General features: G+C 44.8%; 202 protein-coding genes, 13 tRNA genes, 3 rRNA genes, 2 pseudogenes and 2 riboswitches (2 of these 222 only partly in view). Of the genes and pseudogenes, 48 read left to right on the top strand and 172 right to left on the bottom strand.

Annotated features, from left to right (window positions below; genetic code table 11):
• Positions 1-367: the 5' portion of a bifunctional hydroxymethylpyrimidine kinase/phosphomethylpyrimidine kinase gene (locus tag PXH68_RS01420; protein ID WP_248027271.1), read on the bottom strand. The gene continues 395 nt to the left of window position 1, outside the view; only the first 367 of its 762 coding nucleotides appear in the window; it begins with the start codon at positions 365-367; its stop codon lies off the left edge, out of view.
• Entirely contained in the window at positions 357-1,106 is a 750-nt protein-coding gene (gene truA, locus PXH68_RS01415; protein ID WP_024401007.1) for a tRNA pseudouridine(38-40) synthase TruA, read from the bottom strand. Before truA ends, PXH68_RS01420 begins: the two co-directional genes overlap by 11 nt.
• A 225-nt stretch (positions 1,107-1,331) precedes the next feature.
• On the opposite strand from truA, the gene PXH68_RS01410 reads away from it, so the two are divergent.
• From PXH68_RS01410 to PXH68_RS01395, 4 genes are all read left to right on the top strand, one after another.
• On the top strand, positions 1,332-1,793 hold the full coding sequence (locus tag PXH68_RS01410; protein WP_158455813.1) for a Fur family transcriptional regulator: 462 nt from the start codon (positions 1,332-1,334) through the stop codon (positions 1,791-1,793).
• A gap of 150 nt (positions 1,794-1,943) precedes the next feature.
• Positions 1,944-3,812: a heavy metal translocating P-type ATPase gene (locus PXH68_RS01405; RefSeq protein ID WP_248027273.1), complete on the top strand. Its 1,869-nt coding sequence runs from the start codon at positions 1,944-1,946 to the stop codon at positions 3,810-3,812.
• 136 nt (positions 3,813-3,948) lie between these two features.
• Complete coding sequence (locus PXH68_RS01400; protein ID WP_248027275.1) at positions 3,949-4,473, top strand: hypothetical protein; 525 nt, start codon at positions 3,949-3,951, stop codon at positions 4,471-4,473.
• 1 nt (position 4,474) lies between these two features.
• Complete coding sequence (locus PXH68_RS01395) at positions 4,475-4,690, top strand: helix-turn-helix domain-containing protein (RefSeq protein ID WP_248027277.1); 216 nt, start codon at positions 4,475-4,477, stop codon at positions 4,688-4,690.
• A 29-nt stretch (positions 4,691-4,719) separates the two neighbouring features.
• Here the strand turns inward: PXH68_RS01395 and PXH68_RS01390 are convergent, their stop codons facing one another.
• The 10 genes from PXH68_RS01390 to PXH68_RS01345 all read right to left on the bottom strand — a co-directional run bounded on the left by PXH68_RS01390 (position 4,720) and on the right by PXH68_RS01345 (position 14,022).
• Complete coding sequence (locus tag PXH68_RS01390) at positions 4,720-5,391, bottom strand: amino acid ABC transporter permease (protein WP_248027279.1); 672 nt, start codon at positions 5,389-5,391, stop codon at positions 4,720-4,722.
• A 119-nt stretch (positions 5,392-5,510) separates the two neighbouring features.
• On the bottom strand, positions 5,511-6,401 hold the full coding sequence (locus tag PXH68_RS01385) for a transporter substrate-binding domain-containing protein (RefSeq protein ID WP_248027281.1): 891 nt from the start codon (positions 6,399-6,401) through the stop codon (positions 5,511-5,513).
• A gap of 96 nt (positions 6,402-6,497) precedes the next feature.
• Complete coding sequence (locus PXH68_RS01380) at positions 6,498-7,946, bottom strand: amidase (protein ID WP_248027283.1); 1,449 nt, start codon at positions 7,944-7,946, stop codon at positions 6,498-6,500.
• Between the two features lie 19 nt (positions 7,947-7,965).
• Entirely contained in the window at positions 7,966-8,991 is a 1,026-nt protein-coding gene (locus PXH68_RS01375; RefSeq protein ID WP_248027285.1) for a lipoate--protein ligase, read from the bottom strand.
• Positions 8,982-9,878: an SIR2 family NAD-dependent protein deacylase gene (locus tag PXH68_RS01370; protein ID WP_248027287.1), complete on the bottom strand. Its 897-nt coding sequence runs from the start codon at positions 9,876-9,878 to the stop codon at positions 8,982-8,984. Before PXH68_RS01370 ends, PXH68_RS01375 begins: the two co-directional genes overlap by 10 nt.
• Entirely contained in the window at positions 9,856-10,677 is an 822-nt protein-coding gene (locus PXH68_RS01365; protein WP_248027289.1) for a protein-ADP-ribose hydrolase, read from the bottom strand. Before PXH68_RS01365 ends, PXH68_RS01370 begins: the two co-directional genes overlap by 23 nt.
• Positions 10,670-11,002, bottom strand: coding sequence for a glycine cleavage system H family protein (locus tag PXH68_RS01360; protein ID WP_023369315.1), 333 nt, complete (start codon positions 11,000-11,002; stop codon positions 10,670-10,672). The genes PXH68_RS01365 and PXH68_RS01360 overlap by 8 nt, the downstream gene beginning before the upstream one ends.
• Positions 10,999-11,994, bottom strand: coding sequence for an MsnO8 family LLM class oxidoreductase (locus tag PXH68_RS01355; protein WP_248027291.1), 996 nt, complete (start codon positions 11,992-11,994; stop codon positions 10,999-11,001). Before PXH68_RS01355 ends, PXH68_RS01360 begins: the two co-directional genes overlap by 4 nt.
• Entirely contained in the window at positions 11,984-13,186 is a 1,203-nt protein-coding gene (locus tag PXH68_RS01350; protein ID WP_248027293.1) for an NADH-dependent flavin oxidoreductase, read from the bottom strand. The genes PXH68_RS01355 and PXH68_RS01350 overlap by 11 nt, the downstream gene beginning before the upstream one ends.
• Positions 13,187-13,194: 8 nt before the next feature.
• The gene (locus tag PXH68_RS01345; protein WP_248027295.1) at positions 13,195-14,022 is read right to left on the bottom strand and encodes a lipoate--protein ligase family protein; all 828 of its coding nucleotides are present in this window, start codon (positions 14,020-14,022) and stop codon (positions 13,195-13,197) included.
• 159 nt (positions 14,023-14,181) lie between these two features.
• On the opposite strand from PXH68_RS01345, the gene PXH68_RS01340 reads away from it, so the two are divergent.
• Positions 14,182-15,527, top strand: a protein-coding gene (locus tag PXH68_RS01340; RefSeq protein ID WP_316715495.1) for an IS3 family transposase whose coding sequence is annotated in 2 segments (ribosomal slippage) — positions 14,182-14,623 and positions 14,623-15,527 — 1,347 coding nt in all. Because the reading frame shifts where the segments join, the coding sequence is not laid out codon by codon here.
• Between the two features lie 51 nt (positions 15,528-15,578).
• Here the strand turns inward: PXH68_RS01340 and dnaJ are convergent.
• The 7 genes from dnaJ to PXH68_RS01305 all read right to left on the bottom strand — a co-directional run bounded on the left by dnaJ (position 15,579) and on the right by PXH68_RS01305 (position 23,874).
• Positions 15,579-16,715, bottom strand: coding sequence for a molecular chaperone DnaJ (dnaJ, locus tag PXH68_RS01335; protein WP_248028656.1), 1,137 nt, complete (start codon positions 16,713-16,715; stop codon positions 15,579-15,581).
• 667 nt (positions 16,716-17,382) lie between these two features.
• Positions 17,383-19,206: a molecular chaperone DnaK gene (gene dnaK, locus PXH68_RS01330; RefSeq protein ID WP_002937513.1), complete on the bottom strand. Its 1,824-nt coding sequence runs from the start codon at positions 19,204-19,206 to the stop codon at positions 17,383-17,385.
• Positions 19,207-19,570: 364 nt separating this feature from the next.
• The gene (gene grpE, locus PXH68_RS01325; RefSeq protein WP_248028657.1) at positions 19,571-20,083 is read right to left on the bottom strand and encodes a nucleotide exchange factor GrpE; all 513 of its coding nucleotides are present in this window, start codon (positions 20,081-20,083) and stop codon (positions 19,571-19,573) included.
• A gap of 149 nt (positions 20,084-20,232) precedes the next feature.
• Positions 20,233-21,267: a heat-inducible transcriptional repressor HrcA gene (hrcA, locus tag PXH68_RS01320; RefSeq protein WP_248028658.1), complete on the bottom strand. Its 1,035-nt coding sequence runs from the start codon at positions 21,265-21,267 to the stop codon at positions 20,233-20,235.
• A 221-nt stretch (positions 21,268-21,488) separates the two neighbouring features.
• Complete coding sequence (locus PXH68_RS01315) at positions 21,489-22,184, bottom strand: histidine phosphatase family protein (protein ID WP_170239822.1); 696 nt, start codon at positions 22,182-22,184, stop codon at positions 21,489-21,491.
• 74 nt (positions 22,185-22,258) lie between these two features.
• Positions 22,259-23,596: a PFL family protein gene (locus PXH68_RS01310; RefSeq protein ID WP_024384706.1), complete on the bottom strand. Its 1,338-nt coding sequence runs from the start codon at positions 23,594-23,596 to the stop codon at positions 22,259-22,261.
• An 11-nt stretch (positions 23,597-23,607) separates the two neighbouring features.
• A complete protein-coding gene (locus PXH68_RS01305; protein ID WP_024382312.1) occupies positions 23,608-23,874 on the bottom strand; it encodes an ACT domain-containing protein in 267 nt (88 codons plus the stop codon).
• A 254-nt stretch (positions 23,875-24,128) separates the two neighbouring features.
• On the opposite strand from PXH68_RS01305, the gene PXH68_RS01300 reads away from it, so the two are divergent.
• Positions 24,129-25,871, top strand: a complete 1,743-nt coding sequence (locus PXH68_RS01300; RefSeq protein WP_248028659.1) for an ABC transporter ATP-binding protein — start codon at positions 24,129-24,131, stop codon at positions 25,869-25,871.
• Positions 25,861-27,609, top strand: coding sequence for an ABC transporter ATP-binding protein (locus PXH68_RS01295; protein WP_248028699.1), 1,749 nt, complete (start codon positions 25,861-25,863; stop codon positions 27,607-27,609). The genes PXH68_RS01300 and PXH68_RS01295 overlap by 11 nt, the downstream gene beginning before the upstream one ends.
• A 252-nt stretch (positions 27,610-27,861) precedes the next feature.
• On the opposite strand, the gene fni is transcribed toward PXH68_RS01295, so the two are convergent.
• The 6 genes from fni to thrC all read right to left on the bottom strand — a co-directional run bounded on the left by fni (position 27,862) and on the right by thrC (position 34,905).
• Entirely contained in the window at positions 27,862-28,959 is a 1,098-nt protein-coding gene (gene fni, locus PXH68_RS01290) for a type 2 isopentenyl-diphosphate Delta-isomerase (protein ID WP_248028700.1), read from the bottom strand.
• Positions 28,931-30,049, bottom strand: coding sequence for a phosphomevalonate kinase (locus tag PXH68_RS01285; RefSeq protein ID WP_248028660.1), 1,119 nt, complete (start codon positions 30,047-30,049; stop codon positions 28,931-28,933). Before PXH68_RS01285 ends, fni begins: the two co-directional genes overlap by 29 nt.
• Positions 30,039-31,076, bottom strand: a complete 1,038-nt coding sequence (mvaD, locus tag PXH68_RS01280) for a diphosphomevalonate decarboxylase (RefSeq protein ID WP_248028661.1) — start codon at positions 31,074-31,076, stop codon at positions 30,039-30,041. Before mvaD ends, PXH68_RS01285 begins: the two co-directional genes overlap by 11 nt.
• 1 nt (position 31,077) lies before the next feature.
• Entirely contained in the window at positions 31,078-32,004 is a 927-nt protein-coding gene (gene mvk / locus PXH68_RS01275; RefSeq protein ID WP_248028662.1) for a mevalonate kinase, read from the bottom strand.
• Between the two features lie 98 nt (positions 32,005-32,102).
• Positions 32,103-33,371, bottom strand: a complete 1,269-nt coding sequence (locus tag PXH68_RS01270) for an MATE family efflux transporter (protein WP_248028663.1) — start codon at positions 33,369-33,371, stop codon at positions 32,103-32,105.
• A 49-nt stretch (positions 33,372-33,420) separates the two neighbouring features.
• A complete protein-coding gene (gene thrC, locus PXH68_RS01265) occupies positions 33,421-34,905 on the bottom strand; it encodes a threonine synthase (RefSeq protein WP_248028664.1) in 1,485 nt (494 codons plus the stop codon).
• A 368-nt stretch (positions 34,906-35,273) separates the two neighbouring features.
• On the opposite strand from thrC, the gene PXH68_RS01260 reads away from it, so the two are divergent.
• A complete protein-coding gene (locus tag PXH68_RS01260) occupies positions 35,274-35,414 on the top strand; it encodes a hypothetical protein (RefSeq protein WP_248028665.1) in 141 nt (46 codons plus the stop codon).
• A 41-nt stretch (positions 35,415-35,455) separates the two neighbouring features.
• Here the strand turns inward: PXH68_RS01260 and adhE are convergent, their stop codons facing one another.
• Positions 35,456-38,107: a bifunctional acetaldehyde-CoA/alcohol dehydrogenase gene (gene adhE, locus PXH68_RS01255; protein ID WP_158455856.1), complete on the bottom strand. Its 2,652-nt coding sequence runs from the start codon at positions 38,105-38,107 to the stop codon at positions 35,456-35,458.
• Positions 38,108-38,427: 320 nt separating this feature from the next.
• A complete protein-coding gene (hisS, locus tag PXH68_RS01250) occupies positions 38,428-39,711 on the bottom strand; it encodes a histidine--tRNA ligase (RefSeq protein WP_248028666.1) in 1,284 nt (427 codons plus the stop codon).
• 274 nt (positions 39,712-39,985) lie between these two features.
• On the opposite strand from hisS, the gene rpmF reads away from it, so the two are divergent.
• The 3 genes from rpmF to PXH68_RS01235 all read left to right on the top strand — a co-directional run bounded on the left by rpmF (position 39,986) and on the right by PXH68_RS01235 (position 41,174).
• A complete protein-coding gene (rpmF, locus tag PXH68_RS01245) occupies positions 39,986-40,168 on the top strand; it encodes a 50S ribosomal protein L32 (RefSeq protein WP_002937589.1) in 183 nt (60 codons plus the stop codon).
• 15 nt (positions 40,169-40,183) lie between these two features.
• On the top strand, positions 40,184-40,333 hold the full coding sequence (gene rpmG, locus PXH68_RS01240; protein ID WP_002262412.1) for a 50S ribosomal protein L33: 150 nt from the start codon (positions 40,184-40,186) through the stop codon (positions 40,331-40,333).
• Positions 40,334-40,499: 166 nt separating this feature from the next.
• Positions 40,500-41,174, top strand: coding sequence for an MIP/aquaporin family protein (locus PXH68_RS01235; RefSeq protein WP_248028667.1), 675 nt, complete (start codon positions 40,500-40,502; stop codon positions 41,172-41,174).
• A gap of 55 nt (positions 41,175-41,229) precedes the next feature.
• On the opposite strand, the gene PXH68_RS01230 is transcribed toward PXH68_RS01235, so the two are convergent.
• The gene (locus PXH68_RS01230; RefSeq protein ID WP_248028668.1) at positions 41,230-41,634 is read right to left on the bottom strand and encodes a hypothetical protein; all 405 of its coding nucleotides are present in this window, start codon (positions 41,632-41,634) and stop codon (positions 41,230-41,232) included.
• An 11-nt stretch (positions 41,635-41,645) separates the two neighbouring features.
• Positions 41,646-42,467, bottom strand: a complete 822-nt coding sequence (locus PXH68_RS01225; RefSeq protein WP_248028669.1) for a hypothetical protein — start codon at positions 42,465-42,467, stop codon at positions 41,646-41,648.
• A 174-nt stretch (positions 42,468-42,641) separates the two neighbouring features.
• Here PXH68_RS01225 and PXH68_RS01220 point away from each other — a divergent pair, with 174 nt between their 5' ends.
• Positions 42,642-43,106, top strand: a complete 465-nt coding sequence (locus tag PXH68_RS01220) for a helix-turn-helix transcriptional regulator (protein ID WP_248028670.1) — start codon at positions 42,642-42,644, stop codon at positions 43,104-43,106.
• Positions 43,107-43,161: 55 nt separating this feature from the next.
• Here PXH68_RS01220 and PXH68_RS01215 read toward each other — a convergent pair whose 3' ends face one another.
• A complete protein-coding gene (locus PXH68_RS01215; protein ID WP_248028671.1) occupies positions 43,162-43,767 on the bottom strand; it encodes an NUDIX hydrolase in 606 nt (201 codons plus the stop codon).
• Between the two features lie 102 nt (positions 43,768-43,869).
• On the bottom strand, positions 43,870-45,411 hold the full coding sequence (locus PXH68_RS01210; protein WP_248028672.1) for a helicase HerA-like domain-containing protein: 1,542 nt from the start codon (positions 45,409-45,411) through the stop codon (positions 43,870-43,872).
• Between the two features lie 254 nt (positions 45,412-45,665).
• On the opposite strand from PXH68_RS01210, the gene PXH68_RS01205 reads away from it, so the two are divergent.
• From PXH68_RS01205 to PXH68_RS01190, 4 genes are all read left to right on the top strand, one after another.
• A complete protein-coding gene (locus PXH68_RS01205) occupies positions 45,666-46,472 on the top strand; it encodes a formate/nitrite transporter family protein (RefSeq protein ID WP_205031073.1) in 807 nt (268 codons plus the stop codon).
• Positions 46,473-46,649: 177 nt separating this feature from the next.
• Positions 46,650-46,976, top strand: coding sequence for a PadR family transcriptional regulator (locus PXH68_RS01200; RefSeq protein WP_105111503.1), 327 nt, complete (start codon positions 46,650-46,652; stop codon positions 46,974-46,976).
• Entirely contained in the window at positions 46,963-47,718 is a 756-nt protein-coding gene (locus tag PXH68_RS01195) for a DUF1700 domain-containing protein (protein ID WP_248028673.1), read from the top strand. Before PXH68_RS01200 ends, PXH68_RS01195 begins: the two co-directional genes overlap by 14 nt.
• Positions 47,715-48,788: a DUF4097 family beta strand repeat-containing protein gene (locus tag PXH68_RS01190; RefSeq protein ID WP_248028674.1), complete on the top strand. Its 1,074-nt coding sequence runs from the start codon at positions 47,715-47,717 to the stop codon at positions 48,786-48,788. The genes PXH68_RS01195 and PXH68_RS01190 overlap by 4 nt, the downstream gene beginning before the upstream one ends.
• A 228-nt stretch (positions 48,789-49,016) precedes the next feature.
• On the opposite strand, the gene PXH68_RS01185 is transcribed toward PXH68_RS01190, so the two are convergent.
• The 4 genes from PXH68_RS01185 to PXH68_RS01170 form a co-directional block, all read right to left on the bottom strand.
• Positions 49,017-51,629, bottom strand: coding sequence for an IdeS/Mac family cysteine endopeptidase (locus PXH68_RS01185; RefSeq protein WP_316715726.1), 2,613 nt, complete (start codon positions 51,627-51,629; stop codon positions 49,017-49,019).
• Between the two features lie 218 nt (positions 51,630-51,847).
• Positions 51,848-53,065 (bottom strand): ABC transporter permease, encoded by a 1,218-nt coding sequence (locus PXH68_RS01180; protein WP_248028676.1) that lies wholly within the window; start codon positions 53,063-53,065, stop codon positions 51,848-51,850.
• Positions 53,062-53,955 carry an ABC transporter ATP-binding protein gene (locus tag PXH68_RS01175; RefSeq protein ID WP_248028677.1) on the bottom strand — a complete coding sequence of 298 codons (894 nt, stop codon included), beginning with the start codon at positions 53,953-53,955 and terminating at the stop codon, positions 53,062-53,064. The genes PXH68_RS01180 and PXH68_RS01175 overlap by 4 nt, the downstream gene beginning before the upstream one ends.
• A gap of 125 nt (positions 53,956-54,080) precedes the next feature.
• Positions 54,081-56,540: a YhgE/Pip family protein gene (locus PXH68_RS01170; RefSeq protein ID WP_248028678.1), complete on the bottom strand. Its 2,460-nt coding sequence runs from the start codon at positions 56,538-56,540 to the stop codon at positions 54,081-54,083.
• A 132-nt stretch (positions 56,541-56,672) separates the two neighbouring features.
• On the opposite strand from PXH68_RS01170, the gene PXH68_RS01165 reads away from it, so the two are divergent.
• The 4 genes from PXH68_RS01165 (at position 56,673) to PXH68_RS01150 (ending at position 59,828) form a co-directional block, all read left to right on the top strand.
• Entirely contained in the window at positions 56,673-57,200 is a 528-nt protein-coding gene (locus PXH68_RS01165; protein WP_205031078.1) for a TetR/AcrR family transcriptional regulator, read from the top strand.
• Between the two features lie 88 nt (positions 57,201-57,288).
• Complete coding sequence (locus tag PXH68_RS01160) at positions 57,289-58,272, top strand: ABC transporter ATP-binding protein (protein WP_248028679.1); 984 nt, start codon at positions 57,289-57,291, stop codon at positions 58,270-58,272.
• The gene (locus PXH68_RS01155; protein ID WP_248028680.1) at positions 58,265-59,044 is read left to right on the top strand and encodes an ABC transporter permease; all 780 of its coding nucleotides are present in this window, start codon (positions 58,265-58,267) and stop codon (positions 59,042-59,044) included. Before PXH68_RS01160 ends, PXH68_RS01155 begins: the two co-directional genes overlap by 8 nt.
• 1 nt (position 59,045) lies before the next feature.
• The gene (locus PXH68_RS01150) at positions 59,046-59,828 is read left to right on the top strand and encodes an ABC transporter permease (protein WP_158455923.1); all 783 of its coding nucleotides are present in this window, start codon (positions 59,046-59,048) and stop codon (positions 59,826-59,828) included.
• 42 nt (positions 59,829-59,870) lie between these two features.
• On the opposite strand, the gene PXH68_RS01145 is transcribed toward PXH68_RS01150, so the two are convergent.
• Both PXH68_RS01145 and PXH68_RS01140 read right to left on the bottom strand, forming a co-directional pair.
• The gene (locus PXH68_RS01145) at positions 59,871-65,141 is read right to left on the bottom strand and encodes a discoidin domain-containing protein (RefSeq protein WP_248028681.1); all 5,271 of its coding nucleotides are present in this window, start codon (positions 65,139-65,141) and stop codon (positions 59,871-59,873) included.
• A gap of 15 nt (positions 65,142-65,156) precedes the next feature.
• A complete protein-coding gene (locus PXH68_RS01140) occupies positions 65,157-66,215 on the bottom strand; it encodes a peptidyl-prolyl cis-trans isomerase (RefSeq protein ID WP_248028682.1) in 1,059 nt (352 codons plus the stop codon).
• Between the two features lie 113 nt (positions 66,216-66,328).
• Here PXH68_RS01140 and PXH68_RS01135 point away from each other — a divergent pair, with 113 nt between their 5' ends.
• Positions 66,329-67,180, top strand: a complete 852-nt coding sequence (locus tag PXH68_RS01135; protein WP_248028683.1) for an AraC family transcriptional regulator — start codon at positions 66,329-66,331, stop codon at positions 67,178-67,180.
• 77 nt (positions 67,181-67,257) lie between these two features.
• On the opposite strand, the gene PXH68_RS01130 is transcribed toward PXH68_RS01135, so the two are convergent.
• From PXH68_RS01130 to PXH68_RS01120, 3 genes are all read right to left on the bottom strand, one after another.
• On the bottom strand, positions 67,258-68,121 hold the full coding sequence (locus tag PXH68_RS01130; RefSeq protein ID WP_248028701.1) for a Cof-type HAD-IIB family hydrolase: 864 nt from the start codon (positions 68,119-68,121) through the stop codon (positions 67,258-67,260).
• 22 nt (positions 68,122-68,143) lie between these two features.
• Positions 68,144-69,403 carry a CapA family protein gene (locus tag PXH68_RS01125; protein WP_248028684.1) on the bottom strand — a complete coding sequence of 420 codons (1,260 nt, stop codon included), beginning with the start codon at positions 69,401-69,403 and terminating at the stop codon, positions 68,144-68,146.
• A gap of 111 nt (positions 69,404-69,514) precedes the next feature.
• Positions 69,515-70,453 carry a dihydroorotate oxidase gene (locus tag PXH68_RS01120; protein WP_248028685.1) on the bottom strand — a complete coding sequence of 313 codons (939 nt, stop codon included), beginning with the start codon at positions 70,451-70,453 and terminating at the stop codon, positions 69,515-69,517.
• Positions 70,454-70,672: 219 nt separating this feature from the next.
• Here PXH68_RS01120 and gdhA point away from each other — a divergent pair, with 219 nt between their 5' ends.
• Positions 70,673-72,019: an NADP-specific glutamate dehydrogenase gene (gene gdhA / locus PXH68_RS01115; protein WP_014636785.1), complete on the top strand. Its 1,347-nt coding sequence runs from the start codon at positions 70,673-70,675 to the stop codon at positions 72,017-72,019.
• A 47-nt stretch (positions 72,020-72,066) separates the two neighbouring features.
• Here gdhA and PXH68_RS01110 read toward each other — a convergent pair whose 3' ends face one another.
• The 16 genes from PXH68_RS01110 to treR form a co-directional block, all read right to left on the bottom strand.
• A complete protein-coding gene (locus tag PXH68_RS01110) occupies positions 72,067-72,666 on the bottom strand; it encodes a DUF4352 domain-containing protein (RefSeq protein ID WP_248028686.1) in 600 nt (199 codons plus the stop codon).
• 20 nt (positions 72,667-72,686) lie between these two features.
• Entirely contained in the window at positions 72,687-73,526 is an 840-nt protein-coding gene (locus PXH68_RS01105; protein ID WP_248028687.1) for a mechanosensitive ion channel family protein, read from the bottom strand.
• Between the two features lie 142 nt (positions 73,527-73,668).
• Positions 73,669-75,003 (bottom strand): alanine/glycine:cation symporter family protein, encoded by a 1,335-nt coding sequence (locus tag PXH68_RS01100; protein ID WP_248028688.1) that lies wholly within the window; start codon positions 75,001-75,003, stop codon positions 73,669-73,671.
• 114 nt (positions 75,004-75,117) lie between these two features.
• A riboswitch (glycine riboswitch) is annotated at positions 75,118-75,221 on the bottom strand.
• 107 nt (positions 75,222-75,328) lie between these two features.
• The gene (msrB, locus tag PXH68_RS01095) at positions 75,329-76,267 is read right to left on the bottom strand and encodes a peptide-methionine (R)-S-oxide reductase MsrB (RefSeq protein ID WP_248028689.1); all 939 of its coding nucleotides are present in this window, start codon (positions 76,265-76,267) and stop codon (positions 75,329-75,331) included.
• Positions 76,268-76,318: 51 nt separating this feature from the next.
• Positions 76,319-76,633, bottom strand: a complete 315-nt coding sequence (trxA, locus tag PXH68_RS01090) for a thioredoxin (protein WP_002941035.1) — start codon at positions 76,631-76,633, stop codon at positions 76,319-76,321.
• Between the two features lie 464 nt (positions 76,634-77,097).
• Positions 77,098-77,742 carry a GNAT family N-acetyltransferase gene (locus PXH68_RS01085; RefSeq protein ID WP_248028690.1) on the bottom strand — a complete coding sequence of 215 codons (645 nt, stop codon included), beginning with the start codon at positions 77,740-77,742 and terminating at the stop codon, positions 77,098-77,100.
• 46 nt (positions 77,743-77,788) lie between these two features.
• Positions 77,789-78,109 (bottom strand): hypothetical protein, encoded by a 321-nt coding sequence (locus PXH68_RS01080; protein WP_044753567.1) that lies wholly within the window; start codon positions 78,107-78,109, stop codon positions 77,789-77,791.
• A 12-nt stretch (positions 78,110-78,121) separates the two neighbouring features.
• Positions 78,122-78,508, bottom strand: a complete 387-nt coding sequence (locus tag PXH68_RS01075) for a hypothetical protein (protein ID WP_248028691.1) — start codon at positions 78,506-78,508, stop codon at positions 78,122-78,124.
• Positions 78,487-79,722, bottom strand: coding sequence for an Mbeg1-like protein (locus tag PXH68_RS01070; protein ID WP_248028692.1), 1,236 nt, complete (start codon positions 79,720-79,722; stop codon positions 78,487-78,489). The genes PXH68_RS01075 and PXH68_RS01070 overlap by 22 nt, the downstream gene beginning before the upstream one ends.
• 1 nt (position 79,723) lies before the next feature.
• Positions 79,724-80,116, bottom strand: coding sequence for a DUF1310 family protein (locus PXH68_RS01065; protein ID WP_248028693.1), 393 nt, complete (start codon positions 80,114-80,116; stop codon positions 79,724-79,726).
• Position 80,117: 1 nt separating this feature from the next.
• On the bottom strand, positions 80,118-80,294 hold the full coding sequence (locus PXH68_RS01060; RefSeq protein WP_193433962.1) for a hypothetical protein: 177 nt from the start codon (positions 80,292-80,294) through the stop codon (positions 80,118-80,120).
• Positions 80,291-80,677 (bottom strand): DUF1310 family protein, encoded by a 387-nt coding sequence (locus tag PXH68_RS01055; protein ID WP_029172292.1) that lies wholly within the window; start codon positions 80,675-80,677, stop codon positions 80,291-80,293. The genes PXH68_RS01060 and PXH68_RS01055 overlap by 4 nt, the downstream gene beginning before the upstream one ends.
• Before the next feature lie 164 nt (positions 80,678-80,841).
• Entirely contained in the window at positions 80,842-83,175 is a 2,334-nt protein-coding gene (locus PXH68_RS01050) for an endonuclease MutS2 (protein WP_248028694.1), read from the bottom strand.
• Between the two features lie 59 nt (positions 83,176-83,234).
• Positions 83,235-83,786 (bottom strand): CvpA family protein, encoded by a 552-nt coding sequence (locus PXH68_RS01045; RefSeq protein WP_248028695.1) that lies wholly within the window; start codon positions 83,784-83,786, stop codon positions 83,235-83,237.
• Complete coding sequence (gene zapA / locus PXH68_RS01040) at positions 83,783-84,094, bottom strand: cell division protein ZapA (RefSeq protein ID WP_158455962.1); 312 nt, start codon at positions 84,092-84,094, stop codon at positions 83,783-83,785. The genes PXH68_RS01045 and zapA overlap by 4 nt, the downstream gene beginning before the upstream one ends.
• Before the next feature lie 58 nt (positions 84,095-84,152).
• Complete coding sequence (gene treR / locus PXH68_RS01035; protein WP_248028696.1) at positions 84,153-84,866, bottom strand: trehalose operon repressor; 714 nt, start codon at positions 84,864-84,866, stop codon at positions 84,153-84,155.
• Positions 84,867-85,059: 193 nt separating this feature from the next.
• Here treR and treP point away from each other — a divergent pair.
• The 4 genes and pseudogenes from treP to PXH68_RS01020 all read left to right on the top strand — a co-directional run.
• Positions 85,060-86,501 (top strand): annotated as a pseudogene (treP, locus tag PXH68_RS01030) (PTS system trehalose-specific EIIBC component); the annotation flags it as partial.
• Positions 86,502-86,587: 86 nt separating this feature from the next.
• Positions 86,588-87,040, top strand: a pseudogene (locus tag PXH68_RS09865) (PTS sugar transporter subunit IIA); the annotation flags it as partial.
• An 83-nt stretch (positions 87,041-87,123) separates the two neighbouring features.
• On the top strand, positions 87,124-88,749 hold the full coding sequence (gene treC, locus PXH68_RS01025) for an alpha,alpha-phosphotrehalase (protein WP_248028697.1): 1,626 nt from the start codon (positions 87,124-87,126) through the stop codon (positions 88,747-88,749).
• A gap of 64 nt (positions 88,750-88,813) precedes the next feature.
• A complete protein-coding gene (locus PXH68_RS01020) occupies positions 88,814-89,176 on the top strand; it encodes an iron chaperone (RefSeq protein WP_248028698.1) in 363 nt (120 codons plus the stop codon).
• A 248-nt stretch (positions 89,177-89,424) separates the two neighbouring features.
• On the opposite strand, the gene PXH68_RS01015 is transcribed toward PXH68_RS01020, so the two are convergent.
• Together PXH68_RS01015 and PXH68_RS01010 are read right to left on the bottom strand one after the other, a co-directional pair.
• A complete protein-coding gene (locus PXH68_RS01015; RefSeq protein ID WP_316715725.1) occupies positions 89,425-93,975 on the bottom strand; it encodes a family 20 glycosylhydrolase in 4,551 nt (1,516 codons plus the stop codon).
• Positions 93,976-94,331: 356 nt separating this feature from the next.
• The gene (locus PXH68_RS01010) at positions 94,332-95,315 is read right to left on the bottom strand and encodes a Gfo/Idh/MocA family protein (RefSeq protein ID WP_248028828.1); all 984 of its coding nucleotides are present in this window, start codon (positions 95,313-95,315) and stop codon (positions 94,332-94,334) included.
• A gap of 90 nt (positions 95,316-95,405) precedes the next feature.
• Here PXH68_RS01010 and rnhC point away from each other — a divergent pair, with 90 nt between their 5' ends.
• The 4 genes from rnhC to PXH68_RS00990 all read left to right on the top strand — a co-directional run bounded on the left by rnhC (position 95,406) and on the right by PXH68_RS00990 (position 100,234).
• Positions 95,406-96,296, top strand: coding sequence for a ribonuclease HIII (rnhC, locus tag PXH68_RS01005; RefSeq protein ID WP_248028830.1), 891 nt, complete (start codon positions 95,406-95,408; stop codon positions 96,294-96,296).
• Positions 96,297-96,309: 13 nt separating this feature from the next.
• Positions 96,310-96,921: a signal peptidase I gene (gene lepB, locus PXH68_RS01000; protein ID WP_248028831.1), complete on the top strand. Its 612-nt coding sequence runs from the start codon at positions 96,310-96,312 to the stop codon at positions 96,919-96,921.
• A 38-nt stretch (positions 96,922-96,959) separates the two neighbouring features.
• Positions 96,960-99,452 (top strand): SF1B family DNA helicase RecD2, encoded by a 2,493-nt coding sequence (recD2, locus tag PXH68_RS00995; RefSeq protein ID WP_248028832.1) that lies wholly within the window; start codon positions 96,960-96,962, stop codon positions 99,450-99,452.
• Between the two features lie 104 nt (positions 99,453-99,556).
• Positions 99,557-100,234 (top strand): hypothetical protein, encoded by a 678-nt coding sequence (locus PXH68_RS00990; protein WP_248028833.1) that lies wholly within the window; start codon positions 99,557-99,559, stop codon positions 100,232-100,234.
• A 167-nt stretch (positions 100,235-100,401) separates the two neighbouring features.
• Here PXH68_RS00990 and PXH68_RS00985 read toward each other — a convergent pair.
• The 6 genes from PXH68_RS00985 to PXH68_RS00960 all read right to left on the bottom strand — a co-directional run bounded on the left by PXH68_RS00985 (position 100,402) and on the right by PXH68_RS00960 (position 108,129).
• A protein-coding gene (locus PXH68_RS00985; protein ID WP_316715577.1) for an IS3 family transposase occupies positions 100,402-101,747 on the bottom strand; the annotation gives its coding sequence in 2 pieces (ribosomal slippage) (positions 100,402-101,306 and positions 101,306-101,747; 1,347 coding nt in all).
• A gap of 92 nt (positions 101,748-101,839) precedes the next feature.
• A complete protein-coding gene (locus PXH68_RS00980) occupies positions 101,840-102,970 on the bottom strand; it encodes a serine hydrolase (protein WP_248028919.1) in 1,131 nt (376 codons plus the stop codon).
• A 381-nt stretch (positions 102,971-103,351) separates the two neighbouring features.
• Positions 103,352-104,359, bottom strand: a complete 1,008-nt coding sequence (locus PXH68_RS00975) for an ABC transporter permease subunit (RefSeq protein ID WP_158455985.1) — start codon at positions 104,357-104,359, stop codon at positions 103,352-103,354.
• Positions 104,352-105,863: a sugar ABC transporter ATP-binding protein gene (locus tag PXH68_RS00970; protein ID WP_459559269.1), complete on the bottom strand. Its 1,512-nt coding sequence runs from the start codon at positions 105,861-105,863 to the stop codon at positions 104,352-104,354. Before PXH68_RS00970 ends, PXH68_RS00975 begins: the two co-directional genes overlap by 8 nt.
• Before the next feature lie 144 nt (positions 105,864-106,007).
• On the bottom strand, positions 106,008-107,090 hold the full coding sequence (locus PXH68_RS00965) for a galactose ABC transporter substrate-binding protein (protein WP_248028921.1): 1,083 nt from the start codon (positions 107,088-107,090) through the stop codon (positions 106,008-106,010).
• A 106-nt stretch (positions 107,091-107,196) separates the two neighbouring features.
• On the bottom strand, positions 107,197-108,129 hold the full coding sequence (locus PXH68_RS00960; protein ID WP_248028922.1) for a 1-phosphofructokinase family hexose kinase: 933 nt from the start codon (positions 108,127-108,129) through the stop codon (positions 107,197-107,199).
• A gap of 321 nt (positions 108,130-108,450) precedes the next feature.
• Here PXH68_RS00960 and PXH68_RS00955 point away from each other — a divergent pair, with 321 nt between their 5' ends.
• Both PXH68_RS00955 and PXH68_RS00950 read left to right on the top strand, forming a co-directional pair.
• On the top strand, positions 108,451-109,653 hold the full coding sequence (locus PXH68_RS00955) for an IS110 family RNA-guided transposase (protein WP_316716070.1): 1,203 nt from the start codon (positions 108,451-108,453) through the stop codon (positions 109,651-109,653).
• A 244-nt stretch (positions 109,654-109,897) separates the two neighbouring features.
• Positions 109,898-111,243, top strand: a protein-coding gene (locus PXH68_RS00950; protein WP_316715577.1) for an IS3 family transposase whose coding sequence is annotated in 2 segments (ribosomal slippage) — positions 109,898-110,339 and positions 110,339-111,243 — 1,347 coding nt in all. Because the reading frame shifts where the segments join, the coding sequence is not laid out codon by codon here.
• 74 nt (positions 111,244-111,317) lie between these two features.
• Here the strand turns inward: PXH68_RS00950 and PXH68_RS00945 are convergent.
• From PXH68_RS00945 to PXH68_RS00930, 4 genes are all read right to left on the bottom strand, one after another.
• On the bottom strand, positions 111,318-111,944 hold the full coding sequence (locus tag PXH68_RS00945) for an NAD(P)-dependent oxidoreductase (RefSeq protein ID WP_248028548.1): 627 nt from the start codon (positions 111,942-111,944) through the stop codon (positions 111,318-111,320).
• 127 nt (positions 111,945-112,071) lie between these two features.
• On the bottom strand, positions 112,072-112,491 hold the full coding sequence (locus tag PXH68_RS00940) for an Rrf2 family transcriptional regulator (RefSeq protein ID WP_248028547.1): 420 nt from the start codon (positions 112,489-112,491) through the stop codon (positions 112,072-112,074).
• Between the two features lie 14 nt (positions 112,492-112,505).
• A complete protein-coding gene (gene dinB / locus PXH68_RS00935) occupies positions 112,506-113,573 on the bottom strand; it encodes a DNA polymerase IV (protein WP_208562478.1) in 1,068 nt (355 codons plus the stop codon).
• Between the two features lie 92 nt (positions 113,574-113,665).
• Positions 113,666-120,082 carry an endo-alpha-N-acetylgalactosaminidase family protein gene (locus PXH68_RS00930; RefSeq protein WP_248028546.1) on the bottom strand — a complete coding sequence of 2,139 codons (6,417 nt, stop codon included), beginning with the start codon at positions 120,080-120,082 and terminating at the stop codon, positions 113,666-113,668.
• Positions 120,083-120,348: 266 nt separating this feature from the next.
• Here PXH68_RS00930 and pflB point away from each other — a divergent pair, with 266 nt between their 5' ends.
• Positions 120,349-122,694, top strand: a complete 2,346-nt coding sequence (gene pflB / locus PXH68_RS00925) for a formate C-acetyltransferase (protein ID WP_158456003.1) — start codon at positions 120,349-120,351, stop codon at positions 122,692-122,694.
• A gap of 39 nt (positions 122,695-122,733) precedes the next feature.
• Here the strand turns inward: pflB and PXH68_RS00920 are convergent, their stop codons facing one another.
• The 4 genes from PXH68_RS00920 to PXH68_RS00905 all read right to left on the bottom strand — a co-directional run bounded on the left by PXH68_RS00920 (position 122,734) and on the right by PXH68_RS00905 (position 125,853).
• Complete coding sequence (locus tag PXH68_RS00920; RefSeq protein ID WP_398582972.1) at positions 122,734-123,333, bottom strand: CHAP domain-containing protein; 600 nt, start codon at positions 123,331-123,333, stop codon at positions 122,734-122,736.
• Positions 123,334-123,647: 314 nt separating this feature from the next.
• Positions 123,648-124,187 carry a DUF1697 domain-containing protein gene (locus PXH68_RS00915; RefSeq protein WP_248028544.1) on the bottom strand — a complete coding sequence of 180 codons (540 nt, stop codon included), beginning with the start codon at positions 124,185-124,187 and terminating at the stop codon, positions 123,648-123,650.
• Entirely contained in the window at positions 124,184-125,125 is a 942-nt protein-coding gene (locus tag PXH68_RS00910) for a serine hydrolase domain-containing protein (RefSeq protein WP_248028543.1), read from the bottom strand. The genes PXH68_RS00915 and PXH68_RS00910 overlap by 4 nt, the downstream gene beginning before the upstream one ends.
• Positions 125,122-125,853, bottom strand: a complete 732-nt coding sequence (locus PXH68_RS00905) for a CppA family protein (RefSeq protein WP_248028542.1) — start codon at positions 125,851-125,853, stop codon at positions 125,122-125,124. Before PXH68_RS00905 ends, PXH68_RS00910 begins: the two co-directional genes overlap by 4 nt.
• 272 nt (positions 125,854-126,125) lie before the next feature.
• On the opposite strand from PXH68_RS00905, the gene PXH68_RS00900 reads away from it, so the two are divergent.
• Positions 126,126-128,393: a Xaa-Pro dipeptidyl-peptidase gene (locus PXH68_RS00900; RefSeq protein ID WP_248028541.1), complete on the top strand. Its 2,268-nt coding sequence runs from the start codon at positions 126,126-126,128 to the stop codon at positions 128,391-128,393.
• Positions 128,394-128,430: 37 nt separating this feature from the next.
• Here the strand turns inward: PXH68_RS00900 and PXH68_RS00895 are convergent, their stop codons facing one another.
• A complete protein-coding gene (locus PXH68_RS00895; protein ID WP_248028540.1) occupies positions 128,431-129,597 on the bottom strand; it encodes an SIS domain-containing protein in 1,167 nt (388 codons plus the stop codon).
• Between the two features lie 163 nt (positions 129,598-129,760).
• Here PXH68_RS00895 and PXH68_RS00890 point away from each other — a divergent pair, with 163 nt between their 5' ends.
• Positions 129,761-130,060, top strand: a complete 300-nt coding sequence (locus PXH68_RS00890) for a YbaB/EbfC family nucleoid-associated protein (RefSeq protein WP_158456014.1) — start codon at positions 129,761-129,763, stop codon at positions 130,058-130,060.
• Between the two features lie 39 nt (positions 130,061-130,099).
• Here PXH68_RS00890 and PXH68_RS00885 read toward each other — a convergent pair whose 3' ends face one another.
• On the bottom strand, positions 130,100-131,863 hold the full coding sequence (locus tag PXH68_RS00885; RefSeq protein WP_248028539.1) for a glycerophosphoryl diester phosphodiesterase membrane domain-containing protein: 1,764 nt from the start codon (positions 131,861-131,863) through the stop codon (positions 130,100-130,102).
• A gap of 116 nt (positions 131,864-131,979) precedes the next feature.
• Here PXH68_RS00885 and PXH68_RS00880 point away from each other — a divergent pair, with 116 nt between their 5' ends.
• Both PXH68_RS00880 and PXH68_RS00875 read left to right on the top strand, forming a co-directional pair.
• Positions 131,980-132,765, top strand: a complete 786-nt coding sequence (locus PXH68_RS00880) for an L-threonylcarbamoyladenylate synthase (protein WP_248028538.1) — start codon at positions 131,980-131,982, stop codon at positions 132,763-132,765.
• A gap of 28 nt (positions 132,766-132,793) precedes the next feature.
• Positions 132,794-133,348, top strand: a complete 555-nt coding sequence (locus PXH68_RS00875) for a GNAT family N-acetyltransferase (RefSeq protein ID WP_248028537.1) — start codon at positions 132,794-132,796, stop codon at positions 133,346-133,348.
• Between the two features lie 543 nt (positions 133,349-133,891).
• On the opposite strand, the gene PXH68_RS00870 is transcribed toward PXH68_RS00875, so the two are convergent.
• Positions 133,892-134,386, bottom strand: coding sequence for a DUF536 domain-containing protein (locus tag PXH68_RS00870; RefSeq protein WP_158456022.1), 495 nt, complete (start codon positions 134,384-134,386; stop codon positions 133,892-133,894).
• A 125-nt stretch (positions 134,387-134,511) separates the two neighbouring features.
• Positions 134,512-134,712 (bottom strand): cold-shock protein, encoded by a 201-nt coding sequence (locus tag PXH68_RS00865; RefSeq protein ID WP_105122269.1) that lies wholly within the window; start codon positions 134,710-134,712, stop codon positions 134,512-134,514.
• A 170-nt stretch (positions 134,713-134,882) separates the two neighbouring features.
• On the opposite strand from PXH68_RS00865, the gene PXH68_RS00860 reads away from it, so the two are divergent.
• From PXH68_RS00860 to PXH68_RS00850, 3 genes are all read left to right on the top strand, one after another.
• Positions 134,883-136,055 carry a BaiN/RdsA family NAD(P)/FAD-dependent oxidoreductase gene (locus tag PXH68_RS00860; protein ID WP_248028536.1) on the top strand — a complete coding sequence of 391 codons (1,173 nt, stop codon included), beginning with the start codon at positions 134,883-134,885 and terminating at the stop codon, positions 136,053-136,055.
• 99 nt (positions 136,056-136,154) lie between these two features.
• The gene (locus PXH68_RS00855; RefSeq protein ID WP_248028535.1) at positions 136,155-136,853 is read left to right on the top strand and encodes an ABC transporter ATP-binding protein; all 699 of its coding nucleotides are present in this window, start codon (positions 136,155-136,157) and stop codon (positions 136,851-136,853) included.
• 9 nt (positions 136,854-136,862) lie between these two features.
• Positions 136,863-138,485, top strand: a complete 1,623-nt coding sequence (locus PXH68_RS00850; protein WP_248028534.1) for a hypothetical protein — start codon at positions 136,863-136,865, stop codon at positions 138,483-138,485.
• Here PXH68_RS00850 and PXH68_RS09860 read toward each other — a convergent pair.
• A complete protein-coding gene (locus tag PXH68_RS09860; protein ID WP_398582965.1) occupies positions 138,469-138,681 on the bottom strand; it encodes a family 1 glycosylhydrolase in 213 nt (70 codons plus the stop codon). The genes PXH68_RS00850 and PXH68_RS09860 overlap by 17 nt on opposite strands.
• A 94-nt stretch (positions 138,682-138,775) precedes the next feature.
• Between PXH68_RS09860 and PXH68_RS00840 the strand changes: the two genes are divergently transcribed.
• Positions 138,776-139,219 carry a MarR family winged helix-turn-helix transcriptional regulator gene (locus tag PXH68_RS00840; RefSeq protein WP_248028533.1) on the top strand — a complete coding sequence of 148 codons (444 nt, stop codon included), beginning with the start codon at positions 138,776-138,778 and terminating at the stop codon, positions 139,217-139,219.
• Positions 139,209-139,667 (top strand): GNAT family N-acetyltransferase, encoded by a 459-nt coding sequence (locus tag PXH68_RS00835; protein ID WP_029171639.1) that lies wholly within the window; start codon positions 139,209-139,211, stop codon positions 139,665-139,667. The genes PXH68_RS00840 and PXH68_RS00835 overlap by 11 nt, the downstream gene beginning before the upstream one ends.
• Positions 139,668-139,744: 77 nt before the next feature.
• Here the strand turns inward: PXH68_RS00835 and PXH68_RS00830 are convergent.
• The 7 genes from PXH68_RS00830 to tsaB all read right to left on the bottom strand — a co-directional run bounded on the left by PXH68_RS00830 (position 139,745) and on the right by tsaB (position 145,858).
• A protein-coding gene (locus tag PXH68_RS00830) for an IS3 family transposase (protein WP_316715559.1) occupies positions 139,745-141,096 on the bottom strand; the annotation gives its coding sequence in 2 pieces (ribosomal slippage) (positions 139,745-140,640 and positions 140,640-141,096; 1,353 coding nt in all).
• A gap of 78 nt (positions 141,097-141,174) precedes the next feature.
• The gene (locus PXH68_RS00825; RefSeq protein WP_248028900.1) at positions 141,175-142,197 is read right to left on the bottom strand and encodes a YeiH family protein; all 1,023 of its coding nucleotides are present in this window, start codon (positions 142,195-142,197) and stop codon (positions 141,175-141,177) included.
• 9 nt (positions 142,198-142,206) lie between these two features.
• Positions 142,207-142,530: an AzlD domain-containing protein gene (locus PXH68_RS00820; RefSeq protein ID WP_029186940.1), complete on the bottom strand. Its 324-nt coding sequence runs from the start codon at positions 142,528-142,530 to the stop codon at positions 142,207-142,209.
• Positions 142,517-143,218 (bottom strand): AzlC family ABC transporter permease, encoded by a 702-nt coding sequence (locus PXH68_RS00815; protein WP_248028901.1) that lies wholly within the window; start codon positions 143,216-143,218, stop codon positions 142,517-142,519. Before PXH68_RS00815 ends, PXH68_RS00820 begins: the two co-directional genes overlap by 14 nt.
• Positions 143,219-143,740: 522 nt before the next feature.
• Positions 143,741-144,748 carry a tRNA (adenosine(37)-N6)-threonylcarbamoyltransferase complex transferase subunit TsaD gene (gene tsaD, locus PXH68_RS00810; RefSeq protein ID WP_248028902.1) on the bottom strand — a complete coding sequence of 336 codons (1,008 nt, stop codon included), beginning with the start codon at positions 144,746-144,748 and terminating at the stop codon, positions 143,741-143,743.
• Entirely contained in the window at positions 144,738-145,178 is a 441-nt protein-coding gene (rimI, locus tag PXH68_RS00805; RefSeq protein ID WP_248028905.1) for a ribosomal protein S18-alanine N-acetyltransferase, read from the bottom strand. The genes tsaD and rimI overlap by 11 nt, the downstream gene beginning before the upstream one ends.
• Positions 145,175-145,858, bottom strand: coding sequence for a tRNA (adenosine(37)-N6)-threonylcarbamoyltransferase complex dimerization subunit type 1 TsaB (tsaB, locus tag PXH68_RS00800; protein WP_248028909.1), 684 nt, complete (start codon positions 145,856-145,858; stop codon positions 145,175-145,177). Before tsaB ends, rimI begins: the two co-directional genes overlap by 4 nt.
• Before the next feature lie 447 nt (positions 145,859-146,305).
• Here tsaB and PXH68_RS00795 point away from each other — a divergent pair, with 447 nt between their 5' ends.
• Together PXH68_RS00795 and rnjA are read left to right on the top strand one after the other, a co-directional pair.
• Positions 146,306-146,536, top strand: coding sequence for a DNA-dependent RNA polymerase subunit epsilon (locus PXH68_RS00795; protein WP_248028910.1), 231 nt, complete (start codon positions 146,306-146,308; stop codon positions 146,534-146,536).
• Positions 146,537-146,539: 3 nt separating this feature from the next.
• Complete coding sequence (rnjA, locus tag PXH68_RS00790) at positions 146,540-148,219, top strand: ribonuclease J1 (RefSeq protein ID WP_248028911.1); 1,680 nt, start codon at positions 146,540-146,542, stop codon at positions 148,217-148,219.
• A gap of 53 nt (positions 148,220-148,272) precedes the next feature.
• On the opposite strand, the gene PXH68_RS00785 is transcribed toward rnjA, so the two are convergent.
• From PXH68_RS00785 to PXH68_RS00695, 19 genes are all read right to left on the bottom strand, one after another.
• Complete coding sequence (locus PXH68_RS00785) at positions 148,273-148,665, bottom strand: GNAT family N-acetyltransferase (protein ID WP_248028912.1); 393 nt, start codon at positions 148,663-148,665, stop codon at positions 148,273-148,275.
• Positions 148,666-148,748: 83 nt separating this feature from the next.
• The gene (glnA, locus tag PXH68_RS00780; protein WP_248028914.1) at positions 148,749-150,095 is read right to left on the bottom strand and encodes a type I glutamate--ammonia ligase; all 1,347 of its coding nucleotides are present in this window, start codon (positions 150,093-150,095) and stop codon (positions 148,749-148,751) included.
• Positions 150,096-150,124: 29 nt separating this feature from the next.
• Positions 150,125-150,490 carry a MerR family transcriptional regulator gene (locus PXH68_RS00775; protein ID WP_205031128.1) on the bottom strand — a complete coding sequence of 122 codons (366 nt, stop codon included), beginning with the start codon at positions 150,488-150,490 and terminating at the stop codon, positions 150,125-150,127.
• Between the two features lie 75 nt (positions 150,491-150,565).
• Entirely contained in the window at positions 150,566-151,081 is a 516-nt protein-coding gene (locus PXH68_RS00770) for an FUSC family protein (RefSeq protein WP_248028915.1), read from the bottom strand.
• A 590-nt stretch (positions 151,082-151,671) separates the two neighbouring features.
• Positions 151,672-152,871, bottom strand: coding sequence for a phosphoglycerate kinase (locus PXH68_RS00765; protein WP_014637337.1), 1,200 nt, complete (start codon positions 152,869-152,871; stop codon positions 151,672-151,674).
• Positions 152,872-153,021: 150 nt separating this feature from the next.
• Complete coding sequence (gene gap / locus PXH68_RS00760) at positions 153,022-154,032, bottom strand: type I glyceraldehyde-3-phosphate dehydrogenase (RefSeq protein ID WP_158456058.1); 1,011 nt, start codon at positions 154,030-154,032, stop codon at positions 153,022-153,024.
• A gap of 273 nt (positions 154,033-154,305) precedes the next feature.
• The gene (locus tag PXH68_RS00755; protein ID WP_248028916.1) at positions 154,306-154,878 is read right to left on the bottom strand and encodes a TlpA family protein disulfide reductase; all 573 of its coding nucleotides are present in this window, start codon (positions 154,876-154,878) and stop codon (positions 154,306-154,308) included.
• A gap of 149 nt (positions 154,879-155,027) precedes the next feature.
• The gene (locus tag PXH68_RS00750; RefSeq protein ID WP_316715724.1) at positions 155,028-167,318 is read right to left on the bottom strand and encodes an isopeptide-forming domain-containing fimbrial protein; all 12,291 of its coding nucleotides are present in this window, start codon (positions 167,316-167,318) and stop codon (positions 155,028-155,030) included.
• A 62-nt stretch (positions 167,319-167,380) separates the two neighbouring features.
• A complete protein-coding gene (locus PXH68_RS00745; RefSeq protein ID WP_316715723.1) occupies positions 167,381-169,915 on the bottom strand; it encodes a G5 domain-containing protein in 2,535 nt (844 codons plus the stop codon).
• A 264-nt stretch (positions 169,916-170,179) separates the two neighbouring features.
• The gene (gene fusA / locus PXH68_RS00740) at positions 170,180-172,261 is read right to left on the bottom strand and encodes an elongation factor G (RefSeq protein ID WP_099811378.1); all 2,082 of its coding nucleotides are present in this window, start codon (positions 172,259-172,261) and stop codon (positions 170,180-170,182) included.
• A gap of 324 nt (positions 172,262-172,585) precedes the next feature.
• A complete protein-coding gene (gene rpsG, locus PXH68_RS00735) occupies positions 172,586-173,056 on the bottom strand; it encodes a 30S ribosomal protein S7 (protein ID WP_002940031.1) in 471 nt (156 codons plus the stop codon).
• A 16-nt stretch (positions 173,057-173,072) separates the two neighbouring features.
• Positions 173,073-173,486 carry a 30S ribosomal protein S12 gene (rpsL, locus tag PXH68_RS00730; protein WP_002940030.1) on the bottom strand — a complete coding sequence of 138 codons (414 nt, stop codon included), beginning with the start codon at positions 173,484-173,486 and terminating at the stop codon, positions 173,073-173,075.
• 230 nt (positions 173,487-173,716) lie between these two features.
• On the bottom strand, positions 173,717-175,339 hold the full coding sequence (gene groL / locus PXH68_RS00725) for a chaperonin GroEL (RefSeq protein ID WP_248028788.1): 1,623 nt from the start codon (positions 175,337-175,339) through the stop codon (positions 173,717-173,719).
• An 11-nt stretch (positions 175,340-175,350) separates the two neighbouring features.
• A complete protein-coding gene (groES, locus tag PXH68_RS00720; protein ID WP_248028789.1) occupies positions 175,351-175,632 on the bottom strand; it encodes a co-chaperone GroES in 282 nt (93 codons plus the stop codon).
• 245 nt (positions 175,633-175,877) lie between these two features.
• On the bottom strand, positions 175,878-176,273 hold the full coding sequence (locus PXH68_RS00715) for a single-stranded DNA-binding protein (protein ID WP_248028790.1): 396 nt from the start codon (positions 176,271-176,273) through the stop codon (positions 175,878-175,880).
• Positions 176,274-176,341: 68 nt separating this feature from the next.
• Complete coding sequence (gene ytpR / locus PXH68_RS00710; RefSeq protein WP_248028791.1) at positions 176,342-176,965, bottom strand: YtpR family tRNA-binding protein; 624 nt, start codon at positions 176,963-176,965, stop codon at positions 176,342-176,344.
• Between the two features lie 18 nt (positions 176,966-176,983).
• Entirely contained in the window at positions 176,984-177,943 is a 960-nt protein-coding gene (locus PXH68_RS00705) for a DUF1002 domain-containing protein (RefSeq protein WP_248028792.1), read from the bottom strand.
• A gap of 22 nt (positions 177,944-177,965) precedes the next feature.
• Entirely contained in the window at positions 177,966-178,286 is a 321-nt protein-coding gene (locus tag PXH68_RS00700; protein ID WP_248028793.1) for a thioredoxin family protein, read from the bottom strand.
• The gene (locus PXH68_RS00695) at positions 178,283-178,564 is read right to left on the bottom strand and encodes a DUF4651 domain-containing protein (RefSeq protein ID WP_202848378.1); all 282 of its coding nucleotides are present in this window, start codon (positions 178,562-178,564) and stop codon (positions 178,283-178,285) included. Before PXH68_RS00695 ends, PXH68_RS00700 begins: the two co-directional genes overlap by 4 nt.
• Before the next feature lie 161 nt (positions 178,565-178,725).
• On the opposite strand from PXH68_RS00695, the gene pepA reads away from it, so the two are divergent.
• Positions 178,726-179,787 (top strand): glutamyl aminopeptidase, encoded by a 1,062-nt coding sequence (pepA, locus tag PXH68_RS00690; protein ID WP_205031712.1) that lies wholly within the window; start codon positions 178,726-178,728, stop codon positions 179,785-179,787.
• Positions 179,788-179,831: 44 nt separating this feature from the next.
• On the opposite strand, the gene PXH68_RS00685 is transcribed toward pepA, so the two are convergent.
• The 11 genes from PXH68_RS00685 to comGA form a co-directional block, all read right to left on the bottom strand.
• Positions 179,832-181,088: a bifunctional folylpolyglutamate synthase/dihydrofolate synthase gene (locus PXH68_RS00685; protein ID WP_248028794.1), complete on the bottom strand. Its 1,257-nt coding sequence runs from the start codon at positions 181,086-181,088 to the stop codon at positions 179,832-179,834.
• A 56-nt stretch (positions 181,089-181,144) separates the two neighbouring features.
• Positions 181,145-181,696 carry a folate family ECF transporter S component gene (locus PXH68_RS00680; protein ID WP_172015373.1) on the bottom strand — a complete coding sequence of 184 codons (552 nt, stop codon included), beginning with the start codon at positions 181,694-181,696 and terminating at the stop codon, positions 181,145-181,147.
• A 44-nt stretch (positions 181,697-181,740) separates the two neighbouring features.
• Positions 181,741-181,886, bottom strand: a riboswitch (THF riboswitch).
• A gap of 179 nt (positions 181,887-182,065) precedes the next feature.
• Positions 182,066-183,253, bottom strand: coding sequence for an acetate kinase (locus PXH68_RS00675; RefSeq protein ID WP_172015372.1), 1,188 nt, complete (start codon positions 183,251-183,253; stop codon positions 182,066-182,068).
• A 50-nt stretch (positions 183,254-183,303) separates the two neighbouring features.
• Entirely contained in the window at positions 183,304-184,257 is a 954-nt protein-coding gene (locus tag PXH68_RS00670; RefSeq protein WP_172015371.1) for a class I SAM-dependent methyltransferase, read from the bottom strand.
• 49 nt (positions 184,258-184,306) lie between these two features.
• Positions 184,307-184,828, bottom strand: a complete 522-nt coding sequence (gene comGG / locus PXH68_RS00665; protein WP_172015370.1) for a competence type IV pilus minor pilin ComGG — start codon at positions 184,826-184,828, stop codon at positions 184,307-184,309.
• Positions 184,806-185,240, bottom strand: coding sequence for a competence type IV pilus minor pilin ComGF (gene comGF / locus PXH68_RS00660; protein ID WP_044676306.1), 435 nt, complete (start codon positions 185,238-185,240; stop codon positions 184,806-184,808). Before comGF ends, comGG begins: the two co-directional genes overlap by 23 nt.
• Positions 185,227-185,520 carry a competence type IV pilus minor pilin ComGE gene (gene comGE / locus PXH68_RS00655; RefSeq protein ID WP_024385126.1) on the bottom strand — a complete coding sequence of 98 codons (294 nt, stop codon included), beginning with the start codon at positions 185,518-185,520 and terminating at the stop codon, positions 185,227-185,229. Before comGE ends, comGF begins: the two co-directional genes overlap by 14 nt.
• Positions 185,492-185,899, bottom strand: coding sequence for a competence type IV pilus minor pilin ComGD (gene comGD, locus PXH68_RS00650; RefSeq protein WP_172015369.1), 408 nt, complete (start codon positions 185,897-185,899; stop codon positions 185,492-185,494). Before comGD ends, comGE begins: the two co-directional genes overlap by 29 nt.
• Positions 185,880-186,161 carry a competence type IV pilus major pilin ComGC gene (gene comGC, locus PXH68_RS00645; RefSeq protein WP_172015368.1) on the bottom strand — a complete coding sequence of 94 codons (282 nt, stop codon included), beginning with the start codon at positions 186,159-186,161 and terminating at the stop codon, positions 185,880-185,882. The genes comGD and comGC overlap by 20 nt, the downstream gene beginning before the upstream one ends.
• A 1-nt stretch (position 186,162) precedes the next feature.
• Positions 186,163-187,200 (bottom strand): competence type IV pilus assembly protein ComGB, encoded by a 1,038-nt coding sequence (gene comGB, locus PXH68_RS00640; protein WP_248028795.1) that lies wholly within the window; start codon positions 187,198-187,200, stop codon positions 186,163-186,165.
• Positions 187,124-188,062: a competence type IV pilus ATPase ComGA gene (gene comGA, locus PXH68_RS00635; RefSeq protein ID WP_172015367.1), complete on the bottom strand. Its 939-nt coding sequence runs from the start codon at positions 188,060-188,062 to the stop codon at positions 187,124-187,126. The genes comGB and comGA overlap by 77 nt, the downstream gene beginning before the upstream one ends.
• A gap of 85 nt (positions 188,063-188,147) precedes the next feature.
• Here comGA and PXH68_RS00630 point away from each other — a divergent pair, with 85 nt between their 5' ends.
• Positions 188,148-189,116 (top strand): S66 family peptidase, encoded by a 969-nt coding sequence (locus tag PXH68_RS00630; RefSeq protein WP_248028796.1) that lies wholly within the window; start codon positions 188,148-188,150, stop codon positions 189,114-189,116.
• 9 nt (positions 189,117-189,125) lie between these two features.
• Here the strand turns inward: PXH68_RS00630 and PXH68_RS00625 are convergent, their stop codons facing one another.
• From PXH68_RS00625 to pbp1b, 4 genes are all read right to left on the bottom strand, one after another.
• Entirely contained in the window at positions 189,126-189,485 is a 360-nt protein-coding gene (locus PXH68_RS00625; protein WP_105117566.1) for a DUF1033 family protein, read from the bottom strand.
• A 149-nt stretch (positions 189,486-189,634) separates the two neighbouring features.
• Positions 189,635-193,270, bottom strand: coding sequence for a DNA-directed RNA polymerase subunit beta' (gene rpoC / locus PXH68_RS00620; protein WP_248028797.1), 3,636 nt, complete (start codon positions 193,268-193,270; stop codon positions 189,635-189,637).
• A 180-nt stretch (positions 193,271-193,450) separates the two neighbouring features.
• A complete protein-coding gene (gene rpoB / locus PXH68_RS00615; RefSeq protein WP_248028798.1) occupies positions 193,451-197,023 on the bottom strand; it encodes a DNA-directed RNA polymerase subunit beta in 3,573 nt (1,190 codons plus the stop codon).
• A 253-nt stretch (positions 197,024-197,276) separates the two neighbouring features.
• Positions 197,277-199,688, bottom strand: coding sequence for a penicillin-binding protein PBP1B (gene pbp1b / locus PXH68_RS00610; protein ID WP_248028800.1), 2,412 nt, complete (start codon positions 199,686-199,688; stop codon positions 197,277-197,279).
• Between the two features lie 268 nt (positions 199,689-199,956).
• On the opposite strand from pbp1b, the gene tyrS reads away from it, so the two are divergent.
• Together tyrS and PXH68_RS00600 are read left to right on the top strand one after the other, a co-directional pair.
• On the top strand, positions 199,957-201,213 hold the full coding sequence (tyrS, locus tag PXH68_RS00605) for a tyrosine--tRNA ligase (RefSeq protein WP_248028802.1): 1,257 nt from the start codon (positions 199,957-199,959) through the stop codon (positions 201,211-201,213).
• A 56-nt stretch (positions 201,214-201,269) separates the two neighbouring features.
• Positions 201,270-201,647 carry an HIT family protein gene (locus PXH68_RS00600; protein ID WP_248028803.1) on the top strand — a complete coding sequence of 126 codons (378 nt, stop codon included), beginning with the start codon at positions 201,270-201,272 and terminating at the stop codon, positions 201,645-201,647.
• A 27-nt stretch (positions 201,648-201,674) separates the two neighbouring features.
• Here the strand turns inward: PXH68_RS00600 and PXH68_RS00595 are convergent, their stop codons facing one another.
• The 54 genes from PXH68_RS00595 to PXH68_RS00330 all read right to left on the bottom strand — a co-directional run.
• The gene (locus PXH68_RS00595) at positions 201,675-201,884 is read right to left on the bottom strand and encodes a heavy-metal-associated domain-containing protein (protein ID WP_248028804.1); all 210 of its coding nucleotides are present in this window, start codon (positions 201,882-201,884) and stop codon (positions 201,675-201,677) included.
• Positions 201,885-201,961: 77 nt separating this feature from the next.
• Positions 201,962-202,432, bottom strand: coding sequence for a CopY/TcrY family copper transport repressor (locus tag PXH68_RS00590; RefSeq protein ID WP_248028805.1), 471 nt, complete (start codon positions 202,430-202,432; stop codon positions 201,962-201,964).
• Positions 202,433-202,531: 99 nt separating this feature from the next.
• Positions 202,532-204,040 carry a zinc ABC transporter substrate-binding protein AdcA gene (locus tag PXH68_RS00585; RefSeq protein ID WP_248028806.1) on the bottom strand — a complete coding sequence of 503 codons (1,509 nt, stop codon included), beginning with the start codon at positions 204,038-204,040 and terminating at the stop codon, positions 202,532-202,534.
• Positions 204,041-204,049: 9 nt separating this feature from the next.
• Positions 204,050-204,862: a metal ABC transporter permease gene (locus tag PXH68_RS00580; protein WP_248028807.1), complete on the bottom strand. Its 813-nt coding sequence runs from the start codon at positions 204,860-204,862 to the stop codon at positions 204,050-204,052.
• Positions 204,855-205,565 carry a metal ABC transporter ATP-binding protein gene (locus tag PXH68_RS00575; protein WP_248028808.1) on the bottom strand — a complete coding sequence of 237 codons (711 nt, stop codon included), beginning with the start codon at positions 205,563-205,565 and terminating at the stop codon, positions 204,855-204,857. Before PXH68_RS00575 ends, PXH68_RS00580 begins: the two co-directional genes overlap by 8 nt.
• Positions 205,565-206,008, bottom strand: a complete 444-nt coding sequence (locus tag PXH68_RS00570; protein WP_248028809.1) for a zinc-dependent MarR family transcriptional regulator — start codon at positions 206,006-206,008, stop codon at positions 205,565-205,567. Before PXH68_RS00570 ends, PXH68_RS00575 begins: the two co-directional genes overlap by 1 nt.
• 112 nt (positions 206,009-206,120) lie before the next feature.
• Positions 206,121-206,204 (bottom strand) — tRNA-Leu (locus PXH68_RS00565).
• 12 nt (positions 206,205-206,216) lie between these two features.
• Positions 206,217-206,288: transfer RNA gene (locus PXH68_RS00560), tRNA-Gln, on the bottom strand.
• 12 nt (positions 206,289-206,300) lie between these two features.
• Positions 206,301-206,373 (bottom strand) — tRNA-His (locus PXH68_RS00555).
• 6 nt (positions 206,374-206,379) lie between these two features.
• Positions 206,380-206,450 (bottom strand) — tRNA-Trp (locus tag PXH68_RS00550).
• Positions 206,451-206,457: 7 nt separating this feature from the next.
• Positions 206,458-206,538, bottom strand: a tRNA-Tyr gene (locus tag PXH68_RS00545).
• 15 nt (positions 206,539-206,553) lie between these two features.
• Positions 206,554-206,626, bottom strand: a tRNA-Phe gene (locus tag PXH68_RS00540).
• 3 nt (positions 206,627-206,629) lie between these two features.
• A tRNA-Met gene (locus PXH68_RS00535) sits at positions 206,630-206,703 on the bottom strand.
• 9 nt (positions 206,704-206,712) lie between these two features.
• A tRNA-Ser gene (locus PXH68_RS00530) sits at positions 206,713-206,802 on the bottom strand.
• Between the two features lie 8 nt (positions 206,803-206,810).
• A tRNA-Glu gene (locus PXH68_RS00525) sits at positions 206,811-206,882 on the bottom strand.
• Positions 206,883-206,887: 5 nt separating this feature from the next.
• Positions 206,888-206,961, bottom strand: a tRNA-Ile gene (locus tag PXH68_RS00520).
• A gap of 34 nt (positions 206,962-206,995) precedes the next feature.
• Positions 206,996-207,066: transfer RNA gene (locus PXH68_RS00515), tRNA-Gly, on the bottom strand.
• Between the two features lie 6 nt (positions 207,067-207,072).
• A tRNA-Val gene (locus tag PXH68_RS00510) sits at positions 207,073-207,145 on the bottom strand.
• Between the two features lie 4 nt (positions 207,146-207,149).
• A 5S ribosomal RNA gene (gene rrf, locus PXH68_RS00505) occupies positions 207,150-207,265 on the bottom strand.
• An 85-nt stretch (positions 207,266-207,350) separates the two neighbouring features.
• A 23S ribosomal RNA gene (locus PXH68_RS00500) occupies positions 207,351-210,254 on the bottom strand.
• A 168-nt stretch (positions 210,255-210,422) separates the two neighbouring features.
• Positions 210,423-210,495, bottom strand: a tRNA-Ala gene (locus PXH68_RS00495).
• 52 nt (positions 210,496-210,547) lie between these two features.
• A 16S ribosomal RNA gene (locus PXH68_RS00490) occupies positions 210,548-212,104 on the bottom strand.
• Together the 16S, 23S and 5S rRNA genes with 13 tRNA genes alongside form the textbook arrangement of a ribosomal RNA operon.
• Positions 212,105-212,445: 341 nt before the next feature.
• Positions 212,446-212,910 carry a sigma-70 RNA polymerase sigma factor region 4 domain-containing protein gene (locus PXH68_RS00485; RefSeq protein WP_248028205.1) on the bottom strand — a complete coding sequence of 155 codons (465 nt, stop codon included), beginning with the start codon at positions 212,908-212,910 and terminating at the stop codon, positions 212,446-212,448.
• 104 nt (positions 212,911-213,014) lie between these two features.
• The gene (locus PXH68_RS00480; protein ID WP_248028204.1) at positions 213,015-214,283 is read right to left on the bottom strand and encodes a glutamate-cysteine ligase family protein; all 1,269 of its coding nucleotides are present in this window, start codon (positions 214,281-214,283) and stop codon (positions 213,015-213,017) included.
• A 183-nt stretch (positions 214,284-214,466) separates the two neighbouring features.
• Positions 214,467-214,853, bottom strand: a complete 387-nt coding sequence (gene rplQ, locus PXH68_RS00475; protein ID WP_000331493.1) for a 50S ribosomal protein L17 — start codon at positions 214,851-214,853, stop codon at positions 214,467-214,469.
• A gap of 14 nt (positions 214,854-214,867) precedes the next feature.
• Positions 214,868-215,806: a DNA-directed RNA polymerase subunit alpha gene (locus PXH68_RS00470; protein ID WP_172043752.1), complete on the bottom strand. Its 939-nt coding sequence runs from the start codon at positions 215,804-215,806 to the stop codon at positions 214,868-214,870.
• A gap of 44 nt (positions 215,807-215,850) precedes the next feature.
• Positions 215,851-216,234, bottom strand: coding sequence for a 30S ribosomal protein S11 (gene rpsK, locus PXH68_RS00465; RefSeq protein ID WP_003080097.1), 384 nt, complete (start codon positions 216,232-216,234; stop codon positions 215,851-215,853).
• A gap of 17 nt (positions 216,235-216,251) precedes the next feature.
• The gene (rpsM, locus tag PXH68_RS00460; RefSeq protein WP_099832346.1) at positions 216,252-216,617 is read right to left on the bottom strand and encodes a 30S ribosomal protein S13; all 366 of its coding nucleotides are present in this window, start codon (positions 216,615-216,617) and stop codon (positions 216,252-216,254) included.
• A gap of 19 nt (positions 216,618-216,636) precedes the next feature.
• Positions 216,637-216,753, bottom strand: coding sequence for a 50S ribosomal protein L36 (gene rpmJ / locus PXH68_RS00455; RefSeq protein ID WP_001808836.1), 117 nt, complete (start codon positions 216,751-216,753; stop codon positions 216,637-216,639).
• A gap of 24 nt (positions 216,754-216,777) precedes the next feature.
• Positions 216,778-216,996 carry a translation initiation factor IF-1 gene (infA, locus tag PXH68_RS00450; protein ID WP_002936627.1) on the bottom strand — a complete coding sequence of 73 codons (219 nt, stop codon included), beginning with the start codon at positions 216,994-216,996 and terminating at the stop codon, positions 216,778-216,780.
• Between the two features lie 121 nt (positions 216,997-217,117).
• Positions 217,118-217,759: an adenylate kinase gene (locus PXH68_RS00445; RefSeq protein ID WP_248028203.1), complete on the bottom strand. Its 642-nt coding sequence runs from the start codon at positions 217,757-217,759 to the stop codon at positions 217,118-217,120.
• Between the two features lie 139 nt (positions 217,760-217,898).
• Positions 217,899-219,209 carry a preprotein translocase subunit SecY gene (secY, locus tag PXH68_RS00440; RefSeq protein ID WP_248028202.1) on the bottom strand — a complete coding sequence of 437 codons (1,311 nt, stop codon included), beginning with the start codon at positions 219,207-219,209 and terminating at the stop codon, positions 217,899-217,901.
• Positions 219,210-219,222: 13 nt separating this feature from the next.
• Positions 219,223-219,663, bottom strand: coding sequence for a 50S ribosomal protein L15 (gene rplO / locus PXH68_RS00435; RefSeq protein WP_002936637.1), 441 nt, complete (start codon positions 219,661-219,663; stop codon positions 219,223-219,225).
• Between the two features lie 173 nt (positions 219,664-219,836).
• Complete coding sequence (gene rpmD, locus PXH68_RS00430; protein ID WP_172043755.1) at positions 219,837-220,019, bottom strand: 50S ribosomal protein L30; 183 nt, start codon at positions 220,017-220,019, stop codon at positions 219,837-219,839.
• Positions 220,020-220,033: 14 nt separating this feature from the next.
• Positions 220,034-220,528: a 30S ribosomal protein S5 gene (gene rpsE / locus PXH68_RS00425; protein WP_002936639.1), complete on the bottom strand. Its 495-nt coding sequence runs from the start codon at positions 220,526-220,528 to the stop codon at positions 220,034-220,036.
• Between the two features lie 18 nt (positions 220,529-220,546).
• Positions 220,547-220,903 (bottom strand): 50S ribosomal protein L18, encoded by a 357-nt coding sequence (gene rplR / locus PXH68_RS00420; RefSeq protein WP_002936641.1) that lies wholly within the window; start codon positions 220,901-220,903, stop codon positions 220,547-220,549.
• Positions 220,904-220,991: 88 nt separating this feature from the next.
• A complete protein-coding gene (gene rplF / locus PXH68_RS00415; protein WP_002936644.1) occupies positions 220,992-221,528 on the bottom strand; it encodes a 50S ribosomal protein L6 in 537 nt (178 codons plus the stop codon).
• Positions 221,529-221,849: 321 nt separating this feature from the next.
• Positions 221,850-222,248: a 30S ribosomal protein S8 gene (rpsH, locus tag PXH68_RS00410; protein WP_002936647.1), complete on the bottom strand. Its 399-nt coding sequence runs from the start codon at positions 222,246-222,248 to the stop codon at positions 221,850-221,852.
• A gap of 336 nt (positions 222,249-222,584) precedes the next feature.
• Positions 222,585-222,770, bottom strand: a complete 186-nt coding sequence (locus PXH68_RS00405) for a type Z 30S ribosomal protein S14 (RefSeq protein WP_002936651.1) — start codon at positions 222,768-222,770, stop codon at positions 222,585-222,587.
• A 14-nt stretch (positions 222,771-222,784) separates the two neighbouring features.
• Entirely contained in the window at positions 222,785-223,327 is a 543-nt protein-coding gene (gene rplE / locus PXH68_RS00400; protein ID WP_002936653.1) for a 50S ribosomal protein L5, read from the bottom strand.
• 23 nt (positions 223,328-223,350) lie between these two features.
• Entirely contained in the window at positions 223,351-223,656 is a 306-nt protein-coding gene (gene rplX, locus PXH68_RS00395) for a 50S ribosomal protein L24 (protein WP_014637292.1), read from the bottom strand.
• Positions 223,657-223,733: 77 nt separating this feature from the next.
• Complete coding sequence (rplN, locus tag PXH68_RS00390) at positions 223,734-224,102, bottom strand: 50S ribosomal protein L14 (protein ID WP_002936658.1); 369 nt, start codon at positions 224,100-224,102, stop codon at positions 223,734-223,736.
• Positions 224,103-224,126: 24 nt separating this feature from the next.
• A complete protein-coding gene (rpsQ, locus tag PXH68_RS00385; protein ID WP_000440801.1) occupies positions 224,127-224,387 on the bottom strand; it encodes a 30S ribosomal protein S17 in 261 nt (86 codons plus the stop codon).
• Between the two features lie 23 nt (positions 224,388-224,410).
• Positions 224,411-224,617 carry a 50S ribosomal protein L29 gene (gene rpmC / locus PXH68_RS00380; RefSeq protein ID WP_002936659.1) on the bottom strand — a complete coding sequence of 69 codons (207 nt, stop codon included), beginning with the start codon at positions 224,615-224,617 and terminating at the stop codon, positions 224,411-224,413.
• A 9-nt stretch (positions 224,618-224,626) separates the two neighbouring features.
• Positions 224,627-225,040, bottom strand: a complete 414-nt coding sequence (rplP, locus tag PXH68_RS00375) for a 50S ribosomal protein L16 (RefSeq protein WP_002936660.1) — start codon at positions 225,038-225,040, stop codon at positions 224,627-224,629.
• Positions 225,041-225,043: 3 nt separating this feature from the next.
• The gene (gene rpsC / locus PXH68_RS00370; protein WP_044689746.1) at positions 225,044-225,697 is read right to left on the bottom strand and encodes a 30S ribosomal protein S3; all 654 of its coding nucleotides are present in this window, start codon (positions 225,695-225,697) and stop codon (positions 225,044-225,046) included.
• Between the two features lie 12 nt (positions 225,698-225,709).
• Complete coding sequence (rplV, locus tag PXH68_RS00365) at positions 225,710-226,054, bottom strand: 50S ribosomal protein L22 (RefSeq protein ID WP_002936662.1); 345 nt, start codon at positions 226,052-226,054, stop codon at positions 225,710-225,712.
• Between the two features lie 17 nt (positions 226,055-226,071).
• Positions 226,072-226,353 (bottom strand): 30S ribosomal protein S19, encoded by a 282-nt coding sequence (rpsS, locus tag PXH68_RS00360; protein ID WP_000533766.1) that lies wholly within the window; start codon positions 226,351-226,353, stop codon positions 226,072-226,074.
• A 101-nt stretch (positions 226,354-226,454) separates the two neighbouring features.
• A complete protein-coding gene (rplB, locus tag PXH68_RS00355) occupies positions 226,455-227,288 on the bottom strand; it encodes a 50S ribosomal protein L2 (protein WP_002936663.1) in 834 nt (277 codons plus the stop codon).
• A 17-nt stretch (positions 227,289-227,305) separates the two neighbouring features.
• The gene (locus tag PXH68_RS00350; protein ID WP_004195491.1) at positions 227,306-227,605 is read right to left on the bottom strand and encodes a 50S ribosomal protein L23; all 300 of its coding nucleotides are present in this window, start codon (positions 227,603-227,605) and stop codon (positions 227,306-227,308) included.
• Positions 227,605-228,228, bottom strand: a complete 624-nt coding sequence (gene rplD / locus PXH68_RS00345; RefSeq protein WP_004195490.1) for a 50S ribosomal protein L4 — start codon at positions 228,226-228,228, stop codon at positions 227,605-227,607. The genes PXH68_RS00350 and rplD overlap by 1 nt, the downstream gene beginning before the upstream one ends.
• Before the next feature lie 24 nt (positions 228,229-228,252).
• On the bottom strand, positions 228,253-228,879 hold the full coding sequence (gene rplC, locus PXH68_RS00340; protein WP_011921686.1) for a 50S ribosomal protein L3: 627 nt from the start codon (positions 228,877-228,879) through the stop codon (positions 228,253-228,255).
• 108 nt (positions 228,880-228,987) lie between these two features.
• Positions 228,988-229,296 carry a 30S ribosomal protein S10 gene (gene rpsJ / locus PXH68_RS00335; RefSeq protein ID WP_014735259.1) on the bottom strand — a complete coding sequence of 103 codons (309 nt, stop codon included), beginning with the start codon at positions 229,294-229,296 and terminating at the stop codon, positions 228,988-228,990.
• A gap of 355 nt (positions 229,297-229,651) precedes the next feature.
• Positions 229,652-230,686, bottom strand: partial view of an AAA family ATPase gene (locus PXH68_RS00330; protein WP_172016753.1) — the 3' portion only. It continues 1,365 nt past the right edge of the window; only the last 1,035 of its 2,400 coding nucleotides appear in the window; its start codon lies beyond the right edge, outside the window; it ends in the stop codon at positions 229,652-229,654.

Here is a 230,686-nt window from a genome sequence, read left to right as displayed (position 1 = left end):
GTTCATCCCTCAGTTGGCTGACCTCGGTATCATGCGCTTCCTTACAGACCAAGACCGGATCCAAGACCACTGGAATATCCTGATGAGCCTTGATAAATTCCAAGACCTGCTCTGCTATTTCCACCGTCGGAAGCAAACCAATCTTAATAGCTGAAAAGGGCACATCCTTCAAACTAGCCAGCTGCTGGGCAAACACCGCTGCATCTGTCGGAATGACCTCGAAACCTTTTTCCGTCATAGCTGTCAAGCAGGTCACCGCCACAAAGCCATGCAGTCCATGGACTGTGTAGGTGGTCAGGTCTGCATGGAGGCCGCCACCGCTGAAAATATCATTGCCCGAAAGCGCCAAAATATACTTAGTCTTCATAGATAATCTCCTTTAGATAGAGCCCATTGCCTGCCGCAGTTGGACCCGCCAAACCACGATCTTTTTCTGCCAAAATCCGCTTAATCTGCCCCACAGGCATGCGACCATTACCAATTTTCAAGAGGGTCCCCACCATATTTCGCACCTGCTTGTACAAAAAGCCGTTACCTGAAAAGGTAAAAATCAAGAACTGGCGCCGCTGGTCGTACTCCATTGTCGCCGCCGTAATGGTCCGCACCTTGTCCTCGACTGAAGTCCCCGATGCTGTAAAGCCTGTGAAATCATGGGTCCCCACCAGGTCCTGTATAGCTTCTTCTATCAAGCCCAAGTCCAAATCATAGGGATAGAAAGTCGCATAGTGCCGCATCATGGGATTCTTGGGTCGGCCAATGTCCACCAAAAACTCATAGGTCTTGCTGTGCTTGGCATAGCGGCAATGAAAATCATCCGCCACCTGCTCCACCTGGACCACATCAATATCTTCAGGTGTTTGGGTATCCAGGGCAAAGCGGAGCTTCTCAGCATCTCTACTGCCAGCCAAGTCAAAATGAATGACCTGACCGTAGGCGTGTACACCTGCATCTGTCCGACCCGCACCATGAACGGTTACTGGCTGGCCACTATTCAATCTTACTAACGTTTTTTCGATTTCTTCCTGAACTGTACGAGCATGAGGCTGGCGCTGAAAACCAGAAAAATCATGTCCGTCGTAGGAAATAATTGCTTTATATCGTGTCATGGTCTGATTGTAGCACAAGCAAACTTGCTAATACAAGCCTAGAAAGCGCAAACTGTCCTAGCACAGTTTTTCAACCACCGACGATTGACAGTTTTTCTAAAAAGGGCTATAATGTGAAAGAAACTAATTAGAACTATTCTAATACATACCGCTTCCCCCATCTAGCAAGAGTACAGCACAGATGGAATGGTGGTATCCCACTACCGACTAAGAAAGGAGGCAGGAATGGAACTACATTCTCACTTAAACTCGGAGAATCAAACAAGCTTTGACCATGTGATCCAGCATTTGAAAGAAAAAGGCATTCGGATTACCGAAACAAGAAAAGCTGTCGTTGCCTATCTAATCGAAAGCGACGACCACCCAAGTGCCGAAATGATTTACAAGGACCTCCTGCCCAACTACCCTAATATGAGTTTGGCAACGGTTTACAATAACCTCAAGGTTCTCTTGGAAGAAGGCTTTATCACCGAACTTAAACGAGCAAATGACACAACGACCTACTATGACTTTATGGGGCATGAACACCTCAATGTTATTTGTGAAAAATGCGGAAAAATCACCGATTTCATGGACGTGGAAATTCCAAGTCTCAAGCGCGAAGCCCATGAACAAACTGGCTATAAGATTACCAAAGAAGTCCTGTCCATTTACGGTGTCTGTCCCGAATGTCAACTGAATAGCTAGAAAGCGACTTTGTCGCTTTTTTTATTTTTCCTTTGAATTGTCAGAACATTCTTATTTAGAATTATTCTAAAAAGACTTGACATTCTTTTTAGAACTGTTATAATTAATTTAACTAAATGATAATAATTCTAAATAAGGAAATAATAAACTATGACACTCGTAACCAACCTCAAACAACACAGCCACATCATCACAACCGCTCTCTGCTTGGTGCTCATTCTAATGGGTATCCTTCTGTTTCAGACTGGACAGGGATGGACACCCATCCTCTTCATTTCAGCCTTTGTCATCGGTGGCTACCAGTCCGCCAAGGAAGGTCTGACTGAGCTGATTTTGGACAAGCACCTGTCTGTTGACCTCCTTATGATTTTGGCTGCTATCGGATCTGGTCTCATCGGCTACTGGATGGAGGGAGCCCTGCTCATCTTTATCTTCTCCCTTTCTTCTACTCTGGAAGAATTAGCCATGGAAAAAAGCAAGAACGCTATCGCAGCTCTGATGAACATGACCCCTCCAACGGCTCGTAAAATCGAGGAAAATGGTGATATTACTGTCTTGGATACGGCCGACATTCGCATCGGTGACCTCCTACAAGTCCGCAAGGGTGACACGGTCCCACTGGATGCTACCCTCATCAGTCCCCAATCCATCTTTGACGAATCCATGATTACAGGCGAGCCGCTCCCTGCGGAGAAAATGGCTGGTGCGGCTGTTATCGGCGGTACTATCAACCAAGGTCCAACGGTGACCGTTCAAGTTACAGCTGAAAAAGGCGATGCCCTCTTCGATAAAATCGTCCAGATGGTTGAAAATGCCCAAGAATCCAAATCAAAAACAGCGACTTTCATTGAAAATATGGAAGATACCTATGTCAAGGTTGTTTTGGTGGTGGTGCCGCTCTTTATCCTCTTTGCTCATTTTGCTCTGGGTTGGGACTGGTTGACTGCCTTCTACCGTGGCATGATTCTCTTGACCATTGCTTCTCCATGTGCGCTTGTGGCTTCTTCTTCACCGGCGACACTTTCTGCCATCAGCCGTGCGGCACGCAAGGGCATGATTATCAAAGGAGGCGACATTGCGGATAACATCGCCAATTTAGAGGCAATCGTCTTTGACAAGACCGGTACCCTGACCATTGGTAAACCTGAGGTTGTAGGAGCAACCTATCTTGGCGATGAAAAACTTATCAAGCAGGTTGTTCAGGCAGTTGAAAAACAATCAAGCCATCCAATCGCTCAGGCTCTGATGACTTATACAGCTGATAGCTCTGCTATTGCCTTCCAAAGCCTAGAAGACGTGACCGGAAAAGGCTTGGTGGCAGGTTATCAGGGCGACAGCTGGAAAATCGGTAAGGCGGGCTTTGTGGTGGACAGCCTGGTGAGTCCCCTGTCTGCTGACTTGCTGGCACAGATCGATGAGGCGGAAAGCACTGGAAAAACCCTGGTCTATGTCAGCCAAAATGATCTGCTGGCAGCGATTTTCATGGTGGAAGATAGTTTGAAGCCAGAGAGCAAGCAGCTGATTTCTCAGTTGAAAGAGATGGGCGTGACGCCAATTCTCCTGACGGGCGACCAAGAAAAGACTGCTCGTTATGTGGCGAGTAAGGTCGGTATTGACCGTGTGATTGCCAACTGCCTGCCTACGGACAAAGCTGCTGTTATCCAAAAACTGCAAACCGAATTTGCGTCTGTCGGTATGGTAGGCGACGGTATCAACGATGCTCCCGCCCTGGCTCAAGCCAATGTCAGCTATGCTATGGGAAGCGGAACGGACATCGCTATGGAGTCAGCTGACATCGTACTCATGGAAGACCTGACGAGAATTCCTTACTCCATCCGTCTGTCTAAGAAAATGCGGGGCATCATCAAGCAAAATATCATCTTTGCTCTATCTGTCATTGCCCTTCTTATCATCTCCAACCTCTTCCAGTCTATCAACCTCCCACTCGGTGTGGTAGGCCACGAAGGATCAACGATTTTGGTGATTTTGAATGGGTTGAGACTCTTGTATTTTAAATAGCAGTAAGCCGCCAGCTACTTGGCGGTTTTCTTATTATTCTTTTTTTTTAAAAAAACGCTTGCATTTCAAAAATTATTGTTTTATAATAATTTCACAGATAATATTATCATAAAACAATAATAATCGGAGGTTTGCTATGAAAACCAATCTACTCAAAACAGCTGGACTATTAGCTGGTTGTGTTCGCTATTTCTTCTATTTCACGATTGCTCTTTATACCATCTTTACATTGGCTGGTCTTGGAGGCGACTCCTTTGCGATAGACTCTTGGGAATACTCCTTTAATAAACCCATTGACCAGATTGGTATCTGGCTCATTCTGCTAGCGACTGGATTGATTCTAGTTGTCTTAGTAGCACTCAGTCACATTGCCCACTTGATTCAAAAGTTATGTAAATTGCTTCTGGAAGAAGATTATTTCGCTTCAGCTAGTCTGAAACTGTATCAGAAACTCTTCATCAGTTTGCTCGTCTTGACTGCTGGACAATTTTGCCTAACCAGCTTGATCGCCTTGACAAATGCTGTTGGACCAAACAACTTCCTCAATCTGCGTTGGTCAGACTTTATCCTCAATGCTCTCTTTATCTTCCTGACTTATTTTGTCTGGACCTTAGTACAAAAGGGGCAACAACTTGAAACCGAGAACAGCGAGTTTATCTGATATGGAAATGATTCGCGTAAACCTAGACAAGGTCCTCAAAGACCGACAAATGACTTCCAAGGACTTGGCAGAGCAAGTCGGCATCACCGAAGCTAATTTGTCCATTCTCAAGACAGGCAAGGCAAAAGGTATTCGTTTCAATACCCTGATAAGCATCTGCCGAATCCTAGACTGCCAGCCAGGGGATATTTTGGAATATGTCCATGAAGACAACTAAAAAAGAAAAAGCCTAGGGCTTTTTCTTTTTTAGTAGGTCGCCAAGCGTTTTTCTAGCTTCAGCTGACCAAATGCATAAAGAGTACAGATGACCCAATAAATAAGGGCAACACAGATATAAACTGTCATGTAATCAGACTTGGCTCCGCCGACTATCTTGGCCTTATTGAAAATCTCTGGCACCGTAATCATAGCTGTCAGAGAGGTACTTTTTACCATATCTAAGAGAACATTACTCAATGGGGGGAGAGCAATTCGAAAGGCTTGAGGGATAATAATCCGACGGTAGATGACTGGTGTTTTCAGCCCCAGCGACCGAGCAGCTTCCCATTGTCCCTTATCAATTGCTGAAAGTGATGCACGAATAATTTCAGAAATGTAGGCACTAGACATGGATGTAAAAGCGATGATAGATGCTGTTATAGCATCTAGCTGCAAGCCCATAAAGGGCAGACCAAAATAGATAAAAAATAGCAATACCATGAGCGGGATTCCCCTCATCAGAGAAATATGTGTCATGGCTAACCAACGTAGGGGGGGGAACTTGGACATGCGCATCAGAGCCACAAAGAAACCACAAAAGGTTCCAAGTGCAAATCCGACTAAAGACAGGGCTAGGGTGTAGGGAAGACCCTCTATGATTTTCGGAATTGCCTCTGCGGCAATAGAAATATTAAAAACTGCCTGCCAATTGATGTTCATCCTATCTCCTTATCAAAGTAAAAGCCCCTAGCTGGGCTTTCACCGTTTTTCCCAGAACTCTCTCTGGAACTGGCCTTGCCAATCGTCCTCCTACTGACAAGACCTGACATCAGATGCGCTTATTCTACATCTGAAGTATCGATGACTGGAAGATCTTCTGCACCTTCGATTGGTTGCGTCAAATCTTGGCCACCGTAATATTTCTCAGAAATCGCCAAAAGCGTTCCGTCTTCTTTCATTTCAGTAATGGCTTGGTCCAATTTTTCTTTCAAACTTGTATCAGCCTTGCTCATGACAATACCTTGCTCAGTTGGGTTGTACTTCGCATCTCCCATTTTCACTTTGATATCTGGGAAGTTTGCTTTTGCCCATGCAATGGCCATCACTTGTGTATAGTAATCGTTTGGAATGAAGTCTGTACGGCCAGTTGATACATCACGTAGATAGACATCATTGGTTACATTGTCATAGATTACTGGCTCTGCTCCTAATTTTTGAGCAATCTTCATGTACTGAGTACCAGCACCACCACCAGCTTTCTTACCAGTCCAGTCGCTCAAATCAGCGGCTTCAAGTCCTGATGTACCATCTTCACGAACGATATAACCACCTACTGAATATTTGTAAGGTGTAGAGAAGTTGTATTTCTCCAAACGTTCTGCTGTCATGTCAAAGTTGTTTACTGCAACGTCAACCTTACCGCTATCAACAGCTGTAAATGCTTCTGCGACACCAATTTCTTGGTACTCGATTTCGATGCCAAGACGCTCACCGATCTCGTTCATCATTTCGATTTCATAACCAACCAACTCATTTTCATCGTTGTAGTATGAAGTTGGGAAAAGAGTACCCGGTGTTGCAACTTTCAAAACACCAGCTTCTTCAATCTTTTCCCATTGAGTTTGGGTTGCAGATGAAGACTCTGTCGTAGAACTTGTGCTTGTGTTCGAGCAAGCAACGAGGGCAAATGAAGACACCAAGAGAACTGATGTCAGCAACTTTTTCAACATAAAAACAAATCTCCTTTTTTTGTTACATTACTAACATTAAAAGGGTAACATATACCTTTCTATTTGGCAAGTATTTTATCTGAAAAATGAATTCCCTTACAAGTTGAGTAAACCTGCTGCTTCCATTTGGTCTGCCAACTGCAAGAGTAAATCCTCTCGTCCCTTGGCTGCTGTCAATTGGATGCCGATTGGCAAACCGTCAGCCCGCACATAAGTTGGCAGAGAAATGGCTGGCTGACCACAAATATTGGCCTGCTGCGTAAAGGGAGTCAGGGCTAGGCTGTCCTCAAACATTTGCCAGATCAGATCCTGCTGCCCTTCCATGGAATAGTTCTGGGTGTGCTTGAGGCGGTCCAGCAAATCTGCTGGTAGGTCAAATTGCCCATGCTTGGGCGCTACATCAGCCACCGTCGGTGTCAGGAGCAAGTCGTAATCCTCATGGAAACGCGCCATGCTGGCTCCAAACTGGTCCCAGTCCAATAGGGCCTTGGAGTGCAATTTGGCTGGAATGGTTTGCCCGCTTTGGTAAATAGCCCAAGACATGACTTCCATGTCTTCCAAGGTCATCTGGCGCCCAAAAGCTGCTTCGATGTCGTCAAACATCTGGGCAGTGTCCACGCTGTTCATCAGGTAGAAGGATTTCATCAGGGCCACTCCATCCAGAGGATATTCCGACAATTCCACTACTTCATGCCCCAAATCAACCAAGTGATGACAGGCTTTTTGAACCGCTTCTACCGCTTCAGGACTAACCTTGCTCCCTACTGGAGACTTGGTGTAGTAGGCGATTTTTAGGGGGCGAGATAATTTTCCAAACACCTCCTCCTCGCTCAGATTGGCAAGGGGAAAGGGAGCTTCCAACTGATAGTCCTGGAAATGATAGAGCAGACGCTGGGTGTCTCGGACAGACTTGGTCAGAGCAAAATTGACAGATGCCCCCTGCCAGCCACGATAAGACTTAGGTCCAACCGGAATCCGACCACGACTGGTTTTGAGTCCAATCAAGCCATTGAAGGAGGCTGGGATACGAATAGAGCCACCACCATCCGATGCAGCAGCAATAGAGACCATGCCTGAAGCCAGTGCTGCGGCTGCACCACCACTTGATCCACCAGCATTGCGACTGGGGTCTAAGGGAAGATTGACAGGACCATGCAGGCTGGCATCTGAGATATTTTTGAAGCCGAATTCTGGTGTGTTGGTCCGACCGACAATGATGAAGCCCAAGTCCTTCAAGCGTTGGACATAGGTATCGGTATGGCCTGCTGGGCGACCAGCAAACAGGCGAGAACCGGCAGAAGAGGGCTGCCCCTTTTCATTTTGCCCCAAATCCTTCAGCAAGAAAGGAACTCCTGCAAATGGCTTGCCCAGATAGTCTTCTTTCTCCGCTTCTTTCAGAGCTTCATCATATTGCTTGCTGACAACCGCATTAAGGGCGGGATTGAGCTTTTCAATCCTGTCAATGGTTTCTTGCACCAATTCCTTAGCAGAAACTTGTTTTTGATTGACAGCCTGAGCCATGGCTGTCGCATCTTTCCATTCCATAGGAACCTCTATTTCTATCTTATCCTTCACTCAGTATCAGGCCAACCAGCTCTTCCGCACTAATCTTACCAAAATAATGTGCCATGTCCAAATCCGCCAAGGCTGCTTGAAGGTCTTCTTCCAGTAAACGTGTGCCGATTAACTTGTTTTCGACTTCGTCAATATTACCCTTGGCAAAGAAATCTCCGTAAATACGGCATTTGGCAATGCGGCCTTTTTCAACTTCGAGGTGAATATCCACAGTTCCCCCAGCAAAACGACCATCACGGTGGTAGCTATACTGTGGCGAATTGCCGTAGTTCCACTCCCAGTTCTTGTACTTATCTGCCACCAACTTGTCAATGGCTGCCCAATCTTCCTCAGTCAAGACATAGCGCTTTGCCTGGTCGATGGACTCAATACCCAATAACTTGCAAGTGATGAGGTTCTTAAATTCCTCTGTTGTGACAGACTGGTATTCTTCTGCCAAGTAAGGACGGATGGTCCCCACACGGCTTTTGACAGACTTGATGCCTTTTGATTCAATCTTTTTCTTATTGGGATTGAGGACCTTGGACATGGCTTCTTCGTCAATATCCAAAAGGAGAGAGTAGCCACCATAGACACGGTTATTGCTGATGGTCATGGCTGCACCTGACACCTTTTTTCCTTCAATCACCAGGTCATTGCGTCCTGTTTGCTCTACCTCAACAGCTCCTAGCTCATGCAGGGCCTTGATGGCAGGCTGGTAGGCACGTTTGAAATCTCCGAAAATGCCATTGTCTTGAATCAAGTAGCAGACATTGACAGAACCCTTGTCCACATAGATGGCACCGCCACCCGTATCTCGACGAACTAAGAGAATATTGTTCTCTTTGAGGTAGTCTTCATTGATTTCGATCAAGGCATTTTGGAACTTGCCGATTTCTACCTTGGGGTCACAGTAGTAAGGGAAGAGAATGTCGTCATCCAAGAAGACATTTTGCTGAACATAGACCTGCATAGCTAGAGCAACTGCTCCATCGCTGACATATTGACCGTTGCGGATTGGTTCGATTAGGTACATGGGGTATCTCCTTTAAAATAAATCCTATGGGTTTCTTTTAATAATTGGGCACTGTCCTCTGCTAGGGTTAAACTCCGTTCCCTGATAGGCAGGGGCAGGCGATAATGTTTTTGATTGAGACAGACATAAAGGGCCTGAGGATTTTGCTGGACCCGTGTCTGGAAAGGGGTCTTGATAAATTGAGGCGTGGTAAAGCCAATCCCGATTTCCAGATAGAGGACCTTGCCTGTTTGATGGCTTTCTAAAAAGACATCGTAGCGGGCTTTTTGGGCAAAGAAATCTGGTGATTCGACCATACCCTTTTCTGCATTGCGTTTGTTGATTTCAAAAGGGGCATCACAGACTGGACAACGCGGAATCAGATCATAGGGAATCTTCATGTTCACCTGCTCTGCTATCATGCGGCGAATGAGGTCATCATCTCGATAGGTCTGGTCATGGCAATGACGACTGCATTGCCAGAGACCGTATTCCCCTTGAATGTGGAAAACCTTATTCCTATCGTAGTCAGCCACCCAAAAGGCATTGTCTGCATTGGTGGTGATGATATGATAGGGCTTGGTTTCTAAAATCTCCCGCAAATGAATATAGGAGGCGCCGACAGGTTGGTCCAGGTAATTGAGAGCGACAAAGCGACTCTGAAAGGCCCAGTATTCCTCCGTGCTTTCAAAGTCAAAGAGGCTGGCCTGCAACATATCCAAAAAGCCGTACTTGGCGATGAAATCTGGAAAGGCAGCTTCGAAGCGAGGACCGATGTAGGTAAAACCATCCGCCGCAGACATGCCTGCTCCAATGCCCACCACCACCGCATCAGCTTCAGCAAGCAAGCCAGCAAGCTGCTCCGCCTGAGTTTTTTCTTCTTGTTTAAGCGTCTGCCACATGGACATCCTCCTTTTCTCCCAGTAAGGCTGTATAGTAGCCCTGGTCTTCCATCGTATAGGTCGAAAAAATGACCTTTAGGGGATAGGCTGTTGCTGCCAGCCACTTACGGACCGTTCTAACGGCAACTTCTGCCGCCTGGTCCTTGGGATAGCCAAATTCCCCTGTTGATAGGGCTGGAAAGGCGATTACTTTAAGACCACGCGCCTTGGCCTCCTCTAAACAGGACAGGTAGCACTGCTCCAAGAGTCCTTTTCGAATAGGTGAAACTGGCTTGCCTTCTGAGATAAAGGGCCCCACAGTGTGAAACACCAAACCAGCTGGCAGGTGAAAACCAGGTGTCACCATGACCTTGCCAACTGCTGCTGAAAGACCTTGTTCTTCCATTTTCTTGGCACAAAACTGGCGTAACTCCAAACCTGCAAAGGTATGGAGGGCATTGTCCAGACAGGCGTGGTTGGGGATAAAACAGCCCAGCATCTGACTATTGGCTGCGTTGACCACTGCATCAACCTGCAAATGACACAAATCTCCTGGATAGAGAAAAATCTGAGGGTCGCTCGTCGGCTGACAGACTGACACATCCTGAATATGTTCCTCATGATAGGCGGCTAGAAAGGCCGCCTCCGCTGCCAGATAGTCCGCCCCAATCGGTCCCGCTGGCCGTTGATTGACCAAAGCTCTCCAAATCGGAAGAGCCTCTTCAAGACTAGCCAATTTTAGCTCCGCCGACTGCGACTCACCCTTCTCTGCCTGCAAGATGGCAATCATAGCCGTCAGCAAGCCCAGTAGCTCTTCCTTAGGCATCTTCAAGTGCTAAAAAGGCTTCTTCAGACACATCGGTCAAGCGAATCAACCAGTTTTCCTCTGGTTTTTCCGAATTGAGCAGGGTTGGTTGTTCCAGAGCAGCCGTATTGCGCTCTACCACCCGACCTGCAATAGGGGTCAGGATAGCCATAACTGTTTTTGAGGCTTCTAGATTGAGAATCTCATCATTGACTTCCAAGACTTCCTTGTCGGAAAAAATAACAAAACCAAGTGTACCGACATCATCCTGCAACTCTGCGGTCATGCGGATAGTGTAAATAGCATCTTCTTTTTCTACCCAGAGGTAGTTGGCAATTTTTTTCATAGTGTCTCACTTTCTACAATTCGTGCTAATAATTCGATAGTTTTCAAGCGGTTGTCAATCCCTGAAACCAAGGGTATAAAGAGGAGTTCGTCTGGCTGACAAGCTGCAACCAATCTTTCAAGCTGCTCCTTAACTTCTGCCGGATTACCAATAATCATCCGACTGCGGTGCTGGGCAATTCTTTCCCTATCCTGCTCCGTCAGCTCATAGGTCTGATAGGTGGCTAGACTTGGGAAATGGGTAAACTCATTAAAATCTTGCTTGCCCAACATCCAAATGTCCAGCGATTTTGCCAGATTTTCTGCCTCCTGACTAGTTTCCGCAATCACGACAAAGAGGGCCAGGGCAAAATGCGGTTGCGCCATGATGTCTGACGGCTGAAAATCCCTACGGTAATCCTGAGCCAATTTTCCAGCTGTTTCCACAGGATCATGGGGAATGTAAGGGAAGCTACCAAAGACATAGCCCAAGCCCTCCTTAGCAGACAAGGCCATGGATTGCCCACCCATCCCCAAGGTGAAAATTTCTGGGTAGCTTGCTAGCTTGGGCGACAGCCCAATGGCTTCATCATTTCCTGTCAGATATCCTGTAAACTGCCGGACCCATTGGTCAAATTGACTGGGTTGAAACTGGCTACGCATGTGCTCTTTAACCAGAGCCGTGCCAGTAGAATTTCCCAAGCCGATGTCCACCCGACCTGGAAAAAGAGTTTCCAAACTGGCTGCCAACTCTGCTATTTTATAAGGCGAATAATGCAAGCCCATGATGCCGCCCGAACCCAGATGGATCCGCTGGGTCTGACTGGCCAAGTAAGGAATCACGACCTCGGGACTGCCGATGGTCAGGGCATGGACATTGTGGTGCTCCGCCAACCAAAACCGATGGTAGCCCAAGCGATCCGCCGCCTGCACCAGCGCCAAACTATCCTGCCAGGCCTCCTGATAGGTCCGCCCCTCATCCAAAAGCCCATAGTCCAAGAGACTAATTTTCATACCTTTCCTCCTCGTAGTGTTTTTCTAAGCTACGGAAAACCTCTCGCGACTCCCTCGGCAACGACTCACCATAGTCCATCAAGGGAACAATATCCTTGAAAGAGGCCTGGGGAATAGCCAGATTAGACAGGTCTTCTGGCTTAATCCGCAATTGGATGTCTTCTGGCTTGCCGGCCGCAATCTTGTGGGCAAACTCAGGATCGGTGATAAATGGTGTTGATAGACCAACCATATCCGCATGCTCCAAGGCCTCAATAGCCTTCTTCGCCGAATTGATCCCCCCTGTCGCCATAACCACCAGCCTATCCTTTAAGGCCTCGTGAACCACCTGATTGACCAAGCGCCCCTGATGGCGCCCAGCTCCTCGAACCTGATTGCGAAAGACATCATGCCCCCATGAAGCAATGGCTAGGTAGTCAATCCTTGCAACCTCCAAAGCCATGTCCATAAACTGTAAAAATTCCTCGATAGAATAGCCGATACTGGTTCCTCTTGTTTCTTCAGGTGTTGCCCGAAAACCGAGAATAAAGTCAGCTGGAGCCAACTGGTCAATCACTTCCTGAACCTTCCGTAAGACTTCTAAACCAAAACGGGAACGATTTTCCAAATTTTGACAGCCATAGCGGTCCTGACGCTGATTGGAAAAAGTCGAAAAGAAGGTCTGAATCAGCAAACGCTGGGCAGAAGAAATCTCCACCCCTGCAAAACCCGCCTCTATAGCCCGCCGCGTCGCCTGCCCATAGGCCTCCACCAGCTCTTCCAGCTCTGCTATGGTCAACTCCTTGACCTCATGGGGAAAGGGAGCATGGAGCTTCATGGGACTGGGACCATAGACCAGCTTGTCCCGCTGAAGGGTGTGGCTGGAAAAACGACCAGCATGGGTCAGCTGCAAGATTGCCTTTGCCCCCTTGGACTGCATGACCTGGGCTAGTTTTCGCAAACCAGCAACATCCTCATCCTTGGCCACGCTAAAGCCAAACTCGAACAATTGTCCCTTGGGATCCACATAAGCCGCCCCTGTGATTTGCAGAGGAGCCGCATCCGCTCGCCGCTCCGCATAGCTCAAATCATCCTGGGTCACCAAGCCATCTGCTGTGGAGGAATTGGTCACCATGGGCGACAGGACAAAACGATTGGCTAGGACGGTTTGGTGCAATGGCAGAGCTTCAAATAGTGCTTGATAGGTTTCCATATTTCCTCCTAGATACCATATTTTTCCATAGACTGCTTGATGGTCTTTCCCAGCGCCATAAAATCAGCCATATTGTCTGACGAGGGATAAAAGGTGGTCAGAAAAGCTCCGTTTTCAATCAAGACACGCTCAATTCGTGTTTTCATATCCTCCACCGTCACATCCTGACCGACCAAGTCTGACAGATTGGCCATCGAATCCGGATTTACTTGCGGAAATCGGTCCGATACTTCTTGCGGAGCAAAACTTGCTGCATAAAAATCAGCCACCACTTGCCCTCGTTTGACTTGATTGCCTGATACACTGATATAGGCAGAGATGGCAATGGCCTCTTGGTAAATCCGCTGAGCCAATCCAGCAAACTTCCGCCCCTTGATACTAAGGTCGTAGGTCCCAGGACAGTAGGAAGTGGCCACCTCACCACTGACCACCTTGAAAGGAAAATCCGAAAGCGCCTGGGCAATCAAATCCACCATGACCTGATAAGACTCCCGCAAATCAACCTTGTGACCAGCAGGATTGGGCAAGATCAGAGTGACATTTAAAATCCCTTCATCCGCAACAACTGCCAAACCGCCCAAACTCCGAATAATAGGACTGTAGCCCGCCTGACCAATACTGGCCAAGCCCTTGTCCAGCTGGGCCACCTGACTGTCCATCATCCCCAGAATGACCGTTTGGTCCATGGGCCAAAAATGTAAAATCCCTGTATTGGACTGACGATTGACTTCGCGCAAAAAGACCTCGGTCCACACCAGTGGTCCCTGTTTCAAACCTGTCAAGCCAGACCGATCTTCGTATTTTTTTATGGCCACATTCTCAACCCACGATTTCATGCCAAACCTCGACCTCTTTTTTCTATTTTTTATTGTATCACATTTATTTATAGCTATCGAAAAAAACTGATCTACTTTTTTATGGGCAAAAAAAAGACTGGAAAATGAACTGCACCCCAAAAGTTAGACACAAAATCTAACGATTGGGGTGTTTTTCTTATGAAATTAAGTTATGAAGATAAACTAGAAATATATGAGCTGAGAAAGAGTGGCGTGTCGTGGGTCAACCTTAGCCAGATATACAAGGTCACTATTGCCAATCTCACATACATGATAAAACTCATGGATCGATATGGCGTGGAAAGCGTTGAAAAAGGTAAAAATAGGTATTATTCACCTGAATTAAAGCAAGAAATAATGGATAAGGTCTTGATTCATGGGTGTTCTCAACTCTCAGTTTCCCTTGATTATGCCTTGCCAAATCGAGGAATGCTTCCCAATTGGATAGCACAATACAAGAAAAACGGGTATACTATTCTTGAAAAACCAAGAGGGAGACCGAGCAAGATGGGACGTAAACGCAAGAAAACCTGGGAAGAGATGACGGAATTAGAGCGCCTTCAAGAGGAAAATGAACGTCTTCGAACTGAGGTGGCCTTCCTAAAAAAGTTGAGAGAACTTCGCTTGAGGGACGAAACACTAGTGCGCGAACAGCAGAAACAATTAGAGATATGGTCCAAGGAGGATTCCGACTAGACCTCCTACTTGCGACAGCTAAAATGCCTCGCTCAACTTATTATTATCAAGTCAAGCAACTGGATAAACCCGACAAGAACAAAGCCATTAAGGCTGAAATTCAAGCCATTTATGATGACCATAAAGGTAATTACGGCTATCGTCGGATTTATTTAGAACTCAGAAATCGAGGTTTCTTCATCAACCACAAAAAGGTGCAGCGCTTGATGACAGTCATGGGCTTAGCGGCTCGTATTCGTCGTAAGCGCAAGTATGCTTCTTACAAAGGTGAGTTGGGTAAGAAGGCTGATAATCTGATTAAACGTCAGTTTGAGGGATCTAAGCCTTATGAAAAATGTTATACCGATGTGACGGAGTTTGCTTTGCCTGAAGGGAAACTCTACTTATCGCCTGTTCTTGACGGCTATAATAGTGAGATTATTGATTTTACCCTGTCTCGGTCACCTGACTTGAAACAGGTTCAAACCATGCTTGCGAAGGCTTTTCCAGCAGATTTATACAGTGGGACTATTCTCCACAGCGATCAAGGTTGGCAATACCAGCACCAGTCTTACCATTACTTTTTGGAAACCAAAGGCATTCGACCATCCATGTCCCGCAAAGGGAATAGCCCAGATAATGGGATGATGGAGTCTTTCTTTGGCATTCTCAAATCTGAAATGTTTTATGGACTCGAGACATCTTATCAATCACTTGATGAGCTTGAAGAAGCTATTACAGATTATATTTTTTACTACAACAACAAACGAATAAAAGCAAAATTAAAAGGACTTAGTCCTGTCCAATACAGAACTAAATCCTTTCAATAATTATTTGTCCAACTTTTTGGGGGCAGTTCAAAAACCAGTCTTTTTATCTGCTTAGAGCTCATCAAAAGCATCTTTTACCTTGTCAAAAAAGCCTTTTTTATGAGGTTTAACATCAATATTTCCAGCAGATGCAAATTCTTTAAGAGCTGCACGTTGGCGATCGTTCAAACCTGTCGGAGTGACGACATTTACTGTGACATATTGATCACCAATTACTCCACCACGAACACTTGGTGCACCTTTTCCTTTAAGTCGGAAGGTTTTACCAGTCTGCGTCCCTTCTGGAATGACCAAATCAACATCGCCATGAACAGTTGGGACATGAACGGTGTCACCCAAGGCTGCCTGTACAAAGTTCAAACTCAACTTGTAATGAATAGTTGTCCCGTCACGTTCAAACTTGTCCGATGCTTGGACTTGTACCACCACATAGAGATCTCCATACGGACCACCATTGAAGCCAGCCTCGCCCTGACCAGCCAATCGAATGCGCTGACCAGTCTCGACACCAGCTGGAACCTTGACTGTTACCGTATGGGCTTGTTTTTCATGACCTGTTCCATGACAGGTTGTACATGGGTCTTTGATTTGTTTTCCACGACCATGACAGACATCACAGGTCATTTGACGGCGCATGGTACCAAGTGGTGTTTGTGTGTCCACATTGATCACTCCAGAACCATGACAGCGACCACAGGTTACAGGACTAGTTCCAGGTTTGGCACCCGAACCCGTACAGGTCCGACAGGTGGCCTCACGATTATAGGACACTTCACGCTCCACACCAAAAATCGCTTCTTCAAACTTGAGGTTGACACGGTATTGGAGATCATCACCTTGACGAGGTGCATTGGGATTACGGGTCGCACCACCCCCACCAAAGAAGCTAGAGAAGATATCTTCAAAGCCGCCGAAGCCCGCTCCGTCGAAACCACCAAAACCACCTGCTCCTCCGCCGAAGCCACCGTTTGCTCCAGCAGGACCATACTGGTCATAGGCAGACCGTTTTTGCGGATCGCTCAAGGTTTCATAAGCCTCTTGGACCTCCTTGTATTTATCCTCCGCACCCGGATCCTTGTTAATATCTGGATGGTATTTCTTCGAAAGCTTCCGATAAGCCTTCTTAATCTCGTCTGGCGAAGCGCTCTTAGAAACGCCCAGACGATCGTAAAATTCTGTGTTGTTCATATAAGATACTAAGGGCGTTAAGCGGATACAGCCAAAATAGGAGTTTTGACGCTGGACGTCACCGTCCTAGGAAAAACTATCTTTTTGGCACAGTCCGTAGCCCGTGTTCAGTTACGAACACTTTCCTTTCTATACATGGTTTGAGAAAAGTGAAAATAGGAAACTGACGCAGTGTGTAAAACACACTAGGAAGTTTATCTTTTTCACTAGGTTTTTAGCCTGTGTTCGAATTACCGAACTTGTATTCCTTTCTTTAAAATTTAGAAAGTAGCCCGGGTTCGATTGCGAACACTTTCCTTTCTGTAAAAGTTAGACAAAGTGAAAATAGGGAGTGAAAGTGTCCAGCAGACACTTTCAGCCCTGTCGCACAAAAACAATAAGCGACAGGTATTCCTCAAAAAGTCTATCCCCAGACTTTTTGACTTTTTCACAGAGTCGTAGGAGTATTCAATTCTGTAAAAGTTAGAAGGGTATTTACCCAAAAACAGAGGCTGGGTTGCAACCTCTGTGATCGGAAATTTTATTGACGAATGATTTCTATTCTCGAGAAGATGAGAACTGAGTTCGAGCTAAGAACTTCGGAAAAAAGATAACTTTCCTTGAATGCAAGCATTCAGCGTCAAGTTCCTATTTTTCTGTCGTTCTTTTAACGCTCTCACATCTTGACTTACTTCTCAGTAAACTCGCCGTCTACTACATCATCGCCTGCGTTGTTAGCTGTTTGAGCACCTTCTTGGCCTGCGGCTGCTTGTTGTGCTGCTGCGGCTTGTTCATAGAGTTTCACTGCAAGGGCTTGGGCTTTTTCGTTGAGGTTTTCAAGTTTAGCCTTCATGTCGTCCAAGTTGTTTGCTTCTTGGGCTGCTTTCAACTCGTCAAGAGCTACTTGGGCTTGGTCGCGTTCTGCGTCGAAGCCTTTGCCTTCAGTTTCTTTCAGCGTTTTCTCTGTCGCAAAGATTGCTTGGTCAACATCGTTACGAAGGTCAACTTCTTCCTTACGTTTCTTGTCTGCTTCAGCGTTTGCTTCTGCATCTTTCATCATGCGGTCGATTTCTTCGTCTGTCAAACCTGAGTTAGACTGGATAACGATGGTTTGCTCTTTTTGCGTACCAAGGTCTTTGGCTTTTACAGAAACGATACCGTTCTTGTCGATGTCGAATGTTACTTCGATTTGTGGAATACCACGAGGTGCTGCAGGGATGTCAGTCAATTGGAAGCGACCAAGAGTCTTGTTGTCCGCTGCCATTGGACGCTCACCTTGAAGCACGTGGATATCAACAGCTGGCTGGTTGTCTGCCGCAGTTGAGAAGACTTGTGATTTAGAAGTTGGGATAGTTGTGTTACGGTCGATGAGTTTTGTAAATACACCACCCATTGTTTCGATACCAAGTGACAATGGTGTTACATCAAGAAGGACAACGTCTTTGACATCACCAGTGATGACACCACCTTGGATTGCCGCACCCATAGCAACCACTTCGTCAGGGTTTACAGATTTGTTTGGCTCTTTACCTGTTTCAGCTTTTACAGCTTCTACAACGGCTGGGATGCGAGTTGAACCACCGACAAGGATGACTTCGTCAATTTCTGACAAGCTGAGGCCTGCATCTGATAGGGCTTGACGAACAGGAATTTTTGTACGTTCTACAAGGTCGTAAGTCAATTCGTCAAATTTCGCACGAGTCAATGTCATTTCCAAGTGAAGCGGACCTGCTGCACCTGCAGTGATGAACGGCAAGCTGATTTGAGTTGATGTCACGCCTGACAAGTCTTTCTTAGCTTTTTCAGCTGCATCTTTCAAACGTTGAAGGGCCATTTTGTCAGCTGACAAGTCGATGCCATTTTCTTTCTTGAATTCAGCTACCATGTGGTCGATAATCTTTTGGTCAAAATCGTCACCGCCGAGCTTGTTGTCACCTGCTGTTGCAAGTACATCAAAGACACCGTCACCAAGTTCAAGGATAGATACGTCGAAAGTACCTCCACCAAGGTCGAATACCAGGATTTTCTCGTCTTTGTCAGTCTTGTCCAAACCGTAAGCAAGGGCTGCTGCAGTTGGTTCATTGACGATACGTTCTACTTCAAGACCAGCGATTTTACCAGCGTCTTTGGTTGCTTGACGTTGTGCATCGTTGAAGTAAGCAGGAACAGTAATAACAGCCTTGGTTACTTTTTCACCAAGGTATTCTTCAGCGTAGCCTTTCAAGTATTGAAGGATCATTGCTGAGATTTCTTGTGGTGTGTATTCTTTGCCGTTTGCTGAAACTTTTTCAGAAGTTCCCATTTTTGATTTGATAGAGATGATCGTATCTGGGTTGGTTACTGCTTGGCGTTTTGCCGCGTCACCAACGATGATTTCACCATTTTTGAAAGACACAACAGACGGAGTTGTGCGGTTTCCTTCTGGGTTTGCGATGATTTTTGATTCAGTTCCTTCAAGAACTGCAACTGCTGAGTTTGTTGTACCTAAGTCAATACCGATAATTTTAGACATAATAATGATACCAAGAACGCCGAAAATGCGACTGAAAATTAGGAAACCAACATAGCATTCGATGAATGCAAGGCGGTTTATCTATTTTCCGAGCATTTCGTTCGGGTTCAAATCCTTTCAAAAATTTAATTTTCTTTTATTTGATACACTCTTCTTAAGTAGTGCAGATTTTGCGAGTCATTAACTCGCATTTTCTTATTTCAAGTAGTTTAACGACATTTCGGTCAAGTTTTCTTTTTTCGGAAATAGCAGAGCGACCTTAGTGTTTCAGTTTGCTTTTAGTACTAGGCAACGAGCCGAAGACAGTACTGGAGTACGGCAAGGCGAGTTAACGAAGTAATAAAAGATAAACTGGAAGACTAAGTTATTCTGATACGACTACCATAGCCGGTCTCAGCAAGCGTTCATGCAACTTGTAGCCTTTTTGGAAGACTTGTGCGATGTGTTCTGCTGGGCAGTCGCCTGTGGCTGGAACAGTTTGAATGGCCATGTGAAGGTTTGGGTCAAAGACATCTGTTGCGACTTCTTCCACCCCTTCTTCTTTGAGGGCTTGAATCAAGCTTTCCTGTACCATTTCTAAGCCTTTTTTGACATCTTCTGTCAGACCTTCGACTTGAAGGGCACGCTCCAAGTTATCCAAGCTCGGCAAGATTTTCTTGGCCAAGTCTTGCGAACGGTAACGCTGAATGGTTTGGCGTTCCTCGTTGGCACGGCGTTGGATATTTTGCATTTCAGCGTGGGCACGGAGGTACTTGTTTTCAAATTCCTCTGCACGCTCGTTTGCCAAATCCAACTCTGATTTTTCAGGAGCTTCGACAACTTCTTCTGTTGCTTCAACCTCTTCTACGATTTCTTCGTTTTTGATTTCTTCTGACAAGTTGTTCACCTCTTCATTTTCTATTATTACTTTGACAAATAATAAATTGAGTTCGGGCTAGAAACTCAGAAAAAAGATAGATTTCCTTGTGTCTGATGACACCGCGTCAATCTCCTATTTTTCAATCGTTTCCTTCACGCCCTCACATCTTAATTTACCTCATAATGATTACTACTTAAGTATCGGTAATAATCGGTTAATTTCATAAATAGGACGCGGCTGATGATGTTGATTAAACTCATCTGCCTACGGTAGTCCATGTCAACAGGACCAAGCAAACTCATCTGGGCCATGCCCCGATAGGGGATTGGAAAGCGATGATGAATAACTGTCACATCCGCTAGGGCAGGATCCCTATGTTCCGCCACAGAAATGCTGGTCTGCTGGTTTGGCGCCAAGCCTTGCCGCAACTCTGGGGCTAATAGCTGTGGGCTATCCAAGAGCTGATAGGTGGCGAGATTGCCATAGGTCAGCGAAGCAACCTTTCCACTGATAAAGACTGATTCTTGGAAGAGATTGGAAAAGATGTAGTCCATCAGATCCAAGACATTGTCCGTCGTGGTAAAGTAACGCTGCACCACCTGGGGAATCTCCGTCCGCAGCTTGTAGTGGATTGCCAAGACCGTCTGGTCAACGAAGCGTTCATCCACCAGGCGTTTGAGCACTTCCAAGTCCCTAGTCAAAAAGTTCTTGGGAATGGCAAACTGAACAGTGACAGGTTTGGACTGGTCCAAGGTCAAGACTGCCAGAGCATCGTGGCTACTGAGCTGCACGATGTCAAAGGAAGTCAACTGCTGACTGGTCGGCTCCACATCTAAGATGACCGAAGTGTAGCCTGTCAAATCTGCCAAGACCTGACTTGCCCGCTCCAAGATATCTTCCAGCTTGAAGGCTTCAAAGTCGAAGGCCTTGACCACCTGATAAACATCTTCTTCATTGATGTGTTCCAAGTTGAGCGAGTGGTTGACAAAGTATTGAAAACCAGCCCGACTGGGCATTCGACCACTTGACGTGTGAGCCTTTTCTAGCAAGCCCAACTGCTCTAGCTTAGCCATATCATTGCGAATGGTAGCCGAACTAGAAGCAATCATCTCCTGCAAGGCCTTAGAACCAACTGGCTCATGATGGCGCGTAAACAATTCAACAATCAGATTCAAAATATCATTTTGACGTTGGGTAATCATCTCCGCTCCTTTCATGAACAGTGTTGATTTTTATATTTTTAGCACTCTATAACGATGAGTGCTAAACTTTATACTCCCATTATACGCCGAAAAAATGGATTGTCAAGAGAAAAAGACAAAAAATTAGCACTCTTTTACCTAGAGTGCTAAAAATCAGTCTGAGGACCTAGAATGGTAGATTGCCAAGAAAAAAATCAGAGAAAACTCCCTGATTTTATATCTTATTCCCCTTGAGCAATCAATTCTGCCCCACGTTTGCGGTAGGACAAATCCCCAACTGCTTCAATTAAAAGCTTGCCATTTTCGTATTTGAGGACGGTAATTGAGCCGTTATCCAGGAAGACATTGGCTCCACGCTCTGGCTCCAACAGATGGGCTAGGGTTGCAATGGTCATACCATGACTGACCACAAGGGCATTGCCGCCGCCCTGCTTTTCCAAGTCTTGGGCGATAGCCTCAAACCCTGTCAGGATACGATTGCTCAAAACTTCCCATGATTCCGCCCAGCCAGCGGTGTCTGCTTCTTGGATACCTGCTGCGATTTCCGCAAAGGACATGCCTGTCGCATCAACTGTCCCTTTCAAACGAGGCAGGACACCTTGGAAAAGCTCGGCATCATACATACCTTCGAAACTACCAAAGCACCATTCACGGATACGCTTGTCTTGGTAATATGGGATTTTTCCTAAAATTCCCAACTCACGCTGGGCGATGGTCATGGTCTGAACGGTCCGCCCCAGGTCACTGGATACGGCTAGTTTAAAATCAATGCCCGCATCCTTGAGCCCCAAGCCCAATTCACGAATCCCTTCCTCACCAGCCTTGGTCAGCGGTGTATCACACCAGCCCTGCACGCGCCCGATGGTATTAAACATGGTTTTCCCATGTCGAGAAATATATAATCTTACATCTGCCATAGTGTTCTCCTTGTCTTTTCTTACTATTAAGTATAGCAAAAAACCGACTGCTTGTCGCAATCGGTTTACGTTTTTTAGTTCTTAAAGCTATGAATCGGTGCTGGAATTTGTCCACCACGGTTGATAAAGTCCACAGACGAAGCCTGATTGACCTTCATGACAGGAGCTGTTCCCAAAAGTCCGCCGAATTCAATCATATCCCCTTCTTTTCCAAGTGGAATAATGCGGACCGCAGTCGTTTTCTGGTTGATAACCCCAATCGCTGCCTCATCCGCAATCATAGCTGCAATGGTTTCAGCAGGCGTTGTTTCTGGAATGGCAATCATGTCCAAACCAACAGAACAGATGGCCGTCATGGCTTCCAATTTTTCAAGGTTAAGCGAGCCATTTTGCACCGCCGCAATCATGCCCTCGTCCTCAGACACAGGGATAAAGGCACCTGACAAGCCACCGACCTGGTTGCAGGCCATGACTCCACCCTTTTTGACTGCGTCATTGAGCAGAGCAAGGGCAGCAGTCGTTCCGTGCGTACCAACGGTTTCTAAGCCCATTTCCTCCAAAACCCGTGCTACTGAATCGCCAACGGCTGGCGTTGGAGCAAGGGACAGGTCCACGATACCGAACTTGACACCCAGGCGTTCACTGGCCATATTGCCGACCAACTGACCGATACGAGTAATCTTGAAGGCGGTCTTCTTAACCGTTTCCGCCACCACATCAAAGCTCTCACCACGTACTTTTTCAAGGGCACGCTTGACCACACCAGGTCCAGATACGCCGACGTTGATGACCACATCCGCCTCACCGACACCATGGAAGGCACCCGCCATAAAGGGATTGTCCTCGACCGCATTGGCAAAGACTACAAGTTTAGCCGCCCCCATGTCAGAAGCTTCCGCCGTCTCCTTGATGATCCGCCCCATGTCCCGCACAGCTGTCATATTGATACCCGTCTTGGTCGAGCCGATATTGACCGACGAGCAGACTTTGGTTGTTTGGGCCAATGCCTGCGGTATAGAGTTGATAAGGATTTCATCACCTTTTTGGTAACCCTTTTGAACTAGAGCTGAAAAACCTCCGATAAAATCGATGCCGATCTCATGAGCCGCCTTGTCCAAGGCATGAGCTAAGGGAAGATAATCCGTGGCATCTGTCGCCGCACCAATCAAAGCAATAGGCGTTACCGACACCCGCTTGTTGACAATGGGAATTCCTAATTCCGCCGCAATCTCATCACCGACCGCTACCAAGTTCTTAGCCTTGGTCACAATTTTGGTGTAAACTTTCTCAGCAGCCTTATCAATATCCGAATCGATACAGTCCAAAAGGGAAATCCCCATGGTAATGGTCCGAATATCGAAGTGTTGCTCCTCGATCATCTCAATGGTTTCTCTAACCTGTCTAATATCCATGACCGCTCTCCTTACAAGTTGTGCATGGCATCAAAAATCGCCGCACTTTGAATGTTGATTTTCACGTTCAAATTTTGACCAAAGGCATCCAATTCCGCACGAAGTTGCGTGAAATCTTTCTTCTCATCTGATGACACCACCGCCATCATGGTAAAATACTCATCCAAAACAGTCTGGGAAATGTCATCAATATTGAGTCCCAACTCCGCAATCTTAGTCGCAACACCAGCAACAATTCCTGACTTGTCCTTACCGACAACTGTAACAATAGCTTTCATCTGAACACCTCTTCTAAATTTTCATTTATTTTATCATAAATATGCAGAAAAAGGTAGAAATCGTCTAGTTTCTACCCCTATTATACGTATTTATCGTTTACTTGTTCTTCTTGCAAGTCACAGCCATGTTTGACTACTGTTTGAAGTAACAAACTTTCTATTTCTACCAGTCTATGATACACTAGTGTCAAGGAATTTTACTAATGTTGGTGGTAACAAGCTGCCAACCTTTCTTTTGTTCAGAAAGGACATCTATGAAAATCATCAAGCAATTATGGTGGTTCTTCTTCCTGGAAAAGAAGGCCTACCTGATTGGTATTCTATCCCTTTGCCTAGTCAGCGTGCTCAACTTGTTCCCAGCTTTTATCATGGGGCAATTGATCGATCAGATTGCCAGTGGCAAGTTGACGGATAGCCAGCTCTTTCTTGGCATCGGCGGACTGGTCTTGTCAGCCTTTGCTATGTACGGTCTCCGCTATGTCTGGAGGATGAATATCCTAGCAACATCCTATCAACTGGGCAAAATCATGAGGGCTCGCCTGTTTGAACACTTCATGCACCTATCTCCTTCCTTTTTCCAACAGCACAGGACTGGGGACCTAATGGCCCATGCGACCAATGATATCAATGCCTTAACCCGACTAGCTGGTGGTGGTGTCATGTCCTTTGTCGATGCAACGGTCACAGCCTTGGTTACCTTAATTACGATGAGTTTGAGCATTTCCTGGCAGATGACCCTGGTGGCAATCCTGCCCCTACCCTTCATGACACTCACTACTAATTTTTTAGGCCGTCAAACCCATGAAAACTTCAAGGCTTCACAGGCTGCCTTTTCAGAACTCAACAACAAGGTCCAGGAAGCTGTTTCAGGTATCAAAGTCACCAAATCCTTCGGCTACCAAGAGCAAGAAACAGCTGCCTTTCAGGCGGTCAATCAAGCTGCCTTCTTGCAGAATATCAAAACCATGCGGTACGATGCCCTATTCAACCCTGCTGTCCTCTTCTTCATCGGCCTGTCCTACCTGCTAACCTTGCTGGTCGGCTCCCGATTCATCTCGCAAGGTCTGGTCAGTCTTGGACAATTAGTTACCTTCATGACCTACTTAGACCTCCTGGTCTGGCCTCTCATGGCAATCGGTTTCTTGGTCAATATGAGCCAGCGTGGTGACGTGTCCTACAATCGTATCCAGAGCCTCCTCACTATTTCCTCAGAGGTGGTTGAAACAGACCAACCGCTACCTGCACCCAGCAATGGGCAGATTGTTTATGAAATTTCCGAGTTTGCCTATGATAACCTGTCAGTTCTGCAAGACATTGCCTTTTGCATCGAGCAGGGACAGACAATCGGTCTGGTGGGGCCAACAGGCTCTGGGAAGACCAGCCTGCTCAAGCTCCTGATGCGTGAATACGATGTGACCACGGGGCAGATCTTGCTCAATCAGGAAAATATCAAGAACTACAAGCTCGCTGACCTACGGCAGTTGATGGGCTATGTCCCCCAAGACCAGTTCCTTTTTGCGACCAGCGTTGCTGAAAATATCCGCTTTGGCAATCCAGATCTGTCTCTAGAACAGGTGGAGCAGGCTGCTCGGGCTGTCCATGTCTATGAGGATATTCAGGATATGCCGGATCGATTTGACACCATGGTTGGTGAAAAGGGCATTTCCCTGTCTGGTGGACAAAAGCAACGGTTGGCTATGGCTCGTGCTATGATTCTCAATCCAGATATTCTACTCTTGGATGATTCGCTCTCGGCAGTGGATGCAAAGACAGAACATGCTATTCTTGAAACCATTAAGCAAGAACGGCTGGGCAAGACGACCATTATCACCGCCCACCGTCTGTCAGCCATTGTCCATGCGGATTTGATTTTGGTCCTTGAAGACGGGAAAATCGTAGAACGAGGTCGTCACCAAGACCTATTGGATGAAAAAGGCTGGTATTACGATACCTATATGATGCAGCAGTTAGAAAGTGAGAAAAGCGATCGTGACTAAGACCAAACAAACCAGTGTTTTCTGGCGACTCCTGTCCTATCTGAAGCCCTATCGGCTGCTGACAATCCTTGCCCTCAGCTTTTTGTTGCTGACAACTCTTGTTCGTAGTTTGATCCCCCTTCTGGCTTCTTTCTTTATCGACCACTATACTTCTTCAATTTCTGAAACAGCTGTGGCTATTCTAGCCGCCTACTTTGCTCTCTACCTGCTTCAAATGTTGCTCCAGTATTTTGGAAATCTCTGGTTTGCTAAGGTTTCCTATAGCATTGTCAGAGACATTCGACGGGATGCTTTTGGGAGAATGGAAAAGATGGGAATGGCTTACTTTGACCAAACCCCTAGTGGTTCTATCGTCTCTCGAATTACCAACGATACCGAGAGCATTTCAGAGATGTTTTCGGGAATTTTATCCAGTTTTATCTCCGCTCTCTTTATTATCATTACCACGCTTTCGACCATGTTTGCGTTAGATTGGAAATTAACCAGTCTGATTGTCCTCTTCCTGCCCGTAATTTTCGTCCTGGTTGATCAGTATCGGAAGCGGTCAGCTCCCATTGTTGCCAAGATCAGAAGTCTGTTGAGTGCCATTAACAGCAAACTGGCAGAGAGCATTGAAGGGATTCGGATTATCCAGGCCTTTTCTCAGGAGGAGAGGCTAAAGGAAGAGTTTGAGGCTATCAACCAAGAACATCTGGACTATGCCAGTCGTTCCATGGCCTTGGACAGTCTCTTTCTCCGTCCTGCCCTATCACTTGTTAAGATTTTGGCCTATGCTCTTCTCATGACCTACTTTGGTTTGGATTGGTCACAAGCTGGAATTTCTGCTGGTCTTATCTACGCTTTCATCCAGTATGTCAATCGGCTTTTCGATCCCTTACTGGATGTCACGCAGCATTTTTCCACCCTCCAAACCTCTATGGTGTCTGCCGGACGAGTTTTTACACTCATGGACCAGACCATAGAGGAGCCGCTACAGGTTGACCGAGGGGCCAAGATTGACAAGGGGCATATTGTCTTTGAGGATGTCTGCTTTTCCTATGACGGCAAGCGGCAGATTCTGGACAAGGTTTCTTTTGAAGTGAGACAGGGGCAGACCATTGCCTTTGTAGGTGCCACTGGGTCTGGAAAATCCTCAATCATCAATGTCTTTATGCGCTTCTATGAGTTCCAATCTGGACGAATTCTCATCGACGGTCAGGATATCCGCAGTTTTTCACAAGAGGAATTGCGGTCAGCAATTGGCTTGGTCCTGCAGGATCCCTTCCTCTTCCACGGAACCATTGCTTCCAATATCCAGATGTATCAGGAGATTTCTCAAGAGGAGATTGAGGAAGCAGCTCGCTTTGTGGATGCTGCTCCCTTTATCGAGAAACTTCCTAACACATACAATCACCTTGTCACCGAGCGGGGTAGTGCTTTTTCGACAGGTCAACGGCAACTGCTGGCCTTTGCACGCACCATGGCTAGCAAGCCCAAGATTCTCATCTTAGATGAGGCGACTGCCAATATCGATTCTGAGACTGAGCAGACAGTACAGACTTCTCTGGAAAAAATGCGAAAAGGACGGACAACCATTGCCATCGCCCACCGCTTATCCACCATTCAAGATGCCGACTGCATCTATGTCTTGGACAAGGGAAAAATCATCGAGTCTGGAAACCACGAACAACTCCTAGCTCTCAAGGGTCACTACCACCGTATGTATCAGCTACAAGCAGGCCAATTGGCAGCGACCTAGAAACCACTTCCTGACAAAAGAGGCTGGACAGAAAGTCTTAAAAATAGAAAACAGCTTAGAGTTACGTTGTCAGAAACGTTGATTCTAAGCTGTTTTTGATTGTTAAAATTTTTATCAGAGGGGAATTTTTTTAGTTTTTGCCCAGCCTCTTTTTTCGAGTGTAGACTTTTCAGCGCCTCTATTGATCGCTGACCGCTTTCTATTACAACCCCTGCTGTTTCTTGTAATAGGTCACGGTCATGCCTGTCCAGTTTATTTTAACCCTCGTGACCGATTGGCATAGGCTTTCCAGTCAATCCCACGTGCCTCACACCAGTTTTGGACCTTTGGAGCCAAAATCAGATCTTTAGTGCGTAGTTCAGTCAGGTTTTTGGCGCCAAGCATACCAACAATGGCCCGAATTTCTTCCTTCATCTTGTCCAGTTCTAGGTAGGCAGCTTGAAGATGTTCACCATCTCCATCTTTCACCAATTGGAGAATGCGGTTTGACATCCCAACAGCATCGGCACCAACCGCCAAGAGTTTGACGATATCAAGAGAGGTTTTGACACCTCCTGATGCCAAAATCGACAATTCCTTCTGTCCTCTTGCTTCAAGAGCTTCCAGCGTAGATACCAAGGTAGATTGTCCCCACCCCTCCAGAAAATCCAGTTTATTCTGACTGCGCCTTGCATTTTCAATCTTGGCAAAATCTGTGCCACCAGTCCCAGAAATATCAATCGTTTTGACACCGACAGACAGCAGCTGTGAAATGGTCTCCCGACTCATACCAAAACCGACTTCCTTGACAATCACAGGCACCTCTAATTCCCTCACCAAGGTTTCGATATTTTTCAACCACATGGAAAAATCCCGATCACCTTCTGGCATTACAATCTCTTGAGGAGCATTGACATGGATTTGCAAAGCATTAGCCTCCAAGGCAGCAACTGCTCGCTTGGCATTATCCAAACCATGATGGGCACCTAGGTTGGCAAAAATTAATCCCTTAGGATTTTCCTTGCGCAAGACCGAAAAAGTATCCAATACATTCGGATCCTTCATAGCCGCACTCAAGGAGCCAGCCGCAACCGGAACACCTGTATAATGCGCCAAAATACCCAAGGAACGATTGATTTCTCCGGTCTTAGCACTCCCACCTGTCATTGCATTGATGTAAAATGGATAGGCTAGTTCAAAACCTGCAAAACAAGTCCTCACATCCACCTGATCCAGGGACAGCTCCGGCAAGGACTGATGAACAAAGCGTGTCTCTGTCAAATCACTCGGCGACTCTTCTTTGTATTGGAGACTAGCCAGTCCAACATGTTGGTCCTTTCGATCACTCCCAAATTCTTGCTGATACATCATCACGCTTGTTTACCTCACACATTTCTATATCCAGCGGCAATAAGCCCGCTGCCAGCCAATTTTTTTTGACTTTGTTTGCAATGGTCACAGAGCCTGCAAAAGCAATCCCACAATCACCACCACCTGCTCCTGATGTCTTGGCCACAGCGCCAACTTCCTCTGCTCTGTCAATCAGAGTTTTAAGAGCAAGAGTCTCGATCTCGACTCCAAGGACAGCTGAAGCCTCCTTTAAGAGGCGACGATTCTCACGAATTCCTTGCAAAAAGGCAGAGCGATCATCCGATTTACAGGCATGAATCAAGCCTTTTACACAGGCTAAACTATCTCGTAAGAAACCATCATATCCAGCTTGTGACCACTGCCCACTTGCTTTTTGGACACGGTCCAAGGAAGCATCTGTCGAGGCAACTGTCCCAGTCCATGCCGCCATAAACTGCACATCTGCTGGCAATTCTAATCGCTGGATGTCCAAATCCTTCCAGTCGGATTCCAGTAACGAATGAAGACTTTGCCGACTCGCTTCTTCTGTCAACCAAGACCGATCCACAGACTGATAAGCAACCAAGCCTGCAAAACTCGAAGCCGCCAAATCCCCAAAGGACCCTTTCATTTCCAATCTGGTCTGTACCAAAGCGGCCAACTTAAAAACAAGTAAATCCTTCTCTTCTAGTTTGATATAACGCAATAACGCTCTAACAAGTCCTACGGTCAAGGCACCCGAGGAGCCTAGACCATACTTCCGACCTGTCTCTCTATCATCCAAGTCAGAAGTAATCTTCAAATGAAAAGGACTAGAAAGCTGGCAACCAATTGCTCGACCATAGTCAAGGACCAGTTGCAAGGCAGTTGTAATCAAAGGATAGACTTCTGGCTGGGACACCCAAACTTGCCCCTCTTCCAGTCGCCAGGTCAACACAGTTTCAGGATCTTGCTCGGACCAGATGGTTCCTTCTTGCCCCTCCAAAACAGGTTCCAGACCAACCGTCAAAAAACGATTGACACCCGCTACGAGCGCCAGTTGCCCTGGCTGTACAATGGCATATTCTCCCGCTATGAATAGTTTTCCAGGAACAGCGACCTCAACCTTCATAACCAACCTCTTTCTGGAAGCGACTGTGAGACTGCTGCCACTCTTCTTCTGTCAACTGGCTAGCTCCCTGGCCTGGCAAACTTTCTATCAACTGAAACTCCGGCAACAAGACACTCAGTTCTCTCTTCAGTTCTTCCATCTGACTGGCACGACAGAGCACTTTTACATTCGGACCTGCATCCATGGTCATGTAGGCAGCAAGACCTGATTCCTCCCGCACCTGACGTACAGCTTCCTGAGCCCGCACACTCGCTGCAGACCAATAGGTAAAAGGTGGGTTGGCAGACAGGGTTGTCGCATGCATCTTCATCCCATTGTGCTCGGTCAACCGACCCAATTTCTCGAAATCTCGCTCAGCGATTGCTTCCTTGATCGCTGCTAAATCCTGGGCTGCAGTCTCTACCCAAGCCTGATAGAAAGGAGAAGTCGCCACCGTCAGGTCCATCCCCTCTCGACTAGCCACTTTTTTCTTGGCTTTATCAACTGCAATGACGAGCATACCGATATCCCAGTCCGCCTCATCAATCGGACGAGCAAGCGAATCCTCGGAACAAGTCCCCATATCCCACTCAACAAAGCCCCCAAACAGACTCCGAGTACTAGACCCTGAACCCCGGCGAGCAAAGCTCGAGAGAGCCTGACGAGACAAGTCGATATTCAAGGCCGTGGCTGTCGCCAAAGCTAGCGCCGCAAAGGCAGAAGCCGAACTGGCCAAACCAGCTGCTGTTGGAACGAAGTTGAGACTCTCAACAACCGCAAAACGATCTTCACCTATATATTCGCGAAACAAATCCAAAAAACGCGAAATTTTTCGAATTTCTTTCTCATCCTGTTCGAGACCATTTAAAATAAACCGATCTTCTGTAAAAGCTGTATCAAAAACCACCTTTGTATCGGTATAAAAGGCATCCAAAGTCAAGGATAGACTGGAATTCATTGGGAGGAAGAGCTCCTTATCCCGCTTGCCCCAGTATTTAATCAGAGCAATATTGGTATGGGCACGCGCAATGCCGACTGATTGTGTCATCTTATTCTCCTAAGTATTGTATCCATGTTTGTCGGGCTCCAGCTTGAGAAAGAACTGCTACCAGCTGCTGGGCCACTTCTTCTGTTTTGGCTAAGGCAATCATGCAGCCACCCCTGCCACCACCCGTTAGTTTGGCTCCCAAGGCTCCCTTGTTCATGGCCTGCTCGACCAACTGGTCCAGGCTAGGGTCTGACACCCCTAGTTCTTTCAGATGACAATGGGCTTGGCTCATCTTTTGGCCTAGAAGCTCTGCCCTGTTAAAAGCCAAGTCTTCTCGAGCACCCTCTGTCAACTCTCCCAAAGCTCGAATATGGTCATACACCTCTGGTTTTTCCCTAAGTAGGGCCGCTAAATCCGCGATGGCTTCCAAAGTGTTGCCTGTCTTGCCTGTGTCTGCCACCACCAAAAAGGCATCCAAGTGTAGGGCCAGGGGCTGGATAGGCTGGTCTTTTTTGAAATAGATGGGGGTGGTGCCACTGGTTGTCGCCGCATCAATGCCTGAGGGATTTCCATGTGCAATCTTCTCCGATGACTGGACGATGTCCCAGAGCTCGCTGTCGCTCAGGTCTTTTTTGTAGTAGGCAAAGAGGGCTCTTGCCACCGCAACAGCCACCGCTGCACTGGACCCCATGCCCCGCTCTGCTGGAATGGTGGATGTGATGGTGATATGAATAGCGGGATCGGTCGGTGCACCAATGCGATAGAGGGAAAAGCGAATGGCATGCTTGAGACTCTCCCATATCTTAGGCATCTGGTGGACCAAACCTTGATAAAACTCACATGTCACTGCTAAGGCCTGACCCTCGGTTCGAACGGTAGCCATGATTTCAACAGCAGAAAAAGGCATGGCAATGGCTGCTTGTCCGTAAACCACCGCATGCTCTCCCATCAAAATGATTTTTCCAGTTGATTTTCCTACTGCTTCCATTTTTCTCTCCTTTTGCAATCATTCTATTATACCATTTTCCAGATATTTATTCTTTTTCTCTATGTAAAAAACCAGTGCGGAGCGTACTGGTTTTTCAATTATCGTTTATTTTTTCTTCTATAAGACCTAACCAGAAGTCCTGCACGAAAGACATTGTCCAATACTGTCCCAATCCAAATGGCCGCAAAACCAACTTCTGTAAAGGTAAGCAGGAGGTAAGCAACTAAAATCCGCACACACCACATGCCAATACTGGTGGCATAAAAGGGCAGTTTGGCATTGCCCAAGCCCTGCCAGAGAGCCGTGTAAATCAGGGTCCCTGCCGTAAAAGGCACACCAATCAAGGAAGAAGTCAAAACTAGCATACTAGCCTGACTGGCTACCGCGTCCTGCGTATAGAGGCCAATCAAGTGCGGACCCAAGAGATAAACGGTCACCGCCACACCGTACATGAAAATCAGGCTCAAAACCAGACTGGCTTTGCGAACGGCATCGATTTTTTCGCTCTGCCCTTGGGCCTCGGCCGTTAGAATGACCGTCGCCGTTGCCAGCCCCAAAGCCGGCATATAGTTGAACTGCGTCAGGGTTTCACCTATGGCATTGCCCGCCAAAACCGCCGTCCCCAAGCCTGTAATCAAGCTCACGACCACCACGTCTCCTGCCCGCATCATGAGCCGCTCGCCCGTCGCAGGCAGGGCTAAAGCCATAAGTTTGCGGTCCAAGTGAAGTGTTAGGGGCGGTAGGGAAATCTCCAAGGATTGCCAGAGGATGAGGCAAGCAATCAAGCGGGACAAAACGGTACCGATTGCCACTCCTGCAATCCCCCAATCCAAGACAAATACTGCAAGAGCAGACAGAACGGCGTTGAGAAAATTAGACAGGAGGCTGATATACATAGGCAACTGTGTCCGACCCGTCGCCCGCAAGATAGCACCCAAGCTGGTCATGAGCCCAAGGAATACAATGCCTCCACCGACTATGGCCAGGTAAAGCCCTCCTGCCTCGGCAACCGCAGGCTCTGTCCCCAGCAAACCAAGCAAGCTCTGGCCGAACAAAATAGACAGCAAACCCAAGATGCTACTCAGCAAGACTGTCAACTTCAAGGCCTCTCCAGCTGCTCTACTGATTCTCTCCTGGTCACCTTGACCGACAGCCTGGGCTAAAAGCGAAGCCACCGCAGCCGCCAAGGCAATAAAAATCGCCTGATAAATCGCCATGATATTGCTGGCAACTGACACACCTGACAGAGCGACCAAGCCCAGAAAGGCCACCAAGTAAGAATCCACCATACCCATGACCATTTGAAGCATATTTTCCGCCATAGCTGGTAGAGCGATTTTTAACAAGTCTTTGTAAGTTTCTTTCATCTTTATCCAATTTATCCAATTCAAAAGGGGCTTTCGCCCCTCATTTCTATTAAACACCCAAATAGCGCTCTACTTCAGCCTGCATATCTGCAGCTGCAACGACGGTATTGTGGCGGACAGGTGCTGTTTCCAAACCGTCCACAGCTGGTGGTAGGGCTACACCTGAAATCTCATGCAATTTTGCAAGAGCTTCAAAGTCGGTCAAGCCTGACTGGCCTGTCACCGCTTCAACCGCAACCACTGGGAACTTGTATGGACTGGCTGTAGAAGCAATCACTGTCGGAGTCTGGTCCCCTGTTTGCTCCACATACTGTTTATAGACAGCTGAGGCAACAGCCGTATGTGGATCTTCAATGTAGTCTGACTCGTCATAGACACGCTTGATTTCCGCAGCAGTTTCTTCTTCTGTCGCAAAGGCGGCAGCAAAGAGAGAGAGGATATCCGCGTCAGCCCCTTGAATGTCATACTGACCAGATGTGTTCAAGGCTTCCATCAACTCAGCTGTTTTTGCAGCGTCATTGCCAAAGAGGTGGAAAATCAACCGCTCCAAGTTAGAGGACACCAAGATGTCCATGGACGGACTAGTGGTCACGCGGAAGGTGCGGTTCTTGTCATAAACGCCAGTCGAGAAAAAGTCGGTCAAGACATTGTTGTCGTTGGACGCACAGATGAGCTTGCCAACTGGCAGACCGATCTGCTTAGCGTAGTAAGCCGCCAAGATGTTGCCGAAGTTGCCTGTCGGAACGGTGAAGTTGACCTTGTCACCCGCCGCAATCTCACCAGTCTTAACCAGCTGAGCGTAGGCATAGACATAATAAACAATCTGGGGCACCAAGCGACCGATGTTCATGGAGTTGGCTGATGAAAACTGGAGCTTCTTAGCCGCCAACTTGGCACGAAGGGCCTCATCATTGAACATGTGCTTGACGTTGGTTTGGGCATCGTCAAAGTTTCCGTCAATAGCCACCACGTGGGTATTAGCACCTGTCTGAGTAGTCATCTGCAATTCTTGGACCTTAGACACCCCGTCGCGTGGGTAGAAGACGATGATTTGCGTGCCAGGAACGTCTGCAAAACCAGCCATGGCCGCCTTGCCTGTATCGCCTGAAGTCGCGGTCAAGATGACAATCTCATTCTCCAAACCGTGCTTTTTAGCCGCAGTCGTCATCAAGTAAGGGAGGATGGACAGAGCCATGTCCTTGAAGGCAATGGTTGAGCCACGGAAGAGCTCCAAGTTGTACTGACCTTTTAGCTTGACAACTGGGGCAATAACTGGCGTGTCAAACTTGCTGTCGTAGGCATTGTTGATACAGTAGTCCAGCTCGTCTGCCGTGAAATCATCCAAGAAAGCCGACAAAATCAGCTTGGCAACTTCTTGATAAGAAGCGTCTTTCAAAACAGAAAAATCCAGATCAACTGCAGGAATCGAAATCGGTGTAAACAAACCACCGTCGGTCGCCAAGCCCTGTAAAATCGCCTGACTAGCCGACACAGTATTTTTTGCATCGCGTGTTGATTGATATACTAATGTCATGGTATCCCTCATAAAAAATCTATTTTTTCTATTCTACCACAAATTGACAGAAAATTCCCAAGATATAATCAAAAACCCTTTACCTCATTCAAAAAAATGCTTTATTTTTTTTACAAATTTATAACATTTTCACCTGTGTCGGTACCTGGGTTGGAAAAAGCGAGCAAGCAGACTTTATTCAAGTCACCATCGCAGCTGATGGCGGTGTTGAAACAGGTGTTCGTTACAACCATAACCCTGAACAGACAGAAACATTTTCCGCACGAATCGACCAAAGCCAACTCTTATCTGATTCCGCCATTATCCTAGATCAATACCAAGGCAATCACACTGCCCTGATCGCTGGGACAAATGGACTTGGTGGCTGGTTGGTTCAATACCCTGTTGGCTATCAGTTAGAAGCAGGCACTCTCCAAATCAACCTATGGAACCTTTCTATCTTTGATAGCTTAGATCCCCAACAACCAGCTCTTCTTACCATTCAACTTAGCCCGCAAGAGGCAACATAAAAAATCTCCTTCATTGAAGGAGATTTTTTTGACTGCCTAAATTATTTGATACGACCTGGACGCTCTTTGTAACCATAGTAAGCATCTTCGATGATTTCTTGCATATGGTCAACCATTGCGAGGCGAGGGTTAGCAGGTGTACATTGGTCTTCATAAGCAAGAAGTGCCAATTCACGAGAGTGTGCTTTGAGTTCTTTCTCATCAACACCTTGGTCTTTCAAGTTCATCTTGATACCCAAGCGTTCGCCGAGTTCATAAACTGCTTTCGCGTAAGATGCTACACCTTCTTCTGGTGTTGAAGCTGGAAGTCCAAGCATTTTCGCGATGTCTTGATACTTCTCATCTGCACGGTAGTAGTTGTACTTAGGCCATGTAGCGGTCTTAGCTGGACGAGTACCGTTGTAACGGATAACGTATGGAAGCAAGATAGCGTTGGTACGGCCGTGAACAGTGTGGAAACGTCCACCAAGTTTGTGGGCCATTGAGTGAGAAATACCTAGGAAGGCGTTGGCGAAGGCCATACCTGCCATTGTTGATGCGTTATGCATTTTCTCACGAGATTCCCAATCTGCTTCTTTTACAGATTTTTCAAGGTTTTCAAAGACCAACTTGATAGCTTGAAGTGCCAAACCGTCTGTGTAGTCGTTGGCAACAGTAGAAACGTAAGCTTCTGTCGCGTGGGTCAAGACGTCCATACCTGTATCTGCTGCTACAAAGTCTGGCACACTCATAACAAATGCTGGGTCAACGATGGCAATGGTTGGTGTCAATGAGTAGTCAGCAAGTGGGTATTTACGGTTGTTTTTCTTATCAGAAATAACGGCAAATGGCGTAACTTCTGAACCAGTACCAGATGTAGTTGGGATACCAACATACTTAGCTTTTTCACCCAATTCTGGGAATTTGAAGGCACGTTTGCGGATGTCCATGAATTTTTGAACAAGGTCACGGAAGTCAACTTGTGGTTGCTCGTAGAAGAGCCACATGATTTTCGCAGCATCCATTACAGAACCACCACCGATTGCGATGATTGTGTCTGGTTTGAAGGCTTTCATTGCTTCTGCACCGCGTTCAACTGTTGTGATGTCTGGATCTGGTTCAATATCTGAGAAGACGGTGTACATCACTTTGTTTGAGCGAAGTTGCAATTGTTCAATTACACGTTGAACAAATCCAAGTTTCACAACGACTTCATCGGCTACGATCATGACTTTCTCAACATTTGCCATTACTTGCAAGTATTGAATGGAGTCACGTTCAAAGTAAATTTTTGATGGGACTTTAAACCATTGCATATTATTTCTCCGTCTTCCTACTTTCTTGATGTTGAGCAAGTTAAGGGCACTTACGTTGTCACTCACTGAGTTGCGTCCGTAAGAACCACATCCCAAAGTAAGAGATGGAAGGAAGGCGTTGTAAACATCACCGATACCACCGAAGGTTGATGGTGAGTTCCAGATAACACGGATAGCTTTTACGCGTGTACCGAATTCTTTAGCCAAATCTTCGTCAGCTGTGTGGATAGCAGCTGAGTGTCCAAGACCGTGGAATTCAACCATTTGACGTGCTGCTTCCAGACCTTCTTCACGGCCTTCTACTTTCAAGACAGCGATAACTGGTGACAATTTTTCACGTGTCAATGGCTCTTTTTCACCGATTTCAGCTACTTCTGCTGCCAAGATGTTGGTACCTTCTGGTACTTTAAAGCCAGCTTGTTCTGCAATCCATGCTGCTGGTTTACCAACGATATCAGCATTCAATTTGCCTTCTGCACAGTTTTTGCTGTTAGCTTTCACGCCGAAGCAGAATTCTTCCAGAAGAGCTTTTTCTTTCTTATTCACAAAATAAGTGTGGTAAGACTTGAATTCTTCTACAAATTCATCATAGATGTCCTTGTCCACAATAACAGCTTGCTCAGATGCGCAGACCATACCATTGTCAAATGACTTAGACATAACGATATCATGAGCTGCTTGACGGATGTTTGCTGATTTTTCCACATAAGCTGGTACGTTACCTGCACCTACCCCAAGGGCTGGTTTGCCACAAGAGTAAGCTGCACGCACCATTGCGTTACCACCTGTCGCAAGAATTGTTGCGATACCATCGTGCTTCATCAACTCTGAAGTTGCTTCCATAGATGGTTTTGTAATCCATTGGATACAGTTTTCAGGCGCACCTGCTGCTACAGCTGCTTCATAGACAACGCGGGCTGCGTGTGCTGATGATTCTTGTGCAGATGGGTGGAAGGCAAAGACGATTGGGTTACGCGTTTTAAGAGCAATCAATGATTTGAAGATGGCTGTTGAAGTTGGGTTGGTTGTTGGAGTAACCCCACAGATAACACCCACTGGCTCAGCAATCAAGGTCAAACCAGTTACTTCGTCGTCTTCAATCACGCCAACAGTTTTCACACCGCGCATGTTGTTAACAACGTGTTCGCAGGCGAAGAGGTTTTTAGTCGCCTTATCTTCAAAGACGCCACGGCCAGTTTCTTCATGGGCATGCATGGCCAAGACACCGTGTTGATCCAAGGCAGCTACTGACGCTTTCGCAACGATGTAGTCAACTTGTTCTTGATCAAGAAGACGGAACTCTTCGAGAGCAACGAGACCTTTTTGCACCAACTCATCAACGTGAGTGCGAGCTTCAGCTAGTTTTTCTTCTGGTGATACTACTTTTTTATCAGCCATTGGGATTCCTCCAAAATGTTCTTTTTTCTAGTCAACTTCCTTTGTTAACTTTTTCACAAATATATTCTACACCATCTTCTTGGATTTGTAAAGAGTTTGTTAAAAATTTCACAAATTTTTCCAGTTTCTTGTGAAATTTGCTGCAAGATTCCTTTTGTTTTAGGGTTTTCAGTCCTAGTTTGTGAAAGAGATTTTGCTGAATTCTTGGATTTCACAAGACTTTTTTGAATTCTCACAAATGATAGCGCTTACTATTAGTATATCAAATCCACTCTGTCTTTTCAATCTGTTTTTTGAACAGAAAAAAGCAGTGCCTTAGGCTACTGCTTCTCCAATGCTTCTAAAATACTTGCAAAATCTGTTTTAAGTGTTTCCAAGCTTGTTTCAACTTGACTTCTTGTCTGGTTATTTTTAACCACCACCTGTCCTGATTCGATTTCGCTACCACCTAGGGTAATGATGGCCTTGGCTCCAAAGACATCTGCCGACTTAAACTGGGCCTTGAGCTTGCGGTCCAGATAGTCGCGCTCTGCTCGGAACCCTTGCTTGCGGATGGCTTGAACCAACTCAAGCGCTCCGTCATTGGCCTCCTGACCTAAAACTGCGATGTAGACATCTAACTGGGTGTCAAGAGGAAGCTCAATACCTTGCTTTTCAAGGACAAGAATGAGGCGTTCAATCCCCATACCAAAGCCAAAACCAGCGGTTTCTGGCCCACCGAAATAAAACACCAGGCCGTCGTAGCGACCACCAGCACAGATGGTCAGGTCATTGCCACCCACCTCTGTCATAAACTCGAAAATAGTGTGGTTGTAGTAGTCCAGACCGCGTACCATGTTGGTATCAATGGTGTAAGCAATCCCCAAACTGTCCAGCATGGACTTGACTGCTTCAAAGTGGGCTGTACTTTCCCCATCCAGATAGTCCAAGATAGACGGTGCATTTTCCACCGCAATCTTGTCTTCTTTTTCCTTGGAATCCAACACACGCAATGGATTTTCTTCCAAGCGACGCTGGCTATCCTTAGATAGCTGGTCCTTGAGTGGCGTCAGATAGTCAATCAGGGCCTGACGATAGGCGGCACGGCTCTCTGGATTACCCAGACTGTTGAGGTGGAGGCGAATGTCCTTGATCCCCAGCTCCTCAAAGAAGTGGTAGGCCATAGCAATGGTTTCCACGTCTGTCGCTGGATTATTGGAACCAAAGCTCTCCACACCAATCTGGTGGAACTGACGAAGACGACCTGCCTGCGGCCGCTCATAACGGAACATTGGACCCATGTAATAGAATTTAGCTGGCTTTTGTACTTCTGGGGCAAAAAGCTTGTTTTCGACATAAGAGCGAACAACCGGTGCTGTCCCTTCTGGACGTAGGGTAATATGGCGGTCGCCCTTGTCATAGAAATCATACATTTCCTTGGTCACAATGTCTGTGGTATCCCCAACTGAGCGACTAATCACCTCGTAATGCTCGAAAATCGGTGTGCGAATCTCAGCGTAATTGTACTGTTTGAAAATGTTCCGAGCAAAGTTTTCCACGTATTGCCACTTGGCCGTGTCCTGCGGTAGTAAATCTTGCGTTCCTTTTGGTTTTTGTAGTTTCATAATAAAGTGTATAAAGCCAACTTATATCAATCGAAGTTGTGCTTATTCCTTTCCAAATTAAGTCATAAGGGCTCAAACTCTACCAGCCGAGCCTTGCAATCCTCCTTATTTTACCATAAATGCTCTGCTATTTGCCAAAAAAGTGAAAAAAATCTGTCAAGTAACTTTACTTTACAAAAAACTTTTGTTATACTGTTAAAGTTGACGAAAGTCATACACACTATTTTAGATTTAAAAAGGGCTATGCCCTTATATTTAACGGAGGAAGAAAGAAATGGCAGTACCTGCACGTCGCACTTCAAAAGCGAAGAAAAACAAACGTCGTACTCACTATAAAGTAGCAGCTCCAACTGTGAAATTTGATGAAACTACTGGAGATTACTCACGTTCTCACCGTGTATCTTTGAAAGGATACTACAAAGGACGTAAAATCGCTAAGGCTGCTTCAGCTGAATAATAGAAGGGAGATACCATGCGCGTAAATATTACACTTGAACACAAAGAATCTGGTGAGCGTTTGTACCTTACTTCAAAAAACAAACGTAACACTCCAGACCGTCTTCAATTGAAAAAATACTCACCAAAATTGCGTAAGCACGTGATTTTTACTGAGGTGAAATAATTGAACTGAAAAAGCACTTGAAATCAATGGTTTCAAGTGCTTTTTTGATTTCTATAAAACACCCAACTACGAAACACTGCATCCAATCCACCTGCACATCTGTTTAAATTAATTTTCTTGAAATTTTTATGAAAACGATTCATGATAGATGACCGGAGGAAAAAACATGTCTAAAAAGTTTTTAGCCGAATTAATCAGTACATTTATGTTGGTCTTTATTGGGACTGGCGCTGTTGTTTTTGGTAATGGTGTAGATGGTCTTGGCCACCTTGGAATTGCATTTGCCTTTGGTCTTTCTATTGTAGCGGCTGCTTACAGTATCGGTACTGTTTCGGGTGCACACTTGAAACCTGCTGTTTCATTGGCTATGTTCATCAACAAACGTTTGAATGCACAAGAGTTTGCTACTTGTGTAGCTGCGCAAGTTTTGGGAGCAATCCTTGCTTCAGCAACCTTGATTCTCTTCTTGTCAAATGCTGGACTTTCAACAGCAAGTTTAGGAGAAAATGGATTTTCAACTGTAAATGCCGCAGGTGCTTTCTTGTTTGAAACAATCGCAACCTTTATCTTTGTTTTGGTTATCGTTACAGTAACTTCAGCAAGCAAGGGCAATGGAAAAATTGCTGGTCTCGTTATCAGATTGACTTTGACCCTCTTGATTCTTTTGGGCTTGAACATCACAGGTCTCTCTGTCAACCCAGCATGTAGCTTGGCCCCAGCTCTCTTCCTCGGTGGAGAAGCTCTCAGTCAAGTTTGGATCTTTATCCTTGCACCGCTAGTTGGTGCTGCTTTTGCTGCACTAGTAGGTCAACATTTATTGGAAACTCAAAAAGTAAGATGAATTCCATTTTACAATAGGAAATCCTTAAAAAGGAACACTTGAACAAGTGTTCCTTTTATGCTATGTCCGAAATAGAGTGGAGAATATCAAACGGTACTAAGTAAGGATTGCTTTTTCCTCCTACAATGTCGATAAAGGCTGTCTCTTTTCCTGCAATTTCTAGTTGGTCAATAAGGTGAAACCTTGTTCCAATAGTCAGGGAGGGGCAACTTTTTCTTAATTCATCCGCAACTTCTTTGGGTAAGCGCACTACTTTATATGTTTGTTCTTGGTTTGCTTGCTTGGCTGCTCCTTCTTTCTCTTGTTTGAGCCCCTTGAAAAAATGGTTCCAAACTTGTGTTGCTAAACATCCAACTAAAAAACCTCCTAATAATAACGCTGCTTGATAGTTATTAGCCCCTCCAACCTTTCCTGCTCTTGCGCTCATATCGATATATTCTTGAAATTTTTTACTCACCATATTTGTTCTCCTTATTTGTTTTTCAACTCGTAAATAGAATAGTCGATATCATCGACCTTGCTCCTCATTTCAAACAGCGCGTCTCTAGTCTCACTAACAAGTTTAAGTACTTCGGAAACTTGCTCTTCATTACCATTCATTATTTCAAACTGCGTGTCTCTAGTCTCTCTAACAAGTTTAAGCACTTCGGAAACTTGCTCTTCATTACCTTTCATTTGCTGTGCTAGCGCCTCAAAAGATCGTTGTAAACGTTGGCTTTCATCTTTTCTCCAAGACTCATCAAAGTACAAATTGATGGCTTCTTTCAGTGTGTCTGCTCGCCAATCTTCGAAATAAGTAATCAGTCTGTCGATAGCATGGCAGGAATAGAGCGAGGGAGGCAACAAGTTTACAGATTCTACCTTCCTAGTCACCTCTGCTAGCACTTGACTTGTCTTATAGAGTTGCTCTTCTGCAAATGAGAGTTTACCTGTTTTTTCCTCCTGGTCCAACCGTTGAAACTCCTGCCTTTTATCGTGGTAGAGGTGATTGTACTCTTGTTTGACCTGCTCTAGCTTCTCATTGTATCTCTGTATAGCTGCATCTCGCTTGGCTACTGCCCTTTTGGACAATCTTCTAAGATCTAATGGACCAAACGGAGTAGGTGCTTCCCCAATTCTGTCCACGACAAACTTGGTTAAATAGGCATCATCAAACCCAGCTAGTCTTTTGGGTTGATAGTCCTTTGCCTCCTTGACCTTCAATTTCGCCGCTTCATTTTCTCTGGTCACTTGCTCAAACTCAATTATCAATTTTCGAAATGTACGAAGTTCCTCCACAATGGTTTGGCCCATAGTTCTACTCCTCTTTATTAATTTCTACATCCAGTATAATTCAACATTTTTATTTTGTCAAGATTTTTATACAACTAAAATATATTTTTGTCCATTTTGTTTTTTGATTAACAAAAAAAATCATTGTTTGTTCATTTTTTGATATAATATAGAAAAAGAGATGAAGGAATTCCCATGAACGAAAAGTATCCAAACTCAACAACCTTGGCACCTATCATGCAAGCTAATCTAAAAGAGATTCGAGAGACCATTGGATGGACTAGTGAAGATCTTGCCACCCTAATTGGAGTGACCAAGCAGACTATCAGTAATCTAGAGACAAATCGGAGTAAATTATCAAAGCTCCATTACATAGCCATTCGAACGGTAGTAGAGTTTGAAATTGAACAGTTGCAGCAAGTTGACCCTGACAGAGCAAGACGTGCCAAATTGCTCATGAGTTTTTTATCCGAATCACCCGATATCGCAAAACAATCTGGTAAGCATCTTGATTTAGATCAAATTCAAGAAACCTCTCAATTAATTGCTAAGTCAAATTCCTATGCCAGTGCGGAAAAGATTATCCGATCCTTTGCCCCAATCTTTGCTACAGGTGTCATTAGTCTGCTTATGAAATCTGCAAACACTAGAAAAAAATAAGCATGACCAAGCCTGACTGAAATTGTTCTATGCCACAACAAAAAAGACAGCCCATCTACTGGCTGTCTTTTATCATCTCTACAAATCCTTGGGTGAACTGGGCGGTCATGCCCCAAAGGTTTTCTTCCAATCCTTCATAAAAAGGAACTAGGCGTTGGTGGTGGCTGAAAGGATACTCTTTACCGCCACGGATTCGTTCAAAGGGAAAATTACTTTGGGGATCAATAATCGAATCCAACTGATAATAGGTCGGTTCCAACCGCTGCATGGTTGACAGCGGAATGGTAAAGAGTTTGGCAACTTCTTCATTGGGTTTGATACTTGTCCAATCCATCTGAAGAATACCGACAAAGCAACGAATCATAGACTTGCCAAAGACTAGGTAATCCAGCTCTCCCAAAATGTCAATCTGGTCTGATGAAAGATTTAATTCTTCCATAGTTTCTCGAATGGCCGCTTCTTGATAGGTTTCTCCCGCTTCCACACGCCCACCTGGGAAGGAAACCTCCCCTGGTTGCGAAATGGCTTCGCTCCGCAATTGATATAAAATATGCCACTGGTCATCCCAAAATACCAGCGGAAGGAGGACGGCATAGGTTCGTTCCAAGCCCAAGGGTTTGGGTCTGCGGTTATTTAAAAGAGAATGAAGTTTGTCCTGCATGTCTATTCCTCACTAACTAGTGTTACTCTCCATATCTTAGCACAGGTCTCTAACTGGGGCAAGTAATTGCTCCTACAAATAAAAGGGGGACGCCCGCCCCCCTTATTTCCCTTTTAACATGCCCAAAATACCTCGGGTCACCACGCGCCCTACCTCTCTACCGACCTGACTCATCAGATTTTTAGTAAAACGGTCCATAGTTGAATCAGTTCTGCGACTGGTTGACTGGCTAGCTTTTTGAGCAGCTTTCTCCGCTTTTTCTTGGGCTTTTGCCGCTGCCTGTGCTTCTTTTTCTGCTTCTTTGGCTTCCTTTTCAGCCTGCTTTTTCTTTTCCGCTTCCTCAGCAGCTTGAAGGAGGGCAGCCTCTTTCTCCTGCGTCAGAGCTGTGATCTGTTCATGGGCCGATTGGCGGTCCACCATCTCAGCATACTTGTCCAGAAGACTGGATTTGTTAATCAGGTTCAAGACTGTTGTTGGCTCTACAGTTCCCAAAAGACTCTTAGGTGGATAGATAAGAACTCGATCTGCCAGACTCGGAGTTCCGTCCTCCTGCAAGGTGGAAACCACTGCTTCCCCTACCTGCAATTCCTGAATGACTTTGGCTAAATCAAGACCCTCTTCTTGGCGGAAGGTCTCAGCCACTGTTGTCACCGTCTTGAGCTCTTTTGGCGTAAAAGCACGAAGACCGTGTTGGATGCGGTTTCCCAACTGTGCTGCCACGCTATCTGGAATGTCTGTCGGATTTTGAGTAACAAAGAAGACACCCACACCCTTGGAACGAATCAGTCGAACAATCAGTTCAATTTTTTCCAATAGAACCTTTGGTGCATCTTTGAAGAGCACGTGGGCTTCGTCAAAGAAGAATACTAATTTTGGTTTGTCCAAATCCCCTTCTTCTGGTAAACTTTCATAAAGTTCTGTCAACAGACTGAGCAAAACAGTTGAATAGAGTGTGGGTTGATTAAAGAGGTCCTTGGCATTGAGAATGTTAATGACTCCACGACCATCTGAGCTAGTGCGCATCAAGTCAGCAATTTCCAAACTTGGTTCACCAAAGAATTGATTGCCACCTTGCTGTTCCAAAACCACCAGGCTACGAAGAATGGCTCCAACTGAGCGAGCTGGGATATTACCATAATACTTGCTGAGCTCTTCAGCATTTTCAGCCACGTAGTTAAGCATAGCCCGCAAGTCCATCAAATCAAGCAAGAGTAGACCTTCCTGATCTGCTACACTAAAGATGATGTTCAAAATACTTTCCTGGGTTTCGTTTAGTCCCAAAATTCTGGTCAACAAGACAGGACCCATCTCTGAAATCGTCATGCGAACAGGAATTCCCTCCTGGCCCAAGACATCCCACAATTCAACTGGATAGGCTGCTGGCTGGTAGTCACCATACTGCGTTGCTTCCAAACGGCCTGGGTCAATCTCCTTGCTGTTTTCCGCCGCCAGACTAGTCAAGTCTCCCTTTATATCGGCCAGAAATACTGGAATCCCTGCATCACTCAACTGCTCTGCCAAGACTTTAAGGGTCACCGTTTTACCCGTCCCTGTTGCTCCAGCTATAATCCCGTGCCGATTAAGTCGTTTCAAGGGAATTTCTGCGATTGTTTTACCATAACCAAAGGCAATTGTTTGTGACATATTGTCTCCTCTTTTCCGATCTTTTCTATCTATATTGTAGCATAGTTTCAAGAAATCAGAAGGAGAAAAGAGCCAGCTTCTTCTTAAAATCTCGCCTATTTCCGACTTAGAGGGCTTGGAAATTTTCAGGAGAAAAATGAGAGCGATTACTTTGTGTTTTTGCCGAAAAACACTTACTATTTTAGTCATTTTCTGTTATACTCGTTTATTGTGAGAAACTTTTCAATATCCGCTAACAAATAAAGGAGACTATTATGGCAGAAAATCAGGATACACTCATTTACAACATAGACAAGAGTATCAAGAAAAAGGCTGACTTGATTGAAAGCAACTTCTTTGCCTATGCGATTCGGGCAGCCATGGCCAGCGTTTATCTGGCAATTGGTTTGGCAATTTCAGCCTATGTCGCTGACAAGCTTAACCACATCGTGGATGGCTTGGGTAAATTTGGTTACGGACTTATGTTCGGTTGGTGCTTGGTCATGATTCTCTACATGAATGCCGAGCTCGGTACATCCAACATGATGTATATGACTTCCGCTGTTCACCGCAAGGTTATCCCAACCAAAACTGCTCTTAAGATTTTAGCAACCTGTATCTTCTTCAACTTCGTTGGTGCAGTGATTGTCTGCTTCCTACTCTCTTACACCCAACCTTACCAAGTTGGTCACCTAGACGAGCATAGCTACTTGATCCAGGCTACGACTGCCAAACTGATGAAGACCCCATTGACCCAGTTTGTCGAAGGGATCTTTGCCAACATCGTGGTCAACATCGCAGTCTTTATTTCTATGCGTATGAAAGACGATGCTGGACGTGTGATTTCCCTCATCTTTATCATCTTCATCTTTGCCTTCCTCGGCTTTGAGCACGTAATTGCCAACTTCTCAACCTTCTCTCTTGCTTTCTTTGCAAATGGCGGAGCTGTCGAGGGAATGACGGTGATGAGCGTATTGACCAACTTCCTCTTCTCAGGTCTTGGAAACTTTGTCGGCGGTGGTATCCTGATCGGCTTCCTTTACAGCTGGCTCAGCAATAAATCAAAACTCTATGTGGACTAAACTACAAACAGGACTGGAATACCAGTCCTATTTTTTTGAAAAAATTTCCCTCAAATGACTTGACAATTTATTTAAGTGGGTGTATATTTTATATATAGTAAATTTTGATATATACAAAAATCAGTATATAACAAATATCAACCTACAAGGCGATCATCATCGAAAGGAGTGAGCCGCATGCATTTTCCCGTACCTGCAGTGCTGACGGAATTTCTCATTATGGCCATTTTAGAATCCAATGATTCCTACGGCTATGAGATCTGTCAGACCATCAAGCTGATTTCCAACATAAAGGAATCTGCCCTCTATCCCATTCTGAAACGCTTGGAACAACAGGATCTCTTGACCACCTATTCACAGGAATTCCAAGGACGGATGAGGAAATATTATAGTTTAACCCAGCTAGGCCATGAAGAATTGGTCCAACTCAAAGAAGACTGGGATATCTATACGACTACTATCAACGGCATCATAGAAGGGAGTGTCCGCCATGACAAGAACTGAGTACATGGAGCAACTTGAAAAGCATTTGAAAAAGTTGCCCCACAAGGAATACTTGGAAGCCAGAAACTTTTTTGAAGAATATTTTGACGAGGCTGGTCCTGAACGTGAAGCCGATATCATGGAAGAGTTAGGGTCTCCTAAAGAAGCAGCAAATGAACTGATCAACAACATGCTCAACCGTCAACTGGAAGACCCAAATCCAACAGAAGATGTGACCAGTCCACAAGACAAGCGCTTCTTGCTTACTTTGGCCTTGTTGAGCGCTGCCCTTCTTATCTCTGCTTTCTTCCTCTTTGTTGAACCACTGCTTGGAATCATGGGAATATTCTTGGTCACCATCAGCACAGCTTTTTACATCGGAAAGAACTTAGAGCAATTGAAACATACACGGAAAACAGTTTGGTTGGCCAGTCTTGCTCTGATTACCCTTCCGATTACCATCCCTCTTCTTCTCTTGCTGATCGGGGCCTTGCTAGGCTTGGTATTATTAATTGTCGCCTTCATCATTGGTGCATTTGGCTTGGGAGTCGGCTTGATGGTTACTGGCGGTTCCTTGATTTGGGAAGGATTTACCTTGCTTTCAAAAGGATTCAATGTCTTCATCATGGGCTTTGGCGCTGGCCTATCCTTGTTTGGTGCGGCCATCCTACTCTACCTTTTGACTGGATTTTTCACCTATTGGGCATGGCGCTTAGTCAAAACCTTCTTCCAATGGATCTTGAAACGAGGTAAACGAGCATGAAAAAGAAACTTACTATCGCCCTTATCACGGGCTTTGTCAGCTTGATTTCTGGCTTGATTCTGGTTGGAATTGGATTTTTCTCTGGAGGTCTCAACCGCCTGGAAGAAATTGCAAAACCGAATCAGGTTCAAACATCCTATACTTCCCTATCAGAAATCCAGATTAAAGATCTTCCGCATTCGGTCACAATCAAGGAATCAACCGACGGACTCTTCCATGTGTCCTATGCCAACTCAAAAAATAACACCCACAACACAGTTGAAGTCACTGAGAAAAATGGCATCCTGGCCCTTAGCTCCAAAAATCCCCAACTGTCCATTCAAGGTATCATGCAGTTTCTCGGAGAAAGATTAGCCGATGACGCTATCGACATCTACTCTGTTACCATTGAGGTCCCAACAGGTAAGCAACTGGACAGACTCATCAGTAACAATGCCTATAATCGCTACTACGATAGTCTCTACATTGAAAATGTCCATATCAAGGAAATGACCGTCGAGCAAGGCGGGACACTTTATCTCAACAATGTCCAATTGGATTCAGGTACTTTAAGTAGTTACTATACAACAGATATCAGTAAATCAACGATTAAAAATACCACTATCTCTGCACAAGGTGACAATATCCTGTTCTATCAGACCCAGCTCGAAAATGTTTCTGTTGAAAACTATGGCCAACTGGATTTGATTGAAGGAACTCTCCTAGGAGACAACAAATTCCTCCCACACGAAGACCGAGCTTATACCGTGACCAATATCGATCTGACTGACCAATCATTAGCAGACATCAACCTCCAGATTCAAAATAAGCTTGACTTAAGAAGTCTAGGCGAATTTATGGGCTACTACTACGAGTCAGATGAAGAGTGGGAAACTGCCCAAAGCGAATCAAGTCTGATTGACGAAAGTCAGTTGAAAGATATTGGTATCTTTACAAGAGACCAGTATGAAAAACTAGAGGTCAAGGAAACAGAAGATGGTTTTAGTCTGACTGTTGAGAAAAAAGAAAGCAAAAACAAACTAAGCCTTGACGCAACCAACGCGACTATCAACTTCCGTGATCCAAAATAATTTTCTTACCAAATAAGAAAATTCAAAACAAAAGGAAAAAACACAGACAGTTCCAATTGATTCCAATCGAATCGAACCCTTCTGTCTGTGTTTTTCTTGTATTTTCTTTCCCTTGTTTGATATTCAGTAACGATCTAGTTTCAAGTAAAGAGACTGACAAGAGATGGGAGTGATTTGTCACAAACTTTCAAAATTAACATACTTATGAATCTAGGCAATCTCTTTCTATTACTTTTCTTCTTTGGACTTGCGAGAAAGTAGCCAATAACCTAAAGCAGCCAGACTGACTAGCGAACAGACCGCCTGATAGAGGAGGGGAACTCCCCTTCCTTTAGCGACTACCTGATGATTCTTTTGATTTTGCTCTTGAGGAATTGCACGAGTCCTTGGCAAATAGTTAACCTGATTTTGCTCCCAATCCCTGTTAAAGGAGTCTAGAAGCATAGCAGCACAGCTTGATGAATTTGACTGTAAATTTGCACCATCGCTCTTGTTTAATCTTGAGTTGCTTGTCATCTTCCCAACAAACTGATTAGAAGCCTCACTTTCTCTACTAAAGCCTCCCCTTACGGCTGGTCCGCCATCCACTTCTTCCTCGAAACGAATAGGAGGTTTGCCCGCTGGCAATCCATACGTAACGGAAGAACCAGGGAGAGACAAATGACCCGCTGGAAACTCATGCGTGACGGAGGAACCATGCACCAAAAGATGACCTGCAGGTAATTCATGCGTAACGGAAGAACCGTGAACCGAAAGATGACCTGCAGGTAATTCATGCGTAACGGAGGAACCGTGGACCGAAAGATGACCTGCAGGTAATTCATGCGTGACGGAGGAACCGTGGACCGAAAGATGACCTGCAGGTAATTCATGCGTGACGGAGGAACCGTGGACTGAAAGGTGACCCGCTGGCAATTCATGCGTGACGGAGGAACCGTGGACTGAAAGATGACCCGTTGGCAACTCGTGTGTAACGGAGGAACCGTGGACTGAAAGATGACCCGCTGGCAATTCATGCGTGACGGAGGAACCGTGGACTGAAAGATGACCCGTTGGCAACTCGTGTGTAACGGAGGAACCGTGGACTGAAAGATGACCCGCTGGCAATTCATGCGTGACGGAGGAACCGTGGACTGAAAGATGACCCGCTGGCAATTCATGCGTGACGGAGGAACCGTGGACTGAAAGAAGACCCGCTGGTAATTCATACGTAACGGAGGAGCCAGAGACTGAAAGATGACCTTGAGACAGAGAATGCTGGACAGCTTCTCCTTTCTTCTGCATAGGAATGACTAGTTGTTTCATTTCCGACTCCAAAACAGTCGTCAATTCAGCCGAAGCAACGACCTCATTAACTGCTGACAAGGCCTCATCATACCTAGCCTCTAGCAAGGTTCTAAAGTCATTTTTTTCTTTTTCCGAAAATTCTTCCTGACTCATTATCGCTAGAAGAACTGCTTCTTTCTCTGTCGCCAATTGCTGTCTCGCCAACTGCCTTGCTGCTTCAATGGGATTGAAATATTCTTCCCAGTAGGTTTGACCGAGTTTGATGGTATGAACATAATCCAGATGAGAACCAACAGAGTTTTTCACAACATTGTTATTTAAACGAGGATTGCCAGAAGAATCACGCGTGATTCCCATCCGTTTCAAGCCAATCGGCTGGTGCTGATCATCCGAATCCGTAATATAAACCGCTCGAATCAATCCCTGCTCATCATACTCAGCCCCCCAGACCGTCACAATGTGGGTTGTCGTCCCAAATGTTCGATAGGCCAGTCCCAATAATCCCTGATTTTCCAAGGTATTGCGGACCAAATTTCCAAAATAGTGATAGTCTCCACTAAACATTCGGTCAGTCAATAGTTTCTCCTTAAAAACAGCATGGAAAAAACCACCACGTTTATCCGGTACCAAATCAGGATTTTCTAAGTTGACCCCTCCTTGATGTTTGGGCGGATAGCCATTGATGAAAAGATCCACCAGGGCATCCGATACAAACCCATTCAAGCGACGACCGTAGTAAGCCTTGAAAAGATTAAAAATCCGACTGTTTTGCTGGTCTTCAAAAGAATCTGTGTAGCGTCGCACATCTGTCAAAGAATAGTCCTGCTGCCCTAGATCAGCTCCATATTTCTCACTAATGAATCGTTCCACATAATCCTTATTTTGTTCCAACCACCAATGCAGCATATTGGAAGAAACTGCTGCAAAGCACAGGTTCAAGTCTTCTATGGAAGCATCCAAACTCTTGTTGGCATCGTAGTAACCCTTTCCAGCTTCAAATGGCATCGAATACTCAACAAACTCACCCGTTACTTCCTTCTCAAAGTCACCAGCCTCTCCCATACTTGGTGGCGTTACCCCTTGCGCCCAAATTATTTCACGGGTCTCCCCACTTTCTGTGACATAGTGGCTGGTCGGTTGAGAGACAGGCACTACAAGATTTTCCCCTGCATAAGCTGGCTCTCCACCACTTCGAAACTCCCTACTAGGCAAGCTAGCTTCCTGATTTGTAGCAGAGCTCTCGCCATTAAGCCTTGGGGTTGATACTTCAGTCTGGTTTTCATCTGATTGTGGTTGGTCTAATTGAGAGGGGTTTGTCACAGACTCTGCTTGACTAGATCTCTCCTCTGCTAACGCTAGCCCCTCGCTATCTCCAATATCGGAAAGTGTAGATATTTCATTAGTAGAACTACCTAAGGTAGTTTCCGTATCAGCACTGACACCAACTGAACAAGTCGTAGCCATTGCAAAAAGAAAGGCAACCGAAACTAGACCTACTGATAATTTCCTCAGTGCAAAACGGACAGGATTGTGCATTGTTCTTACTCCCTTCATCTTTTTTATTTATTATATCAACAGTTCGGTAAATATCAAAACAATCGTAAAATGCGTCGCCATCTTCCTCACTTTTTCACCCAAGTCAACTTGCAATAGCATTTAGAAACCTATTCCCAGAAAAAAGAAAACGCATAAAATCAAGCCGACAAGCATCTGATTTTATGCGTGTTTTCGAGTTGTCTATGTTTTTACTCAGTCAGATCTGGTAGGCAGACTTACTTGCTCGTTAAGCCTTTTTTCAAACTTTTCCAAAAACCGATATCATCGGTCTGTAAAATTAAACCTGCATAGGATTTGCCAATAAAGACAATTGCGCCAATTGTGGTCGCTGCGAGAATGAAGAAGGAGAGCCAGGTCTCCCAGCTACTTGCCCAGCCATTTATCTGGCGAATCGGCATAAAGAAGGAGGATAAAAATGGGATAAAGGATCCGATTTTCACCACGATATGTTCTTGTGCTTGTTGACCAAAGGTCATGGCCCCTAAAAATCCGATGATAATAGGATAAATAACAGGTTGAACAGCCTTGTTGACATCTTCTGGCCTCACCACAAGAGAGCCACACAAGGATGCCAAGGTCACTCCCAGGAGCAGACCAAAAATAGCAAAGAGAATCATGGTCCAGTCCAAGTTGTCTAAAACAGCTTGTACCAAGACCTGGTTTGACTCCAAGATTTCCTTGGTCAATTCCAATTGTCCTGCTAGGTGATAGGCCAAGATGCCACCTACAAGATAGACACCCAAATGGGTCGCAATGACGAGGAAGATACCAAAGATACGGCCGTAGAAATAAGTCCAGGCTGGAACACTAGAGAAAATCACTTCCATAATTTTCGTTCCCTTTTCACTGGCTACTTCCTGGGCAGTTGTAGAAGCATAGACAATAGTCATGATGTACATAAGAAAAATCAAGCCGAAGAAGGTAATCATCTGCCCAATTTTTTCCAGCCCCTCTTGGTCACCAACTTCCTCCACATAGGAAGGCTGGATGGCTAGAACTTCAAGCTGACTTGGTGTCAATTGAGCATTGGCTTCATTGAGCTGCTGTTGCAAGCTCTCTAGAATGGACTGGAAGGTTTGCTGAACGGATTGAGAAGGGACTTCTTTTCCATGATAGGTCGCCTGGTATTGCTGGTCCACTACTGCGACCTTGATATAGCCTGCCAACTCTTCTTCTGAAAGTCGCTGCTTGGCTTCTTCTTCCGTCACAAGAACCATCTCTAAATCAAGGGTCCCAAAGGCCATTTGGGTCATAAAGTCCTCACTTACGAGACCAATTTTTTCCGACCCAGCATCCATGCTAGAGCTTGTTAGATAGCCTGTTCCCAAAGATAAGCCGAGAAAGAGGAAGGGGGATAGGACCATAAAAACAAAGGACCAGGATTTGACCTGCCGTAGGTAGGTCTCTTTTGCGACTAGGATAAAGGATTTCATTCTGCCACCCCCGATTTGATTTTAAAGATTTCATCAATAGTTGGCGCCTGCTGGTCAAAGGTTGCCAGATAGCGACCACCGCTGATCAACTGGAAGAGCTCTGGACCTGAAGCTTCATCGTCTAGGACAAGACGCCATTTATCATGATTGGTCATTTGAACAGAGAGGACATGGGGCAAGTCTTCTAGCTGCTCTCTCGGAATATCCGAGGAAACAAAGAGGCGTGTCCGTCCAAACTGCCGACGAATATCCTGAATGCCTCCATTCAAGACCAGCTGCCCATCTTGGATCATCAAGAGTTGGTCACACAATTCTTCCACGTTGGTCATGACATGGTCTGAGAAGATGATGGTTGCCCCGCGCTCCTTTTCCTCCAAAATTACCCGCTTTAGGAGGGCAGTATTGACAGGATCCAGCCCTGAAAACGGCTCGTCTAAAATAATCAGGCTTGGCTCATGGATCAGGGTCACAATCAACTGGACTTTTTGCTGGTTTCCTTTGGATAGGCTTTTTATCTTGTCTGTTACTTTGCCTTTGACTTCCAATTTTTCCATCCAAATCGGTAGTTTTTCAGCAACTTCTTTCTTGGACAAACCCTTCAAACTCGCCAAATACCGTACCTGTTCAAAAACAGTCAGCTTGGGCATCAAACTGCGTTCTTCTGGTAAGTAGCCGATTTTTTGGAACAAATCTGGCGTAACAGCCTGCTGGTCGAGGACAATCTCTCCCTCGTAGCTGACAAATCCTAGTAAGGAATGGAAGAAGGTGGTTTTCCCTGCACCATTTTTCCCTACCAGACCACAGATGGTTCCAGACGGAATGGTAAAGGAAATGTCTTTCAAGACTTCCTTGCTTCCGTAACTTTTGCACAAGTGACGAACTTCTAACATCTCAACCTCCTAAAAATTTCATGTTCTTATTTTACTCCTTTTTTAGTGTTCTGTAAAGAATGCACGGAAAAAAGTGCACAAAAATAACAGAACAGGAAGCCTGCTCTGCTATTTTCCAAAAGAATCTAATCCTTTGTCGGCCGATAGATGATTAGCCCAAGCCCCATAAAGCCGAGTAAGAAAAGGCTAAGCATGCCCACTTGGTGGCTGCTATCTCCCACCATAGAAATGGTTTGGCGGAGTCCTGAGACGGAATAGGTCATAGGGAGATAAGGCTGGACTACTTGGAAGAAACTTGGACTGAGCTCAATCGGGTAGGTTCCTGCACTAGCCCCTAATTGCAAGAGGAGCAGAATCAGGCTGGCAAAGGAGCCGAAGCGGCTGTTCCAGCCGACTAAGGCAGTCACCAAGGCCATGAAGGTCCATGATGCTAGGAGAATCAAGCCTAGGGTCGCTACCAAATGATTTGGACTAATTCCGATGAGGAGAAGGACTCCATAAAGAATGACAGCTGCTAGACTGGCGATAGTTCCATTGAGCAAGAGTTTGCCCTTGACCCAATCCCAACGGTTTTTGTAGGGACGGTTGTCCAAGTGTTTTGCAAAGATGACATTGGCAGATAGGGCAGCCACCATAAGTGCTACCGATACCATGTAGGGAGCCATGCCGACACCATTGGTCGCAACGCTGTCTTGGTCTGTATGTTCTAGGGTGACTGGATTCGCCACTGCCTGTGCATTGTCTTCATCGACAGCTACCACGGATAACTGCTGACTAGCTTGAGAGAGTGAGCTGGCTAGGGTTTCACTGCCTGTTCGAAGGCTAGTTAGGCCTGTTGCCAAGGTTTGTCCTCCTGTAGCGAGTTGATTGGCTCCTCCCACCAGTTGTTGACTGCCTGATGCTAACTGTTGCGTCCCACTGACCAGCTGACCTGAGTTGACGGCTAGGGTGGTCAAGCCACTGGCTAAACTGTTGGTCCCAGCGACGAGGCTTGGGCTATTGGCTGCCAGCTGGTTGCTTCCTGCAGCTAGTTGATCAACTGCGGTCGTATAAGCAACGACGCCTGCTTGTAGCTGACCTGCACCACTGCTCAATTGGGTTTGCAAGGTTGTCACACCGTTTGACAGGGCTTGACTGCCTGGTAAGATTTGTTGATTAAGCGCTGTATTGACTTGGCTCATGCCACTTGTGAGGGTGGTCAAGGCACTTGTTGCTCCAGGCAAGGCTTGATCTGCTGCTGCGTTGATCTGACTGACAGCTGTTTGGAGTTGACTCACTTGACTGCTGAGACCAGTTAGATTTTGTAGGCTAGCCAAGGATTGACTGAGCTGATTAATTTGACTGAGAATAGCCTGGGCATAGCTTGCAGTAGTCGAAGGGCTATTGGTCAAGGCCGCATCAATCTCTGCCTGTTGCGTGGCAGTCATTGATTGGTAGGCGGCAGTAGCTTGAACAGTTTGTAGGCTGGCTGTTTTGTCTGTCTGAGAGGCTGTCAGAAGAGCCTGGGCCTGACTAGCCATACTGGTCAGCAGATTGGTCAATTGACTGGTATCCACAGAAACCGTTCCTAAGCCTGTCAGACTAGCGTTTAGTTGTTGAATGGCCGCTTGTAACTGTGGTAGGCCTGTTATCAGGGACTGGATTTGGGCATTTTCTTGCTCAGACAGGCTGGTCGCAGTGGCGAGTTTGGAAAGGCCAGCTTCGAGCTGGTTTGCTCCTGCTTGTAATTGAGCAATTTGCTCTGTCCCAGACTGCAAACGCCCCACTCCTGCTAGCAAGGTGGAAGATTGACCAGCCAACTGATTGGCTCCTGAAGAAAGCGTTGCAACACCATTGGTATAGGTGTTTATCCCAGTGAGTAAGTTTTGGCTGCCTGTGCTAGCCTGTCCAACCCCGTCTGTATAGCTTACGATTCCTGTCGCCACTTGCTCGGTACCAGATGCCAAGGCTTGACTAGATGTGGCCAAGGTACCCAGTCCTGTCGCCAGAGTTTGACTTCCTGTTTCGAGTTGACTGGCTCCACTAGATAGGGTCTGACTACCTTCTGCCGCTTGACCAAGGCCTGTTTGCAGCTGCCCCATGCTATCAAAAACAGCACTGGTATAGGTTTCTGTAATGGTTTCAGAGACGGATGATTTCAATTTTTCCATGGCTGAGTCACTCATTTTGGAGGCGACAAAACTATGACCTTTGGAAGTTTGGTAGGAAATGGTGAGAGCCTGCGGTTGCTCGGTCAAGAGGCTGGCTGCTTTTTGAGAGAGGTCCTCCGGCAAGGTGATGACCATATAATAGTCTCCGTCCTTCAAGCCTTGATTTGCTTCTGTTTCCGATACAAAATGAAAGTCTAAGCTCTGACTTTCCTTCATCGAATCAACCATATCCTCACCAATGGTCAAGGTCTTATCCTGAAATTGTGCCGACTGGTCTTGATTGACAACTGCAACAGGCAATTGGTCCAAACGACCGTAAGGGTCCCACATAGAAGTCAAAAAACTAATATTGTAGAGGGCTGGTACACAAGCTATCCCCAAAATCGTTAGCAAGGTCATTGGTTTTTTTAACATATTCTTTACTTTTTGCAACATATACAACTCCCTTTAGACATACTGTCCAAAAACTGATAAAATACATTATACGAGTCTGCTTTTTAAAAGCAAGCAAAAGAATCGTTTTTTAGACACAGCGTCTAAAAATGTACAAAAGGAGAAAACAATTTCATGGATACTCGCAGGGAGCGAACAAAGGATTCCATATTACGTGCGATGGTCACCTGCTTACAGGACCAAAATTTCAATGATATCACGACCAGTCACCTAGCAAAAACCGCTGGCGTCAGTCGGTCTAGCTTTTATACCCACTACAGGGATAAATTTGAGTTAATCGAATCCTACCAACAGACCCTTTTTTATCAGCTAGAGGTGATTTTTGACCATTATAAGGGAGACCCAGAAGCTTCATTTTTGGAGATTTTCCAATTTCTAGATAGGGAAGAATTATTGGCTGCCCTGCTAAGCCCACATGGCACTCAAGAAATTCAACAGTTCTTGATCAATAAGGTCCGCCTCCTAGTCAGCAGGGACCTCTCCCTACGCATGAATAAAGAAGAATGGGCAGCCAACGAAAAAGAATACCGTAGCATTTACTTTTCCCATGCCTTTTTCGGTTTGGTCCAATCTTGGATTGTCAAAGGAAAATCTGAAAGTCCTGAGGAGATGACCCAAATCCTACTCAAATTACTTCCTTGATGAGCTAGATTGTCAAGGATTGGGCTTGTCACTCACTTAACAGAGTGATATAATGATTTATGCAAACGTTTTCTTAAAGGAGATAGATATGATAGAAGCGCAGCATTTATCCAAAACCTACTATGTCGTGGACAAGGAGGTTGGGCTCAAGGGCTCGATCAAGGCCTTCTTCAAGCCCAAGAAAAAGGCTATTCAGGCGGTGCAGGACATTTCGCTGTCCATTCAGCAAGGGGAGATTGTCGGCTACATCGGCTCCAACGGCTCTGGCAAATCGACGACCATTAAGATGCTGACGGGGGTGCTACACGCTGACGAGGGTACGGTCACCATTAACGGTCTTGTTCCCAAGGACAATCGCAAAACGGTCAACAAGCAAATCGGTGTTCTGTTTGGGCAGAAATCACATCTGGATTGGAACCTGCCTGTGCAGGAGTCCTTTATCCTCCATGCCAAGATTTACGATGTGCCTGAGGCGGTCTTCCAGGAACGCTTGGCCCGCTTGATTGACCTGCTGGATTTGGCAGATATTATGAAGCAATCCATTCGTAATCTATCTCTGGGGCAACGGGTCCGCTGTGAATTTGCGGCGATTTTCCTCCACCAGCCTTCCGTGGTCTTTCTGGACGAGCCAACCATTGGCCTGGACGCCAGTGTCAAGGAAACCATTCGGGCCTTTATCCGCTACATGAATGAAGAGCATGGCACGACCTTCTTGATTACCTCCCACGATATGAAAGACATCGAAACCCTCTGCGAACGGATTTTCATCATCGATAAGGGAAAAAAAGTCTATGACGGCTCGCTCAGTCAGCTCAAAGAGCGGTTTTCTCAAATCAAAACCATTAGCTTTTCTACCGAACACCCGTTGACGAAAGATATTGAGGCAGCCGGCTTGGAATTTGACCGCAAGGACGATTACCATTTCGACATTCACTATCAGGCTAGTCAATGGACCAGTGCCCAGGTCATTACTATGGTCTTCGAGCAGATTGAGGTCGATGATGTGACCATGAAGGAGCTGGAAATCGAGTCCATTGTCCGTCAGATTTACGAGGAGGGCATCCATGCGTAAGTACCTCTACATGACGCGGCTGACCATGATGACAGCCCTACAATACAAGGCCTTTTTTCTGGCTACCTTCGTGTCTGTTCTGGCGCGGATTTTGGTGTCGCTCTTTGTCTGGAAGACCATTTTCTTCACACAGCCCGAGGTCAATGGTTACAACCTCCAGACCTTTACCACCTATATCATCTTCGCCAGCCTCTTGGCCAGTCTCAATACCTTTTCTATCGGAGAGGACCTGTCATACGCTATTTTGAAAGGGCAGATTGCGGGGGAATTTTTACGGCCCTACTCTTTTATCCTCTCCCTCTTCTTCAAGGACCTGGGGACGAAGTTGATTGAACTCTTCAAGTTTTTGGTGGTCTTCCTCATCATCCTCTTGGTGCAGAGTGACTTTTACCTTCCAGATGGAAAGACTATACTGGTCTTTCTCCTGTCTGCTGTCTTGGGCATGTTTATCGTGCAGCTCTTGGACTTGGCCTTTGGTTTTGCGACCTTCTTTACGGTCAATGCTTGGGGAGTCATGCTGCTACGTATGGGACTCTTCAACCTGTCATCCGGAGCTCTCTTACCGCTCAGCTTTTACCCTGAAAAAGTCGAAAAGATCCTGAGCTTCATGCCTTATAACTACGCGATCAATGTGCCTATTTCCATTCTCTTGGGTAGGGAAACAGACCTATCCTTGCTAGGCTTGCAGTTGCTCTGGTTGCCTGTACTTGCTGGCTTTATCGCAGTTCTATGGTCCCAAGCCAAGCGAAAAATTGTCATTTTTGGAGGCTAGGATGAAAAAGTATATCGGTTTGTATTTGTACAATGTCAAGGTCTTCATGATGGCCCAGATGTCCTTTCGGGTGGACTTTTTCATCGGTTTGGTGTCGTCTTTGGTAGAGCAGGTGGTCTATCTGATTTTCCTCAATGTCCTCTTTAGTAATATCAAGGAGATTGCGGGCTTTAGCTACGGGCAGATGCTCTTTATCTATGGCATGGCGACGGTGGGGCGGTCGGTGCACTTGATTTTCTTTGATAATCTGTGGATGTTTGGTAGTCGCTACATTCGGCAGGGAGAGTTTGAACGCCTGCTTCTGCTGCCGGTCAATCCGCTCTTTCAGCTGGTTTGCGAGCGAATCCAACCTCAAGGCATCGGCACAACGGTGATTGGTGGCGTGGCTCTGTGGCAATCTTCGCAGATTTTGGGCTTGGAATGGTCTGTCTGGAAACTTCTCCTGCTGATTTTTATCGCTATTTGTATCGGCCTGCTCTATGCGGCGATTCAGCTGGGTCCGACGGCTCTGGCCTTTTGGATTGTGGAATCGTTCCCGCTCACCATGGGGATTTTTGCCCTCAACCAAATGGCCCAGTACCCACTCAATATCTATCCAAAAGTCATTCAATTCTTGTTGATTTTTGTCTTTCCTTACGCCTTTACCGCCTACTTCCCAGCCCTCTACTTTCTGGACCTCTCCATGTGGGGCCTAGCTCTTCCGCTCGTTGTTGCCATCATCTTTACGATTAACTACAAGCTCTTCCGCTATGGTATGACCAAGTTTACAAGTGTTGGAAATTAAAAAAAGAAAGTCCTAGGACTTTCTTTTTTATAGGGTATAAACCTAATCTCTCTTCTTATTCAGAAGGGTGCCGGCGAGGATACCTAGTCCTGCCAGGGGTAAAGTGATTCCAATAATTGCGCCTGTGGCTGGAAGGATTTTTGCCTTTGATCCTGATTTGCCACTGGCAGTGTTTGCGATCTCTTCTGGGTAAACTAAGACAAAGTCTGATAGATGGTCTGTTTCAAAGGTCAAGCTTTCCTTATCCTTCTTGACAATCTTCATCTCAGTCAGCTTACCATCTGGTGATAGATAATAAACCTTCTCAACGCTATCTGCCTTGGTAGCGGGTACTTGCACCTGCAAGAGTCCCTTATATGCCACTGCTTGACCTGCTGCATCTAGAAGTTGAATGTCAAGTACAATCAGCTGACGACCCTCCAAGTCTGCAATCTTTTTCTCTACTTGTTTGACTACCAGTTTGTAGTTGCCCAAGTCCTGATCTGCTGTAATGATGACACCACTATCTGGATCCTTGAGCTCATAGATTGGAGTTGGAGTCAAGCTTCCTGAACTGCCTCCAGATGGATGACCAGTTTCTGTTCCAGAAGAGTTTCCAGTTGATGTTCCTGGTTTTGTCTCTGTTGGTGGAGTGACTGAGCCAGTTTCTTTTCCATCAAGGGCTTCCTTAGACTTAGTCACTGCTGCTTCTAGGCTAGCAAGGGTCTCCTTGCTATAATCCGCTTGCGCCAATCCTTCTTTTGCTGCTTGCAGTGCCTGGTCATAGGCAGCGCGTTTGTCTACCTGACTAGCTGTGTAGCGCAAGCTTTCCTTGACGGTTCCCTCTTCATCTAACTCCAATTTGAGAGCAAGAAGATGGTCTTTCAGGTCCAAACCATTTAATTGAGTTTGGTAGGTCGTCAAGGTTTCAAGCAATTGATCTACTTCGGTCTGACTGCCTGCCCCCGTTTCCAAAAGGGTTTGAGCTGCTAGAATAATCTGGTTGTATTGGTCCTTGCGAACTGGTCCAGCAAAGAGATAGGCATCGCTCTTTTGAACATCTGGTGCAAGGCTGAGTGCCTGTCTCAAGGCTTCTGTTTGCAGCTCTGCTTGTTCCGGAGTCGTATCTTCTATCGGCTCTGTCTCTTTGCCATCAAGGGCAGCTTGACTATTCAATAGGTTGGTGAAGGCCGCTTCTAAGTCTGCTTGAAGACCTGGTTGACTGAGTTTGACTTGTGCTTGAGCTAGCGCCTGGTCATAAGCAGCTTGTTTTCCACTATCAGCTGCTAGGTAGAGCGGACTTGCCTTGACTGTCTGGCTGGCAGTCACCTTTTCTTGCAAGCGGCTCATGAGGTCCAAGATAGCCTGGCCATTTAAGGCTTGAGCTGCCAATTCAAGGTCACGGCTTGCCTGATCGATAGCTTCTTGACTGACTTGTCCGGCCAGGAGTTGGCGACCCGCTTGGAGCGCCTGATCATAGGCAGTCCGTTTTTCTTGGTCTGCAGCTTGATAGGCCGGACTTGCCTTGGTGGACTCATCTTTAGCTAATTGGGTTTCCAAAGCGGTGCGATCGACTGTGTTTGTAACAGGCTCTGCTTGCTCGCTTGCCTCATTTGAATCATCTGGACTATTTGGATCCTCTGAACTGCCTGGCTCTTCTGATTCAGAAGGATGATCTGCTGCAACGAAACCTGCCTTGGCTGTTTCTAATGCTGTTTTCAAGGCTTCTAGACTGGCAACTGTTCGCTCTTCTGCTTCCAGGCCAGTTTGGGCTGCCAAGATAGCCTGATCATAAGCTGTTTTGGTTTCTGCAGTTGCTCCCTGATAAGTTGGAGAAGCCTTGACTTGCTCCTCTTCTTCTAGGAGAGATAGGAGGGCTGCGGCAGCTGCCTCAATCGCTTGACCATCCAGTTTTTCTCTTGCATCTTGCAAGTCTGCTACTGCTTGGTTAATCGCCTCTTGCTGGGCTGCAGTATCCGTTGCTACCGTTTTACCAGCTTCCAGCGCTTGATCATAGGCTACCTTCTTCTCTTGAGAAGCCAATTGGTAGGCGACTGACTCTTTGACACTTGTTTCTCGGTCCAATTCTTCCTGCAAACCAGCACGGTCGACACTAGTTACCGCAGCAGTAGGTGCTTGATCGGTATAGGTCAAAATCGGCGTTACATGGACAGAGAACTTGCTTGGACGTTCGATATTCAATGCTTCAAATCGGACAAAATCCCCTTTTTGCACCGCAATAATACGACTGGCAATTGGTTGAGCTTCCAGGCTGGTTGTCAAGGTAACGCTGTCTAAACTTGTTCCATTATGGGTTAGGGACAATTTGACAGAGCCATTTTGGTTGCCTGCTTGACGGAGATAAGGCTCTCCATCCTTCAGGCTAATCTGAAGGTAACCATCTTTCGGAGCGCGATAAGTCATGGCATAGCCTTGGCTTGAACCACCTGGTTCTAGAGAATCTGCTAGGAGACCATGCGTCGCATCGGTAATGGCTGCCGAATGTCCTGAACCATCAATTCCGACCGTACCATAATTGCCACCCTTCCAGTTCGGCCAAGTTGCATCATAGTCTGTCAAATTGTGGTAGGCGTCGCCTTCTTTTCGTTGGGCAAACCAAACATTTCCTTGCTTATTGTGCACATAGTCTAGGGCCCAATTGTAGGTGTTTTTCACTTCAATCTGGTAGTCTTTGACCTGGCCATTTTCTGCTGTGATTCGTAGTTTGTGACCTGTCTCAAGGGCGCTTGTAACAGGATTTCCTTCTGCATCAACCACCTTGGCAGTTGCTTTTTCAGGAAGCCCTAAACCTGCTAATAATTGGGCCTCATCAGTAGGATGGGTAGCAGTGCTCGGCACATAAAGTGTACTTCCATCCATTTGGTAGATGCTGGAGAGAATGGTATTTTGACCATCAAGATGGACTTCTCCTTCATCCAAAATTTCATAGCCAACTCGAACTTCTGCGGCAGCTGCAAAATTCTTGCCAGCCTCACGGCTGATACTGTTGATAGCCTTCAATTTGACATAACGGGCTTGGACTGGCGCAAACTCTGCAATCTTTGTAGCTGTGGTTGGTTCCCAGTCACCACTTGCAACGGTCTGCCATTCTTGTTTGTCCTGGCTGACGGAGATTTCGTATGCTGTGATGACACCATTTCCAACCTGTGGACGTGGTACATACTTGAACATGGAAACATCTTTGACTTGACCCAGATCTAGGCTGATCCAAAGGTTATCTCGGCTGTCTCCTGCCCATTTACTGTGCCAAATGGTGGACAGCTGATTGTCCAAGGCTAGGGAACCATCACCTTCGCGCTGGTTATTGGGTTGGAAACTGCCGACTTCTGCTGACATACTGGATGGATCGTATTCTTCAAAGGTCTTGCCAAATTCAATCTGGTATTCTTTTTCTAGGGCACCTCTTGTCAGTTTCACCCGGTCACCAGCTTGTAGGCTGTCCCCATCCCCCTTAACCTTACCATCTCTACCCAGGACTTCTAGGCTGGCACCTCGGCTAGCACGCAGATTTGCCTTAAAGTCCGAAACTTTGGTCCGTTTTGGTACTTCTGAGATACTGGTTTCTGTGACGGTATAGACCGCTGAAGCGACTGAAAGCTCTTCGGCTGTATATGGACTTTCTGCTGCACCAAGGTCTGGTTTTGAGTCAACTACTTCGCCAAAGAAATCTTGGTTTGGATGGCCTCCTTGTAAGACTCCCGCATCGATAGCTGGTGAGTCCTCAGCCAGTTTAAACATGGCAAAGGCAGAGCGGTCATGGATGCTGGTTCCTGTCGTAGTACTGGTTGGTGCGCTGGAAATGTCTCCTGCAAATTTTGGATCTGCCTGGATGGCATTAGCATCATCGGTTGGAACATTGGCATAGTTATAATAGAGGTTATTGTTGTAAGTCGCACGCGCATTGCCCTTGGTCCAGTTTTCATTCTTTGGACTGGTCCCAGTGTAGTAGAAAATATTATTTTCCACATTCATCGTACCACCTGTATGAGGTGCACCACGAAGAACATCCACGTTTTCAGCAACAATAAAGGTATTGTTGTAAACCTCGGCATCTGGGTTATGAGCAGCACTAATCACTCCTGCCAGATCTTTGTTGGAGATGTTGTAGCGGAAGGTATTGCGGTAAGCCTGCGTATAGCAGAACATGATGGCACCACCTTCGTTATTATGGCTGTAATTGTACTGATAAACGGTGCCGTCGCCATAGTCTGCATCCCAGGCTTGAGCATCCTGGTTGTAATTGGTGTCATAGACTTCGTTGTATTGGAAGATGGCATCCTTACACTTCCAAGGCCAGATGGCCGCCGCTACCCGCCCAAAATCTGTCGCTGAATAATCCGAAGGGTTAATCTGATTGGCTGTTTCAATGGCTACGTTATTTTGTACTAGAGGACGGTGGGCATACATGGTCGTAATCGCATCTCCACCAATGTCACGGAGGTAGTTATTTTCAATGACTACATTGGTTGCCCCGTAGCGTTCCATCACACTATCTGGTAAGGCTGTTGTGGTGAATTGGTCCCAGTAGGCAGTATAGGCTAGGGCAATCCCCCAACGGTTGACATCTGTCACATGGTTATTGGCCACGCGCACATCATTATAGCGAGAAATTCCTGTTTCTGCCTCATTGGTCGGTTTAAAGGTGGTGAAATAGATACCTCCGTTGTTCATGTGCTTGTCATAGACATTTCCTTTGACATTGGAAATGCGCAAGCCTTCTAGATAGATATGGTCCAAGGTCCCCTTGTTCTGGGAAACTACCGCCACACCTGTTCGGTTCATGGCATCGATGGCATTGTAGGCCTTGCCTTCTTCTGCCGCAGCATTGGTAATGGCAAGGTTGCTGACCTCAATGTACTCCACATCTTTCAAAAGAATGGCTGAGGAGACTGTTCCTTGGTATTTGTGACGAGCATTGTCCAACTGTTTACCGTAGTCTTGATACCATTGACCATGACCGTTGGTATTGATAGTCGGAAGGTTGGCACTGCCGTCACCATAGTTGGTAATGATAATCGGTGCACCCTCACTCCCTGATCCATTCAGATGCAGGTACTGGTTATTAAAAACGGAGCCATTTTCTAGCTTGACTACATCTCCTGGTCCAAGGGTTAATTGGTTAATCTTGTCTAGGGTCTGAAAGGGGCTAGACTCGCTTAAGCCATTGTTTGCATCATTTCCCCGTAGGCTGCTGACATAGTAGGTTCGACCCGTAGAGCTTGTAGCTGGACTGTCGGTGGTGTTGGCTTGAACCAGACTAGCCAGGGTCAAACAGGACACCGTGGCTAAGCTGATAAGTGCTTTTTTCTTCATCCATTTCCTCCTTTATTAGTTGATGATAGAATCGAGATAGGCAAGTAATTGGTCTTCCTCATAGTCCAATTCCATGCTGTCGCTTTTTTGAATAACGAGTTGTTGATAAGCCTCTTCTTGGAGGCGTTTTTTGATAACTTCTTTTACTTCTTCAAATGGAACAGGACCATTATCTGTTCGGTTGATTAGGCGAATCAGGTAAAGGCAGCCATTTTCATCGATGACTGGACTGGTTTGACCAGCTTCCAACTGGTCTGCATAATAGAGAACATCACCGATAAATTTTGCTAGGGTTGAAACCTGGTCAGAAGCAATCTCTTCATAGCCATAATAGGCTACTAGGCTTGGAAATCCTGCCATGTCAAAGCGAGAGTGAGCTGACTGACTGGCTAGACTATCTAGATCAGCCCGCAGTTGTGCCAAGACCTGGTCATTCAAATCTTCCATCGCATAATAAATCCGGATATACTCTACCTCGTAGTCATCATAGCGGGCAAAAATGCCTTCTGCCTGACTTTGGTAATAGGTTAACTGCTCAGCATCACTCACTGCCAGACTGCTTGTGCCAAAATGGTCCAAATAGGCCTGCTCGAAACTGTCTAATTCATATTCCAAAAAAGCTTCTTGCGAAAAGGTTGCAAGACCATAAACGGCTTCACCATTTGAACTCGCTTTTTGGCGATTTTGATTCGAGGCTTGAAACCTATTTATAAATGCGCTATAATCGATACTAGATATCATCCCTGTTTCCAGAGCTAGACTTCTGGCTGCGTAAATCCGCCTTAGCTGGTCCAGGACTTCCTGTAATAAGCGGACCTTTGGATTTTCTCCTTGAAAATCCCTGTCCCAAAAACCGTGATCAACCTCAGCTTGGTACTGATCAAAAAAATACTTGGTGACCTGATACTGGGCCTTGGTTACCTCCGTTTGAAACTCTTCTTCAGCTACTGCAACCCCATCGATTTTCAGGGAGTAGCTAGCTGGTCGAAAAACCATCATCCCAGTACAAATGACCAAGACCAGACCCGCCATAAGGGTTAGAATTTGCCATTTTTTTACCTGTTTTAGGGGCATAATCAGCTCCTCCCTTTAAATCCTTGTTCAGTTCTATTTTATATTAACTAGTAGTCAAAAATATAGTAAGAAAACGCTATCTTATTGCTTAAACTTGTCAAAAAGAGGTATTTATGGTCGAAAACTCTATTCATCTTTCCCAACAGATTCTCTACAAGCGGTCCCACAAAACCTTTGCAAAAGGCTACCATTTCCCCATCCATGCCCATCGGCTCTCTGAACTCTATTTGATCTTAGAAGGTTCTTGCCAGATGGACCTTGCCAACAAGACCTATCAATTTCAGGCGGGTGACTGTGTCATCCTTGCCCCTTTTGTCATTCACTCGCTGACCATCCCTAAAGAGGACACCTGTACCGTTATCCAGTTGCACTTTGACCTCTATCATTTTCCACACTTTTTAGTGGGGCAAGACCGTCAAAATCCCTTTGAAATGATTGATCTTTTCAAGGACACCAATAGCCACTTGCTCTTTCAACCTACGGAGGAGGAAGCTGCTTACTTACTCCAGTCCGGCCGTCTTCCGCTTCCTCCAGACCTCTACGAATCAAGCCTACAGCAATTGGAATTCACTGTCTTTTTAACCAAGATTTTGTACAGGATCAAGCGTGAACCTGAAGGTCGCCCTGAACTGGGATCTCGCTATGTCCAAAATACCTTGGAGTACATCCACCACCACTTTTCAAACCAGCTCTTACTGGCTACAATCGCCAAGGAACTCAATATTACTCCCCACTACCTCAACAAGCTCTTCAAGGCAGAAACCGGGACCACCATTAAACATTACCTGACCCTCTATAGGCTCAATCGGTCAGTTGAGCTTATGAGCAGGACAAAAAAGAGTTTGACCTTTATTGCTCAAGAGGTTGGGTTCAACGATGTGCAGCATTATTCCAAGACCTTCCGCAAGTATTTCAACACTTCTCCGCGGCAATTCCGGCAATTGATGACCCCTGACAGCCACTAAGCCATCAAAGAAAAAGACCTAGTAAGCTAGAGATAGTCTCTTTACTAGGTCTTTTGATATTTTATATAAGATTCTTTCTAGTCTTGTCCTTCCTCACTGGACTTGTTAGACGGAGCTAAAAAGAAGGATTCAAGAACGGTCAAAACTCCCTGATCCTTGTTGGAGGGTGCCAGGTAACGGGCACTTGCTTTTACCTTGTCCGTTCCATTCTCCATAGCATAGGAATAGGTCACCAGCTGCAACATCTCAATGTCATTGTCCGAGTCTCCAAAAGCCATCACCTGATCTGGGGTCAGGCCTCTTTCCTCCATGACTTGGGACAAGCCCCAGGCCTTATGGATCCCAAAAGGAAGGATATCAATCGAACCATAGCCGCTGGTCACCGCCACTAAGTTGCCCGCAAAGGCCTGGTTAAAGGCTGACACAACCTGCTCGACCTGGCTCGGTTCGATCCACAATCCCATCTTGTAAACGACCTCCTCTTTGGGATAGGCCGCAAGAGAATCCAAAAAACGGATACGTGATAAAAACTGCTGCATTTCTTCCTCTTTTATCGGAATTCCCGATTGGTGAAATGGCAGAGCTCCACCAGCCTGCATATAGATAGTTTGGTCATTTGCCAACATGAGACAGACCTGGTGCCATCGGCCTGAAAAATACTCCAAAACCTGGCTCACCTGCTCCGAACGAACCTGATGGCGAAAATATGTCTTGCCCTTTCGTACCAGTCGCGCTCCATTGTCTGACAGAAAGAGAAGCCGGTCCTCAAATCCCTGACAGAGACTGAGCAGACGGCCCATGCCATTTCCAGAAGCAATCACAAAGCCGATTCCTCTGCTTTCCAAAACCGTCAGCAAACGTTCAAATCGATCCCTGTCAAAGCCACCGTCTTGGTCTAAAAAAGTACCATCCATATCTGTTGCAATCAAACGAATATCCATCATTCTTCCCCCCCACTTCTTTTTACCAATTCAAACCAACGTGGTCTAAGGTTTCTTGATAGGCTTGGTCTATCCGTGCTTGATCTTCTGGCGAGAGTTGGTCTCGGTAGGTGCCCCCAGCGATAAAATCTTCCAGAATCAAGGTTTGATAAAGATAATATGGAGTCCCTTCACGCGGCACCCTCTTCACCCAAGACGGTCGCGCCTGTGCTGTCTTGATTCGCGTTCCGGAATGATCTTTTTCAATCTCTAAATCCATGAGGACACCTCTCTCTGTCCACTGGTAGTTGAGAACGCCTTCCATGGTTTCCATCCGTTGGTTGGACAAAAAATTCCCCATAGAATAGATAATGAGTTTCTTCTCCCCATCTTTTTCAAGGGTTTCAGAAGGCTGTATTACATGCGGATGACCACCCAAGACAACATCTGCTCCCCATTCTACCATTTGGTGGTAGAGATCAATTTGTTCCTGACTTGGTTCAATCTGGTATTCCACACCCATCTGAGGCATGACAATGGTAAAATCAGCTTCCCGTTCTGCCCTTGCCAATTCCGCCTGCATTTTTTCTTGGTTGAGGTCCGAGAGATAGGCATCATACTCTTCCTGAGTCAGTCCAGCTTCCATCCCATTAAAACCATAGGCATAAGCCAAAATGGCGATTTTTATCCCATTAACCTCTCGAATATAAATCGGCATCTCTGCCCGGTTCCCATCTGGGTAAACTCCCACCGAATCAATTCCCGCAGCTGCCAAATAGTTGACAGTTGACTGCAAACCGGACAAGTGAGAATCCAAAATATGGTTGTGGGCCAAGTCCATGACATCATAACCAGCCTGCCCCATGGCCGTCGCAACAGAAGACGGTGCGTTGAAAAGAGGATAGCCAGCTAGAGGAAAGTCATCTGAGATGGTCCCTTCAAAGTCCCCAATGGCTAAATCAGCCTGTTCCAACCAAGGTTGAACATAGGTAAAATTTTCCGAAAAATCATAGCTACCATCAGCCTGCAAGGCACTGGCATAAATAATATCATGGTAAAGCAAGTCTCCATGCGCCATGATACGGGCAGTCTTGACCGTTTCAACGGACTGACTAGCCTCTGTTTCTGTCGACTGGTGGGTTGCCTGACTTTCTTGGGTTTGCTGGTTTTTTTGCCAAGGAAAGTAATCTTTGAGCAAGAAAACTCCAAGCGCTAGCCCCGCCACCATAATGATTGGACCTGCAATCCCTGCTTTCTTCCGTTTGCGCATATGCTTGCCTCTGCGGCTCCGACGTCTATCCATGTTCCACCTCATTATTCATTGTTCACATATTAGTATAATGCATTTTTCCTCAAAAATCTAGAGCAAAAAAAGAACTGATTGACACTCATCAACCAGTTCCACCACTGCACGCTAGTCTCTTATTGTTTGAAGTTTTCCACGAAAATCTTCAATGGTCTCGTAGCCTTTTTCCGCCATAAGGGCCTGTAATTCAGCTGTGATCCGCTCAAAAATAGCTGGTCCTTCCTTTTGCAAGGCCGTTCCAATTTGGACCATGCTAGCACCGCACAGGATATGTTCAAAGGCATCCCGGCCCGTCAAAACGCCTCCTGTTCCAACTATCTGAATCTCAGGTTTCAAACGTTGATAAAAAGCATGGACATTTGCCAGGGCAGTCGGCTTGATATACTCACCACCTAGACCACCAAATCCTCCCTTGGGTTTGATGACCACTTGCTCATCTTCAATATATAAGCCGTTTCCGATTGAGTTGACACAGTTGACAAAGACAATAGGGAATTGGTTAAAAATCGCTGTCGCTTGATCAAAATGAACAATGTCAAAATAAGGCGGCAATTTGATACCCAAAGGCTTAGTAAAATAACTGAAAACCTCCCGTAAAATGGTCTCCGTCGCTTCAAAATCATAGGCAATCTGCGGTTTTCCAGGAACATTGGGACAGGAGAGGTTGAGTTCAATCAAGCCCTTAAAATCGCTTGCTTCTACCTTTTTCAAAATCTCATGTGTCTCGTCAGGAGATAGCCCCACTAGAGATAAGATAAAGGTCCGCTCCGGTTCTGACCCTTGCAACTCCAATAAGTAGTCCATATAATAGTCCAGCCCTTGATTAGGCAGCCCCATTGAGTTGATGGAACCCAAAGGAAGATTGCGGTAGCGAGGCTCGGGATTTCCCTCCCGATAGGCAAGGGTTGCAGTTTTGGTCACAAAGGTCCCAGCTGCCGAATCCTTGACAGCTTCCAACTCCTCCGTGGTCATACACCACACACCCGCCGCATTCATCAAACAGTTGTCAAAGGCAAAGCCTCCCAATCGTGTTGCAGTTGATACCATACAATCTCCTATTCCTTATTTTTGAATGATTATATCATAAGCAGGATAAAAAATGAGGTAATTTGCTGTTATTGTTCGCTTTTTCCAGACAAACTTACCAACAATTTTCTGAATATTGCATTTTTTACTTTACAAGAAAAATCGGAAGTGCTATAATAATCAGCAGATACATTAAATTGTCTGACAATTTAATAAATTAAAAAGAAATCAGGTGACCACATGTCTAACGCAAAAGCTTACATCCAAGCTTCTTTTGAAGCAGTCAAAGCCCGCAACCCACATGAAACAGAATTCCTCCAAGCTGTAGAAGAGCTCTTCTCTACACTTGAGCCTGTTTTTGAAGCACACCCAGAATACATCGAAGAAAACATCTTGGCCCGTATCGTTGAGCCTGAGCGTATCATCAGCTTCCGTGTTCCATGGACAGACAAAGATGGAAATGTTCAAGTCAACCGCGGCTACCGCGTTCAGTTCAACTCAGCTGTAGGTCCTTACAAAGGCGGTCTTCGCTTCCACCCAACTGTAAACCAATCCATCTTGAAGTTCCTCGGTTTTGAGCAAATCTTCAAAAACGTCTTGACTGGTCTTCCAATCGGCGGTGGTAAAGGTGGTTCAGACTTTGATCCTAAAGGAAAAACTGATGCTGAAATCATGCGCTTCTGCCAAAGCTTCATGACTGAATTGCAAAAACACATCGGACCTTCACTTGACGTCCCTGCTGGTGACATCGGTGTCGGTGGTCGTGAGATTGGTTACATGTACGGTCAATACAAACGCCTCCGCCAGTTTGATGCTGGTGTCTTGACTGGTAAACCTCTTGGCTTCGGTGGTTCATTAATCCGCCCAGAAGCAACAGGCTACGGTTTGGTTTACTTCACTGATAACATGTTGGCTGCAAACGGTAAATCCTTCAAAGACCAAACAGTCCTTATCTCAGGTTCTGGTAACGTTGCCCAATATGCTGTTCAAAAAGCGACTGAACTCGGTGCAAAAGTCATCTCTGTTTCAGACTCAAATGGTTACATCATTGACGAAACTGGTATCGACTTTGACCTCTTGGTGGACATCAAAGAAAAACGCCGCGCTCGTTTGACAGAATACGCTGCAGAAAAAGCAACTGCTAAGTACTTCGAAGGTTCTGTATGGAACTACGATGGTAAGGCTGACATTGCCCTTCCATGTGCGACTCAAAACGAAATCAACGGCGAGCAAGCTGCTGCCCTTGTGAAAAATGGCGTTTACTGCGTGGCTGAAGGTGCCAACATGCCATCTGACCTTGATGCTATCAAAGTTTACAAAGAAAATGGCGTTCTTTACGGTCTTGCTAAAGCAGCCAATGCTGGTGGTGTAGCCGTATCAGCCCTCGAAATGAGCCAAAACAGCCTTCGTCTTTCATGGACTCGTGAAGAAGTAGACGGCCGTCTTAAAGACATCATGGCAAACATCTTCAACACAGCTAAAGAAACTGCTGAAAAATACGACCTTGGTACAGACTATCTTGCAGGTGCTAACATCGCAGCCTTTGAACAAATTGCGGATAGCATGATTGCCCAAGGTTTGGTATAATACAAGTCATAAAAAAATACACAAGTACATCACTTGTGTATTTTTTCTTATATACCTTGACCAACAACTTGGGTCCAGGCAAAGCTATCGTAAACAAAATAGAAAGAGGATTCGCCATCCACACCATAGACCAGTTTTACCTTCAGAGACTGACCAGGATCAATTTTTTCAGGGATGTTAACATCGTAGGTCGCATAGTCCAGCAAGAAAGTCATATCGGTACCAGCATCCACCAAGGAGAAGGCATATTCATCGAAGTAATACACCTGATCACTGGTATTGGTCATTTCAACCTCTACAACAAAAGCATTGGTGTAGTATGTATCAACCAGTTCCAAGGAAGAATCCTTTTCCATACGCGTAACAACCATTTCAAGGCCAGGCTGAACCTCCCTACTTTCTCCAAGAGAAATAGTCTCCAAGCTACTGGTATCTTCATAGTAATAATCGCTATATGTGGACGAATCATACAAGGAAGAATAGCTTTTTTCTGCTGTGAGCCCCAAGGATAAAAAAATGCAGATAATGGTTAAAATAAAACTCAGCAAGCCTCCGACAAGTGTTGTCCAGAACAAGACCTGTTTATGCAATGGTTTCTTACGGTAATAGACCAAACCATCTTCAACAACGAACTCTTTTGGATTCATCTAAATAACTCCTCTTTTTCTTAATGTGCTGGGCCGCTTGGCAAGTCAATACCAGCAGTACGCAAGGCTTCTTGATACAAGCCATAAAATTGATGATAGATTTTGCCTTGTTGGCCACTGGCCACAAAGAGATTGACCCGAAACGAGAATTGCCCCGTCTGTAAATTTTGCGGTCCAAGAATGGTCACATCCTTGACCAGCTGATTAGTTGGTAACTCCCGGGCATTGACCTCCTCGATCACCTGATAAACCTTTTCCAAGTCTGTATTGAGTTTGAGCGGAATATCAATCTGCGCCCGCATGTCTCCACGAGATTGATTGGACACCACTAGGATATTACGATTGGGGATAAAATGCAAGGTTCCATCCGCATCCCGAACTTGAGTCGTCCGAATTCCGACACTGACAATGGTCCCCGCGATGGTAATGGGACCATTGGTTAATTTGACCACATCCCCCACATCAAACTGTCTCTCTAAAAGGATAAAAAAGCCATTGACCAAATCTGAGAGAAAGCCTTGCGCTCCTAAACCAATCACAACACCCGCAATTCCTGCACCAGCAAAGAGACTGGAAACAGGAAGACCAAGAATCGCTAGAATACAGTAAATCAGTAGGAAATACAGCAAATAATTAAGCACACTCTCCACCAGACGGCTGATGGTTTTCTGGCGACCGATGTCCTGGGTCGAAATCTTTAAAGACGGCACCAGAATGCGTTTTACAGATTGCTTGGCTAGTTTTTTCACCACATAAAAGGAAAGGAACAAGAGAACCAAGGATAATAGCTTGTTCAAAATACTCGTCAAGAGCTGTTCAAGATTAAATTGTGCTAGGTAAATTGAGATAAAATCTGTCATAGAACTCCTTCCTAGCCACTATTATACCAAATTTTCTCAAAGTAACGAAAAGACAGCCAACTTAGCTGTCTTTTCTAATCTTTCACTGACTTAAAAACAAAGGGAATCCCCTATAGCCTAAGCATAGCCAAAGGTATCACCCTTATTTCTTTTTGGCAAAATACTGGCGCGTCTCCTTGATAATCACTGGTGAGAGAGCTAGTAAGGCAATCAAGTTTGGTAGAGCCATAAGCCCATTCACAATATCTGAAATGGTCCAAATCAAGTCAAGCTTGAGAAAACCACCCAAAGCAACCATGGCTACAAAGACCAAACGATAAGGCAAGATAGACTTGGTCCCAAATAGAAACTCGATACAGCGCTCCCCATAGTATGACCACCCCAGAATAGTCGTATAGGCAAAGAGAACCAGACTAATGGTCAAGGCCAAAGCACCTGATTGACCAAAAACTGTCGCAAATGCTGCCTGAGTCAGCGGAGCACCTTCCAAGCCAGCAACTGACCACTGACCGGTCACCAAAATCGTCAAACCTGTCAAGGTACAGATGATGATGGTATCGATAAAGGTACCTGTCATGGAAATCAAGCCCTGTTCCACTGGGTTGTCTGATTTGGCAGCTGCAGCTGCGATGGGCGCTGAGCCCAGACCAGACTCATTTGAGAAAACCCCACGCGCAATCCCACGTTGGATTGCCTGTTGCACAGTCGCGCCTGCAAATCCACCTACAGCAGCAGCTGGTGTAAAAGCTGATTTAAGAACTAAGGCAAGGGTTGGCAAGAGCTGATCCAAATGCAGAGCCAAAACGGTTACACTTGCCAAGACATACAAAATCGCCATAAATGGAACAATTTTGGTTGAAACATCAGAGATTTTTTCAATCCCTCCAAAGATAAAGAAGGCGATAGAGATAGCTGTAACAATGCTGACCAACTGGGGAGCCAGACCAAAGCTAGAAGACATGGATGAGGCAATGGAATTAACCTGAGAAAAGGTTCCCATCCCCATGAGAGCCACTAGGACACCTGAAATGGCAAAGAAAACTGCCAAAGGCTTCCACTTTTGTCCCATCCCCAAGGTGATATAGTGCATCGGACCTCCCGCTGCTTGCCCATTGGCATCCTTGGTACGGTATTTAATCGCTAAAAAGCCTTCTGCATATTTGGTTGCCATCCCGAAGAAGGCCGCCACCCACATCCAGAAGAGGGCACCTGGTCCACCTGTCGTAATGGCAGTCGCCACCCCAACGATATTTCCCGTACCAACCGTCGCCGCAAGAGCTGTACACAGAGCCGCAAAGCTGGACACATCTCCCTGGCCAGTCTGGTCACTGGAAAAAATCAGACGAAAGGCCGTTGGCAACTTACTGATTTGAAAGATTCCCAACCGAAGAGTGAAATAGACACCCGTTCCGACCAATAGTAATAAGAGGGGGGGACCCCACACAAGGTTATTGATGTTTTGCATCAATTCTAACATAGCTTCCTCCTAAATATGATTCCTAATCCGATAAAGCTGCCGGAAAAAAACAAAGAGGTTGAATAACTTCAACCTCTAGAATCAACGCGAAAGACAACAGAAAATCCCCTGTCTCCTAATCGCTCTGTCCTTTTACCTGAGAGTTTCAGCAATTCTACTTTTCCAAGCAGAACTACCTTGCCCCTTCGGTGCCTTATGGTCTCTCCAGAGTTCCGTCCTTTGGACAGTCAGTTGCCTTTCTGCCCACTATCAACCGGTTATTCAGTTTTATCACGCTCTATTTTAGACTATTTTTCAGAAAAAATCAAGAATGTTTTTTGAAAAATTATTCTAACAGCTTCAAAAACAAGCCATAGCCTGCTACTTCCATCTCTTCTCTCGGTATGAAGCGAAGGGCTGCTGAGTTGATACAGTAACGTAATCCACCCTTGTCACGCGGTCCGTCATCAAAGACATGGCCTAGATGAGCATGACCAGCTCGACTGCGGACTTCAATGCGGTTCATGCCGTGGGAGAAATCTTGGAAATAAGTCGCAACCTCTTTGCTGATTGGTTTGGTAAAGGAGGGCCAGCCGCAGCCTGAGTCGAATTTGTCTGTTGAGAGAAAGAGGGGCTCACCAGTCGTAATATCGACGTAGATGCCAGCTTGGTCACTATTCCAAAACTCATTTTCAAAAGGTCTTTCCGTCGCAGCTTCTTGAGTGACTTGATACTGGAGGTCGGTCAAGCTGTCTTTTAAGACTTGCTGGTCTGGCTTTTGGTAGTCTGCAACATCAATCAGAGGGATTTTTGCCTGTGCAAGATCGATATGGCAGTACCCTTGGGGATTTTTCTTGAGATAATCCTGATGGTAGTCTTCGGCGGGGATGTAATGCGCGAGTGGCTCCACTTCAACGGCTAGGGGGCGTCCGCCAAAGAGCTGAGACTGCTCCGTCATGACCTGCTCGATGGTCGGCAAATCAGCCTCATCTGTGTAATAGATACCAGTCCGATACTGGCGCCCCTTGTCAGGCCCCTGCTGATTGACAGAGAAGGGATCAATGACGCGGAAATAGTAGAGGAGAATTTCCCGCAAATGGATACGAGTCTCATCATAGGCTAGATATAGTGTTTCTGCGTGATCTGTTTGTTTGAGGAGTTGATAATTGGTCGTCCCCACCTGTCCATTGGCATAGCCAACGCTGGTGTCAAGAATACCATCGATCTGGGAAAAGTAGCCTTCCATTCCCCAGAAACAACCGCCTGCTAGATAAATTTCTTTCATGTGAGATTCCTTTCGATGCAGAAAAAGGTTGAGTTTCCTCAACCTCCATAATTAACCAATCTCTGCCAAGATTGCTTTGATTTGGTCTTTGGTGTGAACACCAGCAACTTGTTTCACAACTTGTCCATCTTTTTTGAACAAAAGGGTTGGGATCGACATGATACCGAATTGACGGGCTGTGTTTGGATTCTCATCAACATCCATCTTGTAGATGCGCAATTCATCTTCATCGACTTCACCTGCTAATTGCTCTAAGATTGGCGCTTGCATGCGGCATGGACCACACCAAGGTGCCCAAAAATCCACTAGGACTACGCCTTCTTGTGTTTCAACTTCAAAGTTTGCATCTGTAATAACTTGAACCATAATTTTCTCCGTTTCTGTTTTTCTACTATCATTCTACACCAAAAGAAAATAGAAAGCGAATTTTTGCTACGGGATGAGATGTTGAGTAGGATATCCTAGAAAATTGCGACCTAAAAAGCGACTTAGTCAAGCTAAACTAGTTCGCAGAGAGCAAGTGTAGACTGGAAAATAGCTTTTCTTATCAAATCTAATTGTGGGAATGAGACAAAGGTGACGAATATGTGCTACGGAGATAAAATCGAGGCTGAGCTCAAACCCAGCTCCACTACTCAGAGTTCATGTCAACATCTCAGCGCAGTGGTTGATTGGCAGATTTGTTCGTGTTTCACACTCCAAATCTGACCTAATCAACTGTGCGGGGGTGGGAAAACGAACTCTTTTAGACTAGTCGAGTTCTTTCCCACTCCTATGATTTTTTCAGATGTAAAAACAAATCGGACAGGCTAAACTAGTTCGCAGGGAACTTATACCAAATCCACCACATAGGTTAATTCTTGATAGACATCTTCTATATCAAAGAGCTCCAAGCCAGCTTCTTCACTGACTACATAGACACCCTCTCTCAAATAGTAGGGAACCTGCTGACCTTCCATATCTGAAAAGGACAATCTACCTCGCTCTAAATCGATTCCAAAACGGAAGGTTGGGATGTCCTTGGGTGCTCCGACAACTAGATAGTCCGAGCAAACTAGCTGTCCGCCCCATTTTTGATACAAGTGATTGGCTACATCTCCTTCTCGAGTAAAGATGGCTAATTTCTCGACAGCCTGTTCACGCAATTCCTGCTCTGCTTTTTCAAAAAGCGCCTGGGCAATGCCCTGCCCTTGAAAATCAGGGTGGACTGCTAGGTTAGTAAAATAAGCTGTTCGCTTACTTGGTGCGTAAATATAAGACTGGCTGCACTCTTCCGTATAAATATCGATGTCAATTAGACCAACGATTTGTCCGTCTACTTCAGCCACCCACTCTACACGGTAGTCATAAACGTCTGTCATTAGTTCGGGCTTCTCTGTCTCTCTATCATCAAAGAATGGAGAGAAGAGGTAGCTGAGTGCCTTACAATAAACCCAGCCTTTTTCATCACTGGTTTGATATTTTCTGATAATCATATAAACCTCCTTATTCATCCTATATAAATTGATCGCATATTGAGTATCAATCTGCATTCCCTAATTCTAGATAAGATTCTGCCTTTTCTTTCACAACTTGTTGTACCTTTTTTGAAAACTCGCCTTTTATACTTGTATCAAAACTGTTTGCAATCAATTTTACGGAATTTTCTCCATCATTTCCAATTGTTTGAACTTTCTTCTTGTGTTGTTTTAAAATTGCATTTTTTTCTCGCAGTTTGAGTGGAGCATAGATAGAGCGAATCAGCCAACGTTCAATTTCTTTCTCTATAGCATTAATCGTCGCGTAGTCTATCTGGTCAGCTTTGGTATATAAATCTTGCAACATTTGATAAAGTTGATGCATTGGCTCTCCCTTCTATTCTCGATATTTTGTATAAATTTCGTCAATCTGATCTTGCATTTTTCGGTACTGGTTTTTGTAGTAGGTATCCAAGTCCTCTTGTTTCTGATCCAATCGGTGAATGGAGCTGTATCGCTCTTGATCGATTGCGGTATGCCATTCGGACATGCAATTGTTGAGTAACTGGTGCAAGTCTCCTGTCTCATCTCCGACTTGTCGCAATTCAAACAGAACTTCTTGATACTTTTCTTCCAACATTCGAGTCAATATTCGAGTGGTTTCTTCAACATTTTCATAATGTTCTTGTAGTTCTTTTTGAGCTTTTCGTTGTTGGTTCTCAATATCCTCCCATTCCCACTCTTTCTTCATTAACTCTGTCTTTAATTTATCGTACTGGTCCATTCTTGTATCCTCTGTGCTAACGTCTGGTCTTCCGTTACTTTCTGCTCGATCCCTGCTTGGATTTGACTTTCTAAATCTACTAAGTCCTGCTTGAGTTGATTGGAGCGAGTGATAAACTTCTCGACTTGATTGGTGCCATCTCCTACCAGGCTATGATAGTCAACACCTGCACTGCTGTAGGCCTGTCTCACTTCATCAGGACTCAAAATGAAGCCAAAAGGGACGTTTCCTAAGCTACTGTAGACTTCATTCACCTCTGTAAGGGTGGAAGTGGTCTCTTTTTCGAGTGTTTGGTGAGTAGTTTCCGCAACCTTAACCAGTCCTTGAGCCAGGATGCGGGCTTGTTCGCTGTCCAGATAGATGGTTTCACGCGAACTGAAGCCACCACGGGATAGGGTTGCTTTTAAAGTAGCATAGTGGTACATTTCCGACGAGACATGGTGGAGAGCATTGGAATAATGTTGTTCTAGTTTTGAAGAACCTTCCTTTACTTTTAGGCTGCCGTCGGTGTTCCATTGATAACCACCCCACACGTGTTGATCAATAGGATTGAGATTAGTCTTGCTGTCCACACGATAGACTATGCCGATTGCCCCCTCACTCGTTCCTACAGGTGATTTATAGCCGGGAGCATCTTTCCCTGAATAGCCAATAGGAACGAAATCCTTTTGATCAATGTAATTATGAATACGGTATTTCAGAGCATTCACTCTGGCTTTTTCTGCTTCCGTCAAAGCAGGATAAACATTTGGGCCGTTATAGATATAAGCCCCAGCAATGCGGTCAATATCCGAAACAGTGGCCAGAGCATATTGAGCATTCATTGAGCCTAACGAGTGACCGTAGACTGTAATTTGAGCATTAGGGTAGTCCTTCAGAACCTGGTTCAGACTTCTGGAAGCAGACTGAAGTTGGGGCGTCACTTCTGACTTATTAGATATAATATTGTGCGCCATCGGCAAATCATTATCCAGCCAATCTGCTGCAGCGCCTTCCTTCCCTGGACCTTTAGAACCTTGGAACAAGACTATCACATTGCCGTCAGGCTCTTCAACAACATAACCATCCAAACCTGTTGCATCTTTGAGTACCTTACGGACTGTGCCGATGGTTAGTTCTTCTTTGACATTGGTAAAAATCTTAACAGGGTCGCCAACTACATAATCTGTATACTCCTCCTTAGCTATTCTTTGTCTCTCTTGTTCAGTGTACATATTATTCCCTCGTATCTTTTGTTATTAGATTCTCAAACCTAGAGGAATTCCCTCCACCTTCAAGCACTATTTTTTTTGTATTAGAATCTTTATTAATTGTATAAAAAACATACAGTCCACTATCATTATTAACGTGAACCGTAAAGCTAATTCCTCCCATTGGATTACGGCGAATTGAGGAACTATCTATAGAGTAGGACCTTATTGCTCCCTCTTCAGTTAACGCTCTTGTATCATAAGAAATTAACCTTTCTTCGATAATCTCCCTCACTTCCTCACTCTTCACAACCTCTACCATATAATCGTGCTCGATTTTTTGCATCAACTTAAATCCTCCTATTCCAAGTGCTATAGCGACAATAACGCCGACAAGTATTTTGACAACTGTTTTCATCTTAGACCTCCTTAGCATAAACCTGTTCACCATTGCCATTCTCATTGTCGAAGTCGAGGGTGACTGTACCGACAAAGGAACCATTTTGAGTCCAAACAGGTGCTCCTTGAATCATATACTGATTGTACTGAGTCATGCCAATCTGAAGTCGAGGTTCGTTTATGTATTTTTTAGTCATTGATATTCCTCATTTAAAAATTCTAGCAGATCTGGGGAGCCTATATAATAAGCAGAATGGTATGTTCCGTCCCCATTATCAATTAAATTATAACTGATGTATATGTTCTGTTTACCATTAAGATATACGTCTACCATCAACCCGCCCATAGGATTGTATTTTAAACTGTTCGTGTCAATTTCATAAGATTGAATGACTCCATCTTGTTCAAAGGCATCAGGATCTCTCTTTTTCATGAAATCCTCATAAACCTTTTTCGCCTCTTCACTAGTAGCAATAGCGACCATCTTTTCATGTTCCTTGTGTTGCATGTATCCAATTCCTCCTATTCCAATCCCGATTACTAACAAAATGCCGACAATGATCTTCATTACTTTTTTCATCCTAGACCTCCTTTATGAAATCCTATCAAGCAATAGTATTCCTTGCCTTATAGTATACCATAACATAGTAGGTGGTGAAACTGTGTTATGATCCATCCTATTTCTTGTATTACAGAAATACAAAAACAAGAATAGACTCGACTCTATCCTTGTTTGCTAATTCCTTACTTAAAAGTCACAATAGTACAGCCTGAGCCACCTGCATTTTGTGGGGCGTAGCCGAATTCCTTGACCTGCTTGTTGCGGCGAAGGTACTTGGTCACCCCTTCTCGGATAACCCCTGTACCAATACCGTGAACAATATCGACTTGGGCTAGGTTATTGAGCAAGGCTTGGTCGATAAATTCATCCAGCTCCATCATTGCCTCTTCGTAGCGTTTGCCACGGAGATCTAAGCGGGCTTTTGGTCCTCGTACATTGGCACGTTTGACTGTGTGAACCTGGCGTTTCTTAGGCTGCTCTGCCTTTTCCGCCTTGACTAACTCAAACTCATCTTTGGCCAAGGTCATCTTAATCAAGCCAACCTGAGCTTCCCAACGCCCGTCCTTAAGCTGTTTGGTCAAGGTCCCACGTTGTCCATAAGCCGTAACGATAATGTCATCACCCACCTTGGCTTCCCTCTGAATTTTGGCTTTTTTCAAGACTTTGTTCTTAGACAGATCCACCACTTCAGGCGCCAACTTTTTCAGCTCTGCCTTGGCTTCAATAATCTGGTGGGGCTTAAGACTAGCTGCAGCATGAAGATTTTTAAGAATGTCCTCGCTTTCTGCCAATGCCATATCGACAATTTCCTTGGCCTCCAAGCGTGCCTTGTTGAGCTCATTTTCCCGCTCACGATTGAGCTCGTCATAGAGCTTACGAAGGGCTCGGTTCATCTTGTAATTTTCTTGCTCCACATCACGAATCTTATCCAGACGCTGACGACTTTCAACCGTCTGGCTTTCCAATTTCTCGATAATGCGGTTGACATCGCTATCTGTATCCGTCCAAGACTGGGCTGACTGGATAATAATATCAGATAGACCAAGACGGCGGGCAATTTCAAAGGCATTGGAGCGACCAGGAACACCCTGCATAAACTTATAGGTCGGTCGTAGGCTATTGGTATCAAATTCCATGCTGGCATTTTCAATACCAGAGGTTTCTATCCCGTAGGCCTTGAGCTCAGGATAGTGGGTGGTTGCCATGGTCTTGATTCCCCGCAAACGAAGGTCATCCAAAATAGCCATTGCCAAAGATGCACCCTCCTGCGGATCGGTCCCAGCTCCCAACTCGTCAAAGAGAATAAGGGAATCTTGATCCGCCTCCGCTAAAATCTGCACCGTGTGGGTCATGTGACTGGAGAAGGTTGATAAACTCTGCTCAATCGACTGTTCATCACCAATATCCGCAAAAATTTCTTTGAAGATAGCTACCCGACTGCCCTTGTCAGCCAAGATAGGCAAACCAGACTGAGCCATCAGATGGGTCAATCCCAAGGTCTTGAGCATAATGGTCTTACCACCCGTGTTGGGACCTGTAATCACGATGGCTGTCAAATGACTACTAAAATAAAGGTCGTTGGGAACAGGTGCTTTTAAGAGCGGATGGCGGACATTGAGCAGAGCGATATCTTGCTTATCTGAAATCGTTGGGACGACGGCCTTGTAATCTCGTGCAAAAAGGTGTTTGGCGCGGATGAAATCCAAATGCCCAATCACCCAGGCATTGTTGCGGATAATACCGCTATGAGGCCGCAACATGTCGGACAACTCTTGCAAAATCCGACTGATTTCATGACGTTCCTCTGCCTTGCTATTGGTAATATCTTCATTGAGCGCAACAACCGCTCTAGGTTCAATATAAACGGTCGAGCCAGAAGCGGAAATATCATGGACGACCCCTGCTATCTTATTGCGATAGGTATTTTTGACAGGAAGGACATTGCGCCCATTACGACTAGCCAAGATGCTGTCGGATAACATATCCCCCTTATTCTTCAAAATATCCTGCATGACCTGACGGACCTGATCTTCTGATTCACGGATTTTTCTGCGGATTTTTGCTAGCTTTTCAGAAGCAAAATCCTCGACAAAGCCTGCATCATTGATAGACTGGAGCGAACCTTGTAAGTGGGGAAAGAGCTCGATTTTCTCAAAGAGTTTATCCAGCTGGCTCAGGCTGACATTTTCCAGATTTCCATAAAAGTCCAAGAGAGACTTGGACACTTCCAAGACCTTCTTGACGGCTAATAATTCAGAAATATTGAGATCGGTGTCCAGTTCCAAGCGGCGCATGGCTGGATTGATGTCATTGGTGGCTGAGAGGCTAAAATAGGGACTTTCGACAAAGATTTGCCCCATGTCCGATAATTCATCAAAGGCTTGTTGGATACGGTGGACCTCCACCATGGGTTCCAACTGCCTGAGTTCTTCCAAGCCCTGTTCGGTCAAGACAAAGGGCTGAACCAATTCTCTTACCTTGTTAAATTCAAGGGTTTCTAAAATTTTTGTATTCATTTCATTTACTTCATACAGAAAAAGTCTGCCTAAGGCAGAACTCTTTCCTCTTTTTATTCTTATTGTGCTGAGATGGCACTAATCCATAGATTTTTAAAGACTGCGCTAGTAATTGGCGTAAAATCAATCATTGCCTTGGCCAAGATATCCTTGTTCAAACTGTCTTGGATCAGTGCTAAAGGAACCGTTGCCGCAATAGTCAAGACTATCTGCAGAGAAATCCACGTCACCAAGACTGCCAAGCCTCCTGCGATCAGTTTGCTGGTAGCTGTATCTGGGTCAGCAAAGGTCAAGAGATGGACGAAAATGCCAAGCAAGCGCATGATGACATAGACCAAGAAATAGACCAAGAGAAAACCGAGACCAGCATAGAAAATCTGATCTAAGTCAAAGAGGTACTGGCTATCAAAGAAATAGCTGGAGCTACCTTCAGTTGCATTTGCAAAAGGCACCCAGAGATACAAGACCTGTGCCACTTGCTTGTAAAATCCTGCTGCTACAATCATGGCAAAGATACTTGAAAAAGTGTAAAAAGCCTGTACAATCAGCCCTCGACTGTAGCCAATATAGAAACTCCACGCCAAGACAATCAAAATAAGCAGACTAATCATGGGCGGTCCTCTAATTCATCTAAATCAACCAGGGTCACATTTTTCTTCAAGACCTTTTCCTTCATCGTAGCCAACTCAGCCTCTGTTTGGGCATAGGCCTTTTCACGGTTCAATTGAACAGAAAGAGCATTGATAGCTAGGAGCAAGGCCAAAGTCTCAGAATCTGCTGAGGGCATTTTTTCCTTTAAAGCCTGATATTTTTCATTGGTAATTCGTTCGATTTCTTCCATGAACAGATTGTCATGTTCTGTCGTTAGCGTTAGTTGTTTTTCACCGAAGGAAAATTTATAACGATTTATATTTGCCATAGTTCACCTCATCTATCATTATACCTTAAAATAAGGAGAGATTCAACGATTGACAGTCTTAGAGAGAATGCTTGCGGCGGGCAAAATCCACGAAACGGAACTTGTCAATCTTATGCTTGCTCTCAGTATATTGGAACTGACGGGTATCCCCTAAAAAGACTCGGGATTTGATCAAGACCAGATAGTCATCCTGGCTCTGAAGTAGGGCCTTTTCCTCTCGGTTGGTTGGTTCAATTGTAATCTCTTTTTGGGCAAAAGAAATATCCAGGCCAAGTTTATTTTCCAAATAATCATAGATAGACTGACTAGCAATCTCTCTGGTCATATGGGGAACCAAGTCATGGGCAAGGTAGTCCGTATCGATTACTGAAACCTTCCCATCGATAGATCTTGTACGGACAATCTTCCATACCTTGCTGTAAGCCTCAAAGCCTGTTAGTTTTGACAAACTAGTTGAAACTGAGACCACGTCCAACTCCACTACATTCGTTTGACTTTGTAGTTGTAAGGATTGGGTCAACTCCTGATAAGAAGTCAAACCAGAGACTGGAAAATTCAAGAGTTCTTGCTTCAAGACCAGCGAACCTCTCCCTTGAACCTTTTGAATCATGCCCCGTTCGGTCAAAATCGCCAATGCCTTACGAACCGTGTCACGACTGACCCCATAGAGCTCCTGCAGGTCCTTTTCTGTTGGCAAGGAAGTTCCTGCACTGTAGTAATCACTCAAAATCTTGTCTTTAATATCGTTAAAAATTTCTTGGTATTTTTTCATATTTTCCTCTTCGTTGTCGCATTCTTAACAAATAACCTATCCCATATTATAACAAATTTAAAATTTTTTTTGCAAAAATACTTGCAAAAAATTATGAAATCGGATACAATAACCTCAAGCTAAATTTGTCCGTACAAATTTTTCTTAAAAAATATAGGAGGGACAGTGAAAAACTGTCGGGGAAGGAAAATATATGGGAAAATTTGAAAAAGACGCCAAAGTCCTTTTGGACGCTATTGGCGGCAAGGAAAACGTCACAGCCGTAACGCACTGTGCAACACGCATGCGCTTCGTCTTGGCGGATGAGAATCAAGGTTATTGAAGACATTCCTGCAGTAAAAGGAACCTTTACCAATGCTGGTCAGTTCCAAGTTATCATCGGTAACGATGTACCAATCTTCTACAACGACTTCACAGCCGTATCTGGTATTGAAGGCGTATCAAAAGAAGCTGCCAAGTCAGCAGCTAAGAGCAACCAGAATGCCATCCAACGTGTCATGACTATGTTGGCGGAAATCTTCACACCAATCATTCCAGCCCTTATCGTCGGCGGTTTGATCCTCGGTTTCCGAAATGTTTTGGAAGGCGTACAATTCCAAGCACTTGGTCAAGCAATGCAAGATGGAGAGCTCCTCTTTGACGCAAGTGGCAAGCCAGTCTGGAATACCATCGTTCAAGTATCACCATTCTGGAATGGTGTCAACCACTTCCTCTGGTTGCCAGGTGAAGCCATCTTCCACTACCTACCAGTAGGTATCACTTGGTCTGTATCTCGTAAAATGGGTACATCACAGATTCTCGGTATCGTCCTTGGTATCTGTTTGGTATCCCCACAATTGCTCAACGCCTACGCTGTACCAAGTACAGATGCTGCAACCATTGCTAGCGACTGGTCATGGAACTTCGGTTTCTTCTCAATCGCTCGCATCGGTTACCAAGCCCAAGTTATCCCAGCCCTCTTGGCAGGTTTAGCCCTCTCTTACTTGGAAATCTTCTGGCGCAAAGTCATCCCTGAAGTGATCTCAATGATCTTTGTACCATTCCTATCACTTCTACCAGCCCTTATCTTGGCTCACACTGTCCTTGGTCCTATCGGTTGGACAATCGGTCAATGGTTGTCAACAATTGTATTGGCAGGTTTGACAGGTCCTGTTAAGTGGCTCTTCGGTGCCATTTTTGGTGCCCTCTATGCGCCATTCGTTATCACTGGTCTTCACCACATGACAAACGCGATCGATACTCAATTAATTGCCGATACTGGTGGTACTGGTCTCTGGCCAATGATCGCACTTTCAAACATCGCTCAAGGTTCAGCAGTATTTGCCTACTTCATCATGAACCGTAAAAATGAAAAAGAGGCACAGATTTCGCTTCCAGCAACTATCTCTGCCTACCTTGGTATCACAGAGCCAGCCCTCTTCGGTGTCAACGTTAAATACATCTATCCATTCGTAGCAGCTATGGTCGGCTCAAGCATCGCTGGTTTGCTCTCTGTAACCTTTAACATCCAAGCCGCTTCTATCGGTATTGGTGGTCTTCCAGGCATCTTGTCTATCAAGGCAGAATACTGGGGAGCATTTGCCATCACTATGCTTGTCGCAATTGCTGTACCAATGGTATTGACCTTTGTATTCAAGCGTGCAGGCTTGTTTGCAAAAAAGGATGAGGCTCCTGAAGAAGTAAAAAGCGTGACTCCAACCGTTTCATCAGGAGCAAAAATTGAATTGGTAAGTCCACTAACTGGACAAGCCAAAGAATTGTCACAAGCGACTGACCCTGTCTTCTCTTCTGGTGTCATGGGTACAGGTTTAGTCATCGAACCAAGCCATGGCCTCTTAACAGCGCCAGTTGACGGAACAGTCTCTGTGCTCTTCCCAACAAAACATGCTATTGGGATTACAACCGCCCAAGGCTTAGAACTCTTAATCCATATTGGTATGGATACTGTTAGCCTCGAAGGCAAGGGATTTGAAGCCCACGTCAAACAAGGCGACAACATCAAAGCTGGTGACAAATTGATCAGCTTTGACATTCCAACCATTCAAGAAGCTGGATTGGTGACCGAGACTCCAATTATCGTAACCAACCAGGCTGACTTCTCCGTGGAGATCCTGGAACAATTGCCAGCTGCAGTTGAAAATGGACAAAAACTCCTAACTGCAAGCAAGCTTTAATCAATCCTCAGGAGGTGCAGGTTTTCTGTCCCTCCTATGATTGTTTTTCCCCCAACCGTAATCGATTAGAAAGCGAGACAATCATGACAATTGACAAGCGAAAAGTTGTCTATCAAATCTACCCCAAATCTTACAAGGACACGACTGGAAACGGTGTCGGCGACCTGCGTGGAATTATTGAAAAACTACCTTATCTGAAGGAGCTAGGGATTGACATGATTTGGCTCAATCCCTTCTACCCAAGTCCGCAACGGGACAACGGCTATGACATTTCAGACTATACAGCCGTCAATCCTGATTTTGGTACCATGGCTGACTTTGAAGAAATGGTGGCTGTCGGTAAAGAATTAGGTATCGAATTTATGTTGGACATGGTTCTCAACCACTGCTCGACAGACCACGAATGGTTCCAGAAGGCCCTAGCTGGCGATAAATACTACCAAGATTTCTTTATCCTGCGTGACCAGCCAACTGACTGGGTTTCCAAGTTTGGTGGCAATGCCTGGGCACCCTTTGGCGATACCGGGAAATATTATCTTCATCTCTTTGATGTGACCCAAGCAGACCTCAACTGGCGAAATCCACATGTTCGGGACGAACTCTTCAAGGTGGTCAACTTCTGGAAAGACAAGGGCGTCAAAGGCTTCCGCTTCGACGTTATCAACCTGATTGGTAAGGATGAAGTCCTAGAAGATTGCCCAATCAACGACGGCAAGCCTGCCTACACCGACCGCCCGATCACCCACGACTATCTCAAGATGATGAACAACGCCACTTTTGGAGCAGAAAAAGGCTTCATGACCGTTGGGGAAATGTCTGCCACGACCATTGAAAACTGCATTCTCTACACGGCTCCTGAGCGGGAAGAGTTGTCCATGGCCTTCAACTTCCACCACTTGAAAGTGGACTACAAGGACGGTCAAAAATGGACCATTATGGACTTTGACTTTGAGGAACTCAAACGCCTCTTTCACACTTGGGGCGAGGAGATGTCAGTCGGAAATGGCTGGAATGCTCTATTTTACAACAACCACGACCAGCCTCGTGCCCTCAACCGCTTTGTTGATGTGGAGAATTTCCGCAAGGAAGGAGCAACTATGCTGGCTGCCTCTATCCACCTGTCACGCGGTACGCCTTACATCTACATGGGCGAAGAAATCGGTATGATTGACCCCGACTATGACAGCATGGACGACTACGTGGATGTGGAGTCTATCAATGCCTACCAGATGCTCTTGGACCAGGGGCACACACCTGAGCAGGCCTTCAAGATTATCCAGACCAAGTCCCGTGACAATTCCCGCACCCCGATGCAATGGGACGCTTCTGACAATGCAGGCTTCTCAACAGGCACTCCTTGGCTGAAGGCTGGCAAATCCTACCAAACGATTAACGTTGAGCAGGAAAAAACAGGCCCAATCTTTACCTTCTACCAAGAACTCATCCGCCTACGGAAAGAGCTCCCTCTCATTTCAGAAGGGGACTACAAGGCCGCCTACAAGGACAGCCAGAAAGTCTATGCCTTTGAACGCTTGCTGAACGGCGAGAAACTACTGGTCCTCAACAATTTCTTCGCAGAAGAAGTTGAACTAGACCTGGCAGACGACTACGCCCACGGCCAAGTCCTCATCAGCAACTACCCTGACAGCACGTTAGGTAAGAAAATCACCCTCAAGCCTTATCAGGCACTGGCGATTTTGGTGAAATAATCAAGAAAAGAGGAGGCAACTCCTCTTTTATGATAGAATGAAATAAAAAAGAAAGAAGACTCCCATGCTCCAAGAATTTTTGAACAAGGTTAAAAACCCTGTCTTGAAGGACAAACTGGAAGGCATTTTCAATCAGATTCAGCAGGAATTTCCAAGTCTGACAACTGAAATCAAGTGGAACCAGCCCATGTTTATCATGGACGGGACCTTTATCATCGGCTTCTCTGCTGCCAAGGCCCATATTTCCATTGCACCCGAAACGGTTACTATGGAGACCTTTGCCAAGGACATCAAGGAAGCCGGCTACGATGCAACTTCCAACCTCTTCAAAATTAAGGAAGACCAAGAAGTCAACTGGGACCTACTCCGCAATATCATCGCCTTTAACATGGAAGATAAGAAGGGCTATGAAAAGTTCTGGAGATAGGCGTTTGACCTAGCACTATATAACAAAACAAGCCCTGATGCAATCAGGGCTTGTTTTAGGAGAGAATGAAAAAGAAAATGTTAGGATATAGTCAGTATAAGCGAGCCAGCTTAAACAAAGCTGAATCCAACTTCCCCAGACTCCTCGATAAGTAAGCATATCTGACACAAATCAAAGGAACAGGCCCCCCCGCCTGTTCCTTTTTTGAAATATTATCTGACGAATTATCTAGTCCGCCAGTCAATTTCCTAGCAGGAAGTATCTTTTCTTTTTCTAGCTACCATACCCAAACCTGAGAGCAAGCCTAGGGTTCCTAAGAGGGCTAGGGCACTTGAGTCTTTCAGACCTGTTGCTGGAAGAGTCTTGCTTGTTGACTCTACTTTTTCCACAGGTTTTGCAGTTGGAACAGGGGAACTAGATAGTTTCTTATCCGTTAGTTGTCCACTATCTGAAAGCCGCAAGGAAGGTAGGCTGTGTGTCAGGTTTTCATTTAAGCTAATACCTCCTTCAAAGGCTGGCAAATGATGGGTCAGATTTTCATTAAGGCTAATGCCTCCTTCAAAGGCTGGTAGCTCTGGTGCATAGGCAGGTTCTCCTTTTGCTGTATGAAGGGGCGTCTCATCTACTGGATTTGGAAGAGGTTGAACAACTGGACCGGCTGGGCCTTGTTCACCACGTTCACCTTGTGGACCCGCTGGGCCTTGTTCACCACGCTCGCCTTGTGGACCCGCTGGGCCTTGTTCACCACGCTCGCCTTGGGGACCGGCTGGACCTTGTTCGCCGCGCTCGCCTTGGGGACCGGCTGGACCTTGTTCGCCGCGCTCGCCTTGTGGACCCGCTGGGCCTTGTTCACCACGCTCGCCTTGTGGACCCGCTGGACCTTGTTCACCACGCTCGCCTTGTGGACCCGCTGGACCTTGTTCGCCGCGCTCGCCTTGTGGACCCGCTGGACCTTGTTCACCGCGGTCGCCTTGTGGACCCGCTGGACCTTGTTCACCGCGGTCGCCTTGTGGACCCGCTGGACCTTGTTCACCGCGGTCGCCTTGTGGACCCGCTGGACCTTGTTCACCACGCTCGCCTTGTGGACCCGCTGGACCTTGTTCACCACGCTCGCCTTGTGGACCCGCTGGACCTTGTTCACCACGCTCGCCTTGTGGACCCGCTGGACCTTGTTCGCCGCGCTCGCCTTGTGGACCCGCTGGACCTTGTTCACCACGTTCACCTTGTGGCCCCGCTGGACCTTGTTCACCACGCTCGCCTTGTGAACCTGCTGGACCTTGTTCACCGCGCTCGCCTTGTGGACCCGCTGGACCTTGTTCACCACGCTCGCCTTGTGGACCCGCTGGACCTTGTTCACCACGCTCGCCTTGTGGACCCGCTGGGCCTTGTTCACCACGCTCGCCTTGTGGGCCGGCTGGACCTTGTTCACCACGCTCGCCTTGTGGACCCGCTGGACCTTGTTCGCCGCGCTCGCCAGGTTCACCTTTTGGTCCGCGGAGATTGGATAAAAGTGTCCAAGATCCATTGACCTTAGAGTAAAGGTCTCCTGTTTGTGTATCGATATAGAGGTCTGCATCTTGTCCTAGTTCAGAAGCAGGTGCTCCAGAACCCGTATGGATAAAGTTAGATGGCCTATTTTCCTGATTGCTTGTATCCGGTTGTTGCTCCCCTTGATTATCGCCTGAAGGTTTCTTCAACTCCAAGTTATCAATAGCTGATCGAACTGCCGAAAGGTAAGCATCTACTTGATCTTGTTCATCAAGATGATGGAACCAATTGATCCCTTCTAATACACGTTCAAATTCTTGCTTGCTTTCTTCCTTGAAGTCATCATAACGAATCAAAACAGAATCCACTAGCTGATCCAATTCTGAATAGTTCGCTTTGAAATGCTCTCTATTTTGGTTTTTAAGTGCAGTAATCAGTTCTGTTACTAATTCCTTGCGGTAGGTTGCACGTGGCTGGTCTGCCCAAATGGCTACCATACTACCAATGGAAGGAATTTTTTGACCTTCATTTTTCGCTACGACATCGATCGGCGTTGTCCGGACACCGTTCAAACCTTGGTCCAAATTATAGTACTGGCTGCTACCATGGTCACGGCCCAACACATAGTACCAAGCATCATTGGTATTCAAAATCTCATGTCCCTTTTCCGCAATAAACTTGGACGATGCAACATTGAATCCATTCCAACCAGCTGTCCAATAAGACACGATAATATCTGTATCAAATGTACCGCCTTCTGTGTTATTGTTGAAATAGATACCATCATTAAAGGCCATCGGTCTCATGTTATTTGCTTTCACAATACCTGCCAACTGGTTGGCATAATCAACAAATTTATTGTACTGGTTGAGACGGTTTTGCAGGACATTCCAACCATAGCCATATTGATCGGTTACATCGTTGGCGTATTCATCCAGACCGATATTGAAGACAGCTACCTTATTGGCGAAATAGTTAGCATATTTTTCAATCAGCGCCTTGGTGAAGGCAACTGCTTCTTCGTTTTCCAAATTGACCGTCCGCTTGGATTGACGGAAGCCAAAGCGGAATTTCGGATCACGAATGCCCAATTCTACCATCCCATCCAAAATCGCATCCATGTGGCCTGGACTGTTAATCGCTGGAATAATATCAATCTTCTTAGAAGCTGCATAGTCTAGCAATTGATCCATCTCGTCCTGGGTCAAATGATTGCCATTTGGATCATTGTAGTAGGCATTGGTACCATTTTGCATGGCACGTTTCACATCGTCGCTACTATAGGTACGGTCTCCCACACGAATTTCCATATCGTCCAAGAGGAAGCGAAGACCATCATTACCAAGCAAGACGTGTAGGCCAGTGTAGGAATGTTCACTTGCCAAATCAACCAACTCTTTCAGTTGTTGCAAGGAGAAATACTTCCGACCAGCATCGATGGAGATAACCTTCATCTTAGCAACTTTTTGTTGGGCTTCCGTCAAGGCAATTTCTGGGCTTTCTGCTTCAGTTGTTCCTGGCGCCTGATCTTGCGGTAAATCGGCACTATCTGGGTCAGTTGAAGCTGAATCAGATGGATTCTCTGGTGCATCTGCACTACCATCTAAGCGGCGCAATTTCGCACGCGCTTCTCTCAATGCCTGAACATACTGTTGGATTTGGTCTTGGTTTTCTAAACTTGCAAACCAGTCAATGCCATTGATGACAGACAGAAGTTCTTGGCGACTTTCTTCAGTGTAAAGAGCAAGGTCTTCTGGTAATTGAGCATAGACCTGATCCAGTTCGGTATAATCTGCACGGAAGAATGCTTTGTTTTGATTCTTCAGGGCGGTTACTAACTCTTCGACTAATTCTTTGCGATAGGTCAAGCGTGGAATATCTGCCCAAACAGCTACCATACTACCCACGATTGGAATGTTATGCCCATCATTTTTGGCAACTCGGTCCAGTGGGGTATTGGACACGCCTCTCAATCCTTGATCCAGGTTATAGTAGTCCTTGCTGCCATGGTCACGCCCGATAACATAGTACCAAGCATCATTTGTGTTTAAGATGGCATGCCCCTTGTCAGAGATGAATTTGGAGGATGCAACATTGAAGCCATTCCAACCCGCTGTCCAGTAAGAAACGATAATATCCGTATCAAATGTTCCTTTACTGGTGTTGTTATTGAAATAGATACCGTCATTGAATGCCATTGGCCGCATACCGTGGTTTTTCACAATGCGTGCAAGGTCGTTGGCATAGGTTACGAATTTATCATACTTGTTGAGGCGGTATTGCAGGACATTCCATCCATAGCCATAGTTTCCTGTAATATCGTTGGCATATTCATCCAAACCGATATTGAAAATATCTACTTTCTTGGCAAAATAGGCTGCATATTTGTCAATCAAGGCCTTCGTAAATTCAATCGCCTCTACATTGTCCAAATCAACGGTTCGTTTAGACTCGTTAAATCGGAAGCTAAATTTTGGATTTTGAATGCCCAGTTCAACCATACCATCCAGGATTGCATCCATATGGCCGGGACTGTTAATCGATGGGATGATCCCAATTTTCTTGGATTTGGCATAGTCCAACAATTGATCCATTTCTGATTGGGTCAAGTGATTGCCATTTGGGTCTCGGTAATAGAGGTCTGTCCCTTTTTGCATGGCAGTCTTCACATCATCACTTTCATACCGTCTTTCACCAACCTGAATGGTCATATCATCCAAAAGGAAGCGCAATCCATCATTCCCAAGCAACACATGCAAGTCGGTATAGGAATTTGCTGCTGCTAAGTCGACCAGTTCTTTCAACTGATTCAAAGAAAAATATTTCCGACCTGCATCAATTGAGATCACTTTTTTCAGAGCCACTTTTTCCTGGGCTTCAGTTAATTCTTCTGCTTGCTTGTTGAGTGCCAAATCAACTGGTTTCAGCGAAGCCCTTTCTGGATTTGGACTAGCTTCTCTCGATTCTCCGACTCCTTCATCACTGACTTCTGCTACATTCGTCAAAGCAAGAGGAGCAGGGCTGACAGTTTCTGTTACAGCTGTATCTTCAGCAAGGTCCTCCGAAACTGGAGAGACCAGATCAGTTTCTTCAATAGTTCCTTCTCGTAAGTCCACCGCCGTCTCTAGAGTTGGCTCTTCCACAGCCACTTCATGGATAGCAGCAGTCGGTTCATCACTTGTTAGACCAGCCTCACTTGCTGTATTGGCATGAATGGTCTGACCCGAAAAGATTGCTGTTCCGACTAATACAGATGCGACGCCGACGGAAAATTTCCGAATTGAAAACTTTTCTTTTTTGATGTGTTTCATACTTTCCTCCATAAAATTTGTTGCCAAGCGAAATTCTTTCTCCTCCCTTCTCACGCCCAGCTTTTGTTATGTTGACATATTATTACAACAATTGTAGTGCTTTTTGTTTCTTTTTACAAGTAAATAATTGTTTTGTAACGGTATTGTAACCATACTATAATATTATTGAATATTCCAAAATATTGTCATTTTTTGACTAAAAAGCTCAATATTGCACTCTTCTTCCTATTTAAAAGACCTATAATATTTTTCTCATTTTTCATTGATTTTTAGGCAAGATACAAAAAAAGAACAGGCTACCTATCCTGTTCTAAATGATTGCTTTTACACTGACTTTCTTCTTTCGAGCTGGGGTTCTATTCTTCTTCTGGATAAACCAAGCCCCATTCTTTTCGGAGTTGGGTCATGATCTCCATGACATCTTGGGTGTAGGCTAGGTGCATGGTGTTTTCGATGCCTGCGACAGCTTTTTCCATATCCGCCACTTCATAAGAAAGAGCCTTGGCTGTCTCGCCCGCTTCGATTACTTCTTGACTACCGTTTTCAGTATAGGTAATGACTGCTTTCTGACCACGAGGATACTCGTAAAGCTCGATGTAGCCCTTGTCGTAGGCAATGGTGCCCCGTTTTGGCTGTTTGGCATGGAGGGTCAGGGCGATGGTCGCCATTTCTCCTGCATCATTGCTGAGCAAAATCCCTACCTGCTCGTCCACACCTGTCGGAGCTAATTTGACCTGGGACAAAACCTGGCTAGGCTTTTCCGTCATAAACCAACGGACAAAGGACAGGGCGTAGACCCCAATATCCAAGAGGGCACCGCCTGCCAAGCTCTTATTGAAAAAGCGGTTGGTCATGTCGTATTCCTTGTAGCTACCAAAGTTCATCTGGATCATCTTCAATACACCCAGTTTGCCACTGGCAACTACTTCATGCAGCTTACGGTAAATAGGCATATGGAAAATGGTCATGGCTTCTGCCAGGATAACCTGGTTTTCCTCTGCCAGTTGAATGGCTTCTGCTAATTCTTCTGAATTAAGCGTAATAGACTTTTCACATAGGACATGTTTGCCCGCTTTCAAGGCCTTTCTCAAATAATTGATATGGGTATTGTGAGGCGTAGAAATATAGATAATATCTACCTCAGGATCCTCAAATACTTGATCGATTTCTTCATAAACTTTCTCGATGCCATATTTTTGCGCAAATTCCACACCCTTGTCATAGGTACGGTTAGCTACAGAGTAGAGGTTGCCCCCCATAGCCTGCAAAGCCTGAACCAATTCGTTGGCGATGATGCCTGTTCCCAGAGTCGCCCAGCGAAAGTTCACTTCTTGTCCCATCCTAAATCTCCTTTACTTTTGCTTCTTCTACTATAGCAAAAACTAAGGTTTTCTGCACACTCTAACCAGCATTTGTGATACAATAAAAACATGAATACAGTCGTACTAAAGGTCTCTCCACAGGAAGCGACCAAGATGGCCAGTCACTACTCTGCTTATCAGGCACCCAGTAAAAATCCCTATATCACCGCCTTTTTCAAACTGAATGGAGCCAGCCTCTCCATCTATACTTCTGGAAAGGTCGTTTTCCAAGGGGAAAAAGCAGAGCAGGAAGCAAGTCGCTGGGGTTATAAACCAGAAAGCTCTGGACAGGCGACCAGTCTTGGTCAAGACCTGCCCATGATTGGAACAGATGAGGTTGGAAACGGGTCTTATTTTGGAGGTTTGGCAGTCGTTGCTAGTTTTGTCCGCCCAGAAGACCATGCCTTTCTCAAGTCGCTTGGTGTGGATGATTCCAAGAAAATGACAGACCAAAAAATCTGCCAGATTGCTCCTCTCTTAAAAGAAAAGATCCCCCACCAAGCTCTGCTATTGTCACCGAAAAAATACAACGAAGTCATCGAGCAAGGCTACAATGCGGTATCTGTCAAGGTTGCCCTACACAATCAGGCTATTTTCCTACTCTTGCAAAAGGGTGTCCAGCCTGAGAAGATTGTCATTGACGCCTTCACTTCCAGTCAAAACTATAAAAAGTACTTGAAGAAGGAAACCAACCAATTTGCCAACCCCGTCACTCTAGAAGAAAAGGCCGAGAGTAAGTATCTGGCTGTAGCAGTATCTTCTATTATTGCTAGAGCTATGTTTTTAGAAAATCTTGTCCAGCTTGGTCAACTAGTTGGGAGGAATTTGCCATCAGGAGCCGGAAGCAAGTCAGACCAAGTCGCAGCCAGCATCTTAAAACAATATGGTATGGCAGGACTCAACCAAACTGCCAAACTCCACTTTGCCAATACACAGAAAGCACAAAAATTAGTGAAATGAGGAAATCGTTGAAATGAAAAAATTGTCATTTGCAGGCTTTTTAGCAGAATGGGGACTCTTTACCCTCTTTATCGTCGGTTTTATCTTGAGCCGTCTCTATATTTGGAGCCCGGTGACAGTTGATGGCCACTCAATGGACCCGACACTTCTGGATCAAGAGCATTTGATCATGGTACGGACAACAAGCATTCAACGATTTGATGTGGTTGTAGCTAGTGAGACAGATACCAATGGCAAGGAAAAACTGATTGTCAAACGGGTCATCGGGATGCCAGGCGACACCATCCGCTATGAAAATGATGTCCTCTACGTCAACGACCAAGAAGTGGATGAGCCTTACTTGGACCAGTACCTGGCAGCTTACAGCCAAGACAAGCTCCAGTCCGTTTACTCTTATAACGCGAATTTTCAAGCCCTCGCTCTTGAATCGACAGCCTTTACCATGGATGCCAACAAGTACGCGAGCTTTACCATCCAAGTCCCTGAAAACCAATATTTCTTGCTAGGGGATGACCGTCTGGTATCACAGGATAGCCGTCATGTGGGCACCTTCTCTGCTGACCAGATCGAAGGGGAAATCAAGCTACGTATCTGGCCATTCAACCGAATTGGTACCGTTCAGTAATCACAAGTTCGCTTGTGATTTTTTCGTAAGGATAGACTATGACAGAATACTATTTCACCGGAAGCATCGACCGAATCATTTTTGAAAATCCGGCAAACTTTTATAAAATCCTTCTCTTGGAAATTGATGAAACCGACGCTGACTATGATGATTATGAGATTATTGTCACAGGAACCATGGCAGATGTCATCGAGGGAGAAGACTATCGTTTCTATGGCAATCTAGTCACCCATCCCAAATACGGCCAGCAGCTTCAAATCTCTCGCTACGAACGTAGCAAGCCTACTTCTGCTGGTTTGGTCAAGTATTTCTCCAGCGACCATTTCAAGGGAATCGGGCGCAAAACAGCAGAGAAAATTGTCCAACTCTATGGAGAAGATACCATTGACAAGATTTTGGCAGAGCCTGAAAAACTAACCCAAATCAGCGGACTATCGACTGCCAACCGCCAAGCCTTCCTAGAAAAACTTCGTCTCAATTATAGCACCGAGATGATTCTCTCACGCTTAGCAGAATACGGCATCCCAAACAAGCTGGCCTTCCAAATCCATGAAATCTACAAGGAAAAGACCCTTTCTGTCCTTGAAGAAAATCCCTACCAGCTGGTTGAAGATGTACAAGGGATGGGCTTTACCCTGGCTGACCGAATGGCAGAGAACCTGGGTATCGATAGCCAGTCTCCCCAGCGCTACCGGGCAGGCTTGCTCTACACCCTCTTACAGCAATCCCTAGAGAGCGGAGACACCTATATCGAAGCACGCGCACTCCTAGAACATAGCTTAGACCTGCTCGAAGCAGCCCGTCCAACAGAATTGGACCCCGCGGCCCTTGCCCAGGAAATCACCAATCTCCTTCAAGAAGGAAAAATCCAGCAAGCAGGGACCAAACTCTTTGACAATAGCCTCTATTTTGCAGAAGAGGGCATCCATAAAAACCTCCACCGCCTACTGACCAAGTCTTCTACCAAGACCTTTTCGAGAGAAGAGATTGATCTAGCCATCAAGGAATTTGAAGAGATGGCCAAGATCCAGTATGATGCCATCCAAAAGGATGCCATTCGTCAAGCCATCAGCCACCCTGTCTTTATTTTAACAGGGGGACCAGGAACAGGAAAAACAACGGTTATTAATGGAATTATCGCTGTCTATGCCATCTTACACCAAATTGATTTGACCCAAAAACGGGACGACTCCCCCATCTTACTGGCTGCTCCAACAGGTCGGGCAGCCAGACGGATGAACGAGTTAACAGGCTTACCGGCAGCAACCATCCACCGGCACCTCGGCTTAGTAGAAGGCCAAGAAGAGACCTACCGTGACGACTATCTAGATGCTGAATTTATCATCATCGACGAGTTTTCGATGGTGGATACCTGGCTGGCCAACCAGCTCTTTCAAAACATCTCCTCGAATACCCAAGTGCTGATTGTTGGTGATGCCGAACAACTCCCTTCTGTCAGTCCTGGTCAGGTCCTTGCCGACCTCCTAAAGATTGAACAGCTACCCAGCATCACCCTGGAACGGATTTACCGCCAGTCAGATGATTCTACCATCGTCACCCTAGCCAGCCACATCCGCCAAGGAGCCCTACCGCAAGACTTCCGGGAAAAGAAACCAGACAGGTCCTACTTCGAAGCCAGCAACCAGCAGATTCCTGCTATGATTGAACGGATTGTCAGCGCAGCCGTCAAATCGGGCATCCCAGCCTCGGAGGTGCAGATTCTGGCCCCCATGTACAAGGGGGCTGCAGGTATTGACCAGCTCAACACCATCACTCAAGCCTTGCTCAATCCCAAGGAAGAAGGCACACTTGAATTCCTCCACAATGACCAAGCATTTCGCCAAGGAGACCGCGTCATCCACCTTGTCAACGATGCCGAAGCCAACGTCTTCAACGGAGATTTGGGCTACATCACCGACCTCTTACCCGCTAAGTATACCGACTCCAAGCAGGATGAACTGACCATCAACTTCGACGGCAACGAGGTCACTTACCCACGAAATGAATGGTATAAAATCAGCCTAGCCTATGCCATGTCCATTCACAAGTCCCAAGGGAGTGAATTTCAAGTAGTCATTCTGCCCCTGACTCGTTCCAGCAGCCGGATGCTCCAGCGCAACCTCCTCTACACGGCCATCACCCGCTCAAAGAGTAAATTGATTCTCCTCGGTGAAAGCAGCGCCTACCAGATTGCTGTTCAAAACGCCGGTACGATCCGAAAAACCTATCTGGTCCCTCGTTTCCAAGGGGAAAAAGCAGAGCAGGAAAGCAAAGATAGCCTGGCAGAGTTGAAAGAAAGCCCAACTAGTCCAGCTAGCCAACCCACAATAACAAGCCCATCCTTATCCCAAACAGCCACAGATTCACAGACAAGGGATCGTCAACAACTGACCCTTCTAGAACAAGAAGAGCCAGAAAGGACAAGCACCCACCCTAAAGAATACATTCTGACGGTGGACAACCTGCTAACCATCGACCCTATGATTGGCATTCGAGAGGCAGATATAGAGGAATTTTTCAAAAATAGATAACAAATAGATTTCTTTTGTTACAAATATATTACAAATGTTACAAAACTGTGTTGACAATGCATTGTTTTCCTGATATACTTTATCTATATTTGGAGGTAATGAAAATGAAAAAGACTACAATGAACACTCTCATCCTACTAGCTGCTAGTTGCTTATTGGTAGCCTGCTCATCAAAAAAACAAGAAAGTCAGACAACTCAATCAAGCACTACACAAACCAGCACTAGCTCAACAACCGTTTCCAGCTTAACGGAAACGACGACATCAAGCAGCGTTTCAACAGAAACAAGTCAACAGAATCAAGAAAGCCAAAGCTCACAGGGAGTTGAGAGTCTTGTAAGTAGCACAACAACCCATAGTCAACTCCTTACCCTACCAGCAACCAGTATCCCTAATGACTTAGTGGGAACATGGCAAGGAAGTAGCCAACAAGCTCGTCAAATTGATATGGTCGTTACTGCCGATGGCACCGTTACCGTAACAAACGACTTCCGTCAAAATGAAAACCAAGATGCAAATGGACTAGTCCAGACCTTTACTGCAAAAATTTCTGACCTTGTCGAGTACAAGCCTAATCATTTCATCATTCGGAATGCGGAGAGTGAAATAGCAGCTCTTCTTCCAGGCATGACTGGACTCGGTGGGCGGATTACACCTGGATTTATTTTGGAAAACAGTCAGTATAAGGTCATCTTGTGGGGAAATCCTATTGACAGTTCAGAGGCAGTATATGACTTAGAAACAGAACCAACTATTCACGTCACGCTCAATAAGTTAGACTAGAGATTCGCTACATCTTGCTGGCTTATCTGAACAATCGAGTGCATGTAAAAATTATCATGAGCAACATATCGTTATTCTATGTCCCAAAAAGAATAATCCTATAAAGTACTCACTATATAAAAAGACTAGGTCGCCAATGAACTGCCCCCAAAAAGTTGGACAAATAATTATTGAAAGGATTTAGTTCTGTATTGGACAGGACTAAGTCCTTTTAATTTTGCTTTTATTCGTTTGTTGTTGTAGTAAAAAATATAATCTGTAATAGCTTCTTCAAGCTCATCAAGTGATTGATAAGATGTCTCGAGTCCATAAAACATTTCAGATTTGAGAATGCCAAAGAAAGACTCCATCATCCCATTATCTGGGCTATTCCCTTTGCGGGACATGGATGGTCGAATGCCTTTGGTTTCCAAAAAGTAATGGTAAGACTGGTGCTGGTATTGCCAACCTTGATCGCTGTGGAGAATAGTCCCACTGTATAAATCTGCTGGAAAAGCCTTCGCAAGCATGGTTTGAACCTGTTTCAAGTCAGGTGACCGAGACAGGGTAAAATCAATAATCTCACTATTATAGCCGTCAAGAACAGGCGATAAGTAGAGTTTCCCTTCAGGCAAAGCAAACTCCGTCACATCGGTATAACATTTTTCATAAGGCTTAGATCCCTCAAACTGACGTTTAATCAGATTATCAGCCTTCTTACCCACCTCACCTTTGTAAGAAGCATACTTGCGCTTACGACGAATACGAGCCGCTAAGCCCATGACTGTCATCAAGCGCTGCACCTTTTTGTGGTTGATGAAGAAACCTCGATTTCTGAGTTCTAAATAAATCCGACGATAGCCGTAATTACCTTTATGGTCATCATAAATGGCTTGAATTTCAGCCTTAATGGCTTTGTTCTTGTCGGGTTTCTCCAGTTGCTTGACTTGATAATAATAAGTTGAGCGAGGCATTTTAGCTGTCGCAAGTAGGAGGTCTAGTCGGAATCCTCCTTGGACCATATCTCTAATTGTTTCTGCTGTTCGCGCACTAGTGTTTCGTCCCTCAAGCGAAGTTCTCTCAACTTTTTTAGGAAGGCCACCTCAGTTCGAAGACGTTCATTTTCCTCTTGAAGGCGCTCTAATTCCGTCATCTCTTCCCAGGTTTTCTTGCGTTTACGTCCCATCTTGCTCGGTCTCCCTCTTGGTTTTTCAAGAATAGTATACCCGTTTTTCTTGTATTGTGCTATCCAATTGGGAAGCATTCCTCGATTTGGCAAGGCATAATCAAGGGAAACTGAGAGTTGAGAGCACCCATGAATCAAGACCTTATCCATTATTTCTTGCTTTAATTCAGGTGAATAATACCTATTTTTACCTTTTTCAACGCTTTCCACGCCATATCGATCCATGAGTTTTATCATGTATGTGAGATTGGCAATAGTGACCTTGTATATCTGGCTAAGGTTGACCCACGACACGCCACTCTTTCTCAGCTCATATATTTCTAGTTTATCTTCATAACTTAATTTCATAAGAAAAACACCCCAATCGTTAGATTTTGTGTCTAACTTTTGGGGTGCAGTTCACAATGGACCTAGTCTTCTTTCATTTTCTTCTTTTCTATTTAGATTGGATAATGGCCTACCATAGCCTTCTTGGCAGGATTCATATTGATTCGGTGCCATTGATTGATCACATAGGCAAGAGCAACGACCTGATTGTAGCCAAATCCATCAATTTCCAGATCGTCTTCTGAGGCTCCGCCAAAGTTTGCCGTATAAAGGGCGATGCTATATGGCGTTTCCTCCATCACGATGGCATCGATATTCAATGCTTCCCTGACATAACCTGGTTTTTGATAGACGGTCACACCGTGAACGTATTCCTCATACCAGTCTCCAGCAAAAGCTAAATCTAGGTAAAGCAACAGGTCGGCATACTTGTTTCGATGATTGTAGAGGTAGTCCAAGACCTGGCTGTAATAACTACTAGTTGTCTTGTTTCCTTCTAGCGAAAACGTTGGAATATCAGGATTTTTGGATTGCCCGTAGCGTCCAAACATACCATAGGCGGCAACCATCCCTCCGATTCGCTCTGATAAGGCATAGGCTGGCGTATTTTCTGACACAACAATGGACCCATATTGCATATCTGCGATGGTCATTTTGCCATTATAATTGGCGACATAGGCATCGTGTTCAGGTTTGTATTCGTAAGGAGTTGAGGTGATATCATAGGCCTCCGTTTCCGATACTTCCCCCTTTTCAATGGCATCCACAACCAGCATATTCAGGGGGAGTTTGTAGGTAGACCCCGCTGTCATCGGCTGGGTGTCGTTCATAGAAAAGACCTCATTGGTTTGGAGGTTTTTATAGGTAAAGGCCACCTGAGAGGAATCCAACCCCTGTTCTGCTAGAAAGGCTTGGACTGTCTCTTCCAAACTCAAATGAACATAATCATAGTAGAGATAGAGGCTGTCCATATAAGCCAAATCTTCTTGTAGAGTCAATTCCCGATCTGCCAAAGACTTATAGACAGGACGGACAGTAGGCTCAGTTTGGGATGTATCTTCTTCTCCATCCGAATCTGTTTCTGCTTGATCCGTCGACGTTTCAGTAGTTTGGTTTGAAGGGCTTACTACCTGTTGGCCCAACCATAGGAGACTCCCTGCCAGAATAACGGCTAGAAGGCCAAGTAAGTAGGGCAGGCGGAACCAATCTTTAACGAAAAAAACTTTTTTTCGCTTCCGTCTCATTAGACCTTCACTAGATTCAGGCGGAAGGTCTAATGGAACTGCAACCAATTCTTGGTCATTCCTAACCTTATCTTGCTTCCATAATTGATCAATGGTTAGATTTGTTCTAGGAAATCGTTTATAAATATGGCTTCGCTTGCGTCTAGTTGGTACCCTTCTTGGGCGTCGTCTTTTAACTGACCTTGACCGAGCTTCACGCCTTAATTTTCTTTCATATTTCTCATTTGTCATAACTGTTATAGTATAGCTGATTTCTAAGCGCTAGACAAGTAACTCTACTCACCGAATAGCCCAACATTCGTTTTGACCCTCTGTTTTCCTAACATTCAAAACCATCAAAAAGAACCTTCCTAGCGAAGGTTCCTGTTCCAAAATGTTTTTTTATTTTTTAACAAGGGTTTTCCGAATATCGAGGGCAACAGCAACGATGATGACAATCCCTTGGATAACGTTGGTCATATCTGGTGTCACTCCCAAGTAGGTCAAGCAGACTTTGAGCAACTCAAAGACGAAAACCCCAAGGAGAATACCCGGTACGGTACCTTGACCTCCGGCAGTTGATACACCACCGATTGTAGCAGAGGCAATGGCATCCAGCTCATAGCCCATACCGGCACCTGCACCAGCTGAACCTGTTTTAGCAGATAAGAGGAAACCAGCTAAACCGTAGAGCAAACCTGCCAAGAGGAAAATCTTGATTTTGGAGAAGCGAACATTGACACCTGAGACTTCTGCGGCGTTCTCATTGCCACCGATGGCATACATGTACTTACCATAGCGGGTTTTATTATAAAGCACCCACATGGCCAGACCAACTAGGGCTGCAATGATGGTGATATAGGGAATGAAACCAAATAACTTGCCTTGACCGATTGCCACAAACTCATCCTTAAAGGTACCGATTGGTTTGGATTGCGAGTAGATAAGGACAAAACCATAGGTCATAATCTGGGTTCCCAAGGTCGCCAAAAATGGTGGCACGCTGAGGAAAGAAATGATTGCACCATTAAGCAAACCGAGAAGGGCACCGACAGCTAGGGCTGCCAAAAGTGGTACAAAAATCGGCATGTCTGGTAGGTCTGGGAAAAATTTTTGGGCAAAGTCTGGTCGCTGCACCAAGGTCGCTGTGATAATAGCAGTCAAGCCCACAATCCGACCAGCGGATAGGTCTGTACCACGAATAATCAAGCAGCCTGATACACCCAAGGCAATGATAAAACGAACAGAGGTATTAGCCATGATATTGGCAGCATTTCCAAGGGTAAAGAAATTATCCTGGGTCAGGCCAGTATATAAAATCATGGCAGCGACAACGATATACATGGAGTTCTTAGTCAAGAAATCTCCTAGATGAAATTGAGATGGTTTATCTGACAGAAGTTTAGGCATCTGTTTCTCCTCCTTGCTGATTGGTCATAAATTTAGTTGCCAGAGTCATGACGGCCTCTTGGGTTGCCTCTTCACGATCAAGGAAACCGGAGATCCGTCCCTCACACATCACCATGACGCGGTCAGATACGCCAAGCAATTCCGACATTTCTGAGGTAATCATGATGATGGATTTGCCTTCTGCGGCTAGGTTGTTGATAATCTGGTAGATTTCATACTTGGCACCGACGTCGATTCCTCGTGTCGGCTCATCCAAGATCAGAATATCTGGATCATTGGCCAACCAGCGGGCAAGAATCACCTTCTGCTGGTTTCCTCCTGACAAACTTTCAATATGCGTCTTGGTCGAAGGGGTTTTAACCCGCAAACGGTCCACACTTTGATTAACAACCTGGCTGATTTGCTTCTCGTTCAGCAAGCCCAAATGTCCCAAATATTGGTGAAGGGAGGCAATCGAAGCATTATCAGAGACCGATAAGACACCAAAAATTCCATTAAAACGACGGTCCTCCGTCACCAGAGCGATCTTATTGGCAATGGCTGCGGCAGGATTTTTAATTTTGACTTCTTGGCCTTTTACAAAAATCTTCCCTTCTTTCAAGACCCGCATACCATAGAGGGCTTCCATCAGTTCCGTCCGTTGGGCCCCAACTAGACCACCAATCCCTAGGATTTCGCCTTTTTTCAGGTCAAAACTAGCGTTCTTAAAGGAGAGGGGACTTGGAGAAGTTAGATTTTCCAGTCGAAGAACGACTTCCTCTTCCACCTTATTGGTTTTCTCAGGGAAGAGACTGGTCAGTTCACGACCAACCATAGCCTGGATGATTTTTCCTGTCGTCATCTCAGCTGCAGGCCATGTACCGACATATTGGCCATCACGCATAACCGAAATATCATCCGAAATTCGTAAAATTTCATCCATCTTGTGGGAGATGTAGATTATGCCAATATTTTTCTCCTTGAGCTGCTGGATAATGCTGAATAATTTTTCTACTTCCGAACTGGTTAAGGAGGAGGTCGGCTCATCCATGATGACCACCTTAGCCTTGTGGGAAATGGCTTTGGCAATTTCGACAGACTGCATTTGAGAAACTGTCAGATGATGGAGCAGGGTCTTGGGATCGATCTGCAAGCCCACCTCATCCAATAAGGCCTTGGTATCCTGGTTCATCTTGGCATGGTCAACCAAGTTAAACCGCCCCAAGGGATAGTTGCCCAAAAAGACATTCTCAGCGATAGTCATCATCCGTATCGGTTGCAGCTCTTGGTGAATCATGGACACACCTGCGTCAATTGCTTCCTTGGAATCCTTGAAATTGACTTCTTGACCGTCAAACAAAATGGTTCCACCATCTCTGTGATAAATACCAAACAAACATTTCATCAGGGTGGATTTCCCTGCGCCATTTTCTCCCATCAAGGCATGAACTGTTCCCGGACGAAGTTTGAAACTAACATCATCCAGGGCCTTGACACCTGGAAATGTCTTGGTAATATGTTTCATTTCTAAAATATATTCACTCATTCTCCCGGCTCTCTTTCCAAAAAAATATGTTCTCACTATACGTACAATCACCATTTTTCAAGGGAATCATAGATAGTGAGAACGCACTAATCGTTTTGCAAAATTGATTACTTAACAGGAAGCTTATTCAGCTGAACGTTTTGCGTAACGTTCTTTGATTTCTTCGATTGTTTCAGTTTTTGCTTCTGCTTCTTTCAATTCAGAATCAGCTTCTGAAGTCACTTTCACATAGTCAACCCAGTAGTAAGGAGACACATCTTCACCATTCATCAACTTAACTGCTACTTGTGCTGCAGTGTGTGATTGGTTGAAGTGGTCGTTCAATACAGTACCAGTCAATTCACCCTTAGCCAACAATTCCATCGCATCTGGAATCGCGTCAACACCGACTACAAGGATGTCTTTGCCAACTGTACGGCCAGCTGCTTTGATCGCAGTTACCGCACCAACTGCCATACCGTCGTTGTTTGCAAAGATAACTTCCAACTTGTCACCGAATTGTTCCAAGGCTGCAGCAGTCACTTCTTGACCTTTTGCAGTATCCCAGTTTGCGAGGTAAGGCTCAGCCAAGGCTTCACGTTTGATACCTGCATCATCAAGGGCTTTGACAGAGTAAGTTGTCCGTTGTTGTGCGTCAACGTTTGCTGGGTCACCAAAGAGGGTGATGTAGCTCACTGTACCGTCACCGTTGATGTCACCCTTGCTGTCAGTAGCAGCAATGATTTCACCTTGGAAGGTACCAGACTGAGTTGCATCTGCACCAACATAGGTTGTTTTACCTGGCCAGATTTCCAATTCAGCAACTTCTGGCTCACGGTTGATCAATACAACTGGGATATCTGCAGCTTTTGCAGAGTTGATAATGGAACCTGCAGCAGTTGGGTCAACCAAGTTTGCCAAAATCACATCTTTACCTTGTGCAATAAAGGTATTGATTTGTTCTGTTTGTGTCGCTTGGTCTTGCTTACCATCTTGGATATCCAAGACATAGGTATCGCCTGTTTCTTCACTCAATTTTTTGAAGTAGGAATCCAATTCTTCACGATAGAGTGTCATAAAGTTGTCATCGAATTTGTAGATGGCAACACCAACTTGATAGGTCTTACCAGACCCTGACTCTGCAGTACTGCTTTCTTCTGACTTACCACAAGCAACCAAGAGCAAGCCAACGAATGCTAGCGCCAAGAGCTTCAATACTTTTTTCATTCCTTAATCCTTTCTTTTTAAGCATAAAGCAGTCGAAGCAATCAACTTTGTAAACGGTTTCCTATGTTGATATAATATAATATTGTCCGAAATATGTCAAGAGGGTTTAGGAAGGATTTGCCAGCTCCTCCACCGCTACTTCCTGTAAAACCGATAAAAATTGATGGGGATGAACCTCTGGAAAATCGTTGAGACAGTTAGCTGTTGCAAAGGCTGCAGCCTCTGCTAGATAGATTTCAGGTGCTTCATTTTGCACCAGACCTTTGACCAAAACACCCAAATAAAAGTCGCCTGATGCAATCGGGTTGCGGGTGATTTTTTTCGGTGATTGCACACGGAAAATGTGCTTGCCAATCTTTGCTAGACTCCCCTTGCTACCCAAGGTCACAATCAAATTTTCATGAGGAACTTGGTGGCGCAAGAGGTTTTCAATAGCTGCTGGGTCGTGTTCGTCTAGGTCAGGATAGATGTCTTTCAACTCTTCATTATTGATTTTAATCAAGCTGGGTTGAGCTTGATAGGCTTGGATCAAGGCTGCGCCGCTGGTGTCAACAATGGTATGAACTTCTGGATGCTCTTCGATAAAACGACGGATATAGTCATCTGGCATTCCTGTCATCAGTGAACCTGAAAAGACCACAAAGTCACCTGGAGATAAGGACTCTTTTAACCGGTCAGTAAAGGCAGTCAAGAGACTTTCAGTCAACTCCAAGCCCTTCTCATAAACCAAAACTACCTGACCAGTAGCCTCCTCTAGATAGATGGTACAGATGCGCGTGTTGCGGTCATGTTGGGTCAAAACCAGGGGGTTCTGTCTTTCTATGTTTAGCGTCTGTAAATAATCACCAATAGGACCACCCAAAATTGTATGGATGCAATAGTCTGACTGTCCCCTTTCTCTCAGGGCATAGGCCACATTAAAGCTCTTCCCTCCTGGAAAGTCTCGCACTTCCTTAGGGCGGTTTGGAATCTCTTTCTTCAATTGATCGACAATAATGGTGCGATCCAAAGCTGGATTGGGACAAATTAAATGAATCATATGTTACTCCTTTCACTCTTATTTTATCATGAATTCTTTCAATAATATATCTTTATATATAATTTTAAATAAAACAAAAACATACTAAGATTAGTAGTGAGGAAATCTCCGACGGGAGAGAGTACTCACTACTTTTTCTTTATGATAAAGTAGAGGTGTCTTGTTAAGTCGTAGGGCTTTTTGACGCTAGACGTCGCAACAAAAACTGGCAAGACACCTGTTTTAGAAAGAATGTTATCAAAGTATGTGGGACGCCAGACGTCGAGTATTGAAAATGACATCACTAAAACAAGGAATCATTCAAGACAAAGAGGTAATATCATGCGTGCAGTTTTTGGGATTGATGTGAGTAAGGTAAGTTCAGAAGTGGCCATTCTAGTCAATGGTGAGAAAGTTCATGGCTATACCATATCCAATGACGCCTTAGGCTTTGCTTGGCTACTTGGCGATTTGAGAACCGTCCATAAGCCAGAAATCATCTTTGAAGCAACAGGTGTCTACTCTCGCCGTCTCCAAACTTTTCTAGAAGATAATGGCTATGCTTATACACGGCTTAATCCCTTAGAAGCTAAGAAGCAACTGGATAGCTTGCGTGTGCGGAAAACAGATCAAATTGACGCCGAAAAACTGGCTCAATCTCAATTTGTGCTGAATCGTAAACCCACTTATGTCCAAGAAGAAGTCTACCAAAACTTGCGGGATCTTAGCCGTTTCTATCAGAATCTGACCGAGGACATTGTTCGAGCTAAAAACCGTCTGCACAAGGTCTTACAAGTCACTTTTCCTGAATTGGAAAATATCTTATCAACACCATCTGGCGAACAATACTGGAACCTGGTCATAGCTTTTCCTTGCAAGGACTTCGTGCTTCATTTAAGCAAGGACGAACTCTCAGAGAGCATTCGTCAGTCCACCTCAAAACGGATTTCTGACAAGCGTGTGGCGTACTTAGCTGAGAAGCTGATAGCACTAGCTAATCAATCTTATTGTGCCGTCAAGAAAACCTCTCCAATGCTGGAAGAGGTGCGTTACTATGGAAAAGAATTGCTTCGGCTTTCTGAACAGAGACAAACTGTCCTAGACCAAATGGTGGAACTAGCTCAGCCATTACCTGAATATGACATTCTGCTCTCTATTCCTGGAATAGCTGAGACTACTGCAACAAGTATTATTGGTGAACTGGGAGATATTCGCCGTTTTCAGTCTGCCAATCAAATCAATGCCTTTATCGGTATTGACCTGAGACACTATGAATCTGGTAACTTCCTCGCTAAGGAACACATTACCAAGCGTGGCAATCCCTACGCTAGAAAGATTCTGTTCAAATGCATTCACAATATCGCTTCAGCCAGTCACACCAATCCTTGCCATATCGCCGACTTTTATGAGAAACGAAAAAGACAATCGCAAACGACTTCTACAAAGCCACACACGATTGCCTCCATACATCGTCTCATTCGGACAATGTATTACCTCATAACGCATAACAAACTTTACGATTACACTTTAACCCAAAATCAGTAAGATTGTTTATGCAATATTATTGTAACACCTTATCAAAAATTTTCAACATAAGGTGTTAATTTCGTGTACTCTTTTTTACACGAAACTTTAGTCCAAAAGAAAACAATTTCCTTATTTTGACTATTGAACTCAAAATATTTTTCATCAAATACCTTGATAGGCTTGACAAATGGTAGAAAAAGCCTAGGAATGAACTGCACCCCAAAAGTTAGACACAAAATCTAACGATTGGGGTGTTTTTCTTATGAAATTAAGTTATGAAGATAAACTAGAAATATATGAGCTGAGAAAGAGTGGCGTGTCGTGGGTCAACCTTAGCCAGATATACAAGGTCACTATTGCCAATCTCACATACATGATAAAACTCATGGATCGATATGGCGTGGAAAGCGTTGAAAAAGGTAAAAATAGGTATTATTCACCTGAATTAAAGCAAGAAATAATGGATAAGGTCTTGATTCATGGGTGTTCTCAACTCTCAGTTTCCCTTGATTATGCCTTGCCAAATCGAGGAATGCTTCCCAATTGGATAGCACAATACAAGAAAAACGGGTATACTATTCTTGAAAAACCAAGAGGGAGACCGAGCAAGATGGGACGTAAACGCAAGAAAACCTGGGAAGAGATGACGGAATTAGAGCGCCTTCAAGAGGAAAATGAACGTCTTCGAACTGAGGTGGCCTTCCTAAAAAAGTTGAGAGAACTTCGCTTGAGGGACGAAACACTAGTGCGCGAACAGCAGAAACAATTAGAGATATGGTCCAAGGAGGATTCCGACTAGACCTCCTACTTGCGACAGCTAAAATGCCTCGCTCAACTTATTATTATCAAGTCAAGCAACTGGAGAAACCCGACAAGAACAAAGCCATTAAGGCTGAAATTCAAGCCATTTATGATGACCATAAAGGTAATTACGGCTATCGTCGGATTTATTTAGAACTCAGAAATCGAGGTTTCTTCATCAACCACAAAAAGGTGCAGCGCTTGATGACAGTCATGGGCTTAGCGGCTCGTATTCGTCGTAAGCGCAAGTATGCTTCTTACAAAGGTGAGGTGGGTAAGAAGGCTGATAATCTGATTAAACGTCAGTTTGAGGGATCTAAGCCTTATGAAAAATGTTATACCGATGTGACGGAGTTTGCTTTGCCTGAAGGGAAACTCTACTTATCGCCTGTTCTTGACGGCTATAATAGTGAGATTATTGATTTTACCCTGTCTCGGTCACCTGACTTGAAACAGGTTCAAACCATGCTTGCGAAGGCTTTTCCAGCAGATTTATACAGTGGGACTATTCTCCACAGCGATCAAGGTTGGCAATACCAGCACCAGTCTTACCATTACTTTTTGGAAACCAAAGGCATTCGACCATCCATGTCCCGCAAAGGGAATAGCCCAGATAATGGGATGATGGAGTCTTTCTTTGGCATTCTCAAATCTGAAATGTTTTATGGACTCGAGACATCTTATCAATCACTTGATGAGCTTGAAGAAGCTATTACAGATTATATTTTTTACTACAACAACAAACGAATAAAAGCAAAATTAAAAGGACTTAGTCCTGTCCAATACAGAACTAAATCCTTTCAATAATTATTTGTCCAACTTTTTGGGGGCAGTTCAGAATCCCTAGGCTTTTCACTTGAAACTCATCCAAACGACACTTACTAACCGAGAACTGACAAACGGACCTGATTGTGCTCGAAATTTTCCGCCAAATCCAGCAAGGCGAGTGCATAATCACGATAAGAAATGTAGCTTTCACCTTTTTCATTGACTTGGAAAACCTCACCCGCTAGGGTGTAAACACCTGTCTTTTCACCAGTTGCATCGAAATCTGCTGCTGGACTTAGGTAGAGCCAGTTGACATCCTGTGCTTGGCGGTAGATTGCCAAGCCCTCTCCCATTGCTTCTGCAATCGGAAGATACTCAACTGGAAAATCTGGACTATCTTTCAAGGCAAGTTGACCGGTTTCATCAAGAAAGAGACTACCCGCTCCACCGACAATCAGCAATCGAGTTGGACTTGCTGCCAGGAGAGTGGTCAAGTGCTCTGCCAACTGACTATGCTGCGGCAAGGTCTCAACTGTCCAAGCACCGAAGGCATTGATAACAAGATCAAAACCAGCCAAGTCTTCTTTGGTAAGAGCAAGAGCGTCTTTTTGGATCACTTCCTGGGCTGCACTCTTGTTTTCAGAACGGACAACGGCTGTCACCTGATGACCACGTTCTACTGCTTCTTTGGCAATGGCTTGACCTGCTTGACCGTTTGCTGCGATAATGGCGATTTTCATATTGATTACCTCACTTGTTTTGTTGTAATGTTTTTGTTTACAATTATTAGTTTATACCATGTTCGTTGTAATGTCAAGTGTTACAACTCAAAAGTTTAAAAAAATCATCACGAGGATGATTGAATACCTATAATTCTGCCAATAAATCAGCAATTGTTGTTTGTCCCAACTCTTTTTCCAGAGCCGACTGGGCATTTTCCAAACGGCTATCTAGCAGGGGATGAATCTTACGACCAACCTGACAGGCTGGATTGGGTTGTTCATGAAAGCCAAAAAGTTTCCCCTTTTCTCCAAATAACTCTACAGCCTGATAGACATGAAAGAGGGTAATTTTGTCTGGAGCTTGGGCCAAACGTGCACCACCTACACCACGCGCCACCTGAACCAATCCAGCCTCTTTCAACTGAGCCAGGATATTGCGGATGATGACTGGATTGACACCTACACTGCCTGCAATGCTAGTACTGGTCTGTTTTTCCTTGTCTCCCTCCAAGGCTAGCAAGACCAGAATGTGGCTGGCAATAGTAAATCGACTGGATATCTGCATAGCAGTCCTTTCTCCTATTCTATAAAATTAGTAAGGGTCACTCCTAAAAGACGAATCCCCTTTGCTGGTTGGGCAACTTGGTCAAACATTGCCCGAACTTCTTTTTCAATCTGCTCCATCTGATTGATTGCTTCCGTAAAGCTATGGCGCTTAGTCAAGGTTGTAAAATCGCCGTAGCGGATTTTCAGCACAACTGTTCGTCCCTTTTTATCGTGTTTATGTAAACTTGTAGCAACCCGCCGGCAGAGACTGATTAATTCTTTTAAGGCATCCTCTTCCCGATAGAGCAACTTGCCATAGGTCCGCTCTTTACCGATGGACTTACGAATGCGGTTAGCTTTGACGGGTGAGTTGGAAATCCCACGCGCCTTGCGATAAAGGTCATAACCAAAACGACCAAACTGATCGATTAAGACCATTTCTGGGATGGCTAAGAGGTCCTTGCCTGTATAGACTCCCATTTCTTGCAAGCGGGCGACTGATTTTTTTCCAACGCCATGAAACTTTTCCACAGGTAAACCCGACAGAATCTCAACTGCCTCTTCAGGCAAAATCAAGGTTAAACCCATTGGTTTTTTCATATCAGAAGCAATTTTTGCTAAAAATTTATTATATGATACTCCAGCTGACGCTGTCAAATGCAATTCATTCCAGATGTCATATTGGATCAACTTGGCAATTTTGACTGCAGAACTGATCCCTAGCTTGTTCTGGGTCACATCCAGGTAGGCTTCGTCAATCGACATGGGCTCGACCAGATCGGTATAGCGCCGAAATATGGCACGGACCTGCAAACCGACTTCCTGGTATTTGTCATAGTTTCCCGAAATGAAAATAGCCTGTGGGCAACGCTGATAGGCTTCCTTGCTGGACATAGCTGAGTGAATGCCATATTTTCGTGCCTCGTAGTTACAGGTGGAAACGACTCCTCTACCGCCCGATTTCCGAGGATCCCGTGCAATCACGACGGGCTTGCCCTTAAGTTCAGGATGATCTCGTTCCTCTATGGCTGCAAAAAAGGCATCCATATCGATATGGATGATTTTTCGTGAACGATCATCAATCAATGGGAACTCTAGCATCCTGCCCTCCTTCTCTTTATTATAAACTATCCTGTCGGATTTGTGTTTTTCCAAATTCAAAAAAGAGAAAGGAAATCCTTTCTCTTTTGAGCTTATTTATTGCGACGACGACGGCTTGCTAAACCGAGGCCTGACAACAAGCTTGCAGTTCCCATTACCAGAAGAGCTGTTGATTCAGCAGCTGCTGTGTTTGGTAAGGTCTTCGCGTTTTCACTTGTTTCTTTCTTGTTTTCTGCTACTTTTGCAGTTGGAAGTGGTACTTTCTTCGTTAACAAGTCCCCTTCATAAGCTGGAATGAAATGGGTCAAGCTTTCATTCAGAACCAAACCACCTTCAAAGGCTGGAAGTGGCTCAGCATAAGCTGGCTCTCCCTTAGCAGTCACAAGTTCTTCTTCGGTTGTAGTGCCGGCGTCTCCTCCAGTTGTCTCGCCAGTATTCCCAGCATCCCCGCCGGTGTTTTCGCCTGCGTTGCCAGCGTCACCGCCAGTCGTTTCACCTGAGTTACCAGTATCACCACCAGTCGTTTCACCTGCGTTACCAGTGTTATCTGTATTTCCAGTAGTTCCACCAGTTAGACCTGCCAACCAAGTTTCCAGCATTTGAACAACTTCATCTATCGTTGACTGATCTTTGCTTTCAATCGCTTGGGTAGCCAACTCGAACAATTCAGCAAGTTGAGCTGTCTGAGTTTCATTGAGGCTTGTTTGATCCAATCCCTCTGCGTCTGCTAGCAATTTCTCAAGCGCTGCAGTATTGAGGGTTTGCTCACCACTTGCATTACCACCTGTTGAGTCACCAGTTGTTGAACCACCTGTATTGTCCGTTGTTTCACCGTTTGTTGTGCCAGTATTGTCGCCAGTTGTAGAGCCACCTGTGTCTGGTTCAGCACCGTTCAAGCGTGCAACTGCTGCTGCCAAACTTGTCTCTGTCAAAAGGTTGGCTGCTTCAACTCGTGCTACATAGGCTGCTACTTGGTCTGCCAAGACAGTTTTACCAGCTGTACGAGCTGCTTGTAAGGCTGTTTCATAAGCAGAACGGTCTAGCTCTGCCTCTTCTTCAACAGGCATCAAGAAGCGGAATTCAGCTGCGGACATGAAGTTGTTGACAGGGTTACCGTATGATTCCTTACCTGTGATAGACACGCTTGCGATACGGATTGGTGTCTCAAATTCGATACGTTTGGTTTGACCATTGTTTGCCCAATCTCTTGCTGTAAAGGTATGGGTTTGACCTTGGTCATCGGTCACCACCAAATCAAGGGCCTTCAAGATGCCGTTTGGACCAGATTGGCGTGGTACATACTCAAAGGCAGTAATCAATTCTGGCTTACGGAGACGGAAGGTTGCAGGAACATTGATGGTTGGAGTATTCCAAGGTGTGTGCCATAGAGTTGACGTATCTCCGTCAAAGGCTTTGAGCAAGTCTTCCCCTTGTTGACTTGGAGCATTTGGCACAACAATATCATCTTTAGTCACCGCAGTCTTACGGATTGTCAAACCTTGACGCGCTTGGTTGACCGCATCAATCAAGGCTTGCGCTTCTTCAATGGTCACATCTTCTGAAACAGAACCAAGGTTGAGAAGAGCATCCTTGTATGGTTTCAAGCTAGACTTGGTGTAGGATTCATCCAAAACTGGTGTGTTGATATTGTAGTAGTTCATAGCTAACATATGACCTGTCAACTCGACTTCTTCAATCACCAAATTATCCAACATAAAGTCGTTGTAGCCACGGAAGTTGGCATTACCTTGGGTATCTCCCTTGGTATCACCAGGACGACGTGTTGAGAAGATACCAACCCAGCTATCGCCAGATGCTGCACCCGTTACAAGGAAGTTAGCCTTACCAGGTGTCTGGCTATTTTCCCAAGTGTTGTTCAATGGTGTCAACAAGAGGCTACCTGAGCGGCCATTGTACTTGCCTTCACCGATGGCAAATGCATAGGTACCATTTGAACCAGCTTCATAATCAAAACTTACACGGTAGGTCTTACCTGCTTCAAAGCGGAAGTTTTGTGGAATAGTTTGGTAAACCAGACGGTCGCGGGCAGTCAAGCCATTTGTCTTCAATGACCAGTCGCCTTCGATAACATCGTTGACTTTCTTACCATTCCAACCACGTTGGGTATATGGTTCGTGTTTTTCGGACAAGTGAGTACGGTTGTCCTCAACGCCTTCGATACCACCAATAACAAATGGGAAGATACCTTGTGGTACATTTTCAAAGTCTTGACGGAAGACACCTGTGCTTGTATTGTGATTGCCACCAAACATGCTTGAATTATTTTCAAAGATGCGGATTTCGTCGAAGTAGGTTGCCGCTGCATCCCCTTCTCTTGAAAGGGTCAAGCGAACGTTGTCCACATTGTCTCCTGTTGTAAAGAAGACATACATGTTTTGGAAGTAACTTGTGTTATCAACAGTCGCATTGCGCTCCAGGGTATTGTGGGCATATGCTTTGACATAGTTGAGGGCAATGGACTCTTTAGTGTAGTTAGAAACAGCTTCACTGCCATTGTGAACCGTGATGGTTGCCTTAGCCTGGCTACGGTTATCCACACCAACATAGGCTGCGTAGCTTGTATTTGGTTTCAAGCCAGTTAATGTTTGGGTCAGGCTAACTGTCTCTGTGTTACCTTGGATGCGCAACATGTCGTTGGCACCTTGGGATTTCACGATTGTTGCCTTGCTTTGGTCACCAGTAATGTTCCAGTGAGACAAGCTACCTGAGTTGAAGCCTTGGTCATAGATGTGCATACCATCGCTCCAAGACACGTCTGCGTTGGTCTGTTGCGTACGGTAGAGTACGTATGGCATGTTGGCTTGAAGGTCCAGCGTGATGCGGCCATTGCTTACTTGGATAGCTTGTTCTTCTACTTTTCCAAGCTCGGTCAAGCGATAGAGGTAAAGCGTACCGGTGTTCCAACCTTCTGGCATATCCCACGTAGTTGCTCCAGCCTCTTCGTTGAAGTAGTACATCTTTTGTTTGTCATTTGCCAAATCTTTACCGTTGGCATCCCAGTTCCAAGGCACCAAGTAAGCTGCACCATCTTGGATCTTGCGACCATTGAGGGTTACTGTCCGTTGACGGTAGCCAGCATTGTTGACATCATTTGACTTACGAGTCAAGACCAGGGTATTGTCAGACTTGTCTTTCAAAGTGATTTCCATCTCTGGTGTCCAAGTATAGGTTTCTCCGTTGTCCGTCATACGAACAGGGTCACCATTCTTCCAGTTGGTTACTTGGAAGTGTTGGATATACTTGGTCATCAGGTTGTTGGCAAACAAGTTGGTAATGTAGCCATTGTAGTCGCTACGTCCTTGCCAGCCTTCGAAGTCTTTCATATCGTAGCCGCCAAGCAATGGATAGTTGGCAGCGCCACCGTAAGCTGGGTAGTCACCAACCCACGAATCTTTTTGGTGGTTACGGATAAAGCGAGCGATGTTTGAGTTGATCCCTTTCAGAGTGTAGCCACCGTAGGTCAAATCTGCTGCCCAGTGCTGGAAGGTTGAATCATACTCACCTGCATAGCCCCATTCAAAGGCAACACGCCAATCTTGGGCATTGATTTCCTTAGCGAGTACGTGTGTCTCCCAGGCATTTTCACCACCTGCTTGTCCATTGCCCCAAACATCGACATAGATGAAGTCAAGGCCTGCACCGAGGGCTTCTTTCAAATCTTCCCAACGTTTCAAACGGTTATGGGCAAGATCATAGTGACCACTGATGTTGATTCCTTGGTCAATCCAGTTCCAGCCGTAAGCGTAGCTACCGTTTTGGCCACGACGCAAGATTTCTTCACTGAAGTATTTGGATTCAGGATAGGTTTCGGATGCGTTCACGTGGATACCTAATTTTGCACCATATGGTTGGGACTTTTCAATCAAGGTCTTGAAGTCTTCCACCCCACCAATCCGTTTACCAATATCTGCATAGTTCAAGTGGCCAGAGTCATGACCTTCACTACCATAACCTTTCAAGAGGATGCTTTGTCCCAAGCCATCTGTATGAAGAGCAATTTTCTTAATACCATCCAAGGTCATCAAGAATGGGTTTTGAGCCTGTGATCCAAAGTTCATGGCAATCCGGTAGGCAACCAGTTCTGGTACAGATTCAAATCCTTTCGGATTATTCATGATGTCACGGTAAGCAATGGCACCATCCTGCCAATCAACTTTGTTGTCATTGTTAGCATCAGCTGTAAAGACAACTTTTGCACTTGGCTTATCGAGTGTATACTCTGGATAGACGACGCCATTATGGGCACCTTGCCATCTCCATGGAGAAGAAGCAATACCCAAATGAACACCTGTTTCACCATCAACTGTATAGCGATGACTATTTGTTGTCAAGCGTGTAAAGTCACTTGCACCACCACCATAGCTATTTTGCGAATTACTCCAAACTGCCGCCGCAAATTGATCTGTTGATACAAATCCATACATGTACCCTTGACGTTGATAATTTGCACCATCTTGCAATTGGATATGCTCATCACCTGTACGGTGGGTGTGAGTTGACATGCGGCTTCCATCAAATTTGGCATCTGTTTGATGGCTAGCTACGGAAACCAAATTATTTTCATCAAAGGCAATAGTTTGAATCAACTTGGCAACATCATCAATGGCTGCGCCATAAGTCACTTGGTTGCGGTTTGTAACTTCCAATACATCAAAGTGAAGTTCTTTTCCTTCCACCTTGATTTGAACTTTGATAGAAGCATTGATTTTGTTCGCTTCATCCACAACATCCAAGACATAGTGAGCTGTCTTGTCATCGACTTTGTTATAGGTAACAGTTGGTGTCACCTTCACATTGTTGATGCGTAGTGAGTTGAGAGAATGGACTTGGCCAAATACCTTGTTTCCGTTGAAAGTATATTCTCTAACACGAGGGAAGGCACGGTCAATCTTGGCAGTTAATTCACCTGAATTAAGTTCATCATATTCAACTGCTGCATCATTCACCACAAATGCTGTTGTTGGGGTTTCCTCTTTGTCATCTGCAGGCGTCACACCTGTTTGGTTGTCCGCCTTGATATCAATTTTGGTCAATTCAGAATTGTAGGTTCCCAATTTCAAAGCAACACGTTTTTCAGCTGCCAAGGCTTCTTTCACAGCTGTCTCTAGGTTCAATGTGTCAAATAATTGCACGTCATTGTTGGTCGCATTTAGCTGACCGTCAGCCTTATAAGAAATAGACAAGGTGTTGCGGCTATTTTTTGCTGGTGCAGTTGTGACTGTCCGTTCACGGAGCCAGTTTCCTGTACCATTGACTTTATACTCCCAGAACCAACCTAAGTTGTCGTAACCAACAAAGAGGAAGTTATTTACATCTTTGTATTTGACAAAAACCCCAAAACGGCCTTGGTTGGTTTCGGAACGCTCTACAAATTCCAAGTTTACATTGACATTGCCTTCTGAACTTGCTTCCAAACCAGCTTTTTCAAAGACAGCAATATTTGCGGCATTATTGTTTTGAGCTGTTGAAGAAAGGGCATTGTAGCGAACGCCACCTTCTTCCTTGATGGCAACAGTTCCTTTAATAGTTGAAGTAGAGGTCCACTCTGGTTGAATATCAGCTGGTGTCGGTGTCTCTTCAACTGGTTGTTCATCAGTATTTGCTTCATCGCTATTGAGACCAGTTTGGTTGGTTACCTTGACATCCACAATGGTTCGGTCTGCACTGTAGCTGGTTACTTTCAATTTAGCAGCATTGCTCGAACGAAGATCTGCCAATACTTCTGCCGGAATTTGAATAGCATTGAAGAGAGCTGTTTCACGGTTATCTGCTGACACGATGGATGCAGACAACTGGCCCCCTGTAGTCAGATTGACATTGAGACGGTAAGCCGTATCTTTCACTGGCTCATCCACACGTGTGCCACTATACCAAGTTCCACCATTGGTAGCCACAGGAGACTTGTACTCCCAGAACCACCCCTGCTTATCATAACCAACCAGAATATGTTTGGTGTGGCTCGTATGGTTCAAATACACCCCAAAACGACCTTTTTCGGCATCTGAACGTTCGATCAGGTCTAGGGAAATCGCTGCACTGCCATCTTCGTTCATCTTCAAATCTGGACTAGTAAATGTACCTGTTGAAGCGCCATTATCTTGGCCACTAACAGAAGACAAGCGGTTGTAACGAACACCGTCTTCTTCACGAACTTCAACAGTGCCTGCTGGGTTGGAGCTTGCAGTCCACTCTGCGACAACTGTTTCTGTTGCATTGGCTGCTGGCGCAAAGTTGATTTCTGGAGCTACTGCTGCTTCATTAGTTTCTGGCGCAGCACTCTCTTCGACCACCTCTTCAGCCGCGGCTTCCTCCGCAGGTGCCAGAACAGCTTCTCTGGTAGCACCTTCTGCTAAGGCAGTTTCCTCAGCCTTGATTTGAGCACCAGAAAACAGGCTCATTCCAACAATGACCGATGCTGCACCAACGGTTAGTTTTCTAATTGAGTAGTGATTTTTCTTAGAAAACAATTCTTTCGAATAACTTCTCATTGTTTACCTCCTTATGATATGTTGAGAAAGTTGGTTTATACAGCTTCATTTTACAAAAACGCTTTCACAATGTCAATATGTTAACATGTTTTATATTTTTTAAATTTGATTCTCCTTGCAAAGAAAGATTGAGACTATTTTCACAATTTTTGAAATCTTTTACCACACTTTTCATTTATTTTCAAGTATTTTGACCTTGAAGAAAGTGCTTACACATGATATAATGAACTATGTGAATAAAAAAACTATTTTGAAGGAGAACCCTCATGTCAACAAAAGTAAAAACTAAAAATGTTACTGAAGACATTTTCGCCCAGGCCTGGGAAGGCTTCAAAGGTACAGACTGGCAAGATAAAGCTAGTGTCACTCGCTTCGTTCAAGCCAACTATACGCCTTACGATGGAGATGAAAGTTTCCTTGCTGGCCCAACTGAGCGTTCGCTCCATATCAAGAAAATCATTGAAGAAACAAAAGCTGGCTACGAAGACACTCGCTTCCCAATGGACGTAGATCGCGCTACTTCAATCGCAGATATCCCAGCTGGTTTCATCGATAAAGAAAACGAACTCATCTTCGGTATCCAAAACGATGAACTCTTCAAATTGAACTTCATGCCACGTGGTGGTATTCGTATGGCTGAAACAACTTTGATCGAAAACGGCTATACCCCAGACCCACTTCTTCATGAAATCTATACAAAACACGCTACAACTGTAAACGATGGTATCTTCCGTGCCTACACGGCTGACATCCGCCGTGCTCGCCACTCACATCACGTTTCTGGTCTTCCAGATGCTTACTCACGTGGCCGTATTATTGGTATGTACGCTCGTTTGGCTCTCTACGGAGCTGACTACTTGATGGAAGAAAAAGTAGCTGACTGGAACGCGATTACTGAAATCGATGAAGAGTCAATCCGTCTTCGTGAAGAAATCAACATGCAGTACCAAGCATTGCAACAAGTTGTTCGCTTAGGTGATATGTACGGTGTTGATGTGCGCAAGCCTGCGATGAATACCAAAGAAGCAATCCAATGGACAAACATCGCCTTCATGGCAGTCTGCCGTGTTATCAATGGTGCGGCAACTTCTCTTGGTCGTGTGCCAATCGTTCTTGATATCTACGCAGAACGTGACTTGGCTCGTGGTACATTTACTGAATCAGAAATCCAAGAATTTGTTGATGACTTTGTATTGAAACTTCGTACAGTGAAATTTGCTCGTACAAAAGCCTTCGACGAAATCTACTCTGGTGACCCTACTTTCCTTACAACATCTATGGCAGGTATGGGTAACGATGGTCGTCACCGTGTTACCAAGATGGACTACCGTTTCTTGAACACACTTGACAACATCGGTAACTCTCCAGAGCCAAACTTGACAGTTCTTTGGTCTGACCAACTTCCATACGCTTTCCGTCGCTACTGTATGGCAATGAGCCACAAACACTCTTCTATCCAATATGAAGGTGTAACAACAATGGCCAAAGACGGTTACGGTGAAATGAGCTGTATCTCTTGCTGTGTGTCTCCACTTGACCCAGAAAGCGAAGACAAACGCCACAACATCCAGTACTTCGGTGCGCGTGTTAACGTTTTGAAAGCCCTTCTTTCAAGCTGGAACAACGGTTACGATGATGTCCACAAAGACTATAAAGTATTTGACGGCGTTGAGCCAAACACTTCTGAGATCTTTGACTACGATCAAGTTATTGAAAACTTCGAGAAAGCCCTTGACTGGTTGACTGACACTTACGTTGATGCCATGAACATCATCCACTTCATGACAGACAAGTACAACTACGAAGCGGTTCAAATGGCCTTCTTGCCAACTCACCTTCGTGCAAACATGGGCTTCGGTATCTGTGGATTTGCAAACACTGTTGACTCCTTGTCTGCTATCAAGTACGCACAGGTTAAACCAATCCGTGACGAAGATGGTTTCATCTACGATTACGAAGTAACAGGCGACTTCCCACGTTACGGTGAAGACGATGACCGTGTAGACGACATCGCGAAATGGCTCATGGAAGCATTCTTCACTCGTTTGAACAAACATAAACTCTACAAGAATGCAGAAGCCGCAGTTTCTATCTTGACCATCACTTCAAACGTTGCTTACTCTAAACAAACTGGTAACTCACCTGTTCACCGTGGTGTATTCCTCAACGAAGATGGCTCAGTTAACACTTCTAAAGTGGAATTCTTCCCACCAGGTGCTAACCCAACTTCTAAATCACGTGGTGGTTGGTTGCAAAACTTGAACACCCTTTCTAAGCTCAACTTCAACCATGCCAACGACGGTATCTCATTGACTACTCAGGTTTCTCCAAAAGCACTTGGTAAGACCTTCGATGAGCAAGTATCAAACTTGGTAACCATCCTTGACGGTTACTTCGAGCAAGGTGGCCAACACGTCAACTTGAACGTTATGGACTTGAACGATGTTTACGAGAAAATCATGGCTGGTGAGGATGTTATCGTTCGTATCTCTGGATACTGCGTAAACACCAAATACCTCACTAAAGAACAAAAAACTGAATTGACACAACGTGTCTTCCACGAAGTTCTTTCAATGGATGACCACGCTGCTGAAGTTTCAGGTCAAGCTTAAGAACAAAAAAAGAACACTCCTAATGAGTGTTCTTTTTTACTAATAAGCTGGAGGATAAATGTAGGAAACACTTCCCTGGTATACTGTCGGTGTAAACCATCCACGATAGTTGTCAATCCATTGCTGACCGTTATAGTTGGCTTCCAAAACCTGGATTTGCCCCCACTGATTCACTTCTGTCACGTAGGCAACGTGACCATAACCACCATCATCCCAAACCACAATCGATCCAACCTGAGGCTGACTTCCAACAAGGAACCCTTGCGCAGCAGCATTACGAGCCCAATCTGCAGCATTGCCCCACCAGTCACCTGCCCAGCCAGTTAATTTCTGCACAGCCCAGGTACATTGACCCACAGGGTAATTGATACCTGCTTCATAGGTAAAGCCTGGCAGGTAGTAATCTGAGGTAGCTGTTTGCACTTGTTGAGCGGTGGCTGTCACTGTCAAGACTTGACCAGGCAACAACAAGCCATAAATATCCATTCTATTGAGTTGGGCAAGTTGGTACATGTCCATTCCAAACTTGGCTGCAATAGCAGATAGGCTGTCACCATATTGAACTGTATAGCTTGTCTCCTGACTGGCAGACGGACTAGCTACCCAGTTATCTGCAACCTGTAAGACCTGTCCAGGCAATAAAAGATCATAGATGGTCATCTGATTGGCTTCCGCCAATTGATACATATCCATCTGGTGTGCCGCAGCAATGGACGAAAAGGAATCGCCTGCCTGAACCTGGTATTCCGCTGCTTGAGCAGTCAACCCCGAAATCAAACCTGTTCCCAAGAGAAGACTGCAGAGGCTCATTTTTTGTTTCATAGAATCTCTCCTTTACTTCTCTTCCACTCTATCACGCTAAAATCTCAAGCAAATTGAAAACTGATGACAATTTGATGTCAGGAATGTGAAAAAGGAAAACAGTCACAAGTCGTTTCCCTTCATTTTCTTCTTTATTTTTCCAAAAACTCCGCCAATTTGACAAAGGTCTTGTGATTGCGGATGGTTAAACTCTTGTAGAAAACCTGATGGGCAAGCTTCTTGTGATAAGCTGTTTGCAGATAGGAATCCTCATCATATTTGCCCCAGTAAAGAGCCTTTTGCCCACAATGAACAATCTCCTCTCCCAAGTCCAGCTGGCTCACCCAGTCTTCAATCAGAGTCTTCTGGCTCCTATCTGTATAGAACAGGACATCCTTCCGAGCCATGCCATCCTCCCACCAAGTAGGGAGCTGCCCTACTTCTGTCGCATAATCCTCAGCACTCAAAAGAGAGAATGCTTCAACAAAGGGATAGTGACTAGCAAAGAAGTCGTGAAAGTCCGCCACAATCTCCTCTAGCTCCTTTTCCGTATCAAAGAAGAGATTGCCGCTGTTGATGTAGGTTTCAACATTGACACAGCCCAAATCTGCCACTGCTTGACGCAATTCAGCCATCACAACCTTATTACGACCGCCAACATTGATCCCTCTCAGCAATAGCACATATCTCATTGTCCCTCTCCCTCCAAGACCTGACGAATCAGAGCCATAACTTGGTTTCGATCCAACTTCCACTGAGCTCGCTCATCCTTGTCAAAGGTCCGGTTGGAGAGGAAAATCGCGGCCTGTTGCAAGGGACGATTGTACATGATAAAGGTTCCCGTATAGCCCGTGTGGGACAACCAATCACCCTTCTTATCCCAGGCCAACGACCGCTTGCGCTTGTCATCAAAGCCATAGTCCTGAGTCAAATCTGCAGCAAAATTCTCAGTTAGATAGCGCTCCAAAAAGATTTCCAAATCCCTGACCGTCGAAAAGAGGCCTGCACTCCCTGCATGAAGCCCCAAAACACGCGCCTTAGGATCATGCACCACACCTGCCTTGACGCCACGCACCGTCGGCACCGCCTGACTGACTGGTCCAAAGGAGGTTTGGAACATACCAAAGGGCTCTAGAACGTCTCGACTAATCAGCTGGTCTAGACTGTCTCTACCCAGTTCCTCCAACAAAAAGCCCAGCAAGAGAAAATTAATGTCAGTGTAGAGGAAATCTTTCTTATCCGTTACGGTAATCTTCAAAATCGCTTCCTTGAGCTGGTCGGCGTCCAGACTATCCCGATTGGGAATGAAGGGATCGATACCACTAGTATGGGTCAATAATTGCCGAATGGTAACCTTACTATTCTGAAAGGCTGGATAATAGGACTGCAAGGTCCGATCTAGCTCCAAAGCTCCGCTATTAACCAGAAAAGTCGCAAGAGTCCCTACTCCAACCACCTTGGAAACAGACGCCAAATCATAGGTCAAACCTGCCCCAACTGGCGTATGGCCATCCTGGGTCCCTAGATAGTACTCCTTCCACTGGCCCTTAGAAAAAAGAGCCAGACTGGCACCAGGATAGACTCCTTGCCCAATCTGCTCTGAAATCTTGTCTAAAATTGCTTGTCTCATTTTTCAAACCACAATTCAATGCCACTTAGGTCCCTTGTCTGAATAAAACGCTCACGCTTGTCCTTGAAATATCCAGCTGACAAAACTGCTTCCAGGGGAGCCCAGTCGAAGTCCTGTCTCACCGCAAAACGCAAGCTATCTAAATCCCAAACTTCCTCAGCTGGTGTCTGCAAATCATCACCCTCTGCCTGTTCGAAACGAACAAGCTCCTGATCTCCCAACAGTTTTTGGTAAAAGGCTTGACTAGCTACCTGATCAGGAGTTCGCAGTACAACCTCCTCTACCAAAGCCTGACTGAAACCTACAAAGCCTTCTTTAGAAGCAAAAGGATAGGGAGCCAGTATTTCAACCAAATCCTCACGGCTCTCTTCGCCATGAATCAAGAAGCGGTCTCCTTCTGGTGATAGACATTCAAAAGCAAGGCCACGTTTTCCTTTATACAATGTTGAATAAGAGGCACCGGTAGCCAAAAGCGCTTCAACCTCTTCTACCTGTGCCACTTTCAGCACTAGAAGAGCCAGTTTTTTCAAGCCCTTAACCTGATGGGTACGGGCACTAGGTGATTCCATCAAACTCAAGACCAATTCTTTTGATTGGTGGCTTGAAAAATCAGCAAATGGTCCATCTTCTAATAGGGTCTTCAAACCCAAATTTTTCTCGATAAATTCTTGATTGATAGCCCGGTTATTAACACGCAAAACAGGGACTACATGCTTGTCTCGTAACATCTCATACTCCTCAATACTATACCATACTATTGTAATGGAAAATGTCGAATTTTACAAATAATATATAAAAATCGACTTCCGTTTTTTCTAACTTTTTGACCTCATTTTGGCAAATCTGTCCCAGGTTTGAACAAGTTCCAATTTTCCACACAAACGATACTTGACAAGCCTCGCTACTTTCTTTATGCTAACAGTAGCGTGAAAACGAAGTAAGGACCATTCTATCAACAATGGTCTCTAAAGTAAAGGATTTATACAAGAAAGGAACATGTATGCGTTTTAATGCCTATTCCTACATTACAAGCCCCCTGGGTCAGATGATTGAGGAACTCCACCAGATTGGCTTTACTCTGGATTCTCAAGTTTGTCCTAAGGTCACTCTCGAAACCTTTGTCAGAAAGTGCCAGTTCCTGACAGCAAACACCGACTTTGCCCTATCCAACATGATTGCGGATTGGGAGACAGATCTCTTGACCTTCTTCCAATCTGACCGTGAGCTGACAGACCAGATCTTCTATCAAGTGGCCTTTCAGTTGCTAGGCTTCGTGCCTGGTGTAGATTATACAGATGTGGAGGAATTCCGCAAGTCCAGCCAGTTTCCTATTGTTTATGGAGACGTTATCGACAACCTCTACCAGCTGCTCAATACCCGCACCAAGTCTGGAAACACCTTGATTGACCAGCTGGTCAGCGACGACCTAATCCCAGAGGACAATCGCTACCACTTCTTCAATGGCAAATCCTTGGCAACCTTTTCGACTAAAAACCTTATTCGTGAGGTGGTCTATGTCGAAACACCTGTTGATACGGCGGGGACTGGACAGACTGACATAGTCAAGGTTTCCATTCTCCGTCCTCACTTTGACGGGAAAATCCCTGCGGTGATTACCAACAGTCCCTATCATCAAGGAGTGAACGATGTAGCCAGCGATAAGGCCCTGCATAAGATGGAAGGCGAGTTAGCACAGAAAACTGCTGGTACCATTCAAGTCAAGCAGGCCAGCATCATCAAGCTAGACTTGGACCAGCGGGACCTGCCTGTCAGCCCTGCTACTGAAAAACTGGGGCACATCACTTCTTACTCCCTCAATGACTACTTCCTCGCTCGCGGCTTTGCCAGCCTCCATGTGTCTGGTGTCGGAACGCTGGGCTCGACGGGCTACATGACATCTGGCGACTACCAACAGGTGGAGGGCTATAAAGCGGTGATTGACTGGCTGAACGGTCGCACCAAGGCCTACACAGACCATACTCGCTCGCTTGAGGTCAAGGTCGATTGGGCCAATGGTAAGGTGGCGACGACAGGACTATCTTATCTCGGTACCATGTCCAATGCCTTGGCAACAACTGGCGTGGACGGATTGGAAGTCGTTATCGCAGAAGCAGGTATTTCCTCTTGGTACGACTACTACCGTGAAAACGGGCTGGTGACCAGCCCTGGCGGCTATCCTGGCGAGGATCTGGACAGCTTGACCGCCTTGACCTACTCCAAGAGTCTGCAAGCAGGGGACTTCCTCCGCAATAAAGCAGTCTACGAAAAAGGACTGGCGGCAGAACGTGTTGCCCTGGACCGCACCAGCGGCGACTATAATCAATACTGGCATGATCGCAATTATCTGCTCCACGCTGACAAGGTCAAGTGCGAGGTGGTCTTTACACACGGCTCACAGGACTGGAATGTCAAGCCGATTCACGTCTGGAATATGTTTCATGCCCTACCAAGCCAGATCAAAAAGCACCTCTTCTTCCACAACGGTGCCCACGTGTATATGAACAACTGGCAGTCTATCGACTTCCGCGAGTCCATGAACGCCCTGCTCAGTCAAAAACTGCTGGGCTACGAGAGTAACTACCAACTGCCAACGGTCATCTGGCAGGACAACAGCGGTGAGCAGACTTGGACGACCTTGGACACCTTTGGCGGCGAAAACGAGGCTGTCTTGCCACTAGGTACTGGAAGCCAGACCATTTCCAATCAGTATGCCCAAGAAGATTTTGACCGCTACGGCAAATCTTACCCAAGTTTCCACCAAGACCTCTATGCAGGCAAGGCCAACCAAGTCAGCATCGAACTGCCTGTAACGGAGGACCTCCTGCTCAATGGACAGGTCACGCTGAAACTCCGTGTAGCTTCTAGTGTAGCCAAAGGCCTCTTATCTGCTCAGCTATTGGACAAGGAAAATAAAAAACGCCTAGCCCCGATTCCAGCACCGAAAACGCGGTTGAGCCTGGACAACGGCCGCTACCATGCCCAAGAAAATCTGGTGGAGTTGCCTTATGTGGAGATGCCGCAACGCTTGGTAACCAAGGGCTTTATGAACCTGCAGAACCGCATCGACCTGATGACTGTCGAGGAAGTGGTGCCAGACCAATGGATGGATCTGAGCTGGAAACTGCAGCCGACCATTTATCAGCTGAAAAAAGGCGATGTCTTGGAGCTGATTCTCTACACCACTGACTTTGAGTGTACTGTTCGAGATAGTAGCGACTGGACCATTTCGATTGATTTGGAGCAGTCTAGCCTTCATTTGCCATATTAAAAAAGAGCTTCCTCTTATGGAAGCTCTTTTGGCACGCTTATGGCAGTGGGTGAATGATAACTCCCTGTACGACACGGTTGACTGTGCCAGTTGGTGATGGTGTATCTGGCAAGTTTTTGCACTTGAGAGCTGCCATCACGGAGAAAGTTTGGGCAAAAAGGATATATGGGAAAGTCAAGAAGACATCTGGTAGATTTTCTCCGCCAGAAGCCAAGACAAAGTTAGCTGCTTCTGTACCTTCCAATTGGCTCGCAGATAGAGCCACGATACGCGTAACAATGCCATCACCGTACACCTCATTGATCAAATCAACATCGTATTGACGGGTGTATGGATCGTTGGATGTGAACACGATGACAACCGTTTTTTCATTAATAAGAGACTTTGGTCCATGACGGAAGCCAAGTGGTGATTCATACATGGTGGCAATCTTACCAGCTGTTAACTCCAAAATCTTCAGCTGAGCTTCATGCGCCACACCGTAGAAACCACCGGCACCAAGATAAATAACCCGTTCAAAGTCTTGACCGACCAATTCTTCCACATAGTCTTCACGGTCCAAGACATCTTGTCCCAATCTAACAATCGTCTCCACCCAAGCAGCTTTCTCTTCTTGGCTAGCTGGCGAGAAGACAAGTAGAGCAGTTAGGGCCATGCAAGAGTATGAACCTGTCATTGCAAAGCCCTTATCGTTTGAACCCGCAGGTTGCAAGAGCAGGAGATTTTCTTCATCACCTGCAGCTGCCTGCGCCAATTTGCCCTCTGGAGCACAGGTAATAGTCACTTGATAAAGTTTATCAACGATTTGTTTGGCAACTTCTACTGCCGCCACACTTTCAGGTGAATTTCCGCTGCGCGCAAAAGAAACCAAAATCGTTGGAAGGTCAGCTTGCAAGTAGTCATAGGGTCTGCTCACCAATTCAACTGTCCCAACTGTTGTGAAACGAATCGATTTCAAATCATTGACTTGGTTTAAGTAGTTGGCAATGGACTGACCAACAAAATCAGATGTCCCTGCACCTGCAAAAATAACATGGACAAAATCATGACGTTCTTTGATCGCTCCGATAAAACGCTCAATAGCCTCTAGTTGCCCTTGATATAGTTCATGCGCCTCCTTCCATAAACCAGGTTGTTGGAAAATTTCTGGCACTGTAATGCTAGCGCCCAGTCTCTCCAATTCTTCTTTAGCTAAACGAAACATAGCTCCTCCTTTGCTGGTTATAACCAGTTTTTCTTTTATTATACTACGCCCACCAGTAAAGGTCAATAGAAAATAGGTTGATATATTGTATTCAAAAAGCGTCTATTTCCCCCTGACAGGAAAAATGGTATAATACAGTATTAGCATTTAGGAGGACATGAAAATGATGAATATGCAACAAATGATGAAACAGGCACAAAAACTGCAGAAACAAATGGAAAAGAGCCAGGCGGAATTGGCTGCCATGGAATTCACAGGTCACTCTGCCCAAGAACTCGTTTCTGCTACGGTTACAGGGGATAAAAAATTGGTAGCTGTCAGCTTTAAACCAGAGGTCGTGGACCCTGAGGACCTCGAAACCTTGCAGGATATGACTGTCCAAGCTGTCAATCAAGCCTTAGACTTGGCAGACCAAGCAACCAAAAAAACTCTCGGTGCCTTTGCAGGAAAATTACCATTCTAAATAACAAGAAAAAACGGACAGTCGTCCGTTTTTTTCTTGTTACCCTTCAAATTGGTAGAGGAGTTTTTGGAATTGAACCAGGAAAAGGTCACTATAAGAAGTATTCTCCTGAAAGTTCTTCATCAAGTCTTGCATTACAGCCAGCTGGTCGGTGATAATCCCATCCACTTGCAACAAGATCATTTGAGTCATGGTTTCTTCATCGTTAGGGGTCCAAGCATAGACAGATTTTCCATGCAGCCAGGACTTGACCATAAAGTTTTGGTCCAAAGAAGAATATTCCATAGTATAACCATCCGCAAGGGTCTGTGGATAAATCGAGTTAAAGGGCAAGATAAAGAAAGAAACAAGGGCTTCATCGTATTCCTTTACCTCGATAATGGTTTGATAATCCAGCGACTGAATCTGGTGCCCCTTGTCTAGTAGGCGTTGCCCGTATTTTTCTAGGAAAGTTTTAGTCAAATCAGGGGAATCTTGGTCTGTTACCTTGATTTCTACTAGCAGTTTCTGCCCCAGCTGATCTGCCTTGTCCAAGTAAGCATCGAAAGAAGGAACCGGACTGGACATGCCGTTTTCTGAAGCTGTCATCTTAGTCAATTCTGCTAGAGTGTAATCATGGGTCCCTCCTGGATTGCCTGTGAGGGCCTGAAGGTCTGTATCGTGCATAACGACAAACTCAAGATCCTTGGTTTCCTGAATATCCATCTCAACAAAATCAGGTGATAATTGGGCAGTCTTTTCCAAGGAGTCTAGGGTATTTTGCACTCCGTTCGCATTGTCAACACCCCTGTGGGAAATCGTGATAGGCAAGGTTTCCAACGGATAATAAAAGGTCACCGCCCCTTGAATCCCATAATAAAGACTCGCTGTTGCAACAATTGCCAGACGAAGTCGGTGACGTAGGCGCTTACGACGATAGCTCGGCAAATGTTTGCCTGTCACCAAGGTCACAAACTTGGTCATAAACAAGGCAATGGCACTGTAAAAAGCCAACCGCAGCAAGACATAATGGACTATGACCATCGGATAGGCCAAACCCGGAACAAATCGTTCCACCAAGACCTGAACAGTATAGAAACAAAGACCACTCAAGAAAAAGAGCAAGGTCGATTGTAAGATAATGCCAATCAAGGAAAAGAAATGTCCTACCTGATTCCGACCACTTGTCTTGTCCCAAGAATAGCGAATGGACTCTTTCACACTTCGGTGCTCAAAGTAAACCTTTGGAATGGCATACATCAGTCTAGATGCCAACCAGAAAAAGACCAGGAGGGCTAACAAAAAGAAGAGGCTGACCAGCAAGATATTGGTCAAGTAATCGACGACAAACTCAGGAATGACCAGCTTGTTAAAATAATAGATATTCAGAAGCCGCCTCAAAAAAGGCAATAATATGACGGCATAAAAGAGCAGGAAAATCAATTTTGGAAGGCTGATATGTCGCAAAATCGCCAACATACTCCTGCCCACATCCCGCAGATAATCAGGTAGGTGCTTCACATTTTGATCCAGTAACTGCCAGACTCCTGTAAACAAAAGGGCCAGCTCCAAGTAAGCCACGAAGATATTGGCAACAAACAAGAGGAGGAACAAGAGAGTTACAAAGCCATTTTCTGAAAAAACTGCCAGAGCATTGGTCGGTGATAGATAGGCGTGACCTGTCAAACTCAGAAGCGCTTCTGCCAACCAAGAATTTAAGGGAATCCATATAAATTCCATAAAAGCAAAGGAGGAGGCAAAGAGGAGGAGGATCTTGTCTAGATTGTAATAAATTTTCTGAAATTCTCGTCTTATTCGTTTCATGAATCTAGTTTCCCACAATTCAAATGCTTTTGCAAGACCTTCTTTGTGAAACAACTTGTTTTTTTGCAAAATTCTGATATAATTGAATTATCTGACAATTTAAAAGGAGCCAATTTATGACAAAACAAATTCATTGGGATGGCCAACTTTCACAAGAAGGCCTTGATATTATCAAAGGGGAAGGCGGCGTTATCGTTTGCCCGACTAAGGTAGGCTACATCATCATGACCGCAGATAAGGCCGGTTTGGAACGCAAGTTTGACGCAAAAGAGCGCAAGCGCAATAAACCAGGTGTCGTTCTCTGTGGTAGTATGGAAGAGTTGCGTGAATTGGCCCAGTTGACTCCTGAGATTGATGCTTTCTACCAAACCCACTGGGATCAGGATATCCTGCTAGGCTGTATCCTTCCGTGGAAGCCAGAAGCCTACGAAAGGCTCCAAGCCTATGGAGATGGGCGTGAGGAATTGATGACCGATACTCGCAAAACCTCTTGCTTTGTCATCAAGTTTGGTGTAGCTGGTGAGCAAATCGCCAAGGAAATGTGGGAAAAAGAGGGACGTATGGTCTATGCTTCTTCTGCTAACCCATCTGGCAAGGGAAATCGTGGCAAGGTAGAAGGAATTGGCGAGCGCATCGCTTCTAAGGTTGACTTGGTGATTGAGGCGGATGACTATGTCGCTTCAATCCAACCTGATAAAACGATTGAAACCCGCTATGAGCAAGGGGTTATGGTGTCCATGGTTGATAAGGATGGTAAACTTATTCCAGAACAAGGTCCTGCCAGCCGCTCTATCAGCCCTTGTCCAGTCGTGATTCGCAAGGGATTGGACATCGATAAAATCATGATGAATCTTTCTGATCATTTCAACTCTTGGGATTACCGCCAAGGAGAATACTACTAGTCACGCTTTTGTTGTGAGGAAGCACAAGATGCCAACTATCACTCTACAGCCATTTACAACTGATCGACTCCATCGCTTGTGGGAAATCGGCTATCGCCAAGCTGCTCCACGCTGGAAGGAATTTGCAGCTCCCTATTTTGATGACTACCATGCTTATGCTCGCTTTGAAGACTTTCAAGCAGCCCCACTCTACCAGTGGTTACAAAAAGAGGCCGTTAGAGCCATTCTCCTGGATGACCAGCCGATTGGCTTTGTAAGCTATTACTGGGAATGCCAGCCAACACGCTGGCTAGAAGTCGGGATCGAAATCCATGACGACAGTATCTGGGGAAAAGGGTATGGGACAACTGCCCTCAAAATTTGGCTCAACATGATTTTTGACCAATTTCGCGATTTAGAACACATTGGTCTCACAACCTGGTCCGGCAATCCTGGCATGATGCGTGCCGCTGAAAAGCTAGGCATGACCAAGGAAGCCCAGATTCGAAAAGTCCGCTATTGGCAAGGTCACTACTACGATTCCGTCAAATATGGAATCATACGAGAGGAATGGCTAGAACAAAAGAAAAAATCAAGTTCCTAATTTGGAACTTGATTTTTTCGCATTTCCAACCTCAGGCTGAAACAATCTAGTCCCAGACTGAACCTCGCTTTCCGGTTTCTGGGCTCAGGCTGAAACAGTCTAGCCCCAGACTGAACCTCGCTCTCCGGTTTCTGGGCTCGAGCTGAAACAGTCTAGCCCCAGACTGAACCTCGCTCTCCGGTTTCTGGGCTCAGGCTGAAACAGTCGAGCCCCTGACTGAACCTCGCTCTCCGGTTTCTGGGCTCGGGCTGAAACAGTCTAGCCCCAGACTGAACCTCGCTCTCCGGTTTCTGGGCTCGGGCTGAAACAGTCTAGCCCCAGACTGTTTCACTCCCCCAGACCTGATTCGCTTTCTAATTTTCAAGCTCATGATAAAAAGGTCCACTGGACCTTAATTCGCTTTCTAAATTTCAAGCTCATGATAAAAAGGTCCCCCGGACCTTAATTCGCTTTCTAAATTTCAAGCTCATGATAAAAAGGTCCACTGGACCTGATTCGCTTTCTAAATTTCAAGCTCATGATAAAAAGGTCCACCGGACCTTTTTATTTACCAAACAATCTTGCGAAAAAGCCTTTCGCTTTGACTTCTTCTACGTGTGCCTTGGCTTCTTCCAATTCTAATTTTAATACGTCCTTGTCTGCCATGGCTTTCAAGGTGAGTTGCTGTTGCTGGTCTAATTGCTTGTCTTTCTCTGCAATTTGGACATCCTTAATTCGCAACTGCTCATCTTTTTCTGCAATCTGCTTGTCCTTGGCCAAGATTTGATCGTAGAGTCGGATGATTTCATCATTTTTTTCATCAATCCGAATCTCTAAAATCTCGCGTTGGCGGACTTCGTCACTGACTGGCTCATCTTCAAAAATCGTTGTCTTGTAGATTTCTTCAAGTTTCACCAAACCAGCGCGATTGACAACTGTGACACCCTTGTCATTTTTTTCCACGTATTCCTCTGGCAAAGATTTCACACGGTTATTCATGGCCTGTCGGCTAACTCCTAAGATCTCAGCTAATTCGCTGACCGTTTTCTCAATTCCCATAATTTCCTCAATTATATGTTCATTTTCTCATTTGTCTGTATCATTAAAATATTACCACAAGAGGAGTTTGCTGTCAAATTTACCAAAACGAATAAGGAAAAAGCCCTCCAAAGGAGGGCAATTTTTTACAGTTTGACGATGTTGCTTGCCTGAGGGCCACGTTGACCTTCTGTCACATCAAAAGTCACTTTTTGACCTTCATCCAATGATTTAAAACCATTGGTTTGAATTTCTGAAAAGTGTGCAAATACATCTGGTCCGTTTTCCTGAGCGATGAAGCCGAAGCCCTTCTCAGCGTTGAACCATTTTACTGTTCCTTGTGCCATGTCACTACTTCCTTTCTCTAGATTTGTAAAACTAGAAAGGGTAAAGCAGGTGAAACACAAACAAAACTCAAAAACTAATCTACCTGCCTACTCTAACAGGAAAGGTGGACAAAGTCAAGGAGGAGCCTTCATTTTGAAAAACTTTCCTGAATTTGTGTTACAATAAAGCTATGAATACAGTAGATACCATTATTATCGGAGCGGGGCCAGCCGGCATGATGGCCGCTATTTCTTCTAGTTTTTACGGCAAGAAGACCCTGCTCCTCGAAAAAAACAAGCGTTTGGGCAAGAAACTGTCTGGTACAGGTGGCGGACGTTGCAATGTGACCAACAACGGCACCTTGGAAGACCTGCTAGCTGGCATTCCTGGAAATGGCCGCTTTCTATACAGCGTCTTTTCTCAGTTTGACAACCATGACATCATGAATTTCTTTCAGGAAAACGGGGTCAAGCTCAAAGTGGAGGACCACGGCCGTGTCTTTCCGACCACCGACCGTTCCCAAACCATTATCAAGTGCCTGGAAATGAAGATGCTGGAAAATGGCGTGGACATCCGCACAGGAACTGAGGTGGTTTCCGTCCGCAAGATTGACGACCTCTTCCATGTCAAGACCAGCGAGGAGACCTTTACAGCTCCCCAGCTGATTGTCACCACTGGTGGCAAGACCTATCCTTCCACTGGCTCGACTGGCTTTGGTCACGACATTGCCCGCCACTTCAAACTGGAAGTCACGGAGATTGAGGCCGCTGAGAGCCCCGTTCTGACCGACTTCCCCCACAAGAAGCTCCAAGGCATTTCCCTGGACGACGTCACTCTGACCTACGGCAAGCACGTCATCACCCACGACCTGCTCTTTACCCACTTTGGCCTGTCGGGACCCGCTGCCCTTCGCTTGTCCAGTTTTGTCAAAGGCGGCGAAACCGCATTTCTCGATGCTCTGCCAATCCATTCTGAACAGGATTTATTTGAACATTTAGAAGCCAACAGGGAAAAATCCGTCAAGAATGCCCTGCGAGAACTCATGCCAGACCGCCTAGCAGACTTTTTCGCTGAAGATTATGAGGGCAAGGTCAAACAAGTTTCTCAAAAGGACCTGACTGAACTGGTCACCCTCCTCAAAGCCTTACCTATCAAGATTACAGGCAAGATGTCCCTAGCCAAATCCTTTGTGACCAAGGGTGGCGTTGACCTCAAGGAAATCAATCCAAAAACCTTGGAAAGCAAGAAAATTCCTGGCCTTCACTTTGCCGGTGAAGTCTTGGACATCAACGCACACACCGGTGGCTTTAACATTACCTACTGTCTTGCAACTGGCTGGGTGGCAGGAAGTTTACATTATTAATAGATTAAAAACCACAACATTCAAGCAAAATTATGCTTGAATTTTTTTGTTCTTTTCTGTATGATATATTTATAACAATATAACAAAAGGAGATTGGCTATGCAACTGAAACTTTCTTCTATTTCTAAAAAATTTGATCACAAGATTATTCTAGAGGATGCCAGTTTTCAATTTGAACAAGGCAAGATTTACGGCTTGCTAGGACGCAACGGGGCTGGTAAGACAACCTTGTTTAACTGCATTGCCCGTAATCTGACCTTGGATAGTGGCTCGATTCAGTTTGTAAAAGGCGAAGAAACATTTGACTACGATAATATGGACATCGGTTTTACCCAGACCTATCCACAATTACCTGCTTTTATGACGGCCTATGAGTTTGTCCGTTTCTATATGGACATTCACAAGGATAAACTCAAATCTCCTCGCAGTCCAGAAGAATGGCTAAACTTGGTCGGCATCGGAGAAGAAGACCAGCACCGTCTGCTCAAGGATTTTTCCCACGGTATGCAGAACAAGGTCCAGTTACTTCTGTCTTTGATTGTCCAGCCACCTGTCCTTCTCTTGGATGAGCCCCTGACTTCATTTGACCCTGTGGCTGCCCACGAGTTTAAGCAGCTAATTCGGGAGGCTAAGAAGGATTCCGTCATTATATTTTCCACCCATATCTTACAACTGGCTCAGGATCTCTGTGACGAGATTGTTTTGCTCCATCACCAAGAATTGCAGGCAGTTCCAAGCGACAAACTCCACGACCCTGACTTTGAACAGGAAGTAGTCGCCTTGCTGACAGTAGATTAGGAGGAGCTTATGGATACACTACTACGCTACTATTGGAACCAGGAGAAATTCAAACTATACCGCAATATCAATGGCCTGTTTTATTTTATCCGCAAAATACCTGGCCTAGGATCTATCCTTCCTGAGACAGTATATAAGTCTTACAACTTTAAAACTATCCTCTTTCTCTTCCTACGGATTTTTTCCCTACCAAGCCGTTTTCTCATAAAAGGTTTCTGGATCCTGCTTCATTTTATTTTCGCCTGCTTTTGGTTGAACCTCCTGTTGACCGGCGAACCATCTTTGGTCCATATCCATCCCGACACCTGGCTTTTGGGTTTTCTGCTCCTTTGCCTCTCCGTCGGTTTTATCAATCGCTTCAGCCAGAGCTTCCAACCCTTCATAAACAAGTCTGATAGGGAGTTCATGCAGCAGTTTAGGCTGTCACATGCCCAGTTTATCCAAAGCCAACTCTTTGTTGAGCCCATCTTGACTAGTCTTTACTACCTTCCAGCCTTGTTGGTTTATTGTGTGCTCACCAAAAACCTCCTCTATTTACCAGTCGGCTTACTGATTGTCCCTAGTGGTCATTTTAGTGGACAGGCACTCAATCGCCTTCTCTTCAATCGAAAAATCTATTTCAAACAACATTCCTGGCCAGTCTGGGCTTCAATCGCAATCGGCTTCGGTAGTTTTTTCTTGTTGATTCTCTTCCGAGATAGCCTCTCAACCAGCCTCTTGATTCCGATTTTTATCAGCCAACTGATCTTGACCTGGCTGGGTTTTCGGTATATCCAAGGCCAAACCAACCACCTAAACTATCTTCAATACTGTATGGACCAGTCCATGCAGCTGGATCAAAAAATCTTTGAGATGACCAAGGGAAATGAATACACCCGACAAGGGTTGCAGATGCAGGCAAAACTCAATGCGGAAACAGGAAAAGACCTGTCCCACCTGTCTGGCATGACCTACCTAAACGCTCTGCTATTTGACCGCTACAAAAAGGTCCTCTATAAGAAGGTACAGAACTGGGTCTTGGCACTAGTAGTCATTTTGGCAGCCCTGGAGGGGATTCGTTACTTTCTAGAGCCGTTTACCTTTGCGGAAGACTACTTGCTCCAATTCTTACCGCTTTCCTTCATGATTATGTATGTAGCTTCGTCAGGCAAAGTGGTGGCTCAGATGGTCTTTGTTAACTGCGATATTTCCATGCTTCACTATCCTTTTTATCGTGAGGCTAAGACCATTATCGCTGGTTTTAACTACCGATTTCTGCAAACCTGCAAACTCAATCTCATCTTTGCGACCAGCCTCTTTTTGGTAATCCTGATCCTGTGGCGGTTTGCTCTCAGCTGGGAAACCATTCTTCTGACCGCCCTACTTCTGCTGAGTTTGACAGCTCTCTTTTCCTTCCACGACCTTTTTATCTACTACATCCTCCAGCCCTTTACAAAGGATATGGAGGTTGTCAACCCAGTCTATAAATTCCTCAGTGGTGCTCTCTACTGGGTGGCCTACCTCAACACCCAGCTGGACCTAGGCAGTCACTTGTACATCCTACTCATTTCCCTGGCTATGATTGCCTATGTCAGCATAGGTTACTGGATTTTGCTGAAAAAAGCTCCGCGGACTTTTAGATTGAAAGCATAAAAACTGCCTTCCCATAACGGGAGGCAGTTTTCTTTGGCTCTGTCTCGAAGCCTGTTGGAAAAATCCGTGACCAAGCAATCGAGGTACAAAAAGCCTTGAAACCAAGGTCAATAAATATGGCAATATCTTCCGTATAGCGAAAGAACAAGGCCAGATAAAATAAGTCAATCTGTATCTGATAAAAAATGGTATACAATAAAAACTCCCAAAGATAGTTGCTAGAAACAACTATTTTTGATATACTGTTAAAAAATTAGTTTCATTTAGCAACTAAATGCCAGAGGTGTCTATTGGAAAATTTAATTATACAACTACGACAGTTTAACCGCTCTTACCTGCCTGTTTTTCATTTGCTTGGAAACAAATACCTAGGGGAACGCTACAATCTTACTGAAGTTCGGATATTATTTGAAATCTATGAGAACTCAGGCTGTACTGCCTCTTTCATTAGCCATTCTCTCCAATTGGACAAAGGCTACATCAGTAAAATTCTCAAACAGTTTCAAACATCAGACTACATCATTAAAAAAATAAGCCAAATCGATGGACGTCAACACAGTCTATTTCTGACGAAAATAGGACTAGCTGCTGTTGAGTCATATATCAACAAAGCAAATCAGCAAATTACTGAACAATTGAGCCATTTGACCCCTCAACAACGTTCCGAATTTCAAGAAGCAATTGAAACACTTATCCCCCTCATAAAAGAAATGGAGAAGAAAAATGAACATTGAAACCTATAAACCTGAATACAAGGAAGCATTTATTGCTATGAACCTCGCCTGGATAGAAGAAATGTTTCAAGTAGAAGATGAAGATCGTATGGTCCTAGGAAGCATTGAAGAGCGTCTTGCAAATGGTGGGGAGATTTTCTTCGCCATCAATGATGAAGGCGAGATTATGGCATCTTGTATGGTTGCACCACTCCCATCCGGTGAGTGGGAAATTGAAAAATTTGCTGCCAAAAAAGAATTTGCTGGTCAAGGGGCTGGCAAGGCTTGTTTGCAAGCTTGCATGGATTTTATTAAGGAGAAACAGATTCAAAAAGTGATTATCGTTTCGAATCGAAAATGTGTGTCCGCCATCCATCTGTATAGAAAATTTGGTTTTATCGAAATTCCAGTTGACAAAAACAAATTCCCTTATGAACGTGCAGACATTGCTTTTGAACAATATTTCTAATAACTTAAAAGAACAAGATCAAGCAGACAAAAAATCCTAGTACCATGTACTGACCCCAAAAAGTTAGATAAAAAATATTAGTGAAAGGATTTAGTTCTGTACTGAACAGGACTAAGTCCTTTTAGTTTTGCTTTAATGCGTTTATTGTTGTAGTAAAAAATATAATCAGTGATAGCTTGCTCTAGTTGATCGAGAGACTTGAAAGTCTTCTCAAATCCGTAAAACATTTCTGTTTTCAATATGCCAAAGAAGGACTCCATCATACCATTATCCGTGCTAGTTCCCTTGCGAGACATGGAAGGACGTATAACTTTACTGTCAAGAAAATGATGGTAGGCTTCGTGTTGGTATTGCCAACCTTGGTCACTATGGAGAATGGTATTTGGGTAAGTTTCCTCAGGAAAGGCCTTCTCAAGCATGGACTTAACTTGCATGAGATTAGGTGAGCGGGACAAGGTAAAATCAATAATTTCGCTATTATAGCCATCCAGAACAGGTGACAGATAGAGTTTTTCAGAACAATTTGGCAGAGCGAACTCCGTCACATCTGTATAGCACTTCTCAAAAGGCTTAGTCCCTTCAAAGGCTCTCTCAATGAGATTAGGAGCTTTCTTGCCCACATCCCCCTTGTAAGACTTGTATTTCTTACATCGGCGAATACGAGCTGATAAGCCTAGTTCTTTCATCAGCCGTTGTACTTTCTTATGATTGATAGAAAATCCACGATTTCTTAACTCAAGGTGAATGCGACGGTAACCATAGTTTCCCTTATGTTCATCATAAATAGCTTGAATTTCAACTTTTAAGTCCTTGTCTTTATCCGGTTTGTCCATTTGTTTGACGTGATAGTAATAGGTAGAAGGAACTAATTGGGAAATAGTCAGAAGGATGTCTAGTCGGAATCCTTCTTCGACCATCTCTCTAACTGTTTGAGTCTTTCTTGCTCTCTGGCTTCGTCCCTTAAACGAAGCTCCCTCAACTTTTTTAGGTAAGCTACCTCAGTGCGTAAGCGTTCATTTTCCTCCTGAAGTCTCTCCAACTCCGTCATCTCTTCCCAGGTTTTCTTTGATTTACGCCCCATTTTTGGTGGCCTCCCTCTTGTTTTCTCAACAATAGTATACCCGTTTTTCTTGTATTGTGCTATCCAGTTTGAAAGGGTTCCACGATTTGGCAAGGCATAATCAAGTGAGACGGAGAGAGCTGACTGCTTATTAAGAAGTACTTTGTCAATCATTTCTTGCTTTAATTCTGGGGAATAGTAGTTATTGTTCTCTTTTTTAACAATACTTAAGCCATATCTCTCAATCAATCGAATCATATATTTAATACCAGATTGAGCAATACCGAACTGTTTTGACAAGGAATTGAGGGAGTTACCATTTTGACGTAACTCATAAATTTGGACTTTGTCTTCATAACTTAATTTCATAAAAATAGCACCCCATAAGTTAGATTTTTTCATTCTAACTTTTGGGGTGCGGTTCACCAACTAGGATTTTTCTATTTTTTACCAAATTCCCAAGATTGCCTGCCAAACCAATGTCAGCAGGGTCACACCTAGCCAACAAACTAGTCCGACAAAAAGAGCAGCTCTGCCATTTTTCACCAAAGCAAATACATTGGTCCGCAAGCCAATGGCTGTCATGGCCATGCAAATAAGAAACTTAGATAGGGTTTTGAGCGGAGTAAAAACCGCCGCACCCAATCCAAAGTGACCTGCAAGACTTGTCACCAAACTGGCTAGGATAAAATAGAGGATAAAGGTTGGAAAACCTGCCAAGAGCGTACTTTTGTCTGCCTGAACTCCCTTCCCTCGAGCCTGCCATATCGCCAACACCGTCGTAATGGGAATAATAGCCAGAGTTCGTGTCAACTTGACTGTCACAGCCGTGTCCAAGGTCTGACTGCCCAGGCCGTAAAGGCTATCCCAGGTGGCTGCTGTCGCTGTGACCGACGAGGTGTCATTGACCGCTGTTCCGGCGAAGAGCCCAAAGGCTTGACCCGAATCGGTCGAAAAACCAAGCCAGGTCGCCAAAGTTGGAAAGACCAGGGCCGCCAAGACATTAAAGAGAAAGATGACCGAGATAGCCTGTGCCACATCTTCATCATCTGCCTGAATAATGGGAGCCGTCGCCGCAATAGCAGAGCCGCCACAGATAGAGGTCCCTACACCAATCAAGGTCGCCAGATGAGATGAAATGGGCAAGATTTTCCACATCAGAAATGCCAAAAACAAGGCAAAACTAATTGTTGACAGAATAATTGGTAGAGATTGGCGACCGACTGCAAGGACCGCAGATAGATTCAAACCAAATCCCAAACAAATCACAGCATACTGCAAAATCTTCTTAGAGGTAAAGGTCAAACCTGACTGAAAGGCATTCTTCCTTGAAATGTAAGAATGCAAGCTCATCCCGATTAGAAGGGCAAAAACAGGCCCACCAACTAGTGAAACCCAACTTCCTAAGCACTGGCTGATTGCAGCTAAGACCAGACACAATCCGATACCTCTGGCATTTTCCTTAACCATAAGCCCCTCCTAGAAAATCAAGCGGAGAGCAGCTGTCGTCAAGACACCAACCACTACTGCGAGGAGGATATTTTTGGTCCTCAGGACCACCAAAAAGGTCGGAATGAGGGCCAAACTTTCGACGGGAAGAAGGCTGGGAAGGGAGCCCACCTTTTCGTCCATGATGCTAGACAGGGTCAGAGCAAAGATAATGGTGATGGGTAGAAAGCTGAGAAATTTCACCAACTTTGGAGGCAGGGATTTGTTCTGCGTCAGTACAAAAGGTAGGACGCGTGGCACCCAGGTCACCAGGGCCGCCGCCAGAATAATCAGTAGAATACTAGTTTTTATCATCAATCATCACCCCCACAAAACAACCCAAAAGCGTCGCCAGAAGTACCGCCACATAAGACGACACTAGCACAGACAGACCGACATAGGCTAGACCAACCGCCAGCAAAATCAAGCCGATTTTTTTCAAAGGAACAGTCCGAGCCATAGCCTCCAACTGACCTGAGAAAATGCCGACAAACATGGCAACCAAGGCAAAATCCAAGCCAAACTGCTCGGGATTTGGAATCAAACCTCCGATGAGATTGCCCAGAGTGGTAAAGATAACCCAAGAAGCATAGCCAGCAAAGTTGTTGCCGTACATCCAGCTAGGGGCAATCTGCTTTTCCTCAATGTGTTTCCGCAAGAGAACCGCATAGGATTCATCTGTTAAAAATGAGCCAATCAAGATGTTGGAGCCCAGCCTATTCCCCTGAAAAATGGTCGTCGTATGCAGGCACATGAGAAAATTCCTCAGGTTGACAAAGAAAACCGTCACCGCAATCGACAACAAGGGGGCACCTGCCAAAATCATGGCACACATGACAAATTGGGCACTCCCTGCATAGACCAAGAGGCTCATCAAAGCCATCTCCACCGCAGAAATGCCTGAATTGACCGATACCACTCCACAGGCTAGACCGATACTGGCATAGCCCAGAGCTGTGGGAATAGCATCCCGCAAACCCTCACGAAAGTCCACTTCTTTCATCTTCTCTCCTTTGAATAGCAAGTTATAGTCGAATGAATTAGCTTTCAGACAAGGAACTGAGGTGCAGGCTGTACTAGAGTACGGCAAGCCGAAAGTGACGATGTATCAAAGCTAATTCAAATGACTATATATCATTCTAGTATAGAGGACCAGCCCCCCTCCGTCAATAGAAAAAGAGGCTGGACAGACAGTCCAGCCTCGCTTCTCAGTGTTCGTGTCAACATCTCAGCGCAGTGGTTGATTGGCTTTAACAGTCCAGTGGACTGTTAAAGGTTGGAGATAAGATTTGCAAAGCAAATCTCAGCAATTCGTGTCTCACACTCCAAATCTGACCTCTACGACTGATGCGAACAGAGTTCGCTTCATTTCCAACCTCCAACAGTCACTACTCTGACTGTTGGAGCTGTGCGGGGGTGGGAGTGAAACAGTCTGGGGATAGACTGTTTCAGCTCAACAACTAGAAATAAAGACTTGTTGACGAACTCTTTTTAGACTGGTCGAGTTCTTTCCCACTCCCCCTTCTTACAAATTTTCAAAAGCTAGACTTGGTTTGGCATTCAAATCCCAACCAGCAAAGTTTTCTTTGTTGTATTCACTAACGGCTGCCAAGGCAATCATACCAGCATTGTCACCGCAGAGGCGAAGCGGGGGAATGATAACCTCCACATCGGTGATTTCAGCTGCCAACCGCTCTCGCAAGCCCTGATTGGCTGCTACACCGCCCGCTACGACCAAGGTTTTAACAGGGTATTGCTCCAAGGCCTTCTTGGTCTTAGCCATGAGAATGTCCATAACACAGGCTTGGAAAGAGGCTGACAGGTCCGCATTGGACAAGGTTTCCCCTTTCTGCTGGGCATTGTGGTAGAGGTTGATAAAGGCGGATTTCAAACCTGAGAAAGAAAATTCCAGATTATCCTCTTTTATCATAGCGCGAGGGAAATCATAGATATCCTGCCCCTCATGTGCCAACTCATCGATGACACGACCAGCTGGATAGGGCAGTCCCATGACCCGCCCCACCTTATCGTAGGCTTCGCCGACCGCATCATCTCGCGTTTCACCGACAATCTTGTAGTCGCCCGCCTCCGACACATAGACCAATTCCGTGTGTCCACCGCTGACCAAGAGGGCCAAGAGGGGAAATTCCAATTCCTTAACCACCCGTGCCGCCATTAAATGCCCTGCCATGTGGTTGACAGGAATGAGCGGCAGACCATTGGCCCAGGCAAAGGCCTTTGCAGCCGAAATCCCGACCAGCAAGGCACCGACCAAGCCAGGCCCATAGGTCACAGCCACAGCCGTCAAGTCCTCTGCCGTCACCTCCGCCTCCAGCAAAGCCTCCTCGATACAGGCCGTAATCACTTCCACATGGTGACGGCTAGCCACCTCGGGCACCACCCCACCAAACCGCTGGTGGCTGGCAATCTGGCTGGCAATGACATTGGACAAAAGCTCCGCCTCATTTCGCAAAACAGCCACCGAGGTCTCGTCACAGGAGGTCTCAATCGCCAAAATCAATCTATCTTTCATTCCGTTCTCTCTTCATTAGCACCGCGTCCTCGACAGGATGGCGGTAGTAGTCTTTTCGTTTTCCTATTCTGGTAAAATGCTGGCGTGTATAGAGGGCCTGAGCTGCACTATTGGACTCTCTCACTTCGAGGAAGATGTCCCCATCCCAGTCCATCACAGCAGCCATCAGCTGACTGGCGATTCCCAACCTCTGAAAATCAGCCCTGACAGCAATCTGCAAGATTTCCATCTCATCCAGCACCGTCTGCACGGCCAAAAAACCGACTAGCTCCTGACCCTCATAGGCCAGATAATAGTCCTCATCCTGACTAGACATGCTAGAGGCAATCTGCTCCAGGGTCCATGGAGATTGATCATAGACCGACTGCATAACTGCCAAAACAGCCTCTGCCAGATTTTCCTGACCGTCGTAGTGTTTAATCTCTATCATACACGATTGATATAACTTTCTGAGCCAGCTTGGTTGTCCTTGAGCCAATTTTCCTCTGCCTCTACTCGCTTGAGATAGTTGGGCTCAAAGCTAGTAATATCTACCGCTGGCAAGTCTTGACCAATCACCGCCAGCTGATAGGCAGACGGCAGACTAGCTTGATAGTGGGCAGTCGGCAGAGCTTGTTCAATCTGCTCCATAAAGTTTTCTACTTCTCCGACAAAGGTGATGTTTTCCTTGCCAGACAGGCTAGAAAGCAAATCTTCGAAAGACCAGTAGCGGTCTGCCTCGACTGCTCTGCCATTTTCATAAACACCTGCATAGACGCAGTTACGGCGGGCATCGATGAGGGGGACCACCAGACCCGTCAGGCTAGGCGGAACCAGGGACTGAAGACTGGATAGCCCCACCAAGTCGATCTTGAGGGTGTAGGCCAGGGTCTTGGCAGTCGCCACCGCCACCCGCAGACCCGTGTAGGATCCAGGCCCCTGAGCGACCGCAATCCTATCCAAGTCTTTGGGCGTCCAACCCACCTGTGCCACCAAAAAATCGACCACAGGCATAAGGCTGATGCTATGATTTTTCTTGACGGCCAGCAGAGTTTCCGCCTGCAAACGACCGTCCTCCACCAAGGCAACCGATAGGGCCTGGTTGGAGCTGTCCAAAGCTAGTATTTTCATAAGTTTCTCTTTCTTTACAAGTCTACTCTCTATTGTAAGCTATCTTGGATATTTTTTCAAATAATGAAAAGACTGGGTTGTGCTTTCGAGTAGGTTAATAGATCGAACCGATTTGTCATTCTAGTAAGTCACATCACTATCTGGCAGTTGACAGGCATTTTCTCGGTACAATTGAACTTAGTCTTAGTAATCCCAACACACGCGGAATCTTAACTCACTTCTTTGATTCATCCCCCTCGGAAATGCAGAATTTCTGAAAACCATAACACTTTTCCATTTTCTTACCATCCTCTTTTACCATTAGCCTATTTTATGATATAATGAAGAGTACATTTAGACTGAATAAATTGACAACTCGAGAAAATTGAATAGACATTACCAGACAGACCCAACTGTTTGGGGCTTTTTTCATAGTTGCCAGTCAAAAAGAAAGGATATACCCAACCCATGATTTATAAAGTATTTTACCAAGAAACTAAAACGAGCCCACGCCGCGAGCAAACTCGCTCTCTTTATTTAGAAGTAGAGGCAGCTAGTGAACTCGAAGGCCGTATCATCGCTCGTGAATTGGTGGAAACCAACCGTCCTGAATACAACATCGAGTTCATCGAATTGCTATCAGACAACCATTTGGAGTACGAAAAAGCCCACGCAGATTTCACATTAACGGAGTTCTAATCCATGTCATCAGTAAATCTAAAACCTCATGAAGTTGGCGTTTTCGCCATCGGTGGTTTGGGAGAAATCGGGAAAAATACCTACGGTATCGAGTATAAGGATGAAATTCTCATCGTCGATGCCGGTATCAAGTTCCCAGAAGATGACCTCTTGGGCATTGACTACGTTATCCCAGACTACTCCTATATCGTTGAAAACCTAGACCGCGTTAAGGGACTGGTCATCACGCACGGACACGAAGACCACATCGGAGGCATTCCTTTCTTGCTCAAGCAAGCCAATGTCCCAATCTATGCAGGTCCATTAGCCCTTGCCCTTATCCGTGGCAAATTAGAAGAACACGGACTGCTTCGCGATGCAACCTTGCATGAAATCAACCACAAAACTGAGTTGACTTTCAAGCACCTCAAGGTCAGCTTCTTCCGCACCACCCACTCCATTCCTGAGCCACTCGGTATCGTCATCGATACACCTCAAGGAAAAATCGTCTGTACCGGTGACTTTAAGTTCGACTTCACGCCAGTTGGTGAACCCGCAGACTTGCACCGCATGGCTGCCCTCGGTGAAGAAGGCGTCCTCTGCCTCCTCTCCGACTCGACAAATGCTGAAGTCCCAACCTTTACCAACTCGGAAAAAGTGGTCGGCCAGTCCATCATGAAGCTGATTGAAGGCATTCATGGACGTATCATCTTTGCTTCCTTTGCCTCCAACATCTTCCGTCTGCAACAGGCGGCTGATGCAGCGGTTAAGACCGGACGCAAGATCGCTGTCTTTGGACGCTCCATGGAAAAAGCTATCGTCAATGGTATCGAGCTCGGCTACATCAAGGTACCTAAGGATACCTTCATCGAGCCAAACGAGATCAAAGAATACCCTGCCAGCGAGATCATGATTCTCTGTACAGGTAGCCAGGGTGAACCTATGGCAGCCCTATCCCGCATCGCCCACGGTACCCACCGTCAGGTTCAGCTCCAGCCGGGCGACACGGTTATCTTCTCGTCCAGTCCTATTCCGGGAAATACCACAGGTGTTAACAAACTCATCAATATCTTGATTGAAGCCGGTGTCGATGTCATTCACGGCAAGATCAACAACATCCACACCTCTGGACACGGCGGCCAGCAAGAACAAAAACTCATGCTTCGCCTGATCAAGCCAAAATACTTCATGCCTGTCCATGGCGAATACCGTATGCAAAAAATCCATGCTAGCCTAGCTGTTGATACAGGCGTGCCAAAAGACAATATCTTCATCATGGAAAACGGTGATGTCCTAGCGCTGACCAAGGATTCTGCACGCTTAGCAGGGCACTTCAATGCTCAAGACATCTATGTGGATGGAAACCGTATTGGTGAAATCGGTGCAGCTGTCCTCAAAGACCGCCGTGACCTCTCAGAAGACGGCGTCGTCCTTGCTGTCGCAACCGTTGACTTCAAGTCCAAGATGATTCTAGCAGGTCCAGACATTCTCAGCCGCGGCTTCATCTACATGCGTGAATCCGGAGACTTGATTCGCGAGAGCCAACGCGTCCTTTTCAACGCTATCCGCATCGCTCTTAAAAACAAGGATGCAAACATCCAGACGGTTAACGGCGCCATCGTCAATGCCCTACGACCATTCCTATACGAAAAAACAGAGCGTGAACCAATCATCATCCCAATGATTTTAACGCCTGATCACTAAGAAAGAAGCCTCGGCAACTGCCGAGGCTTCACTTGTTTTCCAATAGGAATACCTTACAACCACTTGATAAAATGATATTTGGAAATTCCTTTTTTCGGCACATCTGTTAGATGAGCATAAATAGAATATCCAGCCTTCAGATAAAAATCCTTAGCCTGATAGGACTTAGTTGACAGTGTGATACTCTTTACTCCATTTTGTCTAGCTTCATTTTCCAAACGAATCAGCAAACGCCTCCCCAATCCTTGACCTTGCTTGTGTTTGACAACCACCAAAGCCTTTACATGAATCGTTTCCAAGGTCTGCTGGGCCTGCAAGACAGCTACTAATTGACCTGCTTCCTCTTCTACCAAAACAATTTCCTGCTGACTAGGAGCAAGGTCTTTCCCTTCTCCAAAAACCACTCTATACTGTTCATCAAATACAGCTTTTACAAATTCATCCATCCACATCGCCTCCAATTTTTTTAATCTATATAAGGGTAGTCTTTTTCAAGCTCGTGAAAAAATGACCCACCAGGGTCATTTTTTTAATACATATCCAAGTAGTTGTCGATTTCCCATTGGGAAACGTAGGTGGCATAGCTTGCCCATTCGATTTTCTTTGCTTCGACAAAGTTGGTGTAAATATGCTCACCCAAGGCTGCTCGAACGACTTCATCTTTACGAAGTGCCTTCAAAGCATTGTGAAGCGTTGAAGGAAGATCTGTAATTCCTGCCTCTCGACGTTCTTCATCAGACATGGCATAGATATTGGATTCAACCGGAGCTGGTGCATCAATTCGATTTTCAATTCCAGACAAACCGACTTCTAAGAGCACTGCCATAGCCAAATATGGGTTTGCTGTTGGGTCAACGGAACGCAACTCCAGGCGAGTGCCCATTCCACGGGATGCAGGTACGCGAACCAGTGGCGAACGGTTCTTTCCAGCCCAAGCAATATAAACAGGGGCTTCAAAACCTGGAACCAAACGCTTGTAAGAGTTAACTGTTGGGTTTGTAATCGCAGTGTAGTTGTAGGCATGATGAATCAAGCCACCAAGGAAATGGTAAGCAGTTTGAGACAGCTGCATACCGCGAGGATCTTCTGGATCAAAGAAGGCATTATTCCCATCCTTATCAAAGAGTGACATGTTACAGTGCATACCTGAACCAGCAATACCAAACTTAGGCTTGGCCATAAATGTCGCATACATACCGTGCTTACGAGCTATTGTTTTAACAACCAATTTAAAAATTTGAATATTATCACAAGCTTTCAATACATCTGCATATTTGAAATCAATTTCATGCTGACCAACCGCAACTTCATGGTGGCTGGCTTCTACTTCAAATCCCATTTCCGTCAAAACATTTACGATTTCACGGCGTGTATTATCTGCCAAATCTGTCGGTGCAAGGTCGAAATAACCACCCTTATCATTTACTTCGAGGGTTGGGTTGCCAAATTCGTCCAATTTGAAGAGGAAGAACTCTGGTTCTGGTCCCAAGTTAAAGGAAGAAAATCCTGCAGCTTCCATATGGCGAAGTGCTTTTTTCAAGTTACCTCGCGGATCCCCTGCAAATGGCTCACCTTCTGTTGTGTAAATATCACAAATCAGGCCAGCCACACGGCCATTCTCATCTCCCCAAGGGAAAATAGTCCATGTATTCAAATCAGGATAAAGATACATATCTGATTCGTTGATACGTACAAAACCTTCAATAGAAGATCCGTCAAACATAGCCTTGTTTGACAAAACCTTATCTACCTGTTCTTCAGTCGCTGGAATTTCAACGTTTTTCATAATACCGAGAATATCGGTAAACATCAATCGAATAAAGGTTACGTTTTTTTCTTGAATGTCGCGTTTGATATCCGCTACTGTAATTGCCATTAGAGTCTCCTTTTAAATAGATAACTGAGTTAGGATGAACGAAAAATGCTACTGGGACTTGAAAAACGTCCTTGGTTGCGAAGCTCATCGTGCAGAATACGGCGTACATCTTCATCTGTCAAGGTCTTCTCTTGCTTTTGGACCTTGACCTGACGACTAGCATATTCCTTCTTGATGGCCGCGATATTTAATCCCTCATCCAAGAAATCCTTGATTTCCAACAAGAGGTCCATGTCATTTAAGGAATAGAGACGACGATTGCCTTCGTTGCGATCAGGCTGAATCAAGCCTTGCTCTTCATAATAGCGAATCTGTCGAGCTGTCAGGTCCGTCAATTTCATGACACTTCCAATCGGAAAAATTGCTAAAGATCTACGAAATTCCTTTTCTCTCACAAAAAGCTCCTTTCTGCCTTCCATTATAGGGGAATTTAGGGAGACCGTCAACTGAATATGTCAGAAAATCTGACATCACTTTGTTTGAAAACGTTTTTTTAATAAATTGAGGTCATAATTAACCAAAATCGCAATAAAAACCCCTACAAACGTTTCAAAAACACGAATAAACACATATTCAATGGCATTGCCAGACGGAATGGATAAGGTGATGATCAACAAGGCCGATACTCCACCGATAATGCCTGCCTTATTGTTCATGGCAACATTGGTCATGATGGTCAACATGACACAGAGCGGTACCACAAGCAGCGTGACCAAGAAGTGATTCCTGAAGCAGGCATCGACAATGAAGAAAAGCAGAGCGTAAAAACCACCGATAGAATTACCCAAAATCCGTGATGTCCCAAAATGAACACTCTGATCAAAATCCTCTCTCAAACTGAAAACCGCTGTTAAGGCTGCAATCTGAATGCCTTGCCAGCCCAGCAGCCCAAATAAGAGAATCACCAAAAATACAGCAAGACCAGACTTGATTGTCCGCATGCCCAATTTAAATTCCTTCGGATTAAAACGATATTTCTTAAACATGCTTCTATTCTAACATGATTTCAGAAAATAGAATAGCAAATACTTGCCCAGCTTTTCATTTCTCCAAAACTCGATTGGAAATTCCTCCTGCTTACGCCAGTTTTCCCAAAAAGCAAACAATTGGCTACTCTAAAGAAGTTTCAAGCCAACCAACTGCAAAAGGTCCGAAACTGAATAAACAAAAAAAGACGCTTTAAAAACGTCTTATTCTAGCCTTTAAACTAGAAAAGAGCTGGTCTCCCAACTCTTTTCGTTGTTCATCTTTCATAGGCAGTAGCTGAATAGCAGGTCACTTTGCTACGCTTGTGACCAACCTATTCAGCCTTGTGGGGTTCAAATAGTCCAGTGAACTATTTGAAGTTGTCACCCAATAAAAACAAAGTGACAAGCTACAGAATCATTTTTGACAGAAGCTTCGCTTCTTCTATTTCTAACCTCAACATATCTCCCAGATATGTTGAACTGACTCAGCGCCTATTTTTCAGTCAATGCTACACCTTGCTAGACTTTCTAATCCGCTTAGCTTCGTAGAAACTCTACGCGATGCACCAGAAAAGAGCTGGTTGCCCAACTCTTTTCATCGCAATTTTTTACTTTTCAGTAAGTGCTGCAAGTCCTGGAAGCACTTTGCCCTCAAGAAGTTCCATAGATGCACCACCACCTGTTGAGATCCATGAGAACTTGTCTGCACGGCCAAGGTTGATAGCTGCTGCTGCTGAGTCACCACCACCGATGATTGATTTCACGCCTGGTTGTTTCACGATAGCATCCATTACACCGATTGTACCAGCTTGGAAGTCTGGGTTTTCAAATACACCCATAGGACCGTTCCAAACAACTGTTTTTGCACCAGTCAAAGCTTCGTCAAACTTAGCGATTGACTTAGGACCGATGTCAAGACCAAGGAAGCCTTCTGAAACTGCTTCACCTTCAGTGTCGCGAACTTCAGTGTATCCAGCAAATGCGTTAGCTTCTTTTGAGTCAACTGGCAAGATCAATTTACCGTTAGCTTTTTCAAGAAGTGCTTTTGCTACATCAAGCTTGTCTTCTTCTACAAGTGAGTTACCGATTTCGATACCTTGAGCTTTGTAGAATGTGTAAGTCATACCACCACCGATAAGAACTTTGTCAGCTTTTTCAAGAAGATTCTCGATAACACCGATCTTATCAGATACTTTTGAACCACCAAGGATTGCCACGAATGGGCGCTCTGGAGTTTCAACAGCTTCTTGGATGTAAGCAATTTCGTTTTCCAAAAGGAAACCAGCTACTGCTTTTTCTACGTTTGCTGAGATACCAACGTTTGATGCGTGTGCACGGTGTGCAGTACCAAATGCATCGTTAACGAAGATACCGTCACCAAGTGAAGCCCAATATTTACCAAGTTCTTCGTCGTTTTTAGATTCTTTCTTACCATCAACATCTTCGAAACGAGTGTTTTCAACAAGGAGAACTTGTCCATCTTCCAAAGCATTGATAGCTGCTTCCAATTCAGCACCACGAGTAGCGCCAGCGATGAAAGCAACGTCTTGACCCAATTTAGCTGCTAAGTCAGCTGCCACAGGAGCCAATGATTTACCTTCTTTATCTGCTTCTTCTTTTACACGTCCAAGGTGTGAGAAGAGGATTGCACGTCCACCTTGCTCAAGAATATACTTGATTGTTGGAAGAGCTGCTGTAATACGGTTATCGTTAGTGATAACGCCATCTTTCAAAGGCACGTTGAAGTCCACACGGACAAGAACTTTTTTGCCTTTCAATTCTACATCTTTAACAGTCAATTTTGCCATTAGATAAGAACTCCTTAATTTAAATTTACCCTACCATTGTACCATATTTTCTGTATTTTTTCTTGTATAAAGATATTTTTTTCACAAATCTGCTAAAAGAACGAATGACACAAAAAAAGAGGCCGAAGCCTCTTTGATTTTCACTAAGGATTATTTAGCGATTTTTGCGAAGTACTCAAGAGTACGAACAAGTTGTGCAGTGTAAGACATTTCGTTGTCGTACCATGAAACAACTTTCACCAATTGCTCGCCATCAACGTCGATAACTTTAGTTTGAGTAGCATCGAACAATGAACCAAATGAGATACCTACGATATCTGAAGAAACGATTTGATCTTCAGTGTAACCAAATGATTCAGTAGCAGCAGCTTTCATAGCAGCGTTTACTTCTTCAGCAGTTACTTTCTTGTCAAGAGTTGCAACCAATTCAGTTACAGAACCTGTTGGAACTGGAACACGTTGTGCAGCACCGTCAAGTTTACCGTTCAATTCTGGGATTACCAAGCCGATAGCTTTAGCTGCACCAGTTGAGTTTGGAACGATGTTTGCAGCAGCAGCACGTGCACGACGAAGGTCACCACCACGGTGTGGTCCGTCAAGAACCATTTGGTCACCAGTGTAACCGTGGATTGTAGTCATCAAACCTTTTTGAACGCCAAATGCATCGTGAAGAGCTTTAGCCATTGGTGCCAAACAGTTTGTAGTACATGAAGCACCTGAGATAACTGTTTCAGTACCATCAAGGATGTCGTGGTTAGTGTTGAAAACAACAGTCTTAACATCGTTACCACCAGGAGCAGTGATAACAACTTTTTTAGCACCGTTAGCGTGGATGTGTTGCTCAGCAGCTGATTTAGAAGCAAAGAAACCTGTAGCTTCCAAAACGATATCTACGCCATCAGTAGCCCAGTCGATGTTTCCTGGCTCGCGCTCAGCAGAAACTTTAACGAATTTACCGTTAACTTCGAAACCACCGTCTTTAACTTCAACAGTACCGTCGAAACGACCTTGAGTTGTGTCATATTTCAACAAGTGTGCAAGCATTACTGGATCTGTAAGGTCGTTGATACGAGTAACTTCAACACCTTCTACGTTTTGGATACGACGGAAAGCAAGACGACCGATACGTCCGAAACCGTTAATACCAACTTTAACTACCATGAATGATTTCCTCCTTATGAAAATCGAGTTCTATATTTTAAAAGGCAAGCCTTTTAATCCTTTTGTGAAAATTTTAACTTGTAAGCCTACAAGTTCCTTTTCAACATTCTCATTATATAACTATTTATGAAAAATAGCAAGTTTTTACAACCCCTGCCCCATCTATTTCAACAAATTTTAAGGGACTGCATTGTCAAATGAATCAAAAAAAGCACCCGTAGGTGCTTTCTATTGGGCTTGGTATTTCCCTTCATATAAATCGCATTCTTCAGTCTATTTAACAGATTCCAAGGCTTTTGATAGAACTTCCTCTGTTTGATTGCTACGGAAGACTTGAACGACTTCCTGCTGACCATTTAATACGAACATCGTTGGAATATTGGTTACTTTCAAACTATCTGCTGCCACCAAATCTTTGTCTTGGTAATAGGTAAACTCATAGTTAGCCGCCAAATATTTTTGACCACTTTCTTTAGTCTCCCTGGTTTGATCCACAACATTTAGGAAGATGAAGTCAATATCCTCACTATATTTTTTATACAATTTTGCAAGAATCGGCAACTGAGCTTGACAATCTGGACACCAACTTGCCCAAAATACAACAATGGCTGGTTTTGTCGTAACCTCTTTCACGCTTGTTTCCTGATCATTCTCATCTAGGAAAGAAATGGCTTGCATGCTCTTGGTTAGACTTGCCAATTCCTCCTCTGTTGGTTGACTGGTGCTTGTCGCTACTTCTGTCGTAGTGACATCCTGTGTCAAGCTACTGGTTGTCACTAGGTAGATGATGCCACCTACTAGGAGAATGACAATTGCCAAAGCTGCCACTAGTTCTCTTTTTTTCATATCTCTCTCCGAAATTCTATTCTATTTTACACCTCATCTGAGTCTGTAAAAACCAAAAACAACTCGGGCTCTTTTCATAATGAACTGGAACCCGAGTTATCTTTGTCAAAGCATCTTACTGATGCCTTTTCTTGTTCCTGGAGTCTATCTTACTGCTTTCGCTTTTGAAACGCAAGCGTAAGTGCTCCAAGCATCAAGCCAACAAGGGCATACAGACCATTTGCATCTGAGCCTGTTTTAGGAAGATTTGTTCCTGGTTTAGGCGGTGTTGATGTAGATGGCGGTGTTGTAGGCGGTGTTGGTGGGGTTGGTGGAGTTGGTGGAGTTGGCAATTCTCCTTTTGGTTTTTCAGGTGTTGTTGGAGGTGGTGGCGGTGTATCATTCTTAGGAGGTACAACCGTTACCTTGTTAGTTTTCTTCGTCAATTGCTCACTTGGATCATGATTGAATTGTACGGTTGCCGTATTATCAATACCTGTTGTGAAGTGATCTTTCGTCAATGCATTCACATCAGAGATGCTTGAGTAAATGATCACATTGACAGTGTAACCTTTCAGGGCTTCCATTGTGTATTCATCAGTGAAATCAACTGTCACCAATTGTCCTTCAACTTTGATGCTTCCTCCCAATGCAACAATCGCTTGAGCTGTCAACTCACCTTTTTCATTGACATTTGCCAATTGTGCAATGCGTTCTTGAACCATAGCTTGACGTTTTTTCGCTTCATCAAGAACAGTTTGCTTCTCTGCTACTACTTTCTCTTGGTTCTCTACTTCAACCTTCACTTCAGCTGCTGTTTTTGCAGTTGACAGTGCAGCTTGTGCAGTCTGTACCTGAGTCTTAGCTTCATCCAACTTAACTTGGAGTTCCGCCATGAGAGCTTCCTGTGCTGCAATTTCTGAAGCGTAGTCAACTGCCGGAGTTTCAACAGGAGCTTCTGTCGATTCTTCAGTGGTTGAAGCTGGTGTAGAACTTGTTGTTGCAGTGTTTGCAGCAGTTAATTCTGCTAACTTCGCTTCTGCAGCTATCCATTCAGCTTCAAGTGTTGCGAGAAGATTTTGTGCTTCAGTCAAGGCTGCGGCACTTGCGTCCGTTTGAGCAGACTGTTTAATTTCCTCAAGTTTTGCAACCTCAACATCAAGTGCAGCCTGTGCTTTCTCTACATCCTCATCAATATAGTTTGCATTTGCAGTTGGTGCATTTGTCACCTTCACAGCTACCTTGTCAGGAGACACTGTGAAGAGGTTGTCCATCTGGTCTGTGATAGTAAGACTTGTCAAATTCAAACGCTTATCATCAGCTTCATCCATTGGAACAACTGATTTGATATCGAAGCGGAAGTTTTCTGTTGCAAGTAGGAGAGCCAAGTAGTCAGTTTGTTCCAAACCATCTACACGACTAACTGTTTTCACAGGTGTTCCTGGTTGTGGTGGGTTCACCGGTGGTGTTGGTGGCGTATCAGGTGTTGGAGGAGTAACGGTTACTGGGGTAGTTTCCTTGCGTTTCTTCACACCATTGCTGTCTGTGAAGTCAAGAGAAGCTGTGTTTGGAATGCTTGCAGCATTATCCTTCATGTAAGCTGTCAAATCAGCATCTGACTTGATGTAAGCAGGGATATACAATTGGATTTGCTTAAAGCCTGCTAATCTCGTAAAGTCAACAACTGATGCAACCACACGGTTGCCTTCAACAGTCACTTTCACAGCATCTGTCGCGTAACCATCAACATATGCAACAACTTCTCCGTTGATTGCAAGAACCGGTTCTACGATATCCGTCACAACAAATTCTTTATATGTTGCAATGTCTTGAGGAAGATCTGCAGTGACATTATACATATAAGATTTGTTGACTTCTACATCAAGATGGGTCAAATCACGATTGATTTTCTTATCTACGCCTGGATCATTTGGTGTAGGAGGATAAACTGGAACAGTATTTGAATCTTTCTTCGTTGATGGGTTATTGTTGATGATGTAGCTTGCCGTATTTGGCACGCTAGTTTGTCCATCCGTCATATATGGTGTCAAATCAGCACCATCTTTGACTTTAGCAAAGAAGACAACTTGAAGTGGTGCACCAGCTTGCTGGCGAACTTGTTCTTTGGTCAATTTCACGGTCACTGTTTGACCAGCTACTGTGATTTGATTTGCAGAGAGTGCCTTGCCTGCCAAGGTCGCTGTCACTTCTCCTTCAAATGCCAATACATCTTCAAGTGTATCGTTTACTTCAAAGGCAAATGCCCCTGTCGGAACAACCGTATCAATTGTATATGTAAATACTTCTTGACGGCTTGCCAATTCTACACTTGCCGAACCATTTACCTTCTTCTCAATCGGTGGAGTATTTGGTGTTGGTGGCGTTACAGTTACTGGCTTGGTTTCTTTTTCACCAGTTTGATCAGATTTATTAGTGAATTCTACTTTTGCGGTATTCGGGATATTTGGACGTGTAATTCCTTCACGAACTTGTGCTGTAATCACCAATTCAACCTGCTTGCCTGCCCATTCTTTAGCTTGCTTGAAGTCCTTCATAGTCGCAGTAACAGTTTGTCCATCTACTGTCACATCAAAGAATTTCGCTGCTTCACCCGTAATGACTGGTGTACCTTGAATAGCTAGGTCTTGATCAAGTGTATCTGTTAGAACATAGCGCTTGTAACTTGCAATATCAACCGGCAAGATTGTCGTGATATTGTAGTTATAATCTTTCTCTGTTTCGATATCCAAATGATCCAAGTCGCTGTTGATTTTCTTCTCAACCGTTGGTGTCTCACCAGGAGGTGTTACGGTTACTGGTGGAGTTGGTGGAGTGGTCGTCACATCACCTGGAGTACCATCTGCCTTAGCCTTGTTGGTGTAGCTGATGGTGGTTTGGTTCGGAATCGCTTGACGGGTTACCCCTTCGCGGATTTGAGAAACAATCACCAATTCAACTTCTTTGCCGGCCATCGCTTTAGCTGCTTCGAAGTCTGTGATCGTTGCCGTCACCACTTGACCTTCTACCTTCACATCGAAGAACTTAGCCGCATCTCCAGTCAGGGTTGGGATGCCTTGGACAGCCAATTCGCTCTCCAAGCTATCCGTAATCACGAAGCGCTTGTAAGTCGCAATATCAGTTGGAAGAACTGTCTTGATGTTGTAAGTGTAGTTGGTTTGTGTCGCTGTATCTAAGTGATCAAGGCTTTCATTGATCTTCTTCGTTACAGGAGGTGTTGTCACAGTGACTGGCGGTGTTGGTGGGGTTTCGCTATCTGGCTCACCATCCACATGGTTCTTGTTTTGGTAGGTCACTTTAGCAGTGTTGTCAATCTTCGCAGCGGTGCTCGTTGCTTTGACTTGAGCTGTGATGACCAATTCAACCTGCTTGCCTGCCAAGTCTTTGGCCTGCTTGAAGTCCTTCATAGTGGCTTTCACAGTATTGCCTGTGACGGTCACATCGAAGAATTTCGCCGCATCTCCCGTCACAACTGGTGTGCCTTGGATGGAGAGGTTCTCATCCAATTCATCGACAATCGCATAAGCCTTGTAGCTAGTGATGTCAACTGGGAGGGTTGAAGTAATGTTATAGGTGTAGTTAGACTCTGGAAGAACAACTGCTTCTGTCAAGTCGCTGTTGATCTTCTTCTCAACCGTTGGTGTCTCACCAGGAGGTGTTACAGTTACTGGTGGAGTTGGTGGAGTGGTCGTCACATCACCTGGAGTGCCATCGGCCTTAGCCTTGTTGGTGTAGCTGATGGTGGTTTGGTTCGGAATCGCTTGACGGGTTACCCCTTCGCGGATTTGAGAAACAATCACCAATTCAACTTCTTTGCCGGCCATCGCTTTAGCTGCTTCGAAGTCTGTGATCGTTGCCGTCACCACTTGACCTTCTACCTTCACATCGAAGAACTTAGCCGCATCTCCAGTCAGGGTTGGGATGCCTTGGACAGCCAATTCGCTCTCCAAGCTATCCGTAATCACGAAGCGCTTGTAAGTCGCAATATCAGTTGGAAGAACTGTCTTGATGTTGTAAGTGTAGTTGGTTTGTGTCGCTGTATCTAAGTGATCAAGGCTTTCATTGATCTTCTTCGTTACAGGAGGTGTTGTCACAGTGACTGGCGGTGTTGGTGGGGTTTCGCTATCTGGCTCACCATCCACATGGTTCTTGTTTTGGTAGGTCACTTTAGCAGTGTTGTCAATCTTCGCAGCGGTGCTCGTTGCTTTGACTTGAGCTGTGATGACCAATTCAACCTGCTTGCCTGCCAAGTCTTTGGCCTGCTTGAAGTCCTTCATAGTGGCTTTCACAGTATTGCCTGTGACGGTCACATCGAAGAATTTCGCCGCATCTCCCGTCACAACTGGTGTGCCTTGGATGGAGAGGTTCTCATCCAATTCATCGACAATCGCATAAGCCTTGTAGCTAGTGATGTCAACTGGGAGGGTTGAAGTAATGTTATAGGTGTAGTTAGACTCTGGAAGAACAACTGCTTCTGTCAAGTCGCTGTTGATCTTCTTCTCAACCGTTGGTGTCTCACCAGGAGGTGTTACAGTTACTGGTGGAGTTGGTGGAGTGGTCGTCACATCACCTGGAGTGCCATCGGCCTTAGCCTTGTTGGTGTAGCTGATGGTGGTTTGGTTCGGAATCGCTTGACGGGTTACCCCTTCGCGGATTTGAGAAACAATCACCAATTCAACTTCTTTGCCGGCCATCGCTTTAGCTGCTTCGAAGTCTGTGATCGTTGCCGTCACCACTTGACCATCTACCTTCACATCGAAGAACTTAGCCGCATCTCCAGTCATGGTTGGGATGCCTTGGACAGCCAATTCGCTCTCCAAGCTATCCGTAATCACGAAGCGCTTGTAAGTCGCAATATCAGTTGGAAGAACTGTCTTGATGTTGTAAGTGTAGTTGGTTTGTGTCGCTGTATCTAAGTGATCAAGGCTTTCATTGATCTTCTTCGTTACAGGAGGTGTTGTCACAGTGACTGGCGGTGTTGGTGGGGTTTCGCTATCTGGCTCACCATCCACATGGTTCTTGTTTTGGTAGGTCACTTTAGCAGTGTTGTCAATCTTCGCAGCGGTGCTCGTTGCTTTGACTTGAGCTGTGATGACCAATTCAACCTGCTTGCCTGCCAAGTCTTTGGCCTGCTTGAAGTCCTTCATAGTGGCTTTCACAGTATTGCCTGTGACGGTCACTTCGAAGAATTTCGCCGCATCTCCCGTCACAACTGGTGTGCCTTGGATGGAGAGGTTCTCATCCAATTCATCGACAATCGCATAAGCCTTGTAGCTAGTGATGTCAACTGGGAGGGTTGAAGTAATGTTATAGGTGTAGTTAGACTCTGGAAGAACAACTGCTTCTGTCAAGTCGCTGTTGATTTTCTTCTCAACCGTTGGTGTCTCACCAGGAGGTGTTACGGTTACTGGTGGAGTTGGTGGAGTGGTCGTCACATCACCTGGAGTACCATCTGCCTTAGCCTTGTTGGTGTAGCTGATGGTGGTTTGGTTCGGAATCGCTTGACGGGTTACCCCTTCGCGGATTTGAGAAACAATCACCAATTCAACTTCTTTGCCTGCCATCGCTTTAGCTGCTTCGAAGTCTGTGATCGTTGCCGTCACCACTTGACCTTCTACCTTCACATCGAAGAACTTAGCCGCATCTCCAGTCATGGTTGGGATGCCTTGGACAGCCAATTCGCTCTCCAAGCTATCCGTAATCACGAAGCGCTTGTAAGTCGCAATATCAGTTGGAAGAACTGTCTTGATGTTGTAAGTGTAGTTGGTTTGTGTCGCTGTATCTAAGTGATCAAGGCTTTCATTGATCTTCTTCGTTACAGGAGGTGTTGTCACAGTGACTGGCGGTGTTGGTGGGGTTTCGCTATCTGGCTCACCATCCACATGGTTCTTGTTTTGGTAGGTCACTTTAGCAGTGTTGTCAATCTTCGCAGCGGTGCTCGTTGCTTTGACTTGAGCTGTGATGACCAATTCAACCTGCTTGCCTGCCAAGTCTTTGGCCTGCTTGAAGTCCTTCATAGTGGCTTTCACAGTATTGCCTGTGACGGTCACTTCGAAGAATTTCGCCGCATCTCCCGTCACAACTGGTGTGCCTTGGATGGAGAGGTTCTCATCCAATTCATCGACAATCGCATAAGCCTTGTAGCTAGTGATGTCAACTGGGAGGGTTGAAGTAATGTTATAGGTGTAGTTAGACTCTGGAAGAACAACTGCTTCTGTCAAGTCGCTGTTGATTTTCTTCTCAACCGTTGGTGTCTCACCAGGAGGTGTTACGGTTACTGGTGGAGTTGGTGGAGTGGTCGTCACATCACCTGGAGTACCATCTGCCTTAGCCTTGTTGGTGTAGCTGATGGTGGTTTGGTTCGGAATCGCTTGACGGGTTACCCCTTCGCGGATTTGAGAAACAATCACCAATTCAACTTCTTTGCCTGCCATCGCTTTAGCTGCTTCGAAGTCTGTGATCGTTGCCGTCACCACTTGACCTTCTACCTTCACATCGAAGAACTTAGCCGCATCTCCAGTCATGGTTGGGATGCCTTGGACAGCCAATTCGCTCTCCAAGCTATCCGTAATCACGAAGCGCTTGTAAGTCGCAATATCAGTTGGAAGAACTGTCTTGATGTTGTAAGTGTAGTTGGTTTGTGTCGCTGTATCTAAGTGATCAAGGCTTTCATTGATCTTCTTCGTTACAGGAGGTGTTGTCACAGTGACTGGCGGTGTTGGTGGGGTTTCGCTATCTGGCTCACCATCCACATGGTTTTTGTTTTGGTAGGTCACTTTAGCGGTGTTGTCAATCTTCGCAGCGGTGCTCGTTGCTTTGACTTGAGCTGTGATGACCAATTCAACCTGCTTGCCTGCCAAGTCTTTGGCCTGCTTGAAGTCCTTCATAGTGGCTTTCACAGTATTGCCTGTGACGGTCACATCGAAGAATTTCGCCGCATCTCCCGTCACAACTGGTGTGCCTTGGATGGAGAGGTTCTCATCCAATTCATCGACAATCGCATAAGCCTTGTAGCTAGTGATGTCAACTGGGAGGGTTGAAGTAATGTTATAGGTGTAGTTAGACTCTGGAAGAACAACTGCTTCTGTCAAGTCGCTGTTGATTTTCTTCTCAACCGTTGGTGTCTCACCAGGAGGTGTTACAGTTACTGGTGGAGTTGGTGGAGTGGTCGTCACATCACCTGGAGTACCATCTGCCTTAGCCTTGTTGGTGTAGCTGATGGTGGTTTGGTTCGGAATCGCTTGACGGGTTACCCCTTCGCGGATTTGAGAAACAATCACCAATTCAACTTCTTTGCCTGCCATCGCTTTAGCTGCTTCGAAGTCTGTGATCGTTGCCGTCACCACTTGACCATCTACCTTCACATCGAAGAACTTAGCCGCATCTCCAGTCATGGTTGGGATGCCTTGGACAGCCAATTCGCTCTCCAAGCTATCCGTAATCACGAAGCGCTTGTAAGTCGCAATATCAGTTGGAAGAACTGTCTTGATGTTGTAAGTGTAGTTGGTTTGTGTCGCTGTATCTAAGTGATCAAGGCTTTCATTGATCTTCTTCGTTACAGGAGGTGTTGTCACAGTGACTGGCGGTGTTGGTGGGGTTTCGCTATCTGGCTCACCATCCACATGGTTCTTGTTTTGGTAGGTCACTTTAGCAGTGTTGTCAATCTTCGCAGCGGTGCTCGTTGCTTTGACTTGAGCTGTGATGACCAATTCAACCTGCTTGCCTGCCAAGTCTTTGGCCTGCTTGAAGTCCTTCATAGTGGCTTTCACAGTATTGCCTGTGACGGTCACTTCGAAGAATTTCGCCGCATCTCCCGTCACAACTGGTGTGCCTTGGATGGAGAGGTTCTCATCCAATTCATCGACAATCGCATAAGCCTTGTAGCTAGTGATGTCAACTGGGAGGGTTGAAGTAATGTTATAGGTGTAGTTAGACTCTGGAAGAACAACTGCTTCTGTCAAGTCGCTGTTGATCTTCTTCTCAACCGTTGGGTCTTCACCAGGAGGTGTTACAGTTACTGGTGGAGTATCATTTTTACCATCTGGTGTGCCTTCTACATGGCTTCTATTCTGATAGATAACCTCTGCAGTGTTAGGGATATTTTGTGTTGTCACTCCCTTGCGGATTTGAGAGACAATCACCAACTCAACTTCTTTGCCGGCCAATTCTTGTGCTGCAGCGAAGTTTTTCATTGTAGCTGTTACCAACTGCCCTTCGACTTTGACATCGAAGTATTGAGCTGCTGGTCCTGAAATAACTGGTGTGCCTTGAATCGCTAAATCAGCATTCAATTCATCACGAATGACAAATTTCTTGTAGCTAGTGATGTCAGCTGGCACTTTGACTTTAATATTGTAAGAATAATCTGTCGCTGTTTCAGTATCTAAATGCTCAAGGTTGCCATTGATTTTCTTAGTAATCGATGGATTTTCACTTGGTGGAGTTACTGGAACGTTCTCAGATTCTTTGGTTTGGTTAGGTTTGTCTCCAACTGTCAATGTCGCACGGTTCGGAATGGAGCCAGCTACATTGTCTGCAGTGACATATTTTGCTAACTCTTCAGCAGTCACACCATCTTTAAGACGTGCTTTGATTGTCAATGTAACAGTCTTGCCTGCGAATTTCGCAATGTCATTAGACGAAAGACTAGCTGTTACATTTCCATTTGCAGCATTTGCTTCTTCTGGACTTGTAACTGTAACTTTCTGATCCAATGTGGCATCACCAACTGTTGCACTGGTTTCAGTAACAGTCAAGATGTCTTCCAAATCATCTCTGAGTTCAAACTTGGTAAATCCAGCCGTATTTGTTGGAACTTGAGCAGTTACTTTGTAGGTGAATACTTCCTCAAGGTTTGACAATTGAGCTGACTGTTGATCATTAACTGTCTTCTGCGGCTCAGATGTTTCTCCTGGAGGAGTTACTGTAACAGGTTTTGTTTCTTTTTTAGTCTTAGGATCTGTATTAATGATGTAGCTTGCAGTGTTTGGAACTTTTGCAACGCCTTCCTCAATATAGTTAGATAAATCAGAACCCTCAATTACTTTTGCATTAAAGGTTACAAGAACTTTCTGGCCAACGTTCTTCTTCAATTGATCCGTAGACAATGCCACTTCAAGTGTTTTATTCTCTGCAGTAATGGTTGTAGCAGCAGTGACATCTGTTCCATTGATTTGAACAGTTACGCCACCTTTTTCACCATCAAATTCAAGAACATCCACCAGTTTATCGCTAATTACAAAGCTAGTTGCCCCGTCTGGAACTTGTGTCTCGATGGTGTATGTAAATGCTTCTTTAGCTTCAACGAGGTCGTAATGATTCTCATTATTAACTTTTTTATCAATCGTTGGAGGTGGGGTTACATGAACTGGTGGTGTCGGTGGAGTTTCTTTTTCACCACCACTTGATGGCGTTTGATAGAAGATGGTCGCAGTGTTTGGAATCTTTTCAATCGCTGTGCCATCTTTAATCTTAGCTGGAATGACCAACTCAACCGTTTCTCCGCCCGTCATAGAAGCCAGACTTGCTGTTTTCGCTGTCGCAATAACAGTATGACTTGCTTCATCGTATGTCACATTAAAGTATTGGGCAGCGTCACCTTTAATATAAGGAGCGGGCTGGTTCGTCAACTCAAGACGATTATCCAGTTTATCTGAGATTTTGTAAGACTGATACTTCTGGATATCGCTTGGAAGTTTGGTTTGAATGTTAAATTCAAATGCTTCGTCACTCTTCGTTGTATTCAAGACATCCAAGGTAGAATTAATCTTCTTGCTTGGAGCAGGCTCATCTGGCGTCACATAGACTTCATTTGATTCTTGTGGCTTGCCATTCAATTCAACCTGAGCCTTGTTTGGAACCTTAATCTGTCCGCCCACAGCGTATTTCGACAAATCGGCTCCATCTTTGATTTTAGCTTTAATCGTTAACTTGATAATCGCCGGGCCATCATTTCCTTTGTTGGCAGCGGCAATTTGTCGTGCAATTGCACGACCTGTGAAGTCGGCTTTTGTCAATTCCAGTTTAACAGTGTTTCCAGTAACGACTAACTTATTTGTCAGTGCAGCTACATCATTTCCATTAACTGTAATCTTAGCTCCGCCCTTACCATAAGCTGTTACAAATTCCAATTCTGGCACCAAAGTATCAGAAAGAATATAGCTATCTGCAAGGCCTGGCCAAACCGATTCTACATTATAGAAGTATTCCTGCGTCCGTTCGCTGAGGTAAAGCTGCTCTTGCCCTTCCACATAGGCCCCGGTTGTCCCTTCTACAGATTGAACATCTTTTTTGATGTCTGTCTTAACTGGCGGAAGGACATAAACGGTGTTAGAACGACGTGTTTTTGCATTTGGATCCACTGGGTCTTCAGAGCCATTCCAAAGGATTGTCGCCTGGTTCATCAGACCAAGACCATTATTTTCTTGAAGAATCTTCTTGTATTCATCTGGGTTGTTGTCAAATGAATATTCATCCTTCAATTGTGCCTCAACTACTAGATAATAGCGTTTGAACTTGTGGTTACCATATTGACCTTCCTTGATCGTCTCGGTATTAACACCAGGATTTTCAGGAATTGTCGCATATACAACTGTCTGGTCTTCTCCAGTTGTTGGATCATCTACAACTGTTGTTTTAACCACAAAACCATCCAATCGCTTGCCATTTTCATCTGTTACATATGCATTTTTATAGGCAATGCGGTAATCCAAACGGTCAACCAACATAGCATTCTTATCAAATTCAAGTGGCGCATTATTCATGCGGTAAAGAATCTTATAAGTAAACGTCTCATTGTCAGTTGTTAAGTTTGCAGCATAGGATTTTTTCTTCGCGATGATGGGGTCATCAACTGTTCCAAGGTCATTCGATGCATCGGTATCTTTTACATCTTTTGATACGTTTGGATAACAGTATTTCAAATCAGTAACTGTTACTGTAGTTGGCTCTTTTGATCCAATCTCAGCAGACTCATAGTCACCAACCTTAAATGTACCCGTCAATTGTCCAACTTGACGTTCAACTTGTTGCGGAGCATAGTCGTCAGAAGGCTCTTCTTCATCTTCTTCTGCTATATTTTCAACATCTTCTGTACGAGACAACAAATAATCAAACTTGTTGTTTCCAGGGTTGAAGACACTTTCCGGAACGGAAATCGTCACCGTTGTGCCGTTTTGAGTTACTTTTCCTTGTACCTGGGTTGCTTCATCCGTTACGTTCTCAACAACCGTTTTGTCATTGATTGTAACAGAGTCAACTTTGTACCCTTCTGTAATTTGGAAAGTTCCTTCTACATTTTCTTTCACCATGGCTGCTGTTACAGCTTTAAGAATTTTTTGTGCAAAGGCATTTGCATTGCTTTGCTCATTAACATAGAAGGATACCGACTCGCCATTCACCTCTTTAGCTGGAGAAGCAACGCTTTCCAAAGCTGTATGGAAGACTGTTTGGACTGAACGGTTGTCACCGTTGGTGTTAAAACCATATCTTGTAAAGTCTCCAAGGTAACCATCTGCATACTGGCTTGTCTTTTCAAAGTTTGCAACATCTTCCCAGAAGCCTACAACCACTGTTCCGTTAGATCCGATCGCTTCTTTAATGCGATCGCCAGCTTCCATCACTTCTTGCGAACGATTCAAATAATCGTTTGTAACTTCTAGGTTATTGATGTTATGAACCGCTGCAAAGGCCTGGCGGCGTCTGAGACTGGCATCAAAGTAAACTGGACCACCATCTTCTGAACGGTAACCATTGGCTACTCCATCTGTCACCAATAGGAAGACCGTCTTACGGTTGTTAGCCATTCCACCGCCAGTATTTTTACTTGCATTATACCGAGCAATGGTATCGTCAATAGCGGGAACTGTAGGAGTACCACCTCCGACAGAAAAGCTATTGATAAAATCTTGAACTTGACTGTTACTTGTCAACAAGCCTGAGTTGCCATAAGTATACACAGTACCTGCCGCACCCGGTTGGGAAACGCTATTCAAACTACCGTGATCCGATGCCGCTGTTGGGTTATAGTAGCGAACCTGGTCAATTCCTTGGAAGGTCGCAACCATGACACGGTCTGTTGTTTTCTCATCGCCTGTAAATACCAGACGAGGATTTTTCTCATCGTAATCCGTCAAAGCGACCGGAGTTGTTAACTCACGAAGGGCTGTCTGAACGCTTCCAATCGTATTTGCAAAAGATCCACTCGTATCTTGCAAGATAACTAGGTCGATTGGTTGCCTCGGCAACTCCCACTTGATTTCTTCTGTTTTTTCAATTTTAAGTGCACAGCCATTTTGCGTTACCTTGATTGTCGGATCCGACGTCGTCAAAGGTATCTCCGCAGCTGCATAAGGCGTCGATGATAGCAACATACCCATTTGAGAAATGAGTAGGACAATTGCCATCACAAATTGCCGCGCCCTTTTACTTATTTTCCTAATCATTTTTTCTTTCCTTATTCAAACTTCTTTCCCTCAAGAAGGTTTTTGGTAAAAATTTGAGGAGATTATGATTTTTTATTTCTCCTCAAGATTGTTGCCAATCCAAGAGTCACCCATCCAATCAGGCTTGTCCAGAATGTTGTAGCAACCACATCTCCTGTTTTTGGAAGAATCTTCTTACCAGTCACCTCTTTTTGTGGAGCAGTATCTCCAACTGTTTCATTAGTAGCTTGTGTGTTCTTCTCATTAGAAGCTTTCAATTCTTCTTTCGAATCTGTCACACTTGCTGGCTTGGTACCAACCTTGATGACCTTAGCGGTCGCTGGGGTAGTGATACTGTCGCTCTTAACTGTGCGAGCTGTTTCAACACCGTCTGTCTTCGTAACAGTGTAAACAATTGTACGCTCACCATTGACACCTTCGATTTCGACAACTTCTTTACCTACTTCAAGGTTTGGATCATCTTCACGAATCGTTTCAAATGCCACGACTTGGGTTTCAACAACTTCTTCTGTTGTAACAACTGGAACGTGAACTGGCTTGGTACCAACCTTGATGACCTTAGCGGTCGCTGGGGTAGTGATACTGTCGCTCTTAACTGTGCGAGCTGTTTCAACACCGTCTGTCTTCGTAACAGTGTAAACAATTGTACGCTCACCATTGACACCTTCGGTTTCAACAACTTCTTTACCTACTTCGAGGTTTGGATCGTCTTCACGAATCGTTTCAAATGCCACGACTTGGGTTTCAACAACTTCTTCTGTTGTAACAACTGGAACGTGAACTGGCTTGGTACCAACCTTGATGACCTTAGCGGTCGCTGGAGTAGTGATACTGTCGCTCTTAACCGTGCGAGCTGTTTCAACACCGTCTGTCTTCGTAACAGCGTAAACAATTGTACGCTCACCATTGACACCTTCGGTTTCAACAACTTCTTTACCTACTTCAAGATTTGGATCGTCTTCACGAATCGTTTCAAATGCCACGACTTGGGTTTCAACAACTTCTTCTGTTGTAACAACTGGAACGTGAACTGGCTTGGTACCAACCTTGATAACCTTAGCGGTCGCTGGGGTAGTGATACTGTCGCTCTTAACTGTGCGAGCTGTTTCAACACCGTCTGTCTTCGTAACAGTGTAAACAATTGTACGCTCACCATTGACACCTTCGGTTTCAACAACTTCTTTACCTACTTCGAGGTTTGGATCGTCTTCACGAATCGTTTCAAATGCCACAACTTGGGTTTCAACAACTTCTTCTGTTGTAACAACTGGAACGTGAACTGGCTTGGTACCAACCTTGATGACCTTAGCGGTCGCTGGAGTAGTGATACTGTCGCTCTTAACCGTGCGAGCTGTTTCAACACCGTCTGTCTTCGTAACAGCGTAAACAATTGTACGCTCACCATTGACACCTTCGGTTTCAACAACTTCTTTACCTACTTCGAGGTTTGGATCGTCTTCACGAATCGTTTCAAATGCCACAACTTGGGTTTCAACAACTTCTTCTGTTGTAACAACTGGAACGTGAACTGGCTTGGTACCAACCTTGATGACCTTAGCGGTCGCTGGGGTAGTGATACTGTCGCTCTTAACTGTGCGAGCTGTTTCAACACCGTCTGTCTTCGTAACAGTGTAAACAATTGTACGCTCACCATTGACACCTTCGGTTTCAACAACTTCTTTACCTACTTCGAGGTTTGGATCGTCTTCACGAATCGTTTCAAATGCCACAACTTGGGTTTCAACAACTTCTTCTGTTGTAACAACTGGAAGGTTTGTAGTTTTGGTTCCAACAAGGTAAACCGCTGCTGTTCCCTCTACAATTGTTTCAACTGGAGCATTCGCAACTGCAATACCCGTCTCTGTATTCAAGGTATAGGAAGTTGTTGTTGTTTTTGCCCCTGGAACTGCTGCTTTTTTTAATACACGAGCACCAACTTCAAGGTTCGCATCCAACTCTTCAATATCTTTTGGAGCAGGAATTGATTCCGTCACAACTGTTGACTTAGTTCCAACCGTTACTTGTCTTGGCTGCATAGCAACCGTTACAACACCTGCATCCTCAACGCCATCTGTAGTTGTGTAGGTTTTTACACCTGCAACACCCGCAAAAGTCTCAACTTGTTTATTAGCTTCTAAGTTTGCATCTGCCGTATAGACGGTTGTAATAGCAATCGTCTCTGTTCGTGTTGTCACAACAGGATCTGGATTGGGAGTTGGAGTTGGCGTACTACCTCCTCCGTTTAATCGAGCAACCAAGGCATCCCAACGAGCAGCTTGAGCTTTTCCGTCTGCTGTTTGAGCAAGGTAAGCTTTCCACCGATCAACCTTAGCCTGTTCGTCTTCCACTAAATAACCTGCTTCTTCAGGATTGCTATCGATTAAACTTTCCAACTCATCATTTAGTTTAGTGAAATCGATGATTGCTTTTAGCTGATTAGCATCTGGAAGAATCTCATCTTCAGGCGGTGTTTCTTCTTCCGCAGCTAAAACCTTAGCTGATTCAAGAAGACCTGACTGACCAAGCCATGGAGCAGGATTTACCAAACTTGCAATGAGTGCTAGCCCAACTAGACCCTGAAACTTTTTCTTCTTCATAAGAATTTCCCTTTTTGTATATTAGTTTAGTAATTTATATATACTATACTAGTATAGCGCTTGGAGGGGTAAAAAGCAATAAAACCAAGAACAGACGAACCCTTAGAAACCGCATAACCACGCGGTTTCCGTCTGTTTTTTGTGTGATTTTTCACTACTTATGGATTTTAGATAAAATAAAGTGTGTATGTATATTAATATATGTTAATGTTTGCGATGGTTTTTGCAAATAAAAAAGGCAGCCGAAGCTGCCTGGGTTAGCAATTATGCATTGCCACCGTTTTTCTTGATGATTTCATCTTGTACAGATTTTGGTACATCTTCGTAGTGGTCAAATACCATCATGAAGGTACCGCGACCTTGTGTTGCTGAACGAAGTACAGTTGCGTAACCGAACATTTCAGCAAGTGGCACATAAGCACGAACGATTTGTGTGTTACCACGAGCTTCCATACCATCAACGCGACCACGACGTGCAGTCACGTGACCCATAACGTCACCAAGGTTATCTTCTGGTGCAGTGATGGTTACAAGCATCATTGGCTCAAGGATAGTTGGTTGAGCTGATTTAGCAGCTTCTTTAAGGGCAAGAGATGCTGCCACTTTGAAGGCTGTTTCAGATGAGTCGACATCGTGGTATGAACCATCGTAAAGCTTAGCTTTCACGTCAACGATTGGGTAACCAGCAAGAACACCGTTAGCCATAGATTCTACGAGACCTTTTTCAACCGCTGGGATGAATTCACGTGGAACCACACCACCGACGATAGCGTTCTCGAACTCGAAACCTTTTCCTTCTTCGTTTGGTGTGAATTCGATCCAAACGTCACCGAACTGACCTTTACCACCAGACTGGCGTTTGAAGAAACCACGAGCTTGTGTAGAAGCGCGGAATGTTTCACGGTATGATACTTGAGGAGCACCTACGTTTGCTTCAACCTTGAATTCACGACGCATACGGTCAACAAGGACATCCAAGTGCAACTCACCCATACCAGAGATAACTGTTTCACCAGTTTCAACGTTTGTTTCAACGCGGAATGTTGGATCTTCTTCAGCCAATTTAGAAAGGGCAATACCCATCTTATCTTGGTCAGCTTTAGACTTAGGCTCAACCATCAATTGGATAACTGGTTCTGGAACGTGGATTGACTCAAGGATTACTTTTGCTTTTTCATCTGTCAATGAGTCACCAGTTGTAGTATCTTTCAAACCAACCGCAGCGGCAATGTCACCAGCGTAAACAGTTTCAATTTCTTGACGGCTATTTGCGTGCATTTGAAGGATACGTCCGATACGCTCACGTTTACCTTTAGAAGTGTTCATTACGTATGAACCGCTGTTAAGGACACCTGAGTAAACACGGAAGAATGTCAAACGACCTACGAATGGGTCAGTCATGATCTTGAAGGCAAGAGCTGCAAATGGCTCTTCATCAGAAGCATGACGCTCTTCTTCAGCATCTGTATCTGGGTTGATACCTTTGATAGCAGGGATATCAACTGGACTTGGAAGGTAGTCAATAACCGCATCAAGCATCAATTGAACACCTTTGTTTTTGAAGGCAGAACCACACAATACTGGGAAGAATTCAACATTGATAGTCGCTTTACGGATAGCAGCTTTCAATTCTTCGTTTGTGATTTCTTCACCTTCAAGGTATTTCATCATCAATTCTTCATCAGTTTCAGCAACTGCTTCAACCAATTTTTCACGGTATTCTTGAGCTTGGTCAAGGTATTCAGCTGGAATATCTTCTTCAAGAATATCTGTACCAAGGTCGTTAGTATAGATTTCAGCTTTCATCTTGATCAAGTCGATGATACCACGGAACTCGTCTTCAGAACCGATTGGCAATTGGATTGGATGAGCATTTGCTTGAAGACGCTCATGAAGTGTGCTTACTGAGTAAAGGAAGTCAGCACCGATTTTATCCATTTTGTTAGCGAATACGATACGTGGAACACCGTATTCAGTTGCTTGACGCCATACTGTTTCAGTTTGTGGCTCAACACCTGATTGTGAGTCAAGAACGGTTACCGCACCATCAAGAACGCGAAGTGAACGTTGTACTTCGATTGTAAAATCCACGTGTCCTGGTGTGTCGATGATGTTTACACGGTGGTTGTTCCATTGAGCTGTTGTCGCAGCAGATGTGATAGTGATACCACGCTCTTGCTCTTGCTCCATCCAGTCCATTTGTGATGCACCTTCGTGAGTTTCACCGATTTTGTGGATTTTACCAGTGTAGTAAAGAATACGCTCAGTTGTCGTTGTTTTACCCGCGTCAACGTGCGCCATGATACCGATATTACGAGTTTTTTCTAATGAAAATTCGCGTGCCATGAGGTTTGTTCTCCTATATTTTTAGATTTCTATTCTGATTATACCATATTTTAAGAAAAGCGAGTGGGCAAATCCCACCCGCTTAAGTTCTTACTAAATGGTGTGAAGTGGATGAGGCAAGCCTCAATCCGATTTGTGATGATTGAACGATAAGTTGGTACCATAATCTCAATTGATTTATGTAGAACTGACTTAATGTCCTCGCATCTTAATTGAACTCGGACTAAACGCTTGGCAAAAAAGATAAATCCTCCTAGAGTCCACAGACTCTTCGTCGCATTTCCTATTTTTGCTATGCGTTTTATACGTCCTCGTATCTTAATCTTACCAGCGGAAGTGTGCGAATGCGCGGTTTGCTTCTGCCATTTTGTGAGTATCTTCACGTTTCTTAACAGCTGCACCAGTGTTGTTTGCTGCATCCATGATTTCTTTCGCAAGGCGATCGATCATAGTGTGCTCACCACGGTTACGAGCGATTGTTACCAACCAACGAAGACCAAGTGTTGTACGACGCTCTGGACGAACTTCAACTGGAACTTGGTAGTTAGAACCACCAACACGACGTGCACGTACTTCAAGTACAGGCATGATGTTTTCCATTGCTGTTTCAAATACTTCAAGTGCATCGTTACCAGTTGCTTCTTTGATTTGGTCAAAAGCACCGTAAACGATTGATGCAGCAGTACCACGTTTACCGTCCAACATAACACGGTTGATCAAACGAGTTACCAATTTTGAGTTATACAATGGATCTGGCAATACTTCGCGCTTAGGCGCTTGATTTTTACGACTCATTTATATTTCCCCTTTCTTAGCCTTTTGGACGTTTAGTACCGTATTTAGAACGGCCTTGCTTACGATCGTTTACACCTGCAGTATCAAGCGCACCACGAACGATATGGTAACGTACCCCTGGAAGGTCTTTTACACGTCCACCACGAAGAAGAACAACGCTGTGCTCTTGCAAGTTGTGACCGATACCTGGGATGTAAGCAGTAACTTCGATAAGGTTGCTCAAACGTACACGAGCAAATTTACGAAGGGCTGAGTTAGGTTTTTTAGGTGTCATTGTTCCGACACGAGTTGCAACACCGCGTTTTTGTGGTGATGAAACGTTTGTTTGAACTTTTTTACGGCTGTTGTAACCAACGTTCAAAGCTGGTGATTTAGATTTTTCTACTTTAGACTTACGTGGTTTACGTACCAACTGGTTAATTGTAGGCATCTACATTCTCCTGTATATATTTTTATTTTTGGTGATAAGGCATTGGTGACAACCCCTATCTGTGTGTACTTTTGCAACATTTGTCAGCACGTCCCTGTACACTCTTGAGAGACCAAAAGTAAAAAGTACCGTCTAATATAGTACCACATCCCAAACCCATTGTCAAATAGATATGTTTGAAATTTTCAAGAAAAAAACACAGCCAATCAGCTGTGTCATTTTGCTATTTCTTAGTAACCCATACCCATTCCATCCATACCTTGTGGCATAGCTGGAGCGGCTGGTTCTGGCTTGTTGGCAACGACTGCTTCTGTCGTCAAAATCAAGCTGGCTACGGAAGCCGCATTTTGAAGAGCAGAACGAGTCACCTTAACAGGGTCGATAATTCCTGCCTCAATCATGTTGACCCACTCACCTGTCGCAGCATTAAAGCCTGTTCCAAGCTCAGAATTCTTCAATTTATCAATGATAACTGAACCTTCATAACCTGCGTTATAGGCAATCTGACGCACTGGTTCTTCCAAGGCGCGCAGGACAATATTGCGTCCTGTTTCATCATCACCGGTCAATTCAAGCTTGGCTACGCTATCAATAACATTGACAAGAGCTGTACCACCACCAGCAACGATTCCTTCTTCAACTGCGGCACGTGTTGCGTTGAGGGCATCTTCGATACGGAGTTTCATTTCTTTCAACTCAGTTTCCGTTGCGGCACCTACTTTAATCACTGCGACACCGCCAGACAATTTTGCCAAACGCTCTTGTAATTTTTCACGGTCAAATTCTGAAGTTGTTCCCTCAATTTGTGACTTGATTACGGCGACACGGTTGGCAATGGCTTCTGGATTGCCAGCACCTTCAACAATAGTTGTACCATCCTTGTCAACCACAACCTTGGCAGCTTGACCAAGGGCTTCAATAGTCGCATCTTTCAAGTCCAAACCAAGGTCTTCTGTAATCACTGTACCGCCTGTCAAGATCGCGATATCTTCCAACATAGCTTTACGACGGTCACCAAATCCTGGCGCCTTAACAGCAACAACGTTGAACGTACCACGAATCTTGTTGAGAACAAGGGTAGGAAGTGCTTCACCATCCACATCGTCAGCAATAATCAAAAGCGGACGGTTGGTCTGAAGAATGCTTTCCAAGAGTGGCAAAATGTCTTGGATATGAGAAATTTTCTTATCTGTAATCAAGATAAATGGATTTTCAAGTTCTGCCACCATTTTCTCATTATCTGTTACCATGTATTGTGACAGATAACCACGGTCGAACTGCATACCTTCAACCACATCCAATTCTGTCTCCATACCGCGAGATTCTTCAATAGTAATAACGCCGTCTGTTCCCACGCGCTCCATGGCTTCTGAAATGTACTCACCAACTTTTTCAGAACGTGAAGATACGGCTGCTACCTGAGCAATTTCAGCTTTATTGGATACAGGACTTGCTTGTGCTTTCAATGCTTCAACTGCCGTTACAACCGCAGCTTCGATACCACGACGGATACCAATTGGATTGGCACCTGCCGTTACGTTTTTCAAGCCTTCACGTACGATAGCCTGGGTCAAAACAGTTGCAGTTGTTGTACCGTCACCAGCGATATCATTGGTTTTTGACGCCACTTCGGATACCAGCTTGGCACCCATATTTTCAAAATGATCTTCCAACTCGATTTCTTTAGCAATGGTTACACCATCATTAGTAATAAGTGGTGAGCCATAAGCCTTTTCCAAAACAACATTGCGACCTTTTGGACCCAAGGTTACTTTGACTGTATCCGCCAGAATATCGACACCACGGACCATACTTTCACGCGCATCTGCTGCAAATTTGATTTCTTTTGCCATTTTCCTACCTCTTATTCTACAATTGCCAAAATGTCTGCTTCACGGATGATGTGAACGGTTTGGTCTCCGTCTTTGACTTCCAATCCTGCATGAGCATCAATCAAAACAGTATCTCCAACTGCTACCGCTGGGGCAACCAAGTCCCCATTCAAGGTACGAATCCCTTGTCCGATCGCTAGGACACTTGCTTCTTTTGTCTTTTCTTGACTTGCACCTGCTAGGACAAAGCCACCAACTGTTTGTTCTTTTTCTTTAATTTTTACGACGATACGATCGCCCAATGGTTTCAACATGGTATTACCTCCTGGTCTTTTTAGCACTCTTTACCTCCGAGTGCTAATTCACATTTCCTATTGTATCACTTGGTCAAAAATAGTCAAGAAAATTCTATTACGAATTACAAAATCCGTCTGAGGTCTGAAAACAATAAAACACCAAGCGCGCTTGGTGTTTTAAGGAGATTATGAAAATATTTAGGATTGAATAAAGTATACCCTATTTCTCCACACTCTCCATCGGTCTTGGGACTGATTTCACTTTAAAACGGCAATTCTTCCTCTTCCAAGACCAGATCAGCCAAGTCTTCACCGGCATTGTTTTCACGCATGGCACGTTGAGCGCGGCTTTCGAGCAACTGGAAGGTATTGCCCAAGATTTCCGTTACATAGTGGTTGCTGCCGTCTTTTTCATATTTACGGGTCCGCAACTCACCGTCAATAGAAATCAGACTGCCCTTGCTGCCATAGGAGACTAGTGTTTCTGCCAGTTTTCCCCAGAAAATAACATTGAGAAAATCTGCCTCACGTTCACCATTTTCTGTCTTAAATCGTCGATTAACTGCGACGGTTACACGAGTCAAATTTTTGCCGTTAGGGGTTTGAGTGAGTTCAGGTTGGGCCGTCAAACGACCGATTAAAATTGTTTTATTGTACATATTATGTCCTCCTACTTATTCTATTCGTAGGAAAATGAAAAAAAGTGGGAAAACCCACTTTCTTTTTTCTATCCCTTCCAGTGTTTGGCTGGATCAAAGGCTTCTCCGACCACTGCGGAGTCGTCCAATTCGATAATGCCACGCACTTGTGGTGCGTTTGGCAGAGCCAATTCACGTGGACTGCACATCATACCAAAGCTATCTTCACCACGCAACTTCCCTGGGAAAATCAGGCTACCGCTCGGCATCATTGCCCCTGGAAGAGCCACAATGGTTTTCAAGCCTTGGGCTGCATTTGGCGCACCTGCTACGATTTGCACTGTTTTGTCACCAACATTGACTTGACAGATATTGAGGTGGTCGCTGTCTGGATGAGGAACCAATTCCACAATCTGACCGACCACAAACTTCGGTGTCGCATCATTGACCAAGGTTTCTGCAAAACCTTCTTTTTCCAATTCGGCATTCAAGGTCGCAACTTGCTCGTCTGTCAGGAAAACCTGACCATTTCCGGCAATCTCAACCAAACTTGATGCTTCAAAAATATTCCAGGCTACTGTTTTTCCTGTTTCTTCTAGGAAAACACGCGCCACTTGACCCTTACGTTCAAACTGGATAGCCTGCCCCTTGTCTTCTGCTACGATGACCATGAGAACATCACCGACGTGTTCTCTATTATATGTAAAAATCATTTCTTTTTCATTTCTCCTTTATGCAAATAGACCGATCAAGCCTTTCCATAGATTTTCAAAAAAGGCACCGATTTTTTCTAAAATCCCTGAATCTTGTAGATTCTTATAGGCTTCTGAAATTTGTTGCTCCGCCTGTTGCTTGAACTGGTTGAGCTGGGCAGCAACCTCAGCCGAATCAATGGCAGAGGTTTCCTGATAGGCTTTGGCAAAGGTAACTAATTTTGAAACTTCATCCGCCGTGATGACATTTTCCAAACCGTTATTGGCCAAGACATCGTTAATAATAGTATTGAGGTCTGATTCGGAAGCTACCTGACCGTTGGACTGTTTATAGTCGGCAAGAGCAGTCTTGATTTCCGCTACCGCCTTATCCAAAGCTGAACTATCAAAATTGGAGTCACCTGTATGAGCCGTCGCCACTTCATTGACTGTCTCTAGCTCTTGTTGAGCTACTTCGGTTCGGGCTGTATCAACTGTTTCACCATTGGCTGCAAGAGCCTTGTAAACACCTGTCAAAGCAGACTCCCCCGTTACCTGAATCGGAGAAGCTACATCAATCAAGACATCCGTCGCACCAGCTGTGATAGCTGCATTGGCATACTGGGTCTCTGTTATCAAAGTGATATTGTTTGGAGTCTTGATATCAACCACCACACCTGTTCCCGCATCCTGTTTTTGAACCAGAACTGACGAGAACAAGGATGAGGTAGCAGCGCCAGATGTTCCCAAGTACAGGTCCATATCACTGCCTTCGACGACTTGACGGTTCACATTTTCAATCGTGGAAATTCCGAAGAGTTGATTGACTTCTGTCGCTTGAGCATCTGACAAGCCTCCCCCATAAACCAAGGTGGGCTTGCCCCATTTTTCATTGATAACATCTGTCTGGATCGCTGCCTGGGCCGCAGGTGCTAAACTTAAACCCAAACTAAGAACCAGAGGAGTTAGGAGGACTTTTCCAATCTGTGCTGATTTCATCGTTCTTTCCTTTCTCTGCGCCTTATGCTTCCAAACCTTGCAAAAATGCTATGATTTGTTCTTTGGTCTTACGGTTTTTATCCACAAAACGACCGATTTCCTTGCCATCTTTGACCACCACAAAACTTGGAATTCCTAAGATGGCCCACTCCTGAGCTAGTGGCATAAAATCATCTCGATCCAACTCGACAAAGCGATAGGCTGGAAATGTCTCTTCAATCGCCGGCAAATGCGGCTTGATGTAGTGGCAATCCCCACACCAGCTGGCTGTAAAAAGAAAGACTGTCACTTGTCCATCTTCTAATAAGGTTGCTACTTCTTGGTACTCTTTAGGGTAAATCATTTTTCCCCTCCTTCAACTTGTAGTTGGCCATGGCAATAATCAAATTGGAACTGACGCCCATCCTCCATGACCACTCCTCCTATCAAATGGTCTGGGCTGGACTTGGTTTGATCGACATAGACCGTTCCAATTGGACCCATAGCTTCAAATTGCTCCCTTACCTCTTTCAAGGCCTGGGCTTCTTTTTTATCCCTTGCTCGATTGTAAAATCTGGTCGCTGTCAACACACTAGCCAAGCTAACCACACCTGCAATCCAAGCCATACTTTTCTTTTTCATAGTAACGATTTTATCATATTTCGCCAGATTTTTCTTAAAAAGACCTTTGAAGCCTGTGACTGCTGAAAAACCGACAAGCTCCCCCTGTCTCCCAACTTTTTCAGGACAAGTTTGAAACTTCGTGTTACAATAAACAGTAGCAAGTTCAAAGGAGAAAAACGATGACATTATTTGAAAAAATCCAAGAAGTCACTGAATTACATGGACTGCCAGGTTTTGAAGGCTCTGTCCGTGACCATATCCGCCAAAAGATTACTCCTCATGTCGATCGGATTGAAACCGATGGATTGGGAGGCATTTTCGGTATCAAAGATACTAGCCTTCAAGATGCCCCACGCATCCTGGTAGCTGCCCACATGGACGAGGTCGGCTTTATGATTAGCACAATCAAGGAAGACGGGACCTTCCGCGTTGTCGAGTTAGGCGGTTGGAATCCTCTTGTTGTTTCAAGCCAGGCTTTCCACCTCCACCTGCAAGATGGTCGCGTCATCCCAGCGATTTCAGGCTCAGTTCCCCCACACCTGACCCGAACCAGCGGTGGGCCCAGTCTCCCAGCAATCGGCGATATCATCTTTGATGCTGGCTTTACTTCGAAAGAGGAAGCTTGGAATTTCGGAGTACGTCCAGGTGACCTACTTGTTCCCAAAAACCAAACCATCTTAACAGCAAATGGCAAAAATATCATTTCCAAAGCCTGGGACAACCGCTACGGTGTCTTGATGGTGACCGAACTACTGGAAAGCCTATCCGGTCAAGCATTGCCAAACCAGTTGATTGCCGGTGCCAATGTTCAAGAAGAAGTTGGCCTGCGGGGAGCCCACGCTTCTACAACTAAGTTCAATCCAGATATTTTCCTTGCTGTTGATTGCTCGCCAGCTGGAGATATTTATGGCGACCAAGGAAAAATTGGTGACGGAACGCTACTTCGTTTCTACGACCCAGGTCATATCATGTTAAAAAACATGAAAGACTTCCTCTTAACGACTGCTGAGGAGGCTGGGGTGAAATTCCAATACTACTGCGGTAAAGGTGGAACAGATGCTGGTGCAGCTCACTTGAAAAATCAAGGTGTTCCATCAACAACCATCGGTGTCTGCGCTCGCTACATCCATTCACATCAAACTCTCTACAGCATGGATGACTTCTTAGAGGCCCAAGCCTTCTTGCAAGCTATCGTTAAAAAGTTAGACCGCTCAACGGTTGATTTGATTAAAAACTATTAAAACAAAAGACTTTGCTAGGTAGAATGCCCGGCAAAGCCTTTTTTCTATAAAATTTCCTCTAAAATGTACTTCCTCACATAGGTAATGAAATACAATGAGCCTGTAATCAGGTAGAGTTTTTTGGGATTGTCCAAGTCCGCCTGCTCCAACCACTCTTGATAGGTCTGAACTCTTTCATAACCTGACGGATAATCTTCTAACTGTACCGCTCTGAAATCGTCAAAAGTCGTCACGCTAACAGGTCCAAATTGGCTAAGCTGGGACAACATCTGGTCCACTGGCTTAGTATTGATAGCTGCAAAGAGGATTTCAATATCCCTGTTCGCATACTTTTCTTCCAAGAGTTGTGTCAGGACTGCGATACTTTCATTATTGTGGGCTCCGTCAATCATAAGTGTAGGCTTGATCAATTCTAAGCGGCCTGGCCATATGGCTTGGGACAAGCCCTGGCTGATGGTTTCATTGGTAATCTTTGGAAAATGAGGGTTGAGAAGCTGAGCTGTTGTCACTGCCAAGGCTGCGTTGACCTCTTGGTGATACCCCTGCATCTGTAGCCTCAAATCCTCAACTCGGCCGAAGGGGCTTGAAACCGCAAAGCCTGCTCTGCTATTTTCCAAAACAATCTCCCGCCCTACCGCATAGGTCGGACTCTGAAGCTGACGGGCCTGCTCCTCAAATACTGCCACCACTTCTGGCTGGTCGGTCGCATAGAGGAAGGGAACCCGCTCACGCAAGACAGCAACCTTGTGACGGGCTATGGCGGCGTGGGTCTCTCCCAAAAAAGCCTGATGGTCCAAGCCGATGGATGGGCAAACTACTGCCAAAGGAGCAAGGACATTGGTCGCATCCTGCAAACCGCCCATGCCCGCCTCCACCAAGAGAATGTCGGGACACCGGTTGTGGGCAAAGTAGACAAACATAGCCACTACTACAATCTCAAACTCCGAGATGGCATCCAGTCCAGCCGTCTGGTCCAAGTCCTCAATCAAAGGCCGCAAGTCTGTCACAATCCTCGCAAAATCTTCCTCTGAAATCATCTCTTGCTCAAAGACAATCTGCTCTCGAAAATCAATGATAGACGGCGATGTAAAGCGACCGACGGTGTACCCCGAAGACTGTAAAATAGACTGTAAGGCATTCAAGGTCGAACCCTTGCCATTTGTACCTACGAAGTGAACGGTCGGCACTTGAAGCTGGGGATTGTCCAAGCGTTCCAAGAGCCAGCTAACACGCGCAACACCGTTTTCTAAATCTGATGCAGGGCGATTCGATAGCCACTGCCTAATTTCTTGATAATCCATGATTCCCTCTCTACAAAAGCAGCAACAGGGGGATGACCTGTTGCTCGATACTGTTTTTATTTAATGCCCATTAACTTGGCCAATTCAGGTATTTTTTGTAAACTTGGCAAGACAAGCATGGTCACGACAATGCGTAATGGAATTTCAAAAATAGCCTTAATCAAACGACTGCTATACAAGGCAATCCAAGGTGTTCCAAAATGGAAATGGAGGGCGATAGGCGTCATGATAAAGGAAATCACAACCTGAATCAAGACAACAACCCCTGCAACATAGAGCCAATCAGCCTTGTTCTTGGTGTCTAGCGATTTTCGATAGAAGAACCAGCCGTAGATAAAAGCCGATACCGCCTCAATCAAAATCCAAGTGAAGAGGACAGTTTGCCCGCTAAACAAGACAAAGACTGGGTCTGAAATAGCCGCAAAGATCGCTGCCCAAACTGGACCTGCAATAGCTCCCAAAATAGTATTGGGAATAAAGGTAAACTGGACTTGCAAGGTTTCTGAAATCCGAATGGAGAAATAGTTCTCCACAACCATAACCAAGGCAAGGGTCATCGCAATAGCAGTCAATAACTGCACTGTTAGTTTTGGAATCTTCTTTTCCATAAAAAATGCTCCTTTTTCAAAAAATGGAGCTGTCGTGTGTATTCGACAGCGGATGCAATGGTTTACCGCGCTAGTCTCAGCCAGGCCTCAATGTTCCTACTCTAGGAGACATCAGATACAAGCCAAAATCAGCTTCGTTATGTGGCAACATCCCATCCACATACACTTGACGCAAACCATCTACTCTGTGCAAATTTCTTTGCCAATTTATTCTATCACAAACCTAGGTATTCGGCTATAAGAAATAAACTATTGACCCTTCTATTTCCAAACTATAGTGCATTCATCTCCCTTCAAGCAGGACTCGACAAACCAAACAACAAGATAGCAAAAAGGCCAGTCAAACGACCAAGCCTTTCTTCTTTTCGCTTATTTTAGGCGTTCTACATCACGCGCAATAACCAATTCCTCATCAGTTGGAACCACCAAGACTTTCACTCGGGAATCAACTGTTGAAATATCTCCGCTATAGCCGAAGACGTTCTTTTCTGGATCCAATTCCATACCGAACCAAGTCAAGCCATTGACTACTGCCTCGCGGACTTTCACAGAGTTTTCACCAATACCCGCTGTGAAGACGAGGGCATCTGCACCATTCAAAACAGCAAAGTATTGACCAATGAATTTTTGCAGACGGTTTACCAACATGTTGAAGGCCAAGGTGCATTTTTCATCACCCGCTTCAACACCTGCTTCTACCTCACGCATATCACTTGAAATCTCCGCAATACCAAGAATGCCGGACTGTTTGTTCAAAACGTTGATAACATCCGCAGCATCTTTCAACTCATCGACATTTTCAATCAAGTAAGGAATGATTGCTGGGTCAATATCACCAGAACGTGTTCCCATCATTGGACCTGCAAGCGGAGTGAAGCCCATTGAGGTATCTACTGATTGACCACCATCAATAGCAGAAATCGAAATACCATTTCCGATATGAGCTGTAATGACTTTCGTTTCTTCCAATGGTTTGCCCAAGAGTTTAGCAGCTTCGCGTGAAACATAGAAATGAGATGTTCCATGAGCACCATACTTACGAACCTTATGTTCATGGTAGAATTTGTTTGGCAATGGGTAGCGGTAAGCAACCTCTGGCATTGTTGCGTGGAAGGCCGTATCAAACACAGCCACACTGGTCACTTCTGGCAAGATGTCCTTGAAGGCCTTAATACCCGCCGCATTAGCTGGGTTGTGAAGTGGTGCAAGGCTAGATAGGTCTTCAATTTGCTTCAACACTTCATCCGTAATGACAACTGAATCCTTGAAAATTTCACCACCAGCTACCACACGGTGACCAACACCTGTGATTTCAGAAAAGTCCGCGATGATACCGTGTTTCAATAAGTCTTCCAAAAGAATTTTTACTGCTTCAACGTGATCTGGAATATCTAAAACTTGCTCAGCCTTTTGATCTGCAAATTTTACAGTAACAATTGAATCTTTCAAACCGATACGCTCGATAATTCCTTTAGCAAGAACTGTTTCTTCTGGCATTTGATATAATTGCCATTTCAGACTCGAACTACCTGCGTTGATCGCGATTGTTTTTGACATAGTGTTCCCCTTTTTTAAGCGTTTTCCTAACTAGTATAGCAGATTTTCGACTAAATTGCATTTTCTTGCTTCCATTTTTTAAAATTGACCATAAAGTCTCGAATAGTTTCTGCTTCTTGGACACTTTGAAGTGGATAAACAAAAGCTGCTGGTGCCTGATTGGTCTTTTTCTGTAAGACAAAAATCGATTTTGCCATAGCCTGTTGCCCAAACAAACTTGGCGGCAAAGCAATCATAGCCACAATGCTAGCCTGCTCCTGCAACCATTCTTTCAAAAGAGAACTTTGCGGACTAGACAAGAGGTCATTGGGAGCTAGTAGAATCGCATACCCATCTTTTTCCAGATACTTGAGGGATTGCTCCATTAGCAAATGGTGGGCGTAGGTATGCTCTGTCTGGCTCGCCACCTGATAGCGACTGGCAATCTGGTCATCTGGATAAAAACCAATCGGCAGGTCCGCAATAATGACTTGGCTTTCCTTCAAAATCTGCGGACGTACCGCATCGCCCTGGGCAAAAGAAATCTCTGCCTGCATAACGTCTGCCATGCTGGCCGACAAATCAATCAACAAGTCGTCAATTTCAATTCCTAGATAGTCTAGCTTCTTTTGGCTGGCATTGAGAATAGTTTGCGCCAAATTCCCAGTCCCCGAACCAATTTCTAAGACAGTCACAGAGTCTTGAGACACCAACTGGTCCAAAAGGAAGGTCAAAATAAACCCAATACTGTCAGGGGTGAACTGGTGATTGTACTGCATGGGCTCTGTCTGATTGGCCTTTATAAACAAAAATTGGAAGGCACGGCGCCATTCTTCCTTGGTTAAATCCAGTTGTTTCAAGGCCTTGTTATTAGTAACAACAAGGTCCGTTTCATGCTGACCAGCTACGTAAGCAGCATTTTGCTCAATCATGGCGTCATAGATATTGGTGCCAAGCTGGTTTTGGATAGTCTGTACGTTTTCTAATAGCAGGTCGTAAGCCTGTTCGATCTTTTCAAAATTCATACTCTTATCTTATCAAAAATTCACCAACTTTGCACCAAAAAGGAAGCGACTAATCACTCCCCTCGGATACTATTTTAACCGGAAATCGATAGTGATACTTCCCTCCATTTCTTAGATTCACGTTAACCGATACATTTCTGTTTTTAACATGATAGCTAACCTGACCCTCTCGAAACAACATGCTCCCTTCAGCCTCTATTGGTTTGCTTTGCTCAGAACTTGCGTGAACTGTTTTTTCAGCGTTTTCTTGAGTCTCACTAGTGAAGCCTCCATCCACCATCTTTTCCTTCCCATCAACAGTCTCACTAGCAACTATTCCATCCCCTTTCTCATCTTCTGTTTGGATAGCCACCTTTTCATCAACTACTTGACGCCTCTGCAAGTCCTCTTCGACTTGGTCCAAGACCATCTGAGCCATGATGTAGGCCGTCTTTTCTTGCCTCGCCACCTGAACCAAGCGACTCTCAGCCTCTTGGCGGTGGAGATAAAACTGAAGCAAGAGACTAAAAACTGCCAGCATCAAGAGGGCATAGAGCAGAATTCCAGCCTTAACTTTTTTCTTTAAAAGCATAGATAAAGGTCCTCTCCTCTCCGTTTTTAAAGCTAAAGTCGATGCGCACCAGCTGGTTTTCTTGGGAAATAGCTGCGCTGTCTAGATGATAGAGCATGGGCTGGTAGCCCTGTCCCCTGTCATTTGATTTCCGAAAATCATCCGACCGTGACTTACCAAAGGCCAAAGCCTGACCTCCCTTATCAACATAGACCTTGCCATTTTCAACCTTGACCAAGGCAGCCTGGTCCCACTCCGACCGCAACTGACTAGAGAAGACCAACCATTCCTTTTGAATGGTTTGATTTTGATAATGCGCTTCTTGGACTAGCAGTTTTGACAAGCCTTCAAAAACCAGAAGACTACCTGAAAGAATGACTAAGGCTACCAAGCATTCCAAGAGAGTAAAAGCAGGAATTTTACTTTTTAACAACCGATAAAACCTCCTTTCCCTCGTGGAAAACAATGATCTTATCCGCTGTTCGTTGAACCTGAACTGTAACACCGTTTAAGGCTAGGTTATCTTGCTCGGTCTGAACAGCCATCTGTGCTAGATTGAGAACCTCCTGTTGTTCCAATTCCCAATCCTGTCGCCTACGTCCCGCATCCACAGCTGACAAAATCAAGCTGCAAATGGTTACCAGGGTCGCAAGGGCAACCAGACTTTCTAGCAAAATATAAGCCTTATTCTTCTGTTTTCTTATAGCGACCACTCCCTATATATAATTGATACGTGACTGTCTTTCGACTAAGCCGAAAACGAATCTTGGTCAGAGAAGAATTTCCACCATCTTCTTCAAATGTGATGGTCTTCCCTTCCAATACTTCTACACTTCTGGGTACCTCTACAGCCTGATAACCATTTGTCACTTCCTGTCCGCCGATAGCTAGACTCACTGTTTGGTGGGAACTGGCTGCCAATTTCTGACTGTCTTTGTAGATAGCTTCAAACTCCCAGAGAAAAATCTCTTCCTGAATAGACCGAAAGGCCGTTTGTACCGTTCCCGACAGGCTGATTGCCAGAAAGCTGACGACAAATAAGGTCAGCAGGCTTTCAAGCAGGGTGAAAGCCTTATTGTTTCGCCTCAGCATACTGCTCCGCTTGTTTTTCAGTAATATAGCCTTTCGCCTGCAGGTCTGCCACTGTTGCTTCCTTGTCATGTTCCAATTCATAGAGCTCCATCTGGCTTTCCACTACTTTGACAACTGCCGCATTCCCCTTCTTCTGAATAGCATCCTTCTGCTGGCTCAAATTTGGCACAAAAAGAAGCAAGAGCAGGCTAATAATTCCCAAAACGACTAACATTTCCACCAGAGTGAACCCTTTTACCTTCATTTCAATTAATTTTTTCATTTTATAACTCCATATTTTGATAAATCGGCAGCAGCATGGCTGCGTAGATAAGAACGACCATTAGGGCTACAAAGAGAAAGACCAGCGGTTGAATCAGCTGCATGGCTCTATTGACCCGAGAGAAAAAATCCTCCCAACACTCGGCTGCATAAACTGTCAACTCGCTCCCCAACTTGGACTTGACCTGACCATACTCGACAATCAAACTCAGCTCTCGCTTAAAAAAGACGTAAGTCTTGATGTGTTCGTGAAAGCTCTGACCATTGGAAAGCGACTGCTCCAGGTCCTGTCCAATCTCCTGAAAGAGCTGCGATTGCTGCTCCTGCATCAAGCCCACAATCTGCGGTAGGTCCAAGCCTTGCCCAATCAAACTCCCCCACTCCCTGGCGTAATAAGCCGTCAGATAGGTTTGGATGAGTTTTCCGAAAAATGGCAGAGCTGCTAAGCAGGAAAAGACCTTGATTTTGTTAGTTTTGCGAAACCAAACAAGACCAGCCAAGACCGCCACCAAACTAAGTCCACAGAGGGACAAAAAGATAGTCGGCAGATGATTAATCAGCACGGTCGCTGCATTGCCCTCCTCCAACTGGGGCAAAAGATAGTTTTTCAAGCCCAGCATAATCAAGAGCAAAAAACCTAGTAAGATAATCGGATAGGTCGCCACCTCAATCAGTTTTTTACGAACCTTGCTGACATTTTCCAGATAGGACTGGATATGGCTCAAACTCAGGCTGGTATTGCCATGAACTTCTGCCAGAGCCACCTGTGTGACCACCGCATCTGAAAACCGCAAATCCGAAAGCAAACTTGAAAAGGGTTTGCCTGCTAACAGCCCATCCGACAAGACCTGGGTATAGGGATCTGCCAGAAGCTGACTGCGTTTGAGGAAATCAACAATCTCCCCCAGATGAAAACCGCTGGCAAAAAGATTATTGAAAAGTTCAATGACCTTACGCTGGCGATCAAAAGGCAATTTTTTCTGTTTCTGCCTGCCGAAGACTGATATGTCCTGCTGCAAAAAGGCGATCAATTTGCGCATTCCACCGGTCTGCGGAATGGTTTTGGTAATTTCCCTTTGCAAAATCTACTACACCTCCTCCCCCAATCAAACGTTGATAGGCAATCCCTTGAAGGGCATTGTTTAACTCCTCAGGGCTGACACCTAGTTCTAACATACGGGCATAGACACCTGAAATAGACCGTGCATGAACTGTTGAGAAAACGGTAGCTCCTGTCAGGCTGGCTCGAATGACTGCTCGAGCGGTTTCCGCATCCCGAATCTCACCAATGATGAGCAAGTCTGGTCGATGGCGGAGGGACAGTTTGATCAGATTGTCGTAGGTGGCTCCGATGGCTTCATTGAGCTGGAGTTGCAGCATGTCCTCCTGTTTGATTTCGACAGGATCCTCGATGGTCAAAATCTGCTTGTCTGGGAATTTCAGCCTGGCAAGATGGTACATAAGTGTGGTCTTACCAGAGCCGACTGGACCCGAAAAAAGGTAGAGCCCTCGTCCCTTGATTTCTTCTGCAAGCCGCTCGGCCGCCTCAAACCAGAACTTGAGTTCCTTGTCATTGTCATAGAGCAGGCGGATAACCAGACTTTCCTTGCCACGATAATCACCGACAGTTGATAAGCGAAGCGAAATCTCTCCGCTACCATAATCATAATCACAGGAACCCTGCTGACTACGGCGTTTTTCACCGACATTTAAGCCTGCTAAAAACTTGAAATGGCTGATAATGGCTGTTACTTCCTCCTCAGCCAAGTCTTGCACAAACTCTCGCTCGTCCATGATACGATGGTAGACTTGGTAGCCCTGACCACGAGGAACCAGATAGATGTCACTGACCCTATCTGCCACCGCCTCTTCAATCATCTTTCTTGCTTTTTCTTGAATCATAAAACCTCCTCACCCTATCTATTCGCAAGAAAACTTGATTTTCCATACTTTTTTGTTAAAATAATAAAAAAGTTTGGAGGTTCTTATGAAAAGATTAAAAAAAGGCGACCACATACGCGTAGTCAGCCCCTCTTCATCTATTGAAAGAATTGGTGGTTTTGAAGCCAATCTTGCCGCCAAGGAAAAATTGGAAGAACTGGGCTTCAAACTCTCTTTCTCAGAACATTATTTTGAAAACGACATCTTTGACTCTGCTCCGATTGCCAATCGTGTTGCGGACTTGGAAGCAGCCTTTGCGGATGAGTCGATCGATGCCATTCTGACAACCATTGGCGGTTTCAACTGTAACGAACTGCTACCTTATCTGGATTTTGACCTAATCGCCCGCCATCCAAAAATTTTCTGCGGTTATTCGGATACGACTGCCCTGCTCAATGCTATCTACGCTAGGACAGGCATGCCAACCTACATGGGTCCAGCTTATTCAAGCTTCAAAATGGTGCAAGCCCAAGAGTATCAAACAGAGGCCTGGCTCAAGGCGGTGACACAAGACTCCTATGAACTGACCCCGAGTCCAGAATGGTCTAGCGATGCCTGGTACCTACCAGACGCCCCTCGCACCTTTTACCCAACAGAGTGGAAAATCTACAATCCAGGCAAGGCCTCTGGTATTGCCATCGGCGGAAACATCTCAACCCTCAACCTACTGACTGGAACAGAGTTTGCTCCCAGACCAGACGAATATATTCTATTTTTAGAGGAAGCGGAAGACGACGATTATCTCATTATCGCTCGTCACTTGACTGCCCTGTTGCAAGCCTATCCCAATCCTCAGGCGGTCGTCTTTGGACGTTTTCCAAAAGAAACCAAAATGACAGAGAAAATTTTGCTGGCAATTCTGGACAAACATCCTATTCTCAAGACTATTCCTGTTCTCTACGATTTGGACTTTGCCCATACCCAACCTCTTTTTACCATCACAATCGGAGGTCAAGTGGAAATCGACAGCCAGACCATGAGTCTACATTTTAAGACAAGAAAAAGCTCGGACTAATCCGAGCTTTTATGCTAATTTATCTTGCTTCATGCGACAGATTCGTAGACAGCTTTCTCCCGAATGGATCAACTCTTTTTTCAAATGCGGCTCTTCTACTTCAAGCAAAAGCAAGGAGTGATAGCGTTGCAATTCTTCATCACATTCTTCGCACCAATATCTATCTTCTTCATCCCAAAATGCCACCAAATGATCTTCTTTTTGCTTTGTTTTTGCATATTTTTCAGAAAAACGGTCACATTCTTTCCGAAAATATCTCTCAGCATCCTGCAAATCGTCAAAAGTTTCTTGGCTAACAATATCTTTTTCCCAGCCATCTACAAACCACCAGGGCTCAAAGTCCCCATACATTTTAATTACTTGATACATACTCTTACTTCCTTTAATGGATTTATTATAACGAAAAAAAAGAAGAGATGAAAAGATTTGGCTTGTAAATTATTTTACAAAGTATGGTCTTTTGCGACAATCCCAAAATAATAGGAAAACACAGCCCAAATCGAGCTGTGTTTTGTTGATTATTCTGTTACCATTTCTTCGGCAAGTTCTTGTGCTACTGTGTCTTCAATGATTTCAACTTCATTGACTGCTTGTGGTTCAAGATTACGGTAGCGGGCCATACCAGTACCTGCTGGGATAATCTTACCGATAATAACGTTCTCTTTCAGACCGAGAAGGTTATCTCGTTTACCACGAATAGCAGCATCTGTAAGGACACGAGTTGTTTCTTGGAAGGATGCGGCAGACAAGAATGAGTTGGTTTCAAGGGAAGCCTTAGTGATACCCATTAGGACTGGACGAGCTGTTGCAGGAATGCCACCAGCAATAACCACGTCAGCATTGGCATCTGTAAAGTCAGTGATATCCATGAGGGTACCCATGAGAAGATCTGTGTCGCCTGGATCCATGACACGAACTTTACGAAGCATTTGACGAACCATTACCTCGATGTGCTTGTCGCCGATTTCTACACCCTGGCTACGGTAAACTTTTTGAACTTCAGAAAGAAGGTAAGTTTCAACCGCCAAGACATCACGGACTTCAAGCAAGCGTTTTGGTTGGATAGAACCTTCGGTAAGAGCTGCTCCACGTGCAACTTGGTCACCAACTTCAACCTTCATACGGGCTGTAAATGGAACCACATATTCGCCTTCGCCAGTTTTACCTTTAACAAAGACTTTCTTGGTACGAGTTGCTGCATCTTCTTCGATGGCTGTAACTTCACCTTTGACCTCAGTGATAACCGCTTCCCCTTTCGGATTGCGGGCTTCAAAGATCTCTTGGACACGAGGAAGACCCTGCGTGATATCGCTGTTTGAGGCTACACCACCCGTGTGGAAGGTACGCATTGTAAGCTGTGTACCAGGCTCACCGATCGATTGGGCAGCGATTGTACCAACTGCTTCACCCACTTCAACCGCATCACCTGTTGCCAAGTTGATACCATAACAATGACGGCAGACACCGTGACGGGTGTTACATGTAAATACGCTACGGATAGTGACTTGTTCCACACCTGCATTGACAATTTCACGAGCAATGTCTTCGGTAATCAATTGGTTTGGACCAATGATAACGGCACCAGTTTCAGGGTGTTTAACAGTTTTCTTGCTGTAACGACCTTGTAAACGCTCTTCAAGTGGCTCGATCATTTCCTTGCCATCTGTGATTGAACGGATGTCAAGACCACGGTCTGTTCCACAGTCATCTTCACGAATGATGACATCTTGGGCAACGTCAACCAAACGACGAGTCAAGTAACCTGAATCGGCTGTCTTCAAGGCCGTATCCGTCATACCCTTACGGGCACCGTGAGTTGAGAAGAACATTTCCAATACAGAAAGACCTTCACGGAAGTTAGACAAGATAGGCAATTCCATGATACGTCCGTTCGGAGCTGACATCAGACCACGCATACCGGCCAACTGGGAGAAGTTGGAAATGTTACCACGGGCACCAGAGTCCATCATCATAACGATTGGGTTCTTCGGATCTTGTTTTTCAACCAGACGTTTTTCCAATTTTTCCTTAGCCGAACGCCATTCATCTGTAACAGCTGCATAACGCTCATCGTCGGTAATCATACCACGACGGAATTGTTTCTTGATTTGTTCCACACGTTCGTGAGATTCTTCAATGATTTCAGCCTTGTTGTCGATAACTGGGATATCGGCAATACCCACTGTCAAACCAGCAAGTGTTGAGTGATAGTAACCCAAGTCTTTCAAACGGTCAAGCAGGGCTGAGGTTTCAGTTGTACGGAAACGCTTGAAGATTTCAGCGATGATGTTTCCAAGATTTTTCTTCTTGAATGGTGGGTTGATTGGTAATTCTGCGATAGCAGCCTTGATATCTGAACCTGGTTCCAAGAAGTATTTATCAGGTGTTCCCTCTGTCAAGTTGGCATTGTTTGGCTCTTGCAAGTATGGAAGGCCCTCAGGCATAATCGCGTTGAAGAAGATTTTACCAACAGTTGTCATCATGACCTTGTGTTTTTGGTTGTCTTTCCAAGGCTTGTCTAGGCTATCTGTTGCGATACCAACACGGGTATGCAAGTGAACATAGCCGTTGCGGTAAGCCATAACAGCTTCATCCGCATCCTTGAAGACCATACCTTCACCTTCACGACCAGCATCTTCCATGGTCAAGTAGTAGTTCCCCAAAACCATATCCTGAGATGGTGTTACGACTGGTTTACCATCTTTAGGGTTAAGGATGTGTTCTGCTGCAAGCATAAGGATACGTGCTTCTGCTTGTGCTTCTTCTGACAATGGAACGTGAATCGCCATCTGGTCACCGTCGAAGTCGGCGTTGTAGGCTTCACAGACAAGCGGGTGCAAACGAAGGGCTTTACCGTCGATCAGAACTGGCTCAAAAGCCTGGATACCCAAACGGTGAAGGGTAGGTGCGCGGTTCAAAAGAACTGGGTGTTCTTTGATCACTTCTTCCAAGATATCCCAGATACGATCATCACCACGTTCAATCAAACGTTTCGCGGCTTTGACGTTACCAGCAATATCACGGGCAACGATTTCGCGCATAACAAACGGTTTGAAGAGCTCGATTGCCATTTCACGTGGCACACCACATTGGTACATTTTCAGCGTTGGACCAACGGCGATAACGGAACGTCCTGAGAAGTCAACACGCTTACCAAGCAAGTTTTGACGGAAACGTCCTTGCTTACCTTTAAGCATGTGGCTGAGTGATTTAAGCGGACGGCTACCTGGTCCTGTAATTGGACGACCACGACGACCATTGTCAATCAAAGCATCCACAGCTTCTTGGAGCATCCGTTTTTCGTTTTGCACGATGATACCTGGAGCATTGAGTTCCAAGAGGCGAGCCAAACGGTTGTTACGGTTGATAACACGGCGGTAGAGTTCGTTCAAGTCAGATGCGGCAAAACGGCCACCGTCCAACTGCACCATCGGACGCAAATCTGGTGGAATAACTGGAAGGATATTGAGAATCATCCACTCAGGCTTGTTACCAGATTTGTAGAAGGCATCCAATACATCCAAGCGGCGAACTGCTTTAATGCGTTTTTGACCAGAAGCTGTTTTCAATTCTTCTTTCAAGGCTGCAATTTCTTTTGGAAGATCAACCTGTTTCAAGAGGTCTTGGATGGCCTCAGCACCCATTTTGGCAACGAAGGAACCATGACCGTATTCACGCAAACGCTCACGGTATTCGCGCTCTGTCATGATAGATTTGTGCTCAAGCGGTGTATCTTTCGGATCGATCACCACGTAAGCTGCGAAGTAGATAACTTCTTCCAAGGCACGTGGGCTCATATCCAAGGTCAAGCCCATACGGCTTGGAATTCCTTTAAAATACCAGATATGTGAAATTGGTGCTTTCAACTCAATGTGTCCCATACGTTCACGACGGACTTTGGCACGAGTCACTTCAACACCACAGCGGTCACAAACGATACCTTTGTAACGGATTCGCTTGTATTTTCCACACGAACACTCCCAGTCTTTAGTTGGACCAAAGATGACTTCGTCAAAGAGTCCATCGCGCTCTGGCTTGAGTGTACGGTAGTTGATTGTTTCAGGTTTTTTAACCTCACCATAAGACCATGAACGGACTTTGCTTGGTGAAGCTAACGTGATTTGCATACTTTTAAATCGATTTACGTCAACCACTAATAATCCCTTTCTTTTCTTGTGAGAGGTGGATGAGTCACACCTCGAATTCTTGAATCATTGACATCAGGTCGCTGAAAGCAGAAGTCTGTTCTCCTCCCAGTCATAAAACCGAAGTCCTCAGTTAGTCCTTCTTTCCTCTTAAAAGGGGAATAGGACCAACCGTTTCCTTCATTTTGATTATTCTTTTCCTGCTGCCTCTTCTGCTGCAAAGGCTGCCGCTGCGTCAGCTGCTGCTTTTGCACGTGCTTTTTCAAGATCATCTACGTGGATGATATCATCATCTTCACCTTCATCAAGGTCACGCAATTCTACTTCATTATCATCTTCATCAAGGACACGCATATCCAAACCAAGTGATTGCAATTCTTTGACAAGAACGCGGAATGATTCTGGAACACCTGGTTTTGGAATTGGTTTACCTTTTGTGATGGCTTCATAGGCTTTAAGACGGCCTGTCACATCATCTGACTTGTAAGTCAAGATTTCTTGGAGGACGTTTGAAGCACCATAGGCTTCAAGGGCCCAAACCTCCATCTCACCGAAACGCTGTCCACCAAACTGAGCCTTACCTCCGAGTGGCTGTTGGGTAACGAGTGAGTATGGTCCGACTGAGCGAGCATGAAGTTTATCATCAACCATGTGGTGAAGCTTGATCATGTACATGACACCGACAGATACACGGTTGTCAAACGGCTCACCTGTACGTCCATCGTAAAGAATGGTTTTGGCATCTGAGTCCATACCTGCTTCTTTAACAGTTGACCAGAGGTCTTCTGAACTTGCACCATCGAAAACTGGTGTTGCGATATGAATGCCCAAGTTGCGAGCCGCCATACCCAAGTGAAGTTCCATAACCTGACCGATGTTCATACGTGATGGCACCCCGAGTGGGTTCAACATGATGTCAACTGGTGTTCCGTCTGGAAGATATGGCATATCCTCAACAGGTACAATACGTGAAACGACACCCTTGTTACCGTGACGACCGGCCATCTTATCTCCGACCTTGATCTTACGTTTTTGAGCGATGTAAACACGAACCAACATGTTAACACCTGATTGCAATTCATCACCGTTGGCACGAGTAAAGATTTTCACATCACGAACGACACCATCTGCACCGTGAGGTACACGAAGAGATGTATCACGTACTTCACGTGACTTGTCACCGAAGATTGCGTGCAAGAGGCGCTCTTCAGCAGAAAGATCTTTTTCACCTTTTGGTGTAACTTTACCAACAAGAATGTCGCCTTCTTTAACTTCGGCACCGATACGGATAATACCCATTTCATCCAAGTTGCGAAGAGCATCTTCACCAACGTTTGGAATTTCGCGTGTGATTTCTTCAGGGCCTAACTTGGTATCGCGTGTTTCTGATTCGTATTCTTCCAAGTGAACAGATGTATAGACATCGTCTTTCACAAGGCGTTCAGACATGATAACCGCGTCCTCGAAGTTGTAACCTTCCCAAGTCATGTAGGCAACGATAGGGTTTTGACCAAGAGCCATTTCCCCACGTTCCATAGAAGGACCATCTGCGATGAAGTCACCTTTTTCAACGACATCACCCAATTTCACAAGGGTACGTTGGTTGTAGGCAGTACCTGAGTTTGAACGACGGAATTTCTGAATGCTGTAAACATCCAAGGAACCATCTTCACGACGTACTTCTACCTTGTCCGCATCTGCGTAAACAACCTTACCATCATGTTGGGCAATAACTGCCGCACCTGAGTCATGGGCAGCCTGGTATTCCATACCTGTACCAACGTAAGGTGCTTTTGGATCAATCAATGGAACAGCCTGACGTTGCATGTTGGCACCCATGAGGGCACGGTTGGAGTCATCGTTTTCCAAGAAAGGAATACATGCTGTCGCAACGGCAACTACCTGTTTAGGTGAAACATCCATGAAGTCTGCTGAATCTGCTGGAAACTCTTGGTTGTTACCTTGGTGACGTCCCATAACAATCTTATCAACGAAACGGTTGTTTTCATCAAGTGGTGAAGTTGATTGTGCTACGATGTAGGCATCTTCTTCATCCGCTGTCAACCAAACGATTTCGTTCGTTACTGTACCAGTTGCACGGTCGATCTTGCGGTACGGTGTTTGGATGAAACCATACTTGTTAAGGTGTCCGTAAGAAGACAAGTTGTTGATCAGACCGATGTTTGGTCCCTCAGGTGTTTCAATCGGACACATACGACCATAGTGGGTGTAGTGAACGTCTCGAACCTCATAACCAGCACGGTCACGAGTCAAACCACCAGGTCCCAAGGCTGACAAACGGCGTTTGTGAGACAACTCAGAAAGCGGGTTGTGTTGGTCCATGAACTGTGACAACTGAGATGAACCAAAGAATTCTTTGATCGCGGCTGTAACAGGACGGATATTGATGATTTGTTGTGGCGTCAATACTTCATTGTCTTGAACAGACATACGCTCACGCAAGTTACGTTCCATACGAGTCAAACCGATACGTACTTGGTTGGCAAGCAATTCACCAACGGCACGAATACGACGGTTACCCAAGTGGTCAATATCATCTACACGACCAAGACCTTCAGCCAAGTTGAGGAAGTAGCTCATCTCGGCCAAGATGTCCGCAGGTGTTACTGTACGTACGTTTTCCGCCGGATTAGCATTACCAATCACAGTGACTACACGATCTGGATCTTTTGGTGCAACAATCTTGAATTTCTGCAAAAGAACTGGCTCAGTTAAAACAGCGGAATCATTTGGAATATATTCCACCAAGTTGAGCTCGTCAAACTGATCTTCAATACGGTCCAAAATATCACGGCTCAAGACTGTACCTGCTTCCAAGACGATTTCGCCTGTTTCACCATTGATCACGTGCTCCGCAAGTGTTTGATTAAACAAGCGTGTACGAAGGTTGAGCTTTTTATTGATTTTGTAACGACCAACAGGTGCTAAATCGTAACGACGTGGGTCAAAGAAACGAGCAGTCAAAAGGCTACGAGAGCTTTCAGCTGTCTTTGGTTCACCTGGACGAAGGCGCTCATAGATTTCCTTGAGGGCTTCATCTGTACGAGAATCAGCAGGGTTCTTGTGGATGTCTTTCTCGACAGTATTGCGAACCAATTCGCTATCACCAAAGATATCGAAGATTTCATCGTCACCTGAGAAACCAAGCGCACGCACCAGCGTTGTAAATGGAATCTTACGCGTACGGTCGATACGGGTATAGGCAATATCCTTAGAATCTGTTTCCAATTCCAACCAGGCACCACGGTTAGGGATAACAGTTGAGCCGTAACCAACCTTACCGTTTTTATCCACCTTATCGTTGAAATAAACACCTGGTGAACGTACCAACTGAGAAACGATAATCCGCTCTGCACCGTTGATGATGAAGGTACCCATTTCAGTCATGATTGGGAATTCACCGAAGAAGACCTCTTGGGTTTTAATTTCACCAGTTTCCTTGTTGATCAAACGGAAGGTAACGAAAATTGGTGCAGAATAGTTGGCATCGTGTGCACGCGCCTCTTCCAAGGTATATTTTGGTTCCTTTAATTCGTAACCAACAAATTCCAATTCCATGGTTTCTGTAAAGTTAGAAACCGGAAGCACATCTTCAAAGACTTCCTTCAAGCCATGGTCAAGAAAATCCTGGAAAGAATCCGTTTGGATTTCAATCAAATTTGGTAAATCAAGAACTTCCTTGATTCTTGAAAAACTACGACGGGTACGATGTTTCCCGTATTGAACGTCATGTCCTGCCAAGTTAATTCTCCTCTATTTTTCTATTGATTTTTCTGCAAAATCAAACACATTTGCCTTTTGTTAGAATTTTTAGAATCTTTAAGAATACATTACAATTCCTAAAAATCCATCAAATAGACACAAAAAGAGCAGTTAAATCTTCCTTGTTCAAGTATGATTTAACTGCTGTAAGCCTTGATTGGACAATATTTCAACCAAGACACACGACAAATAATTTAATCTATTTTACCATATTTTCTGCAAACTTGCAAGATTATTCCCCATCATTCGCCGTTGAAGTTTCTGTGTCAGAAGATGTGGATGTTTCTGACGAAGAACTATTTCTTGAGGCACCTGATGAAGAAGAGCGACTCGATGAAGAACTACTGTTTTTTCTCGTCTGCGAGCCAAAGAGAGAATTCCAAGCTGTTGCATAGTCACTATCTGTTCCGCCAATCATAAACTTATAGCTCGCTGTAGGCGCTCCATTCTTAGCCCAGTAACTCGTAGTCATAGCTCCCGAAACATTGTAGGTAAAGCCATTGACCTGAACACTTCCTGGACGTTGACCAGTCGAAGCCACCACACTAGAGGAGATCACGGAGTCATCCAACTCGAATCGACCTTCAAATAATTCAGGTGCCGCTTGATAAATAGCGTTTGATAAATATGCAACATAATGTGGATTGTTGTTATAGCTAGCTAGGTCAGCCATCCTAGTATTATCATCATAACCAGCCCAAGTTCCTAATGTAATCTGTGGCGTTGCTAACATCAGCCAAGCATCAGCTGCTCCACTACTAGTACCTGTCTTACCAACGATATCTGTCTTTGCCATAATTTGAGGATTTATTGACTGCATCCAAGTAGCATAGTTTGTTGTTACACCAGAAGAAATAACTCCTTTTAACAATTGCATCATAATGCTTGAAGTAGCTTTAGAGTACACCTGTACAGGTTCAGCAATATGTTGATAAATAACTGTGCCATCTGGAGCTGTTATACTTTCAACGATATAGCGCTCGTTGTAAACCCCACCATTTGCTAAGGTTTGATATGCATTTGTATTCGTCGCTACAGAAACCTCTACACCTCCACCAAGAGGGAGACTTTCAATATCATAGTTAGAAATCTGATAATTCATTTTTTCCATATAACTCTGAACATCAACACCGGACTGTTGCAATAACTTATATGTCCAAAATGCCGGAATATTCACAGACCGATTAAGAGCCGTCTGTAAATCTATTTTCCCAGTACCAATACTATTGACATGCATAATTTGCTCGCCACTTGAGAAGGTTGCAGGATAATCTGACAACACACTGGCAGACCCCATCAACCCTTGATCAATAGCAATTCCATAAGCAAGAATAGGTTTTATCGTCGAAGCCGGCGAACGTAATGTACTAAAGGCATGGTTGTTTTGGTTCTGAGAATAATCTCTACCTCCAACAAAACCTAAAACTGCACCTGTCTTATTGTTCAACAATACTGAGCCAGTTTCAACTAGGGCACCACCATCATCAAGCAAATATCCATAATTAGCAGTAGCTGCTTGCATAGCATCATAGATGGTCTTATTGACAGTACTTTTAATGATGTAACCACCTAAGCTCAACTCTTCGGCAGCCATTTCTCTATAAGCTGCGACCGTTTCGTCATTTTTCAATTCACTCTCTGACACCTTGTCCCGAGTCACCAAGTAATCGTACATCCGCTCCTTGGCCTCATCCATAACAGCGTAATACAAGAAGTCTTTGGTATCTCCAGTGACAGGGTTCGGAGCAAGGAAATCCTGTGTAATGTCATAGGCTTGATAGGTTTCGTACTCTTCCCTTGTCAGGTATCCCGCACGATACATGTTGTACAGAACGTCCTTGTAGCGAGCAAGCCCGTAACTCATATTTTCAGCGGATTTCAGGCTACCATCTGATGAGTAAGGCGAGTAAACAATCGGACTCTGGGGCAAACCGGCAATAAAGGCCGCTTGCGGAACTGTCAATTCACTAGCAGGTTTTCCAAAAATCCCTTGGGCTGCCTCTTCTACCCCTGCGATGTTCTTACCTTGGTTATTACGGCCAAAGGGCGAGACATTGAGATAGGTTGTTAAGATTTCTTCCTTGGTCATAGTCCGCTCCAAGGCAAGGGCTGAGACAATTTCATTTGCCTTTCGAGAAAAGGTCGGTGCATCCCCTACTAGCTGCTGTTTGATTAACTGCTGGGTCAAGGTCGAACCACCACTTGACGAACCGAGTCCTACTGAACCCAGGGCAGCTCGAATCACCGCTTTAGGCACCACACCATTATGGCTTTCAAAGGTCTCATCCTCTGTTGCAATGACCGCTTGCTTGAGGTAGTCCGAAATTTGAGCACTCTCAACTGGAGTACGCAGCAAATCCGAATTGACCTCCGACACCAGGGTCCCATCTTGATAGGTGACCGTCGAAATCCGTGTCAATTGTGTCACTTCCGAAACCAATTCCGTCGATTCTGGTACTTCAACAGAATCAAAAAGACTGCCAATGTAACCTAAACCGACACCCACACCAAATACCCCGATTAAGCCAAGGATAACGGTGATAGAATTGATCATCAATTTCATACTTCTCAAAAGAACACTTATCCAGTCACGTCCTGTAAAGTTCAAAGGCTCTTTTGGGCTGTTTTTCTTGTTTTTAGACATAAAAAACTCCTTATCCTATCCATTATACCAAATTTTGTTTCTTTTCAACGATTTCATGGTATAATAAGAGGGAATTTTTATGATACTAGCGGTTCAAAAACAGGGGAAATGATTTCCAGCCCCTGGCCTTGGTCCGTTAGTTTAGATTGTGAAGACTAGCACGCCCTATAAAAGGCCTCCTTTCTGTAGCCATCCAAGGCTTGCAGCAATTTGGTCTTGTTTTCTTTTGGCGTATTAGAAATCTCAAATCAGCTATAAGGAGAAGAGCATGAACATTTTTGAAGAACTAAAAGCTCGTGGCTTGGTCTTTCAAACGACAGACGAAGAAGCCCTAGTAAAAGCATTAACAGAAGGGCAAGTATCCTATTATTCTGGCTACGACCCAACTGCCGACAGCCTGCATTTGGGGCATTTGGTACCAATCCTCGTCTGCCGTCACTTGCAATTAGCAGGGCACAAACCTTACGCTCTAGTTGGTGGAGCTACTGGTCTGATTGGCGACCCTTCCTTCAAAGATGCGGAGCGCAGCTTGCAAACCAAAGACACCGTGGACGGCTGGGTAACAAAAATCCAAGGTCAGCTTTCTCGCTTCTTGGATTTTGAACATGGTGACAACAAGGCCGAAATGGTCAACAACTACGACTGGTTCTCAGGCATCAGCTTTATCGACTTCCTTCGTGATGTCGGCAAATATTACACAGTCAACTACATGATGAGCAAGGACTCGGTGAAAAAACGGATTGAAACAGGGATTTCCTACACCGAGTTTGCCTACCAAATCATGCAGGGCTATGACTTCTACGAGCTCAACGACAAGCACAATGTAACCCTACAAATCGGTGGTTCTGACCAGTGGGGCAATATGACTGCAGGTACTGAATTGCTCCGCCGCAAGGCCGACAAGTCTGGTCACGTTATGACTGTACCACTTATCACCGACTCGACAGGTAAGAAATTTGGTAAGTCAGAGGGCAACGCTGTTTGGTTGGATGCCGACAAGACTTCTCCATATGAAATGTACCAATTCTGGCTCAATGTCATGGACGACGATGCCGTTCGTTTCTTGAAAATCTTCACATTCTTGTCATTAGATGAGATTGCTGAGATTGAAGAAAAATTTGACGCAGCTCGTCATGAACGCTTGGCTCAGAAGATTCTGGCTAAGGAAGTCGTGACATTGGTACACGGTGAAGAGGCTTATAATCAAGCCCTTAAGATCACCGAGCAATTGTTCGCTGGTAACATCAAAAACCTGTCCGCAAAAGAGCTCAAGCAGGGCCTCAGCAACGTTCCAAACTACGCTGTACAGGCTGAAGACAACCTAAACATCGTGGAACTCTTGGTTACCTCTGGTATTGTCACCTCAAAACGCCAAGCTCGTGAAGATGTAGCAAATGGTGCGATCTATGTAAACGGTGAGCGTGTGCAGGACTTGGAGTATACTCTTTCTGACAGCGACAAGATTGACGGCGAGTTGACCGTTATCCGTCGTGGTAAGAAGAAATATTCTGTTTTGACTTATTAATATTTTTCAAGGAAATCCTATGTGATTTCCTTTTCTGCTAACCTAGGAGAAATGACATGACCTGTATTTTTTGTCACCAACTCAATGAAAATGACATTCTCTACCAGACGGAGCATTTCAAGGTCGTCTGGGACATTGACCCTGTCCAAACAGGGCATCTGCTGATTATCAGCAAGGAACACTATGACACGCTCAGCCAAGTCTCTCCTGCTATTCGCTATGAGCTATCAGACTTGGAAGTCTTTTTGACTGAGAAACTCTGTCAAATATTGGCAATTGACGGTGTGACCATAGCCTGCAACGATCGCTTGTTTGATGCTGGCACCCATTTCCATGTCCACCTGATTCCACGCTTTCAATCAGACGGCTTCTGGGACCAAATTTCACTTGCACAAGTGCAACTGGATCTGACTCACTTTCTCAAAGCATTATAAAAAGCAGCTCGCCGGCTGCTTTTTCGCTTATATTAACTCTTCCACTTCATAGATAGTGTCTTCCAGCACCTCTTGGTATCGCTCCAAGTCATAGGCCACAGAGGTTTCCACCTCCGCCAACTGCTGATCCAGCTGGATTTTCACTTCTTCCACCCCGTCCAAATCCAAGAGGTGATTGGTCACATGTTTGACACAGTTCTGACAGGATAAGTTTTTCAATTTCAAAGTTTGCTTCATGTTCTTTCTCCTTTTTTATACTCAATTAAAATCAGATTCAGACTAGGCGACGCAGATGCAGATAGAACTGAAGTTCATCAAGTCAAGTCAACAACATCTGAGGTTGATTTTCGAAGAGTATGATGATGCCCACAGGTACATTGACCCGCCAAGCATTGACATGCGATTTGCTCAGGTGCAGTCTTTTGTAGCTGAGAGATTTTGCTGGCTAGATTTTCTAGGCTTTTTTGGGAAAATGTCCCTGTGTCTAGCAGTTTTTCAACCAGTTGCCCCTGTTTTGTGGAACATATGGTAGCTAGTAAGAGCTCCACCTGCCCCTGCAAATGTTCTTCTTCACTGATCAGCGGATAATAGTGGTACTTGCTAGTTTCCTTAGCCATTCTCAAATAATTTTTCTTCCGCAAACGACCTAAAAGTGTCTTAATGGTCGTTGCCTGCCAATCAAAGCCTTCCTGCAAGGCCTGAATAATTTCCTGAGAAGTCGCACCAGGATGGGCCCACAGAACCCGCATGACCTGCCACTCCGCAGCAGAAATTGTCTGCTCCACACATTCACCTCCAATCACATTTCTACAATCAGTTTACATTTGTAGTCAAAAAATGTCAAGAAGAAAGACCGAGCAAGATACTCAGTCGATTTTCCTATGTTAGTGAGCCAGCATTTCCTGACCGATTTCCAAACCAGTCAAACCAACTGGATAGTAGGTCGGCCAGTTTTCCAATTCTTCCAATAGTTTTTCTTGGCTCTCTCCACCAAAATAGATATGGAAGTGTCCTGTCTTAACAGGAGCAATATTGTGGTCACTGAATTGCACATACTTGTAATCACCAGCATTTGGATCCGTTGCTTCAAATAAGAAACGAACACCACGGTTACCTTTTTTATAAGTCAAAATTTCATAACCCACGTACTTATAGGTATACTTGTAAGACTTGTCTCCCACTACAAACTCCATGGTATTATCTGTAATGTTGATTTGATCAACGTCTGTCTTGTAACCTGTGTCGTAGTATGCCTTATACTCTTCAGCTGTCATACCACCTTTGATCTTAGCCTTGTAATCCCAGACCTGATCTAGTGTACCATCAAGCAAGTATGGATAAACAGATTGCCACTCACCTGCATAATCTGAAAGAGTACGATCTTTTACGGCAGAATCTTCAAAATAACCATTATAAACAGTTTGCGCAGTCTCAGCACCTTCTTCTGGCAAAATTTCAGAACCTTCTTGGGAAGTTGTTTTTTCAAGGGCAGTCAGATTATCTTCCATAACAGAAATATAATCCTTACCATTTTTCATATCCTCATCCGTCAAACTTTCAAGAGGATTAAGAACGTCCAACTGAACCCCAGTCTCTTTAGCAAGTGTTTCTGCAACAGATTTTGACGCATTTTCTTCAAAATAGATATACTTAATACCATATTTATTGATATACTCTGTCAATTCTGCTAGACGTGATGGAGTCGGATCCTCATCTGCAGCAACACCTGTAATAGAAACTTGTTTCAAACCATAGTCCAAAGCTAAATATGCAAATGCAGTATGTTGTGTAACAAAGTATTTCTGTTTCGCAGCAGATAATGTTTCAGAATACTTCATATCTAAAGCATCTAATTTCTCAATATAGGCAGCCGCATTTGTTTCAAAAGCATCTTTCTTTTCTGGGTATTTAGCTACCAAACTATCACGAATATTTTCTACAAGTGTGATGGCACGCTCAGGAGACAACCATACATGCGGATCATAAGCATGGCTATGCCCCTCCTCACTATGGTCGTGATCCTCACCTTCTTCACTACCTGGTAACAAGAGCATCCCTTCCGTCGCACTAATCACATTAACCTTTGTTGTATCAAGTGATTTTTCAACATCATGAACCCATGTTTCCATATTTTCATTTTCATAAACAAAAGCATCTGCCTCTTGGATACGAGCAATATCTTTAGCTGACGGCTCATAACCATGAACTTCTGTCCCAGCCTTAACCAACAGATCAACATTTGCCTCATCACCTGCTACCTGCTTGGTGAACTCATAAACAGGATAAAAGGTCGTTACAATATTCAACTTCCCATCTTCAGAAGCTGTGCTATTGCCACAAGCCCCTAAAAGCAAAGCTGAGACAGACAATAATAATAAACCAACTTTTTTCATCTTAACTCCTTATTTTTTAAATTTTTGAACAACATTCACCAGTAAGAAAATACTAATGAAAATCAAGGTAATGCTAGCACTTGCAGGTGTTTCAGCATAGTAAGACGTCAACAAACCAGTGACCATTCCAAAGAAACCTATCGACATCCCAATCACAATCACCGACTTGAAATTTTTCCCTAGACGAAGTGCAATGGCTGCAGGCAAGACCATGATGGTCGATACCAAAAGAGCACCAGCCGCAGGAATCATTAGGGCAATGGCGACACCTGTCACCACATTAAATGCAATAGACATGGCACGTACTGGTAAACCGTCCACAAAAGCTGTATCCTCATCAAAGGTCAAGATATACATAGGACGTAGGAAAAGAAGCATCAACAAGATAACCGCACCTGCAATACCAAACAAAGCCCAGACCTGTTCTTGGCTAATAGTGACAATCGATCCAAATAGATATTGATCTAAACTCAAACTCGATTTACCGCCAGACTTATTCATGACAATAAGAGAAATAGCCAGACCTGTTGACATCAAAATAGCCGTACCAATTTCCATAAAGTTTTTATAGATCGTCCGCAAGTACTCAAGAAAGACTGCTGCCACAATCACAACAAGTAAGGTTGACACAGTCGGAGAAATCCCCAAAACCAAACCAAACGCCACACCTGCTAAGGAAACGTGACTAAGGGTATCTGACATCAAACTCTGTCTTCTGAGAATGAGAAAAACACCCAGGATTGGCGAAAACAAACTCATAGCAATAATTGCCAAAAAAGCCCGCTGCATGAAATCATACTGGAAAATAGACAGATCAAACATGGCCAACCTCCGTGTCTAGTTCCGCATCATGAACATTGAAACAACGCCAAGGTGAAGCCTGGTCACGAACCAAGTGAATATTACGATCTGCATACCGACTCAACTCATCAGGATCATGAGTAATCATCAAAACAGCCTTTCCATGCTTTTTAGCAGAATGGTGCATTAACTTATAAAAGGCATCCTTGGTACCACTGTCCATACCAGTAGTCGGCTCATCCAGAATGAAAATATCCGGATCAGATGCAAACATCCGAGCAATGACAGCCCGTTGCTTTTGTCCACCGCTCAGTGAACCCAGTTTTTTATCTCGATGATCCCACATACCAACTGATTCCAAACTCTTCTTCACATGTTCCTCATCGTGAGCCGTCAACCGTCTAAACCAACCCTGCCTTGGGTAACGCCCCGAACGAACAAATTCCAAAACAGTACTTGGAAAACCAGCATTAAAACTAGCAATCTGCTGTGGGAGATAGGCCATCCGCAATTTCTTACCCGAAATACTCTTATCAGAAATCACAACAGTGCCAGACAAAGGTTTCAAAATTCCCAGCGTCGCACGAATCAAAGTCGACTTTGCTGCTCCATTCTCTCCAGTAAGTGTTACAAATTCTCCACTATCCAAATGATAATGAATGTGCTCTAAGACCGGTTCTTGTTCATATGAAAAAGACAAGTCTTCAACAGTGATATATCTCATTACTTTTTAATTTTCCCAACTAAATCAGTCAAAAAACGACCGATAATCTCTTGTTCCTCTTGGCTATAAGCAGCCAAAACTTCGTCATAAGTAGCAATTGTTAATTCATGATGATGCGCATGTTCTAAAGCAATTGGCTTGGCCTTATCAGTCAACTGATACCGAATGATACGTGCATCCTTTTCATCCCGCATCCCCATCAACATATCTTTTGCCAATAAGGATTTAACAGCCTTGGTAATAGCAGCCTGGCTGACCCCCAATTCCTTGGCGATTTCAGAACTAGTATATGACTTATTCTCAATCAACATCAAGATATGTTCCTGTGTATTAGTCAGCGTTTCTTGACTCTGGCAAGCCCCAACCAAAATTTCCAAATGATTTTCAGAACTCAGGATAATCTCCTGTAATTTGACTTCTATTAAATGCGCAAGCTTACTCATAAGTATTTCCTTAATCAATTAATTGTTAACTTGTTAAGTATATCATAAAAAATTGAAAATGCAAGCAAAAAGAAAGAACTTTCAAGAAAAACTTGAAAGTTCTTTTCAACTATACCGGCGGCCGGGGTCGAACCGGCACGTCCTTGCGGACACTGGATTTTGAGTCCAGCGCGTCTGCCAATTCCGCCACGCCGGCTTATAGTTGTAACTGGGGTAGCTGGATTCGAACCAACGAATGAGGGAGTCAAAGTCCCTTGCCTTACCGCTTGGCGATACCCCATTAATAAAAATAGGCGAGTGAGGGGAATCGAACCCCCGAATGTCAGAGCCACAATCTGATGTGTTAACCACTTCACCACACCCGCCATCTACACGGGCAGTAGGAATTGAACCCACACTGAAGGTTTTGGAGACCTTAGTTCTACCTTTAAACTATGCCCGTAAAGGTATGGAGAGAGAGGGATTCGAACCCCCGAACCCGAAGGAGCGGATTTACAGTCCGCCGCGTTTAGCCTCTTCGCTATCTCTCCAGAATATTAAGTTAATGGCGCGAGACGGAATCGAACCGCCGACACATGGAGCTTCAATCCATTGCTCTACCAACTGAGCTACCGAGCCAAATTGCGGGAGCAGGATTTGAACCTACGACCTTCGGGTTATGAGCCCGACGAGCTACCTAGCTGCTCCATCCCGCGCTAATCAAAAGGAGGATGTGGGATTCGAACCCACGCACGCTTTTACACGCCTGACGGTTTTCAAGACCGTTCCCTTCAGCCGGACTTGGGTAATCCTCCAATAAATACAGTCCGTACGGGATTCGAACCCGTGTTACCGCCGTGAAAAGGCGGTGTCTTAACCCCTTGACCAACGGACCATATATGGGCACGAGTGGAATCGAACCACCGACCTCACGCTTATCAGGCGTGCGCTCTAACCATCTGAGCTACGCGCCCAAACAAAAGTTTGGGTAGAACATATTTAGTTCAAAGCGGGTGACGAGAATCGAACTCGCGACAACAGCTTGGAAGGCTGTAGTTTTACCACTAAACTACACCCGCTTAAAATGGGAGTTAACGGGATCGAACCGCTGACCCTCTGCTTGTAAGGCAGATGCTCTCCCAGCTGAGCTAAACTCCCTTGCGCTAAGCGACTACCGTATCTCACAGGGGGCAACCCCCAACTACTTCAGGCGTTCTAGGGCTTAACTGCTGTGTTCGGCATGGGAACAGGTGTATCTCCTAGGCTATCGTCACTTAACTACTGAGTCTTGTCAACTCAAAATTGAATATCTATATTCTAACAAGTTTTACCAACGCTGTCAATATTGACTCTAGTTTATTTTTTGGATAAGTCCTCGAGCGATTAGTATTGGTCCGCTACATGTGTCGCCACACTTCCACTTCCAACCTATCTACCTGATCATCTCTCAGGGCTCTTACTAACATAAAGTTATGGGAAATCTCATCTTGAGGTGGGTTTCACACTTAGATGCTTTCAGCGTTTATCCCTTCCCTACATAGCTACCCAGCGATGCCTTTGGCAAGACAACTGGTACACCAGCGGTAAGTCCACTCTGGTCCTCTCGTACTAGGAGCAGATCCTCTCAAATTTCCTACGCCCGCGACGGATAGGGACCGAACTGTCTCACGACGTTCTGAACCCAGCTCGCGTGCCGCTTTAATGGGCGAACAGCCCAACCCTTGGGACCGACTACAGCCCCAGGATGCGACGAGCCGACATCGAGGTGCCAAACCTCCCCGTCGATGTGAACTCTTGGGGGAGATAAGCCTGTTATCCCCAGGGTAGCTTTTATCCGTTGAGCGATGGCCCTTCCATACGGAACCACCGGATCACTAAGCCCGACTTTCGTCCCTGCTCGAGTTGTAGCTCTCGCAGTCAAGCTCCCTTATACCTTTACACTCTGCGAATGATTTCCAACCATTCTGAGGGAACCTTTGGGCGCCTCCGTTACCTTTTAGGAGGCGACCGCCCCAGTCAAACTGCCCGTCAGACACTGTCTCCGATAGGGATAACCTATCCGGGTTAGAGTAGCCATAACACAAGGGTAGTATCCCAACAGCGCCTCTGTCGAAACTGGCGTCCCGACTTCATAGGCTCCTACCTATCCTGTACATGTGGTACAGATACTCAATATCAAACTGCAGTAAAGCTCCATGGGGTCTTTCCGTCCTGTCGCGGGTAACCTGCATCTTCACAGGTACTAAAATTTCACCGAGTCTCTCGTTGAGACAGTGCCCAAATCATTACGCCTTTCGTGCGGGTCGGAACTTACCCGACAAGGAATTTCGCTACCTTAGGACCGTTATAGTTACGGCCGCCGTTTACTGGGGCTTCAATTCAGATCTTCGCTTACGCTAAACCCTCCTCTTAACCTTCCAGCACCGGGCAGGCGTCACCCCCTATACATCATCTTACGATTTAGCAGAGAGCTGTGTTTTTGATAAACAGTTGCTTGGGCCTATTCACTGCGGCTCAGTTTAACTGAGCACCCCTTCTCCCGAAGTTACGGGGTCATTTTGCCGAGTTCCTTAACGAGAGTTCTCTCGCTCACCTGAGGCTACTCGCCTCGACTACCTGTGTCGGTTTGCGGTACGGGTAGAGTATGATACAACGCTAGAAGATTTTCTCGGCAGTGTGACGTCACTAACTTCGCTACTAAACTTCGCTCCCCATCACAGCTCAATGTTATAGATACAAGCATTTGACTCATATCACACCTCACTGATTAGACGGGCACTTCCAATCGCCCGCTTTAGTTAGCCTACTGCGTCCCTCCATCACTTCATACTCTAGTACAGGAATATCAACCTGTTGTCCATCGGATACACCCTTCGGTCTCTCCTTAGGTCCCGACTAACCCAGGGCGGACGAGCCTTCCCCTGGAAACCTTAGTCTTACGGTGGATGGGATTCTCACCCATCTTGCGCTACTCATACCGGCATTCTCACTTCTATGCGTTCCAGCACTCCTCACGGTATACCTTCTTCACACATAGAACGCTCTCCTACCATAACACCTAAGTGTTATCCACAGCTTCGGTAAATTGTTTTAGCCCCGGTACATTTTCGGCGCAGGGTCACTCGACTAGTGAGCTATTACGCACTCTTTGAATGAATAGCTGCTTCTAAGCTAACATCCTAGTTGTCTGTGCAACCCCACATCCTTTTCCACTTAACAATTATTTTGGGACCTTAGCTGGTGGTCTGGGCTGTTTCCCTTTCGACTACGGATCTTAGCACTCGCAGTCTGACTGCCGACCATAAATCTTTGGCATTCGGAGTTTATCTGAAATCAGTAAACCGAGATGGCCCCCTCATCCAAACAGTGCTCTACCTCCAAGATTCTTAATGTCGACGCTAGCCCTAAAGCTATTTCGGAGAGAACCAGCTATCTCCAAGTTCGTTTGGAATTTCTCCGCTACCCACAAGTCATCCAAGCACTTTTCAACGTGCCCTGGTTCGGTCCTCCAGTGCGTCTTACCGCACCTTCAACCTGCTCATGGGTAGGTCACATGGTTTCGGGTCTACGACATAATACTAAGGCGCCCTATTCAGACTCGGTTTCCCTACGGCTCCGTCTCTTCAACTTAACCTCGCATCATATCGTAACTCGCCGGTTCATTCTACAAAAGGCACGCTCTCACCCATTAACGGGCTCGAACTTGTTGTAGGCACACGGTTTCAGGTTCTATTTCACTCCCCTTCCGGGGTACTTTTCACCTTTCCCTCACGGTACTGGTTCACTATCGGTCACTAGAGAGTATTTAGGGTTGGGAGATGGTCCTCCCGGATTCCGACGAGATTTCGCGTGTCTCGCCGTACTCAGGATACTGCTAGGTATAAAGACTATTTCGAATACGAGGCTATTACTCTCTTTGGCCTACCTTCCCAGGTAGTTCTTCTATAATCTTTAAGTCCACATTGCAGTCCTACAACCCCGAGGAGTAAACTCCTCGGTTTGCCCTCCTGCCGTTTCGCTCGCCGCTACTAAGGCAATCGCTTTTGCTTTCTCTTCCTGCAGCTACTTAGATGTTTCAGTTCACTGCGTCTTCCTCTACACTACCTTAACAGTAGTGAGTGACAGGCATCAACCTGCCGGGTTCCCCCATTCGGACATCTCTGGATCTTCGCTCACTTACAACTCCCCAAAGCATTTCGTCGTTTGTCACGTCCTTCATCGGCTTCTAGTGCCAAGGCATCCACCGTGCGCCCTTATTAACTTAACCTTATTAACCTAACTTTTTTTCAAAAATTAGAAAACTCATTAAATATTCACAGCGTTTTCGGTTTATTTTCTTGTTACTATTTCTTAATGTATCTTAATCGATACATCAGGAATGTTTGATAGATATTCAATTTTCAATGGACAAAACTTTAACAACTTCCGTTGTTAATGGAGCCTAGCGGGATCGAACCGCTGACCTCCTGCGTGCAAAGCAGGCGCTCTCCCAGCTGAGCTAAGGCCCCACAAGACCTCTCAAAATTAAAGAAGACTAACGTACAGGTTCCATTTCCTTAGAAAGGAGGTGATCCAGCCGCACCTTCCGATACGGCTACCTTGTTACGACTTCACCCCAATCATCTATCCCACCTTAGGCGGCTGGCTCCTAAAAGGTTACCTCACCGACTTCGGGTGTTACAAACTCTCGTGGTGTGACGGGCGGTGTGTACAAGGCCCGGGAACGTATTCACCGCGGCGTGCTGATCCGCGATTACTAGCGATTCCGACTTCATGTAGGCGAGTTGCAGCCTACAATCCGAACTGAGACTGGCTTTAAGAGATTAGCTTGCCGTCACCGACTTGCGACTCGTTGTACCAGCCATTGTAGCACGTGTGTAGCCCAGGTCATAAGGGGCATGATGATTTGACGTCATCCCCACCTTCCTCCGGTTTATTACCGGCAGTCTCGCTAGAGTGCCCAACTGAATGATGGCAACTAACAATAGGGGTTGCGCTCGTTGCGGGACTTAACCCAACATCTCACGACACGAGCTGACGACAACCATGCACCACCTGTCACCAGTGTTCCGAAGAAAAATCCTATCTCTAGGACGGTCACTGGGATGTCAAGACCTGGTAAGGTTCTTCGCGTTGCTTCGAATTAAACCACATGCTCCACCGCTTGTGCGGGCCCCCGTCAATTCCTTTGAGTTTCAACCTTGCGGTCGTACTCCCCAGGCGGAGTGCTTAATGCGTTAGCTGCGGCACTGAGTCCCGGAAAGGACCCAACACCTAGCACTCATCGTTTACGGCGTGGACTACCAGGGTATCTAATCCTGTTCGCTCCCCACGCTTTCGAGCCTCAGCGTCAGTTACAGACCAGAGAGCCGCTTTCGCCACCGGTGTTCCTCCATATATCTACGCATTTCACCGCTACACATGGAATTCCACTCTCCCCTTCTGCACTCAAGTTTGACAGTTTCCAAAGCGTACTATGGTTAAGCCACAGCCTTTTACTTCAGACTTATCAAACCGCCTGCGCTCGCTTTACGCCCAATAAATCCGGACAACGCTCGGGACCTACGTATTACCGCGGCTGCTGGCACGTAGTTAGCCGTCCCTTTCTGGTAAGATACCGTCACAGAGTAGATTTTCCACTCCTACTCCCGTTCTTCTCTTACAACAGAGCTTTACGATCCGAAAACCTTCTTCACTCACGCGGCGTTGCTCGGTCAGGGTTGCCCCCATTGCCGAAGATTCCCTACTGCTGCCTCCCGTAGGAGTCTGGGCCGTGTCTCAGTCCCAGTGTGGCCGATCACCCTCTCAGGTCGGCTATGTATCGAAGCCTTGGTGAGCCGTTACCCCACCAACTAGCTAATACAACGCAGGTCCATCTCATAGTGAAGCAGTTGCTCCTTTCAAGCATCTACCATGCGGTAAATACTGTTATGCGGTATTAGCTATCGTTTCCAATAGTTATCCCCCGCTATGAGGCAGGTTACCTACGCGTTACTCACCCGTTCGCGACTCACTTATCTCGGTGGAGCAAGCTCCGGTGATATAAGTGCGTTCCACTTGCATGTATTAGGCACGCCGCCAGCGTTCGTCCTGAGCCAGGATCAAACTCTCATAAAAAGTTTTGATTCAAACTCAAGCTATCACTAGCTTTCCGTTTTATTGTTTTTTTCGTTATTGACGATTTATCCTTAGATAAATCACCCTGCACGTTTGGTTCGTCTTCTTTAATTTTCAAAGGTCTTGTTCGTTATCGCTCTCTCGCGACAACTATCTTAGTTTATCATTTCTTGCGAAACTTGTCAACACTTTTTTGAAACTTTTTTTATTTCGTTTCTTCTCTGTTAACTGCTCGCTCGAGACAACTCCATTATTCTATCACCTTAACCTACCTTTGTCAATAACTTTTTGAAACTTTTTTTATTTTTTCTTTTCCTTTTCCTTTTTCTTCATCCCCCTTGTCACCTAAAATCTTTCAAGACTTCTCTGAGTTCTCTCACCATCTCTTGTCGGCCTTTGAACCGTTCGCCTCGGATTAGTTTCATATAGTTATCTTGTTGGGTTGGGGATAGCTGGTCATAATAGCTCCGTAATCCATCTCGTAGTGTCAATAAGTCATCTTGTAAGAGCCCTGGACTGCGTAAGCAATGGCTCAGATCTCCTATCTCTTCATGTTGCATGCGATCAAAGGTCCGTTTTTGGCTGGCTTGTTGGCGAAGTTTATCCTTAATGTAGTTCCGAAACCGGACTTTGAAGAAGCCGTATAGGTTCTGACTATCCTTAAGCCCTGGGTACTCCTGTATGAGTTGATAGAAGACCAGCATCCCCTCTTGGTGCCAATCGCTGTGTTCCCACCCTTTTAAATAATACTCTCTGCGGGTTTTATCAACTATTCCCTTAACTTTTCTGTACTCTGATGAAAACATATAGTCTACCTCTTCCTATTTTTGTTTTCATTCTACTAACAATATCATCTCCTGAACAGGACATAAATGTCCGATTACTCTAAAATACCAAAAAAACTAGACCTTTACTGGTCTAGTTTTTCTTTTAGAGATTGTAGATAAATTTCTTCCCCATAATCACGCATTTGTAGGCCTTCTTCTGCAAGGATCACTAGTTCTTTTGATAGCTGATGCATCTGAGACTTTGTGGTTGAATCAAGATACTTTTTAGAAAATAAATGACGCATTTGTGGAATATCAAATTTTTGCTCTCGGTACAGCAAATGGTTGGAAATCAATTTTTCTGCCTTTGTACGATTAATGAGCAGCCCTAATTGAAAGGCAGTTGGTACAAAGCTCTGGTCAAATGGTTGTGCGCAAACACTTCTTAGCTCGACTGTGCTGCGGGTTGTTAGCAGCTGATAATGATAGGCTCGATGATATTGGATGTCTTCGTTTTGCGGAATAAGAGCGCTAGTTTGTCCCAAAAGATCTGTAGCTTGGATGCTCTCTGCTTGAAAATAGTCAGAGACGGTCATTGGAGGAAAATAGTAATCAACACCGTCTCGTTGGCAGCAAAACATGGCGGACTGATCCAATACATCGAGGTAATCATCCAGCTGATCAAATCCCCAATCAAATGGCCCAACATTTTTGGAAATGACTCCGTGCATCGATTTTTCCCACAAGAAGTCACGTGCAATCGTCAGCCCTTGAACAATCTCATCTTGACCTGAATTGGCAAACAAATAGGCCTTAACAGGTTCCAAAAGGTTAAAAAAATTCAATACCGGCAGGACGGATGTTCGATCCACATCAAATTGCACTTGATTACCATGTATAAAGCCTGCATAATCTAGAAAGGAATGACAATCCTTTCTAGACTTTCCAAGGGCTAAATAAGCCATTAAAAGCTTGTAGCGGCCTATCGGTATTGGACTGTAGTCATTCTCCTTCCAATAAGGATGAAGCCCCTTGCCTTGTAGTTCATAGCCCTTTTCACTTAGAATACCTTGAATAATCGGGAGATAGTCTTGAAATCGATCTACGATTTGGTGAAGATTACTTGCTTTTTCGAAAGCAATTTCAAGCGTAGTATAAGTGACTTCAAAAACCAGCATGTCTTTTGCTGGCGTCTGAATTCCGATAATATTTCCTGCATCATCCCATGCAGTTGCAATTGCTTGCAAGGGGGCCATCAAGTCACTCAGTAAGGAAACCATGTCTTGGCTCTTAGTTCCTCTACCAGCTTTTGAAACGATGGGAAACTCTAGTTCTACTCCGATGTATAGTTCTTTTTCTTGTGGAATTGGCTGAATGTAACGCTTAAATAATAATTGTTTTGATAGAGACAAGGTCCTCTCCTTACTTAAAAACGCCTGCTTACAAAATCATTCTATTTTAGAGTGATTTCGTAAACAAGCGTTACGTCTATTCTGATGAGTGTTACCGCTGGGCAGAAGCCCAGCAGTAGACCAGAGCTAGACTAAGAATAGTAACTATTCCATCATCATAACACTCAACAAAATTGATGATTATTAAACTAATTCGATGATAGCCATTGGGGCTGCATCGCCACGACGTGGTTCAGTTTTAAGAATACGAGTGTATCCACCGTTGCGTTCTGCATAACGAGGTGCGATTTCTGAGAACAATTTTTGAAGTGCTGTAGTAGAAGTGTACTTATCAGTAGCTTCATCATAGTTTTCAGATGCGATTTCGTTACGTACAAATGCAGCTGCCTGACGACGAGCGTGCAAATCGCCACGTTTACCAAGTGTGATCATTTTTTCAACTGTTTTACGGATTTCTTTAGCACGAGCTTCAGTTGTAACGATTGATTCGTTGATCAAAAGGTCTGTCGTCAAATCGCGCAACATTGCTTTACGTTGTGAGCTAGTGCGTCCTAGTTTACGGTATGCCATGATTTCCTCCTATATTATTTATCTTTCTTCAATCCAAGACCGAGATCAGCCAATTTAACTTTGACTTCTTCAAGACTCTTACGGCCAAGATTGCGTACTTTCATCATTTCTGGCTCAGATTTCTCTGTCAAATCAAATACAGTATTGATTCCGGCACGTTTCAAACAGTTGTAAGAACGTACTGAGAGATCCAATTCTTCAATTGTGCGGTCTAACATCTTATCATCGGAAGCCACTTCAGTTTCTTTCATCACTTCTGCAGATTTTGCAACCTCAGTTAAGTCTGTAAAGAGACCCAAATGTTCCATCAAGATACGAGCAGATAAGCCAAGGGCATCTTCTGGCACAATTGTACCATTGGTCATGATTTCAAGTGTTAGTTTGTCAAAACCATCATTGCTACCAACGCGAGCTGGTTCAACTTGGTAATTAACTTTTTTCACTGGCGTGTAGATTGAATCCACAGCAAGTGTACCTACTGGTGCATCATCTTTTTTGTTTCCTTCAGCAGGAACATAGCCTCGACCTGAATTTACTTTAAGAACTGCTTTGAAGCTAGCTCCTTCAGCAATGGTGAAGAGATGATGATCAGGGTTTACAATTTCAATATCACTGTCTGTTAGAATATCGCCTGCAGTTACATCTGCTGGACCCACCACATCAAGTTCAATCGTCTTTTCGTCTTCGACATAAGATTTTACAGAAATCCCTTTGATGTTAAGAATGATTTGCATAACATCTTCACGAACACCTGGAACGGTATCGAATTCGTGCAATACTCCCTCAATTTTAATTGAAGTTACAGCAGCACCTGGAAGAGATGCCAAAAGTACACGACGAAGAGAATTTCCGAGAGTTGTGCCGTAACCACGCTCAAGTGGTTCGATTACAAATCTACCAAAATCTTTATTTTCATCAATTTTTGTTATAGTTGGTTTTTCAAACTCAATCATTTCCTACTCCCTCTTAAACGAAAAGCTGTGTATGGTTTGTATGATTATACACGGCGACGTTTTGGAGGACGAGCACCATTGTGTGGTACAGGAGTCACATCACGAATTGCTGTTACTTCAAGACCAGCGGCAGCAAGAGCGCGGATAGCAGACTCACGACCTGAACCTGGGCCTTTAACGGTAACTTCAACTGTTTTAAGACCGTGTTCTTGTGCAGATTTAGCAGCAGCTTCAGCAGCCATTTGAGCAGCAAATGGTGTAGATTTACGAGAACCTTTGAAACCAAGAGCACCAGCTGATGACCAAGCAAGAGCGTTACCATGCACATCAGTAATCATAACAATAGTGTTATTAAATGTTGCGTGAATATGAGCAATACCAGATTCGATATTCTTTTTCACACGACGTTTACGTGTTGGTTTAGCCAATTTTTCTACCTCCTATTTTATTTTTTCTTACCTGCGATCGCAACAGCTTTACCTTTACGAGTGCGGGCATTGTTTTTAGTGTTTTGTCCACGGACAGGAAGTCCACGACGGTGACGGATACCACGGTATGAACCGATTTCCATCAAACGTTTGATGTTCAAGTTAACTTCACGACGGAGGTCACCTTCAACTTTGATTGCATCAACTTCACGACGGATAGCGTCTTCTTGATCAGGTGTCAAGTCTTTTACGCGAACATCTTCTGAAATACCTGCAGCAGCAAGAATTTTCTTAGAAGTTGCGAGACCGATACCGTAAACATAAGTCAATGAAATAACTACACGTTTGTCATTTGGAATGTCAACTCCAGCAATACGAGCCATGTTTTCTCCTTTCTATTTCTTAACCTTGACGTTGCTTGTGTTTAGGGTTTGCTGGGCAAATCACCATAACACGACCATTACGACGAATAACTTTGCAGTATTCGCAAATTGGTTTGACCGATGGTCTTACTTTCATGTTTAATCCCTCCAAGTATTTCGACTATTTAAAGCGGTATGTGATACGGCCACGCGTCAAGTCGTAAGGACTAAGCTCAACAGTTACACGGTCACCGACTAAAATACGGATGTAGTTTTTACGGATTTTTCCTGAAACAGTTGCAAGGACTTGGTGTCCATTTTCCAACTCAACAGTGAACATAGCATTAGGCATAGTATCGACTACTTTACCTTCAATTTCAATCACATCTTCTTTTGCCATGCAAAAGTATCCCCTCTCTAAATTTCGATTTGATGCCCTCTGAACACAGAGGTAACAATTATAAGTCAGACTAGGCTATTTTATCATGTTTGTCAACAAAACGCAAGCCTAATCCCTTTAATTATTTCAAATTTGTTAAAACTGTATCGATCGCAGCAAAAACCACTTCGATATCTTGATCACCTTCGATATCATGAACCAAACCTTTGTTTCGGTAATGGTCGATGATTGGCTGACCTTGTGCAATATTGACTTCTAGACGGCGTTTTACAGATTCCGGTTTATCATCTTCACGTTGGTAGAAATCCTCTTCTTTATAATCACCAACTGGTGGATTGAAGATCTTGTGGAAGGTTTCTCCCGTTTCTTTATGAATGATACGACCACTTAGACGCTCCACCAATTTTGCTGGGTCGATTTCAATGTTAATCACCCCTTGCAATTCAATGCCCAAATCTGCCAAACTTGCATCCAAGGCATGTGCTTGCTCAATCGTGCGTGGATAACCATCCAACAAGAAACCTTTTTCTTTGATGTCATCTTGTAGCAAACGTTCTTTAACAATACCGTTGGTCACTTCATCTGGTACTAAATCGCCCTTGTCGATGTATGACTTAGCCAAAAGTCCCATTTCAGTTTGATTGGCCATTGCTGCACGGAACATATCTCCAGTGGAAATATGAGCAACATTAAATTTTTCAACAATCTTTGCGGCTTGAGTGCCCTTGCCTGCACCTGGTAAGCCCATGATTAAAAGATTCATGACAAACTCCTTATTTTGTTTTCACATAAATTTGCCACTATTGACAAACTTATCTAAAAACAAAATAGGAGCTAGACGACTAACAATCGTCACTTCAGCTCCTATTTCAAAATTCCCTAAAAGGGAAGCGACTAGCGTACTAGTCTGTAATTTCCATAAAACCTACATATTTTCTCTTAAGAAGGTAGCCTTCCAATTGCTTGATACCTTCGATACTTGTCATGATGACGATGATCAGACTGGTACCAAGGAAAGCGATGTTTGAAGATAATCCAAATAGATTTTGAGCCAAGATTGGAAGAAGGGCAATGAAGCTCAAGAAGAGTGAGCCGATTGCTGCCAATCGTTTCAAGAGGGTTGAAAGATATTTCTCTGTTCCATTTCCTGGACGAACACCGTGGATGTATGCAGCACTCTTTTGCAAACTTTCAGCGGTTTTCTCAGGGTTAACCTGAACAAAAGTATAGAAGAAAGTAAACAAAATGATGAGCAGGGCATAAACAACCATACCTTTAACGGTTGAATAATCAAAGTATTCCTGAATGTTCAATAACCAACCAATACTGCGGTTTTGACTTGCCAAGAATTGGATGATTGAAGTTGGAATCGCAGTGATGGAACCTGCAAAGATAACAGGGATAACACCAGCTGGGTTCAGCTTCAACGGCAAGTAAGAACTGGACGGTGCGCCTTGGGCGCGTTTGGTGTACTGAATTGGAATTTTGTATTCAGCTTGTTGAACAAAGGTTGTAAAGTAGATTACCACTAAGATCAAAACTACCAAAATCGCTACATAAATCGCAGACTCTACTAAACGACTAGATTCAATGTTGATGAAGCGATCTTCATAGATTTCATAAAAGGTTCCTGGCAATGATGAAATGATACCTGCAAAGATTATCATTGATGTACCATTTCCATAGCCCTTATCAGAAATCAACTCACCCAACCAGGAAACGATAACCGATCCTGTTGTCAGAATAGATCCGATAATGAGATAGGTTTTCCAATCCAAAGGCATGGATGTCAACTTAGCACCTGAGAGGGCATTAAAGCTGGCAATAATACCGATTGATTGAACAAAGGCCAAAACAACTGAAATGTATCGAGTAGCTTGATTTAGTTTTCGCCGACCGACCTCTCCTTGTCTGCCCCATTCTACAAATTTTGGAAGAATATCCATTTGTAGGAGCTGAACAATGATGGATGCGGTAATGTATGGACTCACTCCAAGTGCAAATACAGAAAAGTTACGCATGGCGTTACCAGAGACCAAACTCAACATGTTCAAAAATGGTACATTTGAGAGGGCCTCTAGGCTTTTCGCATTCACACCTGGAACAGTAATGTGAGTCCCGATTCGGAAGACAAAAAGGATAAACAAGGTAAAAAGAATCTTTTTACGTACGTTTTTGACCTTTAAGGCATCTTTTAAAAGTTTAAAAAACATAGGCTGTCACCTCTTAGATGACTTCTACTGAGCCACCTTTAGAAGTGATTGCTTCTTCAGCTGATTTAGAGAATTTAGCAGCTTTAACTGTCAATTTCTTCGTCAATTCGCCGTTACCAAGAATCTTAATTCCTGATTTTTCAGCTTTAACGATTCCAGCTTCGATAAGCACAACTGGTGTTACTTCTGCACCATCTTCAAAAGCGTTCAATTGATCAAGGTTAACGATTGCGTACTCTTTAGCGTTGATGTTTGTGAAACCACGTTTTGGAAGACGACGGAACAATGGTGTTTGTCCACCTTCAAAACCTGGGCGAACACCGCCACCGCTACGAGCTTTTTGACCTTTTTGACCACGGCCAGAAGTTTTACCGTTACCTGATGATGTACCACGACCTACACGGTTGCGGACTTTACGAGAACCTGTTGCAGGTTGCAATTCATGAAGTTTCATTATTTTTCTCCTCTTTTTTCAATGCTAGCGCCTGTGGAGACCAAAGAGTCTTCTTCCACAAACTCGCCACTATACTGACAGTAAGTCGCAAAGATTTCTCTATGCGACTTCGTCAATTGTTTAATTATTTAGAAGTTGCACAAACTAGGTTTGGCAAAACCAAGTACAATGACTTAGTTTACTTCTTCGACAGTTACCAAGTGAGAGATAGCGTTCACCATACCAAGGATAGCTGGGTTATCTTCCTTAACAACTGAGCTGTTCAATTTACCAAGTCCAAGTGCAACAACTGTTTTACGTTGTTCTGGTTTGCGACCGATTGGAGACTTAGTCAAAGTGATTTTAATTTGAGCCATGAGTATCTCCTTTCTTATGCTAAATCAGAAACTGAAATGCCACGAAGTGCAGCCACTTCTTCAGCACGTTTCAATTGTTTCAAACCTTCAACTGTTGCGCGAACGATGTTGATTGGTGTGTTTGAACCAAGTGACTTAGAAGTCACATCTGCGATACCTGCCAATTCGATTACGGCACGAGTTGCACCACCGGCAGCAACCCCAGAACCTTCTGAAGCAGGTTTCAACAATACACGAGCGCCGCCAAATTCTGAGCGAACTTCGTGAGGAATTGTTGTACCAACCATTGGTACTTCAATCATGTTTTTCTTAGCAGATTCAACTGCTTTACGGATAGCTTCTGGTACTTCTTGAGCTTTACCAGTACCGAAACCTACGCGACCGTTACGGTCACCAACAACCACAAGAGCTGCAAAACGAAGACGACGTCCACCTTTAACAACTTTTGTAACACGGTTGATGGCTACTACGCGTTCTTCAATTTCAACTGCGTTATCTTTGAATGCCATTTCTTAGTGTCCTCCCTATTAGAATTTCAATCCGTTTTCACGAGCTGATTCAGCCAAAGCTTTCACACGTCCGTGATAGAGATATCCACCGCGGTCAAAGACCACTTCAGAAATACCTTTAGCTACCGCGCGTTCAGCAACGAGTTTACCTACAACAACAGCTTGTTCTGTCTTAGTACCTTTTGAAACTTCTTTATCAAGAGTAGAAGCGCTTGCGAGCGTTACACCCGCTACGTCATCAATCACTTGAGCGTAGATGCCTGTATTAGAACGGAAAATGTTCAAACGTGGGCGAGCAGCAGTTCCAGAGATTTTACCGCGAACGCGACGGTGGCGTTTTTGGCGGATTTTGTTTTTATCTGGTTTTGAAATCACAATATTCACCTCTTAATGTATGATTCTGTTTCTTACGAAACAATTTGAGAAATAGTCAGCCAGGTGGCTAAGCCACCTCAGCAAGCTATTATTTACCTGTTTTACCTTCTTTACGGCGAACGAATTCACCAACGTAGCGGATACCTTTACCTTTGTATGGCTCAGGAGCACGAAGGCTACGGATATAAGCTGCTGTTTGACCAACAACTTCTTTGTTGATACCAGACACGACGATTTGTGTTGGTGTTGGAACTTCAAATGTAATACCTTCTGGTGCAACCACTTCATCTGGATGTGATTTACCAACAGCAAGTGTCAATTTGTTACCAGCCAATTGAGCACGGTAACCGACACCACGCATTTCAAGTTCTTTTTTGAAGCCTTCAGAAACACCAACAACCATGTTGTTGAGGTTAGCACGGCTAGTACCGTGAATAGTCTTCATTTCTTTTGAATCGTTTGGACGGTGAAGAGTAACTTCTGTACCTTCCACACGGATTTCAATAGCAGTTGGGAATTCACGAGTCAATTCCCCTTTAGGTCCTTTTACAGTTACCACGCCGTTGTTTTGAGCAAGCTCAACACCAGCAGGCAATGTAATTACTTTATTACCAATACGTGACATATTTTTTAATTCTCCTGTTAAATTATCAAGCCGTCTAGCGACTAGTTTTCACGGGGGCTCATGATACAGAGGGCGTTAAGAAGTCAATGTAAAAATAGGAATACTGACGCAGAAGCCTAAGCTTCGAGGAAGGATTGTCTTTTTTACACAGACTTTAGCCCGTGTTCGAATGAGCAGGTTTTATGATACCTTCAAATCAGATTATTAGATTTGAACCCGAGCTGTGACCTGTGTGAAAAAGATAAATCAAACTTGAATGCAAGTATTCTTCGTTTGATTTCCTATTTTCACTTGGGTCACTACGCTCTTGATATCATCCAATTACCAAACGTATGCGATAACCTCACCACCAACGTTCTTTTGACGAGCTTGTTTGTCAGTCAAAAGACCTTCTGATGTTGAGATGATTGCGATACCAAGTCCGTTAAGAACTTTTGGAATATCTTCACGTTTTGAGTAAACACGAAGACCTGGTTTTGAAACGCGTTTCAAGTTAGTGATAACTTTTTCACCGTTTGGTCCGTATTTCAAGAATACACGGATGATGCCTTGTTTGTCATCTTCGATGAATTCAACGTTTTTCACAAAACCTTCGTTTTTAAGGATTGTAGCAATACCTTTTTTGATGTTTGATGCAGGAACTTCAAGCACTTCGTGTTTTGCTTGGTTAGCGTTACGAATACGTGTCAAAAAATCTGCAATTGGGTCAGTCATAACCATTTGTTGTTTCTCCTCTTACTAGCAGTTTGATTGGATCACTTGCTAGTTAATGTGTGCCTGATAGGCAATGCAAAGTTTGAATTTGCTAGTATGATGCTATTGCATCCTAACATTTGAACACAGGCTACGGCCTGTGTGAAAAAGATAACTCTATCTAGAACGCAAGCGTTCTTCGCTAGAGTTCCTATTTTCACTTTGTCCGTCACGCCCTTAGTATCATGTTTTAATTGAGTTCGAGCTACAACCTTAGCAAAGAAGATAGATTTTCCTAGAAGTAAACTTCATCGTCAAATCTCCTATCTTTGCGTTGGTTGCTAAACGCTCTCACATCTTATCTTACCAAGAAGCTTTTGTTACGCCAGGAATTTGTCCAAGGTAAGCCAAGTCGCGGAAGCATACACGGCACAATTTGAATTTGCGGTAAACTGAGTGTGGACGTCCACATTTTTCACAGCGTGTGTAAGCTTGTGTAGAGAACTTAGCTGGGCGTTTGTTCTTAGCGATCATTGATTTTTTAGCCATTTATTCTCTCCCTCTTATTTTGCAAACGGCATACCAAGGCCAGTAAGCAATGCACGTGATTCTTCGTCAGTGTTAGCAGTTGTAACGATAACGATATCCATACCGCGAGTCTTATCAACATCGTCGAAGTTGATTTCTGGGAAGATCAATTGCTCTTTCACACCAAGTGTGTAGTTACCACGTCCGTCGAATGACTTAGTTGGTACACCGTGGAAGTCACGTACACGTGGAAGTGAAACTGTAACCAATTTGTCCAAGAACTCATACATACGTTCGCCACGAAGAGTTACTTTCGCACCGATCGCAACACCCTCACGAAGACGGAAGCCGGCGATTGATTTCTTAGCTTTAGTGATAAGTGGTTTTTGACCTGAGATCAAAGCCAATTCTTGAGCAGCTTTCTCAAGGTTTTTAGCGTTAGAAACAGCGTCACCAACACCCATGTTCAAAACGATCTTATCAACTTTTGGCACAGCCATAACTGAAGAATAGTTAAATTGTTCAGTCAAAGCAGGAACTACTTCATTAAGATATTTTTCTTTTAAACGATTTGCCATTATACTTCTCCTTTCCTTCGTGATTAATCAAGCACTTCGCCTGATTTTTTGTTGTAGCGAACTTTTTTGCCGTCTACAAACTTGTAACCAACGCGTCCTGCAACACCATTTTTGTCAAGAACTTGAACGTTTGACACATGGATTGGAGCTTCTTTTTCAACGATAGCGCCTTGAGGGTTTTCGCTGTTTGGTTTTTGGTGTTTCTTAACGATGTTAACACCTTCAACAATAACTTTGTTTACTTTTGGAAGTGCTGTTACAACAAGAGCTTCAACGCCTTTGTCTTTACCAGCGATTACGCGAACTTTATCGCCTTTTTTTACAAACATTTGATTTCTCCTATAATTTCTTACGCCCTAATGGGCACCCTGGTTAGTAATGTAACCAGGGGACTTAGTTTGTTAGATTAAAGTACTTCTGGTGCCAATGAAACAATTTTCATGAAACCGCCATCACGCAATTCGCGTGCCACTGGGCCAAAGATACGAGTTCCGCGAGGGTTTTTGTCTTCACGGATGATAACTGCAGCATTCTCATCGAATTTGATGTATGAACCATCAGCACGACGAGCACCTGTCTTAGTACGAACGATAACGGCTTTAACAACGTCACCTTTTTTAACCGCACCACCAGGAGTAGCTTGTTTTACTGAAGCAACGATGATGTCGCCGATGTTCGCGAATTTACGTCCTGAACCACCAAGAACTTTGATTGTCAAGATTTCACGTGCGCCACTGTTATCAGCAACTTTCAAACGAGTTTCTGTTTGAATCATGTCAATTTTCTCCTTTCAGGTTGATTAAATGATAACTGCCTCTTCCACAACTTCTACAAGACGGAAACGTTTTGTAGCTGAAAGTGGGCGAGTTTCCATGATACGAACGATATCGCCTTCTTTAGCAACATTGTTTTCATCATGAGCTTTGTACTTTTTAGAGTAGTTAATACGTTTACCATAGACTGGGTGGTTACGTTTAGTTTCAACTACAACTGTGATTGTTTTGTCCATTTTGTCAGATACTACGCGTCCAACAAGAACTTTACGATTATTGCGTTCCATTGAAATTCTCCTTTCCCAATCTATTATTTAGTTTCAGATTGCACAGTCTTGATACGTGCAATTTGTTTCTTCACTTCGTTCAAACGAGCAGTTTGCTCAAGTTGACCAGCAGCAGCTTGGAAACGAAGTTCGAAGAGTTCTTTCTTCAATTCGTTTTCTTTCTTAGCAAGTTCTTCTTGAGAAAGGCCACGAAGTTCTTTTACAAAATCTTTAATTTCTTGAAGTTTCATGTCTTCTCCTTATTCTGCTTCACGTTTTACGAATTTAACTTTAACTGGCAATTTGTGACCAGCAAGGCGGAATGCTTCGCGAGCGATTTCTTCAGAAACGCCAGCTACTTCAAACATAACCTTACCGCGTTTAACTGGAGCTACCCAACCTTCAGGAGCACCTTTACCAGAACCCATACGTACACCGATAGCTTTAGCAGTGTATGATTTGTGTGGGAAGATCTTGATCCAAACTTTACCACCACGTTTCATGTAACGCGTCATAGCGATACGGGCAGCTTCGATTTGGCGGTTTGTAATCCATGAGCTAGTAGTTGCTTGAAGACCGTATTGACCAAAGTCTACTTGTTTTCCACCTTTAGCTTCACCGCGCATTTTTCCACGGAATTCACGACGGTGTTTTACACGTTTAGGTACTAACATTTGTTATTTACCTCCTTTAGTGTTTTTACGAGCTGGAAGAACTTCACCACGGTAGATCCATACTTTGATACCAAGTTTACCGTAAGTTGTCAAAGCTTCTTCCCAAGCGTAGTCGATATCCGCACGAAGTGTATGAAGAGGAACAGTTCCTTCTGAGTAGCCTTCTGCACGGGCAATATCAGCACCGTTCAAACGACCAGAAACTTGTGTTTTGATACCTTTTGCACCAGCGCGCATTGCACGTTGGATAGCTTGTTTTTGAGCACGGCGGAATGCCACACGTTGCTCCAATTGACGAGCGATTGACTCACCAACAAGGTGTGCATCCAAATCAGGTTGTTTGATTTCGATGATGTTGATGTGTACTTGTTTACCAGTCAATTTGTTCAATTGAGCACGAAGTGCATCAACGTTGCTACCAGCTTTACCGATAACCATACCTGGCTTAGCAGTGTGGATAGAAACGATAACTTTGTTTACAGCACGTTCGATTTCGATTGTTGATGTTGACGCATCAGCCAATTCTTTTTTGATAAAGTTGCGGATTGCAAGATCTTCATGAAGGTAATCCGCGTATTCTTTTTCAGCATACCATTTAGCATCCCAATCACGGATGATGCCAACACGCATACCAATTGGATGTACTTTTTGACCCACGTTTTTACCTCCTTATTTCTCTGCCACAACTACAGTGATGTGAGCTGTGCGTTTGTTGATTGGTGAAGCAGAGCCTTTCGCACGTGGACGGAAACGTTTCAACGTTGGTCCTTCGTTTGCGAATGCTTCGCTGACTACCAAGTTAGCTTTTTCCAAACCAAAGTTGTTTTCAGCGTTAGCGATTGCTGAGTTCAAAACTCCCTCGATAATGCCTGCAGCTTTGTTTGGTGTGAATTTCAAGATTGCGATTGCGTCTGCTACGCTTTTGCCACGGATGTTATCCAAGACAAGACGTGATTTACGAGGTGAAACACGTACTGTGCGAGCAGTTGCTTTAGCTGAAGTAATTTCTGCCATTGTGTTTTCCTCCTAAATTATTTACGACGAGTTTTCTTGTCGTCAGCAGCATGACCTTTGTAAGTACGAGTTGGTGCAAATTCACCAAGTTTGTGACCTACCATGTCTTCTTGAATGTATACAGGTACGTGTTTACGTCCATCGTAAACTGCGATTGTATAACCGATGAAACTTGGGAAGATCGTTGAACGACGTGACCAAGTTTTAATTACTTTTTTCTTTTCGTCGTTTGCTTGAGCTTCAACTTTTTTCATCAAATGCTCATCGACGAAAGGTCCTTTTTTAAGACTACGTCCCATTTTAGTGTTTTCTCCTTTAAAATATGTACCACAGCGGCTTGCCCGCATAGCGGGCTACCGAGTTGGCGGATGATATAGAATGCTAAGCAACTAAGAATAGATTATTTTTGGTTGCGACGACGAACGATAAGTTTGTCAGATTTAGCTTTCTTGTTACGAGTTTTCAAACCAAGAGCTGGTTTACCCCATGGTGTAGATGGTGCTTTACGACCAACTGGTGCTTTACCTTCACCACCACCGTGTGGGTGATCGTTAGGGTTCATTACAGAACCGCGAACTGTTGGACGGATACCTTTCCAACGGCTACGACCTGCTTTACCAAGGTTAACAAGGCCATGTTGTTCGTTACCTACAGTACCAACAGTAGCACGGCAAGTACCAAGGATCATACGAACTTCACCTGATTGAAGGCGAACAAGAACGTATTTACCTTCTTGACCAAGAACCTGTGCAGATGCACCAGCAGCACGAACCAACTCACCACCGCGACCTGGTTTCAACTCGATGTTGTGAACAACAGTACCGACTGGGATGTTTGCAAGTGGAAGTGCGTTACCAACTTTGATATCTGCTTCTGGGCCTGAAACGATGCGTTGACCAACTTCAAGACCTTTAGGAGCAATGATGTAAGCTTTAACACCGTCTGTGTAGTGTACAAGAGCGATGTTTGCTGAACGGTTTGGATCGTACTCGATAGTTTTAACGATTGCTTCAACGCCATCTTTGTTACGTTTGAAGTCTACCAAACGGTAGAAACGTTTGTGACCGCCACCTTGGTGACGAACAGTGATGCGACCGTTGTTGTTACGACCAGCTTTGCTCTTCAAAGCAACAAGCAAGCTTTTTTCTGGAGTGCTTGTTGTGATTTCAGCGAAGTCCAAAGAAGTCATGTTACGACGGCCATTTGTCGTTGGTTTATAAACTTTAATACCCACGTTAATTCCTCCTTTGATTATTCAGCGTCAGCTGTAGCGAACAATTCGATCGCTTTTGAATCAGCAGCCAATGTGATGATTGCTTTTTTCACTTTGTTTGTGCGACCTACATAACGACCTACGCGTTTTGTTTTAGGTTTCACGTTGATTGTGTTAACATTTGCAACTTTAACACCCTCGAATGCAGCTTCAACAGCTTGCTTGATCAAGAGTTTGTGTGCACGAGTGTCAACTTCAAATACATACTTGCCTGCTTCGAGTTGGCCCATTGAGCTTTCTGTGATGACAGGTTTTTTGATAACATCATACAAATTCATTATGCAAGAACCTCCTCAATTTTAGAGATAGCTGCTTGAGTTACAAGAAGTTTGTCTGCATTTGCGATGTCAAGTACGCTTGCAGTTGTTGCAGTTGCAACTTTAACTCCTGGGATGTTACGAGCAGAAAGAGCTGCGAATTCGTTGCCTTCTTCAAGAATAACAAGGACTTTAGAATCAATGCTCAATGCTGCAAGTACTTTTGCAAATTCAGCAGTTTTTGGAGCTGTGAATTCAAGTGAGTTAACAGCTACAAATTTGTTTTCAGCAACTTTTTCTGAGTAAACAGATTTAAGTGCCAAGCGACGAACTTTTTGTGGAAGTTTGTACGCGTATGAACGTGGAGTTGGTCCGAAGACTACGCCACCGCCACGCCATTGTGGTGAACGGATAGAACCTTGACGAGCACGTCCAGTTCCTTTTTGACGCCATGGTTTGCGTCCGCCACCTGAGACTGCTGAACGGTTTTTAACTGCGTGAGTGCCTTGACGAAGGCTAGCACGTTGGCTGATGATCACATCAAATACAACTGCTTGGTTTGGCTCGATACCAAAGATCGCATCGTTAAGAACTACTTCACCAGCTTGTTTACCAGTTTGGTCAAATAATGTTACGTTTGCCATTTCGACTGATTTCCCCTTTCCTTATTATTTACCAGCTTTAACTGCTGACTTGATAGTGATAAGAGATTTCTTAGCACCTGGTACGTTACCTTTGATAAGGATAACGTTCTTTTCTGGAACAACTTGTACAACTTCAAGGTTTTGAATTGTTACACGGTTGCCGCCCATGCGACCTGCAAGGTTTTTACCTTTGAATACACGGTTAGGTGCAACAGGACCCATAGAACCTGGACGACGGTGGTAACGAGAACCGTGAGCCATAGGACCACGTGATTGACCATGGCGTTTGATAACACCTTGGAAGCCTTTACCTTTAGATGTACCAGTTACATCAACAACATCACCAGCTGCGAAAGTTTCAACTGTAATTTCTTGTCCAACTTCCAAGCCTTCAATGTTTTTGAATTCACGAATGAAGCGCTTAGGAGCTGTGTTAGCTTTAGCTACATGGCCTTTGGCAGGTTTGTTGCTCAATACTTCACGTTTGTCATCAAAACCAACTTGAACTGCTGCATAACCATCAGTTTCAACTGTTTTCACTTGAAGAACAACGTTTGGAGTTGCTTCGATGACAGTAACAGGGATAAATTCACCAGATTCAGTGAAGATTTGAGTCATTCCCACTTTTTTCCCTAAGATTCCTTTTGTCATGAGAAAAATATTCCTTTTCTTATTTTGTATTAAAAAGTTTTTAACGAGCGTTTTTCATGCTCAAATCAAGATACACAGAGTTTAGCCTGTGCTCAATTAGAAATCAGATTACAATTTGATTTCTACGTTCACACCACTTGGAAGATCCAATTTCATCAAGGCATCAACTGTTTTTTGAGTTGGGTTAACGATATCGATCAAACGTTTGTGTGTACGCATTTCGAACTGCTCACGAGAATCTTTGTACTTGTGAGTCGCACGGATGATTGTGTAGAGGCTACGTTCTGTTGGAAGCGGAACTGGACCTGCTACTTGTGCACCTGTACGAGTTGCAGTTTCAACGATTTTTGCAGCAGCTGTATCAAGTGTACGGTGTTCGTACGCTTTCAAGCGGATGCGGATTTTTTTGTTTGCCATCTTTGTCTCCTTTTCGTCTATTTAAGATAATAGGCTAGCTCCACAAGAAAACCAACACGGGTCGCGTGGCAATGCAACCGAGCGTGTCGCAACCTCTTGCATCAAAGCTACAGCCGTAAATTTTACGGCACTAGAACATTCTACCAGATTCTGTTAACCAATGCAAGAGATTATGCTTCCTTTTTTAAAAAATATTAAAAACTTTTTTCTGATATATCAACCGAGCCAAGTTCTTATCTTTTTGATTAATTATAATAGAAGAAAACAAACAGAAAACAGCCGGCAAAGGCAGTATGACACTCAGCAGTATAGAAATAAGGACCTCTCTTTAATGGAGTGTCCTTATTTTTAATTTTTATCTTTCTTCCAGAAAATCTGGGAGAATCAAATTACTATTATTGAGAAATGATTTAAATTGTTCTGAATCGTTTTGATATAAAGCACTTAAGATTATTCTAGCATCGTGTATGAATTCACTTGTGTTGATTGGATTACGAGTCCTATCAAACCTATCTTCTCCATGAGAGTACTCATTATTTATACGTTGTATAAATGCAGCATTCTCATTTCCAAAATAACTATTGATTTTATCGTCATTATTTGTTTTATAATCAGGATATTTAAAATACAAAAGAGTTTCAATAAATTTTCTACCGTTGTTTGGAAAATTATAAAAAACAGAAAAATTATTTTCATTTTCTTGTTCCGTCGCTACTCTATATATTTGTTCAAACAGAAATACAAACTCTGTAACTTTGTTAGATAAATATTTTGGTAGTTTTTTGATGTAACTCTTTGACGGTGTATTCTCAGCTTCTTTTATTTTTTCTATTAAGTAATAATCTTTATTATTTTTACCAGGAAATTTATTTGTATACTTCAAAAAATCCAAATTATGAGTAGAAAGAAAATACTGCAAAAATTCCTTTTTCTCAAGAAGTCTAAAGATAAGATTATAAATATAAAAAATATTATTCTCATCGAGACTAGAAATTGGGTCGTCAATAAATAAGATAGTTTTTTCCTTTTCTTCTACAGACAAACTTTCTAACCTTGCAATATAATAAGCAAAAGCTATTAATGATTTTTCCCCTTCACTTAGATTATAGGCTCTTTCTTCATTACGAGAAACTTCGAAGTATATACCTTCCTCATCATCAACTGATTTTAAGGATATCTCGGAATGTGCTAAAGAATTTTGAAGTATTATATTTATACGTTTTACCGCTTCAGATTCTGACTTCAAACTGCCTTCAAGTTCAACAATATCTTGCTCAAATTTTTCTTTTTCTTCCTTTAATTCTCTCTGTTCTTCGGATTTCTCATTTATATATTCTTCAAGTTGGTTAACTTTTTGAGACAGTTTGGTAAACTCAGATACGGGGAATTC

The organism is Streptococcus sp. 29896, assembly GCF_032594915.1.
GTDB lineage: Bacteria > Bacillota > Bacilli > Lactobacillales > Streptococcaceae > Streptococcus > Streptococcus suivaginalis.
This window is presented reverse-complemented; position numbering and strand designations above follow the sequence as displayed.

What these genes read in the sequence shown, in the direction of transcription:
- truA (WP_024401007.1), bottom strand. Translation starts at nt 1,106, where the DNA reads ATGACACGATATAAAGCAATTATTTCCTACGACGGACATGATTTTTCT.
- PXH68_RS01410 (WP_158455813.1), top strand. Translation starts at nt 1,332, where the DNA reads ATGGAACTACATTCTCACTTAAACTCGGAGAATCAAACAAGCTTTGAC.
- PXH68_RS01405 (WP_248027273.1), top strand. Translation starts at nt 1,944, where the DNA reads ATGACACTCGTAACCAACCTCAAACAACACAGCCACATCATCACAACC.
- PXH68_RS01400 (WP_248027275.1), top strand. Translation starts at nt 3,949, where the DNA reads ATGAAAACCAATCTACTCAAAACAGCTGGACTATTAGCTGGTTGTGTT.
- PXH68_RS01395 (WP_248027277.1), top strand. Translation starts at nt 4,475, where the DNA reads ATGGAAATGATTCGCGTAAACCTAGACAAGGTCCTCAAAGACCGACAA.
- PXH68_RS01390 (WP_248027279.1), bottom strand. Translation starts at nt 5,391, where the DNA reads ATGAACATCAATTGGCAGGCAGTTTTTAATATTTCTATTGCCGCAGAG.
- PXH68_RS01385 (WP_248027281.1), bottom strand. Translation starts at nt 6,401, where the DNA reads ATGTTGAAAAAGTTGCTGACATCAGTTCTCTTGGTGTCTTCATTTGCC.
- PXH68_RS01380 (WP_248027283.1), bottom strand. Translation starts at nt 7,946, where the DNA reads ATGGAATGGAAAGATGCGACAGCCATGGCTCAGGCTGTCAATCAAAAA.
- PXH68_RS01375 (WP_248027285.1), bottom strand. Translation starts at nt 8,991, where the DNA reads ATGTACCTAATCGAACCAATCCGCAACGGTCAATATGTCAGCGATGGA.
- PXH68_RS01370 (WP_248027287.1), bottom strand. Translation starts at nt 9,878, where the DNA reads ATGTCCATGTGGCAGACGCTTAAACAAGAAGAAAAAACTCAGGCGGAG.
- PXH68_RS01365 (WP_248027289.1), bottom strand. Translation starts at nt 10,677, where the DNA reads ATGCCTAAGGAAGAGCTACTGGGCTTGCTGACGGCTATGATTGCCATC.
- PXH68_RS01360 (WP_023369315.1), bottom strand. Translation starts at nt 11,002, where the DNA reads ATGAAAAAAATTGCCAACTACCTCTGGGTAGAAAAAGAAGATGCTATT.
- PXH68_RS01355 (WP_248027291.1), bottom strand. Translation starts at nt 11,994, where the DNA reads ATGAAAATTAGTCTCTTGGACTATGGGCTTTTGGATGAGGGGCGGACC.
- PXH68_RS01350 (WP_248027293.1), bottom strand. Translation starts at nt 13,186, where the DNA reads ATGGAAACCTATCAAGCACTATTTGAAGCTCTGCCATTGCACCAAACC.
- PXH68_RS01345 (WP_248027295.1), bottom strand. Translation starts at nt 14,022, where the DNA reads ATGAAATCGTGGGTTGAGAATGTGGCCATAAAAAAATACGAAGATCGG.
- dnaJ (WP_248028656.1), bottom strand. Translation starts at nt 16,715, where the DNA reads ATGAACAACACAGAATTTTACGATCGTCTGGGCGTTTCTAAGAGCGCT.
- dnaK (WP_002937513.1), bottom strand. Translation starts at nt 19,206, where the DNA reads ATGTCTAAAATTATCGGTATTGACTTAGGTACAACAAACTCAGCAGTT.
- hrcA (WP_248028658.1), bottom strand. Translation starts at nt 21,267, where the DNA reads ATGATTACCCAACGTCAAAATGATATTTTGAATCTGATTGTTGAATTG.
- PXH68_RS01315 (WP_170239822.1), bottom strand. Translation starts at nt 22,184, where the DNA reads ATGGCAGATGTAAGATTATATATTTCTCGACATGGGAAAACCATGTTT.
- PXH68_RS01310 (WP_024384706.1), bottom strand. Translation starts at nt 23,596, where the DNA reads ATGGATATTAGACAGGTTAGAGAAACCATTGAGATGATCGAGGAGCAA.
- PXH68_RS01305 (WP_024382312.1), bottom strand. Translation starts at nt 23,874, where the DNA reads ATGAAAGCTATTGTTACAGTTGTCGGTAAGGACAAGTCAGGAATTGTT.
- PXH68_RS01300 (WP_248028659.1), top strand. Translation starts at nt 24,129, where the DNA reads ATGAAAATCATCAAGCAATTATGGTGGTTCTTCTTCCTGGAAAAGAAG.
- fni (WP_248028700.1), bottom strand. Translation starts at nt 28,959, where the DNA reads ATGATGTATCAGCAAGAATTTGGGAGTGATCGAAAGGACCAACATGTT.
- PXH68_RS01285 (WP_248028660.1), bottom strand. Translation starts at nt 30,049, where the DNA reads ATGAAGGTTGAGGTCGCTGTTCCTGGAAAACTATTCATAGCGGGAGAA.
- mvaD (WP_248028661.1), bottom strand. Translation starts at nt 31,076, where the DNA reads ATGACACAATCAGTCGGCATTGCGCGTGCCCATACCAATATTGCTCTG.
- mvk (WP_248028662.1), bottom strand. Translation starts at nt 32,004, where the DNA reads ATGGAAGCAGTAGGAAAATCAACTGGAAAAATCATTTTGATGGGAGAG.
- PXH68_RS01270 (WP_248028663.1), bottom strand. Translation starts at nt 33,371, where the DNA reads ATGAAAGAAACTTACAAAGACTTGTTAAAAATCGCTCTACCAGCTATG.
- thrC (WP_248028664.1), bottom strand. Translation starts at nt 34,905, where the DNA reads ATGACATTAGTATATCAATCAACACGCGATGCAAAAAATACTGTGTCG.
- adhE (WP_158455856.1), bottom strand. Translation starts at nt 38,107, where the DNA reads ATGGCTGATAAAAAAGTAGTATCACCAGAAGAAAAACTAGCTGAAGCT.
- hisS (WP_248028666.1), bottom strand. Translation starts at nt 39,711, where the DNA reads ATGAAACTACAAAAACCAAAAGGAACGCAAGATTTACTACCGCAGGAC.
- rpmF (WP_002937589.1), top strand. Translation starts at nt 39,986, where the DNA reads ATGGCAGTACCTGCACGTCGCACTTCAAAAGCGAAGAAAAACAAACGT.
- rpmG (WP_002262412.1), top strand. Translation starts at nt 40,184, where the DNA reads ATGCGCGTAAATATTACACTTGAACACAAAGAATCTGGTGAGCGTTTG.
- PXH68_RS01235 (WP_248028667.1), top strand. Translation starts at nt 40,500, where the DNA reads ATGTCTAAAAAGTTTTTAGCCGAATTAATCAGTACATTTATGTTGGTC.
- PXH68_RS01230 (WP_248028668.1), bottom strand. Translation starts at nt 41,634, where the DNA reads ATGGTGAGTAAAAAATTTCAAGAATATATCGATATGAGCGCAAGAGCA.
- PXH68_RS01225 (WP_248028669.1), bottom strand. Translation starts at nt 42,467, where the DNA reads ATGGGCCAAACCATTGTGGAGGAACTTCGTACATTTCGAAAATTGATA.
- PXH68_RS01220 (WP_248028670.1), top strand. Translation starts at nt 42,642, where the DNA reads ATGAACGAAAAGTATCCAAACTCAACAACCTTGGCACCTATCATGCAA.
- PXH68_RS01215 (WP_248028671.1), bottom strand. Translation starts at nt 43,767, where the DNA reads ATGCAGGACAAACTTCATTCTCTTTTAAATAACCGCAGACCCAAACCC.
- PXH68_RS01210 (WP_248028672.1), bottom strand. Translation starts at nt 45,411, where the DNA reads ATGTCACAAACAATTGCCTTTGGTTATGGTAAAACAATCGCAGAAATT.
- PXH68_RS01205 (WP_205031073.1), top strand. Translation starts at nt 45,666, where the DNA reads ATGGCAGAAAATCAGGATACACTCATTTACAACATAGACAAGAGTATC.
- PXH68_RS01200 (WP_105111503.1), top strand. Translation starts at nt 46,650, where the DNA reads ATGCATTTTCCCGTACCTGCAGTGCTGACGGAATTTCTCATTATGGCC.
- PXH68_RS01195 (WP_248028673.1), top strand. Translation starts at nt 46,963, where the DNA reads ATGACAAGAACTGAGTACATGGAGCAACTTGAAAAGCATTTGAAAAAG.
- PXH68_RS01190 (WP_248028674.1), top strand. Translation starts at nt 47,715, where the DNA reads ATGAAAAAGAAACTTACTATCGCCCTTATCACGGGCTTTGTCAGCTTG.
- PXH68_RS01185 (WP_316715726.1), bottom strand. Translation starts at nt 51,629, where the DNA reads ATGAAGGGAGTAAGAACAATGCACAATCCTGTCCGTTTTGCACTGAGG.
- PXH68_RS01180 (WP_248028676.1), bottom strand. Translation starts at nt 53,065, where the DNA reads ATGAAATCCTTTATCCTAGTCGCAAAAGAGACCTACCTACGGCAGGTC.
- PXH68_RS01175 (WP_248028677.1), bottom strand. Translation starts at nt 53,955, where the DNA reads ATGTTAGAAGTTCGTCACTTGTGCAAAAGTTACGGAAGCAAGGAAGTC.
- PXH68_RS01170 (WP_248028678.1), bottom strand. Translation starts at nt 56,540, where the DNA reads ATGTTGCAAAAAGTAAAGAATATGTTAAAAAAACCAATGACCTTGCTA.
- PXH68_RS01165 (WP_205031078.1), top strand. Translation starts at nt 56,673, where the DNA reads ATGGATACTCGCAGGGAGCGAACAAAGGATTCCATATTACGTGCGATG.
- PXH68_RS01160 (WP_248028679.1), top strand. Translation starts at nt 57,289, where the DNA reads ATGATAGAAGCGCAGCATTTATCCAAAACCTACTATGTCGTGGACAAG.
- PXH68_RS01155 (WP_248028680.1), top strand. Translation starts at nt 58,265, where the DNA reads ATGCGTAAGTACCTCTACATGACGCGGCTGACCATGATGACAGCCCTA.
- PXH68_RS01150 (WP_158455923.1), top strand. Translation starts at nt 59,046, where the DNA reads ATGAAAAAGTATATCGGTTTGTATTTGTACAATGTCAAGGTCTTCATG.
- PXH68_RS01145 (WP_248028681.1), bottom strand. Translation starts at nt 65,141, where the DNA reads ATGAAGAAAAAAGCACTTATCAGCTTAGCCACGGTGTCCTGTTTGACC.
- PXH68_RS01140 (WP_248028682.1), bottom strand. Translation starts at nt 66,215, where the DNA reads ATGCCCCTAAAACAGGTAAAAAAATGGCAAATTCTAACCCTTATGGCG.
- PXH68_RS01135 (WP_248028683.1), top strand. Translation starts at nt 66,329, where the DNA reads ATGGTCGAAAACTCTATTCATCTTTCCCAACAGATTCTCTACAAGCGG.
- PXH68_RS01130 (WP_248028701.1), bottom strand. Translation starts at nt 68,121, where the DNA reads ATGGATATTCGTTTGATTGCAACAGATATGGATGGTACTTTTTTAGAC.
- PXH68_RS01125 (WP_248028684.1), bottom strand. Translation starts at nt 69,403, where the DNA reads ATGGATAGACGTCGGAGCCGCAGAGGCAAGCATATGCGCAAACGGAAG.
- PXH68_RS01120 (WP_248028685.1), bottom strand. Translation starts at nt 70,453, where the DNA reads ATGGTATCAACTGCAACACGATTGGGAGGCTTTGCCTTTGACAACTGT.
- gdhA (WP_014636785.1), top strand. Translation starts at nt 70,673, where the DNA reads ATGTCTAACGCAAAAGCTTACATCCAAGCTTCTTTTGAAGCAGTCAAA.
- PXH68_RS01110 (WP_248028686.1), bottom strand. Translation starts at nt 72,666, where the DNA reads ATGAATCCAAAAGAGTTCGTTGTTGAAGATGGTTTGGTCTATTACCGT.
- PXH68_RS01105 (WP_248028687.1), bottom strand. Translation starts at nt 73,526, where the DNA reads ATGACAGATTTTATCTCAATTTACCTAGCACAATTTAATCTTGAACAG.
- PXH68_RS01100 (WP_248028688.1), bottom strand. Translation starts at nt 75,003, where the DNA reads ATGTTAGAATTGATGCAAAACATCAATAACCTTGTGTGGGGTCCCCCC.
- msrB (WP_248028689.1), bottom strand. Translation starts at nt 76,267, where the DNA reads ATGAAAGAAATTTATCTAGCAGGCGGTTGTTTCTGGGGAATGGAAGGC.
- trxA (WP_002941035.1), bottom strand. Translation starts at nt 76,633, where the DNA reads ATGGTTCAAGTTATTACAGATGCAAACTTTGAAGTTGAAACACAAGAA.
- PXH68_RS01085 (WP_248028690.1), bottom strand. Translation starts at nt 77,742, where the DNA reads ATGATTATCAGAAAATATCAAACCAGTGATGAAAAAGGCTGGGTTTAT.
- PXH68_RS01080 (WP_044753567.1), bottom strand. Translation starts at nt 78,109, where the DNA reads ATGCATCAACTTTATCAAATGTTGCAAGATTTATATACCAAAGCTGAC.
- PXH68_RS01075 (WP_248028691.1), bottom strand. Translation starts at nt 78,508, where the DNA reads ATGGACCAGTACGATAAATTAAAGACAGAGTTAATGAAGAAAGAGTGG.
- PXH68_RS01070 (WP_248028692.1), bottom strand. Translation starts at nt 79,722, where the DNA reads ATGTACACTGAACAAGAGAGACAAAGAATAGCTAAGGAGGAGTATACA.
- PXH68_RS01065 (WP_248028693.1), bottom strand. Translation starts at nt 80,116, where the DNA reads ATGAAAACAGTTGTCAAAATACTTGTCGGCGTTATTGTCGCTATAGCA.
- PXH68_RS01060 (WP_193433962.1), bottom strand. Translation starts at nt 80,294, where the DNA reads ATGACTAAAAAATACATAAACGAACCTCGACTTCAGATTGGCATGACT.
- PXH68_RS01055 (WP_029172292.1), bottom strand. Translation starts at nt 80,677, where the DNA reads ATGAAAAAAGTAATGAAGATCATTGTCGGCATTTTGTTAGTAATCGGG.
- PXH68_RS01050 (WP_248028694.1), bottom strand. Translation starts at nt 83,175, where the DNA reads ATGAATACAAAAATTTTAGAAACCCTTGAATTTAACAAGGTAAGAGAA.
- PXH68_RS01045 (WP_248028695.1), bottom strand. Translation starts at nt 83,786, where the DNA reads ATGATTAGTCTGCTTATTTTGATTGTCTTGGCGTGGAGTTTCTATATT.
- zapA (WP_158455962.1), bottom strand. Translation starts at nt 84,094, where the DNA reads ATGGCAAATATAAATCGTTATAAATTTTCCTTCGGTGAAAAACAACTA.
- treR (WP_248028696.1), bottom strand. Translation starts at nt 84,866, where the DNA reads ATGAAAAAATACCAAGAAATTTTTAACGATATTAAAGACAAGATTTTG.
- treC (WP_248028697.1), top strand. Translation starts at nt 87,124, where the DNA reads ATGACAATTGACAAGCGAAAAGTTGTCTATCAAATCTACCCCAAATCT.
- PXH68_RS01020 (WP_248028698.1), top strand. Translation starts at nt 88,814, where the DNA reads ATGCTCCAAGAATTTTTGAACAAGGTTAAAAACCCTGTCTTGAAGGAC.
- PXH68_RS01015 (WP_316715725.1), bottom strand. Translation starts at nt 93,975, where the DNA reads ATGAAACACATCAAAAAAGAAAAGTTTTCAATTCGGAAATTTTCCGTC.
- PXH68_RS01010 (WP_248028828.1), bottom strand. Translation starts at nt 95,315, where the DNA reads ATGGGACAAGAAGTGAACTTTCGCTGGGCGACTCTGGGAACAGGCATC.
- rnhC (WP_248028830.1), top strand. Translation starts at nt 95,406, where the DNA reads ATGAATACAGTCGTACTAAAGGTCTCTCCACAGGAAGCGACCAAGATG.
- lepB (WP_248028831.1), top strand. Translation starts at nt 96,310, where the DNA reads ATGAAAAAATTGTCATTTGCAGGCTTTTTAGCAGAATGGGGACTCTTT.
- recD2 (WP_248028832.1), top strand. Translation starts at nt 96,960, where the DNA reads ATGACAGAATACTATTTCACCGGAAGCATCGACCGAATCATTTTTGAA.
- PXH68_RS00990 (WP_248028833.1), top strand. Translation starts at nt 99,557, where the DNA reads ATGAAAAAGACTACAATGAACACTCTCATCCTACTAGCTGCTAGTTGC.
- PXH68_RS00980 (WP_248028919.1), bottom strand. Translation starts at nt 102,970, where the DNA reads ATGAGACGGAAGCGAAAAAAAGTTTTTTTCGTTAAAGATTGGTTCCGC.
- PXH68_RS00975 (WP_158455985.1), bottom strand. Translation starts at nt 104,359, where the DNA reads ATGCCTAAACTTCTGTCAGATAAACCATCTCAATTTCATCTAGGAGAT.
- PXH68_RS00970 (WP_459559269.1), bottom strand. Translation starts at nt 105,863, where the DNA reads ATGAAACATATTACCAAGACATTTCCAGGTGTCAAGGCCCTGGATGAT.
- PXH68_RS00965 (WP_248028921.1), bottom strand. Translation starts at nt 107,090, where the DNA reads ATGAAAAAAGTATTGAAGCTCTTGGCGCTAGCATTCGTTGGCTTGCTC.
- PXH68_RS00960 (WP_248028922.1), bottom strand. Translation starts at nt 108,129, where the DNA reads ATGATTCATTTAATTTGTCCCAATCCAGCTTTGGATCGCACCATTATT.
- PXH68_RS00955 (WP_316716070.1), top strand. Translation starts at nt 108,451, where the DNA reads ATGCGTGCAGTTTTTGGGATTGATGTGAGTAAGGTAAGTTCAGAAGTG.
- PXH68_RS00945 (WP_248028548.1), bottom strand. Translation starts at nt 111,944, where the DNA reads ATGAAAATCGCCATTATCGCAGCAAACGGTCAAGCAGGTCAAGCCATT.
- PXH68_RS00940 (WP_248028547.1), bottom strand. Translation starts at nt 112,491, where the DNA reads ATGCAGATATCCAGTCGATTTACTATTGCCAGCCACATTCTGGTCTTG.
- dinB (WP_208562478.1), bottom strand. Translation starts at nt 113,573, where the DNA reads ATGCTAGAGTTCCCATTGATTGATGATCGTTCACGAAAAATCATCCAT.
- PXH68_RS00930 (WP_248028546.1), bottom strand. Translation starts at nt 120,082, where the DNA reads ATGAGAAGTTATTCGAAAGAATTGTTTTCTAAGAAAAATCACTACTCA.
- pflB (WP_158456003.1), top strand. Translation starts at nt 120,349, where the DNA reads ATGTCAACAAAAGTAAAAACTAAAAATGTTACTGAAGACATTTTCGCC.
- PXH68_RS00915 (WP_248028544.1), bottom strand. Translation starts at nt 124,187, where the DNA reads ATGAGATATGTGCTATTGCTGAGAGGGATCAATGTTGGCGGTCGTAAT.
- PXH68_RS00910 (WP_248028543.1), bottom strand. Translation starts at nt 125,125, where the DNA reads ATGAGACAAGCAATTTTAGACAAGATTTCAGAGCAGATTGGGCAAGGA.
- PXH68_RS00905 (WP_248028542.1), bottom strand. Translation starts at nt 125,853, where the DNA reads ATGTTACGAGACAAGCATGTAGTCCCTGTTTTGCGTGTTAATAACCGG.
- PXH68_RS00900 (WP_248028541.1), top strand. Translation starts at nt 126,126, where the DNA reads ATGCGTTTTAATGCCTATTCCTACATTACAAGCCCCCTGGGTCAGATG.
- PXH68_RS00895 (WP_248028540.1), bottom strand. Translation starts at nt 129,597, where the DNA reads ATGTTTCGTTTAGCTAAAGAAGAATTGGAGAGACTGGGCGCTAGCATT.
- PXH68_RS00890 (WP_158456014.1), top strand. Translation starts at nt 129,761, where the DNA reads ATGATGAATATGCAACAAATGATGAAACAGGCACAAAAACTGCAGAAA.
- PXH68_RS00885 (WP_248028539.1), bottom strand. Translation starts at nt 131,863, where the DNA reads ATGAAACGAATAAGACGAGAATTTCAGAAAATTTATTACAATCTAGAC.
- PXH68_RS00880 (WP_248028538.1), top strand. Translation starts at nt 131,980, where the DNA reads ATGACAAAACAAATTCATTGGGATGGCCAACTTTCACAAGAAGGCCTT.
- PXH68_RS00875 (WP_248028537.1), top strand. Translation starts at nt 132,794, where the DNA reads ATGCCAACTATCACTCTACAGCCATTTACAACTGATCGACTCCATCGC.
- PXH68_RS00870 (WP_158456022.1), bottom strand. Translation starts at nt 134,386, where the DNA reads ATGGGAATTGAGAAAACGGTCAGCGAATTAGCTGAGATCTTAGGAGTT.
- PXH68_RS00865 (WP_105122269.1), bottom strand. Translation starts at nt 134,712, where the DNA reads ATGGCACAAGGAACAGTAAAATGGTTCAACGCTGAGAAGGGCTTCGGC.
- PXH68_RS00860 (WP_248028536.1), top strand. Translation starts at nt 134,883, where the DNA reads ATGAATACAGTAGATACCATTATTATCGGAGCGGGGCCAGCCGGCATG.
- PXH68_RS00855 (WP_248028535.1), top strand. Translation starts at nt 136,155, where the DNA reads ATGCAACTGAAACTTTCTTCTATTTCTAAAAAATTTGATCACAAGATT.
- PXH68_RS00850 (WP_248028534.1), top strand. Translation starts at nt 136,863, where the DNA reads ATGGATACACTACTACGCTACTATTGGAACCAGGAGAAATTCAAACTA.
- PXH68_RS00835 (WP_029171639.1), top strand. Translation starts at nt 139,209, where the DNA reads ATGAACATTGAAACCTATAAACCTGAATACAAGGAAGCATTTATTGCT.
- PXH68_RS00825 (WP_248028900.1), bottom strand. Translation starts at nt 142,197, where the DNA reads ATGGTTAAGGAAAATGCCAGAGGTATCGGATTGTGTCTGGTCTTAGCT.
- PXH68_RS00820 (WP_029186940.1), bottom strand. Translation starts at nt 142,530, where the DNA reads ATGATAAAAACTAGTATTCTACTGATTATTCTGGCGGCGGCCCTGGTG.
- PXH68_RS00815 (WP_248028901.1), bottom strand. Translation starts at nt 143,218, where the DNA reads ATGAAAGAAGTGGACTTTCGTGAGGGTTTGCGGGATGCTATTCCCACA.
- tsaD (WP_248028902.1), bottom strand. Translation starts at nt 144,748, where the DNA reads ATGAAAGATAGATTGATTTTGGCGATTGAGACCTCCTGTGACGAGACC.
- rimI (WP_248028905.1), bottom strand. Translation starts at nt 145,178, where the DNA reads ATGATAGAGATTAAACACTACGACGGTCAGGAAAATCTGGCAGAGGCT.
- tsaB (WP_248028909.1), bottom strand. Translation starts at nt 145,858, where the DNA reads ATGAAAATACTAGCTTTGGACAGCTCCAACCAGGCCCTATCGGTTGCC.
- PXH68_RS00795 (WP_248028910.1), top strand. Translation starts at nt 146,306, where the DNA reads ATGATTTATAAAGTATTTTACCAAGAAACTAAAACGAGCCCACGCCGC.
- rnjA (WP_248028911.1), top strand. Translation starts at nt 146,540, where the DNA reads ATGTCATCAGTAAATCTAAAACCTCATGAAGTTGGCGTTTTCGCCATC.
- PXH68_RS00785 (WP_248028912.1), bottom strand. Translation starts at nt 148,665, where the DNA reads ATGGATGAATTTGTAAAAGCTGTATTTGATGAACAGTATAGAGTGGTT.
- glnA (WP_248028914.1), bottom strand. Translation starts at nt 150,095, where the DNA reads ATGGCAATTACAGTAGCGGATATCAAACGCGACATTCAAGAAAAAAAC.
- PXH68_RS00770 (WP_248028915.1), bottom strand. Translation starts at nt 151,081, where the DNA reads ATGTTTAAGAAATATCGTTTTAATCCGAAGGAATTTAAATTGGGCATG.
- PXH68_RS00765 (WP_014637337.1), bottom strand. Translation starts at nt 152,871, where the DNA reads ATGGCAAAATTGACTGTTAAAGATGTAGAATTGAAAGGCAAAAAAGTT.
- gap (WP_158456058.1), bottom strand. Translation starts at nt 154,032, where the DNA reads ATGGTAGTTAAAGTTGGTATTAACGGTTTCGGACGTATCGGTCGTCTT.
- PXH68_RS00755 (WP_248028916.1), bottom strand. Translation starts at nt 154,878, where the DNA reads ATGAAAAAAAGAGAACTAGTGGCAGCTTTGGCAATTGTCATTCTCCTA.
- PXH68_RS00750 (WP_316715724.1), bottom strand. Translation starts at nt 167,318, where the DNA reads ATGATTAGGAAAATAAGTAAAAGGGCGCGGCAATTTGTGATGGCAATT.
- PXH68_RS00745 (WP_316715723.1), bottom strand. Translation starts at nt 169,915, where the DNA reads ATGAAGAAGAAAAAGTTTCAGGGTCTAGTTGGGCTAGCACTCATTGCA.
- fusA (WP_099811378.1), bottom strand. Translation starts at nt 172,261, where the DNA reads ATGGCACGCGAATTTTCATTAGAAAAAACTCGTAATATCGGTATCATG.
- rpsG (WP_002940031.1), bottom strand. Translation starts at nt 173,056, where the DNA reads ATGAGTCGTAAAAATCAAGCGCCTAAGCGCGAAGTATTGCCAGATCCA.
- rpsL (WP_002940030.1), bottom strand. Translation starts at nt 173,486, where the DNA reads ATGCCTACAATTAACCAGTTGGTACGTAAACCACGTAAGTCTAAAGTA.
- groL (WP_248028788.1), bottom strand. Translation starts at nt 175,339, where the DNA reads ATGGCAAAAGAAATCAAATTTGCAGCAGATGCGCGTGAAAGTATGGTC.
- groES (WP_248028789.1), bottom strand. Translation starts at nt 175,632, where the DNA reads ATGTTGAAACCATTGGGCGATCGTATCGTCGTAAAAATTAAAGAAAAA.
- PXH68_RS00715 (WP_248028790.1), bottom strand. Translation starts at nt 176,273, where the DNA reads ATGTACAATAAAACAATTTTAATCGGTCGTTTGACGGCCCAACCTGAA.
- ytpR (WP_248028791.1), bottom strand. Translation starts at nt 176,965, where the DNA reads ATGATTTTTACATATAATAGAGAACACGTCGGTGATGTTCTCATGGTC.
- PXH68_RS00705 (WP_248028792.1), bottom strand. Translation starts at nt 177,943, where the DNA reads ATGAAATCAGCACAGATTGGAAAAGTCCTCCTAACTCCTCTGGTTCTT.
- PXH68_RS00700 (WP_248028793.1), bottom strand. Translation starts at nt 178,286, where the DNA reads ATGATTTACCCTAAAGAGTACCAAGAAGTAGCAACCTTATTAGAAGAT.
- PXH68_RS00695 (WP_202848378.1), bottom strand. Translation starts at nt 178,564, where the DNA reads ATGAAAAAGAAAAGTATGGCTTGGATTGCAGGTGTGGTTAGCTTGGCT.
- pepA (WP_205031712.1), top strand. Translation starts at nt 178,726, where the DNA reads ATGACATTATTTGAAAAAATCCAAGAAGTCACTGAATTACATGGACTG.
- PXH68_RS00685 (WP_248028794.1), bottom strand. Translation starts at nt 181,088, where the DNA reads ATGGATTATCAAGAAATTAGGCAGTGGCTATCGAATCGCCCTGCATCA.
- PXH68_RS00680 (WP_172015373.1), bottom strand. Translation starts at nt 181,696, where the DNA reads ATGGAAAAGAAGATTCCAAAACTAACAGTGCAGTTATTGACTGCTATT.
- PXH68_RS00675 (WP_172015372.1), bottom strand. Translation starts at nt 183,253, where the DNA reads ATGTCAAAAACAATCGCGATCAACGCAGGTAGTTCGAGTCTGAAATGG.
- PXH68_RS00670 (WP_172015371.1), bottom strand. Translation starts at nt 184,257, where the DNA reads ATGAATTTTGAAAAGATCGAACAGGCTTACGACCTGCTATTAGAAAAC.
- comGG (WP_172015370.1), bottom strand. Translation starts at nt 184,828, where the DNA reads ATGCTTTTAAAGAAAAAAGTTAAGGCTGGAATTCTGCTCTATGCCCTC.
- comGD (WP_172015369.1), bottom strand. Translation starts at nt 185,899, where the DNA reads ATGCTGAGGCGAAACAATAAGGCTTTCACCCTGCTTGAAAGCCTGCTG.
- comGC (WP_172015368.1), bottom strand. Translation starts at nt 186,161, where the DNA reads ATGAAAAAATTAATTGAAATGAAGGTAAAAGGGTTCACTCTGGTGGAA.
- comGB (WP_248028795.1), bottom strand. Translation starts at nt 187,200, where the DNA reads ATGCGCAAATTGATCGCCTTTTTGCAGCAGGACATATCAGTCTTCGGC.
- comGA (WP_172015367.1), bottom strand. Translation starts at nt 188,062, where the DNA reads ATGATTCAAGAAAAAGCAAGAAAGATGATTGAAGAGGCGGTGGCAGAT.
- PXH68_RS00630 (WP_248028796.1), top strand. Translation starts at nt 188,148, where the DNA reads ATGAAAAGATTAAAAAAAGGCGACCACATACGCGTAGTCAGCCCCTCT.
- PXH68_RS00625 (WP_105117566.1), bottom strand. Translation starts at nt 189,485, where the DNA reads ATGTATCAAGTAATTAAAATGTATGGGGACTTTGAGCCCTGGTGGTTT.
- pbp1b (WP_248028800.1), bottom strand. Translation starts at nt 199,688, where the DNA reads ATGTCTAAAAACAAGAAAAACAGCCCAAAAGAGCCTTTGAACTTTACA.
- tyrS (WP_248028802.1), top strand. Translation starts at nt 199,957, where the DNA reads ATGAACATTTTTGAAGAACTAAAAGCTCGTGGCTTGGTCTTTCAAACG.
- PXH68_RS00600 (WP_248028803.1), top strand. Translation starts at nt 201,270, where the DNA reads ATGACCTGTATTTTTTGTCACCAACTCAATGAAAATGACATTCTCTAC.
- PXH68_RS00595 (WP_248028804.1), bottom strand. Translation starts at nt 201,884, where the DNA reads ATGAAGCAAACTTTGAAATTGAAAAACTTATCCTGTCAGAACTGTGTC.
- PXH68_RS00585 (WP_248028806.1), bottom strand. Translation starts at nt 204,040, where the DNA reads ATGAAAAAAGTTGGTTTATTATTATTGTCTGTCTCAGCTTTGCTTTTA.
- PXH68_RS00580 (WP_248028807.1), bottom strand. Translation starts at nt 204,862, where the DNA reads ATGTTTGATCTGTCTATTTTCCAGTATGATTTCATGCAGCGGGCTTTT.
- PXH68_RS00575 (WP_248028808.1), bottom strand. Translation starts at nt 205,565, where the DNA reads ATGAGATATATCACTGTTGAAGACTTGTCTTTTTCATATGAACAAGAA.
- PXH68_RS00570 (WP_248028809.1), bottom strand. Translation starts at nt 206,008, where the DNA reads ATGAGTAAGCTTGCGCATTTAATAGAAGTCAAATTACAGGAGATTATC.
- PXH68_RS00485 (WP_248028205.1), bottom strand. Translation starts at nt 212,910, where the DNA reads ATGTTTTCATCAGAGTACAGAAAAGTTAAGGGAATAGTTGATAAAACC.
- rplQ (WP_000331493.1), bottom strand. Translation starts at nt 214,853, where the DNA reads ATGGCATACCGTAAACTAGGACGCACTAGCTCACAACGTAAAGCAATG.
- PXH68_RS00470 (WP_172043752.1), bottom strand. Translation starts at nt 215,806, where the DNA reads ATGATTGAGTTTGAAAAACCAACTATAACAAAAATTGATGAAAATAAA.
- rpsM (WP_099832346.1), bottom strand. Translation starts at nt 216,617, where the DNA reads ATGGCTCGTATTGCTGGAGTTGACATTCCAAATGACAAACGTGTAGTT.
- rpmJ (WP_001808836.1), bottom strand. Translation starts at nt 216,753, where the DNA reads ATGAAAGTAAGACCATCGGTCAAACCAATTTGCGAATACTGCAAAGTT.
- infA (WP_002936627.1), bottom strand. Translation starts at nt 216,996, where the DNA reads ATGGCAAAAGAAGATGTGATTGAAATTGAAGGTAAAGTAGTCGATACT.
- PXH68_RS00445 (WP_248028203.1), bottom strand. Translation starts at nt 217,759, where the DNA reads ATGAATCTTTTAATCATGGGCTTACCAGGTGCAGGCAAGGGCACTCAA.
- secY (WP_248028202.1), bottom strand. Translation starts at nt 219,209, where the DNA reads ATGTTTTTTAAACTTTTAAAAGATGCCTTAAAGGTCAAAAACGTACGT.
- rplO (WP_002936637.1), bottom strand. Translation starts at nt 219,663, where the DNA reads ATGAAACTTCATGAATTGCAACCTGCAACAGGTTCTCGTAAAGTCCGC.
- rpmD (WP_172043755.1), bottom strand. Translation starts at nt 220,019, where the DNA reads ATGGCTCAAATTAAAATCACTTTGACTAAGTCTCCAATCGGTCGCAAA.
- rpsE (WP_002936639.1), bottom strand. Translation starts at nt 220,528, where the DNA reads ATGGCATTCAAAGATAACGCAGTTGAAATTGAAGAACGCGTAGTAGCC.
- rplF (WP_002936644.1), bottom strand. Translation starts at nt 221,528, where the DNA reads ATGTCACGTATTGGTAATAAAGTAATTACATTGCCTGCTGGTGTTGAG.
- rpsH (WP_002936647.1), bottom strand. Translation starts at nt 222,248, where the DNA reads ATGGTTATGACTGACCCAATTGCAGATTTTTTGACACGTATTCGTAAC.
- PXH68_RS00405 (WP_002936651.1), bottom strand. Translation starts at nt 222,770, where the DNA reads ATGGCTAAAAAATCAATGATCGCTAAGAACAAACGCCCAGCTAAGTTC.
- rplE (WP_002936653.1), bottom strand. Translation starts at nt 223,327, where the DNA reads ATGGCAAATCGTTTAAAAGAAAAATATCTTAATGAAGTAGTTCCTGCT.
- rplX (WP_014637292.1), bottom strand. Translation starts at nt 223,656, where the DNA reads ATGTTTGTAAAAAAAGGCGATAAAGTTCGCGTAATCGCTGGTAAAGAC.
- rplN (WP_002936658.1), bottom strand. Translation starts at nt 224,102, where the DNA reads ATGATTCAAACAGAAACTCGTTTGAAAGTTGCTGATAACAGTGGCGCA.
- rpsQ (WP_000440801.1), bottom strand. Translation starts at nt 224,387, where the DNA reads ATGGAACGCAATAATCGTAAAGTTCTTGTTGGACGCGTAGTATCTGAC.
- rpmC (WP_002936659.1), bottom strand. Translation starts at nt 224,617, where the DNA reads ATGAAACTTCAAGAAATTAAAGATTTTGTAAAAGAACTTCGTGGCCTT.
- rplP (WP_002936660.1), bottom strand. Translation starts at nt 225,040, where the DNA reads ATGTTAGTACCTAAACGTGTAAAACACCGTCGTGAATTCCGTGGAAAA.
- rplV (WP_002936662.1), bottom strand. Translation starts at nt 226,054, where the DNA reads ATGGCAGAAATTACTTCAGCTAAAGCAACTGCTCGCACAGTACGTGTT.
- rpsS (WP_000533766.1), bottom strand. Translation starts at nt 226,353, where the DNA reads ATGGGACGTAGTCTTAAAAAAGGACCTTTCGTCGATGAGCATTTGATG.
- PXH68_RS00350 (WP_004195491.1), bottom strand. Translation starts at nt 227,605, where the DNA reads ATGAATTTGTATGATGTTATCAAAAAACCTGTCATCACAGAAAGCTCA.
- rplD (WP_004195490.1), bottom strand. Translation starts at nt 228,228, where the DNA reads ATGGCAAACGTAACATTATTTGACCAAACTGGTAAACAAGCTGGTGAA.
- rplC (WP_011921686.1), bottom strand. Translation starts at nt 228,879, where the DNA reads ATGACAAAAGGAATCTTAGGGAAAAAAGTGGGAATGACTCAAATCTTC.
- rpsJ (WP_014735259.1), bottom strand. Translation starts at nt 229,296, where the DNA reads ATGGCAAACAAAAAAATCCGCATCCGCTTGAAAGCGTACGAACACCGT.